Source organism: Olsenella urininfantis, from assembly GCF_900155635.1.
GTDB classification, from domain to species: Bacteria; Actinomycetota; Coriobacteriia; order Coriobacteriales; family Atopobiaceae; genus Olsenella_G; species Olsenella_G urininfantis.
Genome location: NZ_LT732540.1, coordinates 27,559 through 258,244, shown reverse-complemented (window position 1 = coordinate 258,244; position 230,686 = coordinate 27,559). Strand labels below are relative to the sequence as shown.

Here is a 230,686-nt window from a genome sequence, read left to right as displayed (position 1 = left end):
ATCGCCTTGCATCAGCATACAAAAGGGCCCGCCGTTGCCAGAAAGCACGGCGGGCCCATCTGATTCGCGTGGGACTAGGGGCGGTGCCTCCTCAGCTCACGCTCCAGGCGCTGGGCGCGATCCTCCGCATGGATGGTGCCGATTACCGCCGCGTCGCGTAGGGCATCGATCTCGCGGTCGGAGGCATCGTTGATGGCGTCGACGAGCGGCTGCAGCTCCTGCCTCCTGCGCTCCGCGTCCTCCTGCGCCTTCCTCCGGTTGATCTCTGCCATCTTCTCCTCGTACGCACGGCTTTCCCTGGCATGGCGCCTTCGCATGTTCTCTTCGTAATCGTAGCTATCTCTCAGCTGCTGCACGCTGGTGTAGCCGTGAGAATCCGGCGCATCGGTTTCGTGCCTCATCGTGCGCAAGGCCCAGAGCGCATACTTCCTGGCCGACGCGATGGTCTCGTCCACTCCGCTCGCAGAGCCAAATTCGCACAGCACGTCAGGAATGACCTGCCTGATGTCTCGCTCAAGCTCCTCGCAGCTCTTCTTGATCTCTTGGCGCTGAAGGCCAAGGGCCTCGAGCTCCTTCGCGTGGGCGCTCCTGAGCTCCTCGATACGCGCGTTTGCGCGTGCGCCCTCTTCCCTCAGAAGCTGCTCATGCCTGGAAGCACGCTGCTTGTAGCTCTCCTGCTCCTTCCCCTCAAAACGTGTTGCCGCTGCGTGCGCGCGTCCTGGCAATACCTTGGACACAAAAATGACAAGGGCCATCAGGCCAAGCGTGAGGGGGAACACCAGCACCTGCAAGGGGTGGCTTTCGCCCATGAACTGCGTGTTTGCGATGCCCAGGGCCCATATCAGAACTGACCCGAAGGAGTGGGCGACAGGAACCACGACAAGGGCCTTGCTCAGGAGGGCATGTCCTTCCTCCAGGCGATGAGACGCAAGCACGCAGGCGATTCCAAGAAAAAGAGAGAACAGCGCCGAGGAGAGCCAGACGCCGCCATCATGTATCCTCGTCCCTCCAAGGCAGATTGCCTCTATGAGGGCTCGTCCAAGGCCCGATCCCATCACGATGAGGGAGAGCACGCAGAGAGCGTCGACGAAGCGAGCCTGAAGGAGCCGCAGGATGTGCGGCGTATCTCGAGGCGGCTTTACGTCCTCCACCGGCACCGCGCTTGATCTGGCCTCGGCATGTATCGCGTCCTTGAGCGCACGCTCCTTGCGGTCTGTCTCCTCCTCGCGCTGCTTGAGCACACGAAGCCTCTTGAGCTTTGCCTGGGCGGAATCCAGCGAGTCCTCGAGCTGCTTGACGGGAATGGGAATCTCGGGACGTGAGGGCTCCGGTTTTGGAACGTCCGAGAAGAAGCTGCCAAACATGTCCGAAAAGCCTTCGAAGGACTCCATCGTCTCCCCCATCAGAATGCACACGAAGCCACCGCTGCCTTCTGGAGATGATTATAGGGGGAGCGAAGGGCACGAAACGGCGGCATTAGGTCAGGGAAGCCGTTCGAGCAGCGCCATGCAGCCCCTGCGCACGTCGCGATAGGTGGCGTCAAAGTCGCCCGTGTACCAGGGATCGGCTACGTCCGCCTCCACCCCCGCCCACGAGAGAAGCTTGCTCACCTTGTGCTCGGGGTCGGACCCCAGGATGCGCTTGAGACCGCGGCGGTTCTCCTCGTCCATGATCACCAGGTGGTCGAAGCGCTCGTAGTCCGCAGGAGTCACCTGGCGCGCGCGGTGGTGTCCGCAGGGCACGCCCTCTGCCTGCAGCTTGCGCCGGGTACCAGGATGGACGTCGTTGCCGATCTCCTCTCGGCTGGTTGCCGCCGAGTCGATGAGGAACTCGACCTCGCGGCCCGCCCCGCGAGCCAGCTGCTCCATCACGTACTGAGCCATGGTTGACCTGCATATGTTTCCGTGGCAGATGAAAAGGATGCTGGTCATACCTTCTCCCTCACTTCCTGTTACGCCAGGCCCTGATCGGCCAGGCCAGGAGCATGCCCGCAAGGGCGATGACAGCATAGGCAGCCACGTAGAACAGAGCGCTCTCGTTGTAGTAGATCCACACGGTGGGCAGGAACAGCAGCGCAACGATCAGCGGATGCACCAGCCAGAGACCCTTTAGCCACCCCTGCCAGAAGGACATCACCAGGCAGATCAGCGGAAGCGCCAGCAGGAGAAGGAACATGCCGCTACCCGTGTCACGCAGGATGAGCGGCGGGAGAAGGTAGAAGCCCGCGGCAATGGTCCCGTAGATGATCGCGTTGGCCATGTCCTCTCCCCTCTCCTCGCCCGTCTGCGTAGCCCACCACATCAAAACCTGTCAGTCGGTGACAGGTTTTGTCGCCGAAAATGGCGTTTTCCACGGTTTGGTCCTGAAATCCTGTCAGCGGGTGACAGGATTTCCAGCCAAGGTGCCCGCTACCTGTCCCTCTCGTAGGCGAGGGCGGCATCGCGCACGGAACCAGCCGGGTTCTGACGCGCCCACAGCGTGAAGTCGCGAATTGCCTCAATGGTCTGGTCAACCTCCGCAACCGAGCCAAGCCTGCGCAGCGACCTGGGGAAGGAGCAACCGCGCACAACCTCAAGGGCCTCATCCCTCTCGGCACGAGCGGCCTTGCGGCGGGAGTCGATGTCGTCGAACTCGGACTGGTGCCTCTTCTTGAGCTTCTCGTAGTAGGCCTGCGCGCGCTGCTCCTCTTGGGCCAGCTGGTGCTGGTGCTCAGCACCATCCCTCGCACCGCCAGAGCCCTGGACGCCACGCAGCCTCATGCGCCCGCCTATGAGGGTCACCAGGGTGGACGCAAGGAAGATCAGGCCGAGGAGAAAGAGCTCGATGGGCACGGCAAACACCTGGCGCGGATACCCCGCCCCGGGAAACTCCGCCATCTGGATCTCGAGCGCCCAGGTGAAGGCGCGCATGAGCTCGAAGGCGAGGGGGATTCCCAACACCACGGGAGCCAGGCGCGGGCGCGTCTTCCTGACCATGTGCGAGATCTTGACCAGCACCAGGCCCACGATGAGGCCCACGATGGGAGAGCCCGCCACGTCACCGGGGTGCATGACCGTGCCATCCAGGCAGAGGCTCTCCACTATGGTGCAGTGCAGGTCGGAACCCATTATGGTGAAGCCAAGCACGCAGAGGGCGTCGGGCAAGCTTACGTCGGCGAGCTTGCCCAGGATGCCGTAGCTCTCTGCCAGCTTGTCCGAAGACTCGTCTATCTGCCGGGGCGTGGCTCCGGGGGTGTTGCGCAGGCTGCTCTCCAGCAGACGCTTTTCCTCCTTGAGCTTGTCTTCGCGCACCATTGCCTCGCGCAGCCTGAGGAGCTTCTCTCGGAAGGTTGCCATCTCTGCCTCGAGGACCCTCTCCCACGGGCCAAGCTGATCTTCTGCCACGCCGTCCCCTCTCCCTTCGCCATTCGCGCAAGGCGACCGGCATCACGTGTTCCCGCATAGATATTAGGGAGTATCACACGCCAGCGATGCGAGAGGGGCCACCCATCCGGTAGACGTTATGCGGCCGTGTGTCAGCCCAGGAAGAGGAAGTACGCAGCCACGGCCGCGCCCAGCAGGATGCGGTACCAGCCGAAGGGCCTGAAGTCGTGCTTGCGCACAAAGCCCATGAGCAGGCGAATCACCACAAGCGACACCACGAAGGCGCAGGCGCAGCCGCACGCCAGGACCATGGCCTCCTGGGAGCTGAAGCTGTTTCCCTTGAGGAAGAACTTGGCGAGGCGAAGCCCACTCGCCCCCACCATCACAGGAACGGCAAGATAGAAGGTGAACTCCGCGGCAACCGCGCGCGAGCAGCCCAGGATGAGGCCGCCGATGATGGTGGAGCCCGAGCGGGAGGTTCCAGGCACCATGGAGAGAACTTGGAAGAGCCCGATGCCTATGGCGGTTGGCCAGCCCAGCTCCTCGATGCTCGTCACCCTGGCATCGCGGTCCGCCAGCGGAAGCTCGTCCTCACCATGCGCAGGGGCCATGTGGCGGGGGCCCGCGCCAGAGGCGGCTTGCCGCAGCGCCTCGTTTGCCCTCCTCGCACGGGCGCCCTCGATGACTATGAAGGCTATTCCGTAGACGACCAGCGCCGCCGCGATGACATAGGGCCCGCCAAGATGGGCCTCCATCCAGTCGTCCAGGGGGATGCCGATGACGGCGGCAGGAAGGCAGGCAACCACGATCTTCGCCCAGAGCAGCCAGGTGGCGCGCCTGCCGGCCCGCCCCTTGCCGGGCGAGAAGGGATTGAGCTGGTGGAAGTACAGCACGCAGACCGCCATGGTGGCACCAAGCTGGATGACCACCAGGAACATGTTCCAGAAGTCAGTGGAGACGTCGAGCCGCACGAACTTGCCCAGAAGCAGCATGTGGCCCGTGGACGAGATGGGGAGCCACTCGGTGACGCCCTCCACCAGCCCGTAGAGGGCCGCCTTGAGCAGTTCCAGATGGGACATCAAAAATTCCACGCTGCCTCCTCGTGCGTAGCTCACCTCTCCTCAAGGGCAATCATGAACCTTGCAGGCGAAAAGGCGGCGTCTCACACAAGACAACCATGCCACGGCCCAACCGCTTGCGGAGCCGTTGGGGCAAGGCGGCGTCACGTCTTCCGGCATGGGTACACTCCCCTCAAGGGAAGCTGGCCTGCTTGAGTCTGGAGGTGTCTGCGATGACCGATTACCAGGACCTGGGTTACGACAAGATCTTTGTCTCCCTGGACGGGACCGCTCAGCAGAAGGAGGTCCTCGACCGCGCCATCGTGATGGCCGCAAACAACAATGCCGAGCTCTACATAGGGCACGTGGTGGATTCCACGGCGCTTGAGACCGCAGGGTCTTACCCCCACGACATCCTCTCCACGCTCGAGGACGACTTCCGCCGGTCCGTTGCCGAGGACGTGGAGAGGGCGCGTCAGATCCCCCAGATCAAGAAGGTCGAGGTGCTGGTCTGCGCGGGACGCATCCGCGAGACCCTCAAGGAGGAGATGCTCGATGTGATCGAGCCCGACCTCATCATCTGCGGCGCGCGCGGGCTCTCGTCCATCAAGTACGCCCTTCTGGGGTCCATCTCCACCTTCCTGGCAAGAAACGCCAGATGTGACACCCTGGTCATCAAATAGGCAGACGAATCCCCAGCTAGGTCCGCTCGTTCTGGGGCAGGTCCCCTTTTGGGGCCTGCCCCTTTTCGCTGCGGCAGTCATGAAAGATATGTAGCCGGGGCCAAAAGCTCGTATCATGTGAAGAATGCTTTTTGTTGGGAGCACCGCTTCTGTTGAGCGACGACGAGGGGGACCAGTGCACAGGGCCACGCGAATCGCCACCACCATCATGCTGACAGGGATCCTTGCCTCACCCTCGCTGGCGGTCGCGCCCAGCGTTGCCCTGGCAGCCACCAACTCGGAGATTCAGCAGCGCCTCGAGCAGACGGCGAGCGACTACGAGGAGGCCTCCAGGCACGCGCAGGAGGTCCAGTCGCGCATCGACGAGAACGAGCGGCAGATCAAGGAGCTCGAGGCCAGGCTTCCCGAGCTGAGGTCAAACGCCGCAAGCTCCATCTCGACCCTCTACAAGCTGCAGCAGTCCGGCGGCACCCTGGTTGACCTGATTCTCTCTTCAGAGAGCTTCAACCAGCTCGTGGCCACCCTGAACTATCTCAACGTCATCTCGGGCAAGAGCGGCGACGCCATCGAGGAGCTGGTGCGGACCCAGAGCCAGCTTGCGCAGACGCGCGACATGCTTGCCGTGGAGAAGTCCGAGGCGGACAACGCCGTCAGTAGGGCCGAGGAGGCCATGCAGTCTGCCGTCGCGGCGCGCGAGGAGGCCCAGGAGGCGGCCCACAAGGCCGCGCTTGCCGAGCAGGCCCAGGTGCGCGCAGCCCTCGAGGAGGCTCGCAGCGCCAGCGGCAGCAGCTTCACCACCGAGTCGGGCAACACCGCCACCGTGGAGACGCCCGAAGAGGACAACGGCGGCGGCAACGTCCAGTGGAGCGACCGCGACAGCTTCGTAGCCCAGTGGACGAGCCGTATCGACAACTACCTGGCAGGATCTCCCATGGCAGGGCACGGGCGCACCTTCGCCGAGGCGGCCTGGGACTACGGCGTGGACCCGCGCTGGTCTCCCGCCATCGCCTGCATAGAGAGCACCAAGGGCGAATACTGCTTCCTCCCCTACAACGCCTGGGGCTGGGGCAGCTCGAGTTGGGGTGACTGGGACAGCGCGATCCGCGACCACGTCTCCGGCCTGGCGGCCATATACGGCTACACCATCTCCATGGACGCGGCGAAGATGTACTGCCCTCCCACGGCCGAGCTCTGGTACTCCTCGGTCCTCTCGCAGATGAACTGCATCTAGCCTGGCTCAACACCCAACGAGACCTTGCGGGACCGGCGTGGAGCCGGTCCCGTTTTCGTGGGACGGCACGCCGAGGTGAGGCCTCGCTACGCCGTGAGGAACACCATCACGATGATCATGGCAAAGCCCAGCAGGTCAGTCGGCGCAAAGCTGATGCCCATGAGCAGAACGGAGGAGACGGTTGCCACGACCGGCTCGGCGGTGCCCAGCATGATGCCCCGCATGGCGCCTACCTCCTTGACGCCCTGCAGGTAGAGGCCATAGGCGCCAAAGGTCCCCATGACGATGGAGAAGAGCACCATGAGCCAGCCGGCAAGGTCGAGCTGGGGCATGTGGGCCCAGGGCTGCGTGGCCACCATGAGCACCACGCCCGACATGAGAAACGCCAGGCCGTTCACGGCAAAGTTCCCCCAACGCGAGATGAGCCTGACAGGCTGGATGGACAGGAACGTCGCCGCAATGGCGCAGCACATCCCCCAGAAGAGCCCCTGCGGGGGAAGGGAGAGCGCTGCGGGGTTCCCACCTGTGGCAATGAGGAAGGTGCCCAGGAACGCCAGCGCCACGCCCGCGACCTCGCGGCGATGTGGCGCGCGCCTGTTCGACAGGCAGACGAAGACCATCACCAGCAGCACCGAGAGGTTCTGCAGCACCGTTGCCGTCGCAGAGTTGGTCCAGTCTATGGCCTTGAGGTAGGAGACCTGCGAGAAGAGGATGGATCCCAGCGCAACGGCAAAGACGCCTGCGAGCGAGTGGCGGTCACGAAGGAGGCCATGCAGCTTCTCGGGCGCGCTCGCACGGGCTGCCAGGAGGAAGAGCCAGCAGGCCGAGAGCTCGCGCACGCAGGCAAGCCACAGGGGCTCCACGCCGTAGCGACTCATGAGGATACTGGAAACCGTGCCGTTGAGGCCCCAGAGGGTGCCCCCCAGCATCGTGAGCAGCGCCCCCCTCAGCAGCTTCCCGTCACGTTGGGACTTCTCCTTCTCCGTCACCTTGCACTCCCCACGGCTCTCGAAGCTCGGCAGGCGGGCCTGCCCCGCCACGGCCTTTGCACTCTAGCATCCACGGCGGGAACGCACGGGCGTCAGACGGGTAAAGTACAGGAAGCGCATCGCCATCGGCCTTAGACCTGCCCGCTCGCGGGCGTTGGGAGAGCACATGTCACAGGAGCCCCAGGCAACCACGGACCAGAAGACCCCCTTCACCCTGCCAGACCCCAGCCTCGCCCCCGGCAGCCACCACCACGGCTTCACGGTGGGCTCGGTGGAGCCCCTCGAGGAGCTGGGCGGGCAGGCCTACGTCATGCGCCACGACGCGACGGGCGCGCGCCTCATGTGGCTGGCGATCGAGGACTGCAACAAGTCCTTCTCCATTGCCTTCAAGACCCCTCCCGCAAACGACACGGGCGTCTTCCACATCCTCGAGCACTCCGTGCTCTGCGGCAGCGACCGGTTCCCCGTGAAGGAGCCCTTCGTCAACCTGCTCAAGACCTCGATGCAGACCTTCCTGAACGCGCTCACCTTCCCGGACAAGACCATGTACCCTGTGGCCTCCACCAACACGGCCGACCTCGAGAACCTCATGGACGTCTATCTGGACGCCGTGCTACACCCCGCCATCTACCACCGCCCGCGCATCTTCGAGCAGGAGGGCTGGCACCTGGAGCTTGAGGGGACGGACGGCCCCCTCAGCTACAACGGCGTGGTCTACAACGAGATGAAGGGCGCCCTCTCGGACCCCGAGGAGCGCATCTACATGGCCCTCAACCGAGCCCTCTTCCCCGACACCGCCTATGGCTACGAGTCCGGCGGAGACCCCGCCGCCATACCGCAGCTGAGCTACGAGGAGTTCATTGACACGCACGCACGCCACTACCGCCTGGACAACAGCTACACGGTGCTTTACGGGAGCGTGGACATAGAGCGCGAGCTCGCCTTCATCGACGAGCGCTTCAAGGCAGCCCCCAAGAGAGAGGCCGGCTCGCCAAACGCCCTCGAGCCGCAGCCGGCCGTGACGGGGCCGCTCGTGCGCGTGGAGATGGCAACCGCCCCCGAGAACGCCAGCCTGGGCCTTGCCTACGTGATTGGCAGCGCCTCCGATCGCGAGCGCGTGCTGGCGGTTGACGTGCTGCTTGACGCCCTCTGCGGCTCCAACGAGGCACCGCTCAAGCGCGCCGTGCTGGACGCCGGGCTTGGAGACGAATTCTCCGCCACGCTGGCGGACGGCACGCTCCAGCCCATGGTGCTCTTCACCCTCAAGGGCGCGCGTCCCGGCGCAGCCGAGCTCTTCCGCGAGCTGGTCGAGGGATGCTGTGCGAGGCTCGCGTGCGAGGGCATCGAGAGGGAGCGGCTCTCGGCATCTCTCGCGCAGGCGGAGTTCAACCTGCGCGAGGGCGACTGGGGCTACTACGCGGACGGCGTGGCCCTCTCGATGCAGGTCATGAACAGCTGGCTCTACGACGACGAGAAGCCCGTTGACTACCTGCGCTACCAGGCGTCCGTTGACCACATGCGCGCCGGCATGGACCAGGGCTACTTCGAGGGGATCCTGCGCGACCTGGTCTGCCAGAGCGCTCACAGCGCGGAGGTCGAGCTGGTTCCCACGGAGGGGTCTGACGCAGACGATTCCCTCGAGCGGCTGAGGGCGGGCATGACCGAGGAGGAACGCCGGGCCGTGGTCGACGAGGTGGCAGCGCTGCGCCGCGAGCAGGAGGCTCCGGACAGCCCTGACGACCTGGCAAAGCTCCCCAGCCTCACGGTGGACGACATAGAGGACGCCCCCGCCGAGACGCCCCTGAGCCTGGTCGAGGCACCTCTCCCCTGCCTGCACCATGACCTTCCCACCCATCGCATCGACTACGCCTACCACTACTTCGACCTGCGCTGCCTGGATGCGGACGAGCTGCCCTATGTGGGCGTCCTGACGGACCTCCTGGGCAAGCTGGACACGGAGAGGCACAGCGCGGCCGAGCTGGACACCCTGGTCGAGGAGCAGCTGGGCAACCTCAGCTTCTTCACCGACAACCATGCCGAACTGGGCGACCCACTGTCGGTGCTGCCCCTCCTGGTGGTGGGGGCAAGCTCCCTCTCGGAGCGCGTGGACCAGCTGGCAACCCTTCCGTCCGAGGTCTGGGGGAGCACCCGCTTCGATGACACCGACCGCATGAGGGAGATCCTCCAGCAGAAGCGTGTGGCCATGGCGCAGGCCTTCGCCAATGGCGGGCACGCGGCGGCCATGGCCCGCATATCGACCCAGTTCACGGCCAGTGCCGTGGTGGCCGACAGAGTGGTTGGCGTAAACGCCTACCTCTTCCTCAAGGACCTGCTGGCGCACTGGGACGAGCGCAAGGACGACCTCTCGCGCAAGCTCTGCGATCTCTGCGAGAGGATCTTCTGCGCAGACGGAGCCACGGTGAGCTTCGTGGGGCCGCGCGACGACCTGGAGCGCTTCTGGGCCACGGGGGGCACGCTGGGGCTGAACGTGAGCGATGGTGACGCGAGGGAGCGCCTCTCGATCGAGCTGGCCGAGCCCAGAGACGAGGCCTTCGTGATTCCCTCGGACGTGAGCTATGTGGTGGAGGGCGCGGCGCGCAGCGAGAGGGACCTGCCGGGCGATGGCGGCTGGCAGGTGGTCTCGCGCATCCTGAGCCTGGACTACCTCTGGAACGAGGTGCGCGTGAAGGGCGGTGCCTACGGGGTTGGCTTCCGTCGCACCCTGCAGGGCAGCAGGCTCTTCTGGTCCTACCGCGACCCAAACGTGGACGGCACGCTGGCTCGCTACGAGGCCGCGGCCGAGTGGCTCTCTGCGTGGGAGGGTGACGCCGACGAGCTGGGGGGGTATGTCGTCTCCTGCGTGGCTGCGCACGACGCGCCGGCCAAGCCCCGCTCCCTCGCGCGCCGGCAAGACGGCGAGTACTTTGGCAGGAGGCCCGAGGGCTGGAGGGAGCAGCTGCGCGAGCAGGAGCTCTCCGTCACGACAGAGGACGTGCGGGCTGCCGGCGCGGCCCTCGCGGGATTGGCGGGCGAGAGGCGCGTGTGCGTCTTTGGCCCGCGCGAGGCCATCGAGGCGTCAGGGCTCGACCTCCACGTCACGGAGCTCATGGGGGACTAGACCTCCGCATGGGTGGGCCCCAATACCGTCGGCCGGTGACGGCATTGGGGCCCCTTTCTCTCCCGTTTGGGAGTCTTTGCCCTGCAAGGCCGTCAGTCGGTGACGGCCTTCCCCTTGCGGAAGAGATGCGCATACCCGAGGAAGAGCAGGATGAGGACCACGGCGGACACCACGATGGAGCCTCCGGGCCGGACGTCGTGGTAGTACGAGAAGGCAAGGCCGGACAGGGTGCAAACCACGCCCAGGATGACGGAGAGCACGCAGGTCTGAAGATAGCTGCGGCTCACCGTGAGGGCGCAGGCAACGGGAAGCGTCACGAGGGAGACGACGAGAAGCGCCCCCACGACCTTGCAGGCAAGTCCCACCATGATGGCCGTGAGCAGCGTGAACACGCCGTTCACCAGGCTCACCGGGACACCCGTCAGCCTCGCCAGCGTGGTGTCCACGGCAAGGTCGAGCAGGCCCGCGTAGCAGAACGTGCTGACCGCGACAGTCGCCACGAAGACGACCGCGGTGCTCACCAGGTCGACCAGGGTCACCGACGATATGGAACCGAACAGGTACGACTCGAAGGTGTTCCCTCCCGGCGCGAGGTCGGCAAGGATGACCGCAAGGCCGAGGCCGGCGCTCATTATCACCGCCACGGACATGTCCCCGAGCTGCGGCATCCTCGCGCGGACGCCCTCGATGAAAAAGGCGCAGGCGACGCAGCTGGCGACGGCCCCCACGACGGGGTCGAAGCCACAGATCAGGCCGATGCCGACGCCCATGAGGGACACATGGGACAGGGCGTCGCTGACCATGGACGTCTTGCGGTTTATCATGACTATTCCGATGAGCGGCAAGGCGATGGCAAGCATGATGCCGGCCGCCAGCGTGCGCCGCATGAAGTCAAACTCAAGCACGACAGATACCTCCCGCGTCGATACGATAGATGGCGTCGAAGCTCATGTGCTTCATGACGAGGTCGAGCTCATGGGACACGAGCAGGACCGTGATGTTGCGGTCATGGCGTATCTGCTCCAGAAGACCCAGGAAACGCACCTTGCTCTCGTTGTCGACGCCCGCGGTGGGCTCGTCCAGCACCAGGAGCCTGGGGTCGTTGACAAGGGCCCTGCAGATCATCACCCTCTGCTGCAGCCCGCCGGAAAGCTCGTTGAAGGGGGTGCGCACGTAGCGCCCGAGCCCCATCTCGGACAGGGCCGCCTCGGCCCTGTCAAAATGCCTCTTGCGCGGCACCTTGACAAACCCGAAGTCGCCATACAGGCCGAGGGACACCATCTCGCGGCAGGTCGTAGGAAACGCGACCTTGTTCATGACGCTCGCCTGGGGAACGTACGCGATGCGGGACAGGTCCCTCAGCTGCGCGATGGGGCAGCCGAACAGCTCGACCGTGCCCGTGAAGCCCCTGAGCTCGCCCAGGATGACCTTGAGCAGCGTCGATTTGCCTGAGCCGTTCTCACCCGTGATGCAGCACGAGTCCCCCTCCCCGACGGAGAGGCTCACTCCCCGCAGGACCGCCTCGGACGTGTATCCAAAGCGCAGGTCTGAAACGTTGATGACATTCATGGAACCTCCTACGTCAGGGACTGGTAGATGGCCTCTATGTTCGACCGCATGATCTCGACATAGCCGCCTATCTCGGCGCCCTGCTCCTCGCTCACGTACTCCATGGACGCGAGCGGGACCGCCTTGCCCCCGATCTCGCTGGCAACCGTGTCAGCCCCCTTGGATGACATCCCAAGCTCGTAGAAGACGGTCGTCACGCCGTGGCTCTTGCAGAAGTCGATCGCCTTGCGAACCGTCTTGAGCGCCGGGGCCTCGGTCGAGGTGAGCCCCTGCAGGGGGAAGTGCTTGATGTTGAAGTCCCTGCAGAGATAGGAGTAGGCGTTGTGCGTGACGACGAACTCCCTGCGTTCGACCCTCGCGAACTTCTCGTCGTACTCGGCGCTCAGGTCGGTCATGCGGGACACGATGTCGAGCTTGTTCTTCTTGTACACGCGGGCGTCGTCGGGAGAGAGCTCGCAAAGCCGATTCTGGATCGAGCTGCAGTAGCGCTTCGCGTTCACCAGCGACAGCCAGGAGTGCGGGTCGAAGGTCACCTTGTCGTGCCCCGACGACGACCCCTCGAGGAGCGGGGTCACCGCGATCTCGTCTCCGTCCTCGGACGTGACCAGCCGATACGACAGGAGGCTCTCGGACGCGCGGTCCGAGAGGAGAATCCAGTCGCCGTCCCTGGGCAGCGTGAAGCCGATGTAGCCGCTCTCATGCCCCATCTCAAGGGCATAGACCTGGTCGGCCCTCACCGTGAACGTCCGATGCTGGGCGATGACCTCTCCCTGCTGGTTCATGACCTCGCGCCCATGCCTCACGAGGTCGGCCTCCGAGGTCTGGGGTCCCCGCTCGATGAAGGCGACGCGCATGATGTCCTCGTGCGTGTGCCCGAACTCGAAGCCATAGGTGCCGGCCTTGACCTCGAGGCGCGCCATGTACTGGAACTCTCCCATGGCGGCCGCCCCCTTGTACGTGATGAGGTCGATGTCGTCGGAGAGGGTGAGTATGTCGAGGTTCGGCAGGTTGTCACGCACCTGGTCCACCCAACGCTCCATGTTTGCCCCGTTGACGATCAGGAGCTGCGAGGCCGCCAGGTGCCTCAGGGACTTGGGGGTCGGCTCCCACAGGTGCGGGTCCTTGTTTGGCGGCATGAACGCGTGCAGGTCAAGCGTGTCCCCTGCGATCTCGCGCGTTATGTCGAATATGGGATAGAACGACGAGTACACCACGGGCCTGCCGGCAGGCGTGCCGCCGGGCGAAGACGAGCACGCCCCAAGGGCGAAGGGGGACGCCGAGGCCAGGCAGGCAGATGCGCACAAGCCGAGAAACTCTCTTCTCGAGCATTTCATGCTTGACTCCAATTATGCACAAGGACGACGGGACGGCCGCCAGCTGACCATGGCGGCCGTCCCGTCGCGCCGTCACGTTACTCCTTGATCTCGCCCTTGATCTGGTCAAGGGTGGTGTTGGGCTTGACGAAGGTGGGGTACCAGTCGTCGCGCTTCATCAGCTCGTCAACGTCCGAGCCATAGCGCAGGTGGAAGTGGACGAGCTCCTCCTCGCCGTGGACCGGCATCATGAGCAGGACGGGGTACTTGGCGTCCGGCTCCACGGCCTTGAAGACGTCCCACTCGAGCTCTGCGCCACCGTGCTTGACCTTCCTGGCCTCCACGAACTTGTAGGTCGTCTTGGCGACCTCCTTGCCGCCCTTGTCCTTGAATCCGTCGAGGAAGGAGATGGTGTCGCCCGAGACCTCCAGGCCAGAGAACTCGGCGGAGACCTTCTCCTTCATCTCGTTCTTCACGGCCTCGGCAGTGGTGCCGTCGCGCTTGGCGACCTCCTCGTATGCGTCGGAGAGGCCCTCGTCGTCAAGGTAGTGGTTCAGACCGTTCCAGCTGCCCTCCCAGTCGGACAGCGACGCTCCCTCCTCGACCTTCTGGGACTCCGCGGGCTTGGAGGCAGGCTCCCCCTGGGTGGAGGGGGCACCCTGCCCCGCGCATCCGGCAAGCGTGAGGGCCAGGGCAAGGGTGACGCCCGGCACGGCGAGTCCAGCAAGCTTCTTCATTCGTATGACCTCCAGTCACGTTTGTCTCTTATAGTTAGCCATGGTTAACTTTTAGGAAATGTACTCCTGCTCTGTGACGGAGTCAACCTCAAAAAGTGCGATGGTCAGCATTCACCACGCCAAAGAGGGGCGGCACCCCCGTGGAAGTGGGGGTGCCGCCTGGAAGGGGACGTGCCGGAGGCGGTTCCTCGCCTTCTAGTCCCTGGTCAGCTTGCGGTGGATGCGGTGCGGGCGGGCGGCGTCGGCACCAAGTCGCGCCACGCGGTCCTTCTGGTAGTCCTCGAAGTTGCCCTCGAACCACGTCCAGGCACCGGGGTTCTCGTCCGTGCCCTCCCAGGCCAGGATGTGGGTGCAGATGCGGTCCATGAACCAACGGTCGTGCGAGGTGATCACGCAGCAGCCCGGGAACTCCAGCAGCGCCTCCTCCAGGCTCTCCAGCGTCTCGGTGTCGAGGTCGTTGGTTGGCTCGTCGAGAAGAAGCAGGTTGCCGCCCTGCTTGAGGGTCAGCGCCAGGTTGAGGCGGTTGCGCTCGCCGCCAGAGAGCACGCCCGCGCGCTTCTGCTGGTCGGGTCCCTTGAAGCCGAAGGCGCTCACGTACGCGCGGCTGGGGATCTCCTGCTTGCCCACCATCATGAAGTCGTTTCCGTCGGAGACCACCTCCCACACGTTCCTCTCGGCGTCAAGACCCTCGCGCCCCTGGTCGACATAGGAGATCTGCACGGTCTCCCCCAGCTCGAGAGAGCCTCCGCTGACCTCCTCCTTGCCAACGATCATCTTGAACAGGGTGGACTTGCCCACTCCGTTGGGGCCGATCACGCCCACGATGCCGTTGCGCGGCAGGGAGAAGCTGAGGTCGTCGATGATCACGCGGTCCCCGAAGGCCTTGTGCAGGTGCTCCGCCTCGAGCACCTTGGAGCCCAGGCGCGGGCCCACGGGAATGTGGATGTCGGTGTAGTCCACCTTCTCGGCGCGCGCGGCCTGCGCCTCCATCTCCTCGTAGGCGGCAAGGCGCGCCTTGCTCTTGGCCTGGCGGGCCTTCTGGGAGCTGCGCACCCACTCGAGCTCGCTCTTCATCTTGCGGGCGCGCTTGGCGTTCTGCTTGGACTCCATCTCCAGTCGACGAGCCTTGGTCTCCAGGTAGGTGGAGTAGTTGCCCTCGTAGGGATAAAGGGTGCCACGGTCCACCTCGCAGATCCACTGGGCAACGTTGTCCAGGAAGTAGCGGTCGTGCGTGACGGCCAGGACGGCCCCAGGGTAGTTCTTGAGGAACTGCTCCAGCCAGAGCACGCTCTCGGCGTCCAGATGGTTGGTGGGCTCGTCCAGAAGCAGCAGGTCAGGAGCCTCGAGCAGCAGCTTGCAGAGGGCCACGCGGCGCCTCTCGCCGCCCGAGAGGTGCCCCACCTCCTCGTCCGGGTCTGGACACTGCAGCGCGTCCATGGCCTGCGAGAGCTGGCTGTCCAGGTCCCAGCCGTTGGCGGCGTCTATCTCGGTCTGGAGCTCGCCCATCTCGGCCATGAGGGCGTCAAAGTCCGCGTCGGGCTCGCCCATCTCGTTGCCGATCTGGTTGAAGCGGTCTATCTTGGCGAGAAGGTCGGCAAACGCCATGCGGATGTTCTCGCCCACGGTCTTGGACTCGTCAAGGGGCGGCTCCTGCTGCAGCAGGCCCACGCTGTAGCCGGGGGTAAGACGCGCCTCGCCGTTGCTGATCTCCTCCATGCCGGCCATGATCTTGAGCAGGGTGGACTTGCCCATGCCGTTGGGCCCCACCACCCCGATCTTGGCTCCGGGGAAGAAGCCCATGGTCACGTCGTCGAGGATGACCTTGTCCCCGTGGGCCTTTCGAACCGCATGCATCTGGTAGACGAACTCTGCCATGTGAACTCCTTGGGTGTGTTGTGCCCACGTGCCAGCCTGTGGCGGGGCCCTGCTACTGAGAACATTCTACGGGAGGAGCGACGGCTCAGGTAACGATTCTGTGCGAATCCGCACCGCCGACGCAATGGGTGCCATGATGGGTGCATGGGATGTGACACGGACAGGGAATCAGATCATGGCCCTCGGCGGCCTCGGGGGGCAGGCACCCATCGCCCCATGAGCCCTGAGGAGAAGTTCCGCCAGATGACCGAGGAGCCCATCCGGCCCCTCATCGTCGCCCTGGCTGCCCCCTCGATCCTCTCCAACCTCGTCACCAGCATCTACAACCTCTCGGACACCTTCTTCGTGAGCGCCCTGGGCACGTCAGCCTCTGGCGCCATTGGCATCTCCTTTGTTGCCATGACCGCCATCCAGGCGGTGGGCTTCTTCTTTGGACAGGGCACTGGCAACGCCATCTCGCGGCACCTGGGCGCGCAAGAGAGGGACCAGGCCTGCATCCTTGCCACCAACGGCCTCGTGTTCACCCTGGGCTGCGGCCTGCTGATAGCCGTGCTGGGCAACGTGTTCATCGACCAGATCTGCCTGCTTGCGGGTGCCACCCAGACCATCCTGCCCTACGCCCGCACCTTCGTGGGGATCATCCTCATGGGCGCACCCTTCATGTGCAGTTCCATCACGCTCAACATGCAGCTGCGCTTCGAGGGAGAGGCGCTCTACTCCATGCTTGCCATCATGGTGGGGGCGTTCCTCAACATGGGGCTCACGCCGCTGCTCATCTACGTGTTCGACATGGGCATCGCCGGCAGCGCAACCTCCACCGTCATCTGCGAGGCCATCAGCTTCTGCCTCCTGCTGCGCCAGGTCCAGAGGGCCGGCATCACGCCCCTCTCGCCCGAGTGGCTGAGAAGGCCCACCCAGGTCATGGCCCAGGAGGTGGCGATGGGCGGTGTGCCCTCCTTCGTCCGCCAGGTCATGCTGGGCGTGGCGACCACCCTGCTCAACGACGCGGCCCGGCCCTTTGGCGACGCCGCCATAGCGGGGCTTGCCGTGGTGCAGCGCATCTGCGGCTTTGGCAACTACGTGCAGATCGGCATCGGCCAGGGCTTCCAGCCGCTGGTGGGCTACAACTACGGCGCCCGCAGGTTCGGCCGCATTCGCGACGGCTACTTCTTCTCGGTCATGGCGGCCCTCGCCTCCGTCTTTGCCATAGGGCTTGTCACCTTCGCGCTGGCGCCCCAACTCGTCGGCTTCTTCAGCGACGACCCCAAGGTGCTGGGAATCGCAACCCTCACCTTGCGCATGGAGAGCTTCACCATGGCGCTCACCGGGATGGCCATGATCACCAACTTCCTGCTGCAGACCACCGGGCGCATGTGGCGCGCAACCATCCTGGGCGCCTGCAGGCTGGGCCTGGTGCTGGGCCCCGTGGTGACGGTGCTCCCCCGCTTTGCAGGGCTTCTGGGCGTGCAGGTGGCGCAGCCGGTGACGGACGTGATCACGGGCATCATCGCCCTGCCCATGGCCTTCTCCATCCTGCGCGAGCTCAGGGCCGAGGAGGAGGCCGGCGGCGCGCGGCTGGCCGCCTAGCCGTTGCGGTAGTCCAGGTAGGTGACGAAGCGCTCTGCCGCAAGCGGCAGGCGCTCCTTCTTGCGCAGCACCGCGTAGATGGAGCGAAAGACCCGGGGCTCCAGCTGGCGCACGGCCAGACGATAGGGGCTTCTCCGCAGTATCAGCGCGGGCAGGATCGACACGCCCAGGCCGCTTTCCACCATGGACATGATCGCGTAGTCGTCAAAGGTGGTGAAGCGCACCCGCGGCTCGAGCGAGCGGGAGGCGAAGATCGAGCTCACCTCGTCGTCACCCGACTTCTCGAGCATGATGAAGGGGCCCTCGCAGAGCTGCTCCACCGGAACTCCTTCCGCGCATGCCAGCTCATGGCCCTCGGGCAGCACCGCCAGAAGCTCGTCCTCCTCGAGCTTGTAGGCCACAAAGAGCTCCAAGGACGGCACAAAGGGGAGGAATCCCAGGTCAACCCTGCCTTCGGCAAGCCATTGCTGGATCTCTGCGTAGTCCCCCATGAGCAGCTCGTACTCGATGTTGGGGTAGTCGCGCTGGAAGCGCTCGATGACGCGGGGCAGCCAGTGCGTGGCCACGCTCGAGAAGGTGCCGATGCGTATGCTGCCCACATCCAAGCCGTTGAGCCCGTCCACCTGCATCTGCAGCCTGCGGGAGCTCTCGCAGAGCGCCTCCGCGAAGGGCAGGAGGGACTTCCCCTCCTCGGTCAGGCGCACCCCCGCGCGCCCACGCTCCAGGAGCACCACGCCCCAGTCCCGCTCCAGGTCGGCCACCATGCGGCTCACGCCGGACTGTGAGTAGCGCAGAGCCTCGGCGGCCCTGGTGAAGCTGCCGCAGCGCACCGTCTCGAGGAACGCCTGGCATTTCTGGATGCTGGTCTCCACGTCCCGCCCTTCGCTCGCGTTGCATCTGGAACCCTCATGATACCCATGATGAAGATTCACTTTTCTGCTTCTGATCGCTCTGTCAGAGTTTGCAGCAGAAGGTCCGTCCCAGGCGAGGAGCTGCGGTGTCTCGGGAATTCAAGAAGTATCTGCTGTCATTGGCCCTCTTTGGGTCAAACGGCATAGTCGCCAGCGCCATCTCCCTTCCCGCAGAGCAGATAGTCCTGCTCAGAACCCTGCTGGGGGCCATTCTCCTGACGCTGGCCCTCGCCCTTGCCAGCCGCAGGGACGGCGAGGGGGCGCGTCTCGCCTTCCTCGAGCACCCGCGCCAGGCTCTTGCGCTTGCCTGCTCCGGAGCCGCGCTCGGCATGGGCTGGATTTTCCTCTTCGAGGCGTATCAGCTGGTGGGAGTAGGTGCGGCGTCGCTCGCGTACTACTGCGGCCCCGTCATTGTCATGGCCCTCTCCCCCCTGCTCTTCAAGGAGAGCCTCACCCCGGGCAAGCTTGCGGGCTTCGCCGCGGTGGCCGCGGGAGCCTTCCTCGTCGCCTTCCAGCCCGGTGGCGCGGCGCTTGACGCGCGCGGGCTGATGCTGGGGGGCCTCTCGGCTGTCATGTATGCCGTGATGGTGGTCTTCTCCAAGCGTGCGCCGGAGGTGCGCGGCCTCGAGGCGGCAAGCATCCAGATCGTGGCGAGCTTCGCCGCCGTGGCCCTGCACACAGCCCTCGGCGCAGGCCTGCCCACCCCCGCGGCCGTCGCCTCGGCAGGTCTGCCAGCCATCGTCATGCTGGGCGTGGTGAACACGGGCATAGGTTGCTACCTGTACTTCTCGTCCATCGGAAGGCTGCCGGTCCAGCGCGTTGCCGTCTGCGGGTACCTTGAGCCGCTGAGCGCCGTGGCCCTCTCGGTGCTTCTGCTGGGGGAGCCGCTGACGCCCTGCCGCGCGCTGGGGGCCGCCCTGATCGTGGGAGGGGCCGCCGCATGCGAGCTCTGGGGCAGGAGGCCGCTCGTGCCTTCCGGGTCTGTGGCCTCTTCAGACGGGGCCTGATTGGCCTCAGGCTAGAGAAGGTCGGACCTCTCAGAGAGGGCGCTGACGTCCGCATTGTCGTAGCTCCTCAGGTCCTTGGCCGCAGACACCGCCCTCTCACGTGCATCGAGGTAGTCCTGGATGTGACTCTTGACGTCTTCGGGCAGCTCGCTTGCGTCCGTGGTGCCGGCAGGAAGCTCCTGCGCGGAGCCGAGGTAGGCGTCCATGGCCTTGTTGAAGCTCTCGGCAAGGGCCTCGGTCGCGTCCGCGTCGCCGTTGTCCACGGCGGCTTGGTACTGCTTGAGCTGGTCGAGGAGGGCCTCCGCGTTCGACATGTGCCTGTCCAGGGCCGAGAGGTCTTCCTTGGCCTCCAGCTTGGCCGCCGCAAGCTGCCTTGCGGCCTCGTCCATGAACTCCTGGGCGTAGTCGACGCAGAACTTCAGCTGGTCCTTATCGATCTCGTCGATGTCGTCCGTCATGTTGAGCGTCGTAACCGCGGCCGAGACGCTTCCCTCGAAGAGGGCCAGGTTGTCACCCAGGCGGGCGAGGGCAGAGCTTCCCTGGTACCTCTCGTCCAGGGATGACACGAGCTCCCTGCCGGCCTCGAGCATCCCCCTGCGGGCGTCGATGCCCCTCTGCAGCGCGTCAAGAGCCCGCTTGTCGCTCGCGTCGAGCGCCGCTGCGGCCCTGACGGCGTCGACGGCGCGCTGGGCCTCGTCGATGGCAGGTGCCGCCTTGCCTCTTGCGAAGAGAGCCAGGACAACGGTGGCACAGACCGCGTTTGCTCGGCTAACATTGGGTGTCATGCGACGCATGGCGAGAGGGGCTGAGGAATGAAGCGCATCCTGGTCATAGCAACAGGGGGAACCATTGCCTCCGTCCCCCGGGGAGAGGGCCTTGCCCCACAGCTCACGGGCGCCGAGATAGCCACCTTCGTGCCGCAGGCCCAGGAGCTCTGCGAGCTGGGCTTCGTCCAGCCCATGAACATAGACAGCACCAACATGCGCCCGCGCGACTGGCTGCGCATCAGCCAGACGATCGTGGAGGCCTGGGATGGATGGGACGGCTTCGTGGTCCTACACGGGACGGACACCATGGCATACACCGCCGCCGCCCTGAGCTACCTCGTCCAGGGAAGCGAGAAGCCCATCGTGCTCACCGGTTCGCAGGAGCCCATGGCCGCTCCCTTCACCGATGCCAAGCTCAACCTGTACCAGTCCCTCCTCTACGCCTGCAGCGACGACAGCCGCGACGTGAGCGTGGTCTTCGGCGGTCGCGTCATCTGCGGCACCCGCGCCCACAAGCAGCGCACCATGAGCTACAACGCCTTCACCAGCGTGAACTATCCCTTGCCCGCCCTCATTCGCGGGTCTCGCATCGTGAGGGACGGCGGCATGGGCATGGCGCTCACGGCAGGGGGACGGGGCTTCCAAAGGGCGGGCGTCCGGCCCAAGACGTACGACCACCTCAACGAGCGCGTCATCGTGCTCAAGCTCACACCCGAGCTCAAGCCCAGCATCTTCGACCTCCTCAAGCGCGACTACGACGCGGTGATCCTCGAGACCTTTGGCATAGGCGGCATCCCCGAGCACGCCGACGAGTCCTTCGAGCGCGCCATATTCGACTGGATAGGCTCCGGTCGCTTCGTGGTGATGACCACCCAGGTGAACGAGGAGGGTCTTGACCTGGGCGTCTACGAGGTGGGGCACGCCTATGCCAACCACGATGCCATCCTGCGCGGAGGAGACATGTCCTGCGAGGCCCTGGTCGCCAAGACCATGTGGGTGCTGGGGCAGACCAAGGACCGCGCAGAGGCGAGCAGGCTCTTCTACCAGCCCGTAAACTGCGACCGCGTCACCGCATGACCCCAAGGCGCGGCCGTTGCGCGCTGTGATTGCGCAGATTGTCTCGTCTGGCGGGAAACGGCCCCCCGCCGTGGCACAATCCAATAAAGCCACCCATCCTGCCTGCGTGCAGGACGTGCCCATGCACGCCGAACCACCAAGGAGACGTCCCATGTCCGAGACCATCCGCAAGGTGAACGTCATCGGTCACCTGCACCCCGACACCGACAGCATCTGCGCCGCCATCAGCCTGGCCTACCTCAAGAACCAACTTGGCGGAGTGCAGCACGAGGCCAGGCGCGCCGGCACCATCAACCGAGAGACCGCCTTCGTCCTGAAGCACTTCGGGTTCGAGGAGCCCCAGCTCATCACCTCCGTGCGCCCGCAGATCAAGGACATCCAGATTCAGCGCATGGACGGGATCTGCCGCGAGATGAGCCTCTTTGCCGCCTGGAACCTCATGGGCGAGAGCAAGACCGACACCCTCTGCATCACCAACGAGAAGAACGAGCTCGAGGGCCTCATCTCGGTCAAGGACATCGCCAGCGCCAATATGGACATCTTTGACATCGGCGTGATCGCGAACTCCAAGACCCGCTTCGAGAACGTTCTCAGCACCCTCAAGGGCGAGATGGTCCTGGGGGACCCCAGCTCCGCCATATCCATCGGCAAGGTGGTCGTGGGCACCACCCCCGAGATGATGGACGGCAGGATCGAGAAGGGCGACACCGTCCTGGTCACCAACCGCTACGAGACCCAGCGCTTTGCCGTCGAGTCCGGTGCGGGCTGCCTCATCGTCTGCAACGGCGCACAGCTCTCCAACGTGGTGGTCGACGCCGCGCGCCACAACGGCTGCACCGTCATCACCACCCCGTACGACACCTATGCGGCCGCCCGCCTCATCTCCATGTCCATCCCCGTGCGCGCCAAGATGCTGCCCGCAGAGGACGTGCTGCGCTTCTCGGTGAACACCACCGTGGACGAGGCCCGCAAGACCATCACGCAGTCGCGCCACCGCTTCTTCCCCGTGCTCGACGAGGACGGGCGCTACGTGGGCATAGTCTCCACGCCCAACCTGCTCAACGTCACCAAGAAGCATGTGGTGATCGTGGACCACAATGAGCGCAGCCAGGCGGTCGATGGACTCGACCAGGCTGTCATCATGGAGATTGTGGACCACCACCGCATCGGCTCCATCGAGACCTCGGCGCCCGCGCGCTTCCGCAACGAGCCGGTGGGCTGCACCTGCACCATCCTCTACAGCATGTTCCAGGAGGAGGGCGTGGAGATCCCCAAGAACATCGCGGGCCTCATGATGAGCGCGATCCTCTCGGACACGCTCTGCTTCCGCTCCCCCACCTGCACCCCGCGCGACGAGAAGGCCGGACGGGCCCTGGCGGCCATCTGCGGGGAGGACGTGGACAGCTACGCCGACGCCATGTTCGACGCGGGGGCCGAGCTCACGGGCCGCACCGCCGAGGAGGTCTTCCACCAGGACTTCAAGGTGTTCTCCCGTGGCAGCGCGCGCTTTGGCGTGGGCCAGGGCAGCTTCATGACCGAGAACAGCCGCAAGGCCGCCGAGAGGCTCGTCGCCCCCTACCTGGAGGAGGGCGCCGCCGCCGACGAGCTGCCGCTGGTGTTCTACATGTTCACCGACGTGAAGAGCCAGACCACCGAGATGCTCTACTTCGGCCTGGGGGCCGAGGACATCGTGGCGCGCGCGTTCAACGTGAAGCCCGAGGGTGGCATTGCCGTGCTGCCCGGCGTGGTGAGCCGCAAGAAGCAGGTCATCCCCGCCCTCATGGCAACCCTGCAGGACGGACAGGACGACTAGCCCGCGACGCAGCTGCGCACCACCACAGGCGGCCCCGGCTCCGAGCGCATTCGGAGCCGGGGCCGCCTCTTGTGCGAGGCGAGGGGGGGCGGGATGCCGGTCGCGGTGGGCCAACGCGACGTATCACACGCCCCTGGCCGCTACAGGGCGTGGCGCGCCTCGGACAGGGACTTGCGCAGCACGGAGCACGCGGTATGGTAGCTGACCAGCAGGTACCCGCCGTACACCACCAGGAACACCCCCGCGATCAGCGCCCAGCTCGTGGCTCGGTCGACCAGCCCGAGGAGCTCGACCAGCTGGATGATCACCGAGAGCGCACAGATGGAATGCGCAAGGCCCACCAGCAGCGGCATCACGAACGAAACCGCCATCTGAGCGCGCAGCGAGCGGTACAGAGCGTCATCCGCACATCCCAGCTCGCTCAGGGTGCGGTAGCGCGCCACCGAGTCAGAAACGCCTGAGAGCTGCTGGATGGCAAGGATGGTGGCGCAGCTTACCACCAGCACGAAGCCGATGTAGATGGCCAGGTAGCTGATGATGCCCGAGAGGCCGTTGCCACCCGCCCGCGCCTCGGTGGCCGTCTGGGACATGGCTATGGGCAGGAGCTCGTTGCCCTCCTCGGTCTGGGAGTACTCGTCCAGCGCATCGCCAGCGCGCTCCATCAGCGCATCCGCCTTCTCGGCAGGCTTGTCGTACATGACGTTCAGGATGGACTGGTAGGCCGTTCCACCGGACACGAGCTCGTCGCTCACCACCAAGGTTCCTGGGTTCATGGAGAGCGGGGAAGTGTAGAACGCCGCGCCCCTGTCGCTTATCAGCCCCTTGGCTGCCGGCCTCAGCACGCGGCCACCCATGGTTATGGTGTAGCCCTGGTCAACCATGCCTTCGTACAGGCGCTGAACCGACGGCATCGTGCAGGTGACGAGATACTCGTCCGCCCCCAGCTCAACCGCGGGCATGCCCAGCAGCTTGCGCACGTTGTTGTAGTCTCCGAGCGACATGACGAAGAGGCCCAGGGTGTTTCCATTGGCATTCTCAAACCCACCTGGCAGGCGCATGCCAACCCTGCTGGCGATGGTGCTTAGGAGCACGTCATCAACGTTGTCAACGAGGTTCTGGGGGACGAAGAAGGTCAGCTGGCTGTGCCTTCCTGCCTCGGACACGTCAACTCCCCTCTCGCGCAGGACCTCCGCGATGTCCAGCGGCGCGGTGGGCGCGTTCCTGTTGCCTGGCGCACGGTAGCCCACGACGGAGGCGTCGAACACGGTGCTCATCTCGCTGTTGTGGTTGAGCATGGAACGGATGCCCATGCCACCCGTCACCGAGGTGATGGCCAGGAACAGCACCATGGAGACCGCCGCCATCGAGACGCAGTTGGTGTTGATCTGCGAGGAGAGCTGCCGCACCGAGAACATGTTGAGCCCGCGCCAGTAGAAGGAGCCGGAGCGCTGGGCCAGCAACACGAAGAGGCCGGAGAGGCCATAGAAGAGCGTGAAGGTGCCAATGACCACGAGGGCGGTGGTGAGGGAGAAGTCCAGCGTCGTCGTGTTGGCGGAGAACGCCGGGAAACCCTGGTGCACCAGCCTCCAGTACGCGACTCCCACCAGGGCGCAGCCCAGGGCGAAGAGCGCGGCCGAGAGGGGCAGGCTCCTCACGCGCATCTCCTCGCTGCGCCTGCCGCTGCCCATGAGCTCGACGAGCTTGGCCTTGCGCAAGGTGCGCAGGTTGAGCAGGGCCATGAGCACGAAGGTGAGCACGAAGGACGCCAGGGTTATGGCAAGAGCCTCCCCCGAGAAGAAGAACTTGAACTGCGTGACGCTGCTGCGAAACATAGCCGCCGTCAGGAAGAGGAGCAGCTGCGAGAGCAGCAGGCCCAGGGCAACGCCCACGGCAAGCGAGAGCATGGCAACCACCAGCGTCTCCACCAGGATGATGCGCGAGACCTGAGAGCGTCGCATGCCCAACACCTGGTACAGGCCCAGCTCCTTGGTGCGGCGGCGCATGAGGAAGTTGTTGGCGTAGACCATAAGGAAGCCCATGACCAGGGCAAGGGCGACCGTGAGCCCGCTCACCAGGAAGGAGAAGTTGCGCACGGCCTGGCGCAGGTCGTCCTGGAAGAACTGGGTCTGGACGCCAATGGTGTTGAAGGCGTAGAACACCGAGACGCCCAGCACCAGGGTGACGAAGTACACGCTGTAGTCGCGTGCGGACTTGCGGATGTTGCCCAGCGCGATCCTAGCGAGCATCTGCGCCACCGCCAATCGTGGCCACTACCTCCATGATGCGGTCGAAGAACTGGCGGCGGTCCATATCGCCGCGCACCAGCTCGGTGTAGAGCCGACCGTCACGGATGAACACCACGCGCTGGCACCAGCTCGCCGCGAACTCGTCGTGCGTGACCATGAGCACCGTGGCGTCGCTGACGCTGTTGAGGCTCTGGAGGCTCTCGAGGAGGACCTGGGCGTTCTTGGAGTCAAGGGCGCCCGTTGGCTCGTCGGCAAGCACGAGGGCGGGGTTTCCCACCAGCGCGCGAGCCGCAGCGACGCGCTGGCGCTGGCCACCGGACATCTGATAGGGGTGCTTCTCAAGGACCTCCCTGACGCCCAGGCCGCGCGCGATCGCCTCGACCCTGGCGGAGATCTCTGCGGCGGGAACGTGCCCGATGCTCAGCGGCAACGCGATGTTCTCGCGGGCGGTGAGCGTGTCAAGCAGGTTGGAGTCCTGGAAGATGAAGCCCAGCTTCTCTCGACGGAAGTCCGCGAGTCCGCGCTGGGAGAGGCGCGAGGTGTCCTGCCCCTCCACGAAGACGATGCCCGAGGTGGGCATGTCAATGGTGGCGATGCAGTTGAGCAGGGTAGACTTGCCCGATCCTGAGGGCCCCATGATGGCCACGAACTCCCCGCGCCGCACGGTGAGGCTCACGCCCGCGAGCGCGCGCGTGGTGCTGGCCTTGCTGCCGTAGGACTTCTCAAGGTTTGACACCCTCAGCACGGGCAGGTCAGGACGCTGGGCGGCCGAGGTTGACAGGTGCTTGCTTTCTGGCATGGCGCTCTCCTTCCATAGCCGCGCCGGCTGCGGGCCAAGCGGCGGCGATAGCTTCTCGTTGCTTGGGCACCATGATGCGAAGGCGGGCCTTTGGCTGCCATAGGCAGAGCTTACCGGCACCTTACGTTTTCGTAAGGAGCGGCATGCGGGCGAGAGGGCGCGTCAGCCCAGGCGGTCAAGCCCCTGGCGTGGGAAGGAGAGCGTCACGCGCGTCCAGCTTCCCTGCTCGCTCTCCATGCGAACCAGGACGCCCATCTTCTCGCAGAGCATCCGTACCAGATAGAGGCCAAGACCCGTGGAGCGGCTGCGGGACCGGCCGTTTGCCCCCGTGAACCCACGGTCGAACACGCGCCCCAAATCAGACTGGGCGATCCCGCATCCGTTGTCCTCCACGCTGAGCTCAACCAGCTCCTCTGCCGTGCCCTCCCCCAGCACGCTGGCCGAGAAGGAGATGCGCGGGGCGTGCTCGCCCGTCCCTGGCATGCGGCGGTAGCGCACCGCATTGTCCAGTATCTGCCCCAGGATGAACACCATCCACTTCGAGTCGCAGGCCACGATGACACCGCGATCGCCCAGGCCCTCCAGGTCCACGGACATGCCGCTGGCGATGAGGCTCTGCCGGCGTGCCCTGAGGGCGCAACGCACCAGCCAGCCGAGGTCGCAGCGGCGAATCAGGTAGTCGTTCTCCAGGGAGGAGCTGCGCGCATAGAAGAGCGCCTGCTCTATGTAGTCGTCAACCCGGCCAAGCTCCACCGCGAGCGGGCGCAGGCGGGGGTCCGCCAGGTTCTCCAGCATGAGGTGGGCGGCCGAGAGGGGCGTCTTCACCTCGTGCACCCAGGTCTCCACGTAGCGACGGTAGTCCACCACCTCCGCGCGCGACTCCCCCACACGGGCACGCATCTCTCGCGCCACGCGCGCAAGCGCAGACCAGGCGAGGTCGCCCTCCAGATAGCCAGGCTGCGGAAGCTCCGCCACCTGCGCCAGGACGTCGCCCTCGCCCTCCGCGAGCCGTCTCAGGGCACGCACGAAACGCCTCTCTCGCAGGTAGTTGGAAAGCCCCGCAATCGAAAGCAGGCAGCCAAGCAGCAGGCAGACCAGAAGGGAGGGGTCCCTCTCAAGGCCGAGGGCCCTCAGCAGCAGGTAGCAGGAAGAGACCGCCAGCATCCCCGCCCCCGCAGAGACCGGGTGGGCGCGAAGATAGCCTGCCAGGCTCACGGTCGCCGCCTAGACCGAGTAGCCCTGGCCGCGATGGGTCAGGACGTAGTCGCGCACGTCGATCCTGGCAAGGGTCTGACGCAGGCGGTTCATGTTGACCGTAAGCGTGTTGTCGTCCACGAAGGCGTCGGAGTTCCAGAGCGCCTCCATGAGCTCCTCCCTCGAGACGATGCCTCCCTCGCGACGCATGAGCAGCTCGAGAATACGCAGCTCGTTCTTGGTGAGCTCGCAGCTTCTCTCGCCCGCGCTGGCCACGGAGCGAGAGAGGTCAAGCGTCACGCCCCTCCACTGGACGCTGCGGCCCTGCCCCGCAGACAGGCTGCGTCGCAGGATCGCGTCGATGTGGGCCAGCAGGATCTGGCCGTTGTAGGGCTTGGCGAGGAAGGCGTCCGCACCAAGCGAGAGGCTCATGAGCTCGTCGAGCTCCGAGGCGCGGCTGGTGAGCACCATGATCGGGAGCGTGCTGCGCTGACGGATCTCGCGCGCGACGTACTGGCCGTCCGTGCCAGGAAGGCCAAGGTCGAGCAGGACCAGGTCAGGCGAGAGGGCCAGGACGTCTGCGGCAACGCCCGAGAAGCGCTCCACGCAGACCGGCTCGTGGCCCGCGTGGCGCAGGAGTTCCACGAGCTGCCCGCGCACCGCGGCGTCGTCCTCTATGACACAGACCCTTGCCATGCCGTCCCCACAACCCCAGGCGCCCGCGCATCATTCCTTCGACGGACGCTTTTGCCTCAAGGCCAGCGTACCACGGGGCAAAAGCCACAGGAAAATTTTTTCTATGGGTCATAACAACGTTCCCCCAGATGGGTTTCAGAAAGAACCTCAGAGGATTTTTTCTGTGGCAGCCGCGGCGCACGAGGGCGGCAGCCCCTCGCGGAAAAAGCCTCCACATGGGTCGAATATAATCTGTGGCCACGGTCACCAGAAGAAAGGGGGCTCTCGTGACGTCACAGACTGCTGCGCGGCCTAACAACGGCACGCGCGGACCTCGGTTCTACATGGGCATGCTTGCCGGCAAGGCACTGGCGGCGGGCCTGAGGCTCGCCCACCGAAACGCGGGGCAGATGCCAGGCGTCCTCGCCTGTGCCGCAGACCCCGAGTTCATGAGCAGGCTCACGCTGCCCGCCCAGACCCTCATGGTCACCGGAAGCAACGGCAAGACGACCACCACCAACCTCATCGACGACATCTTCACCGCCACGGGGCATGCCCCGGTGGACAACAGGGCCGGCGGCAACATCAACACGGGCATAGCCAGCACGCTGCTCAAGAACTCCAAGGTCAACGGCAAGCCGCGCAACCAGCTGGCCGTCATGGAGATAGACGAGAGATCCTGCAAGCTGGTGCTCCCGCAGATCACTCCCAACTACCTGCTCTGCACCAACCTCTACCGCGACCAGTTCGTGCGCAGCGCCCACGTGGGCTACGTGTTTGACATCGTCTCCCGCAGCATCCCCAAGGACACGCACCTGATCCTGAACGCGGACGACATGATCTCTGGCCGCCTGGCGCCTGGCAACGAGCGTACCTACTTCGGCATCGCCCATCTGCCCATGGACACCCCCGCCCCCGACAGCGTGGTGAGCGACCTCAACGCCTGCCCCCAGTGCGGCGGACGCCTGGAGTACGACTGGTGCCACATGGGCCATCTGGGCAAGGTGCGCTGCACCAACTGCGGCTGCACCAACCCGCAACCGGACTTCGAGCTCGTCGACGCCGACCTCGAGGCGCGCAGCTGCGTGGTGCGCGAGAACGCAGGCGGCGGCGCCGAGAGCACGTACCCGCTGGTGGGAACCAGCATGGCAGACCTCTACAACGAGCTCGCGGCCATCACGGCAGCGCGTCTCATGGGCCTGCTGCCTGCACAAATCGCCTGCGCCCTCAAGGGTGCGCGCGTGGTCTCCTCTCGCTACGACGAGACCACCGTCTGCGGAAAGCGCCTGGTCAACGTGATGGCAAAGTCCGAGAGCGGCATGCCAGTCTCCAACGCGCTCCTCACCATCCAGCGTCAGCCGGGACCAAAGACCGTGGTGGTGCTGCCCAACGACGTGCACAAGGAGCAGGACCCAACCACCACGGAGTTCACCGGCTGGATCTACGAGGCGGACTACGGCCGTCTGGCAGACCCGCTGGTGAAGCACATCGTCATTGGCGGCCAGCGCGCCTACGACTTCGCCCTGCGCATGTACCTCGAGGGCGTCGACCCCAGCATCGTGACCATCGTGGACAGCTTCGACGACGCCGCCGACGCGGTTGACTTCAGCGACGTGGACAGCGTCTGCTGGGCCCGCGACTTCTACTGCACGGAGATCTCTCAGCGAAGCGTCGAGAGGGTCGCCGAGCGCATCAGGGCCGCCCAGCCCCAGGCCTAGCCTGAGCCCGCCAGAACAGAGGGAGTAGACGTGCTTATAGAGAGCCTGTATCCGGAGTTTTGCACCCAGTCGGGTGACAACGGCAACATGATGTACGTGAAGGCCTGCCTGCCCGACGCCGAGCTGGTGGAGACCCACCTCATGGACCGGCCCGCCTTCGTGGACAGAAGGCCGGACTTCATGTACCTGGGCAACATGACCGAGCTGGAGCAGGAGCGCGTGATCGCGGACCTGCTCCCCCATCGCGAGCGCCTGATCGAGCTCATAGAGGACGGCGTGCCCATGCTCGTGACGGGAAACGCCGCGGAGCTCTTCGGCTCGCGCATCGTGGACGTCCGCGACGGCGAAATCACCTGCCTGGACATCCTGCCCTTCGAGACGAGGCGAGACATGGACTCGCGCGTCTGGGGCATGGTCATGGGCAAGTTCGAGGGCTTCGACCTCATTGGCTACAAGGCCCAGTTCACACAGGCCTTCGGCCAGAACGAGGGCGAGGCGGTGTTCAAGTGCGAGAGGGGCTTCGGCCTCAACCGGCAGAGCGAGTACGAGGGCTTCCACCGCAAGAACCTCATCCTCACCTGGATGCTGGGGCCCCTCCTGCCCTCGAACCCCCGCCTCATGCGCTATCTGCTTGACCTCATGGGCGCGCCCGAGGTGCCGGTGGCCTTCCTCGAGACAGCCGAGAGGGCCTACGAGGTCCGCCTGGCGGAGTTCAAGGACCCGCGCATAGACATCACGGACTAGGCACGAGGCATCCGTGCGCAAAGACGGCGCTCGACCGGCTACAGCAGCTGGTCGAGCGTCTTTCCGTAGGAAGGCAGGAACTCGTCCATGAAGTCTCCCAGCTCGGGAAGCTCCTGACGCAGGCCCTCCAGGCACGCACGCGTCGATGCCTCGGCCGTGAAAAACTCGGTGTTGCCCGCAGCGCGCTCGTCCAGGCATTTGATGAGAGCCGAGAGCTTGTCGGCGGCCTTCACGAGGCGGTCCAGGTAGCGCCCCTCCTCGCTGTCAGCCGGCGAGAAGACCTCCTCGAAGGCGGGACGCAGGTCGTCGGGCAGGGTGGAGAGCAGCCTCTTCTCGGCGGCCGCCTCCACGTCCTTGTAGGCGCTGCGTATGTCGCCGTTGAAGTACTTGACCGGCGTTGGCATGTCTCCCGTGATGATCTCTGACGCATCGTGGTACATGCCCCTAAGCGCGGCTTTCCCGGCATCGAGCGCACGTCCGTAGCGCACGCGCCCGATCACGCAGAGCATGTGGGCGATCATGGCCACCTCGAGCGAGTGCTCGCTGAGGTTCTCGGCGCGGGAGTTGCGCATGAGCGCCCAACGGTCTATGTACTTGAGACGGGAGAGTATTGCGGGGAAGTGAGACTGCTCTGCCATGTCTGGCCTTTCTCTGGCGGTGTTCTTGCACCATCCTAACCGCTGGGCAGGACACTAAGCTATGGCTGTCCGCACCGCAGCCGACCCGCCACGCGAAAGGCATCGCCCATGCACGCACTGCACGCCAGGCTTCCCAAGAACTTCGTGCTCGAGGAGCGTCTCGAGCGCTACTCCAGCGCCATAGAGCTCTGCCCGCAGAGCCTGGCAGGGCGCTGGCGCGAGGCCTGCCAGCCGCTGGGCGATGGCGCGCGCTTCGGGCGGCTGGTGCTTGACCTTGGCTGCGGCAAGGGAGGCTTTGCCGCCGAGAGCGCCCGTCGCGAGCCGGGCACGCTCTTCGTGGGGATAGACGCCGAGCCCATCTGCATAGCCTATGCCGCGCAGAAGGCCGTAGAGGGAGGGCTTGACAACCTGGTGCTCGTCGGCGGCCAGGGATCTGCCGTGAGGAGCTACTTCGCACCTGGCGAGGTGAGCCGCGTCATCTTGAACTTCCCCACTCCCTTTCCCAAGAAGAAGGAGGCCAGCCAGCGCCTCACCCACCTCAACCAGCTGCTCATCTACCGAGACATCTTGGACCCCGAGGGCAGCGTCCTCTTCAAGACTGACAGCCAGCCCCTCTTCGACTTCTCTCTCACGCAGTTTGAGCTGGCGGGCTTCAACGTGGTGTGGCAGAGCAGCGACGCGCGCGCGGAGAGACCGGGCGACCCAATGAGCTGGTACGAGGAGAGGCTCTCGAAACAGGGGGCCACGGTGTACGCACTGGAGGCGAGGCTGGGCGGCGCTCCGGCCCGCGAAACAGATGGCAGCGTTGCCCAGACCGCCGAGCTCAGCCTGGCGGAGTACCTGCCGCAGGATCTCTCGCAGCTCTCCTACGTGCCGCATGGCATGCAAGGCACCGTCACCAACCTGCGCAACTGGCGCCTGCGCCACGACGCGTAGGCGAGAGACCCTCGCCCACGGAAATGTGCACGACAGGGAAGGCGGCACGGCTCTCGGGCGGGCTTTCTTGTTTTCTACCTCAATACCAAGCCAAGAAAGGGTAAAAAGTGAGGCAAGAAACAAGATGCCTTGCCCAAAGCACTCAGGGAGCGACACGAGAGGCCCTCGCCACAACGCGATGCCGATTGCGCTTTGCCGGGCGAGAGGGACAGCGACCACGGCGGCGGAGGCAACTCCGGAGTGATGGCACAAGAGCCCACCGCGGCTAGGCCAGAATCTCCCCCAGGAAGGCCTCGCCGTAGCGGCGCAGCTTCACCTCTCCCACGCCGGACACCTCATGCAGCTCGTCCAGGCTCTGGGGGTGCCTGCGCACCATGGCGCGCAGCGTCGCATCAGAGAAAACCACGTATGGGGGCACGCTCGCCTCGTCCGCCAGCCGTTTGCGCAGGGCGCGCAGGCGCTGGAACAGGGCCTCGTCCTCGTCTCCCACCTCGTACTCGCTGGGCAGCTCGCGTTCGCGCAGGCCGCGGCCAAAGGTCGTGCGCGCCCTTTCCGCACGCAGATAGCGCTCGGGCCCCTCTCCCAGGCACACGGAGCATGCGCCACAGCCTCTCTCGCCGCCAGCCTCCCCAAGCCCCTGCCCAAAGTACGAGAGGATTCGCCCCCTCAGGCAGGAGTCGCTCATCGCGTAGCCGATCATGGAGGAGAGAAGCCTCTCTCGCTGAGCCATGAGATGTTCCGCCTGAGCATTCGAGATGCCCTCGGGCAGGTCGGAGTGCTCGAGAAGGAAGTGGCAGGTACGAATGTCCCCCTTGCTCCACAGCAGGTAGCACTCCGCAGGCTCGCCGTCGCGCCCGGCGCGACCTGCCTCCTGGTAGTACTCCTCGAGCGAGAGGGGCAGGCCCACGTTGATCACGAAGCGCACGTCAGACTTGTCTATGCCCATGCCGAAGGCGTTCGTCGCCACCATCACCTGCACTTCGTCTCGGGCGAAGTCCTCCTGCGCACGCAGGCGGGAGGCGTTGTCGTAGCCCGCATGGTAGGCAGCCGCGCGCACGCCAGCCGCGCGGAGGGCCTCGGCCAGCTCGTCCACCTGCTTGCGCGTGCTGGCATACACGATGCCGCTCTGCCCCGCATGCGCACGAACGTACGAGACGATCCACTGGCGTCGCCTCTTCGGCGTCAGCTCAAAGGAGAAGAAGCGCAGGTTGGGCCTGTCAAGGCTGCTCAGCTGCTGATACGGGGAGCGCAGCCCGAGGAGCCCCACCACATCCCTGCGGACGCGCTCGGTGGCCGTGGCGGTCAGCGCCATCACCGGAGGGCGATGCGGCAGCGCGCCCACAAACGAGGCGACCTCGCGATAGGCCGGCCTGAAGTCCTGGCCCCACTGGCTCACGCAGTGCGCCTCGTCCACGGCAAGCAAAGGCACGCTGGCGGCAGCGGCAAAGTCCCTGAAGCGCTGGTCGCGCAGGCGCTCGGGTGCCACGCACATGATGTCGTACCAGCCGTCCAGCGCGCGCCGCATGACGATCTCCTGCTGTCGCGCATTGAGGCTAGAGTTGAGGTAGGAGCCCCGTATGCCCGCCTCCCTCAGAGAGCGCACCTGGTCTCCCATGAGCGAGATGAGCGGGGAGACCACCAGCACGAGCCCCGGCAAAAGGGCGGCCGGGATCTGGTAGCAGATGGACTTGCCCGTCCCCGTAGGCATCACGGCCAGGCTGTCCCTGCCAGAGAGCGCAGCCAGGATGACCTCGCCCTGCCCCGGGCGGAAGTCAGAGTAGCCGAAGTGCTGCCGCAGCGCCTCCCGTGCCTCGCCCATGCCCTGGGACATCCCTGCCGTCGCCCTCACCCCCCCGTCGCCAACCTCCGGAACTGCCAGCTTACACAAATCCCCAACAGCTGGGTACCGCTCAGGCGGCCCGGCGCCCCCTGCGCCCTCACTGGGTAGACTGATGTCTACGACGTGCCACGTCAGAGGGGAGTCACCATGGACAAGACCTCAAAGCAGCTTCTTGGCGCCGCCGCTGGAATCGCGGCCGCCACGGCAGCCGTCGCCGGAATCGAGGCCCTCTCGCGCCTGCGCTGGAAGCGCTCCGGAATTGCCAGCGCCTGGGCGGGCTACTCTCGCCTAACGGGGTCGCGCAAGGACATCCTGGGCCAGGACCTGGGGCGCTTTGACGACTACGTGGAGCGCCACCGCCAGGAGAACGAGCAGGAGTACCACATTCCCGGCTGGCTACGCCTGCGCTCCCTGGTCTTCGAGGAGACCGTGGACGGCATGAAGACCTTCCACCTGGGCACCACCGGCAAAAACGAGCGCGCGGTGCTCTACCTGCACGGAGGAGGCTACATCGGGCAGATAGGCCCCTGGCAGTGGCTGTTCGCGGATCGCGTCTGCCAGGACAGCGGCGCAGAGGTGTTCGTGCCCATCTACCCGCTGGCACCCGCACACGACTATGACGAGGCGTACTCTCTGCTGACCGACCTCTACGAGGGGATGGTCGATCGCTACGGGGCAGACAACGTGACCTTGGTGGGAGACTCCGCAGGTGGCGGCCTTGCGGCTGGCCTTGCCGAGAGCTTCGGCCACTACGACCTGCCGCAGCCGGGCCAGCTGGTGCTCGTCTCGCCCGAGCTAGACCTCACCATGCGCAACCCGGAGATGCATGACTACTTCGACGTTGACCCCACCCTCGCCCCCTGGGGCCTTGCGCAGGTAGGCCAGCTCTGGTCCGACGGGGACGACCTGAGCTCGTTCAGGCTGAGCCCCATAAACGGCAGCGTGGAGGGCCTGCGCAACGTCACCACCTTCGTGGGCACGCGAGAGATCTTCTATCCGGACTGCGTGAAGTGGGATCAGATGCTGGAGCTTGCAGGGGTGAGCCACGAGCTGGTTGTGGGAGAGGGCCTCAATCACGAGTGGCCGCTCTGCCCCATCCCCGAGGCAAGGTCCGCGCAACGCAGGATTGCCGAGCTGGTGAAGGCCAAGGTGGGCCGCTAGGCGGACGGTACGCCAGACCGGCGCACCGCTCGAGTGGGCCAACGCGCGCCTTCATGCCAAGAGAAGCCCCAGACGACGCGTTGGCCCACCTTTAGCCAGGGTCTTGGGGGGCCAACGCGCGCTTTATGCCCATGTCGAGCGCAAAGATGCACTTTCGCCCACCAGGACATGCCCCTGAGGTGGGCGAACGCGTTGGTCGAGCACCGCAGAAGGCAGAAATGGCACATTGACGCACTCGCCGCCCGCCCTCACCAGCCCCCGCCCCCTGAGGCAGAGCGTCCTCGCGTGGCTCGCGTAGTAAGCTAGGAGGCCGAACAATCGTGCCGCACAGGCGGCCTTGCAGAGAGAGGGCACCCATGCCCAAGATGAACGCAGGCAACAGACTGTACTTCTACCAGCTGCTCTCACGGGAGCTGGGCGTAGGCAAGCAGGTATCGCTCGCCCAGGTTGAGGAGCTCTTCGAGCAGCACGAGCTGTATCCCGAAGACGTCGAGTGCGCAAGCGTGCTCTCCCTTCTGGAGGAGCTGGGCGAGGCCGTTCGCATCACCACCTTCAAGAAGGGGCGCGTATACGTCACAGCGCAGAGCGTGGAGGAGCTGGAGGAGCAGCTGGCAAAGATTGCCGAGAAGCCCGGAGGCAAGGACGCGGGCAAGTCCTGGAGGCGCAAGAGGGGCGGCAAGGTGGTGAGGCCCGAGCGGCCGCATCATGTGCCGAGGCCTGCGCCTGTGGCCGAACCCGAACCGGAGCCCGCAGAGGAGCTCAAGCCCGCCGTCGCGGCACCCGAGCCGGGGACCGTGCCCGCGCCCACGCCCGAGGCGACGCCCACCCCCGAACCAGAGCCCAAGCCGGAGGAGCCGGCTCATCCCAGCGACGGGCACATCTCGCTCAACATCACCTATGTGCCTGAGGACGTCCTCGAGCTCGAGCAGGAGATGCTTGCCGCACCCACCCCACAGGAGCCAGAGCCAGCGGAGGCCCCCCGGCGGGAAGACTCCCTCCTCGCACACCTGCCCCAGGACCTCTACCAGGAGGTCTACTGCAACGACGCCCTTCTCAGGCTGCTCTACCAGCTGCTTCCCGCCGACGTTGAGCCCATGGCCGTGCTCGACGAGGACTGGCGCGTGGCCCGCTCGTGCGGGCTGGTGTCGGGCACGCGCAGCCGCGTAAGCTTCCCGCTGCGCTACCTTCACGCGGACGGCAAGACGCCCGTCGAGGTCACCCTGCGCAGGTCAGGCAAGTCCAGCGCGGGCAAGGGCTGGTCGCTGGCGTACGTGGACGGAGAGGACGGGAGCGGCAGCGCCCATGAGGAGGTGGGCCTGGAGGGCCTGCCCCAGGCCCAGGAGGGCGCCTGGGAGCTGCTTGGCCCCTCGGAATCCACCTCCAGCCCCCTGCGCGAGCTGGCGCAGCTCATGGTGGTTGGGTCCTGGGACGGCCTGCTGGGCTCCCTGGCGAGCGTCGCCGCGCCCGAGATCTGGAACTATCCTTGGGAGGGAGTCGAGAGGGGGAGCCGCTACGGCATCCTGCGCGAGTACCTTGCCTGCACGCTGCACCGCGTCAGGGCAGAGGGCAAGCTTGCCGTTGCCACGGATGGCAGCCTGGCCGCCTTCAACACCGGCCTGCTCACGCCCTTCTCGGAGGACGTCTTTGCCGTCCTGGAACCCCGTCAGGGCGACATCCCCTGGAACTTCCTGGGCTTCTGCTGTGCCGGCTCCGGCGAGCTGGGGGGTCGCATGGTCGCCTCCCTGGAGGAGCTCCCCCGTGCAGCGAGCTACCTTGCGAGCCTGGATGACGCGACCGTCGAGACGGGCAGGCTCCTGGTGCTGGATGGCGAGCTCCTGCTGGGAGACCAGCTGGGGCGCCTGCCGCGCGGATGGCTGTCCGAGCAGCTCTCGGGCAACAGCATGGCCCTCGAACTGCTTGGCAGGCTTGAGGGCCAGGAAGGGTCCGGAGAGAGGAGCGCGACCCTTGGGCTGCTGGGACGTGCCATCAAGGATGACCCTGGCCTGCACCGCCGCCTCAACCGCGCCCTGGACGATGCCGCAGCCCTGGCCCTGCGCCGCGTGCAGGCAAGCTACCGCCTTGCCGTTCCCGCCTTTGACCCACGCTGCGACGGCATGAGGCTTCTCGTCCCCCTCTGCCTGGTGCGAGACGGCCATGCGGACTGCGCGCTGGTCTTGGCCAAGCAGCCCTCGGGCAACTACCGGGGCATATCGCTGATGCCGCTTGCCCAGGCACATGCCTGCGCCAGGGTGATCAGCGCCGAGCAGCCCAACTGGCTGGCGCGCTAGCCCCAGCTCTACGGCAGAGCCGTCGCCTGTAGAGCAGCCTCAATCTGCCTGCGAAAACGCGGCCCCGCTCTACATGGAAGGTCTCCCGTGTAGAGCGGGGCCGCACAAGTGAGAGCGAGAGGCGCAGGCAGGCTACAGGTACGTCAGCCGCACCTGTCCCACGAGAGAGTCAACCAGCTCGCGCGGGGCGGCCTGAGTGCCGGTCTGCATAACGTTGGCGGCGCCGGTCGCCATGGCCAGGCGCAGGGCCTCCTCAAGGCCCAGGCCCCTCTCGTCCGCAAATGCCAGGGCCGCGACAACCGAGTCTCCCGCACCCACGGTGGAGCCCACCTCGACCCTCACCGGATGCGCCTTCACCGAGGCCTCGCGCGTGACATAGAGCGCACCCGCAGAGCCCATGGACACCATGACGCGGTCCAGGCCCGCGTCGATGAGCTCGCGCGCCGCCGCGACTACCTTCTCGTCCGTGTCCAGCACGCGGCCCAGCATGCCTCCCAGCTCGAGCTCGTTGGGCTTTACGAGGTCGGGGGCGGCCTTGATTCCCTGGCTCAGCCTCTCGCCGTCGGCGTCCAGGAAGACGCGCGCGCCCACGGACTTCAGGGCACCGACCCAGCGGCGGTACGTGCCCACGGAGGCGCCCCGGGGCAAGGACCCCGAGAGGACCACGAGGTCCCCTTCGCGCACCTCCATCACCAGCTCTGCGAGCATGCCGTCGAGCTGCTCGTCCGTGAGCTCGGGCCCCGGCTCGTTGATGTCGGTGTTCTGGCCCAGCGCGGTGTCGATGACCTTGAGGTTGGTGCGGGTCTCCCCCTCCACCCGCAGCACGCGGCAGTCGATCCCCAGGTTCCCCAGCATGCGCTCCACGACCCTGCCGGTGTCACCCGCCAGGAGCGCGTACGCCACGGACTCGCCGCCCAGCTCCTTGATCACCTTGGACACATTGAGACCCTTCCCGCCCGGGTCAACGCGCAGGGACGAGATGCGGTTCACGGCATTGAGGGTGAGGCCCTCGATGATGGCCGTCTTGTCGAGGGCGGGGTTGAGCGTGACGGTGTAGATCATTGCTTCCACGCGCCTTTCATGGGGTGCCAGGGACCGAATGCAGCAAAAGTGTAGCAGCTGCTCCAGACACCCCCGCATACGCTATCCTGACTGCAGCGTTCAACACGCGACCAACCCCAACATGGAGGCAGCAATGAGCGAGCAGGACATGGAACTGACCGACCGGATCGAGATCAGCTTCACCGACGGCAGCAGCACCGCGTGCGAGGTGCAGGGCATCTTCGAGCTCGACGGCGAGGAGTACATTGCCCTCCTGCCCGAGGAGGACGAGGAGAACGTCTACCTCTACGGCTACAAGGAGTACGACGACGGCACCTACGAGCTGCTGGACATCGACGACGATGAGCTCTTTGACCGCGTTGGCGCCCGCTACGACGAGGTCGCCGCCGAGGAGGCGGAGCTGGAGGACGAGGAGGAGGAGTAGCTCCTCTCGCCAACACCTTCGAGCCAGCGGGGCCCGCGCACATGACGTGGGCCCCGCTTTGCTTCCATTCTGAAACCAGTTGGGGCCTTCGCGCCCCAGGCGGCTACACTGTGACGACAGCCCAGGCACGCGCAGACATCCCGGAGGTCCCATGCCCAAGATTCAGATGAAGACCGCCCTCGTCGAGATGGACGGCGACGAGATGACCCGCATCATCTGGCAGATGGTCAAGGACCACCTGATCTGCCCCTTCGTGGAGCTCAGGAGCGAGTACTTCGACCTTGGCCTGGAGAATCGCGACAGGACGGGCGACCAGGTGACCGTGGACTCGGCAGAGGCCACCAGGCGACTGGGCGTTGCCGTGAAGTGCGCGACCATAACCCCCAACGTCCAGCGCGTGGAGGAGTACGGGCTGCACCAGATGTGGAAGAGCCCCAACGGCACCATCCGCGCCATTCTCGACGGCACGGTGTTCCGTACGCCCATAGTGGTGGGCGGCATAGAGCCCGTGGTGCGCAACTGGAAGAAGCCCATCACCATTGCCCGCCACGCCTACGGGGACGTGTACAAGAACGCCGAGATGCGCATTCCCGGCACCGGAAGGGCGGAGCTCGTCTTCACCGCGGCAGACGGCAGCGAGACGCGCGAGCTCATCCACGAGTTCTCGGGCCCCGGCGTGCTGCAGGGCATGCACAACCTGGACTCCTCCATAGGGAGCTTTGCCCGCAGCTGTCTCGAGTACGCCCTCGTCACCAGGCAGGACCTGTGGTTTGCCAGCAAGGACACCATCTCGAAGACCTACGACCACCGCTTCAAGGACGTCTTTGCCGAGGTCTTCGAGGCCGAGTACCGCGAGCGCTTCGAGGCTGCGGGCATCGAGTACTTCTACACCCTGATCGATGACGCCGTGGCCCGCGTGATGAAGGCGGAGGGCGGCTTCATCTGGGCCTGCAAGAACTACGACGGCGACGTGATGAGCGACATGCTCTCATCGGCGTTTGGCTCACTTGCCATGATGACCTCGGTGCTGGTCTCGCCCGAGGGCAGCTTCGAGTACGAGGCCGCGCACGGCACGGTGCAGCGCCACTACTACCGCCACCTCAAGGGCGAGCCCACCTCCACCAACTCCGTCGCCACGATCTTTGCCTGGAGCGGGGCACTGCGCAAGCGTGGCGAGATGGACGCAACCCCCGACCTGGTCTCCTTCGCGAACGCATTGGAGAGGGCCACGCTGGGCACCATCGAGGCGGGCCGGATGACCGCAGACCTCGCGCGCATCACCACCCTGGCTGGCGCGCAGGCCCTTGACACGGAGGGGTTCATCCTGGCTGTCGCCGAGAGGCTCAGGGCAGAGCTGGCCTAGAGCCTGTCCCGGGGCGCCTTGCGGTGGCGTCGAGAAGGTCCCTCTCGCCTGCGGGCTCCTCCAGCTCGCCCAGGTCGCGCGTCTCGCACCCGAAGCCCTCGAGCAGCGAGAGCAGGACAGCCTTCGCCAGGCTCCAGTCAGACCGAATCGTGGCCAGGGGCCTCTCGCCCTGCTCGCGCAGGCTCACGCACACCAGATGGGCTCCCGTCAGCCCCTGGAAGGCACGGCCAGCCTCCACCAGCTCGGCCTCGTCCAGCAGCAGGCCCACGATGCGGCCATGCAGCTCGCTTAGGGGGAGCTCCTCCCAGCGGCTGCGGGGCACGTCCACGAAGACGACGTCCGAGGAGCCGGCGCACTCATGGGTTGCGCACGGCGCTAGGGGGCTGCCTTCCGCCAGCTCCCCTCTTGCCAGAAGGATGTCCTCCGTCCCAGAGTCCACGCTGCTGATCCGCAGCCCGTGTCCCGCGGCGAGGACATGTCCCACCAGCACGGTTTTGGCGTCGTCGTGAGCGATGTAGCCAAGCTCAAGCATCCCTGCTCCATCCTGCTTTGCGTTGAATCGAAGGGCACGCACCCGGAAGCGCCCCGGGTGCGCGGCGCACGGTAAACTCTTGCCAGTATATGGCCCTTTCACCCAGCGGGCCCAGGCATGGCGGCAGGCGGCAGGGCCGCAGGGCGCCCAAGGAGCACGATGCCCTTCAATATCAGGAGACTTCCCATCCCAACGCAGGTCAGGGCTCACGAGCTCGTGCGCCTGCACTGCTCGGACATCCTCTCGTCTGCCGGCATGGAGGTGGAGAGGCGCTGCATCCAGCATGGGACCACCAGCGTCTTCGCCCACTCGATGGCCGTCACGATGGCCTGCGTGGCCCTTGCCCAGGCCCTGCGCGTGGCCGTTGACGAGCGCGCCCTGGTGCGCGGCGCCCTCCTGCACGACTACTTCCTCTACGACTGGCACGAGAGCGACCCCAGCCATCGCCTTCACGGCTTCACCCATCCCGGCCGCGCCTGCGCAAACGCCATCCGCGACTTCGGCATTGGCCCCGTGGAGCAGCACATGGTGAGGCATCACATGTTCCCCCTCACCCCCATCCCGCCTCGGTGCCGCGAGGCCGTCATCCTCTGCCTCGCCGACAAGTACGTGGCAACCAAGGAGACCATGGCGGGCCTGCTGCACAAGCGCATGCCCGGCGCGCGCAAGCCCCTGGCCCAGGGCGGAAGTGACGACCTTGCCTAGCATGCCAACACCGCTTCTCACCCTCTGCGCGCTCTGGCTCATGTTCTTCTCCTACAGCATGATGGGCTGGGCCATCGAGTGCACCTACTGCTCCGTCCCCGAGGGTCGCTTCATCAACCGCGGCTTCCTCAACGGGCCCTACATCCCCATCTATGGCTTCGGCGCCATGATCGCGGCGCTGCTGCTCTCCCCCCTGGGGAGCCCCGCGCTCATCTTCGTGGCGGGCGGCACGCTGAGCTGCCTCATGGAGTATGTGACCTCCTACGTGATGGAGAGGGTCTACCACGCCCGCTGGTGGGACTACTCGGACCATCCCCTCAACCTCAACGGACGCATCTGGGCGGGCGGCTTCGTGCAGTTCGGCATCTGCTGCGTGCTTGTGGTCTACGTGTCGCAGCCACCCCTTCTGGAGGCGCTGCGGGGGCTCTCCCCCACCGCCTGCTACCTGCTGGCAGGCCTGTCCCTGGCCTGCTTCATGACGGACCTTACCGTCACCCACCTGGGCATCACCGACCTTAGGGACAAGATGGACTTCCTGCGCGCAGAGCTGCTTGGGCGCCTGGACGGCCTGAGGGATGCCCTGCCCTCCAGGCCCGAGCTTGCCGGCATCACCAACTGGGACCACGTGGTGCAGAGCTCGCTCGCACGTCACCTCGGCAGCGCCGCCCAGAGGGTGCTCGAGACCGCGCAGGTGCTGCCCTCCCTCGACGAGGTCACCAGGACCTTCTCGGCCATGCTCAGCAGCCAGGAGAGGCGCATCATGCAGGCGTTCCCCAAGCTGCGACCCAGTGACTACCGGGCCAAGCTGGAGGAGTTCTACCGCAGCAGGCAGCAGCGCTAGCTCACGCGAGCCCCGTGCGCATGCGCTACGACAGGTCCCTGAAGCGGAAGCCCCTGCGCCCCTCGGCGTAGTCCGACACCACCTGACCACTCCCGCGCAGGCGGTACTTGTACGTGACCAGCCCCTCCAGGCCCACCGGGCCGCGCGCATGCAGCTTGCCCGTCGAGATGCCCAGCTCCGCCCCGAAGCCGTAGCGGAAGCCATCGGCAAAGCGCGTGGAGACGTTCTGGTACACGTCCGCGGAGTCCACGAGGCCCATGAAGCGCTCGGCCACTGCGTCGTCCTCGGCGACGATGGCGTCCGTGTGGTGCGAGCCATGCCTGTTGATGTGGGCGATGGCCTCGTCCACAGATCCAACCACCCTGACGGATATGGTGAGCGAGAGGTACTCGCTGTCCCAGTCTTCGGCCGTGGCCTCCTCGCAGGAGATGAGGTCACGCGTTCTCTCGTCCCCCCTGATGCTGACGCCCGCCCTTCCGTAGGCCTCGGCGAGGCGCGGCAGGAACTCTTCCGCCACCCCCTCGTGCACCAGGAGGGTCTCCACGGCATTGCAGGCTGCCGTGTACTGGCACTTGGCGTCCACGCAGATGGGCAGGGCCTTCTCGAGGTCTGCCGAGCGGTCCACGTAGACGTGGCAGATGCCGTCGGCGTGACCCATCACGGGAATGCGCGTGCTGTCCATGATGTGGCGGACGAAGGCGTTCGAGCCGCGAGGGACCAGCAGGTCAACCAGGCCGTCACAGCCCAGGAGCTCATCAATCTCGCTATGCTCCCGCGCCTGGTGGAGGCAGCCCTTGGGAAGCCCCGCCTCGATGCAGGCGGCGTATATCAGCTGGAAGAGCGCGCGGTTGGTGCGTGCGGTCTCCGAGCCTCCCTTGAGGATGGCCGCGTTCCCGCTCTTGATGCAGAGCGCAGAGATCTGCACCAGGGCGTCCGGCCGTGCCTCGAAGATGACGCCGACCACACCGAGGGCGCAGCTCACGCGTGTCAGCACCAGGCCCTCGTCCAGCTCGCGCCTGAGCAGGACCTGCCCCAGCGGGTCAGGAAGCCCCAGGAGGCTCTCTATGCCCGCGCACACGTCCTCCAGCTTGTGCTCGTCAAAGCGCAGGCGCCCCTGCACGGCAGGCGAGAGGCCCCTTCGCCGGGCATCCGCGAGGTCCTGCGCGTTTGCGGCAAAGACCTGGCTCGCGTGGTCGCGCAGGGACCTCTGCGTCAGGCGCAGCGCCTCGTTCCTCTTCTCCACGCCCAGAGACGCCAGCGCCGGCGAATCTGCCTTCATGCGGGCGGCAACCGCCGCCATGCTCTCTGCCATGAGCCCCCCTCGTCATCTCGTGCGTCCATGATAGGTCCAGCCGCGGGCCCTACGGGCGATCGTCTTCACAGCAAATGCAAATGCGCGGCCACATATCCGGCCAAGTGGGCCGCACGCCAACGGGTCAAGCCTGTCCCGGGGGCCTCTCGTACACTGGACCTGAGCAATGCAAGACAGGCGCGCACGATGCGAAAGGGGCTGCAATGAGCGAGATCGGCTTCCACATCACACAGCTGAGAAGCCTGGGCGACAAGGAGCGCGAGGAGCTGCGACGCCACTACCTGGTGTACACGCAGGCGGAGCGCGACGGCGGGCGCAGGCTTCACGCCGACCTCGACAACATCTACGACACCATCGACCAGCTCTCCGACTCCGGCCAGCTGGACCGTCTGGTGAAGTCCCTGCACGGGAGCGCCCACGTGGTGATCTTCTCCACCGAGGCCTCGACACTCTCCCTCATGGAGTTCCAGCAGGCAATGCTCGCCGAGGGGAAGGTGGTCCGCCTCGTCTCCGAGAACTCGCCCGAGGTCAACGGCGTACGGGCGCTGGGCCCCGAGGACCAGCTCATCGTGGTGACCACCTCCAACGGCTTTGCGCGCAGACAGCGCCAGGTCATCGAGAGAAGCGGTGCCTACAAGACCATCGTCACCGCAAGCGAGGCCCCTGACCTGCATGCGGAGTTCAACGAGGTGCTCTCAATAGGGCAAGGGTCCGAGGAGGGGAGCGCCATGCACCGCGTCTATGCGACCTTTGGCGTAACCTACTTCTTCGATCGCCTGTTTGCGCAGTACGCACGCCGCTACGACGTCCAGCTCTAGGGCCGAAGACCAACGGCGCGGTAATGGCAGGGGCTGCCGCCAGATGGCGGCAGCCCCTTTTGAGAAGGCCGGGCTCCGGGCGAAAGGCTCGGCTAGATCAGCCTGCCCGCGCAGTGGTCAACCATGTGCTGGATCATCTGCGCCTCCCAGCCCACATAGTCGCGCTTGCGCTGCCTGAAGGCACCATCGACCAGCTCGTCGAAGCAGAGCTTGATCTTGCCGTAGCGCGTGACCTTTGAGACCTCGTCACGCGTGAGGCAGCCCTCCTCCACGCGTGCCGCGCCAAGCCCCATCATGACGCGAGGGTTGTACAGGACGTGAGGCTGCTGGTCGTCGTCGAAGTAGACCGCCACCTGCTTGGTCACGCCAATCTGGTTGGCGGCAAGGCAGGCACCGTCCTCGATGGCGCGCAGGGTGTCAATGAGGTCCTGGGCCACGGCGGCATCCTCCGGCGTTGCCTTCTCGCAGCGCGCGGAGAGGATGGCCTCGTCCCTAACCAGCTCCTTGATCATGAGAGTCCCTTCGAGAGGTTCGGCAGCTTTCTGGCGGGCGCACGGTCCGCGGGCACCAAGTATAGGCGAGAGCGGCGCGCCCTGGTCTACTCGAACTCCGAATCGGGCCCGTCCCACTCGACCAGGCAGGCGTCCAGACCCCGCTCGAGCGCCTCTCTGTCCATGTGGCGGCCAATGACGCAGAGCTTGGTCATGCGGTCGCCAAGGACGGGGTCCCAATCGTCCAGGAGCTCGGGGCTCTCCCGCAAGAGGCGCCTCAGCTCGTCCTCGGGGGCAGATGCCGCGAAGAGGCCGTTCTCCACCAGGCGCGCCTGGCTGCCTGCCTGCTCGAAGAGGTAGCACATGTCGGGGTCCTGGTCGGCCCAGAGCATGCCCTTGGTGCGGATGACGCTATCGGGCCAGGTGGCCACGAAGCTGGAGAACCTGTCCACGTCGAAGGGCTTGCGCCTCTTGTAGACGAAGGTGGCGATGTCGTACTCCAGCACCTCGGGGTCCTCGTGCTCCTCTGGGTGCTCCATGGCGTCGATCCAGGCGGCGGAGTTGTAGGCCGCGTCGAAGTCGAAGCGCCCCGTGTCAAGCAGCTCGGCCATGTCCACGTTGCCGTTCTCGGCCTCTACCACCACGGCGTCCCTCTGCAGGCCGCGCACCAGGGCCCTGACCTCCGCGATCTCTGGGGGCGTCACCAGGTCGCACTTGTTGAGGACCAGCGTCGAGCAGAACTCGATCTGCTGGATGAGGAGGCTCTCGATGTCGTCCTCGTCGAGGTCCTTGGCAAGCAGGCTGCGGCCGCCATCGAACTCGTCCAGCATGCGCCTGCAGTCCACCACGGCAACGATGTTGTCCAGCGAAAGCGATGGCTTGCCCGCGGTCCTGCTCTGGTCGCAGAAGGCCGAGATGGTGTAGGCGATGGGGATGGGCTCGCAGATGCCCGACGCCTCGATGATGATGTAGTCGAAATCACCGGAATCGGCGATCGACCCAAGCTGCCTGGCAAGGTCCTCCGAGAGGGTGCAGCAGATGCAGCCGTTGGTCAGGGGGACGAGGTCATCCGTCTGGGAGAGGCCCCCGTCCTTGACCAGGCTCGCATCCACGTTGACCTCGCCGATGTCGTTGACGATGACGGCTGCGCGGATGCCCTCGTCGTTCGAGAGGATGTGGTTGAGCAGGGTCGTCTTGCCTGCGCCAAGGTATCCGGTGAGAAGGACGATCTTGACGGGCTCGCCCTCCTGGCGCTTACGGGGCCGCCAGCTGCTGTTCCGGGCTTCGGGCATGCTGCCTCCTCTGTTGGCCTGCGTGCTAGAAAGTTAGTCACGCCTTTCTCTACAAGGCGTAGGCTACCCGTTCGCAGGCTCGATGGCCAACAAAATCATGCGGCGTTGTCGTATCTGCGTGAAGAGCCCACCCGGCGGTCTCGCGAGAAGGCCTGGGCGAGAGGCTCATGCTACAGTCTAGAAAAGAGATACGCGCCGTTACTGACGGATAGTCGTGGGCCGACCACGGTGGAGCGGCGCGCAAAGCCATAGAGCCGACCGTCTGGGCAAGCCGTCCTCCTCGTGAGGCTGGCTTGCCCTTGTGTTTCGGGCAGGGCAGCTGGTCGTTCGGGACGGCGGAGTGCGAGAGGAACGCGCGATGCAGAGTCTGACTGAGCTCCTGAGGGGCAACCCCTACCCCGGCCGCGGCATTGTCGTGGGCAGGGACTGCGTGTACTACTGGATCATGGGCCGTAGCTCCAACAGCAGAAACCGCGTCTTCGTGGCAACCGAGGACGGAATCCGGACCGAGGCGCACGACCCTGCCCTGCTCGAAGACCCCAGCCTCATCATCTACCACCCCGTGCGCCAGATGGGCGCGTCCCTCGTGGTCACCAACGGCGACCAGACAGACACCATCGTCGAGAGGGGCGACTTCCGCGAGGGCTGCATGGCGCGCGAGTTCGAGCCGGACGAGCCAAACTACACCCCGCGCATCTCTGCCATCGTGCGCGAGGACGGCAGCTTCGAGATGTCCGTCCTCAAGCGCCAGGCAACTACCGGCGGCTGCCTGAGGCAGTTCTTCTGCTACGAGGGCGCGGCCGAGGGCGTGGGCTACTTCATCAGCACCTACCAGGGAAACGGCGATCCCCTGCCCAGCTTTGCCGGCGAGCCCGTGGAGGTCTCCCTCCCCAGCCCTGACGGGCTCTGGGCCTCCCTCAACGAGGAGAACAGGGTCTCCCTCTACGCAAACGTTGCGGGAGGCGTGCGCCTCTTCAACAAGAACCTCGGCGACTAGCCGCACCCAAGCATTTCCGACACCTCCGCCGAAAGGAGAGAACCATGAACGAGCTTGCCCTCAAGTACGGCTGCAACCCCAACCAGAGGCCCTCACGCATCTACATGGCCGATGGCTCGGAGCTTCCCGTCAAGGTGCTGGCGGGAAACCCCGGCTACATCAACTTCCTGGACGCCCTCAACTCCTGGCAGCTGGTGCGCGAGCTGCGCGAGGCCTGCGGCCTGCCTGCCGCGGCCTCGTTCAAGCACGTCTCGCCTGCGGGGGCCGCCGTCGGACGACCTCTCTCCGAGACGGACCGACGGATCTACTTCGCCGAGGGGGAGGGGGAGCTCTCCCCCATCGCCTGCGCCTACATCCGCGCGCGCGGTGCCGACCGCATGAGCTCCTACGGAGACTGGGCGGCGCTCTCGGACGTCTGCGACGCGGACGTGGCGCGCTACGTCAGGCGCGAGGTGTCAGACGGCATCATCGCCCCCGGCTACACCGAGGAGGCGCTCCAGATCCTCTCCGCCAAGAAGGGCGGTCGCTACAACGTGGTTCAGGTAGACCCCGGCTACGAGCCCGCAAGGCTCGAGCGCAAGGACGTGTTCGGCGTGAGCTTCGAGCAGGGGCGCAACGACCTCGCGATCGATCGCGCGCTGCTTGCCAACGTGGTCACCAAGAACCGCGTGATTCCCGACGAGGCGCAGCTTGACATGCTGGTGGCACTCATCACGCTCAAGTACACGCAGTCGAACTCGGTCTGCTACGTGAAGGACGGGCAGACCATTGGCGTGGGTGCCGGCCAGCAGAGCCGCGTTCACTGCACCAGGCTTGCCGGCGGCAAGGCAGACACCTGGTTCCTGCGTCAGCATCCCAAGGTGCTGGCGCTGCGGTTCGTCGATGGCATCCGTCGCGCCAACCGTGACAACGCCATCGACGTGTACATCTCGGACGAGCACGATGACGTGCTGGCCGAGGGAGAGTGGCAGAAGTGGTTCGCCGTAAGGCCGGAGGTGCTCACCCGCGAGGAGAAGGCGGTGTGGGTCGCCACCCAGACCGGCGTGACGCTGGGGTCTGACGCCTTCTTCCCCTTTGGCGACAACGTGGAGCGTGCGCACAAGTCCGGTGTGAGCTACATCGTCGAGCCAGGTGGATCGATCCGCGATGACAACGTTATCGACACTGCCGACAAGTACGGCATCGCCATGGCGTTCACCGGCATGAGGCTGTTCCACCACTAGGGCGACTGCACGGCTGGCCCATCGGTCACCTTTGCATAAGGAAGGCATGGCGGAAGCGCCAATATCGCAATACCGTAGTTCTAGTACCGCTTTTCACCCGTCCAAGGGCACAAAAGTGGTACTAGAACTACGGTATTGCACGCAGCGGCAGAACGGCATCCCCCAGCAATGAATAAGGCGGCCCGCACCATCGGTGCGGGCCGCCTTTCGCCAGAAAAGAAGCGGCAATCTTACGCCTGAGCCTTGACCTTCTCCCAGTCGGCCTCGAAGAGCTCCAGGCCACGGTCGGTCAGGGGGTGATGCACGCACTTCTTGAGTGCGGCGAAGGGCACGGTGGCGATGTCAGCGCCCATGAGGGCTGCCTGCGTCACGTGGTTGGGGGTGCGCACGGAGGCGGTGATGATCTCAGGGCCGCCCTCCTGCTCCCAGTAGCCGTAGTCAAAGTTCTTGACGGCGTTCACAACGGTCTCGAGCTGGGTCAGGCCGTCATCCCCGATGTCATCGAAGCGACCGACGAAGGGAGAGATGTAGCGGGCGCCGGCACGAGCGGCCAGCAGGGCCTGGGGGGCAGAGAACACCAGCGTCATGTTGACGCGAATGCCCTTCTGGGCAAGGGCGTGGGTCGCGGGAAGCGACGCCTCGCAGACGGGAAGCTTCACCACGATGTTGGGGGCCAGCGCAGCCAGGCGCTCTCCCTCGGCGACCATCTCCTCGGTGGTGGTGGCAGTTGACTCCGCAGAGACGGGGACGTCCTCACCCACGATGTGGCAGATCTTGACCATGTGATCCTCGAAGTCGGCCAGCTTGCCGCCGATCTTGGCATACAGGCTCGGGTTGGTGGTGACGCCCGAGAGGATGCCCCACTCGGATGCCTGCTTGATCTCGTCGAGGTTGGCAGTGTCAATGAAGAACTTCATGCGCGCTCCTATCTCCTCACGTCCCATGGAAAACGGTGCCGGCATGAGCCGATGGCTCACGCCTACAGTCTACTCGTCCAACGCCCTCTCTATGCGCGTGGTGACGCCCTTGAGGTTAAGCCCCATGACATATTGGCGCAGCGGCCTCTTTATGTGCTCCACCACGAAGCGCTGGCCGTCTATGCCTTGCGCGGAAAGGTTGCGGTAGAGCTTCTCCGTCTCCGCCTTGACCTCGGGATCGTTGAAGACGTAGTGGCCGGAGATGTCCAAGATCTTGAGGGAGAGAGCCTCGTTGCCCAAGATGTCGCCCACCTGCAGGTTGACGTCCTCCCCCGTCATCCACTTGCGCCAGCGCTCCGTCTTGATGGCCTTCACCAGAAGCGTCTCGCGCAGGCTGGACGGGTCGTCGCAAAGCCCGTTATCCACCAGCAGGCGCTCCACGTCGCAAAGCTTGAGGTAGGCACGCGTCTCCTCGGTGCCGTACTGAGGCGCGACGTTGGAGGCGGTCACGTGGGCTGGGATGTGCTCGAGCAGCGTCACGTCGTCGAGGTAGTCTGCGTTGTGTTCCTTGAGGCCCACGCCATAGCGCTTGGCCATGTCCGCAAGCTCGCGGGCGTTCTTGTAGCTGTAGTGCCCCACCTGCTCGGTGAGGCGCGTGAGCGTGCCGGTTTGCCCCACGATGAACGTGGGCATGGGGCACCCGCGCCTCTCCAGCTCGGGAGCGAGCTGCGAGATGAACTCCTCGTACTTGTCCGTGGTGGTGAGGCCACCGTTGGTCTCCTCGGTCCCCACCTCATAGGCAACCTCTCCCAGGCCATGCTCCTTGCGGTAGCCCTCGAGATAGGAGATGAGGTCAACGGTGCGCCTGAGCACCACGTCCAGAGGGATGACCTTGCCGAGCTGATAGGGATCCTTGGTGGGGTCCACCATCAGCAGGTCGAAGCCCGCCTCCATGTCAGCCACGAATGACCTGCGAGCGATATCCATCGCCTCTTCCTCGGGCAGGTGGGCACGGCGCTCCTCGTCGCGCTGCCAAGGGCCTCCGTGGTCGCGGCAGAGGTAGTAGGGCCCCTCGTAGCCCACCTCGTCGGCGACTTTCCTGATGTCTGCCGCGAAGCGCTCCTGGTTCCAATGGTTCACGTAGCCCGCGCCAAGCTCGTCCATGTCAACCTGGTTGCGAGACGCAATGAACATGAGGGGGAAGTCCTCGTCGCGCGCCAGCTCGAAGGCCGCCTGCAGGAGGTTCGGCGACATGGGCCCTATGCCAATCATGGTCGCGTGGTCGCCCGAGTCTTGAAGCTTGAGCATGCCCTGGACGGCACGCCTGATGCTGAGCTTGTCTGCCATACGTTCCTTCCTTCCGTGCGTCCCCAGAGCCTTGTCGGGGCTGCCGCACTGGCTTTCTATATGGCGGTGCCCCCGAAGCCTTGGAAGCCAGCGCTTCGGAGGCACCTGCCAAACGTCTTGTTGTCCGTTTTGGTGCAGATGATGTGGGGAGGCTACTTCTCGGTCTTCTCCAGCTTGGGCTTCATGGCAACCAGGATTGCCGCGCCCACCAGCGCCCCCACGACGATGTCCAGGGCGAAGAGGCCAACGTTGTTGGTGGCGAGCGCCACGATGAAGCCACCATGGGGGACGTAGCACTCGATTCCCTGGATGGCCGCCAGGGCAGCGCCCACCGCAGAGCCCACCATGATGCCGGGAAGCGTGCGACCCAGATCCTTCACCGCAAAGGGAATGGCACCCTCGGTGATGCCGATGCAGCCCATGAAGATGGCGGAGATGCCCATCTGGCGGTCGGCGTCATCGAACTTGCTCCTGGCCACGAGGGCGGCGATGCCACAGGCGATGGGGGGCACGGCAACGGCCACGCGGAACATGCCGTTGGGGCCATACACGGCGGAGGTCATGAGCGCCATGGTGAAGGTGGACGCGGTCTTGTTGACGGGGCCACCCATGTCGAAGGCGGTCATGAGGCCGATGACGATGCCCAGGACGACGGCAGACCCGCCCTGCAGGTTGCCCAGGACGTCGGTGAGCCAGCCCATCACGACGCTCAGCGGGAATGCGAGCACGTAGATGTAGAAGAGTCCCAGGACAAGCGAGGTGAGGATCGGGATGATCAGGATGGGCATGATGGTGCGAATGGTGTCGTTGGTCTTCCAGGTCTTCATCCACTTGACGAAGTAGCCCACGCAGATGGCCATGATCATGGCGCCCAGGAAGCCCGTGGAGACCTTTGTGTCACCCACGGGAACGGGGTTGTTGACCAGGTATCCCAGGACGAAGCCCGGCGCCAGGGCAGGCTTGCCGCCCAGGGAGTAGGCAATGTATGCCGCGAGGACCGGAATCATCATGTTGATGCCGGCCATGCCAATGAGGTTCAGGTTCTGCATGAAGGGGTTGGTGACCTCCATGCCGCCATCCCCCGCCTTGCCCGTGGCCAGGGAGAACGCCAGGAACACGCCACCGACGACCACGACGGGAATGAAGTAGGAAACGCCTGTGTTGAACGCCTTGAGCAGCGCCTTGCCCGGTTCGGCAAAGATGCCCGCCTTCTTTGAGTCTGCCATGGGAGAACCCCCTACATCTCGAGGAGCCTGTCGATGACGCCTGCGGCGTCACTTATCACGTCTGCGGAACCAACCTGGAGGAGCCTGCCCTCGTCTGCCTTCTCCTCGAAGCGGTCCTCCCCCTCGATCCCGATGTCAACGGCGAGAAGCGCGTAGTCTGCCTCGGCGACCTCGTCCTCGTCGAGCTCGTTGTCGATGCCCAGGCCGCCCTGGGTCTCAACCTTCACGTCTATCCCGCGCTTGGCGCATTCGTCCTCGATGGCCTTTTGGGCCATGTAGGTGTGGGCTATGCCCACCGTGCACGCGCAGACCGCAACCAGCCTCATGCTCGCTCCTCTCCGTGCCCTAAACTTGGGCCCATTGTTCATCCACGTAGTGCAAAGCTCAATCAAATTTCGGTAAATGCGCAGGTCAAGACCTTATTTCTGCTAGCATGTTAAGGGCTTAACAAAGCAAGATTCGTCTTGTTATACAGTCATTTCAAAAAGGCAAGGTCTTTCTCGTAATTTCGGTAGGCGGGCTTAACCAACACCCCAGGCCACGCCCGCAAGGAGGAACCACATGCAGGACAGACGCCTCACCATTGCAGACGTGGCGCGGATGGCAGACACCTCCACGGCAACGGTCTCCCACTACCTCAACGGCAAGCTCGAGAAGATGGGGGCGGCCACGCGCAAGCGCATAGAGAAGGTGATCGAGGACACGGGCTACGTCCCCAACGCCCAGGCCCAGGGCCTGGCCCGAGGCCACTCCGGGGTCATAGCCATCCTCATCCTGGACAACAGCAACGTGTGGGCCGGACAGTTCGTGAGCGGCGTGGAGGCGCACGCCCACGAGGCGGGCTACCAGACCGTGGTCTGCGACACGCACTTCGACGCCATCACGGAGCGCAGCTACGTGGAGAAGATGCTCTCGTTGGGCGTAGACGGCTTTGCCATACAGCCCACCAACGGCTACCGCGGCATACGCAACCGCATCGAGAAGGCGGGAAGGCCCGTGGTGTTCTTCGACTTCAACCTCATGGACCTGGAGAGCACCTGGGTGAAGACCAACCTCTACGATGGCGTGTACGACAGCATCTCAAGCTGCGTGGAGCGCGGCTACGAGGATTTCGTCCTGGTCTCCAGCGAGCCCAGCAGCAGAACGCGCATGGAGCGTCAGCAGGGCTTCCTTGACGCGCTGGCAGAGCAGGGCCTCGCGCACCGCGGCATCGAGATAGCGCACGGGGGGCCCAGCGAGGCGGAGCTTGCGCATTGGTTCGAGCAGAACCTCAACGTGGCAAAGAGGACGCTGGTGTTCTGCCCGCACCAATGGGCCCTCGGCCGCGTGTTCTCCTCGCTGCGGTCCATGAAGCAGCTGATGCCCGAGCGCGTGGGCCTGCTCGGCCTCAACAACGCAGACTGGGCAAGCCTCACGACACCAGGCATCAGCACCATCATAGAACCCGTCAGGGAGGAGGGGGAGGTGGCCTGCGACATGCTGCTCGAGCTGCTTGCCGACAAGAGCCACCCCGCCCATCAGCAGACGCTGCGCTGCGAGACGCGCTGGCTGGGCTCGACGCTGTAGGGCCAGGCCCAGCCAGGCGGCGCTGCGGGCGCTACAGCTTCCAGCCCTCGCTCTCGCGTTGGAGGCGCACCATGCGCGCGAAGCTGCCACCAGCCGCAAGCAGCTCCTCGGGCGCTCCCTGCTCGCTCACATGACCATCCTCCAGGACAACCACCTTGTCGGCGCTGGACACGGTCCGCATGCGGTGGGCAATCACCAGAACCGTCTTCCCGCGCAGCAACGCAGAGAGGGCGCGCTGCACCTTGGTCTCGTTCTCCACGTCCAGGGATGCCGTCGCCTCGTCCAGCAAGACGATGGGCGCCCCCTTGAGCATGGCGCGCGCGATGGAGATGCGCTGTCGCTCGCCGCCAGAGAGCCTGCTGCCGTTCTCGCCGATGAGGCTGTCGTAGCCCTCGGGCAGCCTTGACACGAACTCGTCGCACATCGCCGCCCGCGCCGCGGCAAGGACCTCCTCGTCGGTGGCGCCACGCCTGCCCAGGCGGATGTTCTCCATCACCGTGTCGTCAAAGAGCATCACGTCCTGGAACACGATGGAGCAGTGGCCGAAGAGGGTCTCGGGGTCTACCGTGGAGACGTCCACGCCACCCACCCTCACGGCTCCGCGGTCCGCGTCCCACAGGCGCGCGACCAGGCGTCCGCAGGTCGACTTGCCCGAGCCCGATGGCCCCACCAGGGCCGTGACCTCGCCCTCGCGCGCCGTGAAGCTCACGTCGCGCAGCACGTTCTCGGCCTGTTCGCCATACCCGAACGCCACATGGTCGAACTCGATGTCGTGCCCCTGGGGAGAAAAGTCCTCGCTGCCCGTCGCCAGCGGCTCGTCGAAGAAGCGCTGCAGGCGCGCAGACGAGACCTTGGAGAACATCAGCTCGTACATCAGGGCGATGGCCTGGTCGAAGGGGGCGTAGATGCGCGAGATGGCCAGAAGGAACATGAAGAGCGTCAGGAAGTCCGCCTCGCCGGCGGCGATCAGGGCCGCGCCCACCAGGATGGTCGTGGCCATGCCCAGGCGCAAGATCACGGAGCAGCCGTTGACGAAGAGGCCGCCCACCAGCTCCGAGCGCACCGTCGTGGCCTCGCTGCCGTCGATCTTGTCGCGAATCGAGTCCAGGTAGCGCTCCACCTGGTTGGTGGCGTGGACCTCTCGCACATCGTCCAGCATCTCCTGCAGGGCGTCGGAGACCCCCACGGCCTCCTCGCGGGCCCTCTGCTGCAGCGGTGCCGTCCAGCGCTGGGAGACGAAGAGGAGCAGGAACGCGACGGGCACGGCCCAGAGCGCCGCCACCGCGAGCCTCCAGTCGAAGGAGAGCATGCCCACTGCGACGATGCAGGTGGAGATGCACGCGCCAAAGAAGTAGCCCAGCACGTGCGACCACACGTGCTCGAGCTTGTCCACGTCCCCCATCAGGGTCTCGGTGAGGTCCGCCAGGTCATGGTTGCCAAAGAACGAGAGGGGAAGCCTGCGCAGGCGCTCGGCCAGCAAGATGCGTATGGTCGAGACCTCGTCGTAGACGGTCCCGTAGGTGTTGGTGTACTGCTGCAGGTGCACCGCCAAAAGCAGCACGAAGAACAGCGCGCAGAGCCCCAGGTAGAACTGGGCGGACGGGAGAGGCGCGCCATCAAGGAGCACCGCCGTGAGGTCCCTCATCAACAGATAGAGCAGGCTCATGCTGGACATGACAACCAGGTTGGTCACCACCGTCCAGAAGATGCCCTTGCGCACGTTGGCGGCACCCTGCGCCGAGAGCCCGTAGCTCTTCTCCAGGTTGAGCATCGCCTACGCCTCCCTTCCGGAGCCGGATATTCTCCACTCCACCGCAGTCTGGTAGTCATCCCACATGCGCGCGTAGATGCCACCCGCACGCACCAGCTCGTCGTGCGTCCCCCGCTCCGCAAGCCGTCCCTCGTCCAGCACCAGGATCTCGTCTGCCGACATGACCGTCGAGAGGCGATGCGCCACCATGAGCACGGTGCGACCCTTTGCGAGGCGCGCAAGCGCGCGTTGGATGAGCTGCTCGTTCTCCGGGTCGGCAAAGGCCGTCGCCTCGTCGAGCACCACGATGGGAGAGTCCTTGAGGATGGCGCGGGCCAGGCAGACGCGCTGTGACTCCCCGCCCGAGAGGTGGCTGCCCCCCGTGCCTATGAACTCGTCGGCGCCGTTGGGCATCTTCTGCAGGATGTCGTCGCACTGGGCCAGGCGCAGGGCCTCGAGCGCCTCCTCGCGGCTGGCCTCCGGACGGGCCGCGCGCACGTTGTCCAAGATCGTGCCCTTGAAGAGGTGGTCGTTCTGGAAGACGAAGGCCACCTGGTCCATGAGCTCGTGCTGCTCCATGTCACGCACGTCCACGCCACCCACGCGCACGCACCCCGAGCTCACGTCCCAGAAGCGCGGCACCAGGCTCGCCGCCGTGGTCTTGCCGCCTCCGGAGGGTCCCACCAGCGCAACGGTCGCCCCCGCCGGCAGCTCGAAGCTCAGGTGCTCCAGGGCCGGCCTGCCGCTCCCCTCATAGCTGAAGGTCACGTCCTCGAACGAGACGGACGCGTCCCTCGGGTGCTCGGGGCGGGCGGGCTCGCTCAGCACGGGGGCCGAGAGCACGGCGTCGATGCGCTTCATGGCGTTGCCGGCCTGCTGGGTGTAGGCGGCCAGGAACATCATGCGCTGCAGCGCCGTGGAGATGACGGCCGAGAAGATCGCGTAGAAGGCGTAGTCCGTGACGAAGCGCGACCAGTCGCTCACCCCCGGGGCCAGGAGCAGCACCGCGGGGACCAGCAGGATGGCCACGCCGTTCACGATGGTGAGGTTGAGCGACTGCGGCAGGCGGCAGAGCTTCACGGAATAGGTGCTGGCCATCTCCCCGTAGTCCTGGATGGCGTCATGGAAGGCCTTGAAGGAGTAGACGGTCTGCTGGAACACCTTCACCACGGGGATGCCGCGCACGTACTCCGTCCCGGCCTTGTTCATGCGGTCCAGCGCCTTCTGGTACTCGCCCATGAAGCGCATGTTGTCGCCGCCCATCATGACGGCCAGGCAGCCCACCGAGAGGATCGCCGCCAGCAGGCAGGCAAGCCCCATGCGCCAGTCGAAGACGAAGAGGATGACCAGCATGCCCAGCACCATGGCCGCCGTGCCCGCGGCGTCCGGCAGCTGGTGGGCCATGAGCGCCTCGGTGAGGCCCACGGAGCCGTCGATGACGCGGCGGATCTCACCCGAGGCATGGGTGTCAAAGTAGCCCAGCGGCATGCGCATGAGGTGCTCCGCACAGCTCTTGCGCATGTTGGACGCGGCCCGGAAGGCCGAGACGTGCGTGCACATGAGGGCGGCGAAGTAGATGAGCACCCCCAACGCCGCCGTGGCGCAGGCCACCCAGCCGTACCGCGCGATGCTGGTGGCCCCTGACCAGTCGGGGGCATGCGCGATGAGGTCTCGCGCGACCAGCCAGATGCAGATGTAGGGCACAAACCCCAGGAGCATGGACAGCGCCGAGAGGAGCATGCCCAGGTAGGTGAACTTCTGGTACCTGCCCGAGAAGCCCATCATCAGCGCAAGGGGGTTCTTCTTGGGCGGCTTCTGGTCAGCCGACGACGACTGTCCCATGGCCGCCTCCTGGCCAGCGCCTCCCCTTTTCTCCTGTGTCACGGAAGCCTCCTTCTCCCTGGCCCCATGGCACTCTGACGGAGTCCGGGAGGGCTCCTGGGCCACCAGGGCACACTAATAGTTAGTATTAGTAAACATAGTCTGGAGGGCCCGATGGCCCTCGCGGGCAAACGTGGAAGAACTCGAAAGAGAGAAGGTCCCTGCGGTGGAGCGAGAGATGCGGCGCTTCTTCGAGCCTCAGCTTGAGCAGATGTACGCGCGCGCTCGCCATGACGGCGAGGATGGCGTGGTGGCGCAGGCCGATGGTCGGCTGAGCGGCGGCTGGATGGTGGGGAGCAGTCCCCTGGGCGGGACCTTCGTCTGCCGCCTGGAGATATGCATACGCGAGGACTTCGTGCTGCAGGAGACGCCGCTCGAGTCCCTCTGCCTCTGCTGTGGCTCGAGCGGGGCGGTGCGCTACTCCCCCAGCCAGCCCACAAGGATGCACGAAGGAAACAACGTGGTGGCCTTTCACAGGCCCGACGGCACCGAGAGCGTGCGGCTCAGCCGCGGCGAGCGCATCAGCTCTACGAGCGTCAACCTGACGCCCGAGTTCTTCGAGCGACACGCGCGCCTGTACCGTCGGGACTTTGCCAGCGCCCAGGAGGAGCTCTCCCTGCTGGACCCCGACGCCCTGAACGACGGGCTGGCGGGGCTCATGACCCTCGCACGGGTGTGGGGGCTGGGAGGAGGCGCGGCGCAAGAGAGGAGGGAGCGGGAGCTGCACTCGACCCTGCTCAGGCTCTTCGACTGGGCCGACGAGCACCTGCTCCTGAGGAGCGAGGGAATCAGCTGGTCGGACATCTGCCTGGCGCATGACGCGGCGCGCCTCATGCAGAGGGCCATGGCGCAGGAGGGCGGCCGCATTCCCATGGTCGAGCAGCTGGCGCGCTCGGTCCACTGCGGACACAGCCACCTCTGCGTGGTGTTCAAGCAGGTCATGGGCAAAAGCGTGGGCCAGTATGCGCGAGAGCTGCGCATGCGAGAGGCCCAGAGGCTGCTGCTGGACGAGGGGATGGCGGTGGCGCAGGTGGCGCGCACCGTGGGATATGCCACTCCCGCGGCCTTCTCGGCAGCGTTCTGCCGCGAGGAGGGGTGCTCGCCATCCGAGTGGCGCCGGACGCAGCTGAAGGACGGCTGAGGCCGGACGGCGTGGGGGGACGGGCGCGGCGGGGGTCGGTAGGCCAACACGCGCATTTCTCGCCAAAGACGCCTCGAACCACGCATTGACCCACCCCACAGCTCCGTTTCGGTGGGCGAATGCGCAGTTCGGGGCATGTCTCGGCCGAAAGGCGCGTGTCTGCCCACCCGTGGGCGGCCCAGCGGTGGGTCAAAGCGCCGCCGAGAGGGGCTTCTCGCAAGAAACTCAACGCCAACCAAACGGAAAGAGCGCTGGTGATGATGCTCATGATGCCTCCCGGCAGCGCAAGGTGACACGGGCGGCTTGCATGTACCCCTGCCGCGCCATCGCAATCAGCCGTCGCAAAATATTTTGAGCAAAAATATAGTGCGCGATTGTTTATTTCGCCTCAGCCTGGGGAGACTAGCACCAACGCGGCGCACGAGGCGTCGCCCCAACTCAGAAAAGAGGTTCACACATGGACTTCAAGAAGGTAACCGTTGCCGGCGGCGGCGTTCTCGGCAGCCAGATAGCGTTCCAGACCGCGTTTCGCGGCTTTGACGTGACCGTATGGCTGAGGAGCGACGCCTCCATCGAGCGCGCCAAGCCCAAGTTCGAGCGCCTGCGTGACATCTACCTGCAGACCCTCGAGGCCTCCAAGGCCAACCCCGCAGCCTGGCCCCGCGGCTTCGGGGCCGAGCGCCCCGACGAGGCGGGCATCGACGCCCTCAAGAAGCAGGTCGTCCGCGCCTACGAGGGCCTCAAGCTCACCACCAGCTACGACGAGGCCGCGGACGCAGACCTCGTGATCGAGTCCATAGCCGAGGACCCCGCGCAGAAGATCGCCTTCTACCAGGAGCTTGCCAAGCACCTGGGCGAGAGGACCGTCATTGCCACCAACTCCTCCACCATGCTCCCCAGCACCTTCGCAGAGGCCACCGGACGCCCCGAGAAGTACCTGGCGCTCCACTTCGCCAACGAGATCTGGCGCAACAACACCGGCGAGGTCATGGGGCACGCCGGCACCGAGCAGAGGTATTACGACCAGGTGGCAGAGTTCGCCGAGGCCATCGGCATGGTTGCCCTGCGGCTCCACAAGGAGCAGCCTGGCTACATCCTCAACTCCATGCTGGTTCCCTTCCTGAGCTCCGCCGAGGCGCTCTGGGCGAGCGACGTGGCCGACCCCGAGACCATCGACAAGACGTGGCGGCTGGGCACCGGCGCTCCCGCCGGCCCCTTCCGCATCCTGGACATCGTTGGCCTGACCACCGCCTACAACATCAGCATCATGGACCCGCGCGCCAAGGACCCCGAGACTATCCAGGGCAAGATCGCAGCAAGGCTCAAGGAGAAGATCGACGCCGGCGAGACGGGCGTCAACGCTGGCAAGGGCTTCTACGACTATCGCAAGTAAGCCTTCGTCAGCCCGCACGCAACGGGGCCGCGGCATCCGCTCAGGTGCTGCGGCCCTCTTCTCGGGCGATACAATGTCCCCCAAACACAACTCGGCCCAAGGAGCAACATGGCTGCAAGCGAGCTCACAGGATCTGCCCTGGACGACTACCTCAACACGCCCGACTGCCCCCAGTGCTCAAGTGACGACGTCGTCTGCACGGACTCCTACCCCGACGGCATGGGTGGCGCCATGAAGGTCTGGCGCTGCGAGAGGTGCGGCCATGTCTGGACCACCAGCTCGTAGCCGGGCGCCCCTCCCCCGCTGCAAGGCTGCCCCTACCCCAGGAGCCGCCGCGCGGCCTCCACGGCCTGAGAGACCATCTCGCAGACCGACTGCTCGGTATAGAAGGCCATGTGCTGCGTGAGCACGGTGTTGGGGAACTGGCGCAGGTAGGCCATGTCCCTGTTGGCGATGATCTCGTTCACCAGGCTGTGGTGGTAGATGTCCAACTCGTTGGTGAAGACGTCCATGGCAAGGGCCCCTATCTTGCCACCCTCTATGCCCCCGATGAGGCTGGGCACGTCCATCAGCTCGCCGCGGGCGGTGTTGACCAGCACCACCCCGTCCCGCATGCGCGCAAGCATCCGCGCGTCCACCATGCCAAAGGTCTCGTCCGTAAGGGGCACGTGGAAGCTCAGCACGTCGCTTTGGGACAGGAGCTCGTCGAGCCCGACGAAGCTCACTCCTCCTGGCAGGTCCCTCGCCCCAAAGGCGTCATAGGCAAGCAGCTTGCAGCCAAAGCCCGAAAGCCTCTCGAGCACGGCCCGGCCGATGCGTCCCGTGCCGAAGACTCCCACGGTAAGCGAAGAGAGCGTGCGTCCCTGCAGGCCCGCCAGCGAGTAGTCGTTGACGTTCTGGCGATAGACCGCCGGCTTGTACTTGCGCAGCGCGACAAGCAGCAGCATCACGGTGAAGTCCGCAACGCTGTCAGGCGCGTAGCTCACGTTGGATACCGCGATCCCCACGCGACGGGCCGCCTCGAGGTCAATGTGGTTGGTGCCAATGGTGCGCGTGACCAGGCAGCGCACGCCGCGCTCGCGCATGGCCGAGAGGAGCGCCTCGTCGTAGCGCTGATGGCCCAGCACCAGGACGGCATCGGTGCCCTCAAGGGCCTCCAGCCCACCATCGTCCAGGGGGCCCGCGTGCAGCTCTATCTCCACGTCGTCGGTCAGGGCCTGACGGGCAAACTCCTCGTGCTCGTCCGGGCGAACCTCAAATGCCGCGATCTTCATGAGGCGGTTTCCTCTCGGCCCTGAGCGCCCTCGGGCGCCAGCTCGAACTTGACCTCGTCCAGCTGCTTCAGATGGACGCGGATGAGTGCCTCGAGCGACGCCTGCCTCTGCAAGGAGAGCGCCTCGCTCGTCTGCACGGTTGCGACTACCCTCTTGGAGAGCGAGTCCCTGCCGGTGTCGAACGACTCGATCTCGCCCACGTGATACGACGTGAGCTCCGGGCAGATCGCCTCGAGCTCACGGGTGGTCTGCTCCACCTCATGGCGGTCGTGCAGGGCAAACACCTCGCCGTTGTTCTCGGCGATGGTCGCCTGCACCGTATGGGCGGTCATCACGAAGCAAGGGATCACGAAGACCAGCGTGCCGGCCACCATGCGCCGGCGCAGCCTGCGAGAAAGGCGATGCGCCTCCTGGTCCTCGTGCGTGGTCACGACGCCGTCTCCATCCAAGTCAAGCTTGAGCGGGGTGCGCACCAGGACGAAGACCGCCTCGGCCGCCATGGAGATGAAGGCCGCGTTGATGAGGAACTCGTAGAGGGCACCGGCAAAGTAGCTGAGGTCAGAGACGGCAACGCCGTAGCCTGCGGCACAGAGCGGCGGCATGAGCGCCGTGGCCACCGCCACGCCCGAGAGCATGATGCCCGGCTCCTGGTTCCTTGAGATGCCGATGCCGCCGGCGAACCCGCCCGCCAGAGCGATGAGGGCGTCCCAGATGGTTGGGCTGGAGTTGGTGAGCAGCTCGGAGGTCTCCCTGGAGATGGGCGACACCACGAAGTAGAGCGTCGAGGTTATGAGGCAGAGAGTCACCTGAAGCAGGAGGCTCAGCATGGCCTCTCGCAGGAGACGCGAGTCGGCGGAGGCTATGGCGTAGGCGGAGGCGATGACCGAGCCCATGAGCGGACAGATGAGCATGGCCCCCACCACGGCCTCCGTGGAGTCCACGTTGAGACCGATGGAGGCTATGAGCATGGCAATCATCAGCAGGCTGAGATGAACCGCGTCCATGCGCGAGCCGGCCACCACGCGCTTGCGTATGGTCTCGTGGCTTGCGCGCCCGGCACGCATGTTGAGCAGCTCGTGCAGCGCATGAGAGAGCCTGGACTTGCCCACTGCGCAGTTCCCCCGTCCCCTGTGCTTCCTTTCGTAGATTGTAGGCTCCGTGCCGTCCCTGCGTCCACCGCAAGCTGGCGCTCACGAGGGACGATATTTGTTACTCTCAACTTACTTTTTGAGGGAGGAGATTGCATGCGCACGTCAGAGCAGTACAAGGCACTTTCCGTAGAGGAGTTCACCAAGGCCGCCGAGGGCTTCGAGGGCGATGAGGCGGGCGTCTACAAGCTCTGCCGGAACGAGTACGAGATCATCCTCGGCGAGCTCGAGAGGGAGCCCTTCTCGAGGCTGCTCGACTGCGGCTGCGGAACCGGCCCCATGGTCTCCCTCCTGAGCCAGCGCTGGCCCGAGCGCAGCTATACGGGCATAGACCTCACCCCCAAGATGATCGAGGTGGCCCAGGCGAAGCGGCTGCCGAACGCCCGCTTCGTGGTTGGTGACTGCGAGAGGCTGCCCTTTGAGGACGCCTCCTTCGACGTGGTGATCTGCTCCATGAGCTTCCACCACTACCCCAACCCCCAGGACTTCTTCGACAGCGTCTCCCGCGTGCTGGTGCCCGGCGGCAAGCTGGTCCTGAACGACAGCACGGGCAACGCCCTGCTGCGCTGGGTGGTGAACCATGTAGAGCTCCCCCTGGCGAACCTCATGCGCAAGGGCGATGTGCGCATCTACTCCAAAGGGGAGATCGAGGCGTTCTGCGAGCGCGCGGACCTCGAGATGGAGCGCTTCGTGAACGACAGGGCCTGGCACCTCCATGCGGTCATGCGCAAGCCGCGCTAGAGCTGCGGGCGGCAGGGCTATGATGGACCCACACCCGACGGAGGAGAGATGCCACCATGCCCAGCACACGCGACGTCAACCACAGCGACTACGCAAGCCAGATCGTCTCGGCGCTCCCCCAGGGGGTGCTGCTCACCACCAAGGCGGGCGAGAAGGTCAACTGCATGACCATAGCCTGGGGCACGCTGGGCACCAACTGGGGACGACCCGTGTTCGTGAGCTACGTGCGCACCAGCCGATTCACCGCCCGGATGCTCGAGCAGAACCCGGAGTTCACCATCAACGTGCCGCTTTGCGATGACTTCGACAAGCGCATCCTGGGCATCTGCGGACGCAACCACGGAAACGAGGTAGACAAGGTCGCACTGGCGGGGCTCGACCTGGTGGACTCCAGGTTGGTGTCCGTGCCCGGCGTGGCGCAGCTGCCCCTCACTCTGGAGTGCAAGGTCATCTACCAGCAGCTCGAGGACCCCAGCCTCTACCCTGCGGACATCGCGGAGCGCTACTACCCCCAAGACGTCGCCAGCACGGAGTGCGGCTCCAACCGAGACCCGCACTACATGGTGTACGGACAGATCGTGAACGCCTACGTGATCGAGGGCTAGCATGGCGGGCCTCTCCGTCTGCGCACAGGGTCAAGAGCACGCCAGGCAGGCACAGGAGCTTGCCGGACAGCTGGGTCTTCCGCTCATGGAGGACGCGGCTGGGTGCAAGGTGGGGGCTCTGCTCGTAGTAGGAGACGAGGGCATATCGCTGTCGGCGGGCCAGCTCAGCATGCGGGCTGACTTCTCCCGCCTGCTGAGGAGGCTGCGCCCCGCAGCGCTCGACCATGAGCTGCTCGTGCGCGCGACGCGCGTGAGGGGAGTCAAGGAGCCTGTGGCGGTGGACGCCACGGCGGGATTGGGAGAGGACTCGCTCCTGCTGGCCGCCGCGGGGTTCTCGGTGATCATGTACGAGAGAAACCCCGTCATCGCAACCCTGCTGGCGGACGCGCTCAAACGCGCCAGCCAACTGCCCGAGCTGGCAAGTGTGATCGGGCGCATGGAGCTCAGGCATGCGGACAGCATCCGCGAGCTGCCGGGACTCGCGCCTGACGTGGTGCTGCTTGACCCCATGTTCCCGGCACGAACCAAGAGCGCCCAGGTGAAGAAGAAGTTCCAGCTCATGCACTTGCTTGAGGGGCCCGCCACCGACGAGAGGGAGCTGCTGGGCGCCGCCTTGGCCGCACGTCCCCGAAAGGTCGTCGTGAAGAGACCGCCCAAGGGGCCGCTGCTCTGCGGCGTGAAGCCCAGCTATTCCCTGACAGGCAAGGCAGTCCGCTATGACTGCCTGGTGCCGCCCAGGAGAACTGAGGCCTAGAGCCAGACCGAGGAGTCCCTGCCCGAGCCCAGCTCGAAGTGGAGCTTTGCAATTCCCAGGTCAACCTTTGAGAAGGGGCCTATGCCGGCACGGGCGAGGACCTTGTCGCCGGTCAGCTCAAAGCTGAACTTCTGCTGGTTGAGTGCGGTGGGAGCAAGGGCCGCGGCCTCCACGCCACGGACAAACCACTCCGGCATGTCCCGCGTGCGGCTCAGGCGCGAGATAGGCTTCCCCCTGTGAGGGCGACCCTGCGTCTGGCCATAGCCCAGGGCTATCACCAGGCAGAGCTTCTCGCCCTCTGCCAGCGAGAACGCCGAGGGGACCTTCTTGAAGGTTCCACCTACCCAACAGCTGTTGAGGCCCAGCCGCTGGGCGTAAAGCACGAACTTCTCGCCAAAGTAGCCGCAGTCCTCCTCGAGGCAGGGACCGTCGAGGCCAACCAGGGCCAGGTAGCTGGTGACGCCAGAGAACCTGCCGTAGTGGGCGAGCATGCCGCCAAAGGCCTCGGGTTCGTTTAGCACCAGCTGCAGGTGCAGGCCGCTCCGGGCGTTAAGTTGGTCGATATAGGCCCTGAGCTGGTCAAGGACCTCCCCATCCAGGGGCCTGTCAGTGTAGCTGCGAACGGAGTGGCGCTCGAGCATTGCCTGCTGCAGGTCGATCATCTAGGCATCTCCTTGGGACATGTGGGCTCCTGTTTTCGGGAGTCTACCCGGCCGGACGCGCATCCTTCAGATGTCTCAGGACCCACATGTGCCCCGCAGGCGCCAAGCTCAATGCCCGCAGGCCGTGCATCCTCGTGGCGGTGCGCGAGGGCTCAAAAGAAATTGTATGTTTGCGCTTGACCCTCACGTAGCGTGAGCCTGTATAACAGGCTCACGAAGGGAGGAGCCATGTATCAGGTAAGAGAAGTCGCACAGATGGCCAAGGTCTCCGTGCGCACGCTGCATCACTACGACAGCATCGGGCTGCTCTGTCCGCAGAAGCAGGAGAACGGATACCGCCTCTACAGCGACGAGGACCTGGAACGCCTCCAGAGCATTCTCTACTACCGCTACCTGGGGTTTTCGCTCAAAAAGATCGCAGGGCTGCTTGATCGTGCGGAGGGAGGGCGCCTCGAGCTCCTCCAGGAGCAGCTGGGACTGATGGAGGCGGAGCAGGTGCGCCTCTCGGCCCTCATCGACACGCTGCGCAAGACCATCAAGAGCCAGAAGGGACAGATACGCATGAGCAATGAGGAGAAGTTTGCGGGATTCACCTGGCAGGACAACCAGGAGTACGACCACGAGGCGCGCGAGCGCTACGGAGACGCGGTAGTGGACGAGTCCCATCGCAGGCAGGCCGGGCACGAGGAGGAGGTGGCAGCTGGGTTCAACAAGGCTTTCTTCGCGCTGGCACGCAACCTCGAGCAGGGCATTCCCGCAGACGACGCCCAGAACCAGGCAATTGCCGAGGGCATCGGGCAGCACATCAGGACCTATTCCTTCGATTGCTCGCTCGAGGTCTTCGGCTGCATTGGCAGGGGCTACTCGGCCGATCCGCGCTTCAGGAAGAACATCGACAGGTTTGGCGAGGGCGTGGCACAGTACGCCCGCGATGCCATAGCGGCCTTCGTGGCAGCACGCTCCTAGAAAGCAGCGTCTCTCTCGCGGTCTTTCTCCCCGTCCCTCCCCATACCGTAGTTTTAGTACCACCTTCAAGCCCCATGGGAGTGAAAAGCGGTACTAAACCTATGGTATGGGCGAGCGTGGGACACGAGGTCAGTCGTGCGGGGCAATGAGCTTCTCCATGTAGATATATTAATCGGCAAAGAGTATAAATAAGAACATCGTTATCTAACTCCTGTCGGTATTTTCGACGCAATCATACGGGCAGCGCGGCGACAAGGAGCAACAAGCATGCCGGCGATCAGGAACTTCGCCTTCGACCTGGATGGCACGCTCATTGACACCGAGAGGGCCGTACTTCTGACCTGGCAGGACACGCTCGCAGGCTACGGCTACGCCCGTGAGCTGGACGAGCTGCGCGGCGTGCTGGGCGTGACCAACGAGGCGGGCGTCGCAAGCGCGAGAGCGCAGGTTGACGAGGACTTCGGCCCACGTTGGCGAGACGCCTACGCGCGCCATGCCACAGGGGCGGGCTTCTTCCCTGGCGTGCGCGAGGCACTCCTCTCCCTGAGGGCGGCGGGACGTGCGGTCGGTGCCGTCTCCTCGCGAGACAGGGCCGAGTACCACCGGTTCTTCTCGGACTTTGGCCTTGGTGAGCTGCTGGACGTGGTGGTGCTGGAGGAGGACACCGCCCGGCACAAGCCCGAGGCGGACCCCCTGCTCAAGTACCTGGAGCTCACGGGGTCGGCGCCCGAGGAGACTGTCTACGTGGGTGACATGCCAGGAGACATCGCCTGCGCGAACGCCGCAGGCGTGAAGTCTGCCCTGGTGGCCTGGAACGGCTCTCACATCACCTGTCCCGCGGCAGACTTTGTGCTGCACTCCCCGGAGCAGCTTCTGCACCTGGCAGACGCACGGTAGAAAGGCGCCGTGGTCGCGCCTCTACTTCCTGCCAACAAGCAGCCCTGAGTCCCCCAGCCACAGAATCGAGGCCTCTCGACGGCTCATGAGCATGCCGTTCGTCGTGTCGATGACCTCGACCCTCTCGAAGCCCATATCCAGCAGCTGCTGGCGAGACGTCTCGAATTCTCCGTAGTGAGAGCGGCGCATGAGGTCGTGAATGGCAAAGCAACCGCCCTTCTTGAGCACGCGCAGCGTCTCGAGAAGGAGCTCCCTGTGGTCGTGGCCCGTAATGTTGTGATAGACGTAGTTGCTGGTGACGGCATCGAAGCTCTCGTCGGGAAAGGCGAGCCTCACGGCGCCCGCACCCCGTCTCATCCGTGACCTGCCGCTCACGCGGCAAGCTAGTAAGTTAACTATAGCTTACTAGCTTGCCTGTGAGCACACGTTCTGGACGAGGGGGTCATGGCTTGCCGGTCCGCAGGAGAACGACCCAAAGCGGCGGCCCTACAGCCCGCGCCTGCGGCGGTACTCCCCGAGACGCTCCGCATAGCTTGCCCCACGCCTCTTCATCATCCAGGATATGGTCACGGTGAACGCGACAAGGATCGCCAGGTAAAGCAGCACGAACCCAAGCCACGGGCCAACTCCCTGAGCCAGGGGGACCCACTCGCCAAAAATGGCGCAGCCCCCCAGCACCACCAGCCCCGTAACGCCAAAGCCCAAGATGCGCGTCCTGTAGCCCAGCCTGGGAAGCAGGCCGTAGTTGAACCACAGCTGTTGCAGCAGGCCCATGCCCAGGCCTGCCGCAATGCAGCTCAGGCACACCTGGACGCCCATCTCGCCACCACCCCTCGCCATGAGTACGAGGAGGTAGATCAGCTGCATGACGCAGGCCATCAGGGATCCCGCCGAAACGCCCCGGAAGATCGCCTCGCCCAGGCGCGCCTCGCCCATCTCGTCAGCACGGTCGTCGAACATGTGAAGCCTCCTTGGTCCAATTTCTTGCGGGGCTAGCGGGCAATGCCCAGCCTTCCCTTGATGTCTGCAGCGTATGTCCTGGTCACAAGCAGCTCGCTCCCGTCCTCAAGGCCCAGTGCCAGCCTCCCGTAGAGCTCGGGCCTGATTGACGCGACCCTGTCGAAGTTGACGATGACCTGACGGGAGACGCGCACGAACTCCGTTCCCTCAAGGGCTTCCTCCAGCTCTCCCAGGCGCAGGCCGCTCTCGCATGCGGAGGAGCCTCGTACGTGCACCTTGGTATGGTCGCCCTCGGACTCCAGAAAGAGGACCTGGTCAAATGGCAGCAGCAGGCGCCTGATGCTGCCTGGCTCGTACACCGCGAGGCGCGCGTCCAGGGCGCACAGACGCTCCGCGATGCGTGCGGCCCGCTGGTCCCCAGGGGCGCTGCGGACGTCCACCTCAATGCCCAGACGCCCCTCCTCCTCTATCAGACGAACCTTCATGTGCGCCTTCCTTTCCCAGGCCTCGCCGCTTGGGGACAGGGTACGTCCGGCATGCGATGCGGAATGCGCCACATGACCGACATGCAGAAAGCCGCGCTCGAGTTGCACGGCAGAACGTGGGCGCTTGGCATATGGGCGCACGCCCCTCCTTGCGGGGCAGACGCTAGGGCAGGTCTCGTACCACATCCACCAGCACCTCGACCAATCGCCCCGTCTCCTCCGGTGAGACGCCCGAGTAGCTCACTATGAACTCGTGCGGTGCCCCTCGACGGGAGGAGCCGCACGCAAAGAAGCCGGCCATGGCGCGCAGGGGAACGCCCCCCTCCCGAGCGCGACGCTCCAGTTCCGCATCGTCTGCCTGCGATGGCAGCGCAAGCCTCAGGACAAAGTGAAGACCCGCGTCCTGCGCGCGCACGCTGACGAGCGGCCCGAGCTCACTGGCTCGCAGGGCCTCCAGCAGCTGGTCGCGCACGCGCCGGAAGCGCGTGCGCATGCGGTTGACATGCCTCTCGAAGCTGCCAGACTCGATGACCCTCGCAAGCGCGAGCTGGTCTATGGCGCCCACGCTGCCATAGCAGAATCCCAGGCGCTCTCCCCAAAGGTGAACCAGCTCCGGGGGGAGCACCGCATAGGCAATGCGAAACGCGGGTCCCAGGCTCTTGGTGAAGGTGTTGGTGTAGATGACCCTCCCCTCGGCATCAAGCGAGCTCAGAGGAGGTACGGGCAGCCCCGAGAGACGAAACTCGCAGTCGTAGTCATCCTCTATGACGTAGCGGCCCGGTGCCTCGGAGGCCCAGGAGAGCAGCTCGTAGCGACGCCCCACGGACATGACCACGCCCGTGGGGAACTGGTGCGAGGGCGTCACGTGGGCCACGCTGGCCCCCGAGGAGCGCAGGGCGTCCACGAGCATGCCCTCCCCGTCCACGGCAACATGCGCCACCCGAACGCCGTTGGCCTGGTAGAGGGCCGTGAGCTGCGGGTAGCCGGGGTCCTCCACCGCAAAGAGCCGATCGCGGCCCAGCAGCTGCACGAGCATGGCGTCCAGCAGCTGGGAGCCCGCGCCCACCACCACCTGCCAGGGTTCCACGACAAGGCCGCGCGCCTGGCGCAGCTGGTGGCAGATGGCCCCACGCAGGCGCAAGGACCCCAAAGGAGAGGTCTCCGCCATGATCGAGCGCTCGTCCTCCTCGGACAGGAGCGCCCGCGTGATGCGCGCCCAGCTGCTCAGGGGGAAGAGCGCCCCTGACGAGAGACGGTCCTCCTCCACCGGGGGCACGGCGGCGCGCTGGTCAGGGGGCCTTCTGGCCCGAGCTGCGTCGGGCGCGCGCTCGGGCAGGTTGCGCGAGACGAAGTGCCCGCGCCTCTCGAATGACTCCACGTAGCCCTCGGCCAGGAGCTGGCGATACGCCCCCTCCACGGTGATGACGCTCACGCCCAGGTGACGGGCGAAGGGCCGCTTGGAGGGCAGCCTCTCTCCCGGCCTTAGCTCGCCCGACTCGATGTCTGCGCGCAGGCAGGAGTACAGGTACGCGTAGAGGGTGTTGCTGCCCCTCTGGTCCATGTCGTAGGTAAGCATGTCTGACCTTATTCTGACCTTGTTCTGACTCTATCAATTAGTTGCTATTTGATTATATGGACATTATCAGATGGGGCATAGGCTAGTTCCACCAAGAGACGGACCGCACGCCCAGGCGGCGTCGGACAAACGGGAGGGAAAGAAGCATGGCAGACCAGGAGCGCATCGAGGTGCTCAAGCGACAGGCTGCGGCGAACAGGGCCTTCGCCGCAGGGCTCAAGGGCGGCGTCATCATGGACGTCACCACCCCCGAGCAGGCGCGCATCGCCCAGGAGGCCGGGGCCTGCGCCGTCATGGCCCTGGAGCGCGTCCCGGCAGACATCCGCGCCGCCGGCGGCGTGTCCCGCATGAGCGACCCCGGGATGATCCGCAGCATCCAGGAGGCCGTTGGCATCCCCGTCATGGCCAAGTGCCGCATAGGACACTTCGTGGAGGCGCAGCTCCTCCAGGCCATCGGCATAGACTGCGTCGACGAGAGCGAGGTCCTCTCCCCCGCCGACCACGAGAACCACATCGACAAGACCGCGTTCTCGGCACCCTTCGTCTGCGGCGCGCGCGACCTGGGAGAGGCCCTGCGGCGCATCGCCGAGGGCGCGGCCATGATTCGCACCAAGGGCGAGGCGGGCACGGGCGACGTGGTCCAGGCCGTCAGCCACATGCGCAGGATGAACGCGCAGATTCGCCTGGTCCAGGGCCTGCGTGAGGACGAGCTCTTCGAGAAGGCCAAGGAGCTGCAGGTACCCTCCGAGCTCCTGCGCGAGGTGCACGAGGCGGGCAGGCTCCCCGTGGTGAACTTCGCCGCCGGCGGCGTTGCCACCCCGGCCGACGCAGCCCTGATGATGCAGCTGGGCTCCGATGGCGTGTTCGTCGGCTCGGGCATCTTCAAGAGCGGCAACCCCGCCAAGCGTGCGGCCGCCATCGTCGAGGCCGTGAGGCACTACGAGGACGCCGAGCTCATCGCCCGGGTGTCCGAGGACCTGGGCGAGGCCATGGTTGGCATCAATGAGGACGAGATCGCCCTCATCATGGCTGAGCGCTAGACCGAACGACGCGGAGCAGTCCTGCTCTACAGACGGAGCATCTGCTGTAGAGCAGGACTGCAAAATCCCAGTTGGCGCGGCCCCGCTCGTCCGTAAGCCGGGCACGTTTTTGTGGACCCACGACCATCTGCGGGCTTCTCGCACGTACCGAAACAAGATTGGTTATAGACTGCTTTCATACGAAATCGTCAGAGAGCGAATTACCGTTCATGGGAGCAGCCGTGTCTAAGCGCGATGGAAAGATACTCGAGATACTCACCACGGGGGGGCGCTTGGAGGTAGCGGAGCTCTCCGAGCGGCTTGGCGTCTCCAACGTGACCGTACGCAAGGACCTCGACTCCCTGCAGAAGCGCGGACTCGTCCTGCGCGAGCACGGCTTCGCCCTGCTGGCCAACCCAAACGACGTCAGCGGTCGCCTGGCCTACCATTACGAGAAGAAGCTGCGCATCGCACGCCAGGCAGCCCGTCTGGTGCCAGATGACGCCACGATCATGATAGAGAGCGGCAGCTGCTGCGCACTGCTCGCCCGCGAGCTTGCGGACAGTCGCCAAGGCGTGACCATCGTGACCAACAGCGCCTTCATCGCCAACGACGTTCGCCAGCGCAGCAACGTGGAGACGGTGCTCCTGGGCGGACTCCTGCAAAGGGACTCGCAGGTGACGGTAGGTCCCCTGGTTCGCCTCTGCGCACAGGAATTTGCCGTCGAGCAGCTCTTCATCGGCGCTGACGGCTGGCTGGATGGCACGGGGTTCACCAACGGGGACCATCTGCGGGCGGAGGCGGTTCGCACGATGTCCGAGTCCGCCAGCAAGGTGGTGGTTCTCACGGAGTCCGAGAAGTTCGCCCATCACGGGGCCATCCCCCTGCGCTTTGGCGAGAAGCCCCTGCAACTGGTGACCGATGCCGGAATGGGCATGGCCGACCAGATGCGCGTGCTCGCAATGGGCATCGAGGTCACTCTCGCCTAGCAGATCGCGTCTAGCTCTACGGGCGAGAGCTGTCATGTAGAGCAGGGCCTGTGCCAACTGGTGCTTTGCAGCCTTGCTCTACGGCAGACGCCTCGCTTGTAGGGCACCCCACCAAACGCAAGCCGAAAAAGCGGCAGCCGGAGCGAAAGCGCTAGAAGAACGCGTGAACGCCCTCGGCCTCATATGCCCGCGCAAAGTCCGCAAGGCCCTCGGCCGAGAGCCCCTTGCGCCCGGCAAGCGGATAGTCCCTGCCCAGAAGCTGGTACTTGCTCTCGCCGAAGTTGTGGAAGGGAAGCAGCTGCACGCGGTCAAGCCCCAGGCCAAGCAGAAGCTGCGCCATGCGCCGCGCGTCATCGACGCCATCGTTGAAGCCAGGTATCACGGGGGTGCGCACCAGCACGTCCTTGCCCATCTCCACGGCATGGCGCGTGTTGGCAAGCGGCAGCTCGTTGGTGCCACCCGTGCCCTCCCGATGCACGGCCGCGCTCCAATGCTTCATGTCGATCAGCAGGTGGTCAAGCCGCTCGGCAACCGCAACGAAGGTCCCCTCCGCAACGAAGCCCTCTGTCTCCATGCAGCTGTCCACGCCCTCCTCGCGCAGGCGCGCGAGGAGCTCCAGATCGAACTCGGGCCAGAGCAGGGCCTCCCCGCCAGAGAGCGTCACACCTCCGCCCGAGTCCTCGTAGAAGGGCTTGTCCTGCAGGCAGACCTCCAGCACCTCCTCAACGGTCTTGGTCTCGCCCACCAGGGAGAGGGCGCGCGTCGGGCACTCCTCCACCGCGCGGCGCGCCTGGGCGCTGCTGCCGCTTAGGCGGCGCACGTCCACGTGTCGCTTGCCCGCAATCTCAACGGCACCGGTCTCTGGGCAAAGCTCGAGGCAGCGACCGCAGCCCACGCAGGAAGACGCCTTCCACTCGAGCTCCGGCTCGCGGCGCTGGCTCTCGGGATTCGAGCACCAGAAGCAGCGCAGCGGGCAGCCCTTGAGGAAGACCACGGTCCTGATCCCGGGCCCGTCGTTCAGGCTGAACTTCTGTATGTTGAAGATCGTTGCAGACTGCATGTGATTCTCTCCTCAAGCCCCACTTTTGCTTGACACCCATCATATGCGCGATACCATTAACTTACGAACGAAAGCATAAATCATTCTTTACGAAAAAGGAGCAGCGCCATGGAGAATGTCGAGCACTTTGGTTCCCTGACCAAGCGCATGCGTGCGTTCCGTGAGGAGGTCCTGGACGAGAGGCCCTTCGTGGATGCCGAGCGCGCCGTCCTCTGCACCGAGTCTTATCGCAAGACAACCAACCTCCCGCCCGTGATGCGCCGCGCCCTCTCGCTGGCCCACATCCTCGACAACATGAGCATATACATAGAGGACAAGTCTCTGCTGGCGGGCAACCAGGCAACCAAGAACTGCAACGCCCCCGTCTTCCCCGAGTACACGCTGGGCTTCGTCCTGGACGAGCTTGACAAGTTCGACAAGCGCGACGGCGACGTCTTCTACGTCACCGACGAGGACAAGGCCCGCATCCGAGAGATCGCCCCCTTCTGGGAGAACAACACCCTGCGCGACCGCGGCATGGCTCTCCTTCCGGACGAGGTCTCCGTCTTCATGGAGACAGGCGTCTTTGGCATGGAGGGCAAGCTCAACGCCGGCGACGCGCACCTGGCCATCAACCACGCCCGCATGCTGCGCGAGGGGCTGCGCGGCTACGAGGAGCGCACCCGCGCCGCCATGGAGGCCCTGGACCTCACAAGGCCCGAGGCCGTTGACCAGCTGGCCTTCTACCGCTCCGTCCTCGTCGTCATAGCGGCCGTGCACCGCTGGACCAGGCGCTACGCCACGCTCGCCCTCGAGCTGGCGGCAACGGAGGCAGACGCCTCCCGCAAGGCGGAGCTCGAGCGCATGGCCGCCATCTGCGAGAAGGTCCCCTTCGAGCCCGCAGGGTCCTTCCGCGAGGCCGTTCAGGCGGTGTGGTTCTCGCAGGTGCTGCTGCAGATCGAGTCGAACGGCCACTCCCTCTCCTACGGCCGTTTCGACCAGTACATGCTCCCCTACTACCAGGCGGACATCGCCTCCGGCGCCATCACCCGCGACGAGGCCCTCGAGCTGCTCTGCAACCTCTGGATCAAGTCCCTCACCGTGCAGAAGATCCGCAGCCAGTCGCACACGCTCTCCTCGGCCGGAAGCCCCATGTACCAGAACGTCACCATCGGCGGGCAGGACGCCCGGCACGAGGACGCCGTGAACGAGCTCTCCTTCCTGGTGCTCCAGTCCGTGGCGCAGACCCGCCTCACCCAGCCCAACCTCACCGTGCGCTATCACGCGAACATCGACAAGCGCTTCCTGGACGAGTGCGTGGAGGTCATGAGGCTGGGCTTTGGCATGCCCGCCCTCAACAACGACGAGGTCATCATCCCCTCCTTCATCAACTGGGGAGTTGCCGAGGAGGACGCGTACAACTACTCTGCCATCGGCTGCGTGGAGACGGCCGTTCCCGGCAAGTGGGGCTACCGCTGCACCGGCATGAGCTACCTCAACTTCCCCCGCCTCCTGCTCTGCTGCATGAACGGCGGCGTTGACCTCACCAGCGGTCGTCGCTTCACCAAGGACTACGGCCACTTCACCCAGATGGGGAGCTACGAGGAGCTCACGGAGGCCTGGGACAAGACCATCCGGGAGATGACCCGCTACTCCGTGATCGTGGAGAACTTCATAGACAAGGCCTCCGAGCGCGACGTGCCCGACGTGCTCTGCTCCGCCCTCACCGACGACTGCATCGCCCGCGGCAAGACCATCAAGGAGGGTGGCGCCGTCTACGACTTCATCAGCGGCCTGCAGGTGGGCATCGCCAACATGGCCGACAGCCTCGCCGCCATCAAGAAGCTGGTCTTCGAGGAGGGCAGAATCTCCCAGCAGCAGCTCTGGGACGCGCTTCTCGACGACTTCCAGTCACCTGAGAGCCAGCGCGTCCAGCAGCTGCTGATAGAGGGCGCCCCCAAATACGGCAACGACATCGATTACGTGGACCGGCTGGCCGTGGAATGCTACGAGCCCTACATCCAGGAGATAGAGCACTATCCCTCCACCCGTCACGACCGCGGGCCCATCGGCGGAATCCGCTATGCCGGCACCAGCTCCATCAGCGCGAACGTTGGCCAGGGCATGGGCACCATGGCAACGCCCGACGGACGTCATGCCCACGAGCCTCTCGCCGAGGGCTGCAGCCCCGCGCACAACTGCGACAAGCAGGGTCCCACGGCGGTCTTCAAGTCCATCACCAAGCTCCCCACCGAGAAGATCACCGGCGGCGTGCTGCTCAACCAGAAGGTCACGCCCATGATGCTCTCGCGCGAGGAGAACAGGCAGAAGCTCGAGCTGATGCTCAAGACCTACTTCAACCGCCTGCATGGCTACCACGTCCAGTTCAACGTGGTCTCGCGCGACACGTTGGTTGACGCGCAGAAGCACCCCGAGCAGCACAAGGACCTGATCGTGCGCGTTGCCGGGTACAGCGCCTTCTTCAACGCGCTCTCCAAGGCAACGCAGGACGACATCATCGGACGCACGGAGCAGACCATTTAGGCGTTGCAGTATCTTTAGGGCCACACAGAGGACGATAGAAAGGTCGAAGGCATGGAGTTCTTCATCGACAGCGCGGACGTAGAGGCGATCAAGGAGCTGGGCGACTTCCTGCCCATCGACGGCGTCACCACCAACCCCACCATCATCACCAAGTCGGGCAAGGACCCGTTGGAGGTCCTGGGGCAGATCTCCGAGCTGCTCTCCGATGACCAGAAGCTCTTTGCCCAGGTGGTTGCCACCGACTACGAGGGCATCCTGGCGGAGGGACGTCGCATCTGCTCTCTGCGCGAGAGGAACATGTTCGTGAAGGTCCCCGTCTCGCGCACCGGCCTGAAGGCCATCGCCACCCTCAAGGAGGAGGGCCTGGGTGTCCTTGCCACGGGCATCTACTCCCCCGAGCAGGCCTTCTGGGCAGCCAAGGCCGGTGCTGACTACCTGGCCCCCTACCTCAACCGCATGTGCAACTACGGCGACGGCGTCGGCCAGGTTGTTGACCTCATCGAGACCATGGCGATCTACGGCTTTGACGCCAAGGTCTGCGCCGCCTCGTTCAAGAACGTCGAGCAGGTGCACGCCCTTCTGGTGGCTGGCGTCCCCTCCATCACCGTGGCGCCCGAGGTGATCCGCTCCATGGTTGACCACCCTGGCACCGGCATTGCCGTGGACGAGTTCACCGCCAACTGGCAGGCGAGCTACGGCAGAGCCGCATTCGAGGCGTAGGTTCCTCGAGCAAGCCGTCACAACGCAACCCGTGCCCTCTCCGGGGTCCGCCGCACGCGGGCCCCGGTTTTTGTGCGTCGGGTGCGACTCGGCGGCAGCGCGCTGACAACAAGCTGCGCGGGCCTCTCGGACAAATGGGCAAACGCGCCGACGGCAAGGTTTTGTTGTCAAATACGGCCCCATATTGACAACAAAACGAGAGAGGCCCATATAACGCCAGGCAAAAGTCCCTCTCGCGAGAACTTGTTGTACCTTGCACGAAGGAGGCCGAGAACAGCGAGGGAAGCGGCCTGGTTGCAACGACCCAGCGACCAGGCCTCATGACGCACGAGGGCTACCTTTCCTGGCTGCGGGACATCCTAGACCAGCACGAAGGCTAGCGCCCAAGCGCCAGCACCCTACACCCCACTGATGACGGCGCCGGAATCAACCGCAGCGACCGCAAGCATCGTCCGCGTGGCAAAGCCCGTCTTGCCCAGCATGTTCTGGATGTTGTTGCCCACGGTGCGGTCCGAGAGGTGCAGCCTTCGGGCAATCTGGGCATTGGTGGCACCCGTGGTCAGCTCTCGCAGTATCCGCACCTCAAGCGGGGTAAGCTCGCTCGCAAAGGCATCCCCCAGGGAAACCTCCGGGGGCGAGTCGGGAAACACCCGCTCTCCTTGCATGACACGGCGCATCACGCCCAGCAGCTCTGCGTCCGTCGCGGTCTTGTACCAGAAGCCGTCCACCCCCACGGCAATCGCGCGCACGATGAAGTCAACCTCGGGCTGGGACGTCACGACAAGCACCTTGAGCCGAGGGATGCTGTGCTTCAGCTTGGACGCCGCCTCCAGTCCGCTGGCGTGTCCGGCCGTGACCACGTCCATCAGAACCAGATCCACGTCATGACCCAGGCACCATGCCTCGGCGAGGGCCGCGCTCGCAAGCATCCCGGAGAGCTCGAAGTCCCCGGCCGTCTGGACGGTCAGCTCAAAGAGACGCGCCGCAATGGGGTCGTCCTCGACTATGAGCACCCTGTGCATCTCAGCCACCCTCCTATTCCGCCGGCAGGAGCACCATCAGCTTGAAGACGGGCCAGCTCTCCACGCGCATGGAACCACCAGCCGCCTCCAGCTTTGCGCGCAGGGACGTCAGCCCCCCACCCTCCACGATGGGGCCTGACGGCACCTTGCCATTGTTCGTCAGCTCGCACGACCACCCACCCGAGAGCCGCTGGCAGCGTATACGCAGCTCGTTGCCATCCGCATGGCGCATGAGGTTGGCAAGCGCCTCCGACCCCGCTGCCAGCAGGAGCTCCGCCGGCTTGCCACGCTCGGGCAGGTCTCCCTCAGTCGTGAGCTCAACCCCTATAGACCGGGCGGTCTGGCGGAGCTGCTCCATGAGGCACGGCCCCTCGCAGCGCATCTCCTGCGCACCTCCGCGAAGCACCAAGGCCGCGCTCAGGCGCCAGCGCTTCCACAACCCCTCCAACGCAGTCTCATCCACATGCTCGGCACGAAGATGGGCGCGGGTCTCGGCAAGGAGCCTGCCCAGCTCGTTGTGGACATCCGCCTTGCGGTCAAGCAGCTCGCGCTCCACGGTAAGCGCCCCCACCTCGCGGGCGTACGCGCGAAGCTCCTCCCCGCGCCTCTCCAGAAGCGTGTTCTTCTTCTCGAGCTCCTGGTTGAGAAGCTGCAGCTCCGTCACCTCGTGGGCACGGATCTCTACCGCCTCGTTGCCCTGGTAGGGAATGAGGGACCTCCTGAAGTGCCAGAAGCGCCACCCCAGCTCTACGATCAGATCGTCCGTGTAGGCCTTGGACAGGCGCGCGCCAGACGGGAAGTCCCCCTTCGACAGCCCCTCCCAAAAGAGTCGGGCGTTCTGCAGGGGGGCGCCGAAAATCTGGTGACAGAGCTCGTCCATGCAGGCGTTCATCAATATGACCAGGCCGTTCATGCGCGCGAACACCACACCGCTGGGCATGTTGTCTATGCCCTCCTTGATGGCGCGCGCGTCAACGCCTCCCTTCATGAGAGGACTCATGCGTTGCCTCCCAACGGAACCGTCAGCCCAACGGACCAGCTGCCCTTCCCTGGCTCAGCACGCACGCTGGAGCCCAGCAGCTCGAGCCTGGCCATCGCCAGGCCAAGGTCCTGAGATGTGAACGCGCCCTCGTCACACTCGATCTGCAGAGAGAGGCGCAGACAGCTCTCCGTCAGCTCGAGATGGGCGAGAAGCGCGCGCAGGGTGGGATATGACCACTCCACCACCGCCTCGAAGAGGTCGAAGACCCGCTCCATTGCCGCCAGCGTCAGCTCGCCAGCGCCTGTGCTGGACACCGTTGCCGCGACGCCCGCCTCGCGCAGATGGTCACAGGACTCCCTCAGGCACCAGAAGAGCTCGGAGGCGCTCGCCTGGGGACGCTGCCCCTCGAGTATGACCAGGTTGCAGCGGCGCTTCACGTAACAGCCCACCACGCAGAGCTCCGCCAGCAGCTCCTCTCGCCTGCTGACGTCGGACTCCCCCTCGTCAACCAAGGTCCCCATGAGCGCAAACTTGCCCGCGAGGTCCCTCTCCACGCGGGCGTACAGGCTCAGGCGCGTATCGAGCTCCGCGCGCCTCCTCCGCATGTCAACGCGCGCGCGGGCAAGCTCGGCGTCTTCCTCCAGCTCGGCGTTTCTCTCCTCCAGCTGGCGGCGGGCAGCATGCTCAAGCGTGTTGTCCTCAACCCAGCAGAAGCTCCCGCCCGTCACGGGGATGCTGTGCACCGAGAGCCCCTGCCCGCCTGCCCGCCCCTCCCCCTGGGCGTCGGGCGCGTTCCGTGAGCTGATGCGCAGCCCTCCGTGCTCATCCAGCAGCTCCGCGCGCAGGGAGGATGCCTCGAACAGCTCTCTATAGTCTCGGTTCACATGGATGAGGCCCGCATCGATAAGCACCTCGAACTCCAGGGCGGTCAGCAGGCAGTAGGCCAATGTCATGTCGCTACGCGGCAGGAGGGGATAGACCACCCCGTATGTCACCCCCAGGACGGGTGGCACCAGCGGGAGCACCAGCAAGCTGCGACTGACAGGCACATGGCTGCGCCTGACCAGCATGACAATGGTACCAAAGGTGCAAGCCACCACGAAGCCCACGACCACATGCCGAAGCGGGCCGTAGCCATACCCCAGCCCCTCGACGCGCAAAGGAGAGGAGAACCTGAACATCAGACCGTGGTAGTCGTTCGTGGCAACGCCCAGGAAAAGGACCAGCGCAACCAGGACCAGCACGACGCCGGGCCAGGGCGGCCTCCACTCAGACGGCTTGCCCACCGAGGAGATGCAGAGGACGCCCAACGCGGGCATCAAGCAGATGGGCAGGTAAAAGGAATACCAGAGGTAGCGCGAGACATCCGAGCCGGTGCTGGTAAGGCGCCATTTGACAATGCGAAAGAGCAGCCAGAGCACGATGAGCGCCACGATGGCCAAAAGCAGCCGCCGCGTCCAGGGCGAGACGATGTTGCGCACATGCACAAGCCCCCAGGCGGCAAAGACAAGCAGAACCAGAGCGTCAAAGAAGAGCTCTGCCATGGTGTTGAGCTCAAGGTCTGAGCGACTCACGAGCGCGCGCAAGGCGCAGACAGAGAGCAGCAGAGCAATGGCGCGGTACCTACGCAGCCTGCCCAGAGCCCGCCACATGACACCTCCCGTCACCCCACGCCTGAGCCTATTCTCCTATGCCCCCCGCCAGGAGAAAAGAGTATTTCTGCTCTATGGGCGGATGCCTCGGTCATGCAGGATGGGACCAGGGCAAGACATGCGGTTGCACCTCACGAGCAAAGGGGGGGTCATGGGACTGTTCGACCGCTTCAAGAAGGGCGAGTGCGAGGTCTGCGGCAAGGAGATTGGCGCTCTGGGCAAGCGCAAGATAGACGACGGCTACATCTGCAAGGACTGTGCCAACAAGCTATCCCGCTACTACACGGGCCGCAAGAGGTCATCCATCGATGACATCAAGGCGCAGCTCGAGTACCGAGAGGCCAACATGGCCGAGGTGGAGGCGTTCAGCGTCTCCCGCACGCTGGGGCTGGACGAGAAGGTCATGATCGACGAGGGCCGCGGCAGCTTCGTGGTGGTGTCTGGCGGGAGGAACTGGAAGTCCACCAACCCCGACGTCATACCCCTCAGCCAGGTGACCGGGGCTCAGGTTGACTTCGACGAGAGCCGCAGCGAGGAGACCTATCTGGACGACGAGGGCAACCGCAGGAGCTACGTGCCACCTCGCTACAGCTACTCCTACAGCTCTCGCGTGGAGGTGAACGTCAACAACCCCTGGTTCGACTCGTTCTCGATCGACGTGGCAAGCGGGAGCACGTCCATGCCTCACTCGCTTGAGTCCGAGCAGGCGCGGTCTGCCGCACAGGAGATCTGCTCCGCCCTCACCACCGAGCGCGAGCGCATCCATGAGGAGGCGGAGGCAAGCCGTGCCCCCAAGACGGCAATGACCTGCCCGCACTGTGGTGCCACCACCATTCCGGATGCAAGCGGCTGCTGCGAGTACTGCGGCGGAGCCATGGGCGCGTAAGGGAGGCGCAGGATGGGACTCATCAAGGCTGCATTGGGTGCTGCTGGCGGCATGCTCGCCGACCAGTGGAAGGAAATGATCTACTGCGAGAGCATCCCCGCCGACGTCCTGACCGTCAAGGGCCAGAAGCGCGTGGGGGGTCGCAGCAGCAACACCAAGGCAAGCGACAACATCATCACCAACGGCAGCGCCGTGGTGGTCAACGACGGCCAGTGCATGGTCATCGTGGAGCAGGGCAAGATGGTTGAGGTCTGCGCCGAGCCCGGAGAGTTCATCTACGACAACCAGGTTGCGCCAAGCGTCTTCTCGGGAGACCTGGGCCAGAGCCTGGCAGACACCTTCGCCCAGATCGGCAAGCGCTTCACCTTTGGCGGAGACACAGGCACTGACCAACGCGTGTATTACTTCAACACCAAGGAGGTCATGGGCAACAAGTATGGGACGGCAACTCCTGTGCCCTTCCGCGTGGTGGACGCCAACATAGGCCTGGACGTGGACATCTCCGTGCGATGCAACGGAGAGTACAGCTATCGCATCTGCAACCCCATCCTCTTCTACACCAACGTGTGCGGAAACGTCGAGAGCGAGTACAGGCGAGCCGAGATAGACAGCCAGCTCAAGAGCGAGCTGCTCACGGCCTTGCAGCCTGCGTTCGCCAAGATCTCTGCGGCAGGCGTGCGCTACAGCGCGGTTCCCGCGCACACGCAGGAGCTTGCGGACGCCCTGAACGAGGCCCTCTCGTCCAAGTGGCGGGAGCTGCGCGGCATCGAGGTGGTGAGCTTCGGGGTCAACTCCATAGCGACCTCCCCCGAGGACGAGCAGATGATCAAGGACCTGCAGAAGGCCGCCACCATGCGCGACCCCAGCATGCGCGACGCCGTCCTGGCGGCAGCCCAGGGCGATGCCATGCGCACCGCCGCAGGCAACGAGGGCGGCATGGGTGCCATGGGGGCGTTCATCGGCATGGGCATGGCGGGGCAGATGGGCAGGCCAGCGGGAGGATCGTACTCCAACGCTGCCCCCAACCCGCCCCAGAGCCAGTACGCCACCGCGGCAGGGGGTGGCTTCGCCCCAGCCCCTGCGCCACAGCAGCCGGGAGGATGGACGTGCTCCAGCTGCGGGGCATCAGGCAACATGGGCAAGTTCTGCAACGAGTGCGGCAGCCCCAGGCCCGCAGACTCCGGCACTTGGACCTGTGCGAGCTGCGGAACCGCAGGCAACACCGGCAAGTTCTGCCGGGAGTGCGGCACGCCCGCGCCCACCAGCCAGCCCCGCTACAAGTGCGACAAGTGCGGATGGGTGCCCGAGGACCAGTCCAGGCCACCTAAGTTCTGCCCCGAGTGCGGAGACGTGTTCGACGAGGGCGACCTCTCGTAGGAGGTCATGCCCCCCTCCTCGGACGCAAGTCCACGGTCGGACGGCCGGAAGCAAAGACGCGAGCCGCCCCACCCCAGGCAAGGGGGTGGGGCGGCTCGTCGCTTGTGGAAACGAGGGAGACGGATCGCCTCGCGAAGAGCGGCGTGGTGATCTTGTGGCCGTTGAGGTCAAGGTCTATGGTCTTTCCCTGGGGCACAAGGACGGGGTTGGAAAGCTCGAAGTCGGCACCGATCTGGATGCTGGGCTCTCCGTTGGAGATCGCCGCCTGCAGCTCGCCGGTGGTCGAGGCCTGAACGGGGACCGCCGACGCTATGCCGGGAGAGACGGCAAAGGCGAACGCAGCGGCGACAATTGCGAGACATGTCGCGCGGCAGAGCCTCCATGGGAAGCTCATGGGGACAGGAGGACTCGTTTCTTCGTCTCTCTGCCAGACGAGGCAGCGGGGAGGGCGCCCGTCTCAGCGAAGGTAGTAGACGAACGAGCTGATCCTCTCGTCTATGCCAGAATCAGGCGTGCCGTCAAAGCCCACGTGCGTCACCGGCACGGAAACGTCCGCCGACGCCTCTGCGAGCTGCAGGATAATATCGGTGTTCTCGTACATCGATGACATGGCTATGACGCCGCGCGCAACGCCCGCGGAGAGACTAGCCTTGGCAATGCGGTAGCGCGCGTTGGCCGAGCGAAGCCTGCCCACCAAGGAGTCGGCCTTCGCCAGGAGCACGGACGCGTCGGGCTGGAACGGGGACGCCCCCGCCAAAGCCTCGTGCACGTGCGACATCCGCTCGGCGAGGTGGCGGAAGTCCTCCTCGCCCTCGTAGGCGTCACGCCACAGGAACCAAAGGTACTCGGATGCCGGCATGCGCTTCACGCGCCAGCCCCTCCCCTCCAGACGCCCGAGCGTTCCCGCATTGAGGGCGTCCTCCCACACCACGGGCCACTCCCCCAGGGCAAGCACGCTGCGGCCACCGTCGGCGGGCAGGCCTGCGGCAATGTCTCGCGCGGCGGCCAGCGTCGCGTCATGGGAGAAGCCCGCGGCAGACAGCTCCTCCAGAACGACCGCGCGACGCATAGGGTCGGCCGCCTGCGCCACGTCCGCCGCCAGGAGCGCGTCGAACAGGGCATCCAGGTCCTCGGACCACTCGGGCAGGCGGTCGAGCCGCGGAGAGACCACCTCGATGGCATCCAGGCCACGCGTCCTGAGCTCAGAGAGGATCACGCGATCGTACTGTCCGTCCGCATCGGCCCCCTCTCCCGATGGAAGGAGCAGCTGGATGTCCCTGCCGCCCCCTTTGTTCGCCCCACGTCCCGCTACGGCCATGTCCGCCGCCTCGAGGGCGACGCCAAGCTCCGCCGAGAAGGACAGGTACTCCTTGGTCGTGGAGAGCGCCTTGCCGCGGGCTATGGCGTGGTCCGTGACGGGAACGGCCTGCACCCTCATGCCCCTGCGCCGCAGGAGGGCCGCCACCGCACGTGCCGGCAGGCCGAGGTCCGGCATCGCCACGGGCAGGCTGCCGTCGAGGCGGCTCTCGTTCTGGCTGACGGCACCCACCACCATGGGAAGGCCACTCTCGTCCACCACCTCGTGATGGTCGAGGCTGTTGAGAAACGCCTCGATCCGCGTCACGACCCCCACCTTGGAGAAGTGCTCGTCCACCTCGATCTGAAGGTAGGGCTTTTGTCCCATCTCCTCGGCAAAGAGGTGAGAGAGCATGGTGTCTGGCCCGCAGCCGTGGTTGGTGAGGTAGACGGCGAACAGCCTTGGGTCGCGGCGAATGAGCTTGGCCGCCGCCAGGATGTGCTGGCCGAAGGGCCAGTAGACGTTGGGGTAGTCCTCCTCCAGGCCAAAGGAGTGGGCGTGCAGGTGGGAGATGGTGATGACCCTCTGCCCCCGGTCTATGAGCGCGTCTGGGATCCCCGCGTTGAGAACCGCATCGGATATGCCGTAGTTTCTCGTCACCATGACCAGCACGCGCTCGTCGGGGCCAAGGGAGTCGAGCAGCCTCTGCCCGGCCTCCTCCGTCTTGCGGGTGAACTCGCTCACGGCATAGCTGCCCGCCAGGAGCGCACGGGCGGTGTCGTGGGGGTCGCGACCCAGCTGCGCCCCCACCTCCAGCATGGCGCCCGCCATGGCCCGCTGGCCAAAGTCAAGGTCGAGCTCCGGCGAGATAAGCCCTATGCCTCTCTTCGCGAGGCCAAGCTCCTCGGCAACCAGATGCGAGGCGCACTGCATGTAGGAGCAGCCGTAATTGTGGGCTATCTTGGAGTGCTTGTGACGGATGGTGTGCACGCGCGGCATGAAGATGTAGTCCACGCCGCGCTCCACCAGCTGCATCACGTGCCCATGCATGAGCTTCACGGGAAAGCAGGTCTCGCCCTGCGCGGTCTGCTGGGAGAGGCGCACGGTCTCCTCGTCCGACACGTCCGAGACAACCACGTTGAAGCCCAGCTGAGTGAAGAAGGCGTTTGCCATGGGGAAGAGCTTGTACATCATGAGGCTGCGAGGGACACCCACCGTCTCCTTGGATGGGTCTATCTCACCGGTGTAGCCCTCCAGCAGGAGGCTCTCCCCCTCGTGGAAGAACGCCCGGTTGCGCTCGACCTCCTCCGCGGCCCCCCGGCACTCGGCTGCGGCAGCGCCAGAGAGGTCCCAGCCACGAAAGCTCGTGTGCGAGACCTCGGCCTCCCAGGCGAGGAGGGCCGCGCCGACCGCGCCCGAGACCGCAAACCACGGGGAGACCGTCATGCGGTCACCAAAGCTCTGGGCGAAGGCGGCCACGATGCCAGAGTTGTAGCAGACCCCGCCCTGAAGCACGATGCGCCCGCCCACTGCCTTGTTGCCCACCACCCGGTTCAGGTAGTTGCGAATGATCGACTGGCAGAGGCCGGCGGCCACGTCGGCCTTGCGGGCACCCCTGGCAAGGGCGACGTTGATGGCCGTCTCCACGAAGACCGTGCAGCGCTCGCCCAGGTCCACGGGGCTCTCGGCCGAGAGGGCAAGGGCGCCGAAGTCACCCAGAGCGATGCCCATGCGTGCGGCCTGCTCCTCGACGAACGACCCCGTCCCCGCCGCGCACACCTTGTTCATCTGGAAGTCGACCACGTTGCCGGACCGCAGGCTTATGTACTTCGAGTCCTGGCCACCTATCTCGAACACGGTATCAACCTGGGGGTCCGCCGCTGCGGCAGCCCGCGCCTGGGCCGTTATCTCGTCGCGGACCACGTCGGCGCCCACATGCCTGCCGATCATCTCGCGTCCGGAGCCCGTGGTGGCCACGGCGACCACGCGAACGGAGCCGCCCAGGCGCCGCCCGAGAGACGCGAGCCCCTCGGCCACGGCCGCCTTCGGGTTGCCACGCGTGCGCAGATACTGCGCATCGAGAAGCGTGCCCTCCTCATCCACCAGAACCAGGTTCGTGCTGGTGGAGCCCACGTCGATGCCCAGGGCGCACGGCGTGCGCCCGCCCGCGTCCCTGGCCCACGGACGGGGCCTGAGGGAGTAGCCGGGACCTGCCTCATAGCGGATGCGCGGCAGGGGGTCGCGGCCGGGAAGGGACGCTGACGCCCTGGTACTGGCAGACAGCGCGCGGCGCAGGTCGGAAAGCGTGGGCGTGGCAAGAGGGGCCGGGGTGCCGCCGGCACGCGCGATGCCCTCGCGGGCGGAGGCAGGTCCGTCCGAAACGTCAGCATCCCCTGCCCCCAGGCGCAGCCTGGCCGCGTGGAGCGCGGCGCCGGCTGCCTGGAAGTAGAGGTTCCCCTCCTCGCAGAGGAGCTCGCCCTCCCCCAGGCGGAAGACGTCGCGCACGGAGCGCACCACGCCCGAGTTGAGCAACACCCCACCCGAGAGGGCCATGGGACGCTCAACGGGAAGCCCACGGACGACGAGCGCCTTGAAGCTCTTGACCATGGCATGGCAGAGTCCCATGAGGATGTCCTCTACGGGAACTCCCTCCTGCTGGCGATGGATGATGTCCGTCTTCGCGAAGACGGCGCAGCGCCCCGAGAGGCGCGGCACGCTGACGGCACCGTCCACCACTGAGGAGAAGTCCTCCATGCGAAGCCCCAGGCGCTGCATCTGGTCCTCGAAGAACGAGCCGGTTCCCGAGGCGCAGCCCTCGTTCATGGAGAAGCGGGGTGCCTGGCCGGGCCCGATGGAGGTGACGAAGAGCCCCTGCTGGCCACCGACCTCCATGATGGAGCGAGCGGCCGGGGCGAGGAGGGAGGCACCCAGGGTGATGGCCGGGACGTCCTCGAGCACGATGGCGCCAGGCAGGGCGTCGCCCAGGATGACCTGGCCGGAGCCGGTCAAGGCCCAGGCGGCGCACTCCTCCGGCGGCAGGGCCGCGGCGGCCTCGTCCAGGAGCTCGGACAAACATGACGAGGGGTCGCCCCTGTGGGCCCGCATGGCGGCATGCCGCAGCGGCTCCCCCGCGGCGGCATGCGGGCAACCTTCCACGCCACGCGCGCCATCCGCCGGCCCTCTCCCAGCAATCCCCAGGTCAACAGCCACAAGCTTGACCGATGACGCACCTATGTCAATGCCCAGCGCATACATGCGAAAGGCCCCTCTCCCCCAGACCAGCCGCAGGCCTAGCGACTACCTGCGCCCTCGGCAAGCCTGCCGCCATTGGAGCGGTAGGCGTCGTATTCGGCCAGGAACGCGTCCTTGTCTAGACGCCGCATCTGCACCACGTCCTCGAAGGTCACCAGCTCAGTGATGGGGTTCTCCACGGAGAACGGAAACCCCTTGTCCACCAGGAACTCACCGAACATGGGGTCTTCCAGGACGACGTCCCTCATGCACTTGGTCATGTCGATCGTGGCCACGGGCGCTCCCCTCGCTGTTGTCGGACGACGGGCTCGCCACGTCCTGACTGCCGTCATATGCCATAAGTTAGTCTTTTCTAATTCTATGGGGCATTATGCCCCGCCGGCGCGCTTCGAGCCGTTGCATCGGTCACACGCAGGCACAAAGGCCAAGCCTTCCTCCAACGGAACGCAGGCCCTCCGTCCTGGGAACGAGAGGGCCTGCGTCACCCCTTGGGCCCCCAAAGGGAGGGTCCGCGAGGATTCGTGGCTAGCGCTGGCGGGAACGAAGCTTGGCTGCTCCGCTGCCAACGAGGGCCGTCATGCCCAGAAGGACAAGGGCCATGCCCGGAAGCGAGCCGTTCTCGTCGCCGGTCCGTGGCAGGGCCTTCGGCTTGGTGGGACGGCTCGTCGAGCCGTCACCGGCTCCGTCGTTGTTGGCGTTGCCGCCGCCTCCGGGGACGTCCGGCTTCGCGGCCTCCTGGACCACCAGCGTGCCGGGCTGGTAGTCGAACTCGTAGTTCCCGCCGGCGTTGCCGCCCTGGGGAGGAAGCTCATAGGATCCCGGAGCGGCAAGCTGGGCTTCCGTGACCGGAACGGTTGGGGCCACGTAACCCGCGACGGACTCTGCCGTCTCGCCGCCCACGAAGCCCGTCACGTCCACCTTGAGGGCCGGGGTCTCCCCCACCCTGATGGTGTCTCCCTGGTAGGTTGCCGTGAGCTTGGCCTTTGCGATGGACCAGGTGACGCTCACCGAGTCTGAGGTGGCGACGGAGGCACGCAGGGTGCCACGCGTGGCGGCGGGGGCCCACTCGTAGTTGTCGGACGTCAGCGTGGCCGTTGCGGTGTAGCTGCCCGCGTCGGTCGCCTTGACGTCGCCGGAGAGCGTGTAGCCCTCTCCCTGCGGCACGCCCGTCTGCTCCGTCCCGTCGTAGACCAGGCCAACCTTGGCCTCGGGCCTCGGCAGCTGCTTCCTGGCAATGGACCAGTAGATGGACTTTGCCTCGGTGGTGCCATCGCTCCAGGTATACCCCGCCTCGGGAACAGCGGTGGCGGTGTAGCTGCCCGCGTCGGTCGCCTTGGTGTCTCCGGAGAGCGTGTAGTGCTCGCCCTGCGGCACGCCCGTCTGCTCAGTCCCGTCGTAGACCAGGCCATCGACGGCATCCGGCACGGCCAGCTGACCACGCGGCGTCACCGTGAGCGTGGCGTCAACATACTTGCTGAACTCGTAGTATATCGAGGCGTCTCCCAGCTCTCCGCCGAAGGGCCTGATGGTGTAGGTTCCGGGGGCAAGCGCAGACAGCTCGGATGCGCCAATGACGCTGCCGTCCGCGTCGACGACCTGCACGCCTGGGGCAACGTAGCCCCCTGAGGCCAGCGCGCCAAGATCCACGGGATTCGGCCACCCGGTGACCTTTGCCGAGAGCTTGGGCATGGTCCCGAAGGAGACGCTCTCGCTCTCGGCCGTCGCGACAAGCGGCGCCTTGGCAATCGTCCACGTAAGCTCCTTGGCTCCGTACGTGCCATCAGACCAGACGAAGCAGCGCGCGACGGATCCGTCGGGATTGCGGTACTTGTCGAGCAGCCTCACGGTGATTCGATAGGTGCCGGGCACGAAGGTCCCATACGTCCCATCGATCTTGTAGTAGTCGTTCCTGTCGATCTTGATGCCGTACTTCTTCAGGTCGATTCCATACTGCTGGTAACCGTTGTAGGTCAGCCCCGTGCGCACCTCCGGCGGATCGACCTTGACGGGGTCGATCTTCCAGGTGACCGTCTTGGTGCCAATGCCGCCATCGGGCCACTGGTGGTTCTTGTCCGGCTTGACCTCGTTCGTGTACGTGCCCGCCAGGGTCGCGCCACTGAGGCCGCTTACCCGGACATAACCATCCCCATTGTCATAGGGGGAATAGACGAGGCCGCCCGTAAAGGTGGGCACCTCCCCCTGGGAGGGCACCTCGACGGTGGCCCGGGCAATGCTCCAACTTATGAGCTTGATGTCGGTCGTACCATCCGGCCAGACGTGGTCGCTGTCAAGGATTGCCATGGCGCTGTAATTGCCCGCATCCTTTCCCGAGTTGTTGTAGAGACGATATCCCTCTCCGGCGACAGAGACGCCCGTCTGCTCCTGACCGTTGTAGACGAGCCCCGTGACGGCCGTGGGAACGGTTGCGACGAGCGCCGGCTTGGTGCCGGCGCGCTTGGATGCCTTGAAGGTGGAGACCGCCTTGTCAAGCTCCTCCTTGGCGGCGGTCACGGACGCGTTGGTCGCGCCATTGGCATCGCGCGCCTCACGTGCCTTGGCAATGGCGCCGTCGAGGGTGTCCTTGTCACCCTGGGTGACCCACTGCCCGTCGGACGATACGTCCTTGCCGTCCGTCGAGACGGTGGCACCGTCCGACTCTGCCTTGGCGGCCTTGATCGAGGCTTCAAGGCCGCTCAGGTCCACCTCGTCGCCAATCGTGTAGTCGATGGTCTTGGGATCGGTCGTGCCATCTGCCCACACGTGACCCTCCTTGAGGGTGGCGACGGCATGGTGGAGCCCCTCAGAGGATGCCCTGCCGTTCTCAAGGGTGAAGCCCTGGGGACCATTGTCACCGACGAACACGCCCTTGAGCTCCTCGCCGGTGTGCGCGAGACCCTTCACGGCCTTCGGCACGTTCACTACGACGCGAGAGGTCTCGAGCACGGGGGCATCAGTGCCATCTCCCGTCCTGGTGGCGCTGTCGTAATCCACGTCGAGCTGCAACGAGACGTCACCGGAGGGGGTAAGGGTCCTGTCAAGGGGGACGGCATAGAGCTCGCTTCCCTTGAAGGTGTAGCTCTTGGTGCCGCTCGTCTGCGTGTCGGTGAGAACGAGCCTGGCCTTGTGGACGCGGCTTGTCCTCTTGTTGTAATTGCCTTCCCACATGCCACCGCCACCCCAGTTGGTGGGAGCCACCCGCTCGACGGAGGAGTCAGAGATCTCCGCACTCGTGCCGAGCGCCTGCAGCGTGAAGATGGGGTTCGGGAACGGGACGAGGAGGGTCTTCGTGCCGTCCTCCGCAACGTGAAGCGTGGCGTTGGACGTCACAGGCGAGCTCGGAATCCCGTTCTCAACAGATAGCCCTACGTTTTCGTCAATGGTTGGACCGAAGGGGTTGTTCGGTGTGGTCGGGTATACGGTGAGCCCCGGGATGAGCGGGTTGTACTGCCCTGGCATGCTGACGTTGGCAGAGATGGAATAGGTGCCCGGCGCGAGGGCGTCCCTGTCCTCCGGCGCGGCAAAGGCCGATGCCGGTGCCAGCGAGACCATCATGACCGCGAAGAGGAACAGGGAGAGAATCCTTCCCACAAGCGCGTGCTGTGTCTTTTCCCTCACCTCAACTCCTTTCTTTCGTGTGTCTCACCCCGCGCGACAAGCACGACATGCCGTCAGGGTGACTTCCGATAGTTTGATTCAACTTACTTTTAACCAGCCGTAACCCTCGTGGCGTTGCAGTGGCAACAGAAAAGTTAGTTTTGGCTTATTTTTGTGCGCCTCACATGGGGCGGGAGATGTCGGACAGCTGGACGCAGCGGGCTCCCAGCAGGCGCGCGTCCTGCTCCCCATGGGTCGAGACCAGAAGCGTCCGTCCTTCCCTATGGCGCAGCACGAAGTCTATGACCGAGCGGCGCGTGCGCTCGTCCAGGCCGGTAAACGGCTCGTCCATCACGATGGCCTTGCTGGGGTACGCCATCGCGCGCACCAACGAGACGCGTCGGCGCTGACCGCCGGAAAGCTGCGAGGCAGGCTTGCCCAGGCTGTCCTCGGGCAGCACCTCGGCAAGAAGGGACCTGATGGCCCGACGGCTGGAGCGGCCCGGCATGACGAGGGCCACGTTCTCCACCGGCGAGAGCGGCGCGCAGAGGCGGTCCTCCTGGAACATCACCGAGGCGTCGCCGCAGGAGATGCCCTCGAGGCGCCCGGAGTCGGCCCGCTCGAGCCCGAGGATCACCCGCAGCAGCGTTGTCTTGCCCGCTCCTGAGGGCCCCATCAGGCACCAGGAGGAGCCGGCGGGCAGGGTGAGGCTCACGTCGCGCAGCACATGCAGGGAGCCATAGCTCTTCTCGACGTGGGAAAGCCTCACGTCGCATGAGCCCATCACTGGTCGCCTCCCTCGTCGTCGCGCATCCCCAGGCACTCTCCCAGCGGCCTGCCCGCACGGCGCAGCAGCCACATGAAGAGCCTCTCGAACGCCCAGCTCATCAGCATGACGACCACGGTCCAGGCAAAGAGGTCGGGCGTGTTGAGGTACGTGCGGGCAAGCGACATCTCCTTGCCCACGGAGGGCTTGGGCGTGGCAAGGACCTCCGCCATGATGCCGCTCTTCCAGCTCATGCCCAGCGCCAGCCTGCAGGCGCTGGAGAGGAACGGCATGAACGCCGGCCTGTACACATACAGGAAGCGACGCCAGCGCGAGAGCCCGTACACGTGTGCCATCTCGAGCATCTGGCCATCGACGTTGCCCAGGCCCGCGAGCATGTTGGTGTAGATGAGGGGCAGAACGATCACGAACGAGAGGTACACGGTGAGCAGCTGGCCACCAACCCATATGAGCAGCATGATGATGATGCTCACCACGGGTATGGTGCGCAGGAGGGACATGAGGGGCTCCACGAAGTCGTGCACCAGCCGGAAGCGATGCGACGCCAGCGCCAGCAGCGTCCCCACGGAAAACGAGAGGAGGAAGCCCGCGACGATGCGCAGGAGGGACGCCCCGCACACCAGCCAGAAGTCGGGCTTGACCACCTGGGTCGCCAGGGCCTGGAGCACGCGGACGGGCCCGGCGAGCACCAGACGGTTGTTCATCGCGGTGTCGAGAAGCTGCCACACGACGACCCAGAACGCGATGATGGCGCCCTTGCGCCAGAAGAGCATCCTCTCGCGGCGCTTCACGGCAAGGGCGTCCGACGTGGGGCCCGCGTCAGGGCTGGCCCCCGCCGCCTCGCAGAGGGCGCGCTCGGCCTCGTCATCCGTCAGGAGGCCCTGGCCGCAGGCCACGCGCACCACCTGCTCGCGCGAGACGCCCAGGGAGCAGAGCATGTCCATGATGCGCCCCGTCGGGACGCCGCCGTCTGCGGCTATGCGCATCATGGGACCCATCTGGGCGTCATCCAGGCCGTCCTCGCGTATGCGCTGGGCCATCATGGCCAGGCGCTCCTCGGGGATGCCCGTAGCGGCCGACACCTCAGACAGGGGCACGCGCGCCATCGGCCTCCCTGGCGCCTGGGCGGCACTCACGACCGCACCGCCGCCTTGGCCTCCTCCTCGCCGATGGCGTCATCGTCGATGAAGCCCACGGGAGGAAGGTAGTAGAAGCCGTCGTCGGGCACGGCGCCACCCACCGAGTCGGGGTTGGCGTCGTAGAGCTCCTGGATGAAGCCCGAAAGCGCGGTGCGCATGGCCAGGCCGGTGAGGCAGGTCATGGCGATCTGAGGCATGGCGTCGGCCGCCACGCTGTTGTTGAGGAAGGTCCCCAGCTGCTCCTGCAGGGCAGCGGCCTCGTCCGTGTGCGAGAGGGTCCAGCGCACCGAGCTCCCCTGCATCCTCAGGTACTCTATGACGGCCTGCTCGTGCTCCTCCAGGAAGGCCTTGTTTGCGACCGTGATGGTGGTAACGGCCTGGCTGCCCGTGTCGGAGAAGGCCTTGTCCCACTCGCTGGTGATGCTCACGGGCACGTAGAGCGGGTCCACCATGAGCCTGGACAGCGAGACGAACGGCTGGGGCAAGATGGCCACGCAGTCCCTCTCCTGCTGCATGAGGTTGAGAACCTCGAAGGGCGTGGACTTGAACTCCAGGGTGAAGCTGTCGGCCATGCCGTTCTTTCGCAGCAGGGCCTCGATGGTGTACTCGGGCGTCCCGCCCTCCCCGTAGCTGTAGACGGTGCGACCGGCGAGGTCCTCCAGCGACGAGATGGAGGCATCGGTGGTCATGACGTAGAGCACACCCAGGTTGTTGATGCTGATCACCTGGTATTCGTTCTGCAGCTCATGGTTGTTGTACAGGATGGGCCCTATGTTGCTCGGCAGGGTGGCTATGTCGTAGTCGCCCTGGTTGAGCGCCGCCGAGAGGCCTATGTAGTCAACCCCGTTGGGGGTGAACTCGAACCTGTTGGTGGTGCGGCCGTTCTGCGCGGCGAGCATGAACTGCGAGAGCCCCATGGAGGGAGGGCCTATGATGAGCCCCACCCGCACGTCGCAGGGGTCCGCGCTGCCCATGAGCTCGCGCTGCTCGGGTTGGGCGGTGAGCACGGTCCGAGAGCTTCCGGAGGGTGCATTGGAGGTGGAGCAGCCTGCGAGGCCGAGCCCCGCAAGCGACGCCGCCCCCGCGCCGGCCAGGGCGACGAACGCCCGGCGGGTGAGGTTGGAGCCATCGAAGAGGGACTTCATGCCTAATCCTCCTTGGGTGCGTCTGGGCTGGCGTCGCGGCGCCTGCGCGCCGCGAAGGCGATCCCCGCGGCGGCCGCGAGGGCAAGCAGGCCGAGGCCCATCTTCAGGGCCGGGTTGTTCCGGATGGCCTCCTGACAGCCCCCGAGGACTCCCTCGCCCTTTGTGGGCCTGGACGAACCTCCCGCAGACAACCCCTTCTGGGCGTCAAGCGCTGCCAGGGCGTCTGCCGCGGCGGCGTCCGCCCGTGCCTTGCCGTCGGCGGCCTTCCCGTCGGCGCCCTGGGCGTTGATGATGTCCAGGGCCGCCTTGGGCAGCGTGCCGCCCGTCTGGGTGGGGGCTCCGTTGAACACCACCTCGAAGGTCACCGACCAGGTGCGGTCTGCAGGGCCGCCGATGATGCTGTTGGCCAGCGACCCCAGGCGGATGCTGGCGGTGGCGGTCTTGGTGATGGTGCTTGCGTCCCTCAGGATGCCCAGGTCAACCGTAATGCTGGTGAGCCCACCCTCCCCGTCGTACGTCGAGGACACGATGTCGAGGCCAGAGATGGAGAGCACGTGCATGATGCGAGACTGGATGATGATGGGGATGGTGACGTAGGCATGCCCGTCAGGCCCCACAGTCAGCGTGGCGTTCTTCGAGACGGACGAGCTGGGCGGGAAGGATGAGTTGGTGAAGTGCGGCGAGAGGGGCAGGCCCGCCTCCTCGCGGTTCACCCAGATGTTGGCGGAGACCGTGTAGCTGCCAGCCGCCAGGTGGCCGTCCTCGGAGGATATCGGGTCCCCCGCATCCGTGCCACCTGCGTTGGTGCCGCCGGAACCGCTGTTCTCGCCATGGGGGTTGTCGTTTGGCCGGGGATCGACCGTGCTGCCGCCGTTCTCGACCTTGGCGAAGCCGGGGAGCTCGGTGCTGTCCGAGGCCTTAGCCATGCTGTCGTAGTCCACGGTTAGGCGGAGGGACACATCCCCCTCGGGCCTCAGCTCAGTGTCAAGGGGCACGGCGTAGAGCACGCTGCCCTTGAAGTCGAACGTCGCCGTCCCCTTCGCCTGGCCGGCGGGAAGAACCGCCGACATCATGTGAATGCGGTCCGTGCGTTTGTTGTAGCTGCCGCTCCAGTCACCGCCGCCGGCGGTGGGCCTCACACGCTCTGTGCGCACGTCGGAAAGACGGTCGCAGGCACCGATCTCCTGGGTGGTGAAGATGGGGTTCCTGATGGGCAGCACGAGCGTCCTGGTACCGTCCTTCGAGACGACGATCTTCGCGTTCATCGAGAGGGGGGCCCTGGGGATCTCGGCCTGCACGTCAACGTCCTTGTTCTCGTCGATGGTGGGACCGAAGGGATTGTTCGGGCTGTTGGCGTAGACGGTGAGCCCCGGGATGAGCGGGTTGAACTTGCCCGGCATGGAGAGGTTCGCGGTGACCGTGTAGGTTCCGGGCGCAAGGTCATGCTCCCCTGCCGCCTTCCTGACGGTCAGGGTCCCACCCTCATACGCGAAGGTGTAGTTGTCGGCAGCTCCGCCGCTGGGCTTCAGGTCGTGCGTGCCCTCCTCCAGGGACTGGGCCAGGACCTTGGGCGCAACGTAGCCGGCAGCCGTCTCCGGCGTCTCGCCGTTGACGAAGCCGGTGACGTCAACCAGAAGGGAGGGCTTCTCCCCCGTGGCAATGGTCTCGCCCCTGTAGGTTGCCGTCAGGGGCGCCTTGTCGATGGTCCAGTCGAGGACCACTGGGGCCGTGCTGCCATCGGACCATGCGTAGCCCTCTCGCAGCGTGGCCACGCTCTTGTGGGCGCCGGCCGAGGTGGCCTTGCCGGATGCGAGGTCGTATCCCACGCCCTCGGGGACTCCCACCTGCTCCGTGCCGTTGTACACGAGGCCGGAGGCCGCGACAGGCTTGTCCACCGGCTTGGCCTCAGGCTCGACTACCACCAGATAGGCGACAGGGGTTGTGGCGTCCTGGGGCTGGCCAGACATCGCCCCACCCGACGTCTTGTAGGCAGCGTTGAACATGCGCGGAGCAAGATCAGCAATGCCAGTATCCTCATTGTTGAGCGGGACCACGGCGTGACCGTCAACTATGGTGGCGTTGAGTTTCCTCGCGCCGTCGGGCCCGCCTCCCACGGTTCCCGTCACCAGGTAGACGGATGCCCCGGGACTCTTTACGGGGACCGTCGCGGACAAGGGGTTCGTCTGGGAATGGAACTCGAGTACCCCGGCACCAATCACCAGCGGGTTTAGGAAGGGCTGACCTTCCTCGAAAGGCTTCATCGCCCAGATGGCAGCGTATGTGCTCGATCCCTTCGGCTCAACCTGCAAGCCCTCGGCCTTCGCAGTGCTAACAGCCTTGTTCGCGTAGGATTCCTCAAAGTTTGACGTGGATGAGATGACGAAGAATTCTTTGAATGAATCAATCAGCAGGCGTCCCTCCTGGGCATTACTGCCCCCGAAGAAAGCATGGTCGGAAGAGCCATCCGTTGAGTAGGTCATGGACACGTCCGTTGAGGCGTCCAGGATAGTATGAGACCAACGCTTCTTTACAGACTGGTCCTCGACTTTCACGAAGCGCCCAAGCGACTTAGTTTCGAAGGAAGCCTTACCCGCTTCTACAGAGGCGGACGTGTCCATCAGTCGCCCTGCGGCAAAGGCATAGACCGACACATCGTCTGATCCCACAGGCATGCTTGCCTTGAATCTCACCTTGGAGTCGAGGTCGATGGGCTTCCCGCCAGAGATCAGCTGCACATCGTACATATTAAAAGTAGTTGAGTCCGAATACAGCTGCGCAAGCATGCTGGAGGCGGCCTCGTGCGCACTTCCACTCTCGACCGTATCGACCCTCAGCTCCGCGTCCTGCAGCTTTGGGATGACGGATGACCCCTCGTCGGCATAGACTTCGACCTCAACGCCTGTCTTCTCGTCCTTGAGCGTGCGAGAGAAGTCTCCCTCCACAACCTTCGTCGCATGTGCGAGGTCAACGCTCAGGTCAAGTGACTTGATATCAGAGAACTTCGGATCGGAGTTCGGGAAGAACGCATTGAGTGTGGTCGCGTAGGTCTTCCAATTACCAAACCTGTAGCTCCCACTCCAGCTCTTCAGGTTGACGGTTAGCTGGCAGATGCGCGAGGTGACACCTGCATCGGCTACCGTCTTGTTGTACTCCTCGTAGTCGCTGCCCTCCTCCGCCGTCTTCTTCTCGATGTCTTTTCGTACCGCACTCAGGACGGTCACACCCTCGCCATCCTCCGCGTTCTGGACAGTGAAGACCGGGTTGACCAGATTGACTGTGAGGGTTCGCGTTCCGTCCTTACCCACGACGAGCGTCGCGTTGTCGGTGGCAGGCGTCATGGGGATTCCAGCCATGCCTCCAATTCTCTCGGGGTTGTACGGATTGGTCGTATACCCCGGGAAGCCGAGCGGGGTCAGCATGGAGACGTTGGCGGACACGATATATTTTCCCGGTGCAAGTTCAGCACTGCTGGCCGGAAGACCGTCCAGTACGGAGGGACCGCCGGCCAGACTTGCCGCAGGGGCCCTGTCCACGCCAGTCAATGCCATCTCGCCAGCAGGGCCGCTCTGCGCGGGGCCTGCCGAAGGGGCGGACTCACTCGCTGCCTGACCCTCGGACGCAGCCGGGGCCGCGGGTGCGGCCTCCTTGTCAGACGGATAGGCAACGGCAAGCGTGCCAAGGTCGTCCACATCCGCCCTGAGCAGGTCGTTGCCGCCATCCACGGACGCATCCAACTTGGTGGCCACGCCATCCTTGACGTGGTACATGGTCGCACCGTCGCGCTTGGGAAACCATGCCGTGACCTCGTCGGTCTTCTGGAGTTCAAGCCTCTGCCCACCACTCAGCAGCTGCACGTCGTAGGCGTCCACCTGCATGCCCTCCGCGTCACGCCCCAGGGCGTCAACGACGGAAGAGAGGTCGGCGCCGGCCAGGCGCCGCGCCTTGAGCTGGGCGGTGCCGAGCGCATTGCCAAGTGCCTCGTTGGCCGTGCCGATCCTCACCTGCGCGCCCTCGTCGGAGTTTGTGCCGTCCGCGTTGGTGATGGTGGTGGCAAGGGTCCTGTCCCAGGCCCCTCGCTCCTCGGGAGTTGCCTGCTGGGAGCCATCCTGAGGGGAAGCCACCTCAGTCGGTGCGGCAGTAGGAGGCTCTTCCTCGGACGCGGCGGAAGCTTCCGCTGCGGTGGTGCCGTCATCCTCGGTAGGCGCCGACTTCTCGATGGGAACGACCTGCTCCTGAGGAACGGTGGCATCCATCACCTCCGCCAATGCGGCGGTGGGAACCGAGGAGAGGACCAGTGCCGCCGCGAGCGCCATGCTCATCAGCCTCCGCGCGCCCTTGTGCGACATGACCCTCAGGAAGTGACGCCTCTTACCCATCTGAGCTCCTTCATTCTCAACCCAAGGCGAATCGAACAGACAAAAAGTCGGTTTTCACAAACTCTAAGCTGAGAAATGGCCGGTACGCCGTTGCCATGGTCACACAAAAGTTATATATAGGTAACTTTATGTGACCATGGCAACGGCGTATAGCTCCTCACATGGCGAACGATAACATTGCCGCACGCAGGCCGATGCCTCGTGCAGGCCTGGAGGTGCCGGTCACGCCTCCAGGAAGCGGCGGTCGAGCACCTTTATCTGAGTGCCATCGAGCATGACAAGTCCCTCGTCGCGCATGCGGCTCAGCTCGCGCGAGAGCGCGCTGCGATCCACGCTCAGGTAGCGTGCGAGGTCGCTGCGGTTCATGTCCTTGTCTGCGTTATCCGTTGCGTTGCCGGCATCGCGCACCAGAAGATACAGCTTGATGCGATCGCGCATGCGCTTCTGCGCCAGCATCTGCATCTTCCGGTTGAGCATCATGTTCTTGCGGGCGAGCATGCGCAGCGTGTTCATCATGACCACGCCCGCGCAGGGGCTCTTCGCCAAGGTGCGCTGAGACGTCAGCCGCCCCATGTCCAGCCAGAGCACCCGACAGTCCCCCACCGCCTCGACCTGCACGATGCTTGGATCCTCCGCGCAGGCTATCGCCTCGCCGAAGGTGCCGCCCATGCCCATGTTGGCGACGGTCGAGGCATTGCCCGCCTCGTCGTAGAAGTCTATGCGGATGCGGCCCTCGAGCACGATGCCCGCCCTGCGCACCTGCTCCCCAATGCATATCAGAAGCTCGCCCGCAGAGTACGTGCGTACGGTCGCGCCCAGCCCCTCAAGGGTCTCCCCGAAGGCACCGCTGTCGATCCCGTCAAACAGGGAGCTGCGCCTGAGCGCCCTCATAATGACGTCGTCCATCAGCCATCACCCTGCACAGCCCAACACGTGACGCACGCCTAGCGGCCTGCGCTCGTCTCATTAAAAGTTAGACCATAATAACTCTATGGGTAACATGGACGCGTTGCCATGGCAATGCCAACGCAGCGCGGTCTCTCAACTTCGCAAATGGCCTCGGACCCGCACGGCACGTGCGGGCCTCCGGGGCTAGGGAGGAATGCCTGGGCTCCTAGCGCCTTGGGAACCAGGGGATGCACCGGTTGACGCGGCGACAATACTCTTCGTACTCGGGCCCATGGAGCTCGAGCAGCCATCTCTCCTCAGTGGCTCTCATGAGCACCGTGAGAAATGCCCAGAAGAGCGGCGGCGGCACCAGCAGCCACAGGTTCCCATGAACAAGGACCGCACCCGTGCAGACGAGTGCGAACGCCGAGTAGATGGGGTTGCGCACAACCGAGTAGACGCCGTCCGTGACGAGCCGGTTGACCTTGATGCCGTCGTCAATCCTCGCGAGGAAGACTGCGGAGACCCACAGCGCGACGCCAAGGGCGACGAGCGCCATACCGACAATCCTCAGAGGGAGGGCAGCAGCCTCGGCTGTGATTCTGGGAATGGCGCCAAGACGGGATAGCGCGGGGGCCGAAACGGTGAAAGCGACAATGACCCCGACGTACAGGGGGCCTGGACCGAACAGAGGCAGATGGCCGTTCTCCTTCGGCATGCTGACGCTCCTAACAGTAATCATAATCTAACTTTTTTCAGTATACCGACTTGCTCTCATGCCCTCGTTGGGGCTGGCGAGCCCAGGAAGGAAGCACCGAAGGTGACTGAGGCAGCTATGACCAAAGTCACCATGGTCAACACGATGGCCAGCATGATCAAGACCGATATGGACGTCAGCACCATAGCCTCGCTTGCGACGCAGTTCAGAGGCATGAACGTGGACACGGACGTCATGGCAGGCATGGAGCCCACCACTTCGCAGTACAAGAACGACACCTGGTACGAAATCTGCCAGACGAGCGCATGGAGAAAGATGATGTCTCGCGTGGATCAGGGTCTTTCGCCATATGAGAGCGACGCGGACGACCCTGCGAGGGGCGTGTCCGCCCAGGACTCAGGTGCCGCAGCGACGGGGCCCGGTCGTCGGCGTTGGGCGTTGCCCAGACGTTGGGTGGCGGCGTCATGCCCCAGGCGAATGACGGCAACTACAGGACGGACGTGCCGGTGATCGTTATTCTGGGTGGCGACTCATACTAGGTGGCGTGGGCGCGATTCTCTCGCAAGGCCACCTGAGCGGGCTGACTCTCGCGCAGAATCAAAAGGACAGCTCGTCCTCGAAGGGCGACGCGCGACCTCCTGAAAAAACGGCCCCGCCACGCTATGTGACGGGGCCGAACGCAATTCAGGACGAGGTACAGCCTATGCCTTCCTGCCTTTTTTCCGCAGGGCGCCCGCAAGGGCAAGCGCAAGGCCAAAGGCTCCCAGAACGTACGGGGCAGCAAGGGAAACGTCACCCATCCGCGGTAGAGTCGGCTTGGAAGGGTTAGCGGGCGGCTCGACGTAGCTGTTCGTGACCGTGAGCGTGCCGTCTTCCGTGTTCGTGCCGTAGCTCACGCGGTAGTTGCCGCGCAAGTCGCCCTCCACGAGCCTCTCGCCCGTGGCGGAGAGCTCCGCCACGGAGTAGGCGTACTCGCGACCTTGGGCATCGTACGTGGATACGCCCTCCCACGTCGCAGAAAGGCCGCTCGTTGTAATGGGCTCGCCCACAGGCTCGGGCTCGCCGCCGTCAACAGAGCGCAGGAGCTGGAGCGTCACCTCGCCGTGGTCGGCCTCGACGCCGCCCGCCCAGGTCTTTGTCGCATGCACGTCAACCAGAGGTTCGGTCATGTGATGGGTGGTCTCGGAGACAAGCTTGACGTCCTGCCCTCTCACGGAGGTCACCTGCGCCGTGTTGTCAAAGCGCTGGGGTTTGTCAGCCTTTTGGGAGAGGCTTGTGGGCACCGTGAAGCTGACTGACTGACCTGGCTCCAGCGACGGGATGGTCCATGCAAGGGTGCGACCGTCACGCGTGCGGCTTGCCGCAACCTCGTCCATTCCCTGAGTGAGTGCGTTGCCATCTTTATCGGTGCTGCTTACCGCAATGTTGCCCTCATCAATGTTCAGTCCCTCAGGTACGGGGTCGCTGACCTTCACGTTGGCAAGAGGAAGCACCTCATCCTTGTTGGTCACCGTAATGGTGTACGTGATGGGCTCGCCTTGTTCGTTCTTAATTTTTGCGGGTGCATCTTGAGTGCCCGAGGCGGGGTCCGATGACTTGGTAAGCCCAAGGTTCACCGTATGGAGCTTGACGGAGCTTGCCGCATAGAGGTCGTTTGTCAGGGGGTCGTCCCCACCCAACACGTTGACGCATCTCACCCGGTGCTGGTTGACAGAAAGCTTGCCGTCCAGCTTGTCGTTTGCAGCTTCATCCTTTGTAGGAGACTCCATATTGATATAGGCCACGAGCGCCGACCCGGGAGCCAGGACAAAGTCATCCCCGCCCTTGGTTTTGGAGACGTCAATCGCTATCGCACGTATGGCACTCTTGGTCGCCTCGGGCAGCGAGGCTCCCATCTGCGTAAGGTCGTCTGTCCCCTCGTATTTTGTCCACACCTGCGTGTTGGAGAGGTCTGTGTCTGCCTCGCTGGGGACAGTGGTAGCGTAGTAGAGCACGGGCCGGGCATGGTCGTTTGCCCCGGTCTTCCCAAAAGAGGTGCGTCCAGCGATAGCCGAGAGATCAACGCCCCTAAAGTGGCCCTGCCACGCAGAGCTCTGCGCCGGCGAGCCGCCGTGTGCGTCCGCACCGTTCTCGAGGCTGTCATAAAAGACGATCTGCGTGCCCTTGCTGGCCTTCTCCTGGTAGTAGGCCAGGCGATACTGATAGCTGGAGTCCGTGTAGACGTCGCTCGTGCCCCCCTGGGCATCCTCGAAGGTCTGACCTAGCTCGACGTTGCGAACCTGCTGTTCGGTACCCGCCTCGGTCACGTTGACCGGCTTGAAGCTCACGGGCCTGTGCGTCAGGCCAAAGCCGACGGTATTGCCTGTCTCCGCATCGCGAACCCCGTCTGCCAGCGAGGCAAAGTAGTGGTACGTCTCGGGATTGTCCGTCTTGGAGAAGTCAATCTGCGCGGGATCCCACTCGCCCTTCGAGGTGTTCACGAAGGCGACCGTATTCAAGACGTCGGCGCCCCTGTCACGGATGTTCGCATAGGAGTTGACTAGGTCAAACCTGAGGTAGAGCCTAAACGTCGGTGAGTCGTAGCCGGTGTACTTCATCTTGCCGTCGTCGTTGCGCACGCTATAGGCGCTCTCCTCGGGTGGAAGGCCCTTGAGCGTCACCTTGAGCATGGTGAGGCCGCTGCCCTGGTAGTTGGGAATCGTCTCGACATCGTAGTACGAGGCGTCAAAGGGAACGTACAGATGCTGTGCGTTGGGATAATGCCAGCGCCCAACCTCGATGCTCGACTTGTCCAGTGTGGTGCCTGCGGGCAAAAGATCCCAAAAGACCCCGGATGAAATCGCGTACCTGCCCATCAGATCATCGTCCTCGCTATAGCAGGACCTGAGGTTCATGCCGTCGCCCAAGGTACCCATGTTGTTGAAGGACATGACGGTGTAGGTGACGCGCTGCTCCGCCTTGTCAGGGATGTCCGTGACGGTGCTCGCGCTCTTGAGGATGCCGCTGTTCCTGGAAATCTGATTGAGGCGATAGGTCGTATACACATTGTGCTCGTCATCTGTGCTGGCCGTCACCCCGGCAAGCCTCCGCGCAGTCAGGTCACCAGCCTGCTCGGCGGTCTTTCCCTCCATAAGGTTGTAGTCAGCTGGGGCCGTATAGTAGGTCTCCTTACCATCCTTGATGTTTTGGTGCACATAGTCCCTGACCCTCTGCGAGGGAAGCAGGACCTCCGTGGTCACCAGGGACAGACTGCTTTCGTAGTAGGAGCTCTCATGGCTGACGCGCACGTCCACGACGTCATCCGGCAGCGTGACCTGCGCAGTGCCCTTGACGTTGACGTCCTGGTAAAACTCAAAGTTATTTTGCCCTGCATGCCTGATATAGAGGCTCACGGGCTTCTGCTTGGCATAGTCCTTGGAGGGAGACGACATGCGCTCCCACACGCCCGCCTGGGAATACACCGCATCATATTCCTGCAAGCCTATCGTTGCCTTGGTGTAGCGGTAGTCATCATCAGAAAGGTTGATGGGGTCAATCAGCTTGTCTGCGGTTCCGGGTATGCGGCCATTGCCGTCACCGGTAGAGAGAATCTTTCCCCGCTCCGAGATGACCATAGTCCTTGGCTCACAGGAGTACGTATGGGCGTCCTTGTCCCAGGTGGGCCTCACAGGGCCGCTGTCGGCAACGTGAGTGAAGGAGTCGGTGCCCCAGAAGCCCCCTTGCACTTCGGCCTTCTTACCGGCGTCAAGAGCGCTTTGGCCACCATAGTTGACTCGCGCATCCGTATCGTTCAGGTTTTTGCCGCCAGACCTCAGGTGGGTATACTTCCTGTATCCGTAGTTGCCCTTATCAAGGACCAGGATGTTGGCCGCAGTCGTTGCGCTGACCTCAAAGCGGTGCGGTTCTGCCGGGTTGTTAGGGTCGTCCTTGGAGCTCTGGGCGACCTTGACCGTGTTGTGCACGTCGATGCCCTGCTTTTCCATGTCCACGCCACGGACCTTAGCATCCGTAATGAGCGTGTTGGGATAGCGCATCAGGAGGACGAAGGCCTTCCATCCGCCGGCGTTGCCGCTGGAGATTGCGTTTTCGTACGTACCGCCAAGATCGAGATACGCTTGGCTGTTCCACCGGGAGTTGACAAGGGAGGATTGGATGCCCTCGTATACGATGGGACTCGTCTTCGCAGCCCCGTCAGACCACAGGCGCCCCTCCCAGTCCTTGGCCAGGTCGCTGAGCGTGGTCAGGTTGAGTCCCCGATACATGTGGGCAAAATCGCTGAACGCGACCTTCGAGTTGTCCGTCCAGGCGCCGACCAGCTGCCCACCTTCACCAGCGGCAGACCCCACGTTCTCGAAGGTGTAGGTGAAGGGCTGGCTGCTGGACTCGGTCGTCGTTCCAAAGCGTCTGATCTGGGCGGCATAGGCAACGTAGAAGTAATCGTCTGCGTCGGCCGGCTTGGGACCCCAGCTTGGCTGCCAGGTCAGATAGGTGTCCTCGGTGGGGCTGGGAGCGGCCTGACTCAAGCGCTTGATGGTGAGCTCAGGAGGCTTTGCCTCGGTGTGGACCTTGACCGTGAGCGTGACGGTCTGCGTGAAGTCGACGTTGCCGTCCAGGTCCTTATCCACGCTCAGGGTGACGTCAAAGGTCTTCTCGTAGTTTCCCTGCGCATCCACACCCAGGACGGTGGGGATGAAGTGATAGTTGAACAGGAAGCTGTCTGCCTTAGATCCCGAGATGGCTTTGGCGTTCGTGGCAACGACCCTTGAGCCATCGTCGCTTGTTACATAGTTGAAGCTGGTCGTGTCGGCGACGGCGGGAGCGGCGGGCACCTGCGTCTGGAACTGGCTCAGGGGGCTGAGGGGGTTCTTGCTGACGTCGACGTAAGTGTTCGTGTCACCGTCCCAGGTGAAAAACAACGCGGAGGGGGCGCTCACCGTAACCGAGCCCGCCGGCAGGCTCGTGACGTTTCCCGTGTCCGTGAGGTTGAAGGAGATGTCCACGGAGGCGGCATACGGCCTGTTGTACAGTGGGCGGGAGGCAGTTCCAAACGACAGGGTGGTGGGGTTCTCGTATTCATAACCCGTGGTGGTCGAGTTGAAGGGGTTGCCCCATTTGGCCACAAACTTGTAGTCAGGCTCCGCGGAGGCGGGGGCCTTCGCAGGAGCGGAGGGCTCCGTGGGGGCGAGAGCGGCGTCGAAGGGGGCCGCCGTTGTCACAGAGGTCTCCTCAGCGGGAGCTGCGGATACCTCAGCGGGCGCAGGACTCGCCTCGGCGACGGCGAGAGTGGCCATGACGGGAAGCGCCGCGCCTACGGCAACGAGGAGAACGGCGGCAAGCACCAGACCTGCATTGCGTCGGAGCCGGCACAATACAGACCGCAGACCTCCCTGTGGCATGTCGGTCCTGGTATCAGGCATGACGCTCTCCTCTCCCCGCGCGAGCGACACGCCGCGTGGATGCAAAGAATGAAGACNCGCGCCTACGGCAACGAGGAGAACGGCGGCAAGCACCAGACCTGCATTGCGTCGGAGCCGGCACAATACAGACCGCAGACCTCCCTGTGGCATGTCGGTCCTGGTATCAGGCATGACGCTCTCCTCTCCCCGCGCGAGCGACACGCCGCGTGGATGCAAAGAATGAAGACCCCCCCCCGCTGTGTCGAGCGGGGGGGGGTCTTGTGTGACCGGGCCACTATGACGCTGCCTAACGCGGCATCGTCTGAAAAGAGGGCTGAGCGCGCTTCGAGCTTATCGATGCAGATTCCCAAGCGCACGCCAAACCCTTTCAAAGACATTTTACGTGGCATCAGCGCACGGCCTTGCACTGACTGATACGTGCCTATTGGATTCTTCTACTGTTTATTTAGCCTGCGAGCAAGGTGAAGATAGGATACCAGATTTCCGTTTCTCCGTAAATCGCTGAATCTCATTTCAGTTCTTGCCGGCTTTCGGCTGGTCGGTCGTGAGCGCCATCGCTGACGGTGAAGGTGGTGTCGTTGATGCAAGCTCCGTCGATCCGGACGCGGTCGCGCAGGACGATGCGGTCTTGGTAGCCGTCGTCGGCCTCGAACACGCGACGCCCCCGTTCGAACGCCGTGGGGTGCGAGACGCCGCAGTTCGCGGCTATGCCCTCCAAGGGCATGCCGAACCTCATGAGGTTGATGAAGTCGACCCAGGTGGGCAGGTCCTTCTTGCTGAACCCGGGCACGGTTCCGGTGAGGGAGTTGTACCTGCGGCCGCATGCGCCGCCCTTGAGGCGCTGGAGCCCGGATGCGCCGGCCCCGGCCCTCCCCGTATCCGGGAATCCGCAGCTGGGGCACAGCGGATGCGGGCGATACAGGGCCTCTGCCTCGCCGAGCGTCCCGAATCACTGTTAGATTCCCGTTATTTCGCTGGCGGCTTTGCTCTATGGCGATGCCGAAACAGCATCAGGCGGTACTCAGCAGCACCAAAACACGAGTTCAGAAGCAAGTTCCCGTTATTCCCACTCAAGGACACAAACGACGTCATTGGTGACCGCTGGTTGCAATTGAGGACGATTCATTGCCGCTGCCACCCCATGGATGTATGTCGGTTGGTACCCAAAATGTACCCAGTGAGCCTTGCGCCGTCGCCCGCTCAGTCGCCGAGCGCCTAGTTCTCGCCCCTATACACGTAGTCGAGGGTCTGCCCGGCATCGTTGACCCATTCCGTCCAGCCGTTCTGGCTACCGCCGAGCACGAACACGGCAGCAGCGCTTGGGCTCGCGAACTCGACGTCATCGGCAAGCTCCATGCAGTCGCTTGCCTCGCCGAAGAGCTGCCTGCGGACGGCGATCGCACCCTGGTTCTTCAAGACGGGTCTGGAGAGTTCGACCATGGAGCCCGCGAGTACGGTGAAGCGGCCCGTGTCCTTGTCGTAGCGCCCGCTCGCGCGGACTCCGTTCTTCTTGGTGTAAAAGAGCGTGGAGCCCGTCGTCGGCATCGCCTCTACACGGTCGAGGTCATAGCCGAGCGCCCTCATGCGGAAGAGGATGCTGGCGTGCAGCTCCTCGACGCGTTCCTCCTTGTATGGCGAGAGTCGCGGACTCGGCGTCGCCGAGTTGTCCGTCTCATAGGAGCCATGCTTGCGCACGTAGTCGATGGCCTTGGCCTCAAGCGAGTCCAGCACGTCGCGGTCGATGTTGTTGTCGTCATCGAGGAACATGACAGCCTTGTTCCAGAACTCCTTCTTGGCCTTGTGGGCCTCAAGACGCCCAAGGCCCTGGGTGGTCTGCCCGGCATACACACGGGAGAGGACGCCGTGATCCTCGTCAAGCAGGTAGTAGACACCACGGAAGGGCAGCTCGGGAAGATGGCGGGCCTCGGCCAACTTCTCGCGTGGGACGACGACAGTGACAAGCGACTCACCCTCCACGCGGCAGATGCGTATGCCGTCCGGCTCGTTGTCGATGAGCTGCATGGTCATGGTGGTGAGGCTGATCATTGGGCATCGCCCTCCCCGCCCGGCTGGGAGCCAGCCGTGCCCCGCTCTGCGACCTCGTCCATCGTGTAGGTGGCATAGCCCTCGTAGCGGTAGCTTGCGTCGATGCCCTTCATGTAGACCTGCCGGTCGTTGACGTCGCTCGTGAGCGCGGCCTTGAGCAGGGCCTTTATCTCCGTGTCGCGCACGGGGCTGCGCTCCATGGCGAGGAGGTAGTCCTCCTTGTCCACGAGGCTCCAGTCGACCACCTGCCCCAGCTCGGCCTTGAGGATGCAGTCGAGCCAAATGCGCGTACTGCGCCCGTTGCCCTCACGGAAGAGGTGGGCGACGTTCATCTCGACGTACTTCTCGACTATCTGGTCGAACGTGGTCTGCGGCATCTTGTCGATAGCGGCGAGCGCCGCGTCGAGGTACATGAGCGGGGCGAATCGGAAGTTGCCCTTGGCGATGTTGACCGTGCGCATCTTACCCGCGAAGTCGTACACGTCTTGGAAGAGGTAGCCGTGAATCTTGGCGAGACCCGCGAAGGTGCCCACCTCGAACGATTCGAGCAACCTGCCCTCGAACAGCTCAAGGGCGCGCTGCTTGGTAAGCAGTTCCTCCTCGCGAGAAAGCTCCACCTCGCTCGCAATTCCCAATTTATTGTCCAGCATGAATACTCCTCTTGCATGAATAGAAACTATGCCCTCAAGAAACCGCCTTGCGCCCTATGGTGTTCATCGAATGGGTCGTATTTACTTTCCAGCGCCCCCGAATCAATCAAGTCGCCATTAGGCCTTTTGTCCCAGTGAATCGAATATCGACTCTGACGACTGCTCTGTCCCGAGTAATTGAAATCGTATTTATCTTTCCAATCTTGGTAGTCAGTCACTTCTACATCCCAAGCAACGCCTTCAAAAGTCCCGTTCTGTGCAAGCTCCCACTGGTCGATATAGCGCTCCATACCCCTACAAGCAGTTCGCAGCATCACTTGCCCGTCAATTTCGTCGGGTATCATTCCATACGTATTCGCAATTTGGAAGAGCACATGAACCGCCTGAACTGGGCTTCCGAAATCAAAGAACGTCAAAGCGCCCTTAGTAACGCCGAGCGCATCCGCCAAATCCGCAAGCTGTGAATCCTTCGGCAATCGCTTTTTCTGCTCGTAGCTGCGAATGGTCGATTTTGTTGTATTGGCGGCAAGAGCAAGGTCATCCTGCGTAAGGTCATGCTTTTTGCGAAGACGCTGAAGAGCGGCTGCAAATTGAATGTTCATCCACGGCTCTATCGGCTCAACCTCTTCCGGGGTAACCCGGTATCTCAAGGGAAAATCTCTTTCGGAATACTCGGCGTTGAACTCGTCTTTCCACTCCTCATACCAATTGAGGTCAATATCTTCCTCTTTGAGCAAATGGTATTGGACGGCCCACTTATGAAGGGCTTCACTCATGAAGTCGCTCGTCGGTCGGAGATAGGCAAACCGCTCGTCATAGGCAGGCATCAGGCCATATGTCTCCCCCAGCTGAATCAAAGCGTTCAGAGGCATCAAGTCGATATCGTAGATTCTCAATGCCTCAGGCCTGATTCCAAACGCATGAGCAAGTGCCTCAAGGTGTCCCTGCTTAGGCGTAGATTTCTGCTGTTGTCCCGACGGCCTCCCCGACGGCCTGGTTGCCGTGGAGAACTGCGACGAGTGGCTGTATTGCATCGACTCCTCCAACGGCAAGGTGGTCAGTTGGTCGCCCTACGACGGCGACGGGGTCGTCGAGGTTTACGAGGACTTTGATTCCTACCTCCTCGACAGGTTCAATGACGCCATCGAGAACATGTAGCGCAAAGACCCGGGAGGCAGAAGGCTCGGAAATCAGGGCCCTCGCCTCCCGAGGTCAGGAAGTTCATCGCCGACGAGACCATGGCCCCCTACGGTGGTACGCCGCGGCATCCCACCTGGATACCCCCCGTTTTCCCTGAGATGGCGAGATTCTTTACCCCCCATTAGCCACCTGGGGAAACGCCGTGCGGAGACCGCCGGAAAGCCCGTTGAGTTCGATTTGAGTTTCATGGGCCCCGAAACGGCCCCGTCTCGCCCCCGGGGACAAAAACCGCGCGTCCACTCACTTGCAATGAATCCTTACTCCCGTTCCCCCGAATAGCGCCCCGCGCCTTGCCGTCTCGAAGCACAGGGAGTAAATGAAGGAATCGCAGGCGAAAGGGGGCAAAACGACAAAGAAAAAGCCTCCGTCCCAACGCGGGATGGGAGCCGCCGTGCGTTTAATCCCACCGCTGCCGAGGACAAAATCCTCAGACACTTGGAACGGATTGATAACCGCACCAGGAAATACCTGCAGGCCAAGGATTACATGGCCTGGTTCAACCCCGCCTGGTAGGCATTGAGTGGCGAGGAGCGTGATGTACTGGAGGTTTGCTTCCTTAGCGGGTACGAGTCCGCCACCGATGCGATTTGTGAAGTGCAAGAGCGACTGAACGTGGAACGCTCCACCGCCTACAACCGGCGCAAAACCGGTTTATCAGGGCACACCGTCGTCTGCATACCTGATTGGCGGCGCACACCTAGATAAGGACTGGGTGGTGTGGCTGCCTGGTAAAGCAAACACGACTAGCCGCAAGATTCTCGATGCCGCCTACCATGCGGGCTTCACACCCGTCCCAACTTTGCCAGCCACTGAGCCAGGAGCCCGTGACGGCGATGGCAGACACCGCAACTACGCCGTGCCCTGCTGGTGCGCCTAGAAGGTGATAGTGCCTGGGCTAAACCACCGAAACCCGCGAGCACCACAGCAGATCCGGCGGGCTCGCTGAATAGTCGGCGGGTGCGGCTGGTGTGTTGCGAAGACCCATACACCAATCTTGAAGCAGGAGCCGAGGGCACGATCCTGTTCGTCGATGCTGCCAGCACGGTTCACGTCGACTAGGATAATGGCTCCACTCTTGACCTGCTGAAAAGTATTGATCAATGACGACTCAACTAGGTGAAAGAAGTTGAACAATACCCGAAAGATGTTAAAGTATTCCCCAAGGTATCCGCCAAATTGGAGGGAACTCATGAGGAAAAGTACGAAAAGGGCGATCAGCCTGTTAATCGCCCCGTTGGTGTTTTTAGGGATGATGGTCACTAATATAGTGCCTCCCCAAAGCGCTAGCGCACAAGGGCAGGTAAGAATCGAGATTTTACCGGAGATTTTCATAAACGAGCAGACGGAAGCCTTCTTCGACTCGCCGCAGCAAGCTATTGGGGCAAAACGTACGCTTAACGTTTATGGCGGAGCGCCACAGGCTAAGGTTCTAGAGACCTGGAAGAATATCGCCTTCCAGGTTTATGACGGCGACGGGAACCTTATTGAGACGACCAAGGGAACCGTCGGGGATCCTGCTCGATGGGGCGGAGCAAAGTATCTAGGCCCATACCCGCAGGGCAAGACCTACACCGTAAAGGTTGACAACTCGACTGTCCCAGAGGGCTACCATTCCTGGTTCACCGCTGAAACATCGGGTTACCCGGGTGGTGCGACCGACATGATGACGGTAGGCTCCGACAACTATTCGGCCACCAACCCGAAGGAAAACGTAAACTCCATAGCTGAAACGCGTTTTCACCTTGACATAGCCAGCGTCGCCTACGCGAAGAACACGGACGTGGCCAAAGATCTTTTCGTGGTTGAAAACGACAAGGTCACTGGGATAAATACCAAGTACACCGAAGGCACTGACTACGTCATAAAAACAGTCGCTAAAGACGGAACAGTGCCCCAGCCGACTCAGGCGGAAGTGGCGAATCTTACCGATGAGGGCAACATGCCGGCGGACTTCTACTTCATGTACAAAGATCAGAAGTCTTCGCTTCAGAACATCCGTGCACGCAAAGGCAACTTTTCGTACCTCAGGTGGTGGGAAGGAAACGATGGGGTCAACACTTTTGAAAAGTTCAAGTCTTCCAGCGTTTTCGTCACCACTTTGAATCAGCATATTCCAGAGGTTACGTTCTACAAGGCCGCTAACGAGGGCGCTGAGCCAGAGGCGCTGGCATCGATGCAGGTTTATTACGGACGCTCGGCAGCGCAAAACTGCCTGAGCGATGGTACAACCTGCCTGCCAAAGGAACTTCCTGCCGCACCGGCCAAAGCGGGGTACGCGTTTAAGGAATGGAATACCAAGGCTGATGGCTCTGGCGATGTCTTCGATGCCGACACGGTGGTTAAGGGAGATCTGGCGGTATACCCGATTTATGTCGTCAATACTCCACCCGTGCTTGAGGTGAAGGACGCGACGATTACCGCCGGCGAACAGCTGGATCTGCGCTCACTGATAACCAAGGCAGCTGATGAGCAGGACGGAGCAAACCTAGCCGATAAAGTCGTCATAGAGCAAGGAGATTTCGATAGCTCTAAGGCAGGGGCTTACGAGGTTAAGTTCACGCTTGCCGACTCTAACGGGGAAAGCGTAACCGCGATCGCAAAGATTACGGTTAAGGAGGCGCCGCAGACAAAACCGACTGAGCAGAAAAAGACCACCGTCAAGAAGAGCAAACGCAACTTGCCGGCAACCGGTTCTGCTGGAACCGGGTTATTGGAGGTCGCGTTTGCCTGTGGAGCCTGTGGATTAGCCAGTATCGCTATTTCAAGGCGGGTAAAAAGAAACAGCTAGCCAAGATATATCCGCTTGACATCAACTAAATATGGGGTTGGATGCTTCGTTCTGCGACGTCCGACCCCATATTTGTCTTAGAAATCTTCGGGTTCTTTTCGCAATCGGGGTTTAAAAAATTTAGTCATTAGCCCAATAATTCTTTGAAAATAGTCGCTAACTCGGGCAAATGCAGGTAAATTAGCGCGAGCAGCTTGCGAGCAGTTAACAAAAACCCCAGGTCGCGCATCTTCGTTATCGGCGAGTAAAGTGAGCTGTCTCAGGTGGCTTGCCCATGAGTTGAATCGCTTTCGCAATTCAAGGCGCAATCGCGACATCTCCGTCACCTGAGCCTAGGCTTGTTTTTGACCGCCGCACAATATGGCTCCCGAGGCAATGCGGTGAGATAATGCGATCAGCGCAGGCAATGGTGCCTAAAAATATAGAAGCCGGAGGCACCGGTCGAACCGGCAACAGCAAGTGCAAGGGAGGCTATATATGGACAGGGAGGAATTGGACGAGCTGATGTCCATCGATCTTGAAACGCGCAGGAATGCGGAAGCAATCCTCTTCGCGCTCGAACAGGCACCCGACGGCTTCAATACCACGACCTACCGCCAGCTGGAAGCACAGCTCGGCTGTGATCTCGATATGGATATCCACTATCTGTTAGACTTGCACGCCGCCATCATGCTACTCTCCGAGACCCATGGCCTCAAGCTCGACATGAGCCGTCACGACTACAAATTCGAAGGGCTATCCTTCAACCTCGACTACGACGTCTGGCACCGCAAGAACGCCGCCGCAAACGGGATGTTCGACGACGAGGCCTCTCCGGAGAACCGCGGCTAGCGCGACGAGCACGACGAGGTGATTGCCGACACCATCGCGAACATCCTCTTCAAGGCGCTGCCGGCCCATGCCATCCCGCCGAAGCTCAGGTTCAGCTATGAGAACGTTCCCACCCTCGACGCCGAGACCCTCAGCGTGTACTGCGGGTTCGAGGTCGCGGGGCTCTTGTTCTTCCTAAGCTTCGAGCTCGACACCGGCAGAGGCGGCAACCGCATTTTCCTCGGGCTGGAGCCCGAGCCCTCCACGGCGGGCGTGAGTCTCACCTGCAGGGGGATGGACGACAATTTCACGGCCGCATGGGATCCCGATACCACCGAGTGGGACAAGCCCCTGTCGTTTGACCGATAGGTGGCTGACCGACTTCCGTCAGGGACGACGCCCCTTTCTGCCGCCAGCTGAATCGGGCGGTTGACCGAGATGGGATAATGCCCGCAACAAAATGATTGCCCCGAAAAGAGCGTTCCATGGCAGCAAACGAGATTCAGCCCTCGAGCGACAAGAGCAGACGGTTGGTGGCCGAGCGGTCCCCCGAGAACGTTGAGCCCGGCAAGCTCGCCGACGCGGCGGAGAGGATCAACGTCCTCCACAACCGGCCCACGCAGATCGCCAATGACGGAATCAATTCCGCAGTACGGGCAGAGCGCGGTTTTCTCACCATCCTCGATCCACTCGGTGATCTCTGACGGGTCGAAGATGCGGAGGCAGTAGAAGCACCCACACTTCTTGTCTTTCCTTAGCATGGGCTCGTTGTTTATCGAGAACGCATGCGCCGATATGACTCTTCCGTCCATGGTCTTCTCCGCAAACACTCCCAAATGGCTCACCACATTCTAGGGCACGGATGGGATTGTGACGGCAGCGGACACTTCACCATGCCTATTCGCATGGTTGAAGGAGGTTTCCGCATGAGCACTAATGGCCTTGACGAGTACTGGGTGCCTGAGCATGTGAAGGACTATCTGAGGAAGCTCGGGTTCGTTCTTCCCCTGGATGACATGGAGCCTTGGATTCGTAGCTGGGATGACTGGATGAGCGCCAGGGGCGAGTTCTACGACTACAGGGACAAGGACGGCATGTGGGCGTGTGTACGCTGTTCACCGTCGATCTATTCACCCTGCCATGCGCGTGTGCAAGGAGTGGGGCTCTCTTCTCCTCAACGAGGAGGTCAAGGTGGTATGCGAGGACCAGAAGGCGACCGACTGGATCAACTCGTTCTTCTCTTCCACCAACTTCATGAACACGGCGCAGGCCACCGTGGTGAGGGCGTTCGGGCTCGGCACGGGCGCCTGGGCGTTGTGGATTCACCTGGGCAAGCGGAAGGTTCGTATCCGGCACTACGACGCTCGCATGGTCATCCCCCTGAGCTGGGATGAGGATGGCATCACGGAGTGCGCTTTTGTCACCAGGGCCTTCTACAGGGGCAAGGCCGTGGACCAGCTGCAGATGCACCTCAAGGGCGGGATGGGCTTCTCGGCAGATCCTTCTTCACCTTCCACACCTTCACCTAGCAATGTGGACGTTCTTCTCACCGATGAAATGGAAGAGACGTACAGGATCGTCACCGTGTGCTTCGACCACGAGGGCAACGAGCTCACGCCCGTGGGCATTCTTCCGATCTATGACACGGGATGTCCTTTCCCCACCTTCGGCATCGTCAAACCAGCGGTCACGAATACCAGGGTGGATATGAGTCCCTACGGGCAATCGGTGTTCGCAGACGCGGTTGATGCTGTCCAGGCTGTGGACCTCACCTTCGACGCTCTTATCAACGAGATCGACCTATCCAAGATGCGCGTGTTCCTCTCCGATGTTCTCTTCGATAGGGAAACCGATGGCAATAAGAACGTCACCATCCCCTTCGGAAAGCAGGACTGCACCGTCTTTCGCAAGGTCATGTCTACCGAGGACACCATCCAGGAGTTCGCGCCCGCCTTGCGCACGAGCGGTCAAATCGAGGCGTTCCGCGTGGCCCTGCAAATGCTTGGCGACCTCACGGGCTTCGGCATCAACTACTTCGACATGGACGACGCGCGGGGGTATGTGAAGACGGCCACTGAGGTATCGTCCGACAACTCGGCGCTCATGCGCAACATCCGCCGGCATGAGAACAGCCTGGAGAGCGCGATCGTCTCCATTGCAAAGGCCGTCATGCACGCGTCGCGATCCTTTGGCGAGAGCATCCCCGACGAGGGCGAGACGCGCATACAATTCGACGACTCCATCATTCAGGACACGGCCGCTGAGAAAGAGCAGGACATGAAAGAAGTAGGCGTCACCATGGGCGTTCACGAGTTTCTTATGAAGTGGTATGGGGAGGACGAGGCGACCGCTAAGAGGCGCGCCGCCGAGCTCGTCGAAGGCAGCCTAGAGAAGGTGGACTAATCCCCTGGACGCTCGATAGAGGTGAAGCCATACTCAACAACGACCTGATTTGTGAATGGCTCGGGGTCGATCTCGATTTTCTCCCCGTTCCCCTCAAGCACAAGCTTGTAGCCGCACGCCTGGGCGATCTGCGCGAGCGTGTCGGTGCGCGGGTAGCTCCCTCGGCTGATGAGCGCGGACAGGTACATGCGGGACTTCCCGAGGGCCTGGGAGGCGCCCACGACGCCTTTGCCGCTCTTCTCGCACATGTGCTTGATGGCGTCGGTAATCTGCATGCCCTTTACCTTTCTCCTGCGGTGTACCAGTACAGTCTATCTCAGGTCGCATGGATTAGCAAAGTGTAATCTCTATGGAGTGATGATTAGCATTTGATAATACCAGCTCATGGGCCTAATATATTATCAGTTGATAATCTCTACGGAAAAGGAGGACGACATGACCGCCACCATCACCAAGGAAGCCACCGCCTGGAAGCTCCCCGACCTGGACACCGTCTACCACTGCGAGGAACTCGGCCCCATGACCCTGGGCCAGATGCTCGACGGCGTGGACCCGGATCTGATGCCCTCCGACCAGACCATGTACGAGGACCTGCTATGGGCCTTCGGCGCCTGGGACACGCTGGAGCAGATGAACGCGGCGATGGCCACGCGCGTGTACATGGCGGATCCTGACGGCACGGTGGGGTTCCGCCTGGTGAAGTAGCCACGCGGGCACGCACAGACGCATACGAGCTCTCCGGGGACGGCCTGCGGGCCGTCTCCTGCTGTCTGGGCCCTGGGATCCGTCACGGCCGACCGGGCACGGTGACCGCCGCGGCTGCCGTCTCTGCCGCCGACGGTGCACACGGGACGCGCGAGCGCGCGAGCACAAAGCGGTAGCGCCATGGGCAGGGGTGCCGTGTGGCGCGGCCCAATCCTCGACGTGCTGCGCTTGCGTGGCCTGTGCGCACGGCCCGGCGGCAGATAAATTCGACGACATGACGCTCGCTGGTTCTGTCACGGCCTCGATAACAGCGGGCTCGCGGCGGATCTCTGCGACTGATTCACTCAATTCTGCAATGTGAGCGTCAGGCAGTTGTTTCTAGACGCGTTAGCTCTTTCTGACCTCTTCGAGCAATGACGCGAAGACCGGGGGCCAGACTGCGTATTCGTACGGGTTCAGGCAGAACAAGGCGCAGTCATTCATGTGCACGAGGTCGTTCAGCATGTCGAGCTGTAGCGACCCTTCCTCGGGCAGGCTGCTGCCCTCCCTTTTTCGACGCAAGCCCTCGCGTGCAGCGACCAACGCTTCATAGTCCGTGAATGAGCTTTTCACCGTCCTGTCCACAGTCTCGGGCATCGCGGGCAATTCCATGCCGAGGTTCGCGCTTAACTCCACAAGCACCGACTGCTCGTCAACCCCGGCTTCACTCAGCAAGGACGCTATCTTGTCGCGGTCTTCGCCGTGCAGTACGGCAGACGTGTATCCCCAGACCGCTTCACTCACCTCGTGTCTGTGTATGTCGCAATAGAGCCTGACGTTGACCATCTTCTGGAAATAGTCGGCGGCCATGCCGATTCGGCGCTTTATCTCTTCATCAATGAAGATGAAACTGCTCCGCGTTATCGGGTGCACCTTGCAGCCATGGCCGGCGTTCTCGAGGAATTGTATCTTGCCGAGCTTGCCGCTGTCGCGGTCGCATGCAGCGCGTCGCACGAACGCTTGGTCGTGCGACACCACGAGAACGGTCTTTCCCTGGTGCTCCATGATGCATCGGTAGATCTGGCTCCTGCGGAAGTCATCGTAAGACGATGCAGGATCGTCTACAAGCGTGAGCTCGGAATCGTTGTTGTGCAGGAACAACAGCAGTGCGATTAAGTTCTTCTCGCCGTAGGACAGTTGCTTTCGCATGTCCGCTCCCTGCTTGCCCCTCACGTGGCGCAGGACGTATGCGGCCTTGTGCCCCGATCTGTCTGCGTCCTCAATCTCGAATGCGTAGGGTATCCCGAGTGTCTTGAGCTTGCTGTTGAGACTTCTGGCGTTGGTGTCGACCATCCTCTTGAGGTCGGCCGCCATGCGGCCCATGAGGCTCGACAGCTCGGCACGCCTTGCGTTGACGTCTTCCGCGATGGCGCGCAGTTCGGGGACGAACTCGTACACCGCCTCGTCAAGTTCCAATCCCCGGGGAATGCCCTTGAGCAGCGCCGTGCCGTTGCCGATGTTGCAGTATTGGAGCACGAGCTCTATCTGAACCCTTGCCGTGAACAGGCGCTCAAGCCGCTCCTTTAACTTTGCGAACTCGACCTCGCCAGAGAAGTCAGGTGCCTGGAATCCAAGCCTTTCCATGATTGGCGATGCGGTAAATATCGGCTTGAGCTCTTTCGTCGTGAGCGCACGGACCTCTGACAGCTTGATTGCGCGGTCTTCCGGTATTTCCTGGCCGCAGAACGGGCAGACGTCGTTGTCGAAGTCATCGTTGACGGTGAACCCCCTCGACTGCCATTCGAGGTAATCGTAGTCACACGCATCTAGCATCCCGCGAACGCGGCCCGTGGTGCCCGAGACTGCGACATGCGCCTTGCAGAGCCTGGTTGACCCCGAGAACTTGCCGCTCCTCGCTGCCGGCTTACCTATCTCCTTGGCAAGAGCGTCAACATCGTCTTTCATCGCAATCAGTCTTTGTCTGATTTCACGCAGGTTTTCGATGCTTGCGTGGAAGGCCGCCTCATGCTCCAGAAGCTCCGACTCGTCCCCGACGAATACGCGGTAGCAGTCCTCGTTAGCCGCCTGATCGAACAGAATGGTGTGCCGTTCGATGCTGTAGAGCGAAGCGACAGCAGGCTGAGGCGGGTTCCCGTCCACAAGCACAACCGGCTCGCTGGCTTCGCCGACCGTCGCGTCCTTAGCCTCTAGCGGTTTCGATATGGCGTCAAGGATGGACGACTTGCCTGAGCCGCAAACGCCGAACAGGTAGTTGACCTTGCCTTCTTCGAACTCGATGCCGAGTTGGTTGATGTTGCGATAATTCGTGATTGAGATTTGCATGCAAGCCTTCCGGTTTGCCTCGATTGCGCGGATGAGTGGTCAGCGCTACAATTAGGACTACAACGGACTGATTTTAGTCTAAAACTAGGACAGATGAACGAATCTGGAGCCCACATGATGAGAAGCGAAGTATACCTCAGCACAAGTGTCCTGCAAAAAGACCTTCGTGTAAGGCTTCCAAAATCAGCAGTCGAGAACCTAGATCTTATGCCCGGCGTGACTGAGCTTGAAATAAAGTTCGACGTTGAAAACAGATGCATCGTATTGAAGCCTGCGAGCAAGACCGATGAACCTCAGCTTTAGACAACCGCTCTGCGTGACGCACAAACAGAATATCAATAGGATAGTTGGCGCTATCCTTCAGCTGCGCGCAACAACGTCTGCAGCACTTAACGAGCAGCAGCGCCTGATGATTACGCTGGGCTTGGTTGACCATGCTCTGATAGAGTCCTCTGGTGCCGAAACGCCAATAATCGACATAGATCAAAACTCTGTATACAGTGCCCTCGATACGAGCTGCCTGTCAGCATTGCTTGACGACAACGCGATCGAGCTGCTGCCATATGCCCTCGAAGCGCTCGTGTATGAAAACGATGACATCAGTAACTCCTGGCATGACAGACGTGGGGGCTTGTTGACCCATGGGAAAAAGGCAAAAGGCGTCTACTTCACTCCATATGACATCGCGCGTCATATGTGCATGTCCAGCATTGACGAGCTCATTAACGTTTGCAGCGTGAGCATTGGTGAGGCCCGCTTTGCCGACCTGTCATGCGGAACAGGAGTTTTCGCTCTATGTTTGCTGGCTGAGCTGAAATCGCGTGGCTTCATGCCTGATTTCGATTCTGCATTGGACTTCTTCGAGAATCGTTTCAGAGGGCACGACGCGAACATGTTGGCCGTAATTGTCTGCAGGTATTGCATCAGCGTCGTGCTGCGAAGCCTCTATCCGGACGAGTTCACATCCCATAGAGCAAACCTTGCGTTGACGGCATCAATCCAGCACACCGATTCTTTAGCTGGCGAATCGCAAGAAGCGTTCCTGAAATACTCGCCTCATTGCGTCATTGGCAACCCGCCATATGTCTCTACCAGGGGCGGAGGCAATACCTGCATTGACTTCCTTCACGTTGCTATGACAGTCGCGGACGGTAATGCCGTGATTAGCTATGTATTGCCCATATCAGTCTCCTGCAACCGCGCCAAGCCGTATCGAGCGATGCGCGAGAGGATAGCCCTAACCGACATATGGAACGCACGCTTCGAACACTATGACCGGAGTCCTGATGCCCTATTCGGTGACGATGTGAGGACGCGAATTGTCGTTCTGCGGCTTAGCCGAAACAAACGCTGTCACGATAGGTATGTCTGCACAACCGGTTTGTCTCGCTGGGTCTCTAGCAACAGAGCCATTCTATTTGAGGACATGCTGAAAAGGGGGACCCCTGCACAGGGCGAAGATGTCCTAGAGTTTGTGCCAAAGATCGAAACGCCCGTTGGCATGGCACTGTTCTCTGAGGTAGCAAAAGCCAAGGAACCGAGTCTTGCAGGGATGATTGCCAAGAGAGGCGTCGGTAGGTGCAGCGGCTATTATCCAACTATTGTGTACAACTGGATACTGGCATTGGACCATAACCCGCCTTCGCATGACGCGAACGGTGAGCCTTATGTACCCGACAGCCTGCGTACATGCACTTTCGCGTGCGAAGACGACATGTATTACTTTATAGGAATTCTCAACTCCGTCACCGCTTTCTGGTTCTGGACCGTGGAATCCGACGGGTTCCATCTTTCATCGCACCTGCTCAAAGCGTTGAACCTTGGACGTTCCCGATTCGATGTGTCGACTGCTCAGCGCATATCAGAGTGTGGACGCATGCTGTGCAGACAGTTGCCCGAACATAAGACAAGCAGCATAAACAGCGGAAAGACCATCGTTAGATATAACCATCTACCTGCGCTGCAAACGATATTTGAAATTGACGACCTCATTCTCGGAGCGCTTGACACCGATGCTAATGCCAAGCTTCTGCACAACTGGTATAGGGACTACCTCGACTGCGCAAGAAACGACGCTCAGCTATTGGGCTACTTCGACTATTTGAAGGGGACAAAAGAATGATAATCAATCCTGAAATTAGCATTAAGGAGCAGTCCGCGATCACCAAAGACGAGTGGCGTGAGTGGACCAAAACCGTCTGGGATATTGCCAACATAAGCGACGGGAATCATCCTGCTGTCTTCCCCGAAGAGATACCGCGCAGGCTTATGAAACTCTTTTCCTTTGTGGGCGACACCGTACTCGACCCGTTCTCTGGCACGGCATCCACCGGTGCTGCCGCCCTGAGAAACAAGCGTATGTACATAGGCTTCGAGACAAATCCAGACTATGTTGACATCGCAACAAAACGGCTCAACGCCCTAAAAGACGAATACGACCACATCGAAGATGGGGACTTTGAAATCGTACCTAGCAGCTCATCGAGCCTGGCGAGTCTCGACGATGACTCCGTCGGCTGCGTCATCACTTCGCCCCCTTATTGGAACAAGGCGGATTACGGCGACTTTGAAGGCAACATTGGGAGCATGCAATACTACGATGACTTTCTTGAAGCCATGGGCAAGGTGTTTGCGGAGTGCTACCGCGTGCTAATGCCAGGACGAAAGATCTGCGTAGTGACGGCAAACGTTAACCAGAACACCCGTGAATACGGCTTGGTCACCATGCCCATTGCAACCGATCTGACGAAGCTCATGCAGCAAACCGGGTTCTTCCTGATCAATCAGATTATCTGGAACAAGGACGGTACCGGTGGAAGGTGGGGTTCCGCAAACGGGCAGAGGCCGATTTTCGGAAGCTACCCATATCCGCCCAACCTGCTCTTCAAGAACGTGAACGAGTACATCATCATATGCCAGAAGCCCGACCCAAAGAAGAAGAACTCGAAGGCCCCTGCCTACGCAGATCTTTTCAGGACGAAGCCGGTCTAATCAAGCAGCAGCGCAAATCACGTCAAGAAGACCGATGATGGCCAACATGCAGAGTGGCCATCATCGGTCTCCAGTCTCTTAAATGCCTTTCATTTGCGCAAGATATAGTTGCTATTCATACAGTGGACAATCCGGCCACGTGTTGTAGAGATCCGACGAGGTCAGAAAGGCGTATTTGAACGAGTTGCCTCTTTGGGGCTCGCTATCGAGCCTCGCGTTCATCTCTGGATAACCGGCATCCCCCGGCATGAGCAGCATGTAGCGGAAAAACTTCTTGCTAATTCGCTTCATCAGGATAATCGGCTTGGTAGAGGGATCTTCTGGATAGTACTCGTTTAATATCGTTGCGCCCTCAACTTCAAGTCGCACATTGCGGTTCACGTCTGATAGAACAACAACCCGTCGTTCTATGCGTGCAGGAGACGATGCCCCAGGGCCTCGCATCTCCTGTAGGCTAACTTCTTCGCCGTTCTCCAAATGGAAGAAGTTCTTCTGTATGTCCATGTTGAATTGGACTTGCTTCGCGCGGCCACCTCCTTTGGCAGCATACTTCATCATGTACTCCGCAGGCTCTTGTTCTTCTTCCGAGCTAGATGGGCTCGAAGGCGTGGCCTTTGGCTTCATCTGTGTTGAAGGACGCGATACTGAGCTCTTCGCGCTATCTTTACGTGCGAATAACCCTGAGCCTTGAGACTCGGCGCTTGTCTTGCGGACTGACGAGGCTTTACGCAACTCGGATTCTGGAAGGATGTAACCCCCGGCTTTGAGATTATTTAACGTCGCATCATCAATCTCAAGGCAATAGGGTGATTCGACGTCAGTGTAATGGGCGAATAGCTCGGCCATTCTAGTCGGCGTCGACCCCGAGCCTGCCAGTACGATACATGCCTCGTCATTCTTTAGCAGACCGCCTTCTGTCATGTTGTTTGAGCCGACTGCAAGCCAGTATCCATCATTCGACTCAAGCATGTAGGCCTTATCGTGGAATGTGATATAAGGGTTCTCGTTATGGAACACGTACAGATGGTCACAGAGCGACTTTAACTCGCTGATTGCCTCGATCGAAGTGTTCCTCTGGTCAATACCCACCGTTCCGATAATCGTTTGGCCCTCGCTCTTGAACTCTTCTAGATATGGCTTGAGCAGGTTCACACCGCTCATGCGCGCGTATGCGACTGCGAATCTGAACGTGGAATAATGACCGTTTTCGATTTCTTTGACCAGGCATTCGCCAAGCGCATCCCGATCCGGCTGCATGATTATCTGAGCGCTCTGCGACGTCATTCTTCGACTCCCATCAGTTCAAAGCACAGCTCATCGGTGCTTATGCCTACTCTCTTAAAAATCGCTTCAAGCAAAGTGATCTTTACGCTTGTCGAGGTCGCGAGATTCACGTAAAGCTCTTTGTTTATCTCAGCCCAACCTTTGCCCTTGTTCTTCCTTGAAAGGTAGTTGGCCGAGTCACCGGGGAACGAGGGGAGCGCCGCAATGGACATGAGCGTCGCAGGGTCGAGCTCGTAGATTTGCCTGATGACGTTTTACGCGGCCTCCTTCCATGTCTTCACGGGAAACCTTGAACCGAGGAATGTGAATGCTTCGATGTCGGAACTCGTGAAGTCATATTCATCAGAGAGGTAGTGCGTCTGCGCAACCTTTACCTGCGGACGGAACGACGTGTCGGGATATGGCCATAGCTCCTTGAACAGCAGCACCAACGCCTCTTCACATGCTTGTAGTTCTTCGATTCCCCACTTGTCCTCTGTCTTCTTCTCGACCGAGAAGACGAGCTCGCCGCTCTTCATGAGCTCTTCCGCTGCGGCGCTGAAATCCGCAAGGTATTTTGTATCGCCACGCGCGGAAAGCTTCTTGATGATGTCGTAGATCGCTGGTGCGAATTTAGCCATGGTATCGGCATCTGCCAGGAACTTCACAAGGGACTCGTTGGTTTGAGTCGGGATGAGGTTCATTCCGTCGTCAAACACCGTGGCCTCAAGAGCGGTAACCCGAGGGGCTACCTTTGCCGGCGGCAGGGAGCTGATCGGAACGATACCCGTTTCTTCGCTCTGGGCGACAAAACCGCAATGCGGGCATGTGACCGCACTTGAAGAGATCCTTGCATGGCATTCAGGACAGAAAATCAACGACACAGGCGTACTCCTCCTCGCGATTAAAACACTCCCATTATCCCCGTTTCAGCTTGAGCTGTCATTAGCTCATGGCCGACAAGCAGGCCTCCTAAGCAGCTTGTGACACGGGCGGACACTGCCTCCCAGGGGACGAAAGTCGAGACCTTGGGAGACAGTTCTTTATGGAGTCAATCGTCGTCGCGTGCATAACGGGGGTGGTCACCCTCGTCGGCGTGATCCTCTCCAACTCGAAGAGCAGGGCCGTAACCGAGCTCAAGCTTGACGCCCTCACGGAGAAGGTCGAGAAGCACAACCAGCTCATCGAGCGGACCTACCGCCTGGAAGAAGGGCTTTCGGTCGTGCGGAGCGACATCGAGAACCTGCAGAGGAAGGTGGGCTGACATGAACGAGTTCCTGGCAAGCAACGACTGGCAGTGGAGGCTCCTGCGCACGATCGTGCAGGGCGTCCTTGGCGTGGTAATCGCGAATCTTGGCCTGATCATGGGCTGGTGCGTGCTGGACCCCAGCATGCGCGGGCTCGTGGTGGCGCTGGTGATGGCGGTGCTGTCTCTCATCATGGCCACGCTCGGCAGCGACGGCGACAAGTCGGAGATCCCGAGAGGTGAGGCGCGTGGGGCTTAACGGCATCGACATCAGCTCCTGGCAGGACGACCTGGTCGTCTCGGTCATGGGCACCTGCGACTTCGTGATCGTGAAGGCTACCGGCGGAGCGGACTACTCCAACGAGTGCTTCCGCCGACACGCCGACGAGACGCTGGCGGCGGACAAGCTGCTCGGCTGCTACCACTACGCGCACGACTGTGGGTACGAGGGCTCGGCAGAGGCCGAGGCGGACCACTTCATCGCCGAGTTCAGGCCCTACGTGGGCAAGGCGATCCCGTTCCTGGACTGGGAGGCGGACGCCCTGAACCTGGGGCCCGTGTGGGCGAAGAAGTGGCTGGACAGGGTCAAGGCGAAGACCGGCGTGACACCGGGCATCTACACGAGCAAGTCGGTTCTTTTCTCCTATGACTGGTCCGGCGTGGCCAAAACCTATCCGCTATGGGTGGCCCAGTACCCGAACTACGAGGAGACCGGCTTTTTGAGCGAGCCCTGGACCGACGGCTGGGACTTCGGCGCGTGGGACTCGCCGCTGATATTCCAGTACACGGGCACCGGGCGCATCCCTGGCTACGGCGGGCACCTTGACCTCGACCTCTTCTACGGTACAAGGGACGACTGGCGGAGGCTCTGCGCGGTTGCCGGCGCCTCCGCTGGCACCGGGGAGGTGAAGGAAGTGGCGATCAGCAGAGCGAACGTGGCGGCGCAAATCATGGAGCACCTCTGCACCTGCCCGCTGCACGGGTACTCTCAGCCCGGGCGGCACGGCACGAGCGGGCACTGCAGCGTGCAGACCGACGCGGGCGTCGTGAAGGTCACCAAGGGCGACCGCGACTGCTCCAGCGCGGTCTGCGAGGCATGGGAGCTCGCGCTGGCCGGCACGCAATACGACGGGCTGATCACCCGGTACAACTGGACCGGCGGCATGCGCGAGATGTTCGTGGGGTCTGGCCTCTTCTCCTGGAAGCCGATGAGCTTCAACGCGAAGCGTGGCGACATCTACCTGGACGAGAGCACCCACACGGCCATGTGCGTGCGCAACGACGGCACGGCCGACCTGCTGGCCGAGTTCTCGATCAGCGAGACCGGCAGCATCGACGGCGAGCCCGGCGACCAGACCGGGCGCGAGAGCTGGGTGCACGACTACTACAGCGGCCATTGGGACGGAATCCTGCACTACAACGGCAAGGCAGACGGGACCGCCGCGCCGGGCGAATCCGGCTCTGGTGCGCCATCCAGCGACGTGTCAGAGCTTGCGGCGAGGGTCATCGCCGGAGATTTCGGCAATGGCGATGCGCGCGTGGCGGCGCTGGGAGAGCGCTACGACGAGGTGCAGGCGGAGGTCAACCGGATCCTGTCTGGCGGCTCCTCGGGTGGCTCCTACGACGTGGACGCCCTGGCGAGGCGCGTGATCGCCGGCGAGTTCGGCAACAGCGACGAGCGCAGGCGGCGCCTGGGCGACAAGTATTCTGCCGTGCAGAAGCGCGTGAACGAGATCCTTGGGGCGTCTGGCACGAGCTCGACCTCCATGGACGTCGACGCCATGGCCCGCGCGGTGATCCGGGGCGACTACGGCAACGGCGAGGAGCGCCGGCGCCGGCTGGGATCCTACTACTCGGTCGTGCAGGCCCGCGTGAACGAGATGCTGTCATGAGGCGGCGGATCGCCTGGTTAAACGAGCAAGTCGGGTGGTTCCTCGGGATTGTAGGCTGTCTTCTGCTGATGCTCGTACTGCTGCCGCTCGTGCCGCTCTTCGGGATCTACGACAACGTGCAGAGGGCCTACGAGGACAAATGAGCGGGAGGCCGCTTGTCTGGAGCGACAAGCGGCCTCCCGGCGCGTACTCTGGAAACGGATTTCCTAGGGCAGGAGCCCGAGCACCGCCCTTGCGATGACGACCGCAAGAAGGACGAGCCACGGAGCGTTGTGCAGGAGCGTTTTGCGCCAAGACGGCGCCTCGCCCTCGAACCGGAAGCCGGTGGATATCTCCTCCTCACTTGAGGGAATGCGATACAACGTGATAAACGTGCTTGGCCCGATTTTCATGGCTGCCCCCTCGCTCTTCAAATCAAATATAGCAGGCTGGACACGGTACAAGGGGTGCAAGTCGCCCTATGGCATCAACTCGTTGTAGAGCGGGTCTCCTTCGCCCACGAGCACATCCCACCACCACTGGGGGCTCTCGACGCCGGAGGCGCAGAGCATGTCCAGGAGCTTGGCTCGGGCATCCGGGGGCAGCTGCTCGAAGTCCTCGCGCATGGCATCGAGCACGGCCTTACTCGTGGCCATCATGTCGTTACAGATCTCCTTCTTCTCGTCCAGGCCGTAGCTCTCCGGCGAGTACAGGCAGAGGTCCGCTCGGAAGTAGGCCATGTCCTCGGCCTGGGTGAGTTGGGTCATCTTGGCTTCGTTCATTATCTTTCTTATCTCCTCTCGATGCCCAGCGTCGTGAATGGTGGCGCTTGGGTGGTACGAATTCCGGTACGAATCATCCAGAAAGGAGCGCTTTCTTTTGAAGCGAAGTGGTGCGCCGATTTCTCTGATACACCACTTCTGAACTGCTGATTCGTTGTGTTTCGGGGTAGAGTGTGAAATACCGTTTCGTTGGAAATTTTATTCCCACTCGATTGTTCGCTCGCACCAACGGCGACGCCCAGGGCGTCTCATAGCTCCCATCATCTTTGCCCTCGCCGAATAAGTGCAGGTACTCATCCCCCATCTCAGCACCGAGAGATGCGATTTTTGTTACAATGCGCCTATTATTTGCCTGAAAAAGGAGCTGCAATGAAACTCAAACGTCGCATCTCAATGCTCACCATGGTGATGATGACACTGCTCGTGAGCGCAGTGCCCATCGTGCTGCCAAACTACGCACGCGCTGCCGGTTCTCAAGATAGAACGGCACTTATCAGCCCCACGTTGAAGGGTGTGGTCTCGCAAAACGGTCAGCCGGTCACTGACACCGTGGACCCCGAAAAGCCCTTTGATGTGAACGTCACCTTCAGCTTCCCCATTATCAAAGACACTATGATTGGCACACCTGCGGCAGGAGGCATCAGAGATGCATCCCAGCAGGTCAACGATGGTGATTATGCAGAGTTCAGCTTGGGCGAGAACTTTAAAGCGACCGAAGCGTCCGGCAACTCCGTTCCCGTCTACCTGCAGGCGCCAGGCAGCCCTGATGACGGCAAGCAGGTTGGCACCATCACGCTCACTCAGGATGGGGACGGCCCTGTCACAGCTCGCATGAACTTCCATGACCCCAACGGGCAGTTTGAGTTTGAAAGCGATGGCAGAAGGGACCTCACGGTCCACTTTACCGGCCATTACCAAGCTTCAGAACAGTCCTCGCAAACGCCCGGCAGCAACAAGCGGTTCGTCAAAGTGCTCGATAAGACCTATCCCTTCCCCACCGTAGAAGAGAAGATCCAGTACAGCCTCACTAAAGCGGGCGCCCTGGACGATGCGTCCACCAAAGAGACCATCACCTGGACAAGCACCGTGAAAAAGACGTCCAGCGCCGGAGCCACCAACCTCGGCGGAGAGACGTTTACCGACGACCTCTCGAAGGTTGGCGAGTACATCGCGGGAAGCTTTACCGTGAATAACCAGGCAGTTAACGATGCCCCGGTCTATGACGCAGCGACCAAGACCGTGACGTACGTCTTCCCCAATGACTTCCAAGGTTCAACCGCCAAGATTAGCTTTAAAACCAAGGTGCCCAACCCTGCAACCACCACCTCGGTGACCAATGAGGCCACGCTCAAGATTCCAAATACCGAAGAAAAGCGGGATAAGACCACGGTTGTCGTGCATCACCCGCTCGAACTCAAGAAAAACCTGCAGAAGATTGACGTCAACAAGGACACTGGCGAGCGCGAGCTCATCTGGACCATCGTTGCCGGCACGCCAAATGAGAGCTACGGACCGGCCTGGGTCGGGGACATCCTCAGTGGGTCGCTTGACGGCCAGGCGGCGCCCAAGCGCGTGGACGTCACCTATGAGCACAGCATGACCGGGAAAGACGGCAGCTGGACGCAAGTAACCGATGTGCAGACGCCCGCTGACCCCACATCATTTCCCAAGTTCCCAGAGGGGGAAAACAAGAAGTGTCCGGACCTATCTGCCTACAACGCAGAACTCTATAATCTCGGCGCCGGGTGGCATGAGCCCACCAAGCCAGTACAAGCACACGATGGGTACAAGCCCGTCGAGAACCGTTGGTTCTTCATCAAGAGTCTCAGTGGCCAGTACCGCATCACCGTCAAGCAGATATATGATGCAAACACTGAGATCGGACCGCTCAAGAATGATGCCGAGATACACACCTGCGCCGAGGTGGTCTATCCCAAGAACCCGCCCGTCTACAGTGGTCTGGCAACCATCGAAAAGCACGCCCTGAAAAGCTATAAACCCACGGTGCTAAACCAGGGGTTGCTGCCATGGTCGGTGACGGTGGACTTCACCAACGTCTTCCCTTCTGACGAGCGCTTTGCCTATGAATGCTTCTATTACGGGAGCGAAGACGCCTTCAATGCAGAGAAGAACGCCCTCCAGGTGCAGGGCTCATTTGACCAGGACCTGCTGAAAAAGCTGATTGCAGGCGAGCGGAACGAGACCTTCTTCAACTTCAATCAGGCGTATGTGCCGGGCTCGCTGAGCTACAAGGACGAGGGCGCCACAGCAAGCCAGCCGGGCACACAGCTTTCCGAGACGGTGCTTCCCATCGTGAATGCCAGCGGCACCAAGGTGGGTGAAATCGTCAAAATCAGCGGGTTCTCGCAAATTAAGAAGTACACCTTTACCCTCAACACGCGGGCACAAAACATCGTCGAGAATCTGCAAAAGACACTGAATGGGTCCTTTGAGCTCAGGTATAAGAACACCGCCGTGCTCGCCGTGGGCAGCGGCGCGACCCTCAAGACCCTCTCCGCTGTCGACAGATACGAACTGCCGGGCAATCTCCTCGACAAGTTCGCCATGGAATATGACGCCAAGCTTGACAATATGGACGATGTCAGCAAGAACGGCTGGAAGAGCTCGTGGCGGGATTTCATCACCGGGATACCTGAGGTGGAGCCCACCAAGACCTTCAACCACAAGGACCGCACCATCCTCTTTCGCATCGACGTGAACCCACAGGGGCTCAACCTGAGCGATTACCTCGCCCAGCTTGGAGGCACCAAGCCTGCGGGCGACTTCACCAAGCTCACGATTCAAGACTCCCTGCAAGACGGCCTCACGCTGGTGCCTGTCGAGGATGGCGGGCCTGACTACTACCTCTATCAGGCCGAGCCGGGCACGCCTGGCTTCATCGACTACGGCGGCGTCGTTATCCCGGGCAGTGCGCCGTTTGCCTCGTTCATGCCTCCAGGAAAGGCTATTAAGAAGCTGACGCCTGACCAGGCCAAGCTTACGTTCGACAAGGCGAACATGGCCTGGACGTTCAAGCAGTACGACGGAACGCCCTACTTCATCGTCATACGCGCCAAGGTATCGGAAGACGTCTTTGAGAAGCTCATGAAGAGCACGCCTCAGGGCGAGGAAGTTACCTTCAAAAACAACGTAACCCTCACCGCAGGCGACCAAAAGCTCGCCTCGGCAACAGGCTCTGCCTCGGTCACCTCCACCATGCTTTCCAAGCAGGCGCCAAAGGTGGTGGGAGACCGCCTTGCGTGGAGCTTCGATTACAAGCCGTTCGACATCACGCTTCACGATGTGGTGCTTAAGGACACGCTGGACAAGAACATCGGCATTCCCATTGACGAAAAGGGCAATGCCGTCTTGGAGAATTTCACCATTCAGCGATCCAACCAGCTGGCCGCAAGTAGCGAGTATGAAAACTACACCCCGGTCACCGTGGTGACCGGCACCCCGCAAGACGGCGAGGTTGGGCTTCGCTATGACGTGCACGAGCACACCATCACCTTCACGCTGCCCGAGACGCCCGAGGGTGCGCTGCCCTATGCCTACAAATTCGAGTATGCGACCATCCTCAAGCCGGTCGATTTGACCGCCGATGTAATTAACAACCACGTCGAGCTCAGCGCCGAGCAGGAGAAGCCCGGCGCCAGCGGCCATGCGGAACTGAAGACACAGGAATACGCCGCCTTTGCCACCATTAAGGATTATCCCTACGCCGTCATCAAGAAGGTCGATGAGCAGGGCAACCCGCTCGCAGGGGCCGTCTTCCAGTACACCGATAACACCGGACAAACCGTCAACTCGTTGAGCGATGCCAACGGCGTGCTCTATGTAATCAAACTTGCCGAGGGCACCACCACCGTGACCGAAACGACGGCTCCCGATGGGTACCTCAGGCTCAAGGAGCCGCTGCAGCTTGAGGCGACCGGCAACGACGTCAAGGTGACGAAGGCGCCCAACAACGCCGAAGGCACGGGAAGCTTCGATAGTCCGCTGCTGGTGAAGAACAAGAAGGTCAAGACGACCACCATCGCCGTCACCAAGCAGTGGCAGAACGACACCCCTGCAGAGCGCCCCTCCTCAATCACCATCGCCCTGATCCGCAATGGCCAGCCCACGGATAAGACGTTGGTTTTGGATGCCGAGCACGGATGGACGGGAAGCTTCGAGCAGCTCCCAGTACTCGATGAGGACGGAAACCCTGTGGTCTATACGGTGGACGAAATCGCCGTCGAAGGGTACGAATCTACCATCACCGGCAACCAGGGGGCGGGCTTTACTATCACCAATACCAAGCCGGGCACGCCAAAGAAGTCTAAGAAGTCGCCCCTCCCCCAGACGGGCGATACCACCAGCACCTATGGTCTGGCAGGATTGGCTCTTACCGCCGCGCTGGGTGCACTCTTCCTGGGGCGTCGCCTCAGCTCAAGCCGCATCAGATAGGCTCAAGGCACCCAAGCATCACACGGCTCGGGCGCCACAGAAAAGCAGGACCGGGAGGGCCCCAAAGGCCCTCCTTTTTTAATATGAGCAGGACATTGTCAAGGGGCAAAATCGGGCCTGGATCCTACCCGCCCGACTTCACCCCCGCCAGGACCGTCATTTTCTACAACGACCGCCAGGATCGGAAACACATCCGCTTCACCGTCGCACACGAGCTCGCACATCTTGCCCTCATGCATCCGAGTACCGACGAGGAAAAATACGAACACGAGGCGGACATCTTCGCCAACTACCTTCTTGTCCCAGACTGGATGCCGTTCGGCCGTCGTGCTAGAAACAAGGCCCGCGGAGTGCTAAAATTTTCAATAGAAAAAGAAATGGGGAAGGTTACCGAGTCCCTCGGACGTAGGCCTAACCAAAGTCTTTTGGTGTCGCTATGCTTTGTGGTGCGTACACCAGGTCTTGGTTGGGCTTGATTTATGAAGGGACAGGCGGCATGGGCTTCTTTTCTCGTTTAATGGGTGGCGCTCGCGAGCAGGCGGACAAGGCCTCCGAGTTTGAAATCCTCGCCCCCGTTTCTGGTGAACTTGTTCCCCTCGAGAAAACCGCAGATCTCGTTTTCAGTGGACGAACCATGGGCGACGGCGTTGCCGTGGATCCCAACGGCAAGACCATCCTTGCCCCCGTTTCCGGCACGGTCGCCGCGCTTTTCCCGACCGGCCACGCCTTTGCCATCTCGTCCGACAACAGCTCCGCCCAGGTCATGGTGCACATCGGCATCGACACCGTAAAACTGAACGGCGAGGGCTTCCAGGCTCTTGTCGCCCAGGGCGACCACGTCGATGCAGGCCAGCCGGTTGTCATAATCGACCTTGCGGCCATTCGCGCCGCCGGCTTCGACCCCACGGTCTTCGTCGTCGTGTGCGAGCGCACCGAGGGCTCCACGCTGCACGAGCGCGCTGCTGGCCCCGTTGCCGCCAAAGAACCTGTCAGCTGGCTTTCCGAGTAGACCCTCACGGAGATTGCCATGATAATCAAGCGCGTTTTCAACAATAACGTTGCGATGATTACTTCCGACGACGGTGCCGAGCTCATCGTGATTGGCAAGGGGCTGTGCTTTGGCCGCCACGCCGGCGACGTCGTCGAGGCTTCCTCCGTCGAGAAGATCTACGCACTGTGCGAGTCCACGGCCAACGACGCCCGCGCCCTCGACCGGCTGTCCAGCCTGCTCGAGTCCATTCCCGTGATTAACCTTGCGATCTCCGAGGACATCGTCGAGATGCTGCGCGAAGAGCTTGACGTGAACATCGACGACGCGATTCTCATCGCGCTTGCCGACCACATCACCCTCGCCCTCGACCGAGAGCGCAAAGGCATCCCCCGCGAGAACCCGCTGCTCATCGAGATTCAGCAGTTCTACCGCAAGGAGTATGGGCTCGCCGGCCACGCGCTCCAGATCATCAAGGATTACCTGGGCATTCAGATGAGCGACGAGGAGCGGGCCTTCATCACCTTGCACATCGTGAACGCCACCATGCCGCAGCGCGCCGACCGCCTCATAGTCTCGGTCCAGCTCGTGCGCGACGTCCTCGCCATCGTCTCCGACTGCTACGCGACGACCCTCGACGACACGTCGCTGCCCTACGAGCGCTTTGTCCGACACCTGCAGTTCTTTGCGCGTCGCGCGCTCGACGGGCTGGAGAACTGCTCGGTCGTGGCGTCCAGCACCAAGGGCTACGTCGACGACCCCGTCGAGCGCGACGTCATCAGGGAGCTCGTCCGCCTCACCGTCGGCACGCTGATTGTAAGGCGAATGCTCTTGTCCAGACTGCGGAAAACGAGGCTCAGAAGGTCAATACTCTTGAGTATGACAGGGAAAAGTTCGAGTCCGCTGTGGGTTTCGCTCTCACACAGACCACTAAGCATGAAGGTTTTCCGTTGGTCGAGGGAGCGCTCCTCGAGGCTGGCGTCGCGTTGATCGTTTTGCCCAAACTTCCAGGTTCTAAAGCTAACGGTACGACAAAGGAACGTCTGGGACTGCGGTGGTTTTTCTGGGCCACCCAGCATCGCCTTTAAACCTTGGGTGCCTTTGGCGGCAAACCAAGACCTTGTCGATGCTGGCGTGGACTCAGATACCAGAAATCACTCGTAAGACGAACGTCGCGATGCCGTCTCAGGCGCTCATCAGGCATGCAGACGAGCTCATCAAGGCCAATGCCATCCCAGCTCTCCAGAAGGGAAGCTCTCCCTTGAGCCCGCCGAAGAACCCTTCGGCGCGAGAGTTATCTGCCGAGCGGCCTTTTCTAGACATCGATCTTATGCTGTGGTTCTTTTCACAGATTGCTATCCATTCTGACCAGCGATAATGCACTCCGCAATCGCTATGGAGCCTAGTCCTTCATCTCAGAAAGAAGGAGCCGTGGAGGATGGCTCTTTTTTCTTGCCAAGGTACGCAAACACGCCGGTATTCAGGAACTAATGCCAAAGATCATACGCGAATTCGTAGAGCGCATAGAAGTTTTCAAACCAAGGTAAATTAGCACTCACAGGATGCAGAGGATGCGTGTCGTAGGGGGCTGCATTGGTGAGTTTATGCCACCACAAAAAAGAAAGACAAAAAACGGTATAGTCGCATTTCACGACTATACCGTTTATTTCGGGATTACAAACTCCCTAAGTTGCGCTGTCTGGCCTATTGGTTGTTATTTTTCTCAAGCCCCAATGCTAGTGCCAAAAGAGCAGATCCTATTAGCGCCATAGCACCTACATAGAATGAGGTACTCATTGCATCGCCAGTTTTTGGTAGAACACTTGCACGAGAATTTGTCCTCTCATTCTCTGAGTTGACCGGTTCTGCCTTAAACGTCCAGGAGCCCGTGATGGTCGCGTCCCCGTCGCCCATGGTGCCGTTGTTCGGGTCGGTCCAGCCGCTGAAGGTCCACGTGCCCTTCTTGCCGTCCTTCTCGCCCTCTGCCGTGTCGCCCGCCTTGTAGGTGGCGTCCACGTCGTAGTGGTCGCCGGCGTAGTAGCTGCCTGTATCTTTCGGAACAGCCTTTCCCTCCGGTGCCTCTCCACCCCAGTTATAGGTCACTGTATATGTAGGGAGTTCATACACAACGGCTATTTCATGGTTTTTATCGAGATTCGTAAAGGTATAGCTACTTGGATGCTGAGATATATCCGCTTCCGCGCCATCAACGGTTACGCTCTTTAGCTTGTAACCATCCTTTGGTGCATAGTTTATGGTCTTGTTGTCTCCCTTATACGCATCACAGCTCGGATCAATGGTTCCGTTTGTTACGGATGTAGTGATTTTTAGCTTGACCCGGCCCTCCTTCCAAATTGCTGTGACTTGCGTATCTTTGTCGACCGTAATCTCAGTGCCTGGCGCTAGTTTCTTGCCATTCACTTCCCAAGTGTCAAATTCCTGATTTTCAGGGGCAGTGAAAGCATTACTCAAAATCTTGTATTTTGAGCCCTTGTTTAGCTTCTTGCCTTTCATTTCGCCGGTGCCGCCGTTACCGTTGTAGCTAACAGTGGCAGTTTCGAGAGTCTTGCTTGCCAGATCTGATTCAAGCTCTTCAGTGTCACCCTCAAGACCACCATTGTCTTTTGCTTTTGCCGTAATGGTGTCGCCAACAGCTAAATCTTTAATCTCCAGGGTTACTACCCCAGTATTCGCATCAACCGTTGCGCCATCCGATGTCCACGTGGTCTTACCTGTAGCGTCTACGGTTCTCGTTGCGGTGACGGTTTTCTCCGCTCCCGATTCGTCCTTATACGTAATCGTGTAGGACGCCAAGTCGGTATCATCACCTGCGTTTTCATAGGCAGGCGGGGTAATGGTGACTTTTCCATCGTCGGTATTAACGGCAATCTTGGGAGAATCAGGTTTTAGATTCTTCACCAAATCTTTAGCAGGGAATTTAGTGACTTTGGCTCCATCGTTTAGTTTATAGGTTCCATCGGGATTTTTTGCATATATCGGTTTGTAGTTACTATCCCAATCAACAACCACATCATTAGGGCTGATTATTGTAACGTTTCCGTCTTTATCAAATTCGATGAATGCAGGTGTACCGTCATTATCTCCAGTTCCATCCGGGAGTTTAGATACGCCATTTACCGTATTGGCATCTCGAACAGCTTTATCGATGGCTTTTTTATCGTCATCAGTTAGCTTTTTGGGATCTCTTACGTCCACTTTTTTGGGAGTTGTTATTACCGGCTCAGACTTCGCGCAAGAACGGAATTTATGCGGCTCTTTGACAGCGATACCGAACTCTCTTCCGAGTTTTAAATCGTTAACCTTATCCTTGATTGGGAAAGTAACTGTTGTGCCGTTAACGGATACTGCTTGAGACATCTCTTCTGAGTTAGATTTGTCCACTTTACAGCTTCCGTTTTCGCAAAAATTATTGTCCTCATGATCCGTAAATTCTTTGACAAAATAAAATTTTGTACCTGCGGCAACCTCTTTATCAAGAGTAACGATAATCTGTCCGTCTGTTACCTGGACTTTTTTTATTGTCGGAGCAGCAGATGTTTCCGTTACCTGTTTGATCTTTAGGTCCGTGGCTTCAACTTTTCCGGAGGTTGATCCATCGGTATAGGTCACTTCATAGTAGGCATGGTTCGTGTAATCGATAGAGAATTCAACTTTCTTAATGTCTTTCGCAATGTCCGGATTGGCTTTCTTCAGCATTTCAATAGCTTCTGCTTGCTCATCTTTATTTACAAGGTTGGCGTCCGGGTGTTCAATCCAGATTTCGCCGGCGGGCATTGTGAGCGTTGTCTGATTTGCCATTGATGGCTCAGCATTTGCGGTCACCACATCAGAGGTAGCGCCATCCAAAGTTTGATAGGCAGTGACGGTATCGCCTGCCGCAACAGTAACGCCGCCAGGTAGATTTACCGTCCAACTAGTTCCACTTTTAGGGGTAACGGAAACAGTGGCTTTTTCGTTACCGTTCTTATCTTTTAGGGTCACATATACAGTCGATCTTACAGTCTTTTTGCCAACTCTTTTTCGTTGTACATTAGCGCCAGAAATAGTTGTGGCATCGTAAAAGACTTTGCCAATGGTCGGTGCCGGTAAAGTTGATTGGCGCACTGGTTGATCAACAATCTCCGGCCCGATCTCTAGATCCTCGCCCTGTTCCTCGTTGGATTTGATACTTGATGGTTCTTCCTTTACAGGAGGAACAATTTGATTTTCAGGCTGAGGTTCGTCTTGCAAGTTTTTGGCATACGTAATTGGTGCCTCGGACATGGATAAAATCATCAAGGACGCCAACACGAGCGAGAAAAATCTGATAACGTTTTTATGCTTCATTATAATCATAATTATTTTACCCATCTACGCTATAGCGTTGGATTTTCCTTTCTCTGACGTTTTCTATCAATTTGATTCATCCAGTATAATTTTTTTACAAAGCACCGCAGATTTGTTGTCCCCTTTTGAGCATTACTTACCTCTTTCATTGCCGGTGAATCAGTCACCCAACTCTAGCGATTTATAAATATGCGTTCTAATCATATGCTCATCACATCTCAATTGTGGCATCAATTTTCTTCTTAGCAAAATAGTGCACTCGATTCTTTGCCATTTTGGCTCTTATTGACATTTGGAGCTGCGGCGGTCTTTCTGGACCATCCAACATTGCCTTTAACCCGAAGCTTGATATCGAAACTATCCACGATGGCCTCCAGGTGGGCTACGGCTGTGCGCGCTTTGTCCAGGACGGAACGGTTAAACGCCCCGACTACGGCTCAAGGACCCTTACCGAATATGAGACGCGCATTCTTGCCTTTTGTTCCGTGAGGAAAGATGGTCGCGTTGTCTGTGCTTAGAGCAAGATAGCCAGCGGGATTGCCGTCCCAGTGGCTATCGGTTGGTGTGGGGTGCCCACGCCTGATCACATCGGGAAGCATCTCACACCAGCCCTTGTCTGCCATTGGATTTGCCGATGTTCGGCGGAAAGGACTGGTGAAAACCATGTCCCATAACGCGTGCCCCTATCAGGGCGCGCGGCGCGAGCATGCGGGCGCCCGCGGCCACGGCCGGGCGTCCCGATGAAGCGCCGCAGGAAAGTCACCCTGCCCGACGGAAGCACGGGCTGCCAGGAAATCGACCTGCGCAAGAAGCTCAACCTAAGCTACCTGCGCTACACCAACATGCTGGGCGGAGATATGTGGATCTGCTGCCTCCTCGACATCCGAAGCGAACGACCTGCCCGACGGCCTCATGGACGTGCCGCAGGTCGCGAAGCGCTTTATTCCACTACGCTTTCAACCCAATCGACGAGCGCGTCGTAGCCTACCGACCCATCCGCAACACCTACATGACCTTGAGGAAGGCTGCGTGGTCAGGCCTGAAGCCAATGCCAGACATCCTGAGGTATGTGCCAAGTAGGGCGGCACCCGTTCTCTTGTTGCCATCGAAAACTTTCTGACGGAGGTCGAGCGGGCGGGAGCGGGCAACGCCAAGGAAGACACCCTGCATAACTTCCAGGACCGCGTTTTCTCCGGCTTCGGCGATGGAGCTCCGGCGGAATCGGGCCGCCTGTTCGCCTCCAGGAGCCACATCCTCTCCTCGCGAGGCGTGCCATACGACGCGACCCGCTACGAGGCTGAGAACCTCAATATTTTCAAGGGCGCGAACCACCGGTTCGCGACCCTCGGCCACGACCCGGTGCTCGGCCTCGTGTTCGGAACCTCGAACATCATGACGAACAGCATCACCTGCGTGAAGGACGCCAACGTCTTCAGGACCGGCGCGCGGATCCCCGCGACCTACTCGGTCTCCTACGACGCTTTCGGGAAGAACCCGCTGATCGGGGGCGCCCGCCGGGACCGTGGAGATGCTGGTCGCGGCGGGAAGGCGCGTCGTGAGCGAGCCGGATGCCGCCGCAGCGGCCCTGATCAAGCAGCTAATCCACATCGGCACGGACCTCTACACGCCGTGCGGGATACAGATCCCGTTCGCCAGCCTCGTCCTCAACAAGGCGCACACCGAGGCCCTCACCAGAAACTCTCGCGTTTCTCGAACGGCTCGCCTCAATTTTCAAATGGCGCGTCTACGACCCCGAAACACTCGGAAAAACAGATAGGTACGGCAACCAGCTCACGATGCTGCGCTGGTACACCGTATTGCTTACACAATGGATGGAAGGTCACGGACTCCGTTCGATCATGAGCCGTGCCCTCAGGTACCGCCTACAGCAAGGGACGCTCTACATCAAAGGGCAAGGAGAGATCCGTTACGAGAGCACGCTCCAGCACCGCAACATCGTCATCAGTGAAATCCTGAAAGTTCTTGAAGATGTCATCCTCTTCAGTCTGTCGAACTACTTCCTCAAATTCTCCAACGAATACAAGAAGGTCCACGGAGTAGAGCAGTTCGACAATGACTGGTACGGCTACATCGAGTACGGCACAACGAAACAGGAAACTATTCTTCTCCAACGACTCGGATTCACCCGCGAGAGCGCCACCTACATTCGAACCAACGTCTCCAATGCAGTCTTCCTTCACGAAGGAAAGCCCTATCTGAACCCGATTCTCCTCGAAAGCTCGAACATCAACGTCCGCAAAGAAGCCAACGAAATCAGATACAACGTGCCAGAAGCCTTCTCGATGCCAGATTTTATGTTCTAGCCCCGCACTAGGTACCAGCTAACGCAAGCCCACCAGCAGACCCCCTCAACCAGAAACGTGCACCAATCCAACGGGAAGATCGGGGACGAGCGCCCGATTACTGAGCCTCCAGCACGCCAGCGAACAGCCCCAGAAACAACAAAATACCTGTTCAAAAGGAGTTTAGGAACTCACGCGGCTTTTATCATTTTCGACGTCTATGTCTCGACATAGATAAAATCTTTGACGTAGGCTTTAATCTTAGCAAGAAGAACAGCAATGGGCTGGGGCTCTATATAGTTAGTAGTCTTCTAAAAACTACAAGATTAAGCATAGAGCAACCCAAGGCGATTCAAGTTTTAAATTTGAAATAGAGTTAAATAGATAAGGAGAAAAAATGTTTATATTAGAATTATACCAAGATGGAATGAGCACAGAGCTAGGACTATTTGACACCATAGAAGAAGGAAGAAAATTTGTATCTCAACTCAAAGGATACAAATTTGAAGAGATAGACGGATTTGAATACGAGACTGTAAAGCTAGATTCAATCTCAGACTACATGGAACTAGAAATAAATGGCAACGTAGTACCACTAACTAAGTTTATGTTTACAGAAGATGGCGATGTAGAAGTATATTGGAAAGAAATTCCAAACCTATCTAAAAAAGGAAAAGGAATCGTAGACGGTGCAACTAGAGTGGATGCCTACACAGTAGCGAATTCAGATTTAAGAGAATATATCGAAGCGAGAGATAATAATTATTTAGAAGTAAAGAAAAATCTAGAAAAGAAGGGCTACCAAGTAGAAAGAGCCTACTTCGGATCAGAAGACGGAGAAGCAATCCTATTTAGAAAAAAAGATTCAGAAGATTGGCACTTCTTAACCCATATGGATCCAGAATTCACAGAAGAATTTGATTTAGATAAATGTTTAGAAATGGTAGAAGAAGATAACTAAATTAAAAGCTATAAGCAACCACTCGGTGGTTTTTTATTTCTAAATTATATTTTTTCAAAAAACACTTAAGATTTTACCTAAGTGCTTTTGAAGAGGCAACAGGACGGGCTTTTTTTCGTTCGCCAAATTTGACTCCTACAATTCCGATACCAATACCACCAGCAAGGAGTGAGCCTTTATCCTCTTCGTCGATACGCCGTCGACCTCGCGGCGCCGATCTTTTCTACGACGCCTTCGTCTTGGAGCTTTGCGAGGATTCGCTCCAAAGTGCGTTGGCTCATGTTCGGGTTGGAATCCATGATCTCGCGCTTCGTCGCCGTTCCGACCAGCCTGTCGAAAAACGCTCTGATGGCCTCCTCGTTTCCGACTGGCAGAGTCGCAATCGAGAATCTGCTGTCGAGCTCCCTGTAGCAGGCGATTACTACCCCCAGCATGTACGTGACGAATGGGACGTAGTCGTTTTCGCCGTCCTGCCAACCCGAAGAGCTTGCCTGCAGGGCCTCGTAATACGTTTTTTTCGATCCCTCGATCTCCTTCTCTATCGAGATGTATTTCCCCACGTCGTACCCGTTTCGATACATGAGCAGCAGCGTAAGCAGCCTGCTCATGCGGCCGTTCCCGTCGTTGAAGGGATGGATGCTAACGAAGTCGAAGATGAAGACAAGCGACACGAGCAAGGGGTCGTACGCCCTGGCGTCTATCTGCCTCGAATATTCGGAGCAGATCCTTTCGACGGCGGCGGGAGTGCTGGCGGCAGAGGTGGGGACGAATCGGGCGACCAGCTTTCCCTCGGCCGTGCGTTCGGCGATCACGTTGTCGGCATCTTTCCATCTGCCGGCGTAGGAATCGCCGGAGAAGCGATACAGGTCGCGGTGGAGCTGGAGGATGATGTTCGGCGTGACGGGGATGTTGTCGTGGCTCTCGTGGATCTCGTCAAGGACATACCGGTAGCCTGCAATCTCCCTCTCGTCGCGGTTTCTCGGATCCGTCTTGTCTGCCATAAGCTCGCGCAGGCGTTTGTCGGAAGTGGAGATGTTCTCAATCCTGTTCGAGGCGCCTGTGCTTTGGATCTTAGCAACCTCGATCAGCGCCGAGAACGTTTCGGGGCTGGTTGCTGAGAGCGAAGCGGTCTTCCCTTTGAGCTCGCGGATATCCCCGAGAGCCGATACCACCTCTGGGACCATAAGCATGCCAAGCGTACTTCCGTATTCAAACTGCGCCATAGCATCTCCGCCATCCTGACATTATTCTCGCCACATCTGTCATATCTGACGAAGATACTCTACCATTGTCGAAGATATAGGTAAAAGACTCAGTATGTTGGGCGAAAGGATAGAGTGCTGTCCGGTTGCGCGTTTGTTGCGTTAGGACGCAGAATGCGCATGGCGGGACAACGGATAGTCCTTGCCATCCAATAAGGCTCAAGCATACTGGGAATCCCACATGAACCTGAAGACTGCCTTGATGAGCCACCTGATGAATCCTGAAATGCACTTACCAATCAACTTCATCCATATCACCCCAATCCTCTGAAACGACCCTCTTGTTACCCTTCTCGGGCTGGGCCTCGGTCGTGCTCAGCGCGTATTCGACCACTTCTGCCGGCATCCCTGGGGTCGCCGGAGTTTCTTCTTTCAGCTCCAACGCCATGAAGGCATGCAGCTTCGCTATCCGCTCCAGGACGCCGTCGTTGGAGGCTCCGATCCTCATGAGGGCAGCGGATTCGAACTCCCTCATGTTGCAGACCGAGTCGTTGATCCTTGCCATCACCATCTCTCCATCGATGGTCACATCACACAGGCTTTTGGCCTCGTCGGCTGTCGCAAGCAGGAACTTCCATCCTCGAGAGCGTCTGGCCACCGGGATTCCTGTCGAGCCTTCCCTGTACTCGGCCTTGGCTGCGTAGTAGTTGGCCACCAGCCAAAGGCCTTCCTCCTCGATGCCATTGAGGCAGACCTCGAAATCCTTGAGCATGTTCTTGCCGTCAAAAGGTGCGCTTGCGCCGTATGCGGAGGTGTCGAACACGTCTATCCTCCCGCCTGGGTACGTGATCCTCACGTTCATCGCTGGTTCCTCCTTCGCTGTTGCTCGCGCAGGAGCATCTCGTTCTGGTCGACGAGGTCGATGGTCGAGGCCACCACGTCGAGGCTCTCCCCGGCGGCGTAGGAGACCTCCTCCACGGGGGCGCCGCCGTAGAGCAGATCGACCGACGTGCGCCGCTCGGAGGCGGCCCGGTCGTAGAGGCCGAGAAAGTGTCGCGGCCCTTGCGGACGCCTGCCGGCGTGCGACCCTGCGCGTCCAAGGAGCACCGGGGCGGGTATTCGGATCAAAGGGGCGCAGGCGTGCGGCATGGGATCGAGCATGGGCGCCAAGGCTTCCGGGCATGGGATGCGATTCGTCGGCGGTGGCAGGCGCGGTCGCGAGGGTTGACGTCGGCGACGTCGCGACGAGGACGATTACGCGTTCTCGCGCCTCGACGCTGCGGTCCGAAACGGGACGGCCTCTCTCACGCCGCTCGCGGCCGATAGCGGAAGCCAGTGCTTCTACAACTGCAACGCCCTGGTTGGTGGTGCTGGCACAGCATGGGCGAGCTCGAAGACAGCCTACACGTACTTCCGCATCAACACGGCATCGACACCGGGGTACCTCACGACTAGCGCCTAAATACCAACTTGATTGCATCCTTCGCAACAGGCAGGGCTTTGTCCTTAAGCACAGGGACAACCGTGTCCTTTGCTGCCACTACGACAAGACTGCCTACTGTCAAGATCCCCACGCCGACTTGCTTCACCCTTTCGGCTGCTACGCCTTTGTGGTATTCGCAAACTGGCAATTTGGAACCTTCGGGAAGCTCCTTTTTGCAGATGATACATTTCGCAGCCATTATTGCTCCTGGCCTTCTTCCGCTTCTTCCGTTCCCTCTTCGCCTTCGATTAGCTCTTCTTCGGCAATCTCGGCAGGGACGTCATCCAATAGCCCGGCTGGCTCGTCGGGGCTTTCTATCTCCAGCTTTGCCACGGAACTTGAGATTTCAACGAAACCTTTAATGATATCTTCCCGATTGCCCTTGCTGTATGAGTTGAGCAGACGCAAGGTCTGCGTCTCATCAAGCTCGTTGTCCAAAATGAATTGCTTGAATTGCCCGAGCGCTGCATTGGCGGCCTTCGGCTCCTCGAGAACGCGGTAGGCAGCGTATTCTGTCTTCGCCATTAGAGCGATCACCGTGAGGTCGACCATTGCCGTGTTGGCGGCCTTGCCCCAATCCTTCGCTTTCCCCTGCTTGCCCATTGCCAACGAGAGTTCTGCTTTGAAGTTCCCCTCAAGCGTACATCGTGCCTGAGTGGCAGACGAAGCGATATTGAGAATCTTCATCTCTCGGAGTCGAGTGTCTTCAATGAGCATAGCCTGCTGAAGCTGCTGCCAAGCGCTTTCCGCCAAGGCGATCCTATCCGCTTGGTTTTCGATGCGCAGAGCCTCGACGTTAGCGGCGACTGCCTCGATCGCATCCATGATATTCGCCATCATCGCCTGCATTTGAATATCGATGACTGGCTGTGTCATATCCCGTGGCAGCTCTTCGGCCTTTAGTCGCACCTGCTCCACAATGCGACCGGTCTCCTTGCTCCTGAGCGTCGGAAGAAGAGCGCCCGTTTTCTTCTCGACGTTCAACACGAGCGCGCCTCTTTTCATCATTCCCTCGGCTGCCGCTGTGAAATCCGCAACGTATTTTTTGTCGCCACGTCTGATGAGCTTTTTGATGACATCGTAGATAGCTGGAGCGAATCGTGCCATATTATCGGCATCCGCGAAAAACCTTACGAGAGCTTCGTTTTCCCATGCTGGGATTAGGCTCATCCCATTGTCAAACACCGAGGCTTCCGGGACCGTTACCCTAGGCACGACCTTGGCGGGAGGCAGCGAGCTAATAGGCACCAAGGAACCGGGTCGTCTCCTCCTACTCCCTCACCACCGGAACCCAGAGCTCCATCCTGTAATCCAGCGCTGACATGTCGCCCGGGCCGTACACCTCGAAGTCCGGCGCCCCGGAGTGGCGCAGGCCCCGCTCCGGCAGGAAGGACTCCATCACGTAGCGCCAGCCCTCGTGGATGCATTCGGGCACCGGTCCCGTGAGCGACACCACGGCGTACTCCGCTGGGGCGACCTCCAGCACGTCCAGCCCCAGCTCCCGCGCCGCATCCGCGTCCGCGGCGTCGTACCCTGCCAAGTGGTTGATGGTGTCCGCGCCCTCGATGCCGTAACAGGCCCCAAAGCTCTGGCCGCTGCCGAGCGCCACGAGCGCGTCCTCGTCCCAGCCCTCGAGAAGGGCATCCCACACCGCCGGGCACTCCGCGCTTCCGATGGCCTCCCGCCCAAGACCCGCAACCGTGAAGGCCGGCTTGCGCTGGATGCTGATCCTCATCTCTTCTCCTCCCCTGACGCTGAGCGTCAGACGCAACTTGGACATGACCCGGAAGGGCCGTCCATCCCTGACCTCGGAGGGGGTGCAACCGTGGAACTCCCTGAACGCCGCGCCAAACGAGTCCGGCGAGGCAAAGCCGTAGCGCAGGGCGACGTCGATGACCCTTGTACCGGAGTCGCGCAGCTCGAATGCCGCCTCGGTGAGCTTGCGCCCACGGACGTACTCCGACAGCGTCATGCCCGTGAAGATTGAGAAGACCCTGCTGAGCGCCGCGCGCGAGTATCCCGACAGGCGGCGCAGCTCCCCCTCGTCCGCGCCCTCCGTGAGGGTCGCGTCGATGTGCCCTACCGCCCGGTTGAAGTCCTCCATCACGCCCATGCCCACCTCCTTGGTCAGCACGATATCGCCTCGCGCGGTCCCTTGGCCCTAGCTGGCCCGCACGGGTTTTCTCGGGTGCGGGTGCTGCTGGTTGCAGGATAAGCGAACGCCCCCCATGCAGACCCATGGGGAGCGCTCGCCGAAAGTCATTCCTTGCCTGCGTGTCTAGCGGGCTGTCGGAACGGGACAAGGGCGATTTTGCCTCTCTGCACCCGCGTACGCGCAACCAACCGGAACAGTCAGGCCCTACTCGACGACGTGACCGTCAAGCTTCTTTCTCACCGCGAGGGCAAGCGCACCTATGCCGGCGGCGATCGTCAAGCCCAGAGGCGACTCGTCCCCCGTCCCAGGGAGCAGGCGCTTGTCGCCCGAACGGCCTCCCTTGCCTTGGGTGCCATTGCCAGGGTCCTTTGGGGAGTGATCGTCCTTCCCAGAGATGGGTGCCACGACCCCGCCGTTCGTCGTGTCGTCGCCCTTCGTGTCGTCGCCCTTCGTATCATCGTCCTTTGGCGTGCTGGGCTCCTTGTAGTCGGGGTCCGTCGCACTTGCCTTGAGGGCGGGCTCGCGATCCTCCGCAAAGCCGTTGTCGGTCGAGAGGGACTCGATGAAGCCCTGTGCGAATATCGCGACCGGCTTGAGCTTGTCTGCCACCGTCGTCTTCGCACCATCGGAGGCAGGCAGGGGCATGGTGAGCAGAAGCGTGGGAAGCCCCTTGAGGGCCTTCACGATGTCGAAGCTCATGCCCATCCCCGCGAGCTCCTTGATGAGCTCCACGATGGTGGGGTTCATGGGGTCCTTGGCAATCGAGACACCCGTCGTCATCGCGCCGGAGAGCATGATGAGCGCGAACTGCATCGTGGTGTCGGAGTTGCCCTCGGTGGGGACGCCGCGCTCGGTCGCGATGATGTCCGTGATATTGGTCGCGACGTCACCGAGCTTCTTGTAGAGCGCCGACCCCACGAGCCGCTCGTCCACGAACGCGGGCCATGCGCTTGTGATGGCCGCCGTGAGCAGGGCGATGAGGCTGCCGTCCGTGGTCGACGAGCCGGCAGCCCGCATAACGCCAGCATGCATCGAATGAGGGCTGCCATCATGCACGTTGAGCAGAGCCCCATGCGCCTCTGGGTCCTTCTCCGCCAGCGCCTGCGCCGCAGCGACGAACCATGCCTCGGGGGCCTCGTTGCCATAGGTATGCAGCGCGTAGGCGGTGCTCGCGAGGTCCAAGAGCGCGTGCGTCGCGTCCACCTTGGAGTCCGCCAGGGCACCGAGCAGGCGAGAGATGAGGTCGCCCACGAGGGACCTGCCCTCGGGGGTCTTGAGGTTCTCGTCAAAGACGGCGCAGACGCGGTCGATAAGGCCGTCTATGCCCTTGGGGCCGATAACGAACGACAGGCCGTTCTGCCCCTGCTCGTCGGTGGCAAGCCTGACAACGGACTCCTTGGTGTCAAACCATGCCTTGAGCTTGCCGGGGAGCTTGTGCTTCATCAGCGTGTCGATGCGCTCTTCCTTGGAGGTGGGAAGAATCGTCGCCGCAAGGCCCAGCAGCTTGCCGGCAAGCCCGTCAGCGGGAATGCCCATGAGGGACGCAATGGCCTCCTTCGTGCCACCAGCCTCGGCGATCTTGCCGAGCAGCATCGAGGCGCCCATCGACTCCCCCACCGTCGTCACGACGTCGCGGGTGAGAAGGTGCTTGCGTCCGTAGGCGGTGATGTCCGCGATGCCCGCACCCGTCTCGGCATCGGTGAAGCCGACCGCGCCAAGCGAGTGGCACGGCAGGAGCAGGTCCACGTTCAGCGTTGCGCCAGACCTCGACAGCTCGACCGTTCCCTGACGCGTCTCGGAGGGGTAGGTCGAGGTCGCGCAGGTCTCGATGTCGTAGATGGTGTTCCCCGCAGCCGAGGTGAGGCTCATGACGTCGTTGGCGTGCATGTGCCCGGTGAGCACGCAGGAGATACCGGCGTCGGCGTAGGCGGAGGCGATCCTCTGGTAATCGTCCACGAGGTACTCGCCCATGACCCTGGGCTCCATGGAATAGTGGGGGGCAATGCCATGGTGCTGCATGGCAATGACCACGTCGCCCGCCTTACGGGCCTTCTTGGCCTGCTCGCACACCCAGGCGAGGAGGCTCTCCCCCACCATGCCGCCCGTCTCGTGCTCATCATCCGCGGCATGCGTCTGGTCTGCGCTGTACTTGCAGGAGTCCACCGCAATGACGGTAAGGCCCTTGCACACGCGCGTCACGTACGAGAGTCCCCCTCCCTGGCCCAGCTCGGTGCTGTAGCGCGTGATGGGAGTCGCAGGGTTCTGATACGTGAGCTCCGCATAGATGTCAACGAAGTCCTGCGGTGAGGTATGGGTGGTGGGCTGGGCGGACCCGACCGAGAAGTCCATGGCGTATGAGTTGTTGACGTCGTGGTTCCCGTTGATCACCAGGACCTGGGCCTCTATGCCTTTCTTCTGGAGACGTGACAGCGCGGCCTCGAAGCGCTGGGCCACCTCCTCGTGACAAAGCCTCTCGCCATCCTTGGTGAGGTCACCGGGTACGAGGATGAGCTGTGCGCCAAAGGCGACGGCATCCTCGAGGGCCTTGTCCAGGATCGCCCCGCTCTCTCGAAACATCTTGCGGTCGGAGTTTGCCGCGTGTATGAAGTCTTCGCACTCCGAATAGAGGGAGCTCGAGAGGAGGTGGATGTCAGAGAGAACGACAGTGCGTAGGGACGTGAGGCCCTTGTCGCTCGCGTCGTTGGCGGTGGGGGCGGCGAGTGCCGCACACGGTGCTGCCATGCTGGCAAGTCCCGCTCCTGTACCGAGAAGGGCGAGATGGACAAATCCACGACGCGAGAACGAGAGTGGCTTGTCGCCTGGTACGCTGTCTGCCTGCTGCATCTATGACCTCCATAACCGGTTGAATCAATGGGACGGCGAGGCGCCTGCCGCACCGCTATGGATTGATTTTCGCGTCTGAATGTCAGCCGAATAACAAGGCAGAGTAAGGTTTCTTTAGGAATGTGTTAGGGAGCCGCGCGCCGCGCTAGCTACCAAAGCCGTGCGCGCCCACGAGCAGGAGCATTTCATGAGTTTACATGAAACAGGATACTGACCCTGATATACCCGAGTCCCCCATCGGTCCTTGTAAGTTCCTCGTTGCTCTCGGCAGTCACACATTCGCAAGGCACATAACCACATGCGCATACCAGACGCCCATTTGATGCTAGGCAGCGAAAGATTTACCCAAGGGTGCTTACGCCGTGAATAATCCGGTGAATTGGACCGATTGGGGGCGTGTGGAGTGGGGTCCGATTTATCAAAAACGCGCAGCGTTGCTGAAACGCAGGTTATAGCCCTCTTGCACGTACAACTCGCCGAGAGGCACACGTGGTTGGTTGAGACAGAAGGGACAGCAGAGGCGCTCCGAGAGTACTGACAAGACATGCGTTCCATCTCGACAGGGCCTATATAAACGCAAGTTCAGTGGTCACACAGGAGCGCAGCCACACCATTGCTATCTCGCTTGGCGACAAACGTTGTCCGTTCCCTCTCATTGAGATGAAAGGAGGGATGCCCGACGCAGAAGGTTGCGCTAACGCACGCAAAGCACCGGCTAGCCTATCGGCAAGCCGGTGCTCGAGCTAACTAGGACATAAGGGGTCTAGTCGTTGTATACGATCGCGTTTTTAATCACAGCACCAGAAGCGTGTTCCAGAATGGCCTTCTCGGTTTCTTCGATGGGATACTCATTCTGCACGAAGATCTCTTCGGGAAACTGGCCCATCTTGATGAGCTCAAAGGTGGCGTTTACATACATGGGAGTGGTATGGAAAACGCCCCTCACCGTAATCTGACTGTAGTGCATGAGGCCAGCATCCAGCTTGACCTCCGAGCCCTTGGCAAGACCGCCAAAAAGCAACACGAAGCCACCTGGACGAGCCATATGCATGGCGGATTCCCAAATGGAAGGCAGGCCGGTGGCCTCGATGGCCACGTCAACGCCGCGACAGTCGGGAGTCAGACCCTTTACTGCCATGGCTTGGTCTTGGTCATCCTTGGTAGGGTTGTAGGTGTCAATGGCGCCAAGCTTTTTTGCGGCCTCAAGGCGAGCATCGGATACGTCAACTGCTATTACGTGAGCGCCACGCAGAACACACATGCGCACAAAACCTAAGCCAATGGGACCGCATCCATTAACAACCACGTAGTCGCCCATCTCGATTGGGCAGTTGGCGGTGCCGTACACGGAGCAGGCCATCGGTTCAAGCAGGGCCGCCTGCTTGTAGGACATGGTCTCGGGCAGGGAGAACATGTTCATCTCTACGACGGGCGCCGGAATTAGTTGATACTCGGCATAGGCACCATGGTCGAACTGGTTTTGAATCAGGCTCTCACACATGGATTCCTGACCATGCTTGCAGTAGTAGCAGTGACCACAGGGGGCTGAGTTGTGCGCGACAACACGATCGCCGACCTTAAACTTCTCCACCCTGTCCCCCACGGCATGCACAATGCCGGAAGCCTCATGACCAAAGCCAAAAGGGGGCTCATAGCGATACCCACGCTTATACGTCTTCACATCGGTTCCACAAGGTAGCGTGACCTTGTTTTTAATCACGACCTCGCCAGGCCCAGGCGTGGGAATCGGCGCCTCCTCCACACGGATATTGCCCGGTGCATTATGGCGCAGTCCGAGTGATTCTGGGAAACGGGCGCGCAGCGAATCAACGCGCACCGTGCCGCGTAGGCTGCGAGTCATCATAGCTCGCCGGAGTGATCGTTATACGCTCTCGGCACGCCCAGCTTCGCGCCGACACCCTCGACGAGATACCGGAGGTCCTCGAAGCCCGAAGGGTACTGGCCCTCCCCGTCGAGGAGGAAACGCCTCTTGTACCCCTCGCGCTCGATAGCGAAGTGCCAGCTCTCCTGATCGGTGATGAGGTAGCCGCGATTGACCTTGTACTGCGGTCTGCGCCAACCGAGCACACCGATCTGCTGGAGCGCCGCGTCGAAGGACTCGGCTTCGTCCCTGCTCATGGTGCCGGAGAAGGACGAGGGCTCGCCGACCAGCTCGACGGTCACGTCGTAGCCGCCGTCTTCGCGCCTCTGGAACGCATAGTCGCGCACCATGCTGCCCACCATGCACATCCAGCCGAGTTCGAGGCGTTGTATGCTTCCGCGGCCGTTCGGCGGGACCGCCGCGTTGCTAGTGCCGTGGAGCGCCTTCACGGTGAACTCCAGGTTGTAGGGCAGGCCGACGACCATGTTCTCGTGAGCGGACATGTCGAGCCGATAGCCCCGTCTGGCGCATTCTTTTCGCAGGGCATCGTCCAGCCCGAACATGTCGACGTCCTCGCCCTCGCATCCGCATTGGGCGGCAAGCCTGGCGGTGGTCGTCTGAGCGCCGATGCCCATCTCCTCGATTCGGGCTACCATCGAATTCAACAGCTCGTTCTCATAGGGCTTCACAATCGTCCTCCTACAGTTCTTTTCTTATCGTTCTCATACTTCTCGCGGCAAGCGAACAGCTGCCACAGCAGGTCGCAAGACGGCCGCCCTCGGCTCCTCGGCGAACCATTGCCCTATCCGACCGTGCGGGTCGTCGCGTACCTGATGAGGCGCCGCGCCTCCGTGAGCGGGTGCTCCGGGAAGAGCGCGTCGAACTCCGGCTGCTCCGACTTGTTGGCGAGGAGGCCCTTGCCCCAGCCAGCGTCGTAGGGGTCGCACGCCCACCCGTCGGGCGCGCTGCCGCCGACCTGCGCGAACATCGAGTAGACCGTCGAGTCCCGGACTCCGGTCGCGCCCGACTCGTCGAAGAAGCCCCGTATTCGGACCGGACGCTTCGAGCTCCTCATATCGAGCACGAGCGCGTACTGGACCCCGGACGGTTCCTTCGCGGTCTTGACGATGCTGTACACAAACCGGCTGCCGCTGCTGCCGCCGGACCTGACCTCAACGATGCCCTGATCGTCGCTGAGCGAGCCGCGTATGCCCGACACCACCTCGTCCGTGTCGTCGCAGGGCATCTGGGAGTCGCCGTCGATGGGGTACGCGAGCACAATGGCCTGCGAGGACGCACTCCTCATGGCGAACGCGCGGGTGCCCTCGGGGTCGTCCGGCATGGCATCGACCTCCCGGTACGTGGCTGGCATCGTCACGACGGCGCCGTTCGCGAGCTCGTAGCCGACGGCATCCGGCTCGACGTAGTCGGCGACGCTCGAATCGACGTCGACCGGAACCGCGGACCCTTCCTCGCCCTCGGCCTCGTAGTGGTCGAGCGCCAGCCCGAAGTCCTCTTCCAGGTCCTTGAGGATCGAGTCGAGCGTGGCGCCTCCGCACGAGATGGCGAAGTTCCTCGCAGGAGTCTCCGGGGTGACGGTGTCCCACACGGTCACGGGCCTGGCGTCGGGGATTCCGGCCATGCCGAACACGTGCGCGGCTCCCTCCTCCCCGAGCCCGGTGAGGGTGACCACCTTGTACTGGTCGAGGGAAATCTCGGCCCGGGCCTCGGGGGAGAAGAACCCAAAGGTTACGAGGCCCGTATTGAGCAGGGAGTCGCGGTTGCGGAACAGGAGCGCGAACGCCTCTTCTCCGGTGAGCCTGCCCGTGAGGTAGACCTTCCAGTGCAGGGGGTCGCCCTCGGCCTTGCGGAGCCTGCCCTCCTCGTCGGCGGTGCACGGGACCTCGAGGAAGAACCCGAGCGGCATGCCGTCGAGCGCGACGATGAAGGAGACGAGCACGATGAGCAGCTTCTCGTAGGAAACGCTGCCGACGAACGTCTCGCCGTCGCGGTAGTAGCCCTCGGTCACGCACGCAGGGTCGCCCGGTTCGACTCCCGCAGCGAATCTGAAGCCTTCGCTAGTGGCGGCGAATACGGAACCGTCCTCGCCCCGCGCGAGCAGCCCGTCCGCGACGCAGCGCTCAATCGCCTTGGAGAGCACGTTTTTTATGCGGGAAGCGGCCCTTGCGTAGCCGAACGTGCCGGCTACCTGCGAGACGGCGTCACCGGGTTGGAGTGCGAAGCCGTACGGGAGGTCGTGGAGGATGGCGTTTCTTAGCTCCTCGAAGGCGATGCAGTCGACCTGTCGGTCTGCGTTCACCCTGAAGGCGGTGTACGATGCGGGGTCCTGGCCGACCTTCCAGACGAACTCGCGCCCGTTCCACTCCGTCGAAACGTGGGGCAGGCGGGAGAGCACCTCCTCGTTCTTGGCGAGCACATTCCTGCCGCTTCTGCCAATGCCGAAGCCCGCCCGAACCCGGTTGAAAAGCCACGTCTTGTCGATGGGCGCCTCCGACTCGACGATCGCGCGCATCCTCTCGGCAATCTCATTGTCGCACCGCCCGCCCGCGTACTCCTCGGCGGAGACGCTGGTTTCCTTGGGCTTGCAGGTCACGTAGGGCTCCCCGTGCGGCCTATCATCTACGGCGACTTCCTGGGAGCCAGCCGCCGGCTCGTCGACGGTCGCCCCGGTTCCGTCCCCCGCATCCGCCCCCGCACCCGCCCCGGCGGTCACCACCGCAGCCGCGGGCGAGCTCGTCATCTACCGCAAGCTCTACGGAGACGGCTCCCTCTGGGCACGCCCCAAGGAGATGTTCCTCTCGCCGGTCGAGCGCGAGAGGTACCCCGACGTCGCACAGGATCTACGCTTCGAGCTGGTCGAGGGCCTGCCTGAGGTGGCCGCCGAGTAGGCTCCCACGCGAGCGCAGGTGAAATCTAACTCTGGTTCTTCGGGGTCTTGTCGGCATCCTCGCGCATGGATTGCGCAAGCAGCTCGTCACCGTCCTCGAAGCCGTGGACGAGACCGTAGACGAGCATGATCAGCTGCACGAATATGCAGCTCCCCAATGGCGCGATGATGAGAAGGAGCGGCCCTTCGATGTCTCCCGAATAGCCAAAGGCCACTAGGTTGGACAGGTCAACAAGGAGCCTGAGAATCAACAGGCCGTACGCCGCAAGGGGAATAACGGCCGCAGGTTTGAAGACGCGGTACGCCCCCTTGCACAGCACGAAGAGCACGTGATGGGCAAAGACCCAGACGAACCAGAATCCCGAGAAGAGCACGAAGATGGCAACACGGGTCCCGAGGTCAGGAAAGTCGTTGTCGAGGACGCATGCGAGCGCAAGCAGGGCCGTCCCCACAAGAGAGACGGCAAGGGGCACGCGAATCGACCCCTTGCGGCCGAATGCCTCTCGGACGTATTGCATCTCTGACTCGCGCGGCACCGTATACATGACTGCTCCTGACGACATGACACTTCTCTCCCGATGCTAGGTCTGGCGAGAAGTGCCCAGTGCCGCAAGACCCATTCCTTACGAAACGCTTTCGCACGAGGATAGCGCCAACATCGGCTCGATGGAGTCGGGACCTGGCATGGGTCACGGTGGGCGCACAAAAAATTTTTCCATTGACCCTCACGTTACGTCAGGGGTTACAACTGATGGCGAATGGAGTGCCGAATGTACAAGATCCAGGAGGCAGCCCGAATCGCCTGCGTGTCGGTCAGGACACTGCGACACTACGACCAGATCTAGAAGGGCGTTTTTCGCAGCGGGATCCCTCGCCGCTATAGGAGCGCTCGGACTCGCCGGATGCGGCAAGAGCGACCTCAACGGTAAGACTCTCTACTACTACTCGGTCTGCGGCGACGTGGCCCTCAGCAAGGTGTGCTCGAACAAGCCCGGAAGCGCGTCGACAATCAAGTTCGACGATGACACATGGCACTACGTCGGCTCCACCGAACTCAGCGGCGACTGGAAAGCCGAGGGCGATGACGTGGCCCTGTCTTCCTCGCAACTCGGCACCGTCACGCTCGTAAGGCAGGACGACGGGAGCTACGTCCCCTCGGGGTCCGAGGACTACGGAGAGAGGTGCTTCGAGGACGAGTCCGCGGCGAAGTCCTACTACGACGAGTACACGGCGGCCACGCCCGACAGGGTGAGAGACACGCTGGAGGGCGCCACCTGGTCGGTGAAGGACCTGCCCTCAACGCAGACCGTAGCCGAGACGCTCTCGTTCGACGGCGGCTCGCTCGTGTTCACGAAGGGCGAGTACCAGAGGAAGGGCTTTTATAGCGACGGACCACGCGAGAGCTCATGGCTCGCCTCGGACCATTCGGGCGAATACGACCTCGACGTATCCTCTCAGTGGGTGAGCTCGGACGGGTCGTCACCTCGCCCCCTGATCTACGAGGGAACGATGGCCGTCGAGGGCGAGAAGACACACTTCAGGCTGTCTAACCGCAAGGGCTCCCTTACGCTGACCCTTTCTTCCGAGTCGAGCGCGGTGATGTTCACCAATGGAAAATAGGCACGATGGAGACACCAAGGCGGGCGAGAACAGGCGCCTCATGACGGCGATCCTCACACGAGCAAAGTCAAAGAGGACAGCAATAGCGACAGCAGCCGTCCTGCTCGCCGCGTTCCTCGCCCTCGCCTGGCCGCACGCCATGCCCACGGGAAATAAAGACGAAGGCAATTCGGCTGCGACAACGCAGCGAGAAGCCGCGGGAGCAACCGAAGAAGACAACGAGACGAGCTCCGTCGCGCGAGACGGGACAGACGAAGCCTCTGGACCGACGGCGGAAGACGCCCAGCCTGAAGAAACCACTGCGAACGAGAGGAGAACGACGGGTAATGGCTCGGACGTCCCGTCGTCAGGTGAGAATGGAAAGAGCTCCGGCAAACCAGAGTCGGAAAACTCCTCCGCACAGGAAACTGCCTCCCACCAGCACAACTGGGTAGTCCAGACCAAGACCGTCCATCATGACGCGCAGTACAGGACCGTCCACCATGACGCAGTTGTAAAGTATGTCAGCATTTGCAACAACTGCGGGGCGGATATCACTGGGAACGAAGCAGCTCATTTTAAGAACTCGCTACTCAACGGTGGCAACTGCGGTTCTTGCCACGAAGAGTCTCGTACAGTGCAGGCTGCCTACGACGAACAGGTACAGGTGAGCGCGGCATGGGACGAGACCGTGACCACCGGGTATAAGTGCTCGGGCTGCGGAGCCACGAAGTAGCGGAAGCCACTGAATTCTAGGCCGTAGCGGTCAAGTATCAGGTTGAGTTCTATTGATACCGCCGGACGCACGCGCTCCGGTATCCTCCATGTCCCCCGAGCCACCTTAGCCAAGGTTCCAAGGGGCGCTGCCCCTTGGCGCGCAGGGGTTCGGGGATGGCGCGAGGCATCCCCGGAAAAGCTGGCGCGGGCACGCCGATGGCATGCCCGCGCTCTCTGTATGCGCCTCACCCCTCTCCGGAAACGTACACGGTCCGGCCGCTCTCGCAGTCAATGCTCTCCACGTCGCCGAATCCGATGCGGACGGCAGCCCACCCGCCCCTGTCCTCCACCAAGGCATCGGCCTCGTCGCGTGCGTTCGAGACGAGTCGCCCGACTTCGGGTGACCCCTCCGGAGCGGTACCCATCTCGAACGCCCCGCCCTCGCCGCCCGACTCAAACTCGACGACGACAGTCAGCCTGACGGCTCCGCCCGGGGACTTGCCGAATACGCCCACGGCGCCAAACTCGTCCATCTCCATGGAGCTACCTCCCCCTGACGGCGCTGAGCGGCTTCGGCTCGAAGTACTCGTCGCGTTCGACGGCGGCGAACCCCATCTGGCGGTTCAGGTCCTCCATCTCCTTGATGCTGAAGTAGCCGAGCTCATCGTCATAGCCCTCGACGAGGCCGAACGCCTCATCCGTCCCATCGAACTCGAGCAGCCACCAGCCCCATCCGTTTACGCACGAGAAGAAGTGGACGTATACCGTAGGGTCCTCCACACCGTCTTGCTCATAGAGCCTCGGCAGACCCTCCGCAATCTCCCTCGTCATTAGCTACTGCATGTCTTCCTCCGTTTCCGGGCACCATGCCCTCAACATCCCGCCCTTGCGGGCAAAGCCGCACCGGAGCGAAGACGGGTCAAGGGAGTCCATGACGACCTCCACCAACCGGAGCGGAGCGGAGGTTTGTGCGGGGTCTCATGGGCCCCTTGACGCGGCGTAGCGGAGGTGCCACCCACGTAACGGACACGAGGTCATGACAGTGAATGCCACCGAAACGTTGGAAATCATGGGCCAAGACCGAAGAGAGGCGGCCGCCCCTAACGGACGGCCGCCTTAGCGAGCCTTGCTAATTCGGTTCTGGTATATGATCCGAGACGCCTGCCGGGCAAATCCCGACGATCCTAGTGATAGTCGTTTGCGAAGGAGCCGTAGAAGAGCGCCTTACAGTCGACATCGCTGTAGCCCATCACGGCATCCTGGACCTCGGGGCGCAGGAGGTTGAGCACCTTGTACACGCCCTCGCCCATATCCCCGACGAAGAGTACCTGCTTGAACACGTCGGGATAATCACGCAGATAGGTCACATAGCCCCTAAGCTTTGCCAGCGTGTCGCCGAGGAACTCGCCGTGGGGGTCGATGATGGACGGCTTGATGGCGCCGTCAGCATCCTTCACGAAGAAGAGGAAGTCTGGATGCAGGGCCTTGCGTCCCACCGAAGACATGTACGGAATCGAAAACGCCTTGGCAGACATGCTGCCCGATGGGTTGCGATAGAAGGCAACCGTACGACTCTTCGCCAGCTCATTCTTAACGATAAAGTCTTCGACCGGTTTCAAGTCGAGCGGACAGAGACCGTCCTCCTTCTGCACGATATGGCGTGGATACTTGGCAAAGTCGTCCGACGTGCTGGCAGACGTGGGCCACTCTATCTTTGTGAGGCGCTTGCCTTCGGTTTCACGGGCCAGCTCGTCGTAACGCTGTTTTGCCGAGTCGTTAAGGTAGTCATAATCGCCAGATCCATCGACCTTATCGAAGTATTCCTTTCGGCATTGAGCCGCCCAGCCCTCGAGCGCATCGACGATGGCCTGCGTGCGCACCGCTGCGGCAAGGCGCAGGTCGCACTCGGGGCGCCCGAGCTCCTTGAAGTTGGCGCGACGATACTCATTCGCAAACTCCTTAGTGAAATGCATGTCGGCGTCGCGGGCAGCCTTTCTGAGGCCCTCGGCGTCCGTGCGGGCCTCCTCCTGCTCCTGGTCCTCGGTCTCGTTGAGCTTGTCGAGCGTGATCTTGACGGTCTCGGCAACCTCTACGTCGTGTTTGGTTTCGCGGTACTCGTCCTCGTTAGCAACGATGTATCCCTTGAGCTTCTGGACGAACTGTTTTTTCACGTCGGCCGCGGCATTGACATCGAGGCCGGTCTCGACAAGCAGAGTCGCCGTCTTAACCAGGCTCTGGAATTCGTTTCTGGCCTTCTTCGGAATGCGCTGGACGGGGATGGAATCGAAGGCTGTGCGGATGCCCTTCCACTCCTGGTGCGTGAAAGACTGCTCGCGCTTGGTGGGCGGCTTGGGCTTTGCCATGGGCACGGGTTTTACGACCGAGACGGGCTGGGTCGACTCGGTCTGTGTGGAACTTGGCTCAGGTGTCGCAGGTTGCTGCGGGGCAGGCGCTGCAACGTAGTTGCCCGTTGCGGGCTGAGGCGCCAGCTCCGCTTCTGGCGCCGGGACGTCGACGGGCCTGGCCACCGAGGCAAGCGAGGACTGCGTTCCCTGCATGTCCAACGGCTCCTGAATCGCGATGCCGGCAAGCGGCGCCTGGTAGTCGGGTTGCGCCTGCCGCGCCGCCTCGATAGCCTTCTCGTTCTCCTCGTACGCCTTGAGCTCCTGTTGGTAGTCGGCTTCGGACTTGGGCGCAGCCGCCGTGATAGTCACGGGGTTGAGAACGATGTTCTGCTTGCCGATGGAGCTCTCGCCCATGTCGTCCTTGCGGCCCATGAGGTAGTCGACCACGTCCTGAGTGCTCTCGGGATTGAACTGGGGCAGGTAGCAGGCGACGGAGTTCAGAAGATCATCGGATTCGATGCGCCGCGCAAGTGGAGTGCGTACCATACGTCCCACGAGCTGTGCGATATAGGTCGAGTCCGAACGCCTGCGCTGCGAGAAGATGACCTCCGCTCGCGGGCAGTCCCATCCGTTGGAGACAGCCTCCTTGGCGAAGAGCACGCGAATGCGCGAGGTGTCCTGAACGAACTCGGGTTCGACATAGGGAATAAGGTATTTTCCCGCCGCGATGTCCTTATGCTCGCCGAAGACGTTGGCGAACGACATCGCCTCGGAAAGGCCGGGGACCAGGCCCGTGATCTGGTCGCACATCTCAGCCAGGGCCGAGTTGCTCACGTTGTCCGCCGCTTGGATGAGCAGCAGCGGGTTGACGGGGCCCTCGCCCTCACGGGCACAGTACTCGCCCCATTCGCGGCAAGTCAGGGCATAGCGCTCGCACGCCATAGTGAGGTACTGGTGCTCGACTGGGTCGTCCTTCTCTGGCACGCGCAGCTCAATGATGTCCTTGAGCAGACCTGACTCCTGGACCTCGCGAGGGGTCACAGCGACCTTTGGCATACGCACGCGATCGGCGCGCTGGTCCATGGCCGCCTCGAACCTCTGCGGCGTGGCAGAGACCCCGACGACGATGGGCATCGCTGCACGGCCGTCGAGCCCATCAATGAGGCTGGCGTAGATCGTCGCAGTGCCGCGCTCGCTCGAGGCATTGGCCCCCAGGCCGCGATGAGCCTCGTCTATGAACAGATAGAGGTTGCGCTCCGGGTCCCTGATGGTGCGGTCAAGGATGTCCCAGAACACGCGGCCGGAGTTGGCCTCACTACCCTTGGTGAGCAGGCCGTTCTTACTGAGCAGATCCTTGCTGAGGAAATAGACGTGGCGCGGCTCGAGAATGTCGTGCGCGGCTCCGAAGTCGTTGGTAATTGTGACCAGGTGGCGCCTGTCAAGGATGCTGTCTGCTAGCTTGTCCGCCACGTTTGAGAAACGCACGCTCGTCTGCTCGTTCAAGCTCGGAGAATCCGAGAGCCAAAGAACGACGGCATTCTCGTCGGGCATGAGGCTCAAATCGTCGTCTCCGAAGAAGAGCGCTTCGATCGTCGCTGCGCACATGACCGTTTTGCCCGACCCCGTGGGAGATGCGAGGCATATCGAGGACAGCTCGCCGTCCCGCTCGTAGCGTCGGCGCATCGACTGCAACTTGTTCGCCAGGGTCGCGACCGCACCGGCTTGGAAATCCTTAAGTTCGACTCTCATGTTTACCTCACCGCATCCTCGGCGGCAATCTTGAACGATTGCAGGTAGTTCTCGTACAGGCGGACGACGTCGAGCCCAGGTAGTTGTGCCTTGACGGAGGCGTATCGAGCCGTGTCGTCCGTGATCACATAGGCGCACCCTATGCTGGCATTCTGCTTGACGGCGTCTATGAAAGCGCCGACCGAAGCAAAGTCGAAGAGGACGGCGTAGGCGTCGGCCATGGCAAAGCCCGGCTGCTCGTGCTTGATGATGCTGCCACGCGAACCAGCGCGCAGCCAGAGCAGGGGCGCGATCTCCTCGAAGGCCACGCCCAGCTCGACGGCGTCCGGGTCTTCGTAGGTGAGGTCAAAGAAGACGGCGTTTTCCTCGAAGCCGTCGGCCATGGGGAACTCGTCGGTGAACTTGTAGTCACCCTTGATGGAATCGCCCTCGGGCGTCTTGCCCGTGATGGCCGCCGTGACGCGTGGTTTGGTAACGTACTGGCAGATGCCCAGCGCCTCCCATTCGGGGTCGCCCTGGCGAAGACCGCGCTTGGTGAGCTTTTTGGATTCGTCCTCGGAGACCTCGTTATTCGTTACGCTGATGGAGCGCCTGCGCCCGCCGTCCTGATGGTTCAAGCGCATGACGGCATGTGCCGTGGTGCCCGATCCTGAGAAGAAATCGACTACAAGGGCGTCGGGCTTGTCGGCAACAACGGAAGCGATTGAGAGCTCGGTCGCATAAAGGGACTTTGGAAATGTGAAGCGCCTATCGCCGATGAACTTTTTGATATATCGGCTCCCGTATTCACCAGCAGAGAACTGCGTGCCACTCCAAACAGTTGTTGGAATGGCAGAGCGCTCTCCCTGCTCTTCGAGAAGCAAGGACCCATCCTCAGCCTTGCCGATGAGTTTAATTTCTCCATTCTTGAGACGCTCCTCTTGGGAATCTCCTAGGTAAAGGAGGGAGTACCGATCACTCTTTTTGTTGTACTCACCTACTTTTGCGCACCCGCGATCAAGCTTGGCCTGTAGAGCATTCTGGGAGATCCTCCAAGTCGCCTCTCGGCCATCGGTCCTAATAGGCCAAACTGCCCTGAGACCCGTTTTTGTCGGTATCTTTGTCCAGTCTTGTTCAAGGGGGAGAGAAGCGCCGAGCTCCTTAATTGTCGCGGTCTCCTCATCGATATAGATGGGATAGAAGAGGTTCGGCCTTGCGGTGCGAGCGGCATTGGGACCGCCCCTCAGCAGCCACTTTTTCCTCAAGTTCTCCGAACTCAACGGAATAGAGTCTGCGGTCCACTTGGCACGGCGCGGCGGTACCAAAAAAGCAAAAGACAGCGTACTCGTCAGCTCTCTTGAACTGGTTGCCGCGGGCAACCCCGTTCTTGTTTATGGTGATTGAAACCGTCTGGATACCGGTCGCGTTGGGAAAAACGCTCTCTAAAAGAAGCTCAAGCCTTGCGTACTCCTTCTCGTCGATCGTCACGATGAGTACGGAATCGTTGGGGTTGAGCAGCTGCTTGGCGAGCTTGAGGCGGCGCTCCATGAAGGCAAGCCACTTGGAGTGGCGATAGGCGTCGGAGCCGTCGACGTAATCGTTGTTGTATTTCCAGTCGCGGGCGCCAGTGTTATAGGGTGGGTCAATATATATGCAGTCCACTTTGCCTGCATAGGCAAAGGCCAAGGTTTCAAGAGCATGGTAGTTTTCGCCGTTAATGACTACTTGATAGGGCTTATCGCCAGCGCGCTCGACACGCCCAGCCTCTTTGAGGCCAGCATAAATCGGCTGGTCATATTCAGCAACAGGCACGACATCGTCGACAGCAACGGAGCGGGGCTCACAATCGTTTTCGTCATATGAGGGCGATTGATATGGCTTTAGATCAGCAACCCCCCCCCGAACGGCATTTACCAACCATAGCAGTTGGGAGCTAGAGTCCTCTTTTTTACCACGCTCGGGAAGCACCTGTACGACATCGCCCTCCATGATAGGCTTGCCATAAAGGCGAAGTCGCTCTGGACGGTTGTGTTCAAATACAAGCCCAAACTGGCGCTGCGCAGCAAAGGCGCGGATGTCGGCAGCGAGCTGACGATCGCCCAGCTTGACAGCGCGATCAACAAGGTTCTGAACGACCGCTTGCGCCGTCTGAGACATCACTTCTCCCCCTTGCACTTCTCGTCAATCCATTCGCGCAGGACTTTAGCCACCGTCTTATCCTGGCGCGCGGCATAGGACTTAAGAGCCCGCTTATCCTCGCGGGTTATCGAGAGCGTGAACTTATCTAGCTCCCTTTCGGCATGAACAGCCTGATCTTCCTCCATGATCGCCCCTCCGAATTGACCTGTTCTACGTTCCTTAATTGACCGAAATCATTTTACTTCAGAATACGTAATTACGTAATTACGTATGTAAATTTGAGCCATGCATCACTCAATCACTAGTCAGTATTCGTTGACGAATCGTTGGGGATAACGAATATATCGAGGTAGACAGTCGTTTTTACCGTCTGCGAGTACCAGCAAATCGATACTCAAAACGTCGTGAGTACATTTTGAGTACCAGTCCGAGCGGCCTCTTGCGGGCGGACGCGATCTGCCGGTCAGCATTAATTGAAATAAATTGATGGCGTTGCTTCGGTAATTGAAAACACTTTAAAAAATACCAGCAAACAATAATCCCAGCTAAACAGCTTGAGAGATTGCGTGGCTGGTTTGCATGTACCACATACACCACAATGAACAAGCATCCATGGCACGCAAATAAAAAACGAGGGAGGCCGCATCCGACCTCCCTCGCAAAGGGCTATTTACTATTCCCACTCTATGATTGCAAAACAGAGGTACTTGGACTCAATGATTGACTTGACTAACGGATTTATTTATTTTCCAGTATGCGAAATCATCTCAAAACTAGTACTCAACCGGAACTCAGGACTGAGTTCAACTCCAGCACTCGATGTGGAAAATAAGCGCAACCTAATGAGGAGTAAACCTTACCTGTGAATATGCCGGATTGCGACACACGACTGAGTTTCACAATTAGCCTTCTATGAAGAGGCTTACGATTTTGATGCGAGTATACCGGCGAGTAATTACGCCTATCGTTTATCGAGCTATCATTTATGCAGATAAACCTTGACTCGTTCGAAAACTCTATAGTTCAACTTACTGTCAAGTCAAACGCAGTTTTCCAAAAACGGATTAACCAGATCCATCCACTCTAAAGGCAGGTAAGCAGACATATATCCGTGGTTGTACCCTTTAGCTTCATGGAGGGTGCAATCAGGATGCATTTTTTGAAACAGCCTGGCCGATTCCTTGACGCAGCCCATTTCCTTTTCACCATAGATATATAAAACCTGCGCTTTGCTTTCTGTGATAGCGTCTTTGAGCCTGTACTCTCCCATATATGTTCGATACATCGTCACTAGTGTTTTGATAGGAAGCTTTGGCATATCTTCCATATAGTAGTTTTCTATTTCTGCGGGATAAGCCATGTTGGGATACATTTTCTTCATTAGGCTTAACTGAATCCTGCTAGCCGATCTGCTAAACATAAGCTTCCCAAATAGCTTTACAGTGATTGCACTGATTCGTGCCAGTTTGGGCTGAGGAATGCAGATGCTCCCATCGATTATTGCTTTTTCGGCTATACCGCTATCCAGCGATAATAACTCGATTGCAATTTGACCACCCAAGGAAACGCCGCCTACAGCAAACAGTTTCCCGTTGCAATTGCTTTTTACATAGCCCATGATCTGCTGTGCGGAATCCTCGGTTGAAATATAATCTTTTTGACATTCTTCTCCATGGCCATCAAGCGTCGGTAAGATTACATGGTATGCATCCGAGAGCATACGGGCTTGCCGGAGGTAGTTCCACCAGGAATTACCCCCGCCGTGTATCAACAGTATATGGGGGAGGTTTCTATCGCCGAATTCATGAAACATCATATTTCAGCACCCTCGCAAATTTGAATTTGTCGGACAAACGGAATGGTAATAGATAGCGGTAGATGGAACGCTCTGTAAAAGTCTAGTTCAGAAGCTCTTTCATTCCCGCTTAACCGCCAGTATTCGAGATTGAATGAACTCAACGTACATGCTGGACTGTGTGTATGTTTATTCTCGGCAGCGTGAAACCATCTCAAAGCTAGAGCTCAGCTGGAACTCGGCACTGAATTCCAGTTTGGCATGCAACAGTGGAGAATGGACCCAGATCGTTGAAAAACAAGTGGTTTGAGCTGCAAAGGCGTGCATGCTTTTCATGTAGCTGAGTTCAGGCTGAGTCAATATTACAAGAACAGCTGCAATGTAAGGGTGTCTATCCCACTACGAGCTCATAGCCACCCCCCAAAGGCCTTGTCCGCCAGACCACGTTTGTGGCCGCCTTCACCATGGCTGCGTCGTGGGAAACCAAGAGAAGCGCGCCGGGATAGACGGCCAGCACGCGCTCCAGAGCCTCAATGGATCCTATGTCGAGGTGGTTAGTGGACTCGTCCATGATGACGAGCTGAGGGCGTTCGACAATCCCGAGGGCCAGCATGAGCTTGCGCATCTCCCCCGGACTAACGGCATCTCCCTCGAGCATGCGGTTCGGATCGGAGTTAAGCTGCGCCACAACGGAGAGAACGCGGCCGCACTGGCTGGCCGGAAGATCGTGCAATACGCTCAAGGCAGCCCACTCCTGGGCCCGATCGGGCTCCTGGGGGATGTAGAGAAATCTCGTCGTTTCGGCAAGGCTCTCCACAATTCGCCTGACAAGGGTCGTCTTGCCAGAACCGTTGTCCCCGACGAGCCCGATATGATCGGTGTTTCCGATGTGCAGAGCAGGAACGACCAGGGAGGCGTCACCGAGGGGGATGCTGCAAGGCCCCATCCTGAAAAGGAGCTTGCGTCTGCTGGGCTCGGCATCGAGCCACACGTCCGCCTCGTAGCGCTTCTCGACCCGCGTCGCCACAAGCCTCGCCTCCGCGTCCTCCAGCCTTCCGACCATGCGTGACGAGAGCCTGCCCGCCTGCCCGTCCTTGCCGGTCACCACCGCGACACGCACCCTGCGACGCGCGTCCGCATCGTGCTTGTCTATGCCCCTGAGGCTCCTCTTGCCAGCGGCACGCGACGCCTCCTCACGACGACGCCTGACTTCCCGCTCGATGCGGGCCTTCTCCTTGCGGGCCTCGTCGCGCGCATGGACGGCGCCCGAGCGCTCCAGGACCGCCTGCGAGGATGCCCGCGAGTATCCGCCTGACCTCATGACGACGTCACCCCTCGAGACGAACAGACACTGCGCGCAGAGGGCGTCGAGCAGCTCCCGGTCGTGCGAGACGAGGAGGCCAATCCCATTGAAGCGCGACAGCGCATCGGATATGGCGCGGCGGGTCGACGCATCGACGTGGTTGGTGGGCTCGTCCATGGCAAGGACGTCCGGAGTGGCCCACAGGGCGCAGGCCACCTGCAGTCGCTTCTGCTGCCCGCCCGAGAGCGTGGCATAGCGCCAGGGCCAGTCGTCCTCGATGGCGAGCTCGCGACGGAGCCTCACGGCTAGGCCATCATAGGCAAGTGCAAAATCGACCACGTTTTCCGGCGGCTCCTTCGCATCTTGAGCGCAGTAGGCGGAGAGGAGGGATGGTGAGACCATGCCAGCGTCGGGCCGCAAAAGCCCACAAGCTACCAGCGCCAACGTGGTTTTGCCCCCGCCGTTGTCACCGACGATGCCGGTCCACCCACGGGGAAACGTAGCAGTCACGGCGCGTAGGGCGGGCTCTGCCGTCAACGGATAGGTGTATTCGATGTTGGAGAGGTTGAGCTGCATGTCGCCTCCGGTCCTGCGGGAGGCCATGGGGGGCAGCTCTGCGCTTTGCCAGTTTGAGTATGTGGCTTTAGAACGATGCTCGAACATGCGATGCTGCACCCGCAGGCATGGCCACCAGCGATGTCGCTTGGCTTTCGGGTGGATATGGCCATCGCTAGTTCTTCATGCACCAGGACCTTTCTCGTGCCGACGCTTGCCAAAGGCACCGGCGGGTTGCTTGGAATCATTATAGTCACTCAGGTGACAGCGAACAATCGGGCAGATTGGCCCAATCCGGTCAAGCTGACAACAGGGTTTCGCCATTTGGGCCTTAGGTTGGCTTACCGTGGCTTAGTGCCGCGTACTGCGGTATCGCAGGCGAGGATAAGACCATCTACCATGCCTGGTACGAGGGGTCCGATACGGGCAACTGCCGCTTCGACCACATGTGGAGAATCAACGGCGGGCATGGCAAGACGTATCCGAGCTTTAAGGTGTACCGGGGCCTCGCCGAGGGCGGATACGGCACGCTCGACAAGTCGTCCGGCGATGTCAAGGTGACCAAGGGCAACTCCCAGTACTCGCTGGCTAGAGCCGTGTATGGCGTCTACAAAGACGGCTCTCTCGTAACCAAGCTCGAGACGGACGCAAGCGGCACGGAACCACCGCAGACAAGCTCCCGAACGGTACGTACACCGTGAAGGAAATCTCCGCACCAGCGGGTTACAAACTTTCTGACGAGGCGTTCACCATCACCGTCAAGGGCGCGGATGCCAGCGTCAATGCGACCGACCAGCCCATCACCGTGAAGCTCACCATCGTTAAGCAAGACAGCGAAACCCTGGAGGCCACGCCCCAAGGCAGGGCATCACTTGATGGCGCGACCCACGAGGCTACGTGCACATACAACGGAACCACCAAGACCGTCGAGGGAACCACCGAAGGCCCGCAAATCGTGTTCGACGGAATTCCCCTGGGCAAGATCACGGTGAAGGAAACCAGCGCTCCTGAAGGCTATCCCCCAACACCAAGACCCATGTGTTCACGGTGACGATCGTTACCGACGCTAACGGCTATGCCTCGACAGCTTCTAGCTGGAACGCGCACGCCTTCAACACCAACGCAGGCACTTCCGAATCGGGAATCTGATTCGGTTCCTCCGAACCCGACAACAACAAGGGCGCACTCATTTACGACACCTACACTATTGAAGAGCAACGATGCGATTCCAACGCAGACAGGGACCTGATCCCAGCGTTCGACGTCACTGTCTACAAGGACTCTGTAAAGATCGACCTCGGAACGCTCGTGAACTCCGAGGGGCCCAAGATCGGCAATACCGCGACCGATGCGGATGACGATGATCACGAGGCTGTCGCCGACGAGGATGTAATCACACGATTCTCGACCCTCAATCGAGTTTTGGGAAGGTTTGTCACTCTTCGCTCTGAACGGGCGCAACGCGAGTTTTCCCCTTCCCAAAAACGGGTGAATACACGATGACTACATGGAAAGCGGTTGCGATACGAGGCGGCTAAAAAGCTCTATGGAAGCACTCCAACGATGTTTGGTACGTATTCGCAACGAGGAGCAGATTCTTTCTCATCTAACAGCAACGCTTACCGCGACATGAGCGGAACGAAGAATATAAATGCATATCAACACCTATAAGAGAAGCTCTGAAATCGTTTGATTTCAGAGCTTCTGGGTTATTTCCACTCATCGAAAGTTCCGGTGGCTTTGTCCTATTCCTACCACTAGATGCTAACCACCGCCACTAGATGGGCGGCTTGCAACTAGATGGAACGAAGCCCCAGCTCACCCCCACTCGATCGTCGCATAGCCCGTTTCGATGTAGCCAGCGGGGCAGGTGAGCTGGGACTTTCTCTACTCTCTCATTGCGAAAACCGTGTAGTCACCCTGTAGTCAGCACTGACTACATGCGATGTAGTCACTTGATGAGAGTGTTTTCATCCGACCGAAGAGTGACACGTTTGACCTGCGGAAACGCAGTTCGGTTGCGTGCAACTGACTACATGGGCGGAAGCGGCGCCAGCGGGGTGGGGCGCACTCGGACTCGAGAGTAACAAATCCCGAGTGAAGAGTGACAGCCCTGAGCTGGGGAAATAGCTTTTCCGCATGTAACTGACTACATTGCAGCCAAGCTATCTTTGAAACCCTGTTGAATTTTTCTCATTGGAAGCCTTGTAATCCATGCTTACTTTCAATTCACTAATGATGTTTTCGCTGCCGATTAAATTATCTGAATATCGATGAGCAATGTCGTCTAGGCGCGAAAATATATTTTCAAGCTCTTTCACGCTCGACTCACGCCATTCTCCCCAAACGCCCATCACCTTTTTGTCGCTATCAGGTGCACGGGACGAAACTATTTCATCGACCTCTGCTATGCAATTATGTAAACGCTTGCACGTTTCCAAAGAGGCTTGAAAAGCAATGATGGCCTTTTCAAGTCCGTTGATATTGCTTTCGCTGAATGCGAGCTCTGCAGGTGAAATTGCCTCTGAGGTATCAGGATCATTCATGTGATTCATAAGAGTGCTAAGCTGATAAGTCTTTTTTATCAGACTGCAGCCATTGGAAACGAACACTACCTCAATGCGCTTGACCGGTCCATTGTACAGAAGCCACCATTCTATAAGGTGCTCATCTGATTCTAAATCGCACTTCATGAGATCTCGAATACAGCTTGCAGCCACTTCTGAGAATGGAACGCCCGATGATGCTTTGTAGGTAGTTTTGAATAGATCACCGCAAATCACTGCGGTCTCCACATCCGGTTCTGTACTGAATCTATTTACAAGAAGAGGCTTGAGCTTCTGTAATACCTTGGCTCTATAGGCTTGTCTGAAGAGTGTCTTCTCCTGCTTCTTGTCTTTCCTGCACCATAAATAGTTCCAGTAAACGGCATGCTGAAACAGTTTTTCTTCCTGCTTCTCACTTATTAAGCACCTTCCTCCGAAAAGGTTCGTAAATTCGGCATCGCAGATTTCGGATTTAGCGCAAGCCTGTGCAATGTTACTTACAGCTACTGTCGACGGGCGCTTGCCACAGTTAAGCACATATAAGATCATGTCATTAATACTATTAAAGTGGTTTTGCAGGTTTAATAGGAATCTTCTCGTGTCACTCAAGACAGGATTCGTCTCTCTCGTCAATCCAAAAGCGGGTGCTTTTTCTGTTGCGCTGCCATCATTCCTATCTGTATCAAATGCTTTTGTTTGCCCAGAATTGAATGCGTAGGTGTCCAACGCACAGATCGGTAGGTTCACGTCAACAACGTCTAATTCCTCTTTTGCCTTTGTGGCTTCATCATTAAATCGTTCCTGCAACTTTCCAACAGCCTTCTTGTCTCCACTAAGTAAGGCGTCTACTAGATGTGAACAAGTATCCAAAGCTCTAATCGAGTCAGAAACAGTATTTTTCAAAGACTCTTCCAGTTCTTTCCAATCTTTCGCGATGCCGTCGTCGAGCTTGCACATTCCGATGTAATACCGATTAATAAGCTTCAGCCAGTTAAGTGGAAGATTTTTCTCAGGGATATGTTTTTCGCAATCGGGAATTTCTACACCACCGGCCAACGGTTTGATTCCAGCATATTGCACGCAGTACCTTCCGCATTGCGGAAACAGCCGCCTTAAATCGCATACAGCTTTCATGACCACATCATTTGGCTGGTAGCTACTGTCAAGGGCAGATGGGTTCCCGCTCTCAAGGTTGCTGCTTATCCTCGGAGCGATTATTGCGCTAACTTGGTGCACTAAACCATCAGCATTAAGGCATCCGGAGGGTATTTCTTCGTAGCTTTCGCCACTTTCTTCCAGCACCTCTTTTGGTATCAGCTCCGACGAGTCGAGCCAAACTATGCCATCTCTTTGACAGGTCTTAAGTAAGATTGCTTGGCGGTCTTCGCTGCTAATGTCTATATCAATGATGCTGTAGCCAACGAGTAGGTCTAGAACGTGATTTACATCTACTGATGCTAGATTATCAACGTGAGCTAGAGCGTCGGTTTTGCTATCAGAAATTAAATGTCCGAAGCCCCTGCTTCCCACATACGCAAGAACGAAACCGGCTTCGGATGCTTGACTGGGAAGTAAGTCGACTGCTGGAAGGCGTTGTGCTAATTTCGAAAGAAATCGATCGGTTGCTCTATATTCGGCTTTTCGACAAGCTAACTGAGCGACTAAAGCACAAGCAGACTCTTTAATAGCGCTATCTGGAAATAATTCCAGTATGGGTTGCCAATTCTTTTGATTTTTCGCACTCGTTATATCTCCAGCCATCATACTTAACAGGAATACGGGTAGCTTTTCATTAATCATTTGTTGCCGCAAATCAGCGGTAGAACAATAGAAACGTCGTGCATCCTTCCAAACCATTACGCGTAATGCCTGAGCTGAAGACTTCCAGGATGCTTGGGAAATATCAAGCAAGGTATCCAGGCCGTCTTTGCTAAATGATTTTTTCGAAAGATAGGGAATAAGTATGCAGCCAAAATCGCCGGAGGCACATTTGGCTGCATTCAGAACGAGTTCTTCTTCATCCTGGTAGAGCATGGGAGCAATGATTTCGACGAGTAGCTTTGAACGGTATGGGTGCATGGGGAACACCAGACCATACTCTGCATCCGATCGCAAGAGCATCTCGTTCTCTAGAATCTCGAGTATGTTCTGTACGTCGTTTAGTTTCGACGCGCTTTTGAGCCTTGAAATGGACGAAGGGAGCCCGTATTCACCAGCGGCACTTGCAAGGTAAAGGAAAGTCAGCCAGTTATCGCATCCTGTTATACGCAACTGTCTTACCTGCCCCTCAAGCTTCTGGCGAAGAGAGACATCATGGCTGAGGGAGTAAATGAACTCCATCAGGGGTCCCTTTCCTCCGAATGATTTCCACGCACTCTCAAACGATGGAAACAGTGAACTATTGAGATGTTTGTATAAATGTTCAGCTTCATGTTTATCGAATAGCAGGAAGACATCAGAGCTTCCGATTTTTGATGTATCGTAGCAGGCTCTGGCGGCATCATCCTCGCGGACGCTGACGAGTAGTTTCAAATTAGGGCGATTGAGGCGATTGATCTCAGTGCATAAATCCACCCATCCTGTATCAGCCCCAGCTTCAATGTATGCATAGACTTTACCTTGATTAGCCGCAAGCCCTCTAAGTGCGGCGGCAATTCCCGAAGCATTTGCAGGCGACACTCCATTAAGCAAATAAATATCTGAAATGGCGTTGCGACTCATCAGCCAGCGATAGCAGAGTGTTGATTTTCCTTGCCCGGAAGCAGCGCGGACGACAACTATATTTTTAGACTCAAAGGCTTCGCTAATTTTCGATTGCCAGGTTGAGCGCTCTACATCTAGGTTCAAGGCAATATGTTCCGGCATTGCGCTTGCGCCGGACCGATATGCGGCTTCCAGCTCTGAAACGTTATGCTCACTGCCAGCAAGATATTGAGACAAAGGAACAATCGCGTAGCCGTAGTTTTCAAGATAGCCGCGGGCTGAAGACGCCTGCAATGCAAAGTTTGCTAGTTTTGTCTGCCACTCTCGATCGGTAATTCTTATTCGGCATCGACAACAGGAGTATATGTAGCTCATGACGTAGTCGCGTGCCAACCCAACAGCGGCTCCTGTTTCAATACGATTACTGAGCTGCTGCTCAAGCAGTGATATAAGAGACTGCTCATCAGCTTGCTCAACGCTTAAGTGCCCTTGGAGCCATTCGCAGAAATCGTCTGGGTATCCATATTTCTCAATCATTTTCTGGCTGATGGAACCTTCTGCTTGCAAGCCCCCAGTGACATCACTCATTTCGTGATCGAGACTTCCGAAAATAATTACGCGAGCCCTGATATCCAGGTCTTGTTTCCAGAATGCGTATATATGGCCGAAGAAAGAGTCGTCTTTCTCCAGGTCGGTGTCTTTAGCTTTAGGATTCAGATTGCTGAGGTGGAAAGCATTGGATTTACAGCTCTTGACTTGAATTAATTCTATGCACTCTTTATATGTTCCACCTCCTGTTACCACCGTCAAATCCTCTATGGTCTCGGGGAGGAAGATGAGGCCATCATTTTTGCGTTGGGCCACTCTTGCGCCTATATAAAGCGCTTGAAGCCAGTACCCTCGCCATGCGCTTTCTGCTCCGCGAGCTGATCGCAAAGCTAGTCTGTGAACATTATCGAGAGCGATTTGCAGCTCGTCTGTAATTGCGTCGTCTTTCATGGCCTTCCTTGCTTGCGCTTGTAACTAAGTGAGCTCATCCCACGTGTTGTCATACGAGTAAGAAAGTGTGAGCTATTCAAATGTGGCTAGAACTTCTTTTGCCATCTCACAGCACTGCGCTAGCTCAATGCCTGCTGCATAGGGATTCTTCTTCGCGTACTTGTCCCACAGCACAAGCATCGCCTTGTCGGTTGCTACCTTGTCGAGAATCGTCTGCCAGTGTGCCATCATCTCCGTGCTCCCGCGTTTGGCACACGTGCGCTCTAGGGCTTCCCGCAACGTGGGGATCTCGCACTTGTCGCCCCTGGTTCTCCAGAGAAGGAGTATGTCGTAGAAGTCGCGCAGTCTCGTGTTGGTCACGCCGCGCGAGACAACGGTCTCGAGCTTCTCGGCGAACACGGTCTCGAGCGGATAGGACATCAGCCTGACGCTTCCCCCGTCGAACAGGAGCGGGTAGTCGTAGGCGACGGGGCCGGGCGTGATGCTGTCGCCCGTGGTGACGTCGATCCTGAGGGGCACCGCCATAGGCGGATGCACCGCCTTGAGGTACACGCGTATGCCCGGGTAATCGTCGGTCTCTCTGATGTCCTCGGTACGGTCGAACTCGAAGGCCCAGTCGTCGTCGGCGTCGATGGCTGCCACCTCGCGGAAAACCTTCTCGGCGGATTCACGCGTCAGCGTGAAGCCGGTGATCGTCGTGTCGAGGTCCATCGTCGTCCTAGACGCCACACCCACGAGAGAGGAGATGAGCATTCCGCCCTTGATGACGACGTTGTCGCGCCATTTGGATTTCGAGAGGCGCTCGAGGAGCCTCTCGAAGAGATAGCTCTGCATCAGGGACTGTGCGGGGATACCAGCCTCCTTCGCTCGGGTGTTGATGCGCGCCTTGAGCTGCATCACGTTCTTGGTTCTCACAGCAGCACCTCCAGGTAGTTGCGGATCTTTAGCTCAACGCCGAGGTCTCGGGCGTAAGAAATCAGCTTCATGGGGTTGCGGTCCTTGCTTCGCACGTAGGCCTTCATCGCCGGGGTGACAAGCTGGACGTCCGGCGTGCCCTGACCACGTAAAAGGTCGCAGAGCGTCCGCTCGACATCGTACGCCTTGACCGTGTTGCCGTATTCCGTTCGAATATCGCAGAGTCCGAGGTCGAGGACGCCATCGGCACAGGTGCGGCATGCGATCCCCGCCGCCTTGGCCGCGCTCGTGTTGTAGCTTCTGGGGAAGGTCATCGTCAGAGTAAAGGACGAGCGGTCCGTCATGTCGTGGAGGAAGAGTGCTGTGTCGTCCGAGAAGATTCCGCGGGAAAAGCGATGCTGCGCGATGTAGAGGGGGTCCTCCCACACGTCGGGAAGCGCGTAGAGGCCACGGTCTATCTGGACGAGTTCTCCGGCGCGCACGGCTTCCGTGAGCTTGCGCCGGGGAATGCCGGCGTCCGTCGCCTGTGCCGAGGTGACGTAGCCGTTGTGATGCGCTGCTATGTCCATCAAAGTTTCCGTGGCATCTCCTTCCGAGATGTACTACTGTGCTGATCATTATCTAATATTCAGCATGAATGTACAAGCGCGATGTGAAGCAGTAACGATTGCGAAGGAATCGTCACTCTCGCATTGCTAGTGCCGATTTTCGGGGGTCAAAATGGGTCCAAAATCGCCTATTGCACACAGTGTTGAGAGTGACAAACGGCTCTTTGAAGGGCCTCAAAAAAAACAGCCCGAAATCGACGGAAATCGCGGATTTTGGCGATTTGTCACTCTTCACTCCTACCTGCGGTTTTGCAAAACGAGAGGCCGAAAAAGCGGGGTGACTACAAAGTGACTACATGGCCTGCCCCAAAACTCGCTTGCGGCTAAAAAGCGATGAAAATACTCTTCTCGCTTTGACATGTTCTGGCATCTAGTCGCTCCTCTTGGCAACGAGTCGCAACTAGTCACCCCAGCGCGGTTGAATGAAGAGTATTTCCGCAGGTTAACACCCATAAAATAAGCCCCGAAATCCGAAGATTCCGAGGCTTATCCGCGTTTGTCACTCCACGAAAGCCCCAGTAGCTTTGTCCAATGCAGGGCACTAGTTGCAAGCCACCGCGACTAGACGTGCAGGATGAGGCTGGATGAAATGGGCTATTTCCTACTCCCACTCGATCGTTGCAGTTTTCCATTTGGCGTTAGCTGATTCCACCTCGTGCCGCCTCGTCCGTCTCGTGCTGCCTCGTTCGAATCATTCCCGAATCAGCCGTTGATTCGGACGGGAAGGAATAATTGCACCCTTGCTGGGGAAACGTGCTTTTTCGGACTTGATTATTCCCCGAAATCCCAACGGGAGTAATAGCGGGTGGCTTAGAAATCGGCCTCTTCCCTCGAATCAGCATCGGACGGACGCCAGTATGGACGGGCTTACTACGATGCGTTCGATAAGCTATGCATGCATTGATGAGGAGATTACCTGTCTTTGCGCCGAGCGGCTTTTCCGGCATGCTCTCCTGCTTCTTCAACCTTATTGCGCCTTCATTGCATGAGATAATACATAATCATCGACGATGGAAAGGGTGCGCGTATGAAGCCTGAATGTTTATCAGGGTAGCTGTTATTCAATACGGTTCGACTCACAGCTAGCAACGGTAGCTGTGGCACTGGATCGTACTTCAACTTCCAAGCAAACGGAAAGACCTTTCCAACCATCATCACTAACAAGCACGTCATTAACAACAACCCAGGCGAGGAAATGACATTCTTCGTTCATCTGGCTGGAGAGGGCGGCTCAACCGAAGAGAGTTACCGATTTACGTACAAGGCACAATGGATTTTCCATCCCACACACGACTTGGCATTTTGCTTCGCAGCTCCCGTCTTCAGTGCTGTCAAGCAAATTACGGGTAAAGACGTCTTCTATATCGGGAACGACATGAGCATTATTGCAACGGAAGAAAAGTTGAGAAACGTTCGCGCGGTCGAGGAATTGACCATGGTCGGTTATCCCGTCGGATTGTGGGACGAGGTTAACAACCTTCCGATTTTCCGGCACGGCTACACTGCATCACATCCAGCCTATGACTTCAACAGCCCTGGAATTGGGCTTGTTGACATGGCGTGCTTCCCTGGATCTTCGGGTTCGCCTGTCTATATCCTCAATGAAGGAAGCTTTCAAGACAAACACGGCAGTATGAATATCGGCATTTCGAGATTGATCTTCCTCGGCATAATCTATGCAGGTCCTGAATATACGGCAGCTGGAAAGCTGCAGATACGAGATGTTCCGACGAAAATGATGGTTGAGCCCCAGACCAATATAATGACCAACCTTGGCTACTACATCCGAGCCCACGAATTGAACGCCTTTCAGGAAATTATCGACGGCATAGACTAACGTCGCCCGCATATAAGGCCGTGGCGCGCCAACGCCTTCGATTAGCCTGAGCAGACTTCACCATGATTGTATTGCCCGTGAAAGAAAGAGGGTAGGGCGGCCAGAAAGAAATTAGGCTAGCGAAACACGCGCGATCTCAATTTATCGTATGGCGATGAGAGCCCCCGATGCTCTTTGGGTCATCAGTAGCCATGGGGCCATCCTGTCTTATCTCTCGACTTTCTTGTTGCGAGACGTCCCTTAGACAATCCCCGCCTTCTCAAAATGCTTTCTCATGATCTTTAGCGAGACGAACGCACCTACAAGGCTCATCACCGCCGTAAGGACAACCATTCCGACGTACATGGGACCCGAGAACATCGCGACGAACTGCGCCATGGTCTCATCGGTGAGTCGCAGTATTTCTTGGCGCTCGGAAAGATACTGAGCAGCTGAAAGGTATATGGGAAGGGTGTAGAGCGCCGACTGCAGCGTGCAACCGACGACGTAAGCCGCAACGAGACCTTTCCTGTTCGAGTACCCGATCCGCGTGGCAACCACCTCCGCAAGGGCCCAGCCCGCGATACTGCCGATGACACCGAAGACGTTTGCCGCCATCAGGCCGGGCAGCACGTTTATGGTCCCCATGATGAGGAAGGTCCCGGTCTTCCTGACTTTTGCGGCAAGGAGCAGATAGGCTATCGATGTGAAGAAGCAGACGATGGGTATGTTGGCGACTGTCCCCACGACGGTAAGACCAGCGACGCCTCCCACTACGAAGAAGATTAGGAGGGACAGCGCTCCGAAGACGCCAATGGATACGAGATCTCGAGCCCCTATGGTCGAGGTTCCGTCTTTTTTCATAATGAGTCCTTTCTTCCGTTCTGGTTTAAGACGTACAAGTTTGACAAGGCAAGTCTCGTCCTGAGCCCCTCTATCGCGGTCCGAATTGAAGCCACGCAAGCACTCCGGTTGCCAGGAGGGTCAAGGCGGCCGCCACGGCGTCCCTTCCTCCGAAAGACAGGGGCTGCAGCACCGTCGCTTGGGTCTCGCCGTCTAAGCCGCGGGCAAGCGCGGATGCCGCCAGCTCATCGGATATCCTCACGCTCCTCATAAGGAGCGGAACTATCAGAAGCTCGCATGTGAGAGCTGGGTGTCGGAATGCGAACCCTCCTCCTGCGAGCCCGCGCCGCGTCTTTAGGCTTTCCATGAGATGCGAGGCGTCCCTGCGTATAGTTGGGAAGAATCGCAGAATGACCATGCATGGAATGAGAACCGCCTGCGGAGTTTCCATAGACTGCAGCGCAGCGAGAAGATCCTGCATCGAGGCCAGTTTAGAAAGGGAGACGCCCAGGAGAGCCAGAACTACGAACTTCTGGGCCATGTAGCTCAGCATGACCACAGCGGTCATAAGCGTTGTGCTTCCGGCTCCCTCGGCAAGAGCCATCACGGCGGCTATGAGGCCATAGGCGGCAGATAGGGCGATGCACGGCCGCCATGCCCCGGAGACGAGCGCGCATGCCGCACCGATGGCACATGCCGCATGGGCTGCTTCCGGTCGGTTGGAAAGCACTGCAGCAGTGCCCAGAAGGCAGATTGAGAGCAGGGCCGTTCGCGGGTCTATGCGCCTGTATGAGCGCCCCATTGCACACCTCCCTTCCAAAGCGACCTCAAGAGCCTCTCTCGCGCCGAGCCGTCAAGGGAGAAGTCGTCGATGATGGCCCCATCCCTCAGACGGAGGATGCGATCACAGGCAGAGAGGAGGAACTCAGGATCGTGCGAGACGGTGAATACGACGCTTCCCGATTGTGCGAGCGATCGGATCGCAGAAGAGACTCTCTCCATGTTCTCCCTGTCCAAGCCGCTCGTCGGCTCGTCGAAGAAATAGGTGGCAGTCTCATCGACGAGGGCACATGCTATTGTGAGGCGCTGCTTCTGCCCTCGCGAAAGCGTTGCGGGATGAGCTTCCCTCATATCCCATAGCCCCAGCTTTCTGAGTGCTCGCTCACAGGCATCGGCGTCTCTCCGCCCGCCCAACGAGAGCTCTCCCAGCACGCTATCGGAGAAAAGCTGGTAGTCGGGATCCTGCATGACCAGCCGGATGCGCCCCAGCCGCTCCTTTGGCGAAAGGGGCCTGCCGTCTACGGACACGGTGCCCCTATCCTCTTTCTCAAGTCCGCAGCACAGGCGCGACAGAGTTGTCTTCCCCGCACCGTTTTCCCCTATGATTCCGATTACCTCGCCGAATCGGGCGGAGAAACTCAGCGGGCCGATGGTGCGGGGTTCGCCCGGTGTCGACCCGGCGTTCCTCGTCGAATGCTGTGAGCCGTATGAGACCGTAAGATTATTTATCTCGAAGACCGCATTCTCACGCTTTGACAAGGTCGGCTCGTGGTTGGGCATAGCGTTTAACGCCGACTTCAGCTGCAAGCTCCTTAGACCCATATGGGCGAGCGTGGCGTCGTCGAGGGACAACGCACTGGCTGCGTCGTATACGTGGGATACAGCACCGTCTTCGATGACGACCATCCGGTCGATGAGGTCAGACAGATAGAAGAGTCGGTGCTCCAGAACGATGACAGTCTTTCCCTCGCGTTTCAGCTCGGATAGTGTCTTCCTGAGGGTCTCCACGGCCCCCATATCGAGGTTTGCGGACGGCTCGTCGAAGACGTACACGGAAGGCCCCATCGCATAGCAGGAGGCTATGGCCACCAGCTGCATCTCTCCGCTCGAGAGCTCGAACACGCTCCTATCCCGCAGGCGCTGGATGCTCATGCGCCGGAATGCGCTTTCGACCCGCTGCGCGACATCGTTGCGTGGCAGTCCCGCGTTCACGCAGCCGAATGCCACCTCGCTCGTCGTGTCGGTCATGAAGAACTGGCTGCGGGGGTCCTGGAAAACCGAGCCGACCATCCTTCCGATGTCTCCGATTCCCATCTCGCGCGTTTCCGTTCCGCCGACTCTCGCCGTTCCTTCCAGCTCGCCCTCGTAGAAATGAGGGATAAGACCGTTTATGAGCCGTGCGACCGTGGTTTTCCCGCAGCCGCTTCTTCCTGTCAGGAGCACGAACTCGCCTTCATGGATATTCAAGTCGACGCTGTGGATAGCATTGCTGCTCTTTCCCGAGTACCGGAACGTCGCCTTGCCGAGGGCTACATGCGCAGGGGCGCTCATGCCCGGCCCTCTGCCTTGGTTCCCTGCTCCCAGAGAGCCCGATAATAGCCAGGCCTCTCCTCGAGGAGCTGTTCGTGGGTGCCCCTCTGCACGATTTCCCCCTGTCGCATCACGATTATCTGGTCTGCAGAGCGGATGGTGCTCAGATGGTGCGCCACCACGAGCACTGTTCTGTTCTGCGCGAGCGCAGAAACGGCTTTCTGCATGAGCACCTCGTTAACCGGATCTACGCTGCTCGTCATCTCGTCGAGTACGAGGATGGGGGCGTCCTTTAGGAACGCCCGAGCGACGGACAACCTCTGCTTCTGCCCGCCTGAGAGACCCACGCCGTTCTCCCCGATGGGCGTCTCGTAACCCTGTGGGAGCGACATCACGAACTCGTGGATGCACGCCTTCTTGGCCGCCTCCACCACTTCCTCGTGCGTCGCATCAGCCCTGCCGATGCGGATATTCCCCTCGATGGTGTCGGCGAAGAGCCGCACATCCTGCATGACGATGCTGATAGAGGCCAGAAGGTCGTCGTAGGGGATGTCCCTCACGTCCACGCCGCCGACGCTCACGCTTCCCGCATCTACGTCCCAGAATCTCAGCAGGAGGTTGGTCAGTGTGCTCTTGCCCGACCCGGACTCGCCTACGAGTGCCGTCATGGTATGTTCGGGGACCGTGAACGTTGCCTCGGGCAACTCGAAAGAGTCCCTTCCATAGGAGAAGCGCACCTGATCGAACCTGATCGAGTGCGACGAAGGCACACGCGGCTCATCGGGCTCGGGGACAGAGGACGCTCGGATGATCTTCTCTATCCTGCGGAAGCTGTCCCTCACCTTGAGATAGCTCATCCAATGCGACTCCATTGCAAAGAAGGGCTTGTAGAACTCCACGCTCGCGATGATGAAGCCGATGTAGACGAACAGGGGCAGGGAACCGTTCTGCACGAGCAGGGCGCCGCCCGCCGCCATGACTACGAAGGCAAGGTCCGCTACAAGGCTGTAGGCGGACAGGACCAGCGCCCTGTTCCGCGACGCCGCCTTGCTGCTCTCGCCGAAGCTCGCCACCGTCGCCTCGAGCCTGCGGTCGAGAGTCTCGCTTTCGGCAAAGGCCTTCAGAAGCGGGATGCCCTTCACGTACTCGACGAACAGGCTCGTCATGTCCGCCGCGTCATCCCCGCATCTTCCTTCGAGGGCCTGGGCCTTCCTCAGCCCTGCTGCAAGGAGTGCGAGCGCAGCGGGCAGGGTCGATACCGTGAGCAGCGCCATGCGCCAATCGACGAGGATCGCAGCCACGAGCAGAATCGCCGCGACGATGAAGTCGGCTGCCATCCTCGTCCATAGGTGCCCCACCACCATCTCCATGTTGTCGATGTCCTTGTGAACAATATCGCCGATCTCGCCTAGTCGCTCTCCCGTGTAGAAACCGAGGGAAAGCGACTTCAGCCGCCTGACGACGGCGATCCTGATCTCAAGCACAAGGTCGAAACCCGCGCAATGCTTCTGCTTGTCTGCCACGATGCTGCTTGCTCCTTTGACGAGGAGAAGGCAGATGAGCGCCACCCAGTAGGGAGCGAGGTCGACCGGTCCGACCAGGACCGAATAGATAGCCGCGAGGACGACGAAGGCCATCGCCACGCTGGCTAGTGCATAAATCGTGAAAGCGGCGATGCTTGTGGACATCATGCGCCGGCCAGCGGGGGTCATCCGTTCTAGGATCTCCCTTACCATGATGCGACCTCCCTGATATCCCAGTTGTCCACCTGCTTTTGCTTGGCGACCATCTCCTGATAGAGAGGACAGGTAGACATGAGCTCTTCGTGGGTTCCAGCTCCGGCGATGCGGCCTTCCCTCATCACGACGATCTGCTCCGCTCCACGAACGGCGTTCAGGTGGTGGGCTATGGTCACGACAGTCTTGTCGCGCGACAGGTCGTCTATCGCCTCCTGTATGAGGGCCTCGTTCTCGGCGTCGACCGCGGCCGTCGCTTCGTCGAGGATGATGACGGGAGCGTCTTTCAGCATCACCCGGGCAATCGAGATGCGCTGACGCTCACCGCCCGAGAGCTGAACGCCGCCCTCGCCAGGGACCGTAGCGTAGCCGTGCGGGAGTCTGGAGATGAAGTCGTGGATACGCGCCCTTTTGGCCGCCTCGACCACATCCTCACGCGTTGCTCCTGGTCGGCCGATGAGGATGTTCTCCTCGATGCTCTGGTTGAAGAGGAACACGTCCTGCTGGACTATGGAGAAGAGGCTCGACACCTGCCTTTCGGAGAGCTGGGAAAGGTCCCGTCCACCCACAGTGACGCGCCCGCTGCCAGGCTGCCAGAATCCCATGATCAAGCTCGCGAGGGTGCTCTTCCCGCATCCCGAGGAACCTACGAGCGCGTTGGTGCTTCCCCTGCGGAACACGAGGTCTATCGAATCGAGAGCCTGCTTCCTCTCGTTGCCGTCTTCCTCGCTCTGCGGGTAGGAGAACGATACTCCGTGCAGCTCTATGTCTCCCATGCGAGGCTCCTCGGAGCTCTCGATAAGGTCTGGGGTCTTGACGCCCAACACCGATTCGATGCCCGTCATCGCCTGGTCGAACATGAAGCGGTAGTGCTGCAGGGTCGCCGTTTTGGCCACCGAGGAGGTGAAGGCCGCGGAGAGCACCATGGCCAAGATGAGGCGTTCGATGGATATGCCGCCCGCGGAGAGAAGCCACGTTCCCGCGATTAGCACGAGCACCGTCCCGGACTCCATGAACAGGGCGATGAGCGCCATGGGGACCGAGACGTCGTTCATCGAGCTCGTCGCCCAGCTCACGTAGTCGCGCGCCGCCCCGACTGTCTCATCGGTCTTGCGCTCTTCCTTCCCGAATGCCTTGACAACAGCTATATTGGCAACGTATTCCATGAGGCTGTTCTGCATGCGGGAGGCGTACTGGGCCACCATCTCGAAGCCCTTCGCCCAAGCGGGCGCCGCCGCCTTCCTCACGAGCCACATGAGGGGCAGGCCCGCCACCATGCACAAGGCGAGCCGCCAGTCTACTACGAGCATGAGGACGAACGCGGCGGCGGGGAACAGAGTGGCCGAGGCCGATTCGGGAAGTCCGTGGGCAAGGTAAACCTCAACCTGCTCCACGTCGTTGCGCATGATGTTCGCGAGATCTCCCGGCCTTCTTACCTGAAAGAAACCCAGGGGGAGCCTCTTAAGATGGCGCACGATGCGCAGGCGGATGTCCGTCAGGCACGAGTACGCCGCCTGATGGGACTTCCATGTTGCTGCGTACATGCACACCGCCTTCCCCGCCACACATGCTGTCATTCCCGCTGCGGCGCAGGCGATCGCCGAGGGCGAGAGGGCCCCTTCCAAAAACAGGTGGACAAGGAAGATCACGAGAACCGTGGGAACGAGCCCAAGAACTGCCCTGGTCAGAAGCAAGGCATTAGATAGCCGGCTTTTCGCCGTCATCTCCCTGACCAACTCCTTTTTGTCTTTCATAGAATTTCTCCTTCAATATTAAACAGAGATTCGATATTGAGAGTAGATTAAGACCTATTACAGTTCGACATGGCTGACTATATCATTATAGAATCAGAATTCAATATTGAATGTCAGGGCATCCGAAAGGGGGTGGCAGAAAGCTCTGTCACAGGGAGTTCACCCCTTCGTAATAGCACTGGGCGATGAGCGCAAGCATCTCGCGAGCTTCATTCTCGCTGCTATAGTGGCGTGCTACTTCCATCAGGCTCTCCACGAAGTTGCTTGCGAGCACATGGGCAAGTAGGTCTGGATAGTGCAGAGTCGAACGCTCGTTCATCATGTATCGGATATGACGCTCGATGCTCTCGACGAAATCGTCCTTCGCATGCTCGTAGGCGGTACCCTGGCTCTTGTCGACGAGGATGACCAGCAGCTTGTGGTGAGCCAACATGTCGAGCAGCGGTCCCTCGGCGGCAATCTGGTACCTCTCAGAGGGCGTGTCCGCAATGATAGATTCTTCCTCGCGCGCGATACGGTCGAAGTCGAGGGGAACGGACGAAACGACTCCCTCGAAGAGCTTCTCCTTGTTCTCGAAGTACGAGTACAGCAGGCTTGCCGACACGTCCGCGATCCTCGCGATGTCCTGCACCTTCGCACTGCGAAAGTCCTTCTCGTAGAACACCTGGACGGCGGCGTCGAGTATGCGCTCGCGCACCTCTTCTTTGAGGACCTGCATGATTTCCTCCTCAAATCCTCTCAATGTTGAATATCGATTCAGTATTGCTCATTCTAGGCGACGCCGAACGAATGTCAAAGAGTGGGGAGACGGTACCGGCGGACTAAGCATGGCTCATTTTCGACCATTTAGCTTGAAGTATTACGTTTGGTTGGCCTGTGCGCCACGACACACAAGACCACGTCGTTGTGGATTTCAGCCCCTAGGGTGTCTCTCGCGACCCGCGCCACCCGCCCGCCTGCCCAGGCGAGTCGAGCCGCCGGCTCGTCGCCCACGCGCGCGAGGCGCTGCCCGCCAGACCGGGGTCGGCCGAGAGATGGGATTACGAGTACGTGCGCAACGGGGTCGCCGACGTGCTCGTGGCGTTCGCGCCGCTGGAGTGCGAGCGGCATGCGCGCCTGACCAGGACGAGGACCCGCGTGGACCTGGCCGAGACGCTGCGGTGGGTGTCGGACGACCTGTTCCCCGAGGCGGAGGGGATCGTCTTGGTCTGGGACAACCCGAGCGCGCACTCCATGGGGTCGCCCTGCGAGGCGTTCCCGCCGGGGGAGGCCGAGCGGCTGGCCTCCCGCTTCGAGGTCCATCACGCGCCCAAGCACGGGAGCTGGCTGGACATGGCGGAGATCGAGATCGGTTGCCTCATGCGGCACGGCCTTCCGGCGCGCGTTGGGAGCTTCGACGAGATGGGGCGCCTCACGGCCGCCTGGGAGGCGGACCGCAACGCACGCGCCCGCACGGTCGAGTGGCGCCTCGCCGTCGACGACGCCCGCGAGAGGCTCGCCCATCTGTATCCGAAGATCGAACTCGAAGAAAAGGAAAAAAAGATATTAACTAATCACTAGCCATCAGGTTTTCTGGGAGGGCAGACAAAAGGACCGGATGATCGGCTGCCGCCGTTGCGCCAAGTTCTTCCGCGCCGGGCAAGGGGGCCGGCGCCAGCATGGCCATTGGCCGCGAGAGACACCCCATGGGGCCGGTCGGCTGACGGCCGGATGGATGAAATGCAGGCCAAACACAACGGCTTTTCACTGAAACTGCCAGATAAGGCGCAACTGTTGCGGTAAGTCCTTCAGTGTTGCGTTGAGATTTTCAATCAACCTCGTTATTTTCTACTGTGACCTTTCGGGCTGAAGGGACCGTCAGGGCTTGTGTTCGCTGGTAAAATAAATGGGCTAAGAAAACAAAAGCGGTTGCAACACCGACCGAGCATGATTCTTCTGCAATTTGGGAAATTTTGTTTCAATCTGAGAAGAACATGGATTTCCAAAGCAGCGCTAAGCGATTCGGAAAGCAATTCGAGCGGCTCCTCGGTTGCCCGAACTAATACTCGACGATTAGGATACGACCGTATGGAACAGATGAGCATGATGGAAGACGATTACGGAAAGATATCCCCTCTGTACATGCAGAGGCTGAAAATCCGGGTGGAAAGCGCACTTTGGGACCTGTTCGACGAATCGAAATACAGACAGGTCGAAGAGTATGTTCGACGCTGGCATGAAGATGACGGCAATTTCTGGGAAAACTTTTCCGTCTACGAAAAGGACGGCCACATAGACCTTGGGCGCACACTTGCAGAAATGCCCAATGATATTCTGATAAAAATGGCAGCCGACATTGGCATCGAGACTCCCGGGCTACTCCCATGCATCCCGATGATGAAGAACATTCTGGGCGAGACCAACGCAAATGCGTATGCGAACTTCGAACGCGCGGTGCGCGATGTTTACGATTATCCCGACCAGTCCGTTGCTCTTGCGGCGTCAACGCTGGAAGGGGTCTTCAAGGCAATTATCCAAAACGTGGACCAGGATGCCTCCGTGGGAAACTTATCTCTCTCAAAACTAACCTCCAAGGTAGTGAAAGAGCTGGTGGACACCTGTGATCCATCTACTCCGCAGGAGGTGAAGACCCTCGCCGCGCAGCTTCGGGGTTTGGGGAGCACAATCGATAATTTGAGGAGCGACAAATCAACGGCACACGGGAAGGCACCAGGTGAGTACGTTGTGGATGATTCCCTCTGGGCTGAAACGGTCGTCAATGTGTCGGCGACACTCGGAATATTCCTATGGAGACTCTACGAACGGCGCACCGGGCGGGAAGCGGAACCGTCAGGGCAGGTTCCAGTGTACTGCGGGGACATCCCGTTCTGATGGTCGGCCCCGAACCTGTGCGAGTTCGGGGCCGATGCTGCGCTGTTATTGAATCCTATCGACAGTGCATTGTTCCAGCAGGTCTTCGATGTTCTTGCGCGTGAAGCGCAGGGGCTGCCTTATGCGCGTGCTGGTCAGGGCGCCGTCCTTGACGAGGCGGTAGACCGTCGTGGTGCTCACCTACAGGTAAGCGGCCAGGTCCTTGATCGTGAGCAGCGGCTCGAGCCCCAGTCTCCATCGTCGCTAGCGTCATGTGAATCGCTCCTCTTTTGGTTGTTCGGGATGCCGCCCCGGGCGCGATGCCCGGGGCGGCATCGGCGTTGCCGGCGAATCGTTACTCGGTCGCGGCGGCGATCGTTCCGGATCCCAGGCAGTTGATGTGGTGCCTCAGGAGCGCCCGGTCCTCGCCGATGACAAGCATCGCGATTTGATCAAAGCGGATGGCGACGTCCACGTTGTCCGGGTCGTCCCTGTGCTGGCCGAGCCACTTGGCCGCGTTGACCTCCATGCGCTCGCGGGCTCCCAGGCTCTCCTCGGGCATTCCCTTCTCGACGCCCCTGCGGGCCTGCACGTCGCAGAACACGATCGCGTCCTCGTCGCGCGCCACCACGTCGATGTAACCTCCGTCCTCGGACTCCCACTCGGTGTCGATGACCTCGTAACCGCGACGGTCGAGGAAGGTTGCCGCTGCCTTGATGGCCTTCTGCTTGAGTTCGAACATGGTTGACCTCCTTGGTTCCCGGCGGTTCGCCCCTTTGGCCTTCCGCCTTGTGGCGCGGCTGACGCTCGGGCTCCGGCGGGCGTGCAGGGGCGGAAAGCGAAGGAGGGCTTGGAAGGCATGTCGTCCTCCGGTGTTTTCTAAAAAGTTTCGCCGGCCCTGGAAAACCGGTCTCCCGGCTAAAGTTTTTCGAAAACATCGCGTGCCCTTGTGCGTCCGGTGGGTTCTGTGCGTCAATGCGTGTCCAAGGCAGGAGCCGAAGGGGTTCCCGCTGGATCCCAGGAGGCTGTCAATCGGACGGGCGGAGGCTCCAAGGTGGCATGTTTCCGCTTCGCGGGTCGGATGTCGTTGCCTGAGTGGGCGTCGGATGGCGAATGCGCAGTGGTGGCTGGGCTGAGGGCTCGAAAGCTCAGCAGGGTGGGGCGCTCGACTTCGAGAAGGGAACGCCCGACGTGGTTGATTCGGGAAGCCGTGCATGTAGGTGGAAGCGGCAAGCATAGAGTTGGGTGAGCACGCTACTGGATACGCGCATGCGAGGAGACCACAGAGCTGACAGCCAACCGACAACGTATGGCCTTGCTGGGCGCGTGATCTGCGGGTGATCTGACCGGACCGCCCCACACCCTGCCAGCCGGCCCATGCGATGCAGGAAACTCCCGAGGGTTTAGCGCGCAGCGGCGCCAGCGGCTCGACGCGAGACAGGTGATGAGGAGGCGTGGGCGGGGCGGTGCAAACAACCCGCAACGAGCCAGTGCCATAGCATGCCAGTTCCCGTGACTGGGCGGCACAGAAAAATTCGTCGACTCGTATGTCGGATGGAGTTTCGATCGTGCAAACACCTGCAGGTTGTCGCTTTGGGATGGCAGCGAGCTACGAGAGCGTCGTTCCTCTCTTCTCTCGTCGTACGAACGAAGCAAGTCCTCATCAACACTAAGTTGGCTTGTACGGGACGGCAGCCTTAACCTCTCAAGACGGATCATGTATGCATCATGCCCTGGTTATGATGCTTTTATGTCCTATGCCTCTGGTAGAATGAATTCATATGTATTGCAACCAGCATTCTGGCGAAGGATGGCCCATGACATATGCAGAACTACTCCAAAGCGGGGCATCAGCCACTGAAATCCAAGCGTTTCTCGCCGAAGGCGACAACGTTCCTGTCACCATGCGGATCCCCAGCAACCTGCGGGACTCCGCGAAGGAGGCTGCGACACTATACGGAATGAACTTCACCTCCTTCGTGAAGCTCTGCATCATCGAGAAGCTTTCAAAGCAAGGGTAGGAGAAGCATGACACCTAACGAGCAGAAAACAGCCGCCAAGAAGTTCGTGGAGCGCTGGCAAGCCGCCGAGGGCAACGAGCAGCGCGAGTCGAACAGCTTCTGGATCGAGCTGTGCTCCCAGGTCCTGGGTATCGCGAACCCCACCCAGCAACTCGACTTCGAGCGCAAGGTGAAGGGCCGCCGAATCGACGTCTTCTACGAGGATCGATCCATCCTGATAGAGAACAAGAGCCGAGGCGTCAGCCTCGACGAGCCGGAGCATCGCGGCAAGGATCGCTACGGCAACAAGCGCCTCGTCACACCGTTCGAGCAGGCCAAGTGGTACGCGGACAACATCACGCCCCGCAGCGTCATGCCCAAGTGGATTATCACCTGCAACTTCGACGAGATTCGCATCCACGACCTGGACAAGGAGGACGCGGAGTCCGATTACGAGACGATCCGACTTGAGGATCTGCCGAACCAGTACCACCGCCTCTCGTTCTTCACCCGCAAGGAGAACAGCCGCCTCGAGCGCGAGAAGCAGCTCTCGGTCAAGGCGGGCGAGGTTGTCGGCAAGCTCTACGACGCATTCGCCAAGGCCTACCGCGATATCGAGCACGACGAGCGCGAGCAGAGGAGTCTGAACATCCTCGTCACCCGCATCGTGTTCCTCCTCTTTGCAGAGGACGCGGAGCTCCTGCAGGAGCGTGAGGCCTTCTACAAGTATCTCAAGGGCTTCCAGGTCAATCACATGCGACAGGCGCTCATCGACCTGTTCGGCGTGCTCAAGACGCCCAGGGAGGAACGCGACTACTACCTCGACCCCGATCTCGCTGCCTTCCCGTACGTCAACGGCGGCCTCTTCGAGGATGAGATCATCATCCCACAGTTCGACGAGAACACGCGCTTCATCCTGCTCCAGGAGGCGTCCGCCGAGTTCGACTGGAAGGACATCAGCCCCACCATCTTCGGCGCGGTCTTCGAGAGCACGCTGAACCCCGAGACCCGCCGAGCGGGCGGCATGCACTACACGTCCATCGAGAACATCCACAAGCTCACTGGGCCGCTCTTCTACGACGCGTTAAGGGACGAGCTGACGGCCATTGAGGGCTTAGCCATCCAGAAGGAGCGCAGGTTCAAGCTGGGGGCGTTTAGAGCCAAACTCGCAAGCCTCAAGTTCCTCGATCCCGCATGTGGCAGCGGCAACTTCCTGACCGAGACGTATCTCTCCCTGCGCAAACTAGAGAACCGCGTGCTGGAGGACCTGTACGGCGGGCAGATGGTCATGGGCGAGCTCGACCCCATCCAGGTGACCACCGACCAGTTCTTCGGCATCGAGATCAATGACTTCGCAGTCGAGGTCGCCAAGACCGCGCTTTGGATCGCCGAACTGCAGATGCTCGACCAGACGCGCGAGATCCTCTCCATGTGGATTGACCCCCTGCCGCTCAAGGCGAACGAGAACATACACGAGGGCAACGCGCTGCGCATGGATTGGGAGGATGTACTGCCCGCGAGCGAGTGCAGCTACGTTGTCGGGAACCCACCCTTTATAGGGCAGGCAATGCAAACTCGACAACAATCGGATGAGGTCACGCGACTGTTCCCAGGGGTGTCTAACGCCGGCAAGCTCGACTATGTTGCCGGCTGGTTCAAACTTGCTGCTCTGTACACCAAGAATGCGTTGACACGCTGTGCGTTCGTGTCTTCGAACTCGATCTGCCAAGGGGAGTCGGTAGCCGCGCTTTGGAAGGGGCTGTTCGACGGGGGCTGTACCATAGATTTCGCCTACACGACGTTCGTCTGGAACAACGAGGCTTCCGACAAAGCGCACGTTCACGTTGTGATAGTTGGCTTTTCGATGTACAACCACGCCTCGTCAAAAACAATTATTGCCGCAGATGGCAGCGTCCGTCCAGCCACTAACATCAACGGATACTTAAAGGACGCTCCTAACGTCTTTGTCCGCAACAGGACGAAGTGCATCAATGCATCGCAGTGCGTCGTAACGCAAGGAAGCCAACCAATGGAAGATGGTCAGCTCAACTTCACGAAAGCGGAGCGGGATGCGTTCGTGACGAAATACCCTGGGACGGAGGCTCTTTTCAAACCCGTGCTTGGAAGTAGGGAGTTCCTGAACGATACGGAGTACACTCGATTTTGCCTCTGGCTTGTAGGGGTTAATCCGTCGGCATACGAGGGAAACCCTGAAATACGAGAGCGCATAGACCACGTGCGCGAGTATCGCATGAACAACAAGATACCGCGCATCCGGAAGACTGCGGATGCGCCGCATCTATTTACGCAAGTCCGGCAACCCGATAGCGAGTATCTCATAATCCCGAGGGTATCTTCGTCTCGCCGTGAGTACATCCCTATCGGATACGTGTCGTCGGATGTGATTGCGAACGACGCTGTTGTAATCGTGACAAACGCAAGCCTCTACGATTTCGGGCTGCTCTCCTCACGCACGCACAACGCGTGGATGCGAACGATTGCCGGTAGGTTGAAGAGCGATTATCGCTACGCGCCCTCCGTGTACTACAACTTCCCATATCCTGACCCATCGGAGGAGCAGCGTGCTCGCGTGGAAGAGGCTGCGCAAAACGTTATTGCTGCCAGGGAATGCCATCCCGATGTACCCCTAGCGAAGATGTACGATCCAGATAAGATGCCCAAGGATCTTCACGCTGCTCATAAGACACTAGACGCAGCTGTCGAAGCTGCTTATGGCATCGATTATAGCGGTGACGAGGAGAAGATTGTCGCCCACCTATTCCAGCTATACGCAAAGATGACGGAAGGCGATGAATAGCCGTGGCAAGAGAAAAGAATAGCCTCATGTTCGCCAAGATCGTTTGCTTTGATGAGGGATCTGCTACTGATTACATCCAGATGGTTAACGGCGGCGATGCCACCACCGTGAAAGAGAAGACAAGCGAGCGGGATGGCGCGCTTCAGGGCAATGCCGATGCGAAAGCCAGTCTGAAGACAAAGCTCTTGGAGATACTGACGGGCATCGACATTTCGGCAGAAGCATCAGGTGCCGCCAGCGTGTCTTTCAATACGAGCGCCGTCGCAAAAAGCATAATTAGCAACACCGTTTTGACCGATTTCCTCGGAGCTACGGACTCGCGCGAGGACATCAGGCTCTTTGAGGGGTTTTCCGTGGAGGCAATCGACAACTCGCTTGCCAGCTATGCTCTCATGACGCCTTACCTTGCCATGCTGCGAGGCGGCAACATTCCCGCTGGCGACTTCAATCTTGCCCTCGACAAGCTAGACTCGACAATCAAAGACGCCAAGGGGTATTTCGAGTTCCTCGGTTCAGCTGAAAAAGAACGGGTCGTTTTTCGCTTCAACAGGCAATCGTTCAAGAACAACTACAAGGTCACCGACCTGCTGCGCATGGACCTGACCATCTATGCTGCCGAAGTCGGAATCTGCACTCTTGAAGAACTCGACGTGAGCAACGAGTTGAACGTAGCGCATACGATAACGACTAGCAACCCAGACTACGAGCCTGCAGGACCTGTTTATGACAATGGCCTTAACTCTGAGAAGCTCAAGGTGTACGACGTTCTTCTTGCCGGGGTGAGGTCACATGGTTGAGAGAGTCGTCCTATTCGACGGGTGCGACGCCGACTTCCAGAAGCTTCTGAATGAAAGTATCGACAAGAGGGACGATACTGTCGAGTTCCTCACACTCATAAGGAAATACAACTATCGGGTCAGGTCAAACGACTATGCGACCAACGACTACAGCCTTGAGGATAAGCCCGACGCCGACAACGGTATCGTCAGGGCAGCCGACTTCGGCTCAGTTGTTGACCATGTGATATCGAACTTCGCGGCAATCGTGACGCAATCGTACAACGTGCGCAACCTTTTCATTCAGAATGCACCGAAGCGCGTAAGGGCATCGCTTGAGTCGGCGTTCCCAGAAGCGATAGAGGCTCGGGCAACGACGTATCGAGAAATCGACAAGCCTTCAGTCAAATCGATCTATGAAGCGATGGAAGAAGGGATACTTGGCCAGCTTGATTGTAAGCGGGAGATCGCCCTGTCGCTGTATAGGCTCAGCGTCATGAGTGGAGACCGTCCGGTCGTGTTGATGTTCTACGGGCCGTCAGGCGTCGGAAAGACCGAAAGTGCGAAATGCTTCAGCGAGGCTCTCGGTGGCAAGATGACAAGGGTTCAGATCTCAATGATGCAGACGACGGAGGCGTACGAGTACCTTTTCGGTGCCGAGCATTCCAAGGGAAGCTTCGCAAGGGACCTTCTCGGAAGGGAGTCCAACGTCGTGCTCCTAGACGAGTTCGACAAGGTCAGCAACTCACTCTACAACGCGTTTTACCAGCTGTTTGACGAGGGTGTGTTCGTTGACACGAACTATGAGGTTCACATGCCCGGAGGGATATTCATCCTTACGTCGAACTTCGGGACTGAGGCTGAAATTCGTCGCGAGCTAGGCGCTGCGATGTACTCACGTATCGGCGCTTGTATCGCCTTTGATGATCTCCCCGTGGAGGCAAAGCGGGAGATAGCCAGCAGGCACTTCAGAGAGGTTTACGAAAGCCTCGACCAGAACGACAAGGACGATATCGACTCAAGCGACATCGAGACGTGGTTCCAAGACAATGCAGAGAAGTATGACAACATGCGCATCATGAAGACGAAAATCGACCGTGCCGTGTTCGGCAGACTGACCGACAAGCTACTTGCTGAATCAGGTGAAAGCGAATCTGCCATGGCATAGCGCAGGCGGAGGACTTTTATGTTGAACCTCGACGAACTCAAGGCATTCAAGGAGGGCAACCAGCTTTAGATGAAAGCCGCTCGGGGTCGCGACGGGTCCAGGGCGGTGCCGCGCATCGCATGGGACGACTACGCCATCATCATAGCCAGCCCCGGCGAATTCCGCATACCCGTCTCCGAGGCCATGAAGCCCAGCAACTCCGATCCTCGCAATGAGACCATGATGAAGATGCTCGCGAAGATTGAGATTGGCGAGCGTGCCGGCGGCGGCATGGACAAGATCATCGCGGGGTTGGGCCTTGACAGGCTATGAGAAGCCGAGCTACGAGGTGGCCTTTGGTCCGAATCGCACGACCCTCACTATACTGCTGACGTACGTGTCCGGTGTTTCGACTGGTCGAAACGAGCTCGAGAGGTGAAGGCGGAGATCGTGAGAGTCTTGAACTCGTCCGTAAAGCCCCCTGAGCTCGACTGTCATCACAGACTCCATTGGGCTGGGAAGGACGGGGATCAACGAGCTTTTGGGAGAGCTAATTGCGTCGGGGCACGTCGTTACGGGGAGTGTCACCAGGTCGAGGAGGTACCGTCTGGCGTAGCCACCCTGCGATTCAAATCACATGCAGGGCGCGTGCCCGCCACTTTGTGACGCATGTCGACAATGCCTGTACCGATAAAGGTGTGGGCATTGTTCGTCTCTACTCACCTTGAGACGGGGCATCCGGCAGTATCGAGCTACCCAACACGGGGGCGACTCCGACGAGGTCAAGACCATTGCTCACTGATGCGACATCGCGGGTTGTATTGGCCTCTCAATGTTTACCCTCGTTGCATATCCGCGATCAGGCTGTCTTCCTTCTCCAGCTCGCCGCGTTCCACGTCACCGGCGATGCCGACGAAAAGGTCGCTCAGCAGCTCTATCTTCGCGATGAGGCGCTTGTCCATGGCCGAGCAGTCGCGCAGACGGCAGAGCTCCTGGTAGACCTGGCGCATTGATTCGCGGAGCATCTTGTAGGTGCGGATGTCGGGCACCACGGTGAACTCCCTGTCCTCGATCTTGGCCATGATGTACTCCTGCTGTGTGACGCCGGCGGCCCTCGCCAGGAGCTCTATTCGCTCGCTCTCCTCGCGGCTCACGCGGAACGCCTTTGAGATGGTCCGCTTCCTGCGGTAGTTGGGGCAGGGCACCTAGAACCCTCCTCTCTCGTCGTCGAGCGCGTTCGCCATGTCATCCTGCACCGTGGGGAACAGGTGGGCGTAGCGGAACGTGATGTCGGTCGCCTCGTGACCCATGCGCTCGGCGATAGCGAGGGCGGTGAAGCCCTTGTCGATGAGCAGGCTCACGTGGCTGTGGCGCAGGTCGTGCACGCGGATCCTCTTGACCCCGCTCTTCTTGCAGCCGTTCTTCATCGCGCGCGATATCTGGTACTTGGTGACCGGGAACATGCGGTCGCCGGGCCCGATATCAGGGTGGCGCTCGAGGTAGTCGGCGACCTCCTCGACCAGGAACCTCGAGAGCTTGATGGTGCGGATCGACTTGGGCGTCTTCGGGTCCGTGAATACGTCCCGGCCGTCGAAGCGCTGGTAGGACTTGTCGATGAGCATGGTCCCGCGCTGCAGGTTGAAGGCCGATGGCATGAGCGCGAGCATCTCTCCCTCGCGGATCCCGGTCCAGTAGAGGATCTCGAACATCAGGAACTCGCGCGGCTTCTCCATCATCTCGTCGGCGAACTCCAGGTACTCCTCCTTGGTCCAGAACTGCATTTCGGACGTTTCCTTGCCGCCCATCTTCATGGTGTGCACCGCGGGGTTGGGATGGAGCCCGTAATATCGTGCGGCGTGGTTGAGGATGGCGGAGAGCTGGTTGTTCACGGTGCGCAGGTACGTGGGCGCGTATCCCTGCCCGTTGTTGTTGCTGCCCTTCATGAGGTCGTTTTGCCAGCGGATGATGTCGATGCCCTGGATCTCGCTCATGCGGTAGTTCCTGAAGAAGGGCATGATCTTCGACCTGACCAGGTAGTCCTTGTTGCGCCATGTGTGCTCGCGCAGGCGCGGCCGAACGTCGGCCTCGTACACTTCGTAGAACTCCTCGAACGTCATCGCCATCGTGCACCCGGCGGAGGCGATGAAGTCGTCCTCCCAGGCCTGGGCTTCCTCCGCAGTGCCGAAACCGCGCTTGCACTTGTGCACTTCCTCGCCGAACTTGTCCTTGCACCGGAACTGCGTGAACCAGGTGCCGTTCCTGGACTGCTTAACGGTCATGTCTCGACCCTCCCTTACGCCTGAAGAACGTCTCCTCGAAGATCTCGTTGCTCACGCGGCCGGAAATCACCCTGCAACCGCGCGCGGCCATCTCGTCGTTGAGCTCACGGATGATCCCGTACGCCTTCGTGCGGCAGACGCCGAGCCTGTCGGCGACCTCGGCCGCCCCGAGAAGGCGCGGTTCCTGCTTTGCCATGTTTCCTCCTAGCGTTCGTTATTGAACGGTTTTGCAATTGCATGGTAATCGTTCACTTCCGAACGGTCAATACATACCGTTCAATTTCGTGCTATAGTTTCCACGCGGTCCAAGATGGTTCGTGCCGAGGCAGACGTGGAGGGCAAGTTGAAGACCGGGGAGCTCATAAAGAAGTACAGGAAGATGCGCAGGATGACGCAGAGGCAGCTCGCAGCCGCGTGCGGGCAGACCGACTCCGCCATCCGCAACTACGAGCTGTGCAACAGGACGCCCGGAGAGCCCCAGATTCAGGCCATCGCCTCCGCTCTGGCAATCTCGCCCGAGGCGCTGAGGGAAGTGCCCTTGGAATCGAGCAGGCAGGCTCTGGAGTTGTTGTTCAGGCTCAATGAGGAGCTCGGGCTCGTTCCGATGGAGGTCGACGGGACGATGGTGCTGGGCTTCGACGCCGAAGCGGAGAAGTCGCCAAAACTTGCCGCCGCGATCAAGGCGTGGAAGGACGTTCTTGATTCGGAAAAATCGGGCGAAATCACCCCGGCGGAATACGAGTCGTGGAAGGCCGAATTCGGCGTCTGACCAAACCACTCGGGGAATAATTGCGAATCAGAAAAGCGGCTTCCAGGCCGCTTTTTCACGTCCTCGCAGGGTTCGTTCCGGCGTATTTCAACGTGAATTCTCGGTTTGTTATTCCCCCAGCTTTACCTGCGGTTTTGCGATTTCGGGCCTTCTGGGAGCACCGTGATTCGGGTTTGATTCGAATCAGGCGGATGTTCGCGTTTTCGCGCTCGGGAGTTGTTGCGGGCGGCTTGGCGGACCTCCGTGGTGAACGGAAACCTCCAGGTAGCGCCAAATCGGGCCAATGCCCCTCACTTTATAGAGTAACCACGAATCAAAACCGGTCATCCACCAGCGCAAACAGCCCTCGATTCCAAGTGGTTTCGGGGGCTGATTCGGGATTGCTATTCCCGTTTGTAGCAAGGGGCGTGGCAACCGTTGAAACGCAGTGCGTCGCCATGCGTTGCAGTGAATGGTTGCAGGCGGCTTTAGAATTCTGACCTCGGATTATTCCCACTCGACAAATTCAAGTATATGAGGAAGTATTTCTCTTGAATTTACAGGTAAAATATTCGCAAATTTGCTAATATTTTACCTGCTATTTTCGGCTGTCAATTTTCTTAGTATCAAAATAGTATCACAAGAGGCTGGAAAATGCAACAGAATTATGTGGAGCTCTACATAATTCTGTAACCTTCTTTGCTGTGGTGTATCAAGCAATCTTACTGAACATATGGCGCACCTTGTCCAGGCGGCTGTTTGGACGGCGGGGCTGGATGACCGGCTCGCCGACAGCGGCCTGATACCCTTTCAGTTCTGTAAGACATACGCTCCGCCCGTTGGTGTAAAAGGCCAGATCAGTACGGTATGCCTGTATATAGCGGGCGGGAATCTCGCCAGTAAAGACAACTTCATCCTTTTTTACCTGGGCCGTTTCGATAGCGGCACAGTATTTTGGCGCATCGTGATAAGCCCTGGAAAGGTATTCCTGGGGCGCATAGAGGGTGAACGAGAGATAAGGTTCCAGCAACTGCGTTCCTGATTTCTTCAATGCCTGTTCCAATACAATCGGGGCCAATGAGCGAAAATCCGCCGGCGTGCTGACCGGGCTATAATAAAGCCCGTATTCAAAGCAAATCTTACAGTCCGTTACGTTCCAGCCGCACAAGCCTTGTTCCAGCCCGTAACGGATACCATCCATGACAGCGTTTTGAAAACTCTGGTTCAAGTATCCCAGGGAAACCCGGCTCTCGTATTGTACACCGGAGCCAAGCGGGAGCGGCGTAACAGACAGTCCGATGGATGCCCAAAACGGGTTGGGCGGCACCTCAATATGGATAGTGTGGCTGGCTGCTTTGAGCGGCCGCTCCATATAAATGACGGTGGGTTCCTTCACCGCTGTTTCAATCTTGTACTTTTCTGCCAGCAAAGCGGAAACAACCTCCAACTGCACCCGGCCCAAAAAAGAAAGAATGATCTCATGGGTGATGGAATCCACCTCGTAGCGCAAAAGCGGGTCAGTATCCGCAATTTGCGTAAGAGCGTCCAGCAGCCGTTCTCTTTGCGCTGCCGTTTTCGGCGTGATCGCCGTCCGCAGCATGGGGAGGGGGGCATCGCACCACCTTTCACGAGGAAGCCGGGTGTTGTCCCCTAATACGTCGTTTAATCCCACGCTGTCGCTGGGAAGGATGACAATTTCGCCCTTGTGGGCGGTGTCTGTCCGAACAATCTCCCCTTTGGATGGAATACGCATCTCTGTGATTTTCAGCTTTTCTCTCCCGGCCAGGGCCACCGTATCCCGCAGGCGCAGCGTTCCGCTGTATAGCCGCAGATAGATAAGCCGCTGGTCACAATCTGTATACTCCACCTTGAAAACGTTGCCGCATAGGGCGGCGCTCCCCTGTTCCCCAATCGGTTGGAACAGCCCTGTCACCGCATCCATCAACGGTTGAATGCCAAGGCCCTTTTTGGCGCTGCCGTGATAGACCGGGAACAGGGAGGCGTCTTGAACCCGCCGCTGTTCCTCCTGCGCAAGTTCTTCCCGGCTGATTGGTTCTCCTGCGATATATTTTTCCAATAATTCATCGTTATTTTCGATGACCGCATCCCATGCTTCTATGTCGGTATTTTCATCCAGGACTATTTCCGGGGACAGCGACACCGTCTGCTTGATGATAATATCGGCGGAGAGCTTATCCCGAACAGACTGATACACACCCTGCAAATCAACGCCAGCCTGGTCGATCTTATTGATAAAGATAACGGTGGGAATGTCCATTTTCCGCAGGGCATAGAACAGAATACGGGTCTGGGCCTGCACACCATCTTTAGCGGAGATCACCAAGATAGCCCCATCTAAAACGGCCAAAGAGCGGTACACCTCCGCCAAAAAATCCATGTGGCCGGGCGTATCCACTATGTTGACTTTACATCTGCGCCACAGGAAGGAAGTGACTGCCGCTTGAATGGTAATCCCACGCTGCCGCTCCAACAGCATGGTGTCCGTCCTCGTTGTCCCTTTTTCGACGCTCCCCGGTTCTGAAATGGCTCCGCTGGCATACAGCAGGCTTTCAGTCAGTGTCGTCTTGCCGGCGTCTACATGGGCAAGAATCCCGATATTGATTATATTCATGTCTATCCTCCATACAAGGCCCAAATGGGCGCAAAAATCCCCAGCGGCTAATACTTTTACCGCTGGGGATCATGACTTCGGACACACAGAAGTATGACGGCTTACATGAGCCGCTGTCCGTCACGATATTTGCTTAAAAGGCAAAAGTATTCTTAAATTGGGTACAAAAACCAAGCCCCTGCAAGGGGCAAGCATTTTTGCGCCCATTATCAAATTTTATTTAAGAATACCTTGCCGCATATTTGGTAGACTCCTCAAATCAGGATAATAACAGTATATCATAGTGCGCTCTAAAAAACAAGAAATTATTTTACCCGATTCCCCAAATAAAACTGGAGGGCATTCACTGGAACACCCTCCATTTTTGGTGATTATCGCAACCGAATCAGGACGCCAGGCTAGGCGGTGAGCTCCGCTCGCACCTGCGTATGCTGAGTTTTTACTCCCCATTGCATGCAAAGGCATTTTCGACGCACCCGGGGAGTAAATGACGCAGTGGCTTACACGGCGGCACGCGGTAGTACGCCGCGGCATTTCCCCTGATTACTCCCGTTTTCATTGAGACGGAAAGATTCTTTACTCCCCATTAGCCACCTGGGGTAACGCCGTACGGAGACCGCAAAAACGCCCATTGAGTTCGATTTGAGTTTCACAGGCCACGAGACGGTCCCGTTTTGCCCTCGGGGACAAAAAGCGCGCGTCTACTCACTCGGGATGAATCCTTACTCCCATTCCTCCGAATACCGCCCCGTGCCTTGCCGTCTTGAAATACGGGGAGTAAATGGCGAAATCGCAGGTGAAAGGGAGTAAAAAGGCAAAGAAAAAGCCTCCGTCCCAACATGGAAACGGAGGCTCGATAATCGGTTTTACTCACCAATGTCGCTGGCGGCTTTGCCGTGGCTCTCGTACGAAACGAAACTCAGCAGCACAGTGCGGCACTCAAAGATGCAGGTCAGAACCCTGTCAGCCTACTCCCACTCGGTGGTTATAGTTTTGCCGTCTCGTCACTCCAGTTGCACCCAGTTTTCGGCGGCATCTCGAAGTGAGTGCCGCTGAATGACGCGACGTCGCGTTTCATCGGCTTCGGGGACAAAAGCTGGGACAACTTCAAAAACCATTTTCAAACTCAGAGTATTGAGTTTTTATTTTTGTCCCAAGGGGCACGGAGAGCCGCCTTTGGAGGCTCGATATCGCCGAAAAACGCCCGTTTTGAAACTCAACCGCCTTTGAGCCTGCAAACCACCAGCTTCAACAGTAAGTGAGTCGACGCGGGTGGCTTACGAGCCGTTCACAAAACCGCAGGCCACAGGTCTTTGTCAACGATAAGCAAAGTGAATAGTCTCAGGTGGCTTGCCCATGAGTTGGCGTAAGCCTGTTTAGCAAAAGGCTAATCGGACACGACAGGCCGCCCGCATGGCGACGGCGTTTCCCGTGCGGGCACAAACAGCCCTGCGTGCCCTGTCGCGCGATATCCCAATGCGACGTTCAGAACCCTACCCGCCAAGCAGCCACCTCGCGAAATTCAGCACGAGCACGCCCTCCCGGGTATGGGGCTCATGCCTCGTGCGAGTGATGAGAATCTTCGGGAATGCATCCCCGATGGATAGAATCGGCGCAATCTCCCTCTCGAGCGTCGAATCGGCGCCGATATCGTCGCTCACATACACTTTCCTTCCCGGTTTCGAAACTTGGAAGGCAGTATGCGCAAGGATGCGTCGAGGTGCGATCCCAGTCGTACCATGCCAGCAGAGATGTCGAGGCACATTCGTTCATGCTGCAATGCGGGCATCGGAGATGAAAAACAGCCCGTCGGGTAGTCATGGGCGTGCGGGAGCCCGCATCAGTAACCTGCCTCCTCGGTTGTCCCTTCTTTGCATGGTCGTCTACATAAAGGAGGAACCAGCCATGCAGATCAGCATGCTTGCCCTTCTTGGGTCACGGACCGGGGAGGCGAGGGCCTCCGTCGGGACCGCCCCGAGCAACCGGCATATCCAAGGAATGACAAGGCTCGATCGCTGTGCTGGTCAGGATGCCGAAGCGGGCCGTCCGCCAATCGGAATGCGGGTCAGGATGCTGCAACGTGATTCCAGCTGCAGGATACGGCTCCTTTGCGGTTGCCGCAAAACCTGCTGGCAACATTCTTACTATCCGAATGATGTACGCATCCCTTGGGATCGTTTCGCCTGACCAGGGCCATCTTCAGCGCCTCATCGGCCAGCTCGGCAGGCGCCTCTTCCACGCGTAATAGCCCTGGCGGGTCACCTATGCAACCAAAGATACAAAAGGAATCGAATGGCCAGAGAGGATTGCCCTTACCGATGCTCGATTCTTGACAGGCAAACTCAAGCCTCGTTAATATTACATGGTTTGCCAGACCGAATTAACAAAGGAGGGGTGTCGTGGTTGGTCTTTTCCGCACGTGGATGAGCGCCTAGAAAGCGGCGCTGTTGTGGCGTCGCGCTGTTTTTCTGCACGCCATTTCACGATTGGACATAACCATGATATTTGAAACCTCTCGGGGCAGGTCTGTTCTGCTGTGCCATTCATGGCAATTCAAGCTTTGTTTCGTATGGGGCGGGGAGCTCGTTTCGACATTGACGAGTTCGATTCTCCAAATGGGTCTTATTTGGCATCTCGCCCTCACGACAGGGTCGTCTTCTCTCCTCTCCTTAGCATCGCTGGCAGGCTTTCTGCCGATTGCTTTGTTCGGAATCCTTGCGGGCGCCGTTGTCGACAGACTGCCTTTGAAACGTGTCCTCATCGGCGCCGACCTCTTCATTGCCGCGGTGGGTGCCGCCTTGGCGATTGCCTCGTTGGCCGGCAGCTTACCTGCATGGCTAATTCTCATCGCCCTGTTTCTCCGTGCAGTTGGTACTTCGTTCTACACGCCAGCCTCCCAATCTCTCACGCCCCATCTCGCCCCGCCAGAGCATCTCGTTCGCCTATCGGGGGTGACTCAGGCGATTCAGTCCGGCGGATACATTCTTGGCGCCGCGCTTGCAGCAGTGATTTATCCCGTGGCGGGCATTACCGCTATGATTGTCCTCGACGTGCTGGGAGCGCTTTTCGCTTCTTTAGCCGTCCTCGCCGCACAGATAGACGCAGGGGGCCTCGATGAAGCCGACCGCAGCTTGTCCTTTTCCAATAAGGTTCGAGAGCTCTTCTCTGAGATTTCGGACGGCTACAAGCTGATTAGGGAGTACAGGGGGCTGTTCGCCCTTCTTTGGTGCGGGTTCGTCTTCGCTTTCGCGTTCTCTCCGCTCGCGGCATTGTTCCCAATAATGACCTTGGGGCATTTTGGCGGTAGCACGGGGGATGCCGCTTTGGTGGAAATCCTTTTTTCTGCAGGCATGCTGGCTGGGTCCGGCATTTTGGCGGCCACGGGAGGGTTCCGCAATAGGTCGTTCACCATGGTCGCCGCGATTGCCGGCTTCGGCATTGCCGCAATCGTATCCGGATCGCTCGGCCCGTCATTGTTCGCTGCTTTCCTGCCGGTGAGCTTTCTTATGGGCGCATGCTCCCCGTTGTACGCGGGAACCCAGACTGCCCTTATGCAGGAGCAGATACCTCCTGAGTACCTAGGCCGCGTTTTCGGCCTCTACGGAACCATCATGGCGTGGGCCATGCCCATGGGCCTCGCAGCCCCCTCCGTTTTTGCGGATCTGCTTGGAGCTCCGTTATGGTTCGTCGGCTCTGGAGCGACCATGGTACTGCTTGCGATGGCTATGCTGCTTGCTCCGAGCGTCCGAAACGCGGGGAAAAGAGATACCGGGCAGATTCAATAGCCCAAGTATTCGAAAAAAAGAGGCAGCAGCCATCGGTTCAAGCGTCAGCCTTCAAGCCCTTGCGACGACGAGGTATTGCACCGACATTCCGCATCGCGCTCCTTATTCGTCGCCAACTATCATTTTCGGATTTGCCGGCTTGCGCAAGGTCAAAACGCTCGCGCCGGCAATTGGGCAAAGGCGAAAAATCGACGTGAGCAATCTTTTTTGGCATGGCTGCGCTTCCAGTAAAACGCTAATACACAAAAGGCGGTTCAACCTATGGAACTCATAGTCAAAGCTAAAGACATCTTTTTGGAATATGCCGGCCGCGATATCCTAGATATCGAAGAGTTGGAAATCTACTCCTACGATCGCATCGGCTTGGTGGGAGACAATGGCGCAGGCAAAACCAGCCTGCTTAAAATTCTGAGCGGCAATCTTACCATTGCGGACGCCGACGTCAGGCGCTTCGGCAGCATTGCCCTCATCGGCCAACTCGATGAACTCGACCTTGATGCGGCTCAGGACAGTGGTGAGATGCTCTCCCGTCTCAACGTCGCCGGAGTGGCGCAGGAGACGATGAGCGGCGGGGAGGAAACACGCGCCAAGATTGCCTCTGCACTCTCCCAGCATGCAAGCGCGATCTTCGCCGACGAGCCTACGAGCCACCTCGACCAAGACGGCATCCGCCTTCTCGTCGGACAACTCAAGGCATTTGATGGGGCTCTGCTCATCGTGAGCCATGACCGTCATTTTCTCGACCAGGTGGTAGACAAGATCTGGGAGCTCAAAGACGGCGGTATTTCCGAATTCTGGGGTGACTACTCCGACTATCTGCGACAGAAAGAAGAAGAGCGCAAAGCTCAGGCGACTCGATACGAAGAGGCGATGCGCGAGCGCGATCGCCTCGAAGCCGCCATCGAAAAACAACGGAAAAAAGCACGGCAGGTCGACGCCAAGCGGAAGGCTGCGAAAAAAAGCAACGAGTATGCAGGTCGATTGGGGCATCAGAAAGCAACCGGCACCAAACAGAAGAGGATGTACCAGGCGGCTAAGGACATGGAGAAGCGCCTCGAAGCGCTCGAAGGGATTGAGGCCCCAGATAGCATTCGCGCCGTGCGGTTCCGCCAGAGCAAGGCCCTGGAACTGCATAGTAAATTTCCCATCTCGGCAGACGATTTCAGCTTGAGCTTCGGCAACTGCATGCTCTATGACCACGCGAAATTCGAGATACCGCTCGGTGCCAAAGTGGCCATCACCGGTGGCAACGGTACAGGAAAGACCAGCCTGCTGAAGGCAATCGCTCGACGCGCCGACGGTATCAACATCTCTCCCAAGGCAGAGATCGGTTACTTCGAGCAAACAGGCTACAAGTTCGACGCCCGTCAGTCTGCGATCTCGTTCATGCAGGATGGTTGCGAGTACAGCATGACCGAAATTCGAGGCATCCTCGCCTCTATGGGAATCGGACCGCGCGACCTGACAAAGGACGTTGGCGTTCTCTCGGGAGGCGAAGTCATCAAGCTGCTACTCGCGAAGATGCTGCTGGGCAGATACAACATCTTGCTCATGGACGAGCCTGGAAATTACCTGGACATCAAGAGCGCCGAAGCCCTCGAGCAGATGATGAGCGCCTATGCCGGAACGATAGTGTTCGTCTCCCACGATAAGAGGCTGGTCGAGAACGTCGCAGACATTGTCTACGAAATAAAGGACACCAAGCTAGTCAAAATCTTTCAGCGCGAATAGCCCTAAATGAGCAAGAAATAATCCCCGAACGGAGACAAGGGAGTAAAACGGCAAAGAAAGAGCCTCCGTCCCAACGCAGGGAACGGAGGCTCTTTAATCGCTTTTACTCATCTCCGTCGCTGGTGGCTTTGTCATGACTCTCGTACGAAACGAAACTCAGCGGCACAGTGCGGCACTCAAAATCGCAGGTCAGAACCCTATCGGCCTACTCCCACTCAATCGTCGCAGGCGGCTTGGGCGTAACGTCGTACACCACGCGGTTCACGCCAGCCACCTCGCCCACGATGCGGCTGCTGATCTTGCCCAGCACCTCGTAGGGCAGCTTCGCCCAGTCCGCGGTCATGGCGTCGCTGCTCTCCACGGCGCGCACGATCACCGGGCGCGCATACGTCCTCTCGTCGCCCATCACGCCCACGCTCTTTATGTCGGGCAGCACGGCAAAATACTGCCAGCAGCTGTGCTCGCCATTCCTCTCGCCCGTCTCCTCGAAGAGCCTTGCGTTATAGGCGTCCAGCTCCTCGCGCACGATGGCGTCCGCCTCGCGCAGGATGTCCAGCTTCTCCGGCGTCACGTCGCCGATGATGCGGATGGCCAGGCCAGGGCCGGGAAACGGCTGCCTGTACACCATGCTAGAGGGAAGCCCCAGGCTCACGCCCAGCTCGCGCACCTCGTCCTTGAAGAAGTGGTCCAGGGGCTCGATCAGGTCGAAGTGCACGCCCTCGGGGAAGGGGATCAGGTTGTGGTGGCTCTTGATGGTGCTGGCCTTGCCGCCCGTCTTGCGCGCGCCGCTCTCGATGATGTCCGGGTAGATGGTGCCCTGCGCCAGCATCTCAACGTCACCGATCTTCTGGGCCTCCTCGAAGAAGACCTTCCAGAACTCGGTGCCGATGAGGCGCCTCTTCTGCTCGGGCTCGGTGACGCCGGCCAGCAGCCTGGCGTAGCGCTCCTCGGCGTGCACGTGCACCAGCGGCACGTTGAACTGCGTGCGGAACACCTGCTCCACCATCTCGGGCTCGCCCTTGCGCAGCAGGCCATGGTTCACGAAGACGCAGGTCAGCTGGTCACCGATGGCACGGTGCACCAGCGCCGCCACCACGGAGGAGTCAACGCCGCCGGAAAGCGCCAGGATCACCTTGCGCTCCCCCACCGTCTCGCGGATCTCCGCCACCTTCTGCTCGACGATGTTGTCCATCGTCCAGTTGCGCTCCAGGCCGCACACGTCGAAGAGGAAGCTCTCCAGCATGGTCTTGCCATACTCGCTGTGGCGCACCTCGGGGTGGAACTGCGTGGCGTAGAGGTTCCTCTCGGCGCACTCCATGGCCGCGACGGGACAGGTCTCGGTGTGCGCGGTGACCCTGAAGCCCTCCGGCACGCGCGAGACAGCGTCGCGGTGGCTCATCCACACGGTCTGCCCCTCCACGGGCGTCTTGCCCAGGATGCGGGAGTCGCCCTCGCGCACGAGGGTCGCAGGGCCGTACTCGCCCTTCTCGGTGTGGCCCACCTCGCCACCAAGGGTGACCGCCATGATCTGCTGCCCGTAGCAGAAGCCCAGCACGGGAACGCCCATCTCCAGGATGCCCGCGTCGATGCCCGGCGCGTCCTCCGCGTACACGGAGGCGGGACCGCCCGAGAGGATCACGGCCGCCGGAGCCAGCTCCTTGAGCTCGTCCACCGTGATGTCGCAGGGCACGAGCTCCGAGTACACGTTGAGGTCGCGCACGCGACGGGCGATGAGCTGGCCGTACTGCGCACCAAAGTCGAGAACGGCAACGAGCTGCTGGGGCCTTGGGTTCTGCATAAGTACATCCCTTTCCTGGGGGCATATGGAAAGCCGATTTTCATCCTACATAATGCCATGTTGAGCGTATTGCTGCAGGGCAGGAGGCATGGAACAAGAGCCGCACACAGCGGCCGGCAGACGGGCGTCAGCCAGGGGTTTATGTACTTATGGCGTCCGTCTGTACCTGCGTTTATTATGAGAGGGTTAAGTGGCCGGCCTCTCAGCTCGCGCACCCCCCCTCACGGGGACGCGCGAGCCGAGAGACCGGCGAGGACAAGCCATCAGGCGCAGTACGCGCGCGGCCGGAGCGCACGGTCGGCACTTGACGTGATTGGGGAAGCTTTATGACAACCCATAGCAGGCACGACGCTATGAGCCAGGAGGAGTTCGCCCTGCGGTCCCAAAGCGCATATCACAAGAGCAGCCGCTATGATGCGGGAGGACGGTCATGGTCTGGCGTGACCACCCCCGAGGCGCAGGAGCTCTCGCGCAAGAACGCAGGCGCGCACTATTCGAGCCTGCGCAAGAAGAAGCGCCGCAAGCGCGTGCTCAAGGGCCTTCTGGTCACCTTCCTGCTCCTGCTGGTCTCCTGTGCGGTTGCCGCAGTGGCCTACATTGCCCACATCAACGGCAAGATCACCAAGCACGTTGACCAGAGCCTGCTCAACGTGCTCACGGACACCCAGGACAACGACCCGTTCTACATGCTGCTTCTGGGCACGGACAAGGACGGCGAGCGCACGGAGAGCGCGGATTACGGCAGCGACTTCAGCGCCTACCGCACCGACACCATCATCCTTGCACGCGTTGACCCGGGCAAAAAGAAGGTCACCCTCATCTCCATCCCCCGCGACACCTACGTGGACATGGGCGAGAACGGCTCCGCCAAGATCAACTCTGCCTACTCGTTCGGTGGCGCCGCCTACGCCACGCAGGTGGTATCCAAGTTTGCGGGCGTGCCCATCTCGCACTACGCCGAGGTGGACATGGACGGCTTCGCGGCCATCGTTGACCAGCTGGGAGGCGTGACCGTGAACCTCCCCGTCGAGGTGAAGGACCCCTACTACACGGGCCTCGACCTCCCCGCGGGCGAGCAGACCCTGGACGGCCAGACGGCCGCCCTGCTGGGCCGCTCTCGCCACGCCTATGACAACTACGGCGGCGGCGACTTCTACCGGGCCGCCAACCAGCGCATGCTCATTGGGGCGGTGATCAAGAAGATCATGTCGAGCAACCCCCTCACGCTGGCGGGCACCGTGTCCACCCTGGCAGGTTACGTGACCACGGACATGGACGTCTCCAGCATTGCCGGGCTTGCCACGCGCTTCCTGGGCATGGACGTGGACAAGGACATCTACTCCGGCCAGTGCCCCACCATCTCGCAGCTGAGAGACGAGGTCTGGTACGAGTTCTGCGACACCGCTCGCTGGAAGGAGATCATGGGCCGCGTGGACAAGGGCCTGCCGCCCTACACCGACACCGACCAGGACTTCACCTCCGGAGTCGCCGGCTCCGTGGGACAGAGCACGGGCGACAGCGCGACGAACGGCACCGATGGGTCTGGCGAGGTCAAGGCCGAGCACAGCGGGTCGGTGCTGGTGCTCAACGGAGCCGGCATCCAGGGCATTGCCTCCCAGGTCTCCAACAGGCTCGAGAAGGCAGGCTTCTCGGCCATGGCGGACAATGCCGACGCACGGACTGACACCCTGGTGGTCTACAACGAGGGCGCTCGGGGGAAGGCCGCGGGCGTGATAGAGGACCTGGGGCTGAGCTCCGAGCCTGTTGCCAACGACGGCAGCTGGAGCACCGGCGTGGACGTTGTGGTGGTCATTGGGTCGAGCTGGGCCAAGTAGCCACCCTGGCTGACGAGGATTCCACAAGAGGGGCGGCCCCGGTTGCAACCGGGGCCGCCCCTCTTGTGCGATGTCCGTACGGTGGGCTACACGTTGAACATGAACTCCATCACGTCACCGTCTTGCACCACGTAGTCCTTGCCCTCCATGCGCAGCCTGCCCGCCTCGCGCGCCCCTGCCTCGCCGCCCAGGCTCACGTAGTCGTCGAAGCTGATGGTCTTGGCCTTGATGAAGCCGCGCTCGAAGTCGGAGTGGATCACGCCGGCGGCCTCCGGAGCCTTTGCGCCGATGCGCACCGTCCAGGCCTTGACCTCCTTCTCGCCCGCCGTGAAGTAGCTCTGCAGGCCGAGCAGGTGGTAGGCCGCCTGGGCGAGAGCCTCCAGGCCGCTGCGCTCGAGGCCCAGGGACTCCAGGTACTCCGAGGCCTCGCCCGCGTCCAGCTCGGCAAGCTCCGCCTCGACCTCGGCACAGATGGGGATGGGCGTCACGCCGTTGATGTCCTGGGGGGTGTCGCCCACCTCGTCCTCGTCCACGTTGGCAACGTAGAGCATGGGCTTCATGGTGAGCAGGAAGAGGTCGTGGGCGGCCCTGCGCTCGTCCTCGTCCATATCGAGCTCCGCCGCGCGATGCCCCTCGTTCAGCCACTCCTGCAGGCGCCTTGCCACGTTCAGGCGAGGCTGCATCTCCTTGTCGCGCCTGGCCTCCTTCTCCAGCTTGGGAATCGACCTCTCAAGGGAGCCGAGGTCTGCCAGGATGAGCTCCGTCTGGATGGTGTCGGCGTCCGCGGCCGGGTCAACGCGGCCGTCCACGTGGACCACGTCTGGGTCCGAGAAGAAGCGCACCACCTCGCAGATGGCATCGCAGTTTCGGATGTTGGCCAGGAACTGGTTGCCCAGGCCCTCTCCCGCATTCGCGCCCTTGACCAGGCCGGCAATGTCCACGAACTCGACCGTGGCCGGCACCACGCGTGCCGGGTGCACCAGGTCTGCCAGCCTTTGCAGGCGCTGGTCTGGCACGTCCACGATACCCACGTTGGGGTCGATGGTGGCGAAGGGGTAGTTTGCCGCCAGGCCGCCCTTCTTGGTGAGGGCGGTGAACAGGGTGGACTTGCCCACGTTGGGCAGGCCTACGATGCCAATGGAAAGTGCCACGTTCTCATCTCCTAGGGTGTAGCTTAGTCTTCTCCCAGACGCTCGATGGCGTCCAGCGCTCGGCCCAGCTGCTTCTTGCCGGCTTCCTTTGCCCTCCTTACCTGGGCGCGCTGCCTCTCCACCTCGCGCTTGCGCCTCTCGGCCTCCTCATCGCGCACCACCAGCTCGCTGGGATCGCAGAGCCTCATGCGCAAGGCGTCCTCGGGGCAGATGGTCACACAGGCGCCGCAGTTGAGACAGTACGCAGGCTCAACCTGGAAGTGACCATGGGGGTCAAGCTCGCAGGCATGCACGGGGCAGGCCTTGACGCAGTCACCGCACATGGTGCAGCGTGTCAGGTCGCAGACGGGCGTCTCCAGGCGCATGCGACCGGCCAGGGCGGGATGGCCCTGGAGCATGGTCAGCACGGACTTGCGCTTCTGGGTGAGGATGCGCCTGTGGTTGCCGGAGGTCTTGTCGCCCACGGCGCGCTCCAGGGCCCGCTGCATCTCGTAGACCTGCGTCGAGTGGGCCTGGATCTTCTTGGCTATGGCCTGGGCCCCCGCAAGCGCAGGGTTTGTCGCCGCGAAGGCGGCTTGTCCCGCGCGGGCCATGTTGCCCATGAACTGGCCACGCTTGTATGCGCGCGACTGCTCGTGGTTGAGGTCCCTCTCGTCCACCTCAAGGCCCACGGACCGCTGGGACCACTCCTCCGCGCAGGAGATCTGCTCCGCGTAGGCCTCCTCGCCGGTGGTGGTGCGGCAACGGTCGCAGATGCCCAGCGGCAGGTAGACGCTGATGTTGTCATAGTCGGCGATGAGGGAGAACCACAGCTCCTTGGGCATGGTTCCCACGCAGGGCAGGACCACCTCGTTGTCCCTGGGAACGCGCCCCAACGCCCTGGTGCAGGTGACATAGCACTGCTCGTGGGAGCTGGCCACGCGGACGATCTTGTCGTAGAGGCTCTTTGCCATGAGCTTCTGAGCCACGAAGACCTCGGTGGGGCAGACCATGGTGCAGAGGCCGCACTTGCGGCAATCGTCCGATATCTTGACGCTTGAGCCGTGGATCTCTATGGCGTCCACGGGACAGATGTCCAGGCAGCGGCTGCAGGTCCGCTCCGCCCTGTCCGAGTTGCCGTTGGAGGCAACGCGCAGGCAGAATATGGAGTTTGCCCGCGGCCTCTCCTTGTACTCGGAGGGGTCGAAGGCCTTGATGCTGCCAGGGTCGGCAGCAAGCGTGCTGGTCAGGTTGCCCAGAGGATTCGAGACCTTGGCCCAGTCCTGCTGGATGTCGATGAGGTCATCTATGAAATCGCGCTTCTCGGCCACGGCTTCCTCCCCCTGCAAACGCGTGGGCACGCATCAGGCGAACAGACATTCTAGCACGCAGGACGCATGAATCTCCGGATGTTCGCGGGCGGTGGCGCAGGCTCGCCAGGGGCGGGTGCATACGACCGCCTCGACACCATTGGCGCACGAGGGGGCATGTCTGCCCATCGCAAACAGCGTGCCAGGTGGGCAGACATGCCCGCTTGGGCTTCTCGGCTTGCCGATCTGCGCGTTTGCCCACCCCCAGACCCGGCATTGGTGGGCGAACGCGCATGGTTTTCCTCACAGCCAGCAAAATCGTCGCTTCTACCCACCTAGAACCCGGCCGCAGGTGGGCAAGGCAGGGAGATAGCCAGCGCCAGCGTATGATCCTCCCCAAGAGCCGCAAGAGGGCACGACAGGTGTGCCGCCGCGCCCAAGGGCTTCCTACTTGTCCGTCCGCTCCACGCCGTCGCGGGACACCCTCGCGTGGAAGAGGGGCGCGCCCGCAGGACGCTCACCCCTGATGTCCAGGGCGTCACGGAAGATGCGCTCGCCCTCGTCCAACAGGGCCTCGTCGGCGGCGTAGAGCGTGGCGAGAAGGTCCCCCTCGTGCAGGCTGTCACCCGTCTTCCTGGCAAGGACCATGCCGGCGGAGTAGTCGATGAGGTCGTCCTTGGTGGCACGTCCCGCCCCCAGCGCCACTGATGCGATGCCGCAACGCTCGGTGTCCATGGCAAAGACGAATCCGTCCGAGGTGGCACGCACCTGCCGTGAGAGGCGCGGCTCAACGAGCCGCTCGCAGCCGCCCTCCAGAACTGAGACGTCTCCGCCCTGCGCCACAAGCATCTCCTTGAGCTTGGCGAGGGCCTCGCCGTTGACCATCTGCTCGTGCGCCATGCCGCGGCAGGCGTCCAGCCCACCCTTTCCTGCCAGGCAGAGCAGGTTGCCTGCCAGCTCCACGCAGATGTCCGCGAGGTCCCGTGGCCCTTCCCCCCGAAGGGTCGCCACCGCCTCGGCCAGCTCGAGGGCGTTTCCGATGCACCTGCCTAGGGGGCGGTCCATGTCGGTGATGAGGGCAACGGTGGTCCTGCCCACGTGCTCTCCGATGGATACCATGGACTGGGCAAGAGCCACCGCGTCGTCCACCGTCTTCATGAAGGCGCCGCTGCCGCACTTCACGTCCAGCAGGATCTTGTCCGACCCTGCGGCAATCTTCTTGCTCATGATGCTGGAGGCGATGAGGGGAAGGCTGTCCACGGTCGCGGTGACGTCGCGCAGGGCGTAGAGCTTCTTGTCCGCGGGCACGAGGTTTCCTGTCTGCCCGACGATGGCCACGCCCACCGTGCTCACGATCCGCTCGAAGCGTTCGCGGTCGATGGCGGTACTAAGACCGGGAACGGACTCGAGCTTGTCCAGCGTGCCCCCGGTGTGCCCCAGGCCGCGGCCGCTCATCTTGGCCATGCGCACGCCGCAGGAAGCGACGATTGGAGCAACCACCAGCGAGGTCTTGTCTCCCACCCCTCCCGTCGAGTGCTTGTCCACCTTTACGCCGGAAATGGCCGAGAGGTCCACCACGTCTCCCGAGCGGACCATGTCCATGGTGAGGCTGGCGGTCTCTCGCGCGCTCATGCCCTGGTAGTAGATGGCCATGCAGAGGGCGGAGGCCTGATAGTCGGGAATCTCCCCCGAGACGTACCCGTCAACGAAGAAGCCAATCTCCTCGTCGGTCAGCTCGCCGCCATTGCGCTTGCGCTCGATGATGTCGTACATCCTCATCAGGCACCCGCCTCCGCGGACTGCGCCGGCGAGGAGAGGTCCTCGGGCCCGAAGCTCATCGGCAGAAGGTCCTCCAGCAGAAAGCCCCTCGTGACCGTGGGGCTGTTGGCGAGCACGACGCGGAAGCGCCTGGGGTCGCAGAACTCGCGCATCACCTGCCGGCACACGCCGCAGGGGGCGCACCAGTCACCTATGGGCTCGCCAACCGGACCTCCCACCACGGCGATGGCCTCGAAGCTGAACACCCCCTCGCTCACCGCCTTGAAGAAGGCCGTGCGCTCCGCGCAGTTTCCGGGTGTGTAGGCCGCGTTCTCTATGTTGCAGCCATGCCAGACCTTGCCCGTGGAGTCGAGCAGCGCGGCCCCGACGGCGAAGCGGGAGTAGGGGGCGTAGGCTCCCTCGCGGGCGGCGATGGCCTCCCCCACCAGGTCAATGTCGGTCATGCCATACCTCCTGCCCGAGGCCTTCTCGTCAACCCTCGTGGTCTAGCCCTCGTCCAGGGCAAGCGAGAGGGCAACCTCCATCATCTGGGTGAAGCTCGTCTGGCGGTCTTCCGCCGAGATCTCCTCGCCCGTGAACACCAGGTCGGAAATGGAGAGGAGCGCCAGGGCCTTCTTGTGCGCACGCGCGGCGTTCATGTAGAGGGCCGCGGACTCCATCTCAAGCGCAAGGACGCCCATGCTTGCCCAGCGCTGGGCCGCCGACTCGTCCGCGTTGTAGAAGACGTCGGACGAGAGGACGTTGCCCACGCGCACGGGGACGCCCAGACGCTCGGCGGCGCTCACCGCACGCGTCAGCAGGCCGAAGTCCGCGATGGGGGCGAAGGTCCCCGGCAGCCCGAACTGGCTGGCGTAGTTGGAGTCGGTGCAGGCGCCCTGCGCGACGACCAGGTCGTGCAGCTTGAGGCCCTCGCCGATTCCGCCGGCACTGCCAATGCGGACGATGGACTCCACCCCATAGAGGTTGAAGAGCTCGTAGGAGTAGATGCCCATGGAAGGCATGCCCATCCCGCTGCCCATGACCGAGACGCGATGCCCCTGGTAGCTTCCCGTGAAGCCGAACATGTTGCGTACGGCACTGAAGCGCTCGACGTCCTGAAGGTAGTTCTCGGCGATGTGCTGGGCACGCAGGGGGTCACCGGGCATGAGCACGAGCTCGGCAATCTGCCCCTCGACGGCGGCGTTGTGAGGCGTGGGTAGCTTAGGCATGGGTTTCCTCCTCAAGGATCTCACCCGCATGTGAGACGCCCACCCCGAGCGGGCTGGCGCCAAGGTACTCGAGAATGGTTGCCGAGACGTCAGCGAAGGTGGGGCGCGTTCCCAGGTTCACGCCGGGCCTCACGCGCGGACCGGCGATGACCCAGGGCACGTACTCGCGGGAGTGGTCGGTGGACGGCGTCACAGGGTCGCAGCCGTGGTCCGCCACCACCATGAACAGGTCTTCGTCCCGCAGCCTGGAGAGGATGGCGGGAACGTGGCCGTCAAAATAGGACAGCGCGGCCGCATATCCGTCCACATCGTTGCGGTGGCCGTAGATCATGTCCGTGTCGACGAGGTTGGTGAAGCACAGTCCCTCGAAGTCACGGTCGAGAAGCTCGATGGTGCGATCGATTCCCTCGGCGTTGCAGGAGGTGGGAATGGACTCGCCGATGCCGCGGTGGGCGAAGATGTCATAGACCTTGCCCACGGAGACAACGTCCTTGCCCTCCTCGCTCAGGCGGTCGAGCATGGTGGTGCCCGTTGGCTCGAGCGAGAAGTCGTGGCGGTGGGAGGTGCGTGCGTAGCTGCCGCTCTCCCCCACGAAGGGACGCGCAATGACGCGGCCCACGCCATGCTCGCCCGTCAGGATTGATCGCGCGATGCGGCAGTACTCATAGAGCTGCTCACAGGGGACGACGTCCTCATGCGCGGCAATCTGGAACACGCTGTCCGCCGAGGTGTAGACGATGAGCGCGCCCGTCTCGACCATCTCGTCGCCGAAGTCGCGGATGGCGTCCGTGCCGGAGTAGGGCCTGTTGCAGAGGACCCTGCGACCAGTCTTGAGCTCAAACTCCTCGATGACCTCGCTAGGAAAGCCGTCGGGATAGGTGGGAAATCCTTCCGGGGATATGACGCCTGCCATCTCCCAGTGCCCAGCGGTGGTGTCCTTGCCCACAGACGCCTCCTGGAGGCGGGCGAAGGCGCCCCTTGGGGAGGGAGCGGGGGTCAGGTCTGTCTCGTATGCCGAGTCCAGGGCGCCGTCGATATTGAAAAGGCCCAGCTCGCGCATGTTATCCATGGAGAAGGAGGGACTTGTGGCACAGGCGCAGAGGGTGTTGCTTCCCTCGTCACCGTACCTGGCCGCATCAGGCGCCTCTCCGATGCCGAAGCTGTCCAGGACAAGCAGGAACACACGCTTTCCCATGTTTCACCTCACGTTGGATGGCCGTTGTAGACTTTGTGCCACAACCAGCCCCCCGTGACGCGAGAGGGGGCGGCGCTGGTTGCCAATGGGTCCCCTGCCATCGCGAGCGGTCGTGCGTCCCGCATCTCTCGCTGCGCCCCGCGCTCCTCGCGGACCGCACGTCTCCCAGGGGGAGGACGCACGATAGTCGAGCGTTTTTCCGAGATGTGCCAAAAACGGCTGACTATCGTGCAAAATCAGCCCGGGGAGAGCGCGCCCACCCACCGGAGCGGGTTCCGGCAGGCAGGCGCGCAGGCTGGCGGCGTGATGCTCCACCAAGCCGAGCGGAGGGACTTCGCCCCCTACCCCTCGACGATGGCGATGCTCGCGCTGGTGCCCAGGCGGTCGGCGCCAGCCTCAACCATGGCCAGGGCCTCCTGCTTGTTGTGGATGCCACCCGCCGCCTTGATCTTGCAGGCATCGCCCACGGTCTGGCGCATCAGCGCGACGTCGTGCAGGGTGGCGCCACCGGTGCTGAAGCCCGTGCTGGTCTTGACGAAGGCCGCGCCGGCCTTCAGGCAGTCCTGACACGCGCGCACGATCTGCTCGTCGTCCAGCAGGCAGCACTCCAGGATGACCTTCACGGGATGCCCCTCTGCGGCCTTGACCACCTCGGAGATGTCGTTGATGACGTAATCGTCGTCACCATCGATGAGCTTTCCCACGTTTATGACCATGTCGATCTCGGTGGTGCCATCGAGAACCGCCTGCCTCGCCTCCCCAGCTTTGCCAGCGGTGGCGCCGGCACCCAGGGGGAAGCCGATGCAGGTGGTCACGCCCACGCCCGTGCCCTCGAGACGCTCAACCGCAAATGCCGTCCAGCAGCCGTTGATGGACACGGTGGCAAAGCCGTGCTCGGCGGCCTCGTCGCAGAGCTTGGCAAGGTCTGCCTCGGTGGCGTCCTGCTTGAGGTTGGTATGGTCGATGCGTGCGTTGAGCTCCATGCGATCCTCCTCTTTCATGCCGCGAGAGGCCTGGCCAACGGCCTCGGCATCGCGGCGCCTTATGGCAGATTCCCATCAACTATAGCGCGCCCAGCGCGTCAAGCTCGTCCTGCGGGTTGTCCTGCGCCTTGACCCTCTCGCTGGCACGCAAGACCATGCCGTTCTCGTCTATGAGGAAGGTTGACCTGACGATGCCCATGTAGGTCTTGCCGTAGTTCTTTTTCTCCTGCCATGCCCCATATGCCTCGATCACCTCGTGATCGGGGTCCGAGAGCAGCGTGAAGGGCAGGCCGAGCTTCTCCTGGAACCTCTTGTGCGAGGCGACGCTGTCTTTGGAGACCCCCAGCACGACAGCACCCTTCTGCGTGAACTGGGGATGCAGCTCGGCAAAGCCGCAGGCCTGCCTGGTGCAGCCCGCCGTGTTGTCCTTGGGATAGAAGTAGAGGACCACCCTCGTGCCGCGGTAGTCACTCAGCCTGCGCGCCACGCCATCCTGGTCCAGGAGCTCGAAGTCCGGTGCCTGCGTGCCAATTTCCAGCATGATTTCCTTCTCTCTGAGAGCGGTCACGGCCTTTCCCTTGGGGCAAGCATACCCAAGGCGCCACATGCCCTGCCCCCACGCAAGAAGAGCGCCCCACCCGAGGGCGGGGCGCTCCGTAAAACGCACGAGAGCCGAAGGCTGACGGCAGATCTTAGTACATGCCAGGGCCACCGGCGGAAGCGGCCTGGGTGATGGCCTCCTCGATGGTGGTGTTCTTGGGCTCCTCGGAGACGGTCGCCTCGGTGATGAGGATGAGGGCGCCCACGGAGGCGGCGTTCTGCAGGGTGGTGCGGGTGACCTTGACGGGGTCAAGGACGCCCATCTCGATCATGTCGCCCCACTCGCCGTTGGCGGAGTTGAGACCCTGGCCAGCGGGCAGGTCCTTGATCTTCTCGACCACGACGGAGCCCTCGAAGCCAGCGTTGGCGGCGATGGTCTTCACGGGAGCGGAGAGGGCCTTGCGGATGATCTCCACGCCGATCTTCTCGTCTGCGTCGCTTGCCTCGACGGTGTCGAGGGCAGCGGAGGCCTGCAGGAAGGCCACGCCGCCACCGGCGACGATGCCCTCCTCGACGGCAGCACGGGTAGCCTGCAGGGCGTCCTCGATGCGGTGCTTGATCTCCTTGAGCTCGACCTCGGTGGCAGCGCCGACCTTGATGACGGCAACGCCGCCAGAGAGCTTGGCCATGCGCTCCTGGAGCTTCTCGCGGTCGAAGTCGGAGTCGGTGTGCTCGATCTCGCTCTTGAGCTGGTGCACGCGCTCCTCGATGGCCTCCTTGGAGCCGGCGCCATCGACGATGGTGGTGGTCTCCTTGGTGACCTTCACGGACTTGGCGCGGCCGAGCATGTCGGCAGTGATGTCGTGCAGCTCGACGCCGAGCTCCTTCATGGCAGGGGTGCCACCGGTGACGACGGCGATGTCCTCGAGCATGCGCTTGCGGCGGTCACCGTATCCGGGGGCCTTCACGGCGCAGACGTTGAGGGTGCCACGCAGCTTGTTGAGGATCAGGGTCGCCAGAGCCTCGCCGTCCACGTCCTCGGCGATGAGGAGCAGCGGGGAGCCGCTCTTCTGAATGGCCTCGAGCACGGGCAGGATGTCCTGGATGCTGGAGATCTTCTGATCGGTCATCAGGATGTAGGGGTTCTTGTACTCGGCCGTCATGGTGTCGTTCTCGGTGGCGAAGTACGGGGAGATGTAGCCCTTGTCGAACTGCATGCCCTCGACGGTGTCGATGTCGATGCCAAAGGTCTGGGAGTCCTCGACGGTGATGACCCCATCCTTACCCACGACGTCCATGGCCTCGGAGATCTTCTTGCCGATCTCGGGGTCGCCGGCGGAGATGGTGCCGACGGAGGCGATCTGCTCGGAGGTGGAGACGTCCTGGGAGGCGCCCTTCATCTGCTCGACGGCGGCGGCGACGGCCTTGTCGATGCCGCGACGGATGGCGATGGGGTTGGCGCCGGCGGCGACGTTGCGCAGGCCCTCGTTGACGATGACCTGGGCGAGCAGGGTTGCGGTGGTGGTGCCGTCACCCACGGTGTCGTTGGTCTTGGTGGCGACCTCCTTCACCAGCTGGGCGCCCATGTTCTCGACGGGGTCCTTCAGCTCGATCTCCTTGGCGACGGAGACGCCATCGTTGGTGATGGTGGGGGCGCCGTAGGAGCGCTGAAGGGCAACGTAGCGGCCCTTGGGCCCAAGGGTGGTGGTGACGGCGTCAGCCAGGGTGTTCACGCCCTTGGCGAGCTTGGCACGTGCGTCAGTGCCAAAATCAATGTCCTTAGCCATTTCTTCCTCCAATTAGGGTGAGAGTGCAGCCTGTGGAATGCTTACTCGGTGATGACGGCGTAGATGTCATCGGCGCGCATGAGCAGGTAGTTCTCGCCGTCGATCTTGATGTCGCTGCCGCCGAACTTGCCGTAGTAGACCTGGTCGCCAACCTGGACGTCCAGGGCGATGCGCTCGCCCTTGTCGTTGACCTTGCCAGCGCCAACGGCGATGACCTCGCCGCGCTGGGGCTTCTCCTGCGCGCCCGAGGAGATGTAGAGGCCGGATGCCGTCTTCTCCTCCTTGGGAGCAGGCTTGACGAGGACGCGATCGCCCAAAGGCTTGAGAGTCATAGCTGAATCCTCCTTCTAGGGCGCCCTGAAGGCGCCGTACCTGCGTGCGGGAGGGAATCTCCCGCCGCTTTCGCCAACATTGAGAATATTACCCACCGCATGGGGCTTATACAACGGGAGAGAAAAAATCTTACATCCTTGACTTAGATTTTCTGTTCTGTGGCTACGTAGGAAGGACAAGCGGCAAAGACGCAGCAAAAAGGGTGCCGAGGACTACTCCTCGGCACCCCAGACGATCGCATATGCCCCGTCTCGCTCCTCGGCGATCTGCTCAACCTCTCCCATCTGGTCCTGCCCGAGCGGTGCGGCAGAGCGGGCCTGATAGCGCAGGCAGGTGCCACAGCTGCTGCTCAGCGCGCGCGGCACCGGCATGAGCGTGGCGTCGATGCCGGCCTCCCTCAGCAGGCCCCTGGTCTTGATGGCGCCGAAGTGCGAGAAGAAGGTGGCGACATAGGTCGCAAGACCCACGGCTACCTGCTCAGGACGAGGCGCCAGCTGCCGTCCTCGAGCTCCTCGCTGCTGACCTGACAGCCCTGGCTTGCGGCAAAGCGCAGGACGTTCTCTCGTGGGGCAGGCGAGTCCACCAGGACCTCGCAGCCCTCGGGAGAAGCGTGCAGGGCGTCACGGGTGAGCACCACGGGCTCGGGACAGGAGAGCCCCCTCGCGTCAACGGTCATCATGGCTGCCTCCTATTTGCCTGACTTGGCGGACGAAGAGTTGACTACGGCTATGAGCGTGACGACGAGAATGCCCACGACCACCGCGACCATGCCTGCGGCGGTGGGGCCCTTGCCACTGGAGGCAAGGCCGAAGTTGTGCGCGAACGCGGCACCCGCAGCCAGGCCGAGGATGGTTATGGCGCTGTCGGAGTTGCCCTCGCCCGAAAGGATGGTCTGGCGCAGGGGGCAGCCGCCCAAAAGGACGCAGGCATAGCCCAGTAGGAAGGTGCCCAGGGCGTTCCAGAGACCATCGGTGTGGGCGACGGGCTGCTCGGCGAAGCCGAGCTTGAAGTAGCCGCCACCCATGACGGCGTTGAGCACGAGGTTGGTGACGAGCGCTGCGGCGAAGACGGCGACGAAGCCTTCGAGCAGCCTACTCTGACGGAAGAGCACCATGTCGCGGATGCCACCCACCATGCACAGGCGGGTGCGCTGGGCGATGGCGCCCACGACGAGGCCGGCGGCAAGGCTGACGGCGATGACCGCATGCTTGGCGCCAGGGCCCTCGCCCGCCTCGGTGAAGTGGATGAACTCGGGTGCGGCGACGAGCAGGACGAGCAGCGTGACGACGATGGCGGGCATGACGTAGCCCTCGGCCCCGCCCAACTTGTGGGTGCGGGCAAGCGAGTAGCCGCGGTTCAGGAAGAACACGCCGCAGAGGATGCCCGCCACGAAGCCCACGATGCCGAAGATGGCGTTGAGATCCCCGCCGGCGAGGCGCAGAATCATGCGGAAGGGGCAACCCAGGAACATGAGAGCGCCGATCATGGCGAAGAAGCCCAGCGCGAAGCGGGTGACGGGGGCGCTGCCACCCTTGGGCGAGAACTCCTTGCGGTAGAGCGCCATGGCCATGCCGCCCAGAATGAGGCCAATGACCTCGGGGCGGACGTACTGGACGGCCTTCGCGGAGTGCAGGCCAAGCGCTCCCGCGGTGTCGCGCATGAAGCAGGCGATGCAGAAGCCCATGTTGCCGGGGTTGCCGAGATACACCAGCAGCGCCGCGATGACGCCGATGACAACACCTCCGCCCACGACGAGCAGCCTCTCCCTCTTCTCGTCTTCCATGCAACTCTCCTTTCCACAGGACGGGCGAAAATGCCCATCTAGCTGAGCGTTGTAGCTTGGCATACATAAGGATATATAGTATTTTCATGGACTAGATACTGACAATTTTTTAGATGGTCAAATTTTTCTGTAGGTGATTGGCATGGGCGTCTATCTGGATAACGCAAGCACCACCTTTCCCAAGCCCCCCTGCGTGACGGACGCGGTGCTTGCGTACATGATCCAGGGCGGAGCGAACATCGGCCGGGGTGGGTACGCAAAGGCCTACGACGCGGAACAGATGGTCTTCGAGACGCGAGAGCAGGTCTCGAAGCTCTTTGGGGCAGACGGACCCGAGGCCGTGGCCTTTGCGAAGAACATCACCGAGGCACTGAACGTCCTGCTCAAGGGCATCCTCGAACCCGGCGATCACGTGGTCGTGAGCAGCATGGAGCACAATGCCGTCATGCGCCCCCTGGTGCGCCTGCAGCAGGAGCGGGGGGTGAGCTTCTCTCGCGCGCAATGCGACGAGAGGGGCCGGCTTGACCCCAACGACCTGGCCCCCCTCCTCACACCTCGGACGCGCGCCGTGGTGATGACGCACGCCAGCAACGTCTGTGGCACCGTCCTTCCCCTTGAGGAGGTGGGCCACCTCTGTCACGAGAGGGGCCTCCTCTTCTTCGTGGACAGTGCGCAGACCGCGGGCGTCCTGGACCTGGACATGAAGGGCCTGCATGCGGACGCGCTTGCCTTCACGGGCCACAAGGGCCTGCTGGGACCTCAGGGCGTGGGTGGCCTTGTGCTGAGGAAGGGGCTGGCCGAGAAGATATCTCCCCTGATAGACGGGGGCACAGGCAGCGCCAGCGACAAGGAGGTCATGCCCGAGTTCATGCCCGACCACCTCGAGGCGGGGACGCAGAACCTCCCAGGCATCGCCGGCCTGCACGCCTCGCTCGGCTGGCTGGAAGAGAGGGGCTCTCAGGGCGTCCGCCAGCACGAGCTGGCGCTTGCCGGCCGCTTCCTGGACGGCCTCGCCGAGCTCGAGGCCAGGGGCCTGGTGCGTGTGGTGGGCCTCAGGGGTGTCGAGGGGCGCACGGGCGTGGTCTCCCTGCAGACCCCCGGCGCCGACGAGGCTGAGGTGGCCTTCCTCCTTGACCAGGAGCACCAGGTCATGACGCGCGTCGGTCTGCACTGCGCGCCATCGGCACACCGCACGCTGAAGACCTTCCCCACCGGGACCATACGCTTCTCGTTTGGCTGGGCAAACGACGCGCAGGACGTGGACGCGGGGCTCGTGGCTCTGGAGCAGGTCCTGTCCGGGCGCTAGCGCGACGTGACGGGACCCACCCCCGCCGCAAGAAGTTAGATGTGTGTAGCAAAAGCGCCGTCAGAGCAGGGTTCTGAGTACTTTTCCGCCAAAAAAGGGGCCTCAAAGCTACTCAAAACTCGCTTCCTGCGGCGATGGGGTCCTACAGTCCCACGAGCTCCTTGAGCCAGAGGTTGGCACAGGCGTCGGACGGCATGCGCAGGTCCCCGCGCGGCGACACCGCGACCGAGCCCACCTTGGGGCCGTCGGGCAGGCAGCTGCGCTTGAACTGCTGCGAGAAGAAGCGGCGATAGAAGTTGCGCAGCCACTTGACCAGCGTCTCGTCATCGTAGCTCTCCCCCAGCGCCGCACGTGCCAGCCTGAGCACCTTACGCGGGCCAAAGCCACGCCGCAGGACCTGGTAGAGGAAGAAGTCGTGCAGCTCGTAGGGGCCAACCAAGTCCTCGGTGCGCTGGGCGATGCTGCCGTCCTCCTCGGCGGGCAGAAGCTCCGGCGAGACAGGCGTGTCCAGCACGTCAAGGAGCGTGGCGCTGAGCTCGTCGTCCTCCGTGACGTCAGCCACGTAGCGGACCAGATGGCGCACCAGGGTCTTGGGCACGCCAGCGTTCACGCCGTACATGGACATGTGGTCCGCGTTGTAGGTTGCCCAGCCCAGCGCCAGCTCGGAGAGGTCGCCGGTACCCACCACCAGGCCGCCCTCCTGGTTGGCGACGTCCATCAGGATCTGGGTGCGCTCGCGGGCCTGGGCGTTCTCGTAGGTGACGGAGCGGTCGTTCTCGTCGTGACCGATGTCGGCGAAGTGCTGCCGGACCGAGGCGGAGATGGGCACCTCCCGCAGGGTCGCGCCCAGGGCGCGCGCGAGGCGCAGGGCGTTGTCGTAGGTGCGGTCCGTGGTGCCAAAGCCCGGCATGGTCACCGCGACAATGCCGGCACGGTCAAGCTCCAACAGGTCAAACGAGCGGGCCGTCACCAACAGCGCCAGGGTCGAGTCGAGGCCACCGGAGACCCCCACCACGGCATGCTCGGAGCGCGTGTGCATGAGGCGCTTGGAGAGGCCATGGGCCTGGATGGAGAGGACGTCCTCGCAGCGCTCGTTGCGACGGCTGCGGCTCGAGGGCACAAAGGGATGCGGGTCGATGCGGCGCGTGAGAGATGTCTCCGCCGGCTTGAGCGAGAAGCTGCTGGTCACGTAGCCGACTGACTCGGGGGTGACCGCCACCCGGAAGGTGGAGAGACGCCTCCTCTCGGCCTGAAGCAGCTGCACGTCCACCTCGCTGGTGGCACGGCGCTCGCCGAAGGGGCGCCCCTCCGCCAGCAGGCTGCCGTTCTCCGCCACCAGGTCATGCGCCGAGAAGACCAGGTCTTGGGTAGACTCGTCCCAACCGGCGCTGCAGTAGACGTAGGCGCAGGCCAGGCGTGCGCTCTGGCCCACCACCAGCGAGCGGCGGTAGTCCGTCTTGCCCACCACGGCATCGGAGGCCGAGAGGTTGCAGATCACGGTCGCGCCGGCGCAGGCGTGGCGGACGGAGGGCGGGCTTGCCACCCAGAGGTCCTCGCAGACCTCGACGGCAACCATGAGGCCCGGCACGCTCTCGCAGCGGAAGAGCTGGTTGGCGCCGAAAGGCACGTCCGAGAAGCCCGCAAAGTCCACCAGCGCGCAATCCTCTGGGCCCGCCGCAAAGTGGCGGCTCTCGTAGAACTCGTTGTAGTTGGGGACGTTGAGCTTGGGCACCACGCCCAGCACGCGGCCACCGAAGAGCGCGACGGCGCAGTTGTAAAGCTTGCCGGCCACGAGCGCGGGACATCCGGCCAGCACCAGCACGTCCAGGTCCGCGCATTTCCGGGCAAGGCGGGCGACGCCCCTCTCGGCCCAGCTCAGGAGGGTTTCCTGCCAGAAGAGGTCCTCGCAGGTGTAGCCCGTCACGCAGAGCTCCGGGAGCACCACGACCTTGGCGCCGTCCGTGCGGACCGCGTCCAGGACCTCGTCCGCGCAGGCGGCGACGTTGAAGTCGACGTCAGCCACGCGCAACTGCGGCGAGCGGGCCGCCACCTTCACAAATCCGTCCTGCATGCCGTCCTCCTTGGGAAAAGCGCAACCGGGCCGTGCTGCCATGATAGACCAGCATGGTTCTCGGCCGTGCACGGGCGGGGCGTGCCCGCCTGCGTTCTGCTGCCATGGACACCAGAGGCGAGTTCTGAGTAGTTTTTGGTCCTGTTTTGGCGAGAAACTACTCAGAACCCTGTTCTGACGGCGCTCTTGCTACACAGATCGCGCTTCTTACGGCAACAGGATGCGGGAGGAACGCCGGGGCCGCAGCGCGTCACCGCAGAGAGAGCCGGCACGGAGACCGGGGGCGGCGCCCCGCCCAGGCTAGGCCTCCCAGACGAGAGATCCGCCTACGTAGGTGGCCAGGGCCTGGCTCCGCTGGAGGCGCTCGGACTCCACGGTCATGAGGTTCTGGTCCCACACGCATACGTCGGCCAGCATGCCAGGCGCAAGGCGTCCCAGCTCGTGCTCTCGCCCCACGGCGGCAGCGGAGCCCTGAGTATAGGCGGCAATCGCCTGAGCCCGAGAAATGCGATGCTCGGGATACCAGCCCGCGGCGGGCTCGTGCGCATCGGGCGTGCTGCGCTCGATGGCGCACCAGAGCACGTCCAGGCTCGTAGGCGCAACAACGGGGGCGTCAGTGCCAAAGGCAAGCGTCACGCCCTGGCCGAGCATCTGGTCAAAGGGCCACATGCGCCGGGCGCGCCACTCCCCCAGGTCGCGTGCGGGCTGGCTGGCATCGATGGTCACGTGCGGCGGCTGCACGGATGCCACCACGTGGGCCGTGGCAAGTCGCGCGACATCATCCGGGTGGATGTCCTCCACGTGCTCCAGCGTGTTGGCTCCCTGGCTAGGCCGGCCATAGCGGGCGTCGGCCTCCTCGAAGATGTCCAGCGCCTGGTGGACGGCCTCGTCGCCTATGGTGTGGATGCGCACCGCATGCCCGCGCGACGCGGCCTCGAGCACCAGGGAGCGCATGCGCCGGGGGTCGACCGTGGCGCGCCCGCAATCGCCGGGAAAGCGGGGGTTCTCGTACTCGTCCGTCACCCAGGCCGTGTGCTGGCTACTCACCCCGTCGAAGAACTGCTTGAAGCCGGGCGCGCGAAGAAGCGGGCCCGTCAGCCGACCTTGCAGGCCCTCCAGCATCGACTCGTCCTCCGAGAGCGTGGGGAAGAGGTGGGCGCGCACGCTGAGCTCTCCCGCCTCGAGCAGGCCCTCGTAGACCTCGGGGTTGATGCCGTCTGCGCCCGTAACCAGCGAGAGGGCCATGTCGCACACGCCCGTGACGCCCATGGCGTTCAGGCGCGAGAAGTAGCTGCGGTAGATGGAGCGCATCTCGTCCGCGGGAAAGCTCCTAAGGACGCGTGCCACGTAGAACATCCCGGCCGCCTCGCGCAGGACACCCGTCAGGCTGCCGCTCTCGTCCCTGTCGAAGCTGCCGCCCGCCGGGGGCTCCGTGCGCTCGTCTATGCCCAGCTCTCGCAGGCCCGCGCTGTTCACCCACAGCGTGTGGGCGTCCCCGGAATAAAGGGCCACGGGCCTCTGGGGAAACGCCACGTCCAGCGACTGGCGCGTGGGCGCCACCGCCGGGATCCAGAGGCTCTCGCGCCAGCCGTGTCCCAGAAGCCAGCCATGACCTGGGCGCGTCTTCGCAAACTCGAGCATGTGCCCCACCATGTCCCGCTCGCTGGTTCCGCGATACTCGCAGGCGGCGGAAGAGGGAAAGAGCGCCGCATGGAAGACGTGCTGGTGCGCGTCATGAAAGCCCGGGCAGACGAACGCCTCGCCGTAGTCGCGCACGTCCACGCCCGGCGCCAGGGCATCCAGCTCGCCCGGGGCACAGACGGCCCTGATGCGGTCCCCCTCCACCAGAAGCGCCGCCGCCACATCCGGATGGCGCTGATCAAGAAAGACGTGCTTGGAGCAGATGGCAAACATGGGGCTTCCTCCCACGGGCTTCGTCGCAAGGCGGATGGATTATCCCACGGAGCGCCCGCGGCGCGGCACCTCTTACGCGGACGGCCGCTCCAGGTAGCGCGAGAGGAACTCGCGCGTGCGCGGCTGCTCGGGGCTGCCAAAGATCTTCTCGGGGCTGCCTTGCTCGGCGATCACGCCCTGGTCCATGAAGACCACGCGGTCGCTCACGTTGCGCGCGAAGGACATCTCGTGCGTGACCACCACCATGGTCATGCCGCCCTGCGCCAGCTGGCGCATGACGGCCAGCACCTCCCCCACGATCTCCGGGTCAAGGGCGGACGTAGGCTCGTCGAAGAGCATGAGGTCGGGCTGCATGCAGAGGGCGCGCGCGATGGCCACGCGCTGCTTCTGCCCGCCCGAGAGGGTCGCCGGCCGCGCGTGCGCGAACTCCTCCATGCCTACCTCGCCCAGGCGGGAGAGGGCCAGCTCCTCCGCCTGCTCCCTGCCCATCTTCTTCAGCGTCACCGGCGCGAGCGTGCAGTTGTCCAGCACGTCCCTGTTGTTGAAGAGGTTGAAGCCCTGGAAGCACATGCCGATCTTCTCGCGCAGGCGGTTCACGTTCACCCTGCTCGATGCCAGGTCTTGCCCGTGGAACCACACGTGGCCCGCGTCAGGCACCTCCAAAAGGTTCATGCAGCGCAGAAGCGTTGACTTGCCCGAGCCAGAGGCGCCGATGATGGTGGCAACCTCGCCGGGCATGACCTCGAGGTCTATCCCCTTTAGGACCTCATGGCTGCCAAAGGACTTGCTCAGGCCCTCCACGCGCACCAGCGGGCCGGCAGGCTGCACCTTCTCGATCATCTATGCCTCACTTCCCTTGCTCGCGGCCGGTGCGGCCACGTCGGAGGTGCCCAGCACCACACGCTCCCCATGGTGGTCGAACGCCCTGCCAAAGCGATCGAGCAGCCAGGACGCACACATGGTGAGCACCAGGTAGACCAGGGCAGCCGCCACGTAAACCTCCATCTGCTTGTAGTAGACGCCCACAATGGTCCTGGTGGCGAAGGTGAGCTCAAGAACGCCGATGGCCATGAGGACCGAGGAGTCCTTGATGTTGATGACCAGCTCGTTGGAAAGGGCGGGTATGGCGTTCTTCACGCCCTGCGGGATGACCACCTTGAGCATGGCCTGCCACGGCGAGAGGCCCAGCGACCGCGCGGCCTCGGCCTGCCCCGCGTCCACGGCGCCGATGCCCGAGCGCAGCACCTCCATCATGTAGGCGGTGGAGTTGAGCGACACCGTAACCAAGGCGGCGTTGAAGGGTGGCCACACGGCAAGGATCTGCGTGGGGTTGAAGCCCTGCCCGGAGAGCAGCCCGGTGCCGGCATAGTAGATGATGAGGCCCTGGATCATCATGGGCGTGCCGCGGACTACGGTCGAGTAGAGGCGGGCAAACCCGCTGCCCAGAAGCTTGAGGAAGCGGACGAGGTCGTTGTCGAAGCGGTCGGGCTCCTGCAGGCGCAAGAACACCAGCAACAGGGCCAGGAAGAAGGCGACGGCGGTACCCACCACGGCAATGACCACCGTGTTCGCGATGCCCTGCACAAAGGTGCCCCCCATGTTGTAGAGCATGTAGACCATGGACTCCAGGAAGCCCGTGGGGTTGCTGGTCTGCGAGGTGCTGCTGGCCACCAGGTCAGCGGCACCCACCACCACGCGGTCCAGCACGAAGACGGACGTGATCGCGCAGATGGCCCAGGAGCCCCAGCGCGCCAGGCTGCGTGCGCGGGGCGTGGCGAATGGGGAGCCGCTCGCATAGCCATCTCCCTGCCAACGCCTCAGCTTGCTCGCCAACGCCAGAAGCGAGACCAGCAGCCACGCCACCAGCAGGTAGTAGAGGGCGAACTCGAGCGCATACGAACCGGCCAGGAAGCTGCCCTTGGGATGCGGGCGCCGCCCCAGCCAGATGCCCACGAGGGCGATGGCGCTCGTGCCCAAGAACACGTAGCGATGCTCGGAGCGAGCGAAGGCGCATGGCCCCCTCGTCTTGCCATTCATGCGTCTCTCCTTGTGTCATGGCATAAGGAGCCCGCCGCCCGGCAGGGCAGGCTCCGATGGCCTACTTGCGGGAATGCGCGCCTTACTCGGGCAGGCGCTCCTGCACCTGGTCCCAGGACCTCTGGCGCTCGTCCTGGCTTACGGAGCCAATGACCTCGTTGATCTTTGCCAGGACGTCACCGTGGCCCTTCGCGATGCCCGCGTTGATGGGGGCGTCCTGCTTGAAGAGGACCTTGCTTCCCCCGACCTCGATGGCGACAAGCTCGGGGTTTGCCGCAAGCAGGCCCTTCTCGTTCTCGACGTCAAAGGTGATGGCGTCACAGGTTCCCTGGTTGAGGTTGGAGAGCTGGGCGGGCACGGAGTCCACCGGGATCAGGTGGTTGACGCCGTCGATCTCGTCAATCACGTCGTCCAGCAGGGTGTCGCGCTGGCCCAGGACGGCCGCACCCCTGAAGTCGGCCAGGCTGGTGGCTCCGGCAAGGGGGGAGTCCCTCTTGACCAGGAGGCCATAGTGACCGGTCCAATAGGCGTCGGAGAAGTCGATGGACTGGCGCCTCTCGTCCGTGGCGGTCATGCCACCGCAGATGAGGTCGATCTGCCCGCTGGTCAACGCCTCCACAAGGCCCGAGAACTCCATCTTCACCGCGACGGCCTCAAGGCCCATGGCGGCGGCAATCTTCTGGGCAAACACCACGTCATAGCCATCGGCATAGGCGCCTTGCTGGCCTTCCACGGGGATGGCGTGCTCGCCGGCCTCAGAGACCTGCCAGTTGAAGGGTGGGTAGGCAACCTCCATGCCCACGCGAAGCTTGCCGCCCGAGCCAAAGGCCGCTGCCGCGACCGGCTGCGCATCAGGACTGGAGGTCTGCTCGGTAGACGGCCCGCAGGCCGCCAGAAGGGTCATGCCCGCCACGCTGGCGGCGGAGATGCCGGAGAGCTTGAGGAAGTCACGACGAGAGAGGCGCTTGGTCTTTGGTTCTGCGCCCCGTGTCTCTGATGGCCTCTGGGTATGGCTGTGCTGTGTCATGGCTGTTCCTCTTTCCGACAAACTGTCTGTTAAGACCCCTTCCGCGCCCCGCAACCGGAGGGGACCCATTCCCCTCCCCCTTGCAACCTAATGCGAGAAAGTTACGTGCGCTGAAGCGAAGGCTACCCCCTCGCACGGGCAGTGCGCAAGAGGGCGGTGGAAAGGAAACAGCTGCGTAACGCAGGACGTGACAGTCGGCTAGGGACGTGCTGGCCAGCCGGGCCCCACCACGGGCACCTCCGAGGACGACCAGTCCCCCAGCCTCGCGTTGGGGTTGGCGTCCAGGGTGAGCGGCACCAGCACGCCAGACCTCCAGTTGCGCAGCGCCGCCAGGGCAATCATGGCGCCGTTGTCGCCGCACACGACCATGGGCGGCACCGTGACGCGCACCCCGCGCCTGCCGAACTTCTTGCGATACTCAGCCCTGAGCTGCGGGTTTGCGGCAACGCCGCCACCCACGCAGAAATCCTGCACACCCGTCTCCTCGACCGCCGACATGGCTTTGGAGACCTGCACGTCTATGACCGCGGCCTCGAAGGACGCCGCGAGGTCGGGGAGGTTGATGGCTCGTCCGGCCTTGTTCTCACCCTCTATGTAGGTGATCACGGCGGTCTTCAGGCCCGAGAGCGAGAAGCGGTAGTCATGGCTGTGCATCATGGCGCGTGGGAAGTGGATGGCCCTCTTGTTGCCCTGGGCCGCCAGGCGCGAGATCACGGGGCCGCCGGGATATCCCAGGCCCAGGGCCTTGGCGACCTTGTCGAAGGCCTCGCCCACCGCGTCATCGATGGTGGCGCCCAACACCTGGTAGTCGCCCCAGTCGCGCACGTGCACGAGCATGGTGTTGCCACCGGAGACGAGGCTCGCCACGAAAGGCGGCCGCAGGTCCGGCGTCTCGAAGAGGTTTGCCAGGAGGTGACCCTCGAGGTGGTTTGCCGCCGTCAGGGGAAGGCCCGTCGCCGCGCAGAGGCCCTTGGCGAAGGCCACGCCCACCACCAGCGCGCCCACGAGGCCGGGTCCTGCGGTCACGCCCACGCAGGAGAGGTCTGCGGACAGCAGCGTGTCGCAGCCGAAGTGTGCCCCGGCCTGCTCCATGACCTCCTCGAACACGCCCACGATAGCCTCGACGTGCTTGCGGCTGGCGATCTCGGGTACCACGCCTCCAAAGCGCGCATGAAAGTCCACGGAGGTGGCCACCACGTTGGCACAGACGTTGCCCTGGGAGTCGATGATTGCCATGGCCGTCTCGTCGCAGGATGACTCGATGGCAAGGACCAGGTCTCCCGCCGCAGCGAGGGCCTCTTGTGCCTCCGCGCTGCGGCCCTCGGGCCTGATGGGCCAGGGGCGCAGGGAGGCGCTGGGCTCGGGCAGGTCTGCGACGAGGGCAGAATCCGCGCCCAAGGGCAGGTCGGCCGCCATGAGCACAGCCGCGACGCCCGGGGCGTAGTAGTTTGGGCGCGTGACAACCTCCGAGAGGCCCATCCGCCCGTAGAGCGCGCGGGCCGCCACGTTGCCCTCCTCCACCTCAAGGGCAAGCCTGCTTGCGCCGAAGGTCTGGCCGTCGTAGGCGACGCGTGCCAGCAGGCGGGAGGCGATCTTCTCCCTGCGGCGGTCGGGGCTCACGGCCACATCCTCCACCTCGAAGTCAGCGCCCGCGAGACGGCCGCCGGCATACCCCACCACCTTGCCCTGGTCATGGGCAACCCACCAGCTGCGCTGGGGAAGCTCGAGCTCCTCGGCAAACTGCCGGGCGGTCCAGGGGGTGTGGTGGGCGCCCATGAAGGCCCGAGACTCCAGCTCCACCACGCCGTCCACATCATTGATGGTCATGGGACGCAGCTGCAGGTGACGGCCCGCCAGGGCGTCGTCCACGCCGGTGAGCTTGACGCCAACGGGCTGCTTGAGGCCCAGCCTCTTGCGCTCCGTCTCCTCTGCGTCCGAGAGGCGCGTGTACACCGGGAGCACCAGGGCCGGGTCTCCGTCGCCGGCGGCAGGCACCCACTCGGGAGCGAAGCTTGCCAGCGCGAGGCCACGCCCCGTGGGATGCCAGAGGCTCTCGTCCGCGATGGACGTGAGACCCGCCTCCTCGAACTTGGCGCGGTACTTCTTGAGGCCGTNCCAGGGCGTCGTCCACGCCGGTGAGCTTGACGCCAACGGGCTGCTTGAGGCCCAGCCTCTTGCGCTCCGTCTCCTCTGCGTCCGAGAGGCGCGTGTACACCGGGAGCACCAGGGCCGGGTCTCCGTCGCCGGCGGCAGGCACCCACTCGGGAGCGAAGCTTGCCAGCGCGAGGCCACGCCCCGTGGGATGCCAGAGGCTCTCGTCCGCGATGGACGTGAGACCCGCCTCCTCGACCTGGGCGCGGTACTTCTTGAGGCCGTCGCCCAAAAGCAGGAGCTGGGCTGAGCCGGTGGCGGCGGCGAGTTCCGCCACCGCCGCATCCGCCTTCGCCACGCGCTCGGCCGCGAACTGGCGGTGCGCGCCCGTCCCGTCCAGCTCGTACACGCCAGGGTAGACCTCGCCGCGCATGGCGTCACCAATGACGGCAGCTGGCCCGCGATATCCAGACTCCCAGAGGCCCCAGGCAACTGCGTCGAGCGTGGAGCCGCCACGCAGGGGAACGCCCAGACCGCAGGCAAGGCCCTTTGCCGTGGCGATGCCGATGCGCACGCCCGTGAAGGATCCGGGCCCACGGCCCACCAGCACCAGATCGAGGTCTGACATGGAGAGGCCAGCCTCGGAAAGGACGCCGAGCGCGGTGGTGGTGAGTTCCACGTTTGCCTGGCGGCGGCAGAGGTGGTCTGCGCAGGCGAGCTGCTCCACACTGGGGAGCCATCCTGGGCTGGGGGCAGACGTCACGCGCTGGAGCGCGCAGGCGAGCATGTCGGTGGAGGTGTCAAGGGAGAGAACGAGCTGGGAGGGGCGCGAGTCCGCCTCGGTCATGGGAATCACCTGGCAATCTGTCGGCCGCGCACGCCGCGGTCGGCTGGGGATTGGTACAACCAGGCTAGTGTAGACCTCTGGGGCGCGTGGGGGCGACATCACGCCACCGGGACTCCGGTACAACAAAACGTGCCTCTCACCGAGAAACGCCTGGCAGCGCAGGCCGTGGGGTATTTTGTTGTCAAATACGGCCCACACACGACAACAAAACGGATTGCGCGCCGCGTCTGCCCAGTTGGCGCAACGCGGCACACGGGTTGTTGTAGTTTAGGCATCAACCGCCGCGACGGCCTCAGCGGCGGCGTCCAGGGCGGCAACCAGCTCCTGCCCGCGCGCGTCATGCGCCACGAACTCTATGCGGCGCGGAGGCTCCTCGCCCGCCGGCACCTCGCCGTCAAGGCGCGAGAGGAACACGTCCACGCGCTCCGCACCAATCTCGTCTGAGAACTGCTCGCCCCACTCGATGAGGCATGGCCCATCCGCGCCCAGCACGTCGTAGAGGCCAACGTCCTCCAGCTGCCCCGCATCCTCCAGGCGATACAGGTCGAAGTGGTAGAGCGGCAGCTCCGTCCCCTGGTAGACCATCTCGATGGTAAAGGTGGGGCTGGTCACGTCGTCCGCAACGCCCAGCCCGGCGGCAACGCCCTTGGTGAGCTGCGTCTTCCCGGCGCCCAGGTCTCCCGTCAGCACCAGCACGTCTCCGGCGCGCAGGACCCTGCCCAATGCACGCCCCAGGGCGATGGTCTCGTCCTGCCCCGCAGAGAGGTACGTTCCCACGCCCTCGCGCCTCGCGATCCCAGCCACGCTAGACCTCCTCCTTCGGATGCTCCCGCAGCCACTGCCCAACCATGGCCAGGTCGCTCTCCAGGAGCGGCAGCCAGTCGGGGTGGTAGATGCAGGCCGCAGGATGGAAGGTGGGGCACACCAAGAAATGGCCCACCTGGTGCAGCTGCCCGCGCAGCGAGGTCACGCCAGCCTGGGTCTTGAGCACCCACTGCGAGGCAAAGTTCCCCAGGCAGACGATGACGTCGGGCCAGATGGAGCGCACCTGCTCGCGCAGGAAGGGCGAGCAGGCCTCGATCTCGGCGGGCCTGGGGTTGCGGTTCGAGGGCGGGCGGCACTTCACCACGTTGGCGATGTAGATCTCGTCTCGCGTGAGCCCCGCCACGCAGAGCAGGGAGTCGAGCTTCTTGCCTGCGGCGCCCACGAAGGGCTCGCCCTGCAGGTCCTCGTTCCTGCCCGGCCCCTCCCCTATGAACATCACGCGCGCTCGCGGGTTGCCAACGCCAAAGACGAGGTTGTTGCGGGTCTGCCCCAGCTCGCACAGCTGGCAGTTGCCCATGAGGTCTCGTATCTCCTCCAGGCCCACCTCCCGTGGCGCCTGATGCTCGTGACCGGGAATGCGAAGTGCCAACGTGGCCCCCTTGCCTTAGACGTAGACCTTGTCGAGGCGTATGCCGAAGTTGCAGGTGACCTCGTAGTTGATGGTGCCGCGCAGGCGGGCGATCTCGTCCGCGCCAATGAACTCGTCACCGTCTCGGCCCATGACGGTGACCACGTCTCCGTGCTGCACCGGAGAGACGCTGCGATAGCCGCGCAGGCCGCTGAGGTCCTGCGCGAACATGAACTGGTCCATGCAGATGCGCCCCACCTGGCGGGCACGCGCGCCGTTCACCAAGACGTCCATGTGGTTGGAGAGGGAGCGCGCCAGGCCGTCCGCGTACCCCATGGGCACCGTGGCGATCTGCGTGTTGGGCTTGACCACCCGGTAGGTAAGGCCATATCCGACTCCCTCCCCCACCGCAGGGGTCACCACGCGGGTGACGCGCCCGCGCACGCTCATTGCGGGCTCGAGAGAGATGCGCGGGGCGCAGGTCTCTGAGGGCTGGAGGCCGTAGAGGCCAATGCCCGCACGGCACATGTCGAAATGGAACTCGGGATGCAGCACCGTTCCAGGAGTGTTGTCGCAGTGCACCAGGCCAGTCTCCAGACCCGCGCCCTGCAGGGCAGCAACGGCCTCCGAGAAGCGCGAGCCCTGCTGCCTGAAGTCCCAGTCGCCGATGACGTCGGCCGTGGCAAAGTGCGTGAAGGTGCCCGCGCACTCTATGCCACGGTGGAAGTCGATCATGCGGCGGAACTCGACGACGTCCTCGGGCAGCACGCCGATGCGCGTCATGCCCGTGTCCACGGCCAGGTGGTACTTGCCTACAAGGCCCATGCCAACTGCCTTTTCAGCGTAGGCGAAGGCGAAGTCGGTGGTGTACACCGAGGGCATGACCTGATATTCCAGAAGGGTCCCCACGCTCTCGAGCGGAGACTCGTTCAGCATGAGGATGGGACAGCCCAGTCCGGCCCGACGCAGCTCCACGCCCTCGTCCACCGTCGCCACGGCCAGCTGGCTCGCGCCGGCAGAGAGCATGGCGCGGGCGCACTCCACGGCGCCATGGCCATAGGCATCGGCCTTCACGGCACACATGAGCTGGGCCCGCGGCCGCAGCAGCGCCTTGAAGGCGCGTGTGTTGCGGCGCACCGCGCCCAGGTCAACCTCGACCCATGCCCAGCGGTTCTCGGGAAGCTTCGCAGACGCCATGGCCTACCCCTCCTCGGCAAACGCAAGCGAGACGTCACCCTCGAGCTCGTCTGCGGCAAGCCCCAGCTCGGCGATCAGGTCCGACGCCATCACGGCGCGCGCGCCCAGGCGCTTGGCGGCGAGCGCCCCCGCATACCCGTGGGTCTCGCAGGCCAGGGCGGCCAGGGCCGGCAGCTCCTCCAGCTCGCCCCTGAAGCGCGAGAGCTGCGCTGCCATCACGCCGCCCAGGACGTCCCCAGAGCCGGCGGTTGCGAGGGAGGCGGGGCCGGGCTTGGGCAGCAGGGCCACGTCCACGCTCACGCAGGCAGTGGCGGAGCCCTTGGCAACCACGCAGATCTCGCTCCCGCCGTCCGACCACACGATGCGACGCGCGGCCTCCATGGCGGAGGTGAGAGACGCCGGCGGCGTGTCCTGCAGCCCCACCAGACGACCCAGCTCCGCGCGATGGGGGGTGAGGACCAGCGGGGCGTCGCGACGCAGGATCTCGGGGAACTCGTCCAGGCCGTTCGAGGTCAGGCGAGATATGCAGTTGAGGCCGTCGGCATCGACCACCAGGGGCACGCTGGCCGCGAGCAGCCTGGAGACGATGCCCGTGGTGCCGGTGGTCACGCGCATGCCTGGCCCCACCAGCGTGGCCGAGCGCCTCTCGGCAAGCTCTGCCACCTTCTCGATGGCCGAAGACGAGAAGGTCCCGTTCTCCTCGGCGGGAAGCGCCAGCACGGGTATCTCGAGCAGGTGCGCCTGGGCGATGGGGGCCACAGGCGCAGGGACGGCCAGCGTCACGTAGCCGGCGCCCGCCCGCGCCGCCGCGAGGG

Annotated in this window: 195 protein-coding genes, 4 pseudogenes and 1 riboswitch; of the genes and pseudogenes, 76 read left to right on the top strand and 123 right to left on the bottom strand. The window is 61.8% G+C overall.

All coding sequences use genetic code 11. The features are described from left to right. Positions 1–74 precede the first annotated feature (74 nt). The 5 genes from CZ375_RS01155 to CZ375_RS01135 all read right to left on the bottom strand — a co-directional run bounded on the left by CZ375_RS01155 (position 75) and on the right by CZ375_RS01135 (position 4,441). Positions 75–1,391, bottom strand: coding sequence for a hypothetical protein (locus CZ375_RS01155; protein WP_143803045.1), 1,317 nt, complete (start codon positions 1,389–1,391; stop codon positions 75–77). A 90-nt stretch (positions 1,392–1,481) separates the two neighbouring features. Next, positions 1,482–1,931: a low molecular weight protein-tyrosine-phosphatase gene (locus tag CZ375_RS01150; protein WP_077597501.1), complete on the bottom strand. Its 450-nt coding sequence runs from the start codon at positions 1,929–1,931 to the stop codon at positions 1,482–1,484. Positions 1,932–1,941: 10 nt separating this feature from the next. After that, positions 1,942–2,259: a hypothetical protein gene (locus CZ375_RS01145; RefSeq protein ID WP_077597500.1), complete on the bottom strand. Its 318-nt coding sequence runs from the start codon at positions 2,257–2,259 to the stop codon at positions 1,942–1,944. Positions 2,260–2,408: 149 nt separating this feature from the next. Further along, positions 2,409–3,383 carry a hypothetical protein gene (locus CZ375_RS01140; RefSeq protein ID WP_077597499.1) on the bottom strand — a complete coding sequence of 325 codons (975 nt, stop codon included), beginning with the start codon at positions 3,381–3,383 and terminating at the stop codon, positions 2,409–2,411. A gap of 131 nt (positions 3,384–3,514) precedes the next feature. Next, on the bottom strand, positions 3,515–4,441 hold the full coding sequence (locus tag CZ375_RS01135) for an undecaprenyl-diphosphate phosphatase (RefSeq protein ID WP_077597498.1): 927 nt from the start codon (positions 4,439–4,441) through the stop codon (positions 3,515–3,517). 212 nt (positions 4,442–4,653) lie between these two features. On the opposite strand from CZ375_RS01135, the gene CZ375_RS01130 reads away from it, so the two are divergent. Then, positions 4,654–5,103 carry a universal stress protein gene (locus tag CZ375_RS01130; protein ID WP_077597497.1) on the top strand — a complete coding sequence of 150 codons (450 nt, stop codon included), beginning with the start codon at positions 4,654–4,656 and terminating at the stop codon, positions 5,101–5,103. Positions 5,104–5,278: 175 nt separating this feature from the next. Beyond that, complete coding sequence (locus CZ375_RS08210; RefSeq protein WP_077597496.1) at positions 5,279–6,334, top strand: coiled-coil domain-containing protein; 1,056 nt, start codon at positions 5,279–5,281, stop codon at positions 6,332–6,334. Between the two features lie 86 nt (positions 6,335–6,420). Here CZ375_RS08210 and CZ375_RS01120 read toward each other — a convergent pair whose 3' ends face one another. Then, entirely contained in the window at positions 6,421–7,323 is a 903-nt protein-coding gene (locus tag CZ375_RS01120; protein ID WP_234966785.1) for a DMT family transporter, read from the bottom strand. A gap of 166 nt (positions 7,324–7,489) precedes the next feature. Here CZ375_RS01120 and CZ375_RS01115 point away from each other — a divergent pair, with 166 nt between their 5' ends. Next, the gene (locus CZ375_RS01115; RefSeq protein WP_077597494.1) at positions 7,490–10,441 is read left to right on the top strand and encodes an insulinase family protein; all 2,952 of its coding nucleotides are present in this window, start codon (positions 7,490–7,492) and stop codon (positions 10,439–10,441) included. Positions 10,442–10,533: 92 nt separating this feature from the next. Here CZ375_RS01115 and CZ375_RS01110 read toward each other — a convergent pair whose 3' ends face one another. The 5 genes from CZ375_RS01110 to ettA all read right to left on the bottom strand — a co-directional run bounded on the left by CZ375_RS01110 (position 10,534) and on the right by ettA (position 15,935). Further along, positions 10,534–11,346 (bottom strand): metal ABC transporter permease, encoded by an 813-nt coding sequence (locus tag CZ375_RS01110; RefSeq protein ID WP_234966784.1) that lies wholly within the window; start codon positions 11,344–11,346, stop codon positions 10,534–10,536. Continuing rightward, complete coding sequence (locus CZ375_RS01105) at positions 11,339–12,010, bottom strand: metal ABC transporter ATP-binding protein (RefSeq protein ID WP_077597493.1); 672 nt, start codon at positions 12,008–12,010, stop codon at positions 11,339–11,341. The genes CZ375_RS01110 and CZ375_RS01105 overlap by 8 nt, the downstream gene beginning before the upstream one ends. An 8-nt stretch (positions 12,011–12,018) precedes the next feature. Further along, the gene (locus CZ375_RS01100; protein WP_200799670.1) at positions 12,019–13,314 is read right to left on the bottom strand and encodes a metal ABC transporter solute-binding protein, Zn/Mn family; all 1,296 of its coding nucleotides are present in this window, start codon (positions 13,312–13,314) and stop codon (positions 12,019–12,021) included. A 107-nt stretch (positions 13,315–13,421) separates the two neighbouring features. Further along, positions 13,422–14,060 carry a ZinT/AdcA family metal-binding protein gene (locus CZ375_RS01095; RefSeq protein ID WP_077597491.1) on the bottom strand — a complete coding sequence of 213 codons (639 nt, stop codon included), beginning with the start codon at positions 14,058–14,060 and terminating at the stop codon, positions 13,422–13,424. Between the two features lie 195 nt (positions 14,061–14,255). Continuing rightward, entirely contained in the window at positions 14,256–15,935 is a 1,680-nt protein-coding gene (gene ettA / locus CZ375_RS01090) for an energy-dependent translational throttle protein EttA (RefSeq protein ID WP_077597490.1), read from the bottom strand. A 216-nt stretch (positions 15,936–16,151) separates the two neighbouring features. On the opposite strand from ettA, the gene CZ375_RS01085 reads away from it, so the two are divergent. Further along, positions 16,152–17,522, top strand: coding sequence for an MATE family efflux transporter (locus tag CZ375_RS01085; RefSeq protein WP_234966782.1), 1,371 nt, complete (start codon positions 16,152–16,154; stop codon positions 17,520–17,522). On the opposite strand, the gene CZ375_RS01080 is transcribed toward CZ375_RS01085, so the two are convergent. Beyond that, the gene (locus CZ375_RS01080) at positions 17,519–18,394 is read right to left on the bottom strand and encodes a LysR family transcriptional regulator (protein WP_077597488.1); all 876 of its coding nucleotides are present in this window, start codon (positions 18,392–18,394) and stop codon (positions 17,519–17,521) included. The genes CZ375_RS01085 and CZ375_RS01080 overlap by 4 nt on opposite strands. A gap of 125 nt (positions 18,395–18,519) precedes the next feature. Between CZ375_RS01080 and CZ375_RS01075 the strand changes: the two genes are divergently transcribed. Next, positions 18,520–19,440 (top strand): DMT family transporter, encoded by a 921-nt coding sequence (locus CZ375_RS01075; RefSeq protein WP_077597487.1) that lies wholly within the window; start codon positions 18,520–18,522, stop codon positions 19,438–19,440. Between the two features lie 11 nt (positions 19,441–19,451). Here CZ375_RS01075 and CZ375_RS01070 read toward each other — a convergent pair whose 3' ends face one another. After that, entirely contained in the window at positions 19,452–20,225 is a 774-nt protein-coding gene (locus CZ375_RS01070) for a hypothetical protein (protein ID WP_143803044.1), read from the bottom strand. A gap of 27 nt (positions 20,226–20,252) precedes the next feature. Here CZ375_RS01070 and CZ375_RS01065 point away from each other — a divergent pair, with 27 nt between their 5' ends. Together CZ375_RS01065 and CZ375_RS01060 are read left to right on the top strand one after the other, a co-directional pair. Beyond that, complete coding sequence (locus tag CZ375_RS01065; protein ID WP_077597485.1) at positions 20,253–21,284, top strand: asparaginase; 1,032 nt, start codon at positions 20,253–20,255, stop codon at positions 21,282–21,284. A gap of 151 nt (positions 21,285–21,435) precedes the next feature. Further along, positions 21,436–23,097: a putative manganese-dependent inorganic diphosphatase gene (locus tag CZ375_RS01060; RefSeq protein WP_077597484.1), complete on the top strand. Its 1,662-nt coding sequence runs from the start codon at positions 21,436–21,438 to the stop codon at positions 23,095–23,097. A 140-nt stretch (positions 23,098–23,237) separates the two neighbouring features. Here the strand turns inward: CZ375_RS01060 and CZ375_RS01055 are convergent, their stop codons facing one another. The 4 genes from CZ375_RS01055 to CZ375_RS01040 form a co-directional block, all read right to left on the bottom strand. Further along, complete coding sequence (locus CZ375_RS01055; RefSeq protein ID WP_143803043.1) at positions 23,238–25,343, bottom strand: FtsX-like permease family protein; 2,106 nt, start codon at positions 25,341–25,343, stop codon at positions 23,238–23,240. Beyond that, positions 25,333–26,142: an ABC transporter ATP-binding protein gene (locus CZ375_RS01050; RefSeq protein ID WP_077597482.1), complete on the bottom strand. Its 810-nt coding sequence runs from the start codon at positions 26,140–26,142 to the stop codon at positions 25,333–25,335. The genes CZ375_RS01055 and CZ375_RS01050 overlap by 11 nt, the downstream gene beginning before the upstream one ends. Positions 26,143–26,304: 162 nt before the next feature. Next, complete coding sequence (locus tag CZ375_RS01045) at positions 26,305–27,357, bottom strand: sensor histidine kinase (protein ID WP_143803042.1); 1,053 nt, start codon at positions 27,355–27,357, stop codon at positions 26,305–26,307. Between the two features lie 9 nt (positions 27,358–27,366). Continuing rightward, entirely contained in the window at positions 27,367–28,032 is a 666-nt protein-coding gene (locus CZ375_RS01040; protein ID WP_077597480.1) for a response regulator transcription factor, read from the bottom strand. A 266-nt stretch (positions 28,033–28,298) separates the two neighbouring features. Between CZ375_RS01040 and CZ375_RS01035 the strand changes: the two genes are divergently transcribed. Beyond that, the gene (locus CZ375_RS01035) at positions 28,299–29,729 is read left to right on the top strand and encodes a MurT ligase domain-containing protein (protein WP_143803041.1); all 1,431 of its coding nucleotides are present in this window, start codon (positions 28,299–28,301) and stop codon (positions 29,727–29,729) included. Positions 29,730–29,759: 30 nt separating this feature from the next. Continuing rightward, a complete protein-coding gene (locus CZ375_RS01030) occupies positions 29,760–30,473 on the top strand; it encodes a hypothetical protein (protein ID WP_077597478.1) in 714 nt (237 codons plus the stop codon). A 38-nt stretch (positions 30,474–30,511) separates the two neighbouring features. Here CZ375_RS01030 and yfbR read toward each other — a convergent pair whose 3' ends face one another. Beyond that, positions 30,512–31,111, bottom strand: coding sequence for a 5'-deoxynucleotidase (yfbR, locus tag CZ375_RS01025; protein WP_077597477.1), 600 nt, complete (start codon positions 31,109–31,111; stop codon positions 30,512–30,514). A 108-nt stretch (positions 31,112–31,219) separates the two neighbouring features. Here yfbR and trmB point away from each other — a divergent pair, with 108 nt between their 5' ends. Continuing rightward, complete coding sequence (gene trmB, locus CZ375_RS01020) at positions 31,220–32,047, top strand: tRNA (guanine(46)-N(7))-methyltransferase TrmB (protein ID WP_077597476.1); 828 nt, start codon at positions 31,220–31,222, stop codon at positions 32,045–32,047. A 265-nt stretch (positions 32,048–32,312) separates the two neighbouring features. Here the strand turns inward: trmB and CZ375_RS01015 are convergent, their stop codons facing one another. Further along, on the bottom strand, positions 32,313–33,878 hold the full coding sequence (locus CZ375_RS01015) for a RecQ family ATP-dependent DNA helicase (RefSeq protein ID WP_077597475.1): 1,566 nt from the start codon (positions 33,876–33,878) through the stop codon (positions 32,313–32,315). Positions 33,879–34,034: 156 nt separating this feature from the next. Here CZ375_RS01015 and CZ375_RS01010 point away from each other — a divergent pair, with 156 nt between their 5' ends. Both CZ375_RS01010 and CZ375_RS01005 read left to right on the top strand, forming a co-directional pair. Next, the gene (locus tag CZ375_RS01010) at positions 34,035–35,048 is read left to right on the top strand and encodes an alpha/beta hydrolase fold domain-containing protein (protein ID WP_077597474.1); all 1,014 of its coding nucleotides are present in this window, start codon (positions 34,035–34,037) and stop codon (positions 35,046–35,048) included. Between the two features lie 356 nt (positions 35,049–35,404). After that, positions 35,405–37,336 (top strand): DUF3825 domain-containing protein, encoded by a 1,932-nt coding sequence (locus CZ375_RS01005; protein ID WP_077597473.1) that lies wholly within the window; start codon positions 35,405–35,407, stop codon positions 37,334–37,336. A 132-nt stretch (positions 37,337–37,468) separates the two neighbouring features. Here CZ375_RS01005 and pfkB read toward each other — a convergent pair whose 3' ends face one another. Next, complete coding sequence (gene pfkB / locus CZ375_RS01000; protein WP_077597472.1) at positions 37,469–38,398, bottom strand: 1-phosphofructokinase; 930 nt, start codon at positions 38,396–38,398, stop codon at positions 37,469–37,471. A 133-nt stretch (positions 38,399–38,531) separates the two neighbouring features. On the opposite strand from pfkB, the gene CZ375_RS00995 reads away from it, so the two are divergent. Together CZ375_RS00995 and CZ375_RS00990 are read left to right on the top strand one after the other, a co-directional pair. Continuing rightward, positions 38,532–38,822, top strand: a complete 291-nt coding sequence (locus CZ375_RS00995) for a DUF1292 domain-containing protein (RefSeq protein ID WP_077597471.1) — start codon at positions 38,532–38,534, stop codon at positions 38,820–38,822. Between the two features lie 151 nt (positions 38,823–38,973). Next, the gene (locus CZ375_RS00990) at positions 38,974–40,185 is read left to right on the top strand and encodes an NADP-dependent isocitrate dehydrogenase (protein ID WP_077597470.1); all 1,212 of its coding nucleotides are present in this window, start codon (positions 38,974–38,976) and stop codon (positions 40,183–40,185) included. Here CZ375_RS00990 and CZ375_RS00985 read toward each other — a convergent pair. Beyond that, entirely contained in the window at positions 40,166–40,717 is a 552-nt protein-coding gene (locus CZ375_RS00985; RefSeq protein ID WP_077597469.1) for a hypothetical protein, read from the bottom strand. The genes CZ375_RS00990 and CZ375_RS00985 overlap by 20 nt on opposite strands. Positions 40,718–40,876: 159 nt before the next feature. On the opposite strand from CZ375_RS00985, the gene CZ375_RS00980 reads away from it, so the two are divergent. Together CZ375_RS00980 and CZ375_RS00975 are read left to right on the top strand one after the other, a co-directional pair. Continuing rightward, on the top strand, positions 40,877–41,422 hold the full coding sequence (locus CZ375_RS00980; RefSeq protein ID WP_077597468.1) for an HD domain-containing protein: 546 nt from the start codon (positions 40,877–40,879) through the stop codon (positions 41,420–41,422). Position 41,423: 1 nt separating this feature from the next. Beyond that, positions 41,424–42,263 carry a putative ABC transporter permease gene (locus CZ375_RS00975; RefSeq protein WP_077597467.1) on the top strand — a complete coding sequence of 280 codons (840 nt, stop codon included), beginning with the start codon at positions 41,424–41,426 and terminating at the stop codon, positions 42,261–42,263. 25 nt (positions 42,264–42,288) lie between these two features. Here the strand turns inward: CZ375_RS00975 and CZ375_RS00970 are convergent, their stop codons facing one another. After that, positions 42,289–43,575, bottom strand: a complete 1,287-nt coding sequence (locus tag CZ375_RS00970; RefSeq protein ID WP_077597466.1) for a glutamate-5-semialdehyde dehydrogenase — start codon at positions 43,573–43,575, stop codon at positions 42,289–42,291. 203 nt (positions 43,576–43,778) lie between these two features. On the opposite strand from CZ375_RS00970, the gene CZ375_RS00965 reads away from it, so the two are divergent. After that, on the top strand, positions 43,779–44,393 hold the full coding sequence (locus CZ375_RS00965) for a phosphoheptose isomerase family protein (RefSeq protein ID WP_077597465.1): 615 nt from the start codon (positions 43,779–43,781) through the stop codon (positions 44,391–44,393). Between the two features lie 92 nt (positions 44,394–44,485). Here the strand turns inward: CZ375_RS00965 and CZ375_RS00960 are convergent, their stop codons facing one another. Both CZ375_RS00960 and CZ375_RS00955 read right to left on the bottom strand, forming a co-directional pair. Next, complete coding sequence (locus tag CZ375_RS00960) at positions 44,486–44,905, bottom strand: peptide deformylase (protein WP_077597464.1); 420 nt, start codon at positions 44,903–44,905, stop codon at positions 44,486–44,488. 86 nt (positions 44,906–44,991) lie between these two features. Beyond that, a complete protein-coding gene (locus CZ375_RS00955; protein ID WP_077597463.1) occupies positions 44,992–46,176 on the bottom strand; it encodes a CobW family GTP-binding protein in 1,185 nt (394 codons plus the stop codon). Between the two features lie 187 nt (positions 46,177–46,363). Beyond that, positions 46,364–46,451: riboswitch (ZMP/ZTP riboswitch) on the top strand. A gap of 83 nt (positions 46,452–46,534) precedes the next feature. On the opposite strand from CZ375_RS00955, the gene CZ375_RS00950 reads away from it, so the two are divergent. Next, positions 46,535–47,173: an IMP cyclohydrolase gene (locus CZ375_RS00950; RefSeq protein ID WP_077597462.1), complete on the top strand. Its 639-nt coding sequence runs from the start codon at positions 46,535–46,537 to the stop codon at positions 47,171–47,173. Positions 47,174–47,217: 44 nt separating this feature from the next. Continuing rightward, a complete protein-coding gene (locus CZ375_RS00945; protein ID WP_077597461.1) occupies positions 47,218–48,396 on the top strand; it encodes a phosphoribosylaminoimidazolecarboxamide formyltransferase in 1,179 nt (392 codons plus the stop codon). A 230-nt stretch (positions 48,397–48,626) separates the two neighbouring features. Here the strand turns inward: CZ375_RS00945 and CZ375_RS00940 are convergent, their stop codons facing one another. The 4 genes from CZ375_RS00940 to CZ375_RS00925 form a co-directional block, all read right to left on the bottom strand. After that, positions 48,627–49,313, bottom strand: a complete 687-nt coding sequence (locus tag CZ375_RS00940; RefSeq protein ID WP_077597460.1) for a transaldolase family protein — start codon at positions 49,311–49,313, stop codon at positions 48,627–48,629. A gap of 69 nt (positions 49,314–49,382) precedes the next feature. Beyond that, entirely contained in the window at positions 49,383–50,660 is a 1,278-nt protein-coding gene (locus CZ375_RS00935; protein ID WP_077597459.1) for a class II D-tagatose-bisphosphate aldolase non-catalytic subunit, read from the bottom strand. Positions 50,661–50,812: 152 nt separating this feature from the next. Continuing rightward, a complete protein-coding gene (locus tag CZ375_RS00930) occupies positions 50,813–51,886 on the bottom strand; it encodes a PTS fructose transporter subunit IIC (RefSeq protein ID WP_200799669.1) in 1,074 nt (357 codons plus the stop codon). Between the two features lie 11 nt (positions 51,887–51,897). After that, on the bottom strand, positions 51,898–52,212 hold the full coding sequence (locus CZ375_RS00925; protein ID WP_077597458.1) for a PTS fructose transporter subunit IIB: 315 nt from the start codon (positions 52,210–52,212) through the stop codon (positions 51,898–51,900). Between the two features lie 235 nt (positions 52,213–52,447). Between CZ375_RS00925 and CZ375_RS00920 the strand changes: the two genes are divergently transcribed. Beyond that, entirely contained in the window at positions 52,448–53,452 is a 1,005-nt protein-coding gene (locus CZ375_RS00920; protein WP_077597457.1) for a LacI family DNA-binding transcriptional regulator, read from the top strand. A gap of 31 nt (positions 53,453–53,483) precedes the next feature. Here CZ375_RS00920 and CZ375_RS00915 read toward each other — a convergent pair whose 3' ends face one another. Then, positions 53,484–55,223 carry an ABC transporter ATP-binding protein gene (locus tag CZ375_RS00915; RefSeq protein WP_077597456.1) on the bottom strand — a complete coding sequence of 580 codons (1,740 nt, stop codon included), beginning with the start codon at positions 55,221–55,223 and terminating at the stop codon, positions 53,484–53,486. A 3-nt stretch (positions 55,224–55,226) separates the two neighbouring features. Then, positions 55,227–57,086, bottom strand: coding sequence for an ABC transporter ATP-binding protein (locus CZ375_RS00910; protein ID WP_327196201.1), 1,860 nt, complete (start codon positions 57,084–57,086; stop codon positions 55,227–55,229). Between the two features lie 130 nt (positions 57,087–57,216). On the opposite strand from CZ375_RS00910, the gene CZ375_RS00905 reads away from it, so the two are divergent. The 3 genes from CZ375_RS00905 to CZ375_RS08205 all read left to right on the top strand — a co-directional run bounded on the left by CZ375_RS00905 (position 57,217) and on the right by CZ375_RS08205 (position 59,902). After that, the gene (locus CZ375_RS00905; RefSeq protein WP_143803039.1) at positions 57,217–58,224 is read left to right on the top strand and encodes a helix-turn-helix transcriptional regulator; all 1,008 of its coding nucleotides are present in this window, start codon (positions 57,217–57,219) and stop codon (positions 58,222–58,224) included. A gap of 457 nt (positions 58,225–58,681) precedes the next feature. Continuing rightward, on the top strand, positions 58,682–59,617 hold the full coding sequence (locus CZ375_RS00900; RefSeq protein WP_077597454.1) for a 3-hydroxyacyl-CoA dehydrogenase: 936 nt from the start codon (positions 58,682–58,684) through the stop codon (positions 59,615–59,617). Positions 59,618–59,725: 108 nt separating this feature from the next. Continuing rightward, on the top strand, positions 59,726–59,902 hold the full coding sequence (locus tag CZ375_RS08205) for a hypothetical protein (RefSeq protein ID WP_159438328.1): 177 nt from the start codon (positions 59,726–59,728) through the stop codon (positions 59,900–59,902). 32 nt (positions 59,903–59,934) lie between these two features. Here CZ375_RS08205 and CZ375_RS00895 read toward each other — a convergent pair whose 3' ends face one another. Beyond that, positions 59,935–60,891, bottom strand: coding sequence for an NAD(P)-dependent oxidoreductase (locus tag CZ375_RS00895; RefSeq protein ID WP_077597453.1), 957 nt, complete (start codon positions 60,889–60,891; stop codon positions 59,935–59,937). Further along, positions 60,888–62,000 carry a DUF389 domain-containing protein gene (locus tag CZ375_RS00890; RefSeq protein WP_234966779.1) on the bottom strand — a complete coding sequence of 371 codons (1,113 nt, stop codon included), beginning with the start codon at positions 61,998–62,000 and terminating at the stop codon, positions 60,888–60,890. The genes CZ375_RS00895 and CZ375_RS00890 overlap by 4 nt, the downstream gene beginning before the upstream one ends. 135 nt (positions 62,001–62,135) lie before the next feature. Here CZ375_RS00890 and CZ375_RS00885 point away from each other — a divergent pair, with 135 nt between their 5' ends. From CZ375_RS00885 to CZ375_RS00875, 3 genes are read left to right on the top strand one after another with little or no spacing between them, the layout of a single operon-like run. Beyond that, positions 62,136–62,780: a class I SAM-dependent methyltransferase gene (locus CZ375_RS00885; RefSeq protein WP_077597452.1), complete on the top strand. Its 645-nt coding sequence runs from the start codon at positions 62,136–62,138 to the stop codon at positions 62,778–62,780. 56 nt (positions 62,781–62,836) lie between these two features. Beyond that, positions 62,837–63,385, top strand: a complete 549-nt coding sequence (locus tag CZ375_RS00880; protein ID WP_077597451.1) for a flavin reductase family protein — start codon at positions 62,837–62,839, stop codon at positions 63,383–63,385. 1 nt (position 63,386) lies between these two features. After that, complete coding sequence (locus tag CZ375_RS00875) at positions 63,387–64,139, top strand: class I SAM-dependent methyltransferase (protein WP_077597450.1); 753 nt, start codon at positions 63,387–63,389, stop codon at positions 64,137–64,139. Here the strand turns inward: CZ375_RS00875 and CZ375_RS00870 are convergent. After that, positions 64,136–64,801, bottom strand: a complete 666-nt coding sequence (locus CZ375_RS00870; RefSeq protein ID WP_077597449.1) for a nitroreductase family protein — start codon at positions 64,799–64,801, stop codon at positions 64,136–64,138. The two genes, CZ375_RS00875 and CZ375_RS00870, sit on opposite strands and share 4 nt — an antisense overlap. A 228-nt stretch (positions 64,802–65,029) precedes the next feature. Between CZ375_RS00870 and CZ375_RS00865 the strand changes: the two genes are divergently transcribed. Together CZ375_RS00865 and CZ375_RS00860 are read left to right on the top strand one after the other, a co-directional pair. Beyond that, complete coding sequence (locus tag CZ375_RS00865; protein ID WP_077597448.1) at positions 65,030–65,767, top strand: MerR family transcriptional regulator; 738 nt, start codon at positions 65,030–65,032, stop codon at positions 65,765–65,767. Positions 65,768–66,034: 267 nt separating this feature from the next. After that, on the top strand, positions 66,035–66,664 hold the full coding sequence (locus CZ375_RS00860) for an HAD family hydrolase (protein ID WP_077597447.1): 630 nt from the start codon (positions 66,035–66,037) through the stop codon (positions 66,662–66,664). Positions 66,665–66,685: 21 nt separating this feature from the next. Here the strand turns inward: CZ375_RS00860 and CZ375_RS00855 are convergent, their stop codons facing one another. From CZ375_RS00855 to pdxR, 4 genes are all read right to left on the bottom strand, one after another. After that, a complete protein-coding gene (locus CZ375_RS00855) occupies positions 66,686–67,000 on the bottom strand; it encodes a class I SAM-dependent methyltransferase (protein ID WP_234966778.1) in 315 nt (104 codons plus the stop codon). Between the two features lie 150 nt (positions 67,001–67,150). Then, on the bottom strand, positions 67,151–67,624 hold the full coding sequence (locus CZ375_RS00850) for a hypothetical protein (RefSeq protein WP_077597445.1): 474 nt from the start codon (positions 67,622–67,624) through the stop codon (positions 67,151–67,153). Positions 67,625–67,656: 32 nt separating this feature from the next. Then, entirely contained in the window at positions 67,657–68,109 is a 453-nt protein-coding gene (locus tag CZ375_RS00845) for a LytTR family DNA-binding domain-containing protein (RefSeq protein ID WP_159438327.1), read from the bottom strand. Between the two features lie 163 nt (positions 68,110–68,272). Continuing rightward, complete coding sequence (gene pdxR, locus CZ375_RS00840; RefSeq protein ID WP_077597443.1) at positions 68,273–69,685, bottom strand: MocR-like pyridoxine biosynthesis transcription factor PdxR; 1,413 nt, start codon at positions 69,683–69,685, stop codon at positions 68,273–68,275. A gap of 146 nt (positions 69,686–69,831) precedes the next feature. Between pdxR and pdxS the strand changes: the two genes are divergently transcribed. Beyond that, positions 69,832–70,725, top strand: coding sequence for a pyridoxal 5'-phosphate synthase lyase subunit PdxS (gene pdxS, locus CZ375_RS00835; protein WP_077597442.1), 894 nt, complete (start codon positions 69,832–69,834; stop codon positions 70,723–70,725). 221 nt (positions 70,726–70,946) lie between these two features. Next, positions 70,947–71,693 (top strand): DeoR/GlpR family DNA-binding transcription regulator, encoded by a 747-nt coding sequence (locus CZ375_RS00830; protein WP_077597441.1) that lies wholly within the window; start codon positions 70,947–70,949, stop codon positions 71,691–71,693. Between the two features lie 151 nt (positions 71,694–71,844). On the opposite strand, the gene CZ375_RS00825 is transcribed toward CZ375_RS00830, so the two are convergent. Next, a complete protein-coding gene (locus CZ375_RS00825; RefSeq protein WP_077597440.1) occupies positions 71,845–72,753 on the bottom strand; it encodes a glycyl-radical enzyme activating protein in 909 nt (302 codons plus the stop codon). A gap of 108 nt (positions 72,754–72,861) precedes the next feature. On the opposite strand from CZ375_RS00825, the gene CZ375_RS00820 reads away from it, so the two are divergent. Together CZ375_RS00820 and CZ375_RS00815 are read left to right on the top strand one after the other, a co-directional pair. Beyond that, positions 72,862–75,276 (top strand): glycyl radical protein, encoded by a 2,415-nt coding sequence (locus tag CZ375_RS00820; RefSeq protein WP_077597439.1) that lies wholly within the window; start codon positions 72,862–72,864, stop codon positions 75,274–75,276. Positions 75,277–75,327: 51 nt separating this feature from the next. Then, positions 75,328–75,996 carry a transaldolase family protein gene (locus CZ375_RS00815; RefSeq protein WP_077597438.1) on the top strand — a complete coding sequence of 223 codons (669 nt, stop codon included), beginning with the start codon at positions 75,328–75,330 and terminating at the stop codon, positions 75,994–75,996. Positions 75,997–76,394: 398 nt separating this feature from the next. On the opposite strand, the gene CZ375_RS00810 is transcribed toward CZ375_RS00815, so the two are convergent. The 3 genes from CZ375_RS00810 to CZ375_RS00800 are packed head-to-tail and all read right to left on the bottom strand — an operon-like array spanning position 76,395 to position 79,652. Further along, positions 76,395–77,018 (bottom strand): response regulator transcription factor, encoded by a 624-nt coding sequence (locus CZ375_RS00810; RefSeq protein WP_077597437.1) that lies wholly within the window; start codon positions 77,016–77,018, stop codon positions 76,395–76,397. 13 nt (positions 77,019–77,031) lie between these two features. Beyond that, positions 77,032–78,018 carry a sensor histidine kinase gene (locus CZ375_RS00805; RefSeq protein ID WP_077597436.1) on the bottom strand — a complete coding sequence of 329 codons (987 nt, stop codon included), beginning with the start codon at positions 78,016–78,018 and terminating at the stop codon, positions 77,032–77,034. Beyond that, positions 78,015–79,652 carry a histidine kinase N-terminal 7TM domain-containing protein gene (locus CZ375_RS00800; RefSeq protein ID WP_077597435.1) on the bottom strand — a complete coding sequence of 546 codons (1,638 nt, stop codon included), beginning with the start codon at positions 79,650–79,652 and terminating at the stop codon, positions 78,015–78,017. Before CZ375_RS00800 ends, CZ375_RS00805 begins: the two co-directional genes overlap by 4 nt. Positions 79,653–79,803: 151 nt before the next feature. Here CZ375_RS00800 and CZ375_RS00795 point away from each other — a divergent pair, with 151 nt between their 5' ends. Next, positions 79,804–80,538 carry a DUF4428 domain-containing protein gene (locus tag CZ375_RS00795; RefSeq protein ID WP_077597434.1) on the top strand — a complete coding sequence of 245 codons (735 nt, stop codon included), beginning with the start codon at positions 79,804–79,806 and terminating at the stop codon, positions 80,536–80,538. A 12-nt stretch (positions 80,539–80,550) separates the two neighbouring features. Continuing rightward, positions 80,551–81,915 carry an SPFH domain-containing protein gene (locus CZ375_RS00790; protein ID WP_077597433.1) on the top strand — a complete coding sequence of 455 codons (1,365 nt, stop codon included), beginning with the start codon at positions 80,551–80,553 and terminating at the stop codon, positions 81,913–81,915. A 4-nt stretch (positions 81,916–81,919) separates the two neighbouring features. Here the strand turns inward: CZ375_RS00790 and CZ375_RS00785 are convergent, their stop codons facing one another. From CZ375_RS00785 to CZ375_RS00740, 10 genes are all read right to left on the bottom strand, one after another. Then, positions 81,920–82,309 carry a hypothetical protein gene (locus CZ375_RS00785; protein WP_077597432.1) on the bottom strand — a complete coding sequence of 130 codons (390 nt, stop codon included), beginning with the start codon at positions 82,307–82,309 and terminating at the stop codon, positions 81,920–81,922. 63 nt (positions 82,310–82,372) lie between these two features. Beyond that, a complete protein-coding gene (locus CZ375_RS00780) occupies positions 82,373–86,467 on the bottom strand; it encodes an acyl-CoA dehydratase activase (RefSeq protein WP_077597431.1) in 4,095 nt (1,364 codons plus the stop codon). Between the two features lie 35 nt (positions 86,468–86,502). After that, positions 86,503–86,739 (bottom strand): hypothetical protein, encoded by a 237-nt coding sequence (locus CZ375_RS00775; RefSeq protein WP_200799668.1) that lies wholly within the window; start codon positions 86,737–86,739, stop codon positions 86,503–86,505. Positions 86,740–86,989: 250 nt separating this feature from the next. Further along, positions 86,990–90,079 carry an MBG domain-containing protein gene (locus CZ375_RS00770; protein WP_077597430.1) on the bottom strand — a complete coding sequence of 1,030 codons (3,090 nt, stop codon included), beginning with the start codon at positions 90,077–90,079 and terminating at the stop codon, positions 86,990–86,992. A gap of 160 nt (positions 90,080–90,239) precedes the next feature. Next, positions 90,240–90,842, bottom strand: a complete 603-nt coding sequence (locus CZ375_RS00765; protein ID WP_070638187.1) for an ATP-binding cassette domain-containing protein — start codon at positions 90,840–90,842, stop codon at positions 90,240–90,242. Continuing rightward, positions 90,842–91,951, bottom strand: a complete 1,110-nt coding sequence (locus CZ375_RS00760; RefSeq protein WP_077597429.1) for an ABC transporter permease — start codon at positions 91,949–91,951, stop codon at positions 90,842–90,844. Before CZ375_RS00760 ends, CZ375_RS00765 begins: the two co-directional genes overlap by 1 nt. Before the next feature lie 26 nt (positions 91,952–91,977). After that, a complete protein-coding gene (locus tag CZ375_RS00755) occupies positions 91,978–93,129 on the bottom strand; it encodes an ABC transporter substrate-binding protein (RefSeq protein WP_070638184.1) in 1,152 nt (383 codons plus the stop codon). Positions 93,130–93,131: 2 nt separating this feature from the next. Beyond that, a complete protein-coding gene (locus CZ375_RS00750; RefSeq protein ID WP_077597428.1) occupies positions 93,132–97,505 on the bottom strand; it encodes an MBG domain-containing protein in 4,374 nt (1,457 codons plus the stop codon). 222 nt (positions 97,506–97,727) lie between these two features. Continuing rightward, entirely contained in the window at positions 97,728–98,411 is a 684-nt protein-coding gene (locus CZ375_RS00745; RefSeq protein WP_077597427.1) for a Crp/Fnr family transcriptional regulator, read from the bottom strand. A gap of 208 nt (positions 98,412–98,619) precedes the next feature. Beyond that, entirely contained in the window at positions 98,620–99,111 is a 492-nt protein-coding gene (locus CZ375_RS00740; RefSeq protein ID WP_077597426.1) for a methyltransferase family protein, read from the bottom strand. Positions 99,112–99,228: 117 nt separating this feature from the next. On the opposite strand from CZ375_RS00740, the gene CZ375_RS00735 reads away from it, so the two are divergent. Continuing rightward, positions 99,229–99,621 carry an LCP family protein gene (locus CZ375_RS00735; protein WP_077597425.1) on the top strand — a complete coding sequence of 131 codons (393 nt, stop codon included), beginning with the start codon at positions 99,229–99,231 and terminating at the stop codon, positions 99,619–99,621. 191 nt (positions 99,622–99,812) lie between these two features. Here the strand turns inward: CZ375_RS00735 and CZ375_RS00730 are convergent, their stop codons facing one another. The 5 genes from CZ375_RS00730 to CZ375_RS00710 form a co-directional block, all read right to left on the bottom strand. Further along, on the bottom strand, positions 99,813–104,528 hold the full coding sequence (locus CZ375_RS00730; protein ID WP_159438326.1) for a Cna B-type domain-containing protein: 4,716 nt from the start codon (positions 104,526–104,528) through the stop codon (positions 99,813–99,815). A 508-nt stretch (positions 104,529–105,036) separates the two neighbouring features. Next, positions 105,037–105,318 carry a hypothetical protein gene (locus CZ375_RS00725; protein WP_077597423.1) on the bottom strand — a complete coding sequence of 94 codons (282 nt, stop codon included), beginning with the start codon at positions 105,316–105,318 and terminating at the stop codon, positions 105,037–105,039. A 425-nt stretch (positions 105,319–105,743) separates the two neighbouring features. Beyond that, positions 105,744–106,574 (bottom strand): GIY-YIG nuclease family protein, encoded by an 831-nt coding sequence (locus tag CZ375_RS00720; protein WP_077597422.1) that lies wholly within the window; start codon positions 106,572–106,574, stop codon positions 105,744–105,746. Beyond that, a complete protein-coding gene (gene fic, locus CZ375_RS00715; RefSeq protein WP_077597421.1) occupies positions 106,571–107,224 on the bottom strand; it encodes a protein adenylyltransferase Fic in 654 nt (217 codons plus the stop codon). The genes CZ375_RS00720 and fic overlap by 4 nt, the downstream gene beginning before the upstream one ends. Before the next feature lie 26 nt (positions 107,225–107,250). Continuing rightward, positions 107,251–108,051 (bottom strand): helix-turn-helix transcriptional regulator, encoded by an 801-nt coding sequence (locus CZ375_RS00710; RefSeq protein ID WP_234966776.1) that lies wholly within the window; start codon positions 108,049–108,051, stop codon positions 107,251–107,253. A 160-nt stretch (positions 108,052–108,211) separates the two neighbouring features. Between CZ375_RS00710 and CZ375_RS00705 the strand changes: the two are divergent. From CZ375_RS00705 to CZ375_RS00675, 7 genes and pseudogenes are all read left to right on the top strand, one after another. Beyond that, positions 108,212–108,382 (top strand): annotated as a pseudogene (locus CZ375_RS00705) (SMI1/KNR4 family protein); the annotation flags it as partial. 909 nt (positions 108,383–109,291) lie between these two features. Next, a complete protein-coding gene (locus tag CZ375_RS08505) occupies positions 109,292–109,483 on the top strand; it encodes a DUF4314 domain-containing protein (protein ID WP_083717850.1) in 192 nt (63 codons plus the stop codon). Between the two features lie 130 nt (positions 109,484–109,613). After that, positions 109,614–111,212, top strand: a complete 1,599-nt coding sequence (locus CZ375_RS00690; protein WP_159438324.1) for an InlB B-repeat-containing protein — start codon at positions 109,614–109,616, stop codon at positions 111,210–111,212. A gap of 477 nt (positions 111,213–111,689) precedes the next feature. Then, entirely contained in the window at positions 111,690–112,043 is a 354-nt protein-coding gene (locus CZ375_RS00685) for a hypothetical protein (RefSeq protein ID WP_077597418.1), read from the top strand. An 18-nt stretch (positions 112,044–112,061) separates the two neighbouring features. Further along, entirely contained in the window at positions 112,062–112,391 is a 330-nt protein-coding gene (locus CZ375_RS08200; protein ID WP_159438323.1) for a hypothetical protein, read from the top strand. Between the two features lie 116 nt (positions 112,392–112,507). Then, positions 112,508–112,726, top strand: a complete 219-nt coding sequence (locus CZ375_RS08195) for a hypothetical protein (protein ID WP_159438322.1) — start codon at positions 112,508–112,510, stop codon at positions 112,724–112,726. Between the two features lie 487 nt (positions 112,727–113,213). Then, positions 113,214–114,425 carry a hypothetical protein gene (locus CZ375_RS00675; protein WP_234966774.1) on the top strand — a complete coding sequence of 404 codons (1,212 nt, stop codon included), beginning with the start codon at positions 113,214–113,216 and terminating at the stop codon, positions 114,423–114,425. On the opposite strand, the gene CZ375_RS00670 is transcribed toward CZ375_RS00675, so the two are convergent. Next, positions 114,422–114,700: a helix-turn-helix domain-containing protein gene (locus tag CZ375_RS00670; RefSeq protein ID WP_077597417.1), complete on the bottom strand. Its 279-nt coding sequence runs from the start codon at positions 114,698–114,700 to the stop codon at positions 114,422–114,424. The two genes, CZ375_RS00675 and CZ375_RS00670, sit on opposite strands and share 4 nt — an antisense overlap. A gap of 160 nt (positions 114,701–114,860) precedes the next feature. Between CZ375_RS00670 and CZ375_RS00665 the strand changes: the two genes are divergently transcribed. Next, positions 114,861–115,130 (top strand): hypothetical protein, encoded by a 270-nt coding sequence (locus tag CZ375_RS00665; RefSeq protein WP_077597416.1) that lies wholly within the window; start codon positions 114,861–114,863, stop codon positions 115,128–115,130. Positions 115,131–115,517: 387 nt separating this feature from the next. Here CZ375_RS00665 and CZ375_RS00660 read toward each other — a convergent pair whose 3' ends face one another. Next, entirely contained in the window at positions 115,518–117,452 is a 1,935-nt protein-coding gene (locus CZ375_RS00660) for a hypothetical protein (protein ID WP_077597415.1), read from the bottom strand. A gap of 114 nt (positions 117,453–117,566) precedes the next feature. Here CZ375_RS00660 and CZ375_RS00655 point away from each other — a divergent pair, with 114 nt between their 5' ends. From CZ375_RS00655 to CZ375_RS00645, 3 genes are read left to right on the top strand one after another with little or no spacing between them, the layout of a single operon-like run. Continuing rightward, positions 117,567–117,755, top strand: coding sequence for a hypothetical protein (locus CZ375_RS00655; RefSeq protein ID WP_234966772.1), 189 nt, complete (start codon positions 117,567–117,569; stop codon positions 117,753–117,755). Then, complete coding sequence (locus tag CZ375_RS00650) at positions 117,739–119,574, top strand: DNA methyltransferase family protein (protein ID WP_077597414.1); 1,836 nt, start codon at positions 117,739–117,741, stop codon at positions 119,572–119,574. The genes CZ375_RS00655 and CZ375_RS00650 overlap by 17 nt, the downstream gene beginning before the upstream one ends. Then, positions 119,571–120,443 (top strand): site-specific DNA-methyltransferase, encoded by an 873-nt coding sequence (locus tag CZ375_RS00645; RefSeq protein ID WP_077597413.1) that lies wholly within the window; start codon positions 119,571–119,573, stop codon positions 120,441–120,443. Before CZ375_RS00650 ends, CZ375_RS00645 begins: the two co-directional genes overlap by 4 nt. Before the next feature lie 111 nt (positions 120,444–120,554). Here CZ375_RS00645 and CZ375_RS00640 read toward each other — a convergent pair whose 3' ends face one another. Then, positions 120,555–121,727 carry a phospholipase D family protein gene (locus CZ375_RS00640; RefSeq protein WP_077597412.1) on the bottom strand — a complete coding sequence of 391 codons (1,173 nt, stop codon included), beginning with the start codon at positions 121,725–121,727 and terminating at the stop codon, positions 120,555–120,557. Positions 121,728–121,981: 254 nt separating this feature from the next. Continuing rightward, positions 121,982–122,590 (bottom strand): zinc ribbon domain-containing protein, encoded by a 609-nt coding sequence (locus CZ375_RS00630; RefSeq protein ID WP_083717849.1) that lies wholly within the window; start codon positions 122,588–122,590, stop codon positions 121,982–121,984. Positions 122,591–122,751: 161 nt separating this feature from the next. Between CZ375_RS00630 and CZ375_RS00625 the strand changes: the two genes are divergently transcribed. The 4 genes from CZ375_RS00625 to CZ375_RS08185 are packed head-to-tail and all read left to right on the top strand — an operon-like array spanning position 122,752 to position 124,987. Then, on the top strand, positions 122,752–122,970 hold the full coding sequence (locus tag CZ375_RS00625; protein ID WP_077597409.1) for a hypothetical protein: 219 nt from the start codon (positions 122,752–122,754) through the stop codon (positions 122,968–122,970). Position 122,971: 1 nt separating this feature from the next. Then, positions 122,972–123,211, top strand: coding sequence for an alanine racemase (locus tag CZ375_RS00620; RefSeq protein WP_077597408.1), 240 nt, complete (start codon positions 122,972–122,974; stop codon positions 123,209–123,211). After that, on the top strand, positions 123,201–124,844 hold the full coding sequence (locus CZ375_RS00615) for a GH25 family lysozyme (protein WP_077597407.1): 1,644 nt from the start codon (positions 123,201–123,203) through the stop codon (positions 124,842–124,844). Before CZ375_RS00620 ends, CZ375_RS00615 begins: the two co-directional genes overlap by 11 nt. Next, positions 124,841–124,987 (top strand): hypothetical protein, encoded by a 147-nt coding sequence (locus CZ375_RS08185; RefSeq protein ID WP_159438321.1) that lies wholly within the window; start codon positions 124,841–124,843, stop codon positions 124,985–124,987. Before CZ375_RS00615 ends, CZ375_RS08185 begins: the two co-directional genes overlap by 4 nt. 63 nt (positions 124,988–125,050) lie before the next feature. On the opposite strand, the gene CZ375_RS08180 is transcribed toward CZ375_RS08185, so the two are convergent. Then, positions 125,051–125,236 carry a hypothetical protein gene (locus CZ375_RS08180; RefSeq protein WP_077597406.1) on the bottom strand — a complete coding sequence of 62 codons (186 nt, stop codon included), beginning with the start codon at positions 125,234–125,236 and terminating at the stop codon, positions 125,051–125,053. A 66-nt stretch (positions 125,237–125,302) separates the two neighbouring features. Then, positions 125,303–125,605: a hypothetical protein gene (locus CZ375_RS00605; protein WP_077597405.1), complete on the bottom strand. Its 303-nt coding sequence runs from the start codon at positions 125,603–125,605 to the stop codon at positions 125,303–125,305. A gap of 369 nt (positions 125,606–125,974) precedes the next feature. Between CZ375_RS00605 and CZ375_RS00600 the strand changes: the two genes are divergently transcribed. The 5 genes from CZ375_RS00600 (at position 125,975) to CZ375_RS08495 (ending at position 132,592) form a co-directional block, all read left to right on the top strand. Further along, entirely contained in the window at positions 125,975–130,057 is a 4,083-nt protein-coding gene (locus tag CZ375_RS00600; protein ID WP_159438320.1) for a Cna B-type domain-containing protein, read from the top strand. A gap of 83 nt (positions 130,058–130,140) precedes the next feature. Further along, positions 130,141–130,533, top strand: a complete 393-nt coding sequence (locus CZ375_RS08500) for an ImmA/IrrE family metallo-endopeptidase (RefSeq protein ID WP_077597403.1) — start codon at positions 130,141–130,143, stop codon at positions 130,531–130,533. Continuing rightward, on the top strand, positions 130,494–131,066 hold the full coding sequence (locus CZ375_RS00590; protein ID WP_077597402.1) for a PTS sugar transporter subunit IIA: 573 nt from the start codon (positions 130,494–130,496) through the stop codon (positions 131,064–131,066). Before CZ375_RS08500 ends, CZ375_RS00590 begins: the two co-directional genes overlap by 40 nt. An 18-nt stretch (positions 131,067–131,084) precedes the next feature. Further along, positions 131,085–132,035 carry a PRD domain-containing protein gene (locus tag CZ375_RS00585; RefSeq protein WP_077597401.1) on the top strand — a complete coding sequence of 317 codons (951 nt, stop codon included), beginning with the start codon at positions 131,085–131,087 and terminating at the stop codon, positions 132,033–132,035. Positions 132,036–132,457: 422 nt separating this feature from the next. Then, positions 132,458–132,592 (top strand): DUF4368 domain-containing protein, encoded by a 135-nt coding sequence (locus CZ375_RS08495; protein WP_143803095.1) that lies wholly within the window; start codon positions 132,458–132,460, stop codon positions 132,590–132,592. A 157-nt stretch (positions 132,593–132,749) separates the two neighbouring features. On the opposite strand, the gene CZ375_RS00570 is transcribed toward CZ375_RS08495, so the two are convergent. Continuing rightward, the gene (locus CZ375_RS00570; RefSeq protein WP_143803036.1) at positions 132,750–135,401 is read right to left on the bottom strand and encodes an SHIRT domain-containing protein; all 2,652 of its coding nucleotides are present in this window, start codon (positions 135,399–135,401) and stop codon (positions 132,750–132,752) included. Between the two features lie 731 nt (positions 135,402–136,132). On the opposite strand from CZ375_RS00570, the gene CZ375_RS08300 reads away from it, so the two are divergent. The 3 genes from CZ375_RS08300 to CZ375_RS00550 all read left to right on the top strand — a co-directional run bounded on the left by CZ375_RS08300 (position 136,133) and on the right by CZ375_RS00550 (position 138,656). Then, the gene (locus tag CZ375_RS08300) at positions 136,133–136,375 is read left to right on the top strand and encodes a hypothetical protein (RefSeq protein ID WP_200799664.1); all 243 of its coding nucleotides are present in this window, start codon (positions 136,133–136,135) and stop codon (positions 136,373–136,375) included. Between the two features lie 813 nt (positions 136,376–137,188). Continuing rightward, on the top strand, positions 137,189–137,716 hold the full coding sequence (locus CZ375_RS00555; RefSeq protein ID WP_200799662.1) for a hypothetical protein: 528 nt from the start codon (positions 137,189–137,191) through the stop codon (positions 137,714–137,716). Positions 137,717–138,092: 376 nt separating this feature from the next. Continuing rightward, on the top strand, positions 138,093–138,656 hold the full coding sequence (locus CZ375_RS00550) for a hypothetical protein (RefSeq protein WP_077597397.1): 564 nt from the start codon (positions 138,093–138,095) through the stop codon (positions 138,654–138,656). Positions 138,657–138,832: 176 nt separating this feature from the next. Here CZ375_RS00550 and CZ375_RS00545 read toward each other — a convergent pair whose 3' ends face one another. From CZ375_RS00545 to CZ375_RS00500, 10 genes are all read right to left on the bottom strand, one after another. Further along, a complete protein-coding gene (locus CZ375_RS00545; RefSeq protein ID WP_077597396.1) occupies positions 138,833–139,879 on the bottom strand; it encodes a Fic family protein in 1,047 nt (348 codons plus the stop codon). Positions 139,880–140,150: 271 nt separating this feature from the next. Further along, the gene (locus CZ375_RS00540; RefSeq protein ID WP_077597395.1) at positions 140,151–140,720 is read right to left on the bottom strand and encodes a hypothetical protein; all 570 of its coding nucleotides are present in this window, start codon (positions 140,718–140,720) and stop codon (positions 140,151–140,153) included. Next, entirely contained in the window at positions 140,717–140,965 is a 249-nt protein-coding gene (locus CZ375_RS08055; protein WP_234966770.1) for a hypothetical protein, read from the bottom strand. The genes CZ375_RS00540 and CZ375_RS08055 overlap by 4 nt, the downstream gene beginning before the upstream one ends. Positions 140,966–141,309: 344 nt before the next feature. Next, positions 141,310–141,540: a hypothetical protein gene (locus tag CZ375_RS00530; protein WP_077597394.1), complete on the bottom strand. Its 231-nt coding sequence runs from the start codon at positions 141,538–141,540 to the stop codon at positions 141,310–141,312. Continuing rightward, the gene (locus CZ375_RS00525) at positions 141,540–142,592 is read right to left on the bottom strand and encodes a hypothetical protein (RefSeq protein WP_077597393.1); all 1,053 of its coding nucleotides are present in this window, start codon (positions 142,590–142,592) and stop codon (positions 141,540–141,542) included. Before CZ375_RS00525 ends, CZ375_RS00530 begins: the two co-directional genes overlap by 1 nt. A gap of 19 nt (positions 142,593–142,611) precedes the next feature. Beyond that, positions 142,612–143,475, bottom strand: coding sequence for an AraC family transcriptional regulator (locus CZ375_RS00520; RefSeq protein WP_234966769.1), 864 nt, complete (start codon positions 143,473–143,475; stop codon positions 142,612–142,614). Positions 143,476–143,700: 225 nt separating this feature from the next. Continuing rightward, complete coding sequence (locus tag CZ375_RS00515) at positions 143,701–146,238, bottom strand: metallophosphoesterase family protein (protein WP_159438318.1); 2,538 nt, start codon at positions 146,236–146,238, stop codon at positions 143,701–143,703. A gap of 865 nt (positions 146,239–147,103) precedes the next feature. After that, entirely contained in the window at positions 147,104–148,204 is a 1,101-nt protein-coding gene (locus CZ375_RS00510; RefSeq protein WP_234966768.1) for a zinc-dependent alcohol dehydrogenase, read from the bottom strand. Further along, positions 148,201–148,911, bottom strand: coding sequence for a hypothetical protein (locus tag CZ375_RS00505; protein ID WP_077597391.1), 711 nt, complete (start codon positions 148,909–148,911; stop codon positions 148,201–148,203). The genes CZ375_RS00510 and CZ375_RS00505 overlap by 4 nt, the downstream gene beginning before the upstream one ends. A 113-nt stretch (positions 148,912–149,024) precedes the next feature. Continuing rightward, entirely contained in the window at positions 149,025–150,983 is a 1,959-nt protein-coding gene (locus tag CZ375_RS00500) for a DUF3320 domain-containing protein (protein ID WP_077597390.1), read from the bottom strand. On the opposite strand from CZ375_RS00500, the gene CZ375_RS00495 reads away from it, so the two are divergent. After that, a complete protein-coding gene (locus CZ375_RS00495; protein ID WP_077597389.1) occupies positions 150,982–151,131 on the top strand; it encodes a DUF1653 domain-containing protein in 150 nt (49 codons plus the stop codon). The genes CZ375_RS00500 and CZ375_RS00495 overlap by 2 nt on opposite strands. Positions 151,132–151,156: 25 nt before the next feature. On the opposite strand, the gene CZ375_RS00490 is transcribed toward CZ375_RS00495, so the two are convergent. Continuing rightward, on the bottom strand, positions 151,157–151,693 hold the full coding sequence (locus CZ375_RS00490; RefSeq protein WP_143803034.1) for a hypothetical protein: 537 nt from the start codon (positions 151,691–151,693) through the stop codon (positions 151,157–151,159). A gap of 397 nt (positions 151,694–152,090) precedes the next feature. Here CZ375_RS00490 and CZ375_RS00485 point away from each other — a divergent pair, with 397 nt between their 5' ends. Both CZ375_RS00485 and CZ375_RS00480 read left to right on the top strand, forming a co-directional pair. Beyond that, entirely contained in the window at positions 152,091–152,750 is a 660-nt protein-coding gene (locus CZ375_RS00485) for a hypothetical protein (protein WP_077597387.1), read from the top strand. A 40-nt stretch (positions 152,751–152,790) separates the two neighbouring features. Next, positions 152,791–153,465 carry a hypothetical protein gene (locus CZ375_RS00480; protein WP_143803033.1) on the top strand — a complete coding sequence of 225 codons (675 nt, stop codon included), beginning with the start codon at positions 152,791–152,793 and terminating at the stop codon, positions 153,463–153,465. A gap of 226 nt (positions 153,466–153,691) precedes the next feature. Here the strand turns inward: CZ375_RS00480 and CZ375_RS00475 are convergent, their stop codons facing one another. From CZ375_RS00475 to CZ375_RS00450, 8 genes are all read right to left on the bottom strand, one after another. After that, positions 153,692–153,985, bottom strand: coding sequence for a hypothetical protein (locus tag CZ375_RS00475; RefSeq protein ID WP_077597385.1), 294 nt, complete (start codon positions 153,983–153,985; stop codon positions 153,692–153,694). A gap of 4 nt (positions 153,986–153,989) precedes the next feature. After that, positions 153,990–154,277, bottom strand: coding sequence for a DUF2958 domain-containing protein (locus tag CZ375_RS00470; protein ID WP_077597384.1), 288 nt, complete (start codon positions 154,275–154,277; stop codon positions 153,990–153,992). Positions 154,278–154,630: 353 nt separating this feature from the next. Beyond that, on the bottom strand, positions 154,631–157,540 hold the full coding sequence (locus tag CZ375_RS00465) for a DEAD/DEAH box helicase (RefSeq protein ID WP_077597383.1): 2,910 nt from the start codon (positions 157,538–157,540) through the stop codon (positions 154,631–154,633). A 2-nt stretch (positions 157,541–157,542) separates the two neighbouring features. After that, positions 157,543–158,403 (bottom strand): DNA methyltransferase, encoded by an 861-nt coding sequence (locus CZ375_RS08365; protein ID WP_268794206.1) that lies wholly within the window; start codon positions 158,401–158,403, stop codon positions 157,543–157,545. Positions 158,404–158,698: 295 nt separating this feature from the next. Further along, positions 158,699–159,676, bottom strand: a complete 978-nt coding sequence (locus tag CZ375_RS08285) for a DNA methyltransferase (RefSeq protein WP_200799660.1) — start codon at positions 159,674–159,676, stop codon at positions 158,699–158,701. Then, complete coding sequence (locus CZ375_RS08175; RefSeq protein WP_158553195.1) at positions 159,676–159,843, bottom strand: hypothetical protein; 168 nt, start codon at positions 159,841–159,843, stop codon at positions 159,676–159,678. Before CZ375_RS08175 ends, CZ375_RS08285 begins: the two co-directional genes overlap by 1 nt. Before the next feature lie 854 nt (positions 159,844–160,697). Next, a complete protein-coding gene (locus CZ375_RS00455; RefSeq protein ID WP_077597382.1) occupies positions 160,698–161,474 on the bottom strand; it encodes an alpha/beta fold hydrolase in 777 nt (258 codons plus the stop codon). 370 nt (positions 161,475–161,844) lie between these two features. Continuing rightward, positions 161,845–163,332 (bottom strand): ATP-binding cassette domain-containing protein, encoded by a 1,488-nt coding sequence (locus CZ375_RS00450; RefSeq protein ID WP_077598694.1) that lies wholly within the window; start codon positions 163,330–163,332, stop codon positions 161,845–161,847. A gap of 425 nt (positions 163,333–163,757) precedes the next feature. Here CZ375_RS00450 and CZ375_RS08280 point away from each other — a divergent pair, with 425 nt between their 5' ends. Together CZ375_RS08280 and CZ375_RS08275 are read left to right on the top strand one after the other, a co-directional pair. Next, positions 163,758–164,012: a hypothetical protein gene (locus CZ375_RS08280; protein WP_077597381.1), complete on the top strand. Its 255-nt coding sequence runs from the start codon at positions 163,758–163,760 to the stop codon at positions 164,010–164,012. Further along, the gene (locus CZ375_RS08275; RefSeq protein ID WP_077597380.1) at positions 164,009–164,362 is read left to right on the top strand and encodes an MSCRAMM family protein; all 354 of its coding nucleotides are present in this window, start codon (positions 164,009–164,011) and stop codon (positions 164,360–164,362) included. The genes CZ375_RS08280 and CZ375_RS08275 overlap by 4 nt, the downstream gene beginning before the upstream one ends. A 1,114-nt stretch (positions 164,363–165,476) precedes the next feature. On the opposite strand, the gene CZ375_RS08085 is transcribed toward CZ375_RS08275, so the two are convergent. From CZ375_RS08085 to CZ375_RS00425, 3 genes are all read right to left on the bottom strand, one after another. Further along, the gene (locus CZ375_RS08085; protein WP_143803031.1) at positions 165,477–169,559 is read right to left on the bottom strand and encodes a hypothetical protein; all 4,083 of its coding nucleotides are present in this window, start codon (positions 169,557–169,559) and stop codon (positions 165,477–165,479) included. A gap of 72 nt (positions 169,560–169,631) precedes the next feature. Further along, the gene (locus CZ375_RS00430) at positions 169,632–170,474 is read right to left on the bottom strand and encodes a nucleotidyl transferase AbiEii/AbiGii toxin family protein (RefSeq protein WP_077597378.1); all 843 of its coding nucleotides are present in this window, start codon (positions 170,472–170,474) and stop codon (positions 169,632–169,634) included. Continuing rightward, complete coding sequence (locus tag CZ375_RS00425) at positions 170,471–171,043, bottom strand: type IV toxin-antitoxin system AbiEi family antitoxin domain-containing protein (protein WP_077597377.1); 573 nt, start codon at positions 171,041–171,043, stop codon at positions 170,471–170,473. Before CZ375_RS00425 ends, CZ375_RS00430 begins: the two co-directional genes overlap by 4 nt. Positions 171,044–172,277: 1,234 nt before the next feature. Between CZ375_RS00425 and CZ375_RS00420 the strand changes: the two genes are divergently transcribed. Next, positions 172,278–172,919: a hypothetical protein gene (locus CZ375_RS00420; RefSeq protein WP_200799659.1), complete on the top strand. Its 642-nt coding sequence runs from the start codon at positions 172,278–172,280 to the stop codon at positions 172,917–172,919. A gap of 240 nt (positions 172,920–173,159) precedes the next feature. Here CZ375_RS00420 and CZ375_RS00415 read toward each other — a convergent pair whose 3' ends face one another. The 6 genes from CZ375_RS00415 to CZ375_RS00390 form a co-directional block, all read right to left on the bottom strand. Continuing rightward, positions 173,160–173,762, bottom strand: coding sequence for an MptD family putative ECF transporter S component (locus CZ375_RS00415; RefSeq protein ID WP_077597376.1), 603 nt, complete (start codon positions 173,760–173,762; stop codon positions 173,160–173,162). Between the two features lie 70 nt (positions 173,763–173,832). Beyond that, a complete protein-coding gene (locus CZ375_RS00410; protein ID WP_077597375.1) occupies positions 173,833–174,543 on the bottom strand; it encodes an energy-coupling factor transporter transmembrane component T family protein in 711 nt (236 codons plus the stop codon). Next, entirely contained in the window at positions 174,519–176,072 is a 1,554-nt protein-coding gene (locus tag CZ375_RS00405; RefSeq protein WP_077597374.1) for an ABC transporter ATP-binding protein, read from the bottom strand. The genes CZ375_RS00410 and CZ375_RS00405 overlap by 25 nt, the downstream gene beginning before the upstream one ends. Further along, entirely contained in the window at positions 176,069–177,787 is a 1,719-nt protein-coding gene (locus tag CZ375_RS00400) for an ABC transporter ATP-binding protein (RefSeq protein ID WP_077597373.1), read from the bottom strand. Before CZ375_RS00400 ends, CZ375_RS00405 begins: the two co-directional genes overlap by 4 nt. Continuing rightward, entirely contained in the window at positions 177,781–179,541 is a 1,761-nt protein-coding gene (locus CZ375_RS00395; protein ID WP_077597372.1) for an ABC transporter ATP-binding protein, read from the bottom strand. Before CZ375_RS00395 ends, CZ375_RS00400 begins: the two co-directional genes overlap by 7 nt. 148 nt (positions 179,542–179,689) lie before the next feature. Then, a complete protein-coding gene (locus tag CZ375_RS00390) occupies positions 179,690–180,259 on the bottom strand; it encodes a TetR/AcrR family transcriptional regulator (protein ID WP_077597371.1) in 570 nt (189 codons plus the stop codon). Positions 180,260–180,540: 281 nt separating this feature from the next. Between CZ375_RS00390 and CZ375_RS00385 the strand changes: the two are divergent. Further along, positions 180,541–181,101 (top strand): annotated as a pseudogene (locus CZ375_RS00385) (transposase); the annotation flags it as partial. Between the two features lie 507 nt (positions 181,102–181,608). Beyond that, positions 181,609–182,412, top strand: coding sequence for an abortive infection family protein (locus CZ375_RS00380; RefSeq protein ID WP_200799658.1), 804 nt, complete (start codon positions 181,609–181,611; stop codon positions 182,410–182,412). Positions 182,413–182,457: 45 nt separating this feature from the next. Here CZ375_RS00380 and CZ375_RS08490 read toward each other — a convergent pair whose 3' ends face one another. Beyond that, a complete protein-coding gene (locus CZ375_RS08490) occupies positions 182,458–182,592 on the bottom strand; it encodes a helix-turn-helix domain-containing protein (protein ID WP_374041712.1) in 135 nt (44 codons plus the stop codon). 154 nt (positions 182,593–182,746) lie between these two features. Further along, positions 182,747–183,133, bottom strand: a complete 387-nt coding sequence (locus CZ375_RS00375) for a YraN family protein (protein ID WP_077597369.1) — start codon at positions 183,131–183,133, stop codon at positions 182,747–182,749. A gap of 1,075 nt (positions 183,134–184,208) precedes the next feature. Between CZ375_RS00375 and CZ375_RS00370 the strand changes: the two genes are divergently transcribed. The 5 genes from CZ375_RS00370 to CZ375_RS00350 all read left to right on the top strand — a co-directional run bounded on the left by CZ375_RS00370 (position 184,209) and on the right by CZ375_RS00350 (position 189,465). Continuing rightward, positions 184,209–184,412, top strand: coding sequence for a hypothetical protein (locus CZ375_RS00370; RefSeq protein ID WP_077597368.1), 204 nt, complete (start codon positions 184,209–184,211; stop codon positions 184,410–184,412). 7 nt (positions 184,413–184,419) lie between these two features. Continuing rightward, positions 184,420–187,209 carry a DNA methyltransferase gene (locus tag CZ375_RS00365; RefSeq protein WP_077597367.1) on the top strand — a complete coding sequence of 930 codons (2,790 nt, stop codon included), beginning with the start codon at positions 184,420–184,422 and terminating at the stop codon, positions 187,207–187,209. Between the two features lie 26 nt (positions 187,210–187,235). After that, positions 187,236–188,006, top strand: coding sequence for a DUF6414 family protein (locus CZ375_RS00360; protein WP_077597366.1), 771 nt, complete (start codon positions 187,236–187,238; stop codon positions 188,004–188,006). Further along, positions 187,999–189,153 (top strand): AAA family ATPase, encoded by a 1,155-nt coding sequence (locus CZ375_RS00355; RefSeq protein WP_077597365.1) that lies wholly within the window; start codon positions 187,999–188,001, stop codon positions 189,151–189,153. The genes CZ375_RS00360 and CZ375_RS00355 overlap by 8 nt, the downstream gene beginning before the upstream one ends. A gap of 69 nt (positions 189,154–189,222) precedes the next feature. Further along, the gene (locus CZ375_RS00350; protein WP_077597364.1) at positions 189,223–189,465 is read left to right on the top strand and encodes an ATP-binding protein; all 243 of its coding nucleotides are present in this window, start codon (positions 189,223–189,225) and stop codon (positions 189,463–189,465) included. 503 nt (positions 189,466–189,968) lie between these two features. Here the strand turns inward: CZ375_RS00350 and CZ375_RS00345 are convergent. Genes CZ375_RS00345 through CZ375_RS00335 form a run of 3 tightly spaced genes read right to left on the bottom strand, consistent with a single transcriptional unit; the run spans position 189,969 to position 191,607 of the window. Beyond that, positions 189,969–190,337 (bottom strand): plasmid mobilization protein, encoded by a 369-nt coding sequence (locus CZ375_RS00345; RefSeq protein ID WP_077597363.1) that lies wholly within the window; start codon positions 190,335–190,337, stop codon positions 189,969–189,971. Next, positions 190,338–191,411 carry a site-specific integrase gene (locus tag CZ375_RS00340; RefSeq protein ID WP_077597362.1) on the bottom strand — a complete coding sequence of 358 codons (1,074 nt, stop codon included), beginning with the start codon at positions 191,409–191,411 and terminating at the stop codon, positions 190,338–190,340. Then, positions 191,401–191,607, bottom strand: a complete 207-nt coding sequence (locus CZ375_RS00335; protein ID WP_077597361.1) for a hypothetical protein — start codon at positions 191,605–191,607, stop codon at positions 191,401–191,403. Before CZ375_RS00335 ends, CZ375_RS00340 begins: the two co-directional genes overlap by 11 nt. A gap of 147 nt (positions 191,608–191,754) precedes the next feature. Here CZ375_RS00335 and CZ375_RS00330 point away from each other — a divergent pair, with 147 nt between their 5' ends. Next, entirely contained in the window at positions 191,755–192,180 is a 426-nt protein-coding gene (locus CZ375_RS00330) for a helix-turn-helix domain-containing protein (protein ID WP_234966761.1), read from the top strand. A gap of 691 nt (positions 192,181–192,871) precedes the next feature. Here the strand turns inward: CZ375_RS00330 and tet are convergent. Beyond that, complete coding sequence (tet, locus tag CZ375_RS00325; protein ID WP_077597359.1) at positions 192,872–194,791, bottom strand: TetM/TetW/TetO/TetS family tetracycline resistance ribosomal protection protein; 1,920 nt, start codon at positions 194,789–194,791, stop codon at positions 192,872–192,874. A 1,493-nt stretch (positions 194,792–196,284) separates the two neighbouring features. Then, on the bottom strand, positions 196,285–196,452 hold the full coding sequence (locus CZ375_RS08080; protein ID WP_157966984.1) for a hypothetical protein: 168 nt from the start codon (positions 196,450–196,452) through the stop codon (positions 196,285–196,287). 837 nt (positions 196,453–197,289) lie between these two features. Between CZ375_RS08080 and CZ375_RS00315 the strand changes: the two genes are divergently transcribed. Both CZ375_RS00315 and abc-f read left to right on the top strand, forming a co-directional pair. Next, a complete protein-coding gene (locus tag CZ375_RS00315; protein WP_005987410.1) occupies positions 197,290–198,576 on the top strand; it encodes an MFS transporter in 1,287 nt (428 codons plus the stop codon). 261 nt (positions 198,577–198,837) lie between these two features. Then, positions 198,838–200,307 carry a ribosomal protection-like ABC-F family protein gene (abc-f, locus tag CZ375_RS00310; RefSeq protein WP_005987409.1) on the top strand — a complete coding sequence of 490 codons (1,470 nt, stop codon included), beginning with the start codon at positions 198,838–198,840 and terminating at the stop codon, positions 200,305–200,307. A 205-nt stretch (positions 200,308–200,512) separates the two neighbouring features. On the opposite strand, the gene guaA is transcribed toward abc-f, so the two are convergent. Continuing rightward, positions 200,513–202,105, bottom strand: a complete 1,593-nt coding sequence (gene guaA, locus CZ375_RS00305; RefSeq protein WP_077597358.1) for a glutamine-hydrolyzing GMP synthase — start codon at positions 202,103–202,105, stop codon at positions 200,513–200,515. Positions 202,106–202,431: 326 nt separating this feature from the next. On the opposite strand from guaA, the gene CZ375_RS00300 reads away from it, so the two are divergent. Then, entirely contained in the window at positions 202,432–203,940 is a 1,509-nt protein-coding gene (locus tag CZ375_RS00300) for an LCP family protein (RefSeq protein WP_077597357.1), read from the top strand. Between the two features lie 86 nt (positions 203,941–204,026). Here CZ375_RS00300 and ychF read toward each other — a convergent pair whose 3' ends face one another. The 13 genes from ychF to yedE form a co-directional block, all read right to left on the bottom strand. Continuing rightward, entirely contained in the window at positions 204,027–205,091 is a 1,065-nt protein-coding gene (gene ychF / locus CZ375_RS00295) for a redox-regulated ATPase YchF (RefSeq protein ID WP_077597356.1), read from the bottom strand. A 23-nt stretch (positions 205,092–205,114) separates the two neighbouring features. Next, a complete protein-coding gene (locus CZ375_RS00290; protein WP_077597355.1) occupies positions 205,115–206,401 on the bottom strand; it encodes a 4Fe-4S binding protein in 1,287 nt (428 codons plus the stop codon). Positions 206,402–206,827: 426 nt separating this feature from the next. Next, positions 206,828–208,159, bottom strand: coding sequence for a pyrimidine-nucleoside phosphorylase (locus tag CZ375_RS00285; RefSeq protein WP_200799657.1), 1,332 nt, complete (start codon positions 208,157–208,159; stop codon positions 206,828–206,830). Next, positions 208,159–208,602: a cytidine deaminase gene (locus tag CZ375_RS00280; RefSeq protein WP_077597354.1), complete on the bottom strand. Its 444-nt coding sequence runs from the start codon at positions 208,600–208,602 to the stop codon at positions 208,159–208,161. Before CZ375_RS00280 ends, CZ375_RS00285 begins: the two co-directional genes overlap by 1 nt. 42 nt (positions 208,603–208,644) lie before the next feature. Further along, on the bottom strand, positions 208,645–209,367 hold the full coding sequence (deoD, locus tag CZ375_RS00275; protein ID WP_077597353.1) for a purine-nucleoside phosphorylase: 723 nt from the start codon (positions 209,365–209,367) through the stop codon (positions 208,645–208,647). Next, entirely contained in the window at positions 209,360–210,562 is a 1,203-nt protein-coding gene (locus CZ375_RS00270) for a phosphopentomutase (RefSeq protein ID WP_077597352.1), read from the bottom strand. The genes deoD and CZ375_RS00270 overlap by 8 nt, the downstream gene beginning before the upstream one ends. Positions 210,563–210,903: 341 nt before the next feature. Then, positions 210,904–211,545, bottom strand: coding sequence for a deoxyribose-phosphate aldolase (deoC, locus tag CZ375_RS00265; protein ID WP_077597351.1), 642 nt, complete (start codon positions 211,543–211,545; stop codon positions 210,904–210,906). A 79-nt stretch (positions 211,546–211,624) separates the two neighbouring features. Then, the gene (gene bcp, locus CZ375_RS00260; RefSeq protein ID WP_077598691.1) at positions 211,625–212,086 is read right to left on the bottom strand and encodes a thioredoxin-dependent thiol peroxidase; all 462 of its coding nucleotides are present in this window, start codon (positions 212,084–212,086) and stop codon (positions 211,625–211,627) included. 151 nt (positions 212,087–212,237) lie between these two features. Further along, positions 212,238–213,872, bottom strand: a complete 1,635-nt coding sequence (gene groL, locus CZ375_RS00255; protein ID WP_077597350.1) for a chaperonin GroEL — start codon at positions 213,870–213,872, stop codon at positions 212,238–212,240. Between the two features lie 41 nt (positions 213,873–213,913). Then, positions 213,914–214,204, bottom strand: coding sequence for a co-chaperone GroES (gene groES / locus CZ375_RS00250; protein WP_077597349.1), 291 nt, complete (start codon positions 214,202–214,204; stop codon positions 213,914–213,916). Between the two features lie 213 nt (positions 214,205–214,417). Further along, the gene (locus tag CZ375_RS00245) at positions 214,418–214,672 is read right to left on the bottom strand and encodes a putative Se/S carrier protein (RefSeq protein ID WP_077597348.1); all 255 of its coding nucleotides are present in this window, start codon (positions 214,670–214,672) and stop codon (positions 214,418–214,420) included. Positions 214,673–214,674: 2 nt separating this feature from the next. Further along, positions 214,675–214,884: a sulfurtransferase TusA family protein gene (locus CZ375_RS00240; RefSeq protein ID WP_200799656.1), complete on the bottom strand. Its 210-nt coding sequence runs from the start codon at positions 214,882–214,884 to the stop codon at positions 214,675–214,677. Between the two features lie 9 nt (positions 214,885–214,893). Continuing rightward, the gene (gene yedE, locus CZ375_RS00235) at positions 214,894–215,988 is read right to left on the bottom strand and encodes a YedE family putative selenium transporter (protein ID WP_077597347.1); all 1,095 of its coding nucleotides are present in this window, start codon (positions 215,986–215,988) and stop codon (positions 214,894–214,896) included. Positions 215,989–216,130: 142 nt separating this feature from the next. Between yedE and CZ375_RS00230 the strand changes: the two genes are divergently transcribed. Next, complete coding sequence (locus tag CZ375_RS00230) at positions 216,131–217,294, top strand: aminotransferase class V-fold PLP-dependent enzyme (protein ID WP_077597346.1); 1,164 nt, start codon at positions 216,131–216,133, stop codon at positions 217,292–217,294. A 142-nt stretch (positions 217,295–217,436) separates the two neighbouring features. Here CZ375_RS00230 and CZ375_RS00225 read toward each other — a convergent pair whose 3' ends face one another. The 11 genes and pseudogenes from CZ375_RS00225 to CZ375_RS00175 form a co-directional block, all read right to left on the bottom strand. Continuing rightward, the gene (locus CZ375_RS00225; RefSeq protein WP_077597345.1) at positions 217,437–219,365 is read right to left on the bottom strand and encodes an NAD(+) synthase; all 1,929 of its coding nucleotides are present in this window, start codon (positions 219,363–219,365) and stop codon (positions 217,437–217,439) included. Between the two features lie 300 nt (positions 219,366–219,665). Next, a complete protein-coding gene (locus CZ375_RS00220) occupies positions 219,666–221,279 on the bottom strand; it encodes an amidohydrolase (RefSeq protein ID WP_077597344.1) in 1,614 nt (537 codons plus the stop codon). 72 nt (positions 221,280–221,351) lie between these two features. Then, positions 221,352–222,119 (bottom strand): amino acid ABC transporter ATP-binding protein, encoded by a 768-nt coding sequence (locus CZ375_RS00215; RefSeq protein ID WP_327196195.1) that lies wholly within the window; start codon positions 222,117–222,119, stop codon positions 221,352–221,354. Further along, positions 222,120–223,316 (bottom strand): amino acid ABC transporter permease, encoded by a 1,197-nt coding sequence (locus CZ375_RS00210; protein ID WP_077597343.1) that lies wholly within the window; start codon positions 223,314–223,316, stop codon positions 222,120–222,122. Positions 223,317–223,398: 82 nt separating this feature from the next. Then, positions 223,399–224,343, bottom strand: a complete 945-nt coding sequence (locus CZ375_RS00205; protein WP_077597342.1) for a transporter substrate-binding domain-containing protein — start codon at positions 224,341–224,343, stop codon at positions 223,399–223,401. A gap of 198 nt (positions 224,344–224,541) precedes the next feature. After that, positions 224,542–226,455 (bottom strand): annotated as a pseudogene (gene tsaD, locus CZ375_RS00200) (tRNA (adenosine(37)-N6)-threonylcarbamoyltransferase complex transferase subunit TsaD); the annotation flags it as partial. Positions 226,456–226,606: 151 nt separating this feature from the next. Then, a pseudogene (gene tsaB / locus CZ375_RS00195) lies at positions 226,607–227,221 on the bottom strand (tRNA (adenosine(37)-N6)-threonylcarbamoyltransferase complex dimerization subunit type 1 TsaB); the annotation flags it as partial. 327 nt (positions 227,222–227,548) lie between these two features. Further along, complete coding sequence (gene tsaE / locus CZ375_RS00190) at positions 227,549–228,085, bottom strand: tRNA (adenosine(37)-N6)-threonylcarbamoyltransferase complex ATPase subunit type 1 TsaE (protein ID WP_077597341.1); 537 nt, start codon at positions 228,083–228,085, stop codon at positions 227,549–227,551. Between the two features lies 1 nt (position 228,086). Next, entirely contained in the window at positions 228,087–228,695 is a 609-nt protein-coding gene (locus CZ375_RS00185) for a uracil-DNA glycosylase (RefSeq protein WP_077597340.1), read from the bottom strand. Between the two features lie 15 nt (positions 228,696–228,710). Beyond that, a complete protein-coding gene (alr, locus tag CZ375_RS00180; RefSeq protein WP_077597339.1) occupies positions 228,711–229,871 on the bottom strand; it encodes an alanine racemase in 1,161 nt (386 codons plus the stop codon). Positions 229,872–229,874: 3 nt separating this feature from the next. Beyond that, positions 229,875–230,686 (bottom strand): ADP-dependent NAD(P)H-hydrate dehydratase (locus CZ375_RS00175; RefSeq protein ID WP_143803094.1); only part of this gene is annotated, 812 nt, incomplete at its 5' end.

Bases quoted from the DNA above. Each gene is read 5' to 3' on its own strand.
- CZ375_RS01155 (WP_143803045.1), bottom strand. From the start codon at position 1,391: ATGGAGTCCTTCGAAGGCTTTTCGGACATGTTTGGCAGCTTCTTCTCG.
- CZ375_RS01150 (WP_077597501.1), bottom strand. From the start codon at position 1,931: ATGACCAGCATCCTTTTCATCTGCCACGGAAACATATGCAGGTCAACC.
- CZ375_RS01145 (WP_077597500.1), bottom strand. From the start codon at position 2,259: ATGGCCAACGCGATCATCTACGGGACCATTGCCGCGGGCTTCTACCTT.
- CZ375_RS01135 (WP_077597498.1), bottom strand. From the start codon at position 4,441: ATGTCCCATCTGGAACTGCTCAAGGCGGCCCTCTACGGGCTGGTGGAG.
- CZ375_RS01130 (WP_077597497.1), top strand. From the start codon at position 4,654: ATGACCGATTACCAGGACCTGGGTTACGACAAGATCTTTGTCTCCCTG.
- CZ375_RS01115 (WP_077597494.1), top strand. From the start codon at position 7,490: ATGTCACAGGAGCCCCAGGCAACCACGGACCAGAAGACCCCCTTCACC.
- CZ375_RS01105 (WP_077597493.1), bottom strand. From the start codon at position 12,010: ATGAATGTCATCAACGTTTCAGACCTGCGCTTTGGATACACGTCCGAG.
- CZ375_RS01095 (WP_077597491.1), bottom strand. From the start codon at position 14,060: ATGAAGAAGCTTGCTGGACTCGCCGTGCCGGGCGTCACCCTTGCCCTG.
- ettA (WP_077597490.1), bottom strand. From the start codon at position 15,935: ATGGCAGAGTTCGTCTACCAGATGCATGCGGTTCGAAAGGCCCACGGG.
- CZ375_RS01085 (WP_234966782.1), top strand. From the start codon at position 16,152: ATGAGCCCTGAGGAGAAGTTCCGCCAGATGACCGAGGAGCCCATCCGG.
- CZ375_RS01070 (WP_143803044.1), bottom strand. From the start codon at position 20,225: ATGACACCCAATGTTAGCCGAGCAAACGCGGTCTGTGCCACCGTTGTC.
- CZ375_RS01065 (WP_077597485.1), top strand. From the start codon at position 20,253: ATGAAGCGCATCCTGGTCATAGCAACAGGGGGAACCATTGCCTCCGTC.
- CZ375_RS01060 (WP_077597484.1), top strand. From the start codon at position 21,436: ATGTCCGAGACCATCCGCAAGGTGAACGTCATCGGTCACCTGCACCCC.
- CZ375_RS01055 (WP_143803043.1), bottom strand. From the start codon at position 25,343: ATGCTCGCTAGGATCGCGCTGGGCAACATCCGCAAGTCCGCACGCGAC.
- CZ375_RS01050 (WP_077597482.1), bottom strand. From the start codon at position 26,142: ATGCCAGAAAGCAAGCACCTGTCAACCTCGGCCGCCCAGCGTCCTGAC.
- CZ375_RS01040 (WP_077597480.1), bottom strand. From the start codon at position 28,032: ATGGCAAGGGTCTGTGTCATAGAGGACGACGCCGCGGTGCGCGGGCAG.
- yfbR (WP_077597477.1), bottom strand. From the start codon at position 31,111: ATGGCAGAGCAGTCTCACTTCCCCGCAATACTCTCCCGTCTCAAGTAC.
- trmB (WP_077597476.1), top strand. From the start codon at position 31,220: ATGCACGCACTGCACGCCAGGCTTCCCAAGAACTTCGTGCTCGAGGAG.
- CZ375_RS01015 (WP_077597475.1), bottom strand. From the start codon at position 33,878: ATGTCCCAGGGCATGGGCGAGGCACGGGAGGCGCTGCGGCAGCACTTC.
- CZ375_RS01010 (WP_077597474.1), top strand. From the start codon at position 34,035: ATGGACAAGACCTCAAAGCAGCTTCTTGGCGCCGCCGCTGGAATCGCG.
- CZ375_RS01005 (WP_077597473.1), top strand. From the start codon at position 35,405: ATGCCCAAGATGAACGCAGGCAACAGACTGTACTTCTACCAGCTGCTC.
- pfkB (WP_077597472.1), bottom strand. From the start codon at position 38,398: ATGATCTACACCGTCACGCTCAACCCCGCCCTCGACAAGACGGCCATC.
- CZ375_RS00995 (WP_077597471.1), top strand. From the start codon at position 38,532: ATGAGCGAGCAGGACATGGAACTGACCGACCGGATCGAGATCAGCTTC.
- CZ375_RS00990 (WP_077597470.1), top strand. From the start codon at position 38,974: ATGCCCAAGATTCAGATGAAGACCGCCCTCGTCGAGATGGACGGCGAC.
- CZ375_RS00985 (WP_077597469.1), bottom strand. From the start codon at position 40,717: ATGCTTGAGCTTGGCTACATCGCTCACGACGACGCCAAAACCGTGCTG.
- CZ375_RS00980 (WP_077597468.1), top strand. From the start codon at position 40,877: ATGCCCTTCAATATCAGGAGACTTCCCATCCCAACGCAGGTCAGGGCT.
- CZ375_RS00975 (WP_077597467.1), top strand. From the start codon at position 41,424: ATGCCAACACCGCTTCTCACCCTCTGCGCGCTCTGGCTCATGTTCTTC.
- CZ375_RS00970 (WP_077597466.1), bottom strand. From the start codon at position 43,575: ATGGCAGAGAGCATGGCGGCGGTTGCCGCCCGCATGAAGGCAGATTCG.
- CZ375_RS00965 (WP_077597465.1), top strand. From the start codon at position 43,779: ATGAGCGAGATCGGCTTCCACATCACACAGCTGAGAAGCCTGGGCGAC.
- CZ375_RS00960 (WP_077597464.1), bottom strand. From the start codon at position 44,905: ATGATCAAGGAGCTGGTTAGGGACGAGGCCATCCTCTCCGCGCGCTGC.
- CZ375_RS00955 (WP_077597463.1), bottom strand. From the start codon at position 46,176: ATGCCCGAAGCCCGGAACAGCAGCTGGCGGCCCCGTAAGCGCCAGGAG.
- CZ375_RS00950 (WP_077597462.1), top strand. From the start codon at position 46,535: ATGCAGAGTCTGACTGAGCTCCTGAGGGGCAACCCCTACCCCGGCCGC.
- CZ375_RS00945 (WP_077597461.1), top strand. From the start codon at position 47,218: ATGAACGAGCTTGCCCTCAAGTACGGCTGCAACCCCAACCAGAGGCCC.
- CZ375_RS00940 (WP_077597460.1), bottom strand. From the start codon at position 49,313: ATGAAGTTCTTCATTGACACTGCCAACCTCGACGAGATCAAGCAGGCA.
- CZ375_RS00935 (WP_077597459.1), bottom strand. From the start codon at position 50,660: ATGGCAGACAAGCTCAGCATCAGGCGTGCCGTCCAGGGCATGCTCAAG.
- CZ375_RS00930 (WP_200799669.1), bottom strand. From the start codon at position 51,886: ATGGCAGACTCAAAGAAGGCGGGCATCTTTGCCGAACCGGGCAAGGCG.
- CZ375_RS00925 (WP_077597458.1), bottom strand. From the start codon at position 52,212: ATGAGGCTGGTTGCGGTCTGCGCGTGCACGGTGGGCATAGCCCACACC.
- CZ375_RS00920 (WP_077597457.1), top strand. From the start codon at position 52,448: ATGCAGGACAGACGCCTCACCATTGCAGACGTGGCGCGGATGGCAGAC.
- CZ375_RS00915 (WP_077597456.1), bottom strand. From the start codon at position 55,223: ATGCTCAACCTGGAGAAGAGCTACGGGCTCTCGGCGCAGGGTGCCGCC.
- CZ375_RS00900 (WP_077597454.1), top strand. From the start codon at position 58,682: ATGGACTTCAAGAAGGTAACCGTTGCCGGCGGCGGCGTTCTCGGCAGC.
- CZ375_RS08205 (WP_159438328.1), top strand. From the start codon at position 59,726: ATGGCTGCAAGCGAGCTCACAGGATCTGCCCTGGACGACTACCTCAAC.
- CZ375_RS00895 (WP_077597453.1), bottom strand. From the start codon at position 60,891: ATGAAGATCGCGGCATTTGAGGTTCGCCCGGACGAGCACGAGGAGTTT.
- CZ375_RS00885 (WP_077597452.1), top strand. From the start codon at position 62,136: ATGCGCACGTCAGAGCAGTACAAGGCACTTTCCGTAGAGGAGTTCACC.
- CZ375_RS00880 (WP_077597451.1), top strand. From the start codon at position 62,837: ATGCCCAGCACACGCGACGTCAACCACAGCGACTACGCAAGCCAGATC.
- CZ375_RS00875 (WP_077597450.1), top strand. From the start codon at position 63,387: ATGGCGGGCCTCTCCGTCTGCGCACAGGGTCAAGAGCACGCCAGGCAG.
- CZ375_RS00870 (WP_077597449.1), bottom strand. From the start codon at position 64,801: ATGATCGACCTGCAGCAGGCAATGCTCGAGCGCCACTCCGTTCGCAGC.
- CZ375_RS00865 (WP_077597448.1), top strand. From the start codon at position 65,030: ATGTATCAGGTAAGAGAAGTCGCACAGATGGCCAAGGTCTCCGTGCGC.
- CZ375_RS00860 (WP_077597447.1), top strand. From the start codon at position 66,035: ATGCCGGCGATCAGGAACTTCGCCTTCGACCTGGATGGCACGCTCATT.
- CZ375_RS00850 (WP_077597445.1), bottom strand. From the start codon at position 67,624: ATGTTCGACGACCGTGCTGACGAGATGGGCGAGGCGCGCCTGGGCGAG.
- CZ375_RS00845 (WP_159438327.1), bottom strand. From the start codon at position 68,109: ATGAAGGTTCGTCTGATAGAGGAGGAGGGGCGTCTGGGCATTGAGGTG.
- pdxR (WP_077597443.1), bottom strand. From the start codon at position 69,685: ATGCTTACCTACGACATGGACCAGAGGGGCAGCAACACCCTCTACGCG.
- pdxS (WP_077597442.1), top strand. From the start codon at position 69,832: ATGGCAGACCAGGAGCGCATCGAGGTGCTCAAGCGACAGGCTGCGGCG.
- CZ375_RS00825 (WP_077597440.1), bottom strand. From the start codon at position 72,753: ATGCAGTCTGCAACGATCTTCAACATACAGAAGTTCAGCCTGAACGAC.
- CZ375_RS00820 (WP_077597439.1), top strand. From the start codon at position 72,862: ATGGAGAATGTCGAGCACTTTGGTTCCCTGACCAAGCGCATGCGTGCG.
- CZ375_RS00815 (WP_077597438.1), top strand. From the start codon at position 75,328: ATGGAGTTCTTCATCGACAGCGCGGACGTAGAGGCGATCAAGGAGCTG.
- CZ375_RS00810 (WP_077597437.1), bottom strand. From the start codon at position 77,018: ATGCACAGGGTGCTCATAGTCGAGGACGACCCCATTGCGGCGCGTCTC.
- CZ375_RS00805 (WP_077597436.1), bottom strand. From the start codon at position 78,018: ATGAGTCCTCTCATGAAGGGAGGCGTTGACGCGCGCGCCATCAAGGAG.
- CZ375_RS00800 (WP_077597435.1), bottom strand. From the start codon at position 79,652: ATGTGGCGGGCTCTGGGCAGGCTGCGTAGGTACCGCGCCATTGCTCTG.
- CZ375_RS00795 (WP_077597434.1), top strand. From the start codon at position 79,804: ATGGGACTGTTCGACCGCTTCAAGAAGGGCGAGTGCGAGGTCTGCGGC.
- CZ375_RS00790 (WP_077597433.1), top strand. From the start codon at position 80,551: ATGGGACTCATCAAGGCTGCATTGGGTGCTGCTGGCGGCATGCTCGCC.
- CZ375_RS00785 (WP_077597432.1), bottom strand. From the start codon at position 82,309: ATGAGCTTCCCATGGAGGCTCTGCCGCGCGACATGTCTCGCAATTGTC.
- CZ375_RS00780 (WP_077597431.1), bottom strand. From the start codon at position 86,467: ATGTATGCGCTGGGCATTGACATAGGTGCGTCATCGGTCAAGCTTGTG.
- CZ375_RS00765 (WP_070638187.1), bottom strand. From the start codon at position 90,842: ATGGGCTCATGCGACGTGAGGCTTTCCCACGTCGAGAAGAGCTATGGC.
- CZ375_RS00760 (WP_077597429.1), bottom strand. From the start codon at position 91,951: ATGGCGCGCGTGCCCCTGTCTGAGGTGTCGGCCGCTACGGGCATCCCC.
- CZ375_RS00755 (WP_070638184.1), bottom strand. From the start codon at position 93,129: ATGAAGTCCCTCTTCGATGGCTCCAACCTCACCCGCCGGGCGTTCGTC.
- CZ375_RS00750 (WP_077597428.1), bottom strand. From the start codon at position 97,505: ATGGGTAAGAGGCGTCACTTCCTGAGGGTCATGTCGCACAAGGGCGCG.
- CZ375_RS00745 (WP_077597427.1), bottom strand. From the start codon at position 98,411: ATGGACGACGTCATTATGAGGGCGCTCAGGCGCAGCTCCCTGTTTGAC.
- CZ375_RS00740 (WP_077597426.1), bottom strand. From the start codon at position 99,111: ATGCCGAAGGAGAACGGCCATCTGCCTCTGTTCGGTCCAGGCCCCCTG.
- CZ375_RS00735 (WP_077597425.1), top strand. From the start codon at position 99,229: ATGACCAAAGTCACCATGGTCAACACGATGGCCAGCATGATCAAGACC.
- CZ375_RS00730 (WP_159438326.1), bottom strand. From the start codon at position 104,528: ATGCCTGATACCAGGACCGACATGCCACAGGGAGGTCTGCGGTCTGTA.
- CZ375_RS00720 (WP_077597422.1), bottom strand. From the start codon at position 106,574: ATGATCAGCCTCACCACCATGACCATGCAGCTCATCGACAACGAGCCG.
- fic (WP_077597421.1), bottom strand. From the start codon at position 107,224: ATGCTGGACAATAAATTGGGAATTGCGAGCGAGGTGGAGCTTTCTCGC.
- CZ375_RS00710 (WP_234966776.1), bottom strand. From the start codon at position 108,051: ATGCCTGCCTATGACGAGCGGTTTGCCTATCTCCGACCGACGAGCGAC.
- CZ375_RS00690 (WP_159438324.1), top strand. From the start codon at position 109,614: ATGAGGAAAAGTACGAAAAGGGCGATCAGCCTGTTAATCGCCCCGTTG.
- CZ375_RS00685 (WP_077597418.1), top strand. From the start codon at position 111,690: ATGGACAGGGAGGAATTGGACGAGCTGATGTCCATCGATCTTGAAACG.
- CZ375_RS08195 (WP_159438322.1), top strand. From the start codon at position 112,508: ATGGCAGCAAACGAGATTCAGCCCTCGAGCGACAAGAGCAGACGGTTG.
- CZ375_RS00670 (WP_077597417.1), bottom strand. From the start codon at position 114,700: ATGCAGATTACCGACGCCATCAAGCACATGTGCGAGAAGAGCGGCAAA.
- CZ375_RS00665 (WP_077597416.1), top strand. From the start codon at position 114,861: ATGACCGCCACCATCACCAAGGAAGCCACCGCCTGGAAGCTCCCCGAC.
- CZ375_RS00660 (WP_077597415.1), bottom strand. From the start codon at position 117,452: ATGCAAATCTCAATCACGAATTATCGCAACATCAACCAACTCGGCATC.
- CZ375_RS00655 (WP_234966772.1), top strand. From the start codon at position 117,567: ATGATGAGAAGCGAAGTATACCTCAGCACAAGTGTCCTGCAAAAAGAC.
- CZ375_RS00650 (WP_077597414.1), top strand. From the start codon at position 117,739: ATGAACCTCAGCTTTAGACAACCGCTCTGCGTGACGCACAAACAGAAT.
- CZ375_RS00645 (WP_077597413.1), top strand. From the start codon at position 119,571: ATGATAATCAATCCTGAAATTAGCATTAAGGAGCAGTCCGCGATCACC.
- CZ375_RS00640 (WP_077597412.1), bottom strand. From the start codon at position 121,727: ATGACGTCGCAGAGCGCTCAGATAATCATGCAGCCGGATCGGGATGCG.
- CZ375_RS00625 (WP_077597409.1), top strand. From the start codon at position 122,752: ATGGAGTCAATCGTCGTCGCGTGCATAACGGGGGTGGTCACCCTCGTC.
- CZ375_RS00620 (WP_077597408.1), top strand. From the start codon at position 122,972: ATGAACGAGTTCCTGGCAAGCAACGACTGGCAGTGGAGGCTCCTGCGC.
- CZ375_RS08185 (WP_159438321.1), top strand. From the start codon at position 124,841: ATGAGGCGGCGGATCGCCTGGTTAAACGAGCAAGTCGGGTGGTTCCTC.
- CZ375_RS08180 (WP_077597406.1), bottom strand. From the start codon at position 125,236: ATGAAAATCGGGCCAAGCACGTTTATCACGTTGTATCGCATTCCCTCA.
- CZ375_RS00605 (WP_077597405.1), bottom strand. From the start codon at position 125,605: ATGAACGAAGCCAAGATGACCCAACTCACCCAGGCCGAGGACATGGCC.
- CZ375_RS00600 (WP_159438320.1), top strand. From the start codon at position 125,975: ATGAAACTCAAACGTCGCATCTCAATGCTCACCATGGTGATGATGACA.
- CZ375_RS08500 (WP_077597403.1), top strand. From the start codon at position 130,141: ATGAGCAGGACATTGTCAAGGGGCAAAATCGGGCCTGGATCCTACCCG.
- CZ375_RS00590 (WP_077597402.1), top strand. From the start codon at position 130,494: ATGCTTTGTGGTGCGTACACCAGGTCTTGGTTGGGCTTGATTTATGAA.
- CZ375_RS00585 (WP_077597401.1), top strand. From the start codon at position 131,085: ATGATAATCAAGCGCGTTTTCAACAATAACGTTGCGATGATTACTTCC.
- CZ375_RS00570 (WP_143803036.1), bottom strand. From the start codon at position 135,401: ATGATTATAATGAAGCATAAAAACGTTATCAGATTTTTCTCGCTCGTG.
- CZ375_RS08300 (WP_200799664.1), top strand. From the start codon at position 136,133: ATGAAGCGCCGCAGGAAAGTCACCCTGCCCGACGGAAGCACGGGCTGC.
- CZ375_RS00555 (WP_200799662.1), top strand. From the start codon at position 137,189: ATGCTGCGCTGGTACACCGTATTGCTTACACAATGGATGGAAGGTCAC.
- CZ375_RS00550 (WP_077597397.1), top strand. From the start codon at position 138,093: ATGTTTATATTAGAATTATACCAAGATGGAATGAGCACAGAGCTAGGA.
- CZ375_RS00545 (WP_077597396.1), bottom strand. From the start codon at position 139,879: ATGGCGCAGTTTGAATACGGAAGTACGCTTGGCATGCTTATGGTCCCA.
- CZ375_RS00540 (WP_077597395.1), bottom strand. From the start codon at position 140,720: ATGAACGTGAGGATCACGTACCCAGGCGGGAGGATAGACGTGTTCGAC.
- CZ375_RS00530 (WP_077597394.1), bottom strand. From the start codon at position 141,540: ATGGCTGCGAAATGTATCATCTGCAAAAAGGAGCTTCCCGAAGGTTCC.
- CZ375_RS00515 (WP_159438318.1), bottom strand. From the start codon at position 146,238: ATGGCAGCACCGTGTGCGGCACTCGCCGCCCCCACCGCCAACGACGCG.
- CZ375_RS00510 (WP_234966768.1), bottom strand. From the start codon at position 148,204: ATGATGACTCGCAGCCTACGCGGCACGGTGCGCGTTGATTCGCTGCGC.
- CZ375_RS00500 (WP_077597390.1), bottom strand. From the start codon at position 150,983: ATGACGAGCTCGCCCGCGGCTGCGGTGGTGACCGCCGGGGCGGGTGCG.
- CZ375_RS00490 (WP_143803034.1), bottom strand. From the start codon at position 151,693: ATGTCGTCAGGAGCAGTCATGTATACGGTGCCGCGCGAGTCAGAGATG.
- CZ375_RS00480 (WP_143803033.1), top strand. From the start codon at position 152,791: ATGACGGCGATCCTCACACGAGCAAAGTCAAAGAGGACAGCAATAGCG.
- CZ375_RS00475 (WP_077597385.1), bottom strand. From the start codon at position 153,985: ATGGAGATGGACGAGTTTGGCGCCGTGGGCGTATTCGGCAAGTCCCCG.
- CZ375_RS00470 (WP_077597384.1), bottom strand. From the start codon at position 154,277: ATGACGAGGGAGATTGCGGAGGGTCTGCCGAGGCTCTATGAGCAAGAC.
- CZ375_RS00465 (WP_077597383.1), bottom strand. From the start codon at position 157,540: ATGAGAGTCGAACTTAAGGATTTCCAAGCCGGTGCGGTCGCGACCCTG.
- CZ375_RS08285 (WP_200799660.1), bottom strand. From the start codon at position 159,676: ATGTCTCAGACGGCGCAAGCGGTCGTTCAGAACCTTGTTGATCGCGCT.
- CZ375_RS08175 (WP_158553195.1), bottom strand. From the start codon at position 159,843: ATGGAGGAAGATCAGGCTGTTCATGCCGAAAGGGAGCTAGATAAGTTC.
- CZ375_RS00455 (WP_077597382.1), bottom strand. From the start codon at position 161,474: ATGATGTTTCATGAATTCGGCGATAGAAACCTCCCCCATATACTGTTG.
- CZ375_RS00450 (WP_077598694.1), bottom strand. From the start codon at position 163,332: ATGCAGCTCAACCTCTCCAACATCGAATACACCTATCCGTTGACGGCA.
- CZ375_RS08280 (WP_077597381.1), top strand. From the start codon at position 163,758: ATGTGGAGAATCAACGGCGGGCATGGCAAGACGTATCCGAGCTTTAAG.
- CZ375_RS08085 (WP_143803031.1), bottom strand. From the start codon at position 169,559: ATGAAAGACGACGCAATTACAGACGAGCTGCAAATCGCTCTCGATAAT.
- CZ375_RS00425 (WP_077597377.1), bottom strand. From the start codon at position 171,043: ATGGACATAGCAGCGCATCACAACGGCTACGTCACCTCGGCACAGGCG.
- CZ375_RS00420 (WP_200799659.1), top strand. From the start codon at position 172,278: ATGACATTCTTCGTTCATCTGGCTGGAGAGGGCGGCTCAACCGAAGAG.
- CZ375_RS00415 (WP_077597376.1), bottom strand. From the start codon at position 173,762: ATGAAAAAAGACGGAACCTCGACCATAGGGGCTCGAGATCTCGTATCC.
- CZ375_RS00410 (WP_077597375.1), bottom strand. From the start codon at position 174,543: ATGGGGCGCTCATACAGGCGCATAGACCCGCGAACGGCCCTGCTCTCA.
- CZ375_RS00405 (WP_077597374.1), bottom strand. From the start codon at position 176,072: ATGAGCGCCCCTGCGCATGTAGCCCTCGGCAAGGCGACGTTCCGGTAC.
- CZ375_RS00400 (WP_077597373.1), bottom strand. From the start codon at position 177,787: ATGGTAAGGGAGATCCTAGAACGGATGACCCCCGCTGGCCGGCGCATG.
- CZ375_RS00395 (WP_077597372.1), bottom strand. From the start codon at position 179,541: ATGAAAGACAAAAAGGAGTTGGTCAGGGAGATGACGGCGAAAAGCCGG.
- CZ375_RS00390 (WP_077597371.1), bottom strand. From the start codon at position 180,259: ATGCAGGTCCTCAAAGAAGAGGTGCGCGAGCGCATACTCGACGCCGCC.
- CZ375_RS00380 (WP_200799658.1), top strand. From the start codon at position 181,609: ATGGAACAGATGAGCATGATGGAAGACGATTACGGAAAGATATCCCCT.
- CZ375_RS00375 (WP_077597369.1), bottom strand. From the start codon at position 183,133: ATGTTCGAACTCAAGCAGAAGGCCATCAAGGCAGCGGCAACCTTCCTC.
- CZ375_RS00370 (WP_077597368.1), top strand. From the start codon at position 184,209: ATGACATATGCAGAACTACTCCAAAGCGGGGCATCAGCCACTGAAATC.
- CZ375_RS00365 (WP_077597367.1), top strand. From the start codon at position 184,420: ATGACACCTAACGAGCAGAAAACAGCCGCCAAGAAGTTCGTGGAGCGC.
- CZ375_RS00360 (WP_077597366.1), top strand. From the start codon at position 187,236: ATGTTCGCCAAGATCGTTTGCTTTGATGAGGGATCTGCTACTGATTAC.
- CZ375_RS00355 (WP_077597365.1), top strand. From the start codon at position 187,999: ATGGTTGAGAGAGTCGTCCTATTCGACGGGTGCGACGCCGACTTCCAG.
- CZ375_RS00350 (WP_077597364.1), top strand. From the start codon at position 189,223: ATGAAAGCCGCTCGGGGTCGCGACGGGTCCAGGGCGGTGCCGCGCATC.
- CZ375_RS00340 (WP_077597362.1), bottom strand. From the start codon at position 191,411: ATGACCGTTAAGCAGTCCAGGAACGGCACCTGGTTCACGCAGTTCCGG.
- CZ375_RS00335 (WP_077597361.1), bottom strand. From the start codon at position 191,607: ATGGCAAAGCAGGAACCGCGCCTTCTCGGGGCGGCCGAGGTCGCCGAC.
- tet (WP_077597359.1), bottom strand. From the start codon at position 194,791: ATGAATATAATCAATATCGGGATTCTTGCCCATGTAGACGCCGGCAAG.
- CZ375_RS00315 (WP_005987410.1), top strand. From the start codon at position 197,290: ATGATATTTGAAACCTCTCGGGGCAGGTCTGTTCTGCTGTGCCATTCA.
- abc-f (WP_005987409.1), top strand. From the start codon at position 198,838: ATGGAACTCATAGTCAAAGCTAAAGACATCTTTTTGGAATATGCCGGC.
- guaA (WP_077597358.1), bottom strand. From the start codon at position 202,105: ATGCAGAACCCAAGGCCCCAGCAGCTCGTTGCCGTTCTCGACTTTGGT.
- CZ375_RS00300 (WP_077597357.1), top strand. From the start codon at position 202,432: ATGACAACCCATAGCAGGCACGACGCTATGAGCCAGGAGGAGTTCGCC.
- CZ375_RS00285 (WP_200799657.1), bottom strand. From the start codon at position 208,159: ATGAGGATGTACGACATCATCGAGCGCAAGCGCAATGGCGGCGAGCTG.
- CZ375_RS00280 (WP_077597354.1), bottom strand. From the start codon at position 208,602: ATGACCGACATTGACCTGGTGGGGGAGGCCATCGCCGCCCGCGAGGGA.
- deoD (WP_077597353.1), bottom strand. From the start codon at position 209,367: ATGCCTAAGCTACCCACGCCTCACAACGCCGCCGTCGAGGGGCAGATT.
- CZ375_RS00270 (WP_077597352.1), bottom strand. From the start codon at position 210,562: ATGGGAAAGCGTGTGTTCCTGCTTGTCCTGGACAGCTTCGGCATCGGA.
- deoC (WP_077597351.1), bottom strand. From the start codon at position 211,545: ATGGAGCTCAACGCACGCATCGACCATACCAACCTCAAGCAGGACGCC.
- bcp (WP_077598691.1), bottom strand. From the start codon at position 212,086: ATGCTGGAAATTGGCACGCAGGCACCGGACTTCGAGCTCCTGGACCAG.
- groL (WP_077597350.1), bottom strand. From the start codon at position 213,872: ATGGCTAAGGACATTGATTTTGGCACTGACGCACGTGCCAAGCTCGCC.
- groES (WP_077597349.1), bottom strand. From the start codon at position 214,204: ATGACTCTCAAGCCTTTGGGCGATCGCGTCCTCGTCAAGCCTGCTCCC.
- CZ375_RS00240 (WP_200799656.1), bottom strand. From the start codon at position 214,884: ATGATGACCGTTGACGCGAGGGGGCTCTCCTGTCCCGAGCCCGTGGTG.
- yedE (WP_077597347.1), bottom strand. From the start codon at position 215,988: ATGGAAGACGAGAAGAGGGAGAGGCTGCTCGTCGTGGGCGGAGGTGTT.
- CZ375_RS00230 (WP_077597346.1), top strand. From the start codon at position 216,131: ATGGGCGTCTATCTGGATAACGCAAGCACCACCTTTCCCAAGCCCCCC.
- CZ375_RS00225 (WP_077597345.1), bottom strand. From the start codon at position 219,365: ATGCAGGACGGATTTGTGAAGGTGGCGGCCCGCTCGCCGCAGTTGCGC.
- CZ375_RS00220 (WP_077597344.1), bottom strand. From the start codon at position 221,279: ATGTTTGCCATCTGCTCCAAGCACGTCTTTCTTGATCAGCGCCATCCG.
- CZ375_RS00215 (WP_327196195.1), bottom strand. From the start codon at position 222,119: ATGATCGAGAAGGTGCAGCCTGCCGGCCCGCTGGTGCGCGTGGAGGGC.
- CZ375_RS00210 (WP_077597343.1), bottom strand. From the start codon at position 223,316: ATGAATGGCAAGACGAGGGGGCCATGCGCCTTCGCTCGCTCCGAGCAT.
- CZ375_RS00205 (WP_077597342.1), bottom strand. From the start codon at position 224,343: ATGACACAGCACAGCCATACCCAGAGGCCATCAGAGACACGGGGCGCA.
- alr (WP_077597339.1), bottom strand. From the start codon at position 229,871: ATGGCGTCTGCGAAGCTTCCCGAGAACCGCTGGGCATGGGTCGAGGTT.